Genomic DNA, 230,686 nt, shown 5'->3' on the forward strand with positions numbered 1-230,686 from the left:
GTCTTTCAAATCGCGCAGCATGCGCTTGAGCAAGACCGCATTCGGCCATTTTTCGCTGGGTAATTCGTCACCGGAGAAACCCGCTGGCGACCACCCCGCATGCGCATAACCACAGCTCGTACCAGCAGCCAGAAGATGCGGCGTCAGACGTCCGCCCGGCGCGCGCCAGAGAGGGTCGATTTTAGCGCCGGTCAGTTCGGTGAATCTCTGCGCCACGCGATTGATTTCCGCGCAGTATTGCTGCGGCGTCCAGTTCAGTGTTTTCCCGGCCAGTGCGCCGAATTGCGGTTTGACGCTGAATCCGCCATCAGTCGCGTCATGCTGCACATAGACATGATCGAAAGTGTGCGTGCCGAAGGCATGGCCTTCGGCAACCCGTGCTTTCCAGTAAGCCGCCCAGGAAGGGTCCAGCGAATAGTCCCCATTGATGGTTTTTTCATTGGCCATGAAAAAAGTGGCCTTGATATGGTGACGCTGCAAAGTGTGGGCAACCAGTTCGGCCTGCGATTGGCTACCAGTATCAAAGGTAAGATAAACCGTGGCCGTGCATGCTGCCGGAGCCGCGGCATCAGCCGCCACTGCCGGCAAACCTGCTGCCACTATCGCCCCACACAGAAGCAAAAATGATAATCCGGCTCTAGCCTTCGGCTGGCGCAATCGATAGTCCCGGAACACCGGCGCGCCAAATGACGAGGATGCAGCGCCCCTACGCATCCGGGGCACGATTGATGAAATAAATCCCATGCGGCGAGCGGCCGACGTTGATCGTTGTAATCAGGGTTTTGGTTGCCAAATCAATCACGGCGACTTTTTTGCTCCAGCGCAAGGTCACCCACAGAAATTTGCCGTCCTCACTCACTTCCATGCAATCCGGCCCGCCCGGCACATTAATGGTGCCGACGTTTTCCATGGTTTTGGTGTCGATCACGCTGATATTGTTGGCCATGCGATTGGACACCAGTACATGGCGCTTATCACCGAGAAAACGGAAATTGTGAGCGCCAATCCCGGTTTTTATTTTCTTGACCACCGTCTGCGTTTTTGAATCGACGACCGCCACATAATCTTCGCCCATGATGCCGATCAGCAAATGCTGGTTATCCGGCGCCATGAGGACGCCGGCAGGGACTTTCCCTACCGCCATGGTCCATTTCACTTTCTGGGTAGCAAGATCAATTGCACTGAGTTGATCGCTGCCTTGCTGGGTGATGAATACGGTCGAACTATCCGCATCGAAAGCCATATGACTAGGCGTTTTTGGCAGGCGAACGCGATTGGCGAGTTTGAGTTCAACGCCGTCGTAGCGGTAGACATCGACGCGGTCAAGCCGCAAGGCATTGGAGACGAACCATTTCTGGTTGGGCGAAAAACCTATTTGGTAGGGATCAATGATGCCGCGCAAACGGCGTTGTTCCAGACCGCTTTTCGGATCGAGGAAAATCAGTTCGTTACCGGTTGCACTGGCGACAATCAATGAACTGTTGTCCGGCGTCGCCATCAGGTGATGTGGTTCTTTTCCTACAGAAAACGTACGCAATGCCTTGTAACTGGCCTGATCAATCAGCGTAACGCTTGCATCCCCCGAATTGAGGACAACGACGGTGCTGGCATACACCTGAGCCGCACTCAGGGCACAAACCAGCAACGCTACATAGGTAATAAGTCGACGCAACATGAACACCATTCTGGACAAAAATTTTAAATATCGGAACAGCCGAACGACAAAGCATGGCTCATAGGCAGTTTAACGTCTATCGCTCTCTTATGGCTGACAGAAGTCGCCCGATCTTTTATGGTTTACACTGTGCGACAGCGCGTTCGACAACAGGCGGCGCTATCATCGCCAGCCTGATTTCAGCTAACGTCGGCGATTTCTATCCGAAAATAACGCAATGAACACCCAACTTCACTGAACGCATAGCAATATGCACTACCAATGAAAGTTGTGCGAATCCATTTTATTAAAAGGAAACACATGTCTGCTACCTCTACTATCGTCACCGCTTCCGGCCTGGAATACGAAGACATCAAAGTCGGCACCGGCGATCAAGCCCAGCAAGGCAAGCATGTCAGCGTGCACTACACCGGATGGCTGCAAAATGCAGATGGCAGCGCCGGCAGCAAATTCGACTCCAGCAAGGACCGCGACGATCCATTCGGTTTTCCGCTGGGCGCCGGTCATGTGATCAAAGGCTGGGATGAAGGCGTCGAAGGCATGCAAGTCGGCGGCGTACGTCGACTCATCATTCCGGCAACACTGGGCTATGGCGCCCGCGGTGCTGGCGGCGTGATCCCCCCCAATGCCACCTTGATTTTCGAAGTCGAATTACTGGCAATCTGATAAGACCAAGTCTGCCGGCGCGCTTACTGCGCACCGGCAGATGCTTTATTTCCCTTTACCTGACCCGTATTTTCTTCCTGGTGGATGACTACATGAGCTTGCAAACCGAATTCGAACAAGCTGTTGCCGATTCGAAAAATTTATCCGAACGTCCCGACAACCTGACTTTGCTAAAAATGTATGGTTTCTACAAACAAGGCAGCAAGGGTGACGTGAGCGGCGAACGCCCCGGCATGACCGATTTCGTGGCACGCGCCAAATGGGATGCATGGGCCTCGCACAAAGGAACGACGCAAGAAGCCGCCATGCAGGAGTATCTGAATTTGTTCGCTGAATTAAAAAATCAATAACAAAATTCTGAAATTACGCAGCGCATCAGCGGAATCAAAGACCCCATCAAATGAGGGCGGCCAAGCAACCGTCCCGCCAGCCCCTTACCGGAAAGAAAAATGCATATTCCCATTGGTGCAGTTATTTTGAGCGTCGCCTTATTTGGCGCAGCGCTATCCGGATGCTCAACCCCCATCGCATCCGGCCCGAACGGCACGGTTGCCGAGTCTCGCATCTACATCAAGGATATGACCCGCCCTGCGCCAGGACTGGTAGAAGTGCAATTTGTGCGCGGCGAAACTTTGCTACGCAATGCCACCCAGATGGATGTGAGCATCAACGACGTTCTACTGGCAACAATGCTGCCGAAAGAGCATTTCAGCATCTGGGTCAAACCCAATACCTACCGCTTCAACGTCAAAACTTACATTACGCTGGCCAATACGGCCGACAACGGGAACGAACTGGAACTGCAGGTCAAAGATCGCGGCATTTATCACTTGCAAATCAGCAGCGGCCTGCAGAATCTGACATTAAAACAAGTTGATTAGCCTGAAGTTGATTAGCTTAATTCAGTCAGAAAACGCCTCATCCGATGCCAAAGCCCGGATCATCGCGCTCGGCTGGCAACTGCGGATACGGGCGCTGCCCTTGCTGCTGAGCCTCATCATCATGCTGGAAGACGATGTGGCCATGCTGGCATTGATGTTTTGCTAAGGAAGCGCTATTGCGCAAAACGAGCCAAGCAAGATCCGAGCGAGAGAGTAGACACTGCGTAGATGCCGCGATGGTGACGCGTACTACTTAATCAAAAATCCCACGACACCGTAAACAAAGCAGGGGCAGCCTTCAACGGCTGCCCCTGCTGCGTACGAACTTCGTTCGGTCAAACTACTCAGCCACGCTTTGATACTCCAGGATTAAGCAAATTCGACGGCGTCTCACCGGACAAGGCAGCAATCAGGTTACTTGCCGCGCAATGCGCCATCGCCAGCCTGGTCGGCACCGACGCGCTGCCGATATGCGGTGTCAGCACGACGTTTTTCAGTTGCAGAAAATCCGGATGCAACGCCGGTTCATTTTCAAACACATCGAGCCCGGCAGCGGCAATCGTCCCGGCGCGCAAAGCCGCAATCAGCGCCACGTCATCCACAATTCCCCCGCGCGCGATATTGACCAGCGTCGCCTGCGGCTTCATCAGCGCCAGCTCCGCCGCGCCTATCGTATGGTGAGATTGCTTCGAGTACGGCAATACCAGCACCACATGATCTGCCTGCCGCAGCAACTCTTCCTTGCTGACATATTGCGCATGGTTAGCGCGCTGTTCCAGCTCGGGTGCCAGACGTGAGCGGTTGTGATAAATCACCTTCATATCGAAACCCAGCGAGCGGCGCGCCACTGCCTGACCGATACGCCCCATGCCGATCACTCCCAAGGTCGCGCCATGGATATCAGGGCCGACAAACCCGTCGTAAGTCCATTTTTTCCAGTGCCCGGCGCGCAGCCACTGCTCTGCTTCGGTCACTCTGCGCGCCGTTGCCATCAGCAAAGTCCAGGCAAAATCGGCCGTGGTTTCATTGAGCACATCGGGAGTATTGCTAACCATAATCCCGGCGCTGGTAGCCGCTTCCACATCGATATTGTTGTACCCGACCGCCGTGTTGCAAACGGCCTTCAGCGTAGGATTGGCCTTAAACAGACCGGCGGTAATCGCCTCGCTGGAAGTGGCTATCAAGCCCTCTTTTCCGGCGACACGGGCAATCAATTCGTCGGCAGAAAAAATACGATCTTCCTGATTCGACTCCACCTCAAAATGCTGGCTCAAGCGCTCCAAAACTTCAGGGAAGGTAGCGCGGGCAACGAATATCCTGGATTTCATGCGGTCTCTTTTTGGTTCGGGTTAAAGGATAAAAAGGAAGCTCATTACGATAAATATCGGCAACAGGATGGTACACGACCATCCCATATAGCCAAAGAAGGATGGCATGCGTACGCCATGCGCTTCAGCGATGGACTTGACCATCAGGTTCGGTGCATTGCCGATATAGGTCATTGCGCCCATGAACACCGCGCCCGCTGAAATCGCTGCCAGCGTCGAAGCTAGCGTCGTCATCAGCGTCGCCGCGTCGCCCGAAGCGGTATTGAAAAACACCAGATAGGTCGGGGCGTTATCCAGAAACGAAGACAGGATGCCCGTGACCCAGAAATACATCAGATCGACCGGCTGGCCGTCAGGCCCCGTCACGGCCTTCACCACGCTGGAAAATGCGCCCTGCTCGCCGGCGCGCAACATGGCGATTACGGGAATGATGGTCAGAAAAATGGCGGCGAACAATTTCGCCACTTCCGCAATCGGCCCCCAGGTAAAGTCGTTATCCTTGCGCGCCGTCTTGGGCGTCATCCATAGCGAGAGAAATACCACCACGAAAAGGAAGCCATCGCGCACCAGATTCTGCAATTCGACTGGCGTACCCAGCAGGGAAAAGCTGATGCCGGGCTTCCATAAGCCACTCATCAATACCAGTCCGACCACAGCTACCAGCAGGATGAAATTCATGCTGCCATCGAAACTCAGACGCGGAGCGACGAAATCATCGCTAACAACAACCGCCCGCCGCAGGCTCTCCCGTGGCAAATAGTAATAGCGCTCGATCAGATAGAACACTGCCAGCAGAGACAGGCAAACGAACAAGGTATGCGGAAAAATATGGCGCATGGTCCAGAAAAAATCGACGCCTTTCAGAAACCCCAGGAACAACGGCGGATCACCCAGGGGGGTCAGCGCACCACCGGCATTGGCAACCAGAAAAATGAAAAACACCACCACATGCGCAGCCTCGCGTCGATTGCCGTTGGCGCGCAACAGCGGTCGAATCAGCAGCATGGATGCGCCGGTCGTCCCCATCAAACTGGCCAAAAAAGTACCCAGTCCCAGGATGCAGGTATTCAATGCTGGCGTGCCGCGTAAATCGCCACGCACGCAAATCCCGCCGGCCACCACATACAGTGCGGTCAGCAGCGCAATGAAGGGAATATATTCCGCGACCATCGCATGCACCGCGCCTGCCGCAGCGGGCATGATGCCGAATTGCACCGCGAACGGCAGCAACAGGCTCAGCGACCATGCCGCCGCAATTTTGCCGAAATGCCTGTGCCAGAACACCGGTGCCAACAGCGGCCAGAGCGCAATCGACAGCAGCATGCCGATGAAGGGAACCGCCCAGGCCGGCGACAGTTGCGTGCCATCCAGCTCAGCTGCGAGGCATAAGCCCGGCAGCATGGTAAAAACGAGTAAGAGCAAAGCGAATATTTTTTTATGCACTGAAATTCCTGATTGAAATAAAAAACAGAGGTTTTACGCAAAAAGCCGCTGGCTAGCGCATTGTCGCAGGCAGTATAAGTATCACGGAAAGGCGATGGAACAACGCCAGCGGGCTTTTGCGTAAGTCCTAAACAAAGAGGTCTCGGCCAGAGCCAGATAACAATGCATTTGTGAGTGCGGATGCGCGGCAGACATTGACTGCCTGCCCGCCCAAAAAAACGGTGCCGGCTAAGACAAGGAGCGGCAAGAACGATAGCCGACGGTAAACCAGACTGAAATACGGCGCAAGGACAAAGCAAAACCGCGCCCGGGAAATTGATTTCTCATATTTGCTTATAGTGAAACGGTATATCGCAGATTTGTGAGAAAGGTCGAATTGTCTTAAAATACAAGGCTTTGCGTGATTTTGCACTGGCCTCGCACAAATAAGCGCACGAGTAGGTGCACAAGTAGGTGCACAACTAAGCGCCCGGTGAGTAGTCAGTGGTAGCCGGCGAGCATGGCTCTTCTGCCTCATAATCCGTACCAGGATCGTTGATACAGTTCAGTACAATGGAGCAGCAACGCGTCATAGTGCCACTGTTTGCAATGCGGTTTGCCATTGAAGTTAAGAAAAATTTATAGAAGGATTGTTATGACTCACGTTGTGACCGAATCGTGCATTCGCTGCCGTTATACGGATTGCGTCGATGTATGCCCGGTTGATTGTTTCCGCGAAGGGCCGAATTTCCTCTCCATCGATCCTGACGAATGCATCGACTGTGCCGTCTGCGTGGCCGAATGCCCGGTCAATGCCATTTATGCAGAAGAAGACGTCCCGGCCGATCAGCAAGAATTCATCAAGTTGAATGAGCAATTGTCGCGCAACTGGCCTTCCATCACCAAAACCAAACCGGCCCTGTCCGATGCGGAAGAGTGGAAAGACGTCACGCACAAGCTGGAATTCCTCCAGCGCTAAATTCAAGCCAGGTTAAGCACCCCCGTTATTGAGAAAAACCGTCCTGATCGCATGGCTGAAGATAGCCGTTGAAACGATCTGGTCGGCCTCCCTTGCCACAGAAAGTTATCGCATGAATACCATCGCCAAGCCGGATTCGGCTGTGAACCGCCACGACAACGCAGCGCCGATTGAAACCGATGCCGTCATCATTGGTGCCGGTCCGGTAGGACTGTTTCAGGTTTTTGAACTTGGCCTGCTCGAAATCAAGGCCCATGTCATCGATTCTCTGGCAACCGTCGGCGGCCAGTGCGTAGAGCTGTATCCCGACAAGCCAATTTACGACATCCCTGCTGTACCAGTCTGCACCGGTCAGGAATTGACCGACAATCTGCTCAAGCAGATCGAACCCTTCGCGCCCACCTTCCATCTCGGACAAGAAGTCACCTTGCTGCACAAGCGTGAAGACGGCCGTTTCGATGTCGAAACCTCGGCAGGAACCACATTCATAAGCAAGACCATTTTCATCGCCGCAGGCGTCGGTTCATTCCAGGCACGCACCCTGAAAGTGGATGGCATCGAACAGTTCGAAGGCACGCAACTGCACTACCGCGTCAAGGACCCGTCGCTGTTCACAGGACGCAATATTGTCATTTGCGGCGGCGGCGACTCGGCTTTGGACTGGGCGCTGAATTTCGTCGGCAAGGCGGAATCGGTCGTACTGCTGCATCGCCGCGATGATTTCCGCGCCGCGCCTGCTTCTGTTTCAAAAATGAAACAATTGTGCGAAGACTACGAAATGCAATTCCTGACGGGCCAGGTCACCGGTTTTGAGACCAAGGATGACAAGCTGACTGAAATCAAGGTCAGCGGCGCAGATGGCGTAACCCGTCGCATGCCGCTGGACATGCTGCTGGTGTTTTTCGGCCTGTCGCCTAAACTCGGCCCGATCGCCGATTGGGGCCTGGACATTGAGCGCAAGCAACTCAAAGTGGTCGATACCGAAAAGTTCGAAACCAACATCCCCGGCATCTTCGCCGTAGGCGATATCAACACCTACCCAGGGAAAAAGAAGCTCATCCTGTCCGGCTTCCACGAAGCTGCACTGGCCGCTTTCGGCGCAGCGCCTTACATTTTCCCCGACAAGAAAATCCATATGCAGTACACCACTACGTCGCCGAAACTGCACAAGATCCTGGGCGTTGAATCACCCACTTTCGACTAAGCAATGACGGCATCAACGCAATACATCTGCAATACCATCCGTATTACGCTCCTCAATACGGCGTGACAGGCAAGCAAGTCGCCTGCACGCCGCCCTTCCTTACCGCCTCCCTGGATGCAGCCAGCCAGTTTCACCCTCCTGACGCAAGGAATGGGAAATGCTGCCGATAACTTACCTAAGTGCTCTATAGCAAGGCACAATGCAGCATCCTCAAGAGATCCTGCCTTTGCAGTGGCGCTGAATCAGCTTACAAAAAACGTATAAAGAACCGATTCGGGCAAACTTGCTCCGCCCATTTGCACCATTTCTGCACACAGAATCCGGCAATTTTAAAAAAACTGATAGAATATTGCATTGCAACATAGCTAGATAATAGCAACGGTCTCTCCAGGGGGACCGGTAAATTTGCCCGCTTACTTGCCAGCTTATATTTATAAGAGGTCCCCCATGCTGTATCAGCTCCATGAACTCAATCGCAATTTCCTGCACCCGTTAATGCAATGGGCAGAAAACTCCGCCAAATTGTTTTCCAACCCGATTTCACCTCTGGCGCATACCCCGTTTGCACAGGGCATGGCGGCCGGTTCGGAATTATTGTTCCGACTCGGAAAAAGCTACGAAAAACCCGAATTCCTGATTACCGACACCCTGGTCGGCGGCAAAACCGTCGCCATCGTTGAAGAAGTCACTGTCAGCAAGGCATTTTGCCGTTTGCTGCACTTCAAAAAAGACCTGAGCGCCAAAGATGTCAAGGCTCTGAAGCAACCGACGGTGCTGCTGGTTGCTCCGCTCTCCGGTCACCATGCCACGCTGCTGCGCGACACCGTACGTGGTCTGCTGCCTGAACACGACGTCTACATCACCGACTGGACCGACGCCCGCACCGTCCCGCTGACAGAAGGCCCCTTCCATCTGCATGACTACGTGTACTACGTCCAGGACTTCATCCGCCAGCTCGGCCCCGATCTGCACGTCATTTCGGTTTGCCAGCCAACCGTACCGGTACTGGCCGCCATTGCGCTCATGGCCACCGCCAAAGACTCAAAACTGCCAAAGTCGATGACCATGATGGGCGGCCCTATCGACGGTCGCAAATCACCGACCGCAGTCAACAATCTGGCGACTGAAAAACCGTTTTCCTGGTTTGAAAATACCGTGATCTACAGCGTCCCGGCCAATTTCCCCGCCGCCGGCCGCAGGGTCTACCCGGGCTTCCTGCAACACGCCGGCTTTGTCGCGATGAATCCGCAGCGCCACACGCAGAGCCACTGGGACTTCTACAAGCACCTGTATGCAGGCGATCAGGAATCGGCCGCAGAACATCGCAAGTTCTACGACGAATACAACGCCGTGCTCGACATGCCTGCCGAGTTCTACCTGGAAACCATCAAGATCGTGTTCCAGGATTTCAACCTGCCGCTGGGCACCTGGGAAATCGAAGGCAAACTGGTGCGGCCGCAAGACATCAAAACCGTCGCGCTGCTGACCATCGAAGGCGAACTCGACGATATTTCAGGTTCCGGCCAGACCGAAGCCGCACAAGCGCTCTGCGCAGGAATACCGGCTGGCAACAAGGAACACTTCACCGCACCGCAATGTGGTCATTACGGCATTTTTGCCGGACGCCGCTGGCGTGAAGTGATTTGCCCGAAAATCAGCACCTTCATCAAAACTCACGCCGGATAAAACGCAGGCCTGAAACCTGCATGGCATGACTCAACAGTGATAACTCAATGGCATGGCTCGATGGCATGATTCAGCGGCAAACCTGCCAGCGATTCATGCCAGCGAAGCACCCCCTAAGCTTATTTTCCTTCTGCTTATTTCACTTCTGCTTACTTCCCTGCCGTTGATTGCCCACACCCGTGATCCAGCCAGACTTCTGCGCTGCCCCGTTCGCCCTTGTCGAAATTGACCGGGCTGTTGATCAGGTAAAACCCCTCACTGCCATCGCTGAACCGCGCGCCCGTCAACAATAATGACTGCGCACCCATCGCACGCCGCGCGTAGGGACTCATCGCCGCTGCCAGCTTAAACGGATTGCGCCCCTCCAGATTGCTCCCCACCAGCCGCATCACCCAATACCGATGTTCATCCAGCATCAAGGGCTGCCACTGCTCAGGCGTATCGGCCTCATGCGAACGCAAGGCCTCGGGAAAATCGGCACGCAGGCAATCGATATGCAGATGCAATTGCAACTGACTGCGCGCCGCCGCCGAATTGACTTCAATCCCGATCTGCTCGCGCGCCAGCGGCTTACCCAACATTTCCCCCACGCGATAACGCTGCTCCCAGGCAAAAGCCCAGAAATTCGGCGCATCCTCATTGAGCAACTCAGGGCTCTCTATGCCACTGATACGCGCCGTAGGCAGCAACAAAAACTGCGCCACGCCGACGATATCCTTCAGCACCACAAAGCCGCGCTGCGTATCGACCAGATGGCAGGGAGCGGGATTATTGCCGCCAAGCGCGCCAGGAACGCACTCCTGATGAACGATTTCCCACAACTTGTCGGGATTGGCCGCTCGGAGCGGTGCAGATAACAGCAGCATCGAGCCCAGCACGAGCGCAGCGCGCAGCAAACTTTTCATCTTGAACACCCTTAAAAAATAGAAAAACCAGGACTTACGCAAAAGCAGGGAACAGAAAACAGGAAAACCCCACGCTCCACACAATAACAGGACGTCTTTTGTCCGATTTCATTGGCCAGCACCGGTTTGCCCCATAATACGGTTTTATGCCTACGGCTATCCGCTGACTCATCGTGTCCTCCCCTTCTGCACCCGCGGCACCCACCGCACCCACCCTTGCCGACCGCATCGAAGATCTGCTACCGCAAACCCAATGCACCAAATGCGGTTATGCCGGTTGCCGTCCCTACGCAGAAGCCATTGCGGCCGGTAGCGCGACTTACAACCAATGCCCGCCCGGTGGCCAGCAAGGCATACAGCGACTGGCCACGCTGCTCGGAAAACCCGTCATCCCGCTCAATCCGGTCAACGGACACGAAGGCCCGCGCAGGCTGGCGGTCATCGACGAAGCCCTGTGCATAGGCTGCACCCTGTGCATACAAGCCTGCCCGGTCGACGCCATACTCGGCGCGGCCAAGCAGATGCACACCATCATCAACAGTTTGTGTACCGGCTGCGACCTGTGCGTCGCGCCCTGCCCGGTCGATTGCATCGCCATGGAAGACATCACTCCCGGCCTGAGCGGTTGGGATGCCTGGACGCAAGAACAAGCCGATGCTGCCCGCCATCGCCACGATCTGCGCGCCGCCCGTCTGCAACGCGAAAAACAGGAAAACGACGCCCGACTGGCCGCCAAAGCCGCCGCCAAACTCAAGGAAATCAGCGCAGAAACCCCGCTGACACCGGAGCTGCGCGCAGAACAGCAGCGCAAACAAGCCATCATCACGGCCGCGATTGAACGGGCGCGGCTGAAAAAAGAACAAAGCAAGGGTCAGGAACCAGAATGAATGCGGACAAGCGCCGGGCGATTTTCGAACGTCTGCGGGAAGCCAACCCGCACCCCACGACAGAACTCGAATACAGCACGCCCTTCGAGCTGCTGATCGCCGTCCTGCTCTCGGCGCAGGCCACCGATGTCTCGGTCAACAAAGCCACACGCAAGCTGTATCCGGTTGCCAATACGCCGGCGGCAATTCATGCCCTGGGGGTCGATGAACTGATGACCTATATTCAAACCATAGGCCTCTACCGCACCAAGGCAAAAAACGTGATCGCCACCTGCCGCATCCTGCTCGATGAGCATGAGGGCGAAGTGCCGCGTACGCGTGAGGCGCTGGAGGCCTTGCCGGGAGTAGGACGCAAGACCGCCAACGTCGTCCTCAATACGGCCTTCGGCGAACCCACTATCGCCGTCGACACCCACATTTTCCGCGTCTCCAACCGGACCCATCTGGCTCCCGGCAAAACGGTAGAGATCGTAGAAACCAAGCTGATGAAATTTGTCGCACCCGAATTTATGCAGGACGCCCATCACTGGCTGATTCTGCACGGCCGCTACACCTGCACTGCGCGCTCGCCAAAGTGCTGGAACTGCCTCATTGCCGATCTGTGCGAATACAAAACCAAAACGCCGCTGCCGGCAAAAGCGGTGTAAAAAAACCGCGAATCCGCCCGCAACGTACAATGCGGATTGACTCTTTCCAGTACCCAATCCCCTGCAATGTTCAATCCCTCCCAACACGACGTGCGCCGTTTCTTTTGCGAGACCTACCGCAAACATCGCGCCAACGAAATTCTGACGCCGCTGGAAGCCATGGCCTGCGACTGGCTGGTGCAACACCCGGAATACGAATCTGCGCTGGAAGATGTAGAACGCGCACTGGAAACCGACTATTCCGTCGAACAAGGGCAAGCCAATCCCTTCCTGCATCTGTCCATGCACCTGTCGATTTCCGAGCAGTTATCGATCGATCAGCCGCCCGGCATCCGCGCCGCTTATCTGGCGCTGGCGCAACGACGCGGATCAGAGCATGAGGCGCATCACGAAATTATGGAATGTCTGGGGCAAATGATCTGGAACTCCCAGCGCAACGGTTTGCCGCCGGATGGCGCCGCTTACATCGAGAGCATACGACGCCGCTAAGCCACAGCAGGAAGCAAACCAGCAAGAAAAAAGCCACGGCAAATAATTTGCAGTGGCTTTTTTGTTGCCGCAAACGCTGCTGCGACAGGTTTATGGCTTCTTTTTACTTACGCACTACCAGCGAACCCTTCAGGCTGCCAAGGTAGGCAGAGATATCGGCAATATCCTTATCCGACAGCGGCTTGACCTGTGCGCCCATGATCGCATTGCTGCGACCGTTGACGGCAGCACCGCCACGTTTGTAGGTCAGCAAGGCATGCTTGAGGTAATCGGCATGCTGCCCGGCCAGCTTAGGGTAGGAAGAGTCCAGCGGGCTGTTGTAATCCTCGCCGTGGCAAGCCGCGCAATTGTATTTTTTCATCAGCGCCTTGCCGGAGTCGATATTGCCGCTCGCGACAGCGTTGAAGGACAGCAACGATGTGAACGTCAGCAGAGACGCCATCACACATTTATTCACGAAATTAGTCATCTCCGGCTTCCTTATTTTTGTTGTGCGTAATAGGCGGCCACATCCGCGATGTCCTGATCGGACAGGCTCGCTGCAATACCATGCATGGATGGATTATTGCGATCGCCCTTCTGGTAGGCCTTCAATGCATTCTCCAGATATTTGGCCGACTGGCCGCCAAGCATGGGCACCGGAAAGACTTCAGGATACGAGGCCCTGTAACCAGAGATGCCATGGCAGCCTATGCACATGGACACTTTATTTTCAGCCGCCAGAGGATTGCCGACAATGTCCGCCGCAACAGCGGAGCCGACACCGCCTGCGAACGCGAGGAATACGAAGAGTTTTTTCATAGTAGCAGGGGTAATGGGAACGAAAACTGACTGAACACAAGGCGCAACCGATCGAAATCAGCCACACCGGCCACATCCAGCACACCAAGTTGGTCAAACTTTTTTTATATGTTGGTCAGGCGTACGTCGGCACAAGCATGCCTACCCACCGCTGAAAACGATTGATTCTAACTCGGGAAGGCACCGCCCGTCCATTTACTGCTACAGACCGCTCATCCAAAAGAGGCCGCGCCGACAAAACAGCCCAGAGACCAAGGCCACTTTTTTTTACCTTATTTGTTTTACCTTATACTCAGACCACTCCATTCTTCCACGACCCTCCCATGCCCTCCCAGACACGTTTTGAAGGTTCCAAAAGCTACGTCGCCACCGACGATCTCAAACTGGCTGTCAATGCCGCCCTCACCCTGCAACGCCCCCTGCTGATCAAGGGCGAGCCCGGCACCGGCAAAACCATGCTGGCCGAAGAAGTCGCCGCCGCCCTGGGACGCCCGCTGTTGCAATGGCACATCAAATCGACCACCAAGGCGCAGCAGGGTCTGTACGAATACGACGCCGTCTCGCGCCTGCGCGACTCCCAGCTCGGCGACGCCCGGGTCAAGGACATCCACAACTACATCGTCAAGGGCGTCCTGTGGGAAGCGTTTACCGCCGAAGAGCCGGTCGTGGTGCTGATCGACGAGATCGACAAGGCCGACATCGAATTCCCCAACGACTTGTTGCGTGAAATCGACCGCATGGAGTTTTACGTCTACGAAACGCGCGAAATGATCCGCGCCGTCCATCGCCCGCTGGTCATCATCACGTCCAACAATGAAAAAGAACTGCCGGACGCCTTTTTGCGCCGCTGCTTTTTTCACTACATCAAATTCCCCGACCCGGAAACCATGCAGCGCATCGTCGACGTCCACTTCCCCGACCTCAAGCGCGACTTGCTCACGCAGGCCCTGCACAGTTTTTACGAAGTGCGCGACGTCCCCGGTCTGAAGAAAAAACCCTCCACTTCGGAACTGATCGACTGGCTCAAGCTGCTGCTGGCCGAAGACATTCCACTGGAAGCCCTGCGCAGTCAGGATGCCAAAACACTGATCCCGCCACTGCACGGCGCGCTGCTGAAAAACGAGCAGGATGTCCATTTGTTCGAGCGCATCATCGCCATGTCGCGCAACCATCGCTGATTCGCGGATACCTGTCTCACTGAAAACCCGCACCACCACCCTCCACCCGACTCAGGGAGCTTGCCATGCATTTTCTGCACCCCATCACACTCAAAGGCCATTACGCCACGCTGGAACCGCTCACGCTGGAACACCACGACGCGCTCATTGCAGCCGTGTCGGATGGCAAGCTGTGGAAGCTCTGGTACACCTCGGTTCCCAAACCGGAAAACATGGAAGCCGAAATTCGCCGCCGCCTCGACGTGCAAGCGGCTGGCGGGATGCAAGCCTTCGTTGTGCGTCGCGTCGATACCGGCGCGCTATGCGGCATGACCAACTTCATGCATGTGGACGAGGTCAATCGCCGGGTTGAAATCGGCGCCACCTGGTACGCCACCAGCGCGCAGCGAACCGGCATCAATACCGAATGCAAGCTGATGCTGCTCAGTCACGCCTTTGAGAACATGAACTGCATCGCCGTCGAATTCCGCACCCACTGGGTCAACCAGCAGTCGCGCGCAGCGATCGCCCGGCTCGGCGCCAAACAGGACGGCATCTTGCGCAACCACCAGCGCCTGCCCGACGGCTCATTGCGCGACACGGTGGTATTTTCCATCATCGATAGCGAATGGCCGACCATCAAACGGCATCTGCATTTCAAGCTGGGGCGCTAAAAACTGGCAGCAACGGCCGATAGCGCCGTCCAGAGACAAGCCACCCGCCCCACCCATCATTGCCGCACAGATATTCCTCTACGATGCTGATTGATTTCTTTTTCAAACTGAAAGACGCCCGGATTCCGGTTTCCCTGCGGGAATTCCTGAATCTGCTCGACGCGCTCAAACACCAGGTCATCGCCCCCTCGCTCGACGAGTTCTACTACCTGGCGCGTCTGACCATGGTCAAGGACGAAGCGCATTACGACAAATTCGACAAGGCCTTCGGCAGCTACTTCAAGGGCATCGACTTCCTGTTCGAAAAAAATCCCGAAGTCGCCCTAGACTGGCTGGTGCAACGCATGCAGCGCCAGCTCACGCCGGAACAAAAAGCCCAACTGGAAAAATTCGGCTACGACAAGCTGATGGAGAGACTCAAGCAACTGCTGGAGGAGCAGAAAGAACGGCACGAAGGCGGCAGCAAATGGATAGGCACCGGCGGCAGTTCGCCGTTCGGCAACGGCGGCTTCAACCCGGAAGGCATCCGCATCGGCGGCCAGAGCCGCAATCGCAGCGCGGTGAAGGTATGGGAAACACGCGCCTTCCAGGACTACGACAGCGAGCGCGAACTCGGCACCCGCAACATCAAGGTCGCGCTAAGGCGTCTGCGCAAATTCGCCCGTACCGGCGCGCAAGAGGAACTGGCGCTCAACGACACCATCCGCGCCACGGCCGACAACGCCGGCTATCTCGATATCCGCATGCAGGCCGAGCGCAAGAACAACATCAAGATACTCATGCTGCTCGACGTCGGCGGTTCGATGGACGACCACATAGCGCGCACCGAAGAATTGTTTTCCGCCGCCAAGACTGAGTTCAAGAATATGGAATTTTTCTACTTCCATAACTGCGTCTACGACCATCTCTGGAAAAACAACCGCCGCCGCCATGCCGAACGCTTCCCGACCTGGGACGTGCTGCGCAAATATCCGGCCGACACCAAACTGATTTTCGTCGGCGACGCCACCATGAGTCCGTATGAAATCGTGCAACCGGGCGGCGCGGTTGAATATACCAACGAAGAAGCGGGCGCAGTCTGGCTGCAACGCTTCACCGCCGCCTTTCCGCATTACGTCTGGCTCAATCCCGAAGCCGAAGGCTTGTGGCAATACCGGCAATCGATCGCACTGATCCGCGAAATCGTCGGTGATCGCATGTTCAGCCTGACCATAGACGGGCTGGAACGGGCGATGCGGGTACTCAGCAAATAAGCTCCCCGCTCCTTACCCCTGCGCCGACGCGCGTTTAAAACTCTTCCCAAGCCTCCTCGCCAGCCCCAGCGAGGGCTTTAGCTGAAGCAGACGGGTGAGGTTTTACTGCCTCCTTGCGCGGCGCAGGCCGATTCACGGCCGCCTTGACCGGCGCAACGACTTTCCCGCTGACCGGCGAGACTCTGCGCGCAGCAGGCGGCGGCACAGCGCGCTGCCCATCCAGTTTGAAAATACTGACCAGTTGCGCCAGCGTAGCCGCCTGATCCTGCAAAGACTGCGCCGCAGCGGCAGCCTGCTCAACCAGCGCGGCATTTTGTTGCGTCGCCTCGTCCATGTGCGTGATCGCCCGGTTGACTTCTCCGATGCCACCACTTTGCTCCTGACCCGCCGCGCTGATTTCAGCAACAATGTCCGTTACCCGTTTCACGCTGTCGACCACTTCCCCTATCGTTACCCCGGCCTGTTCGACCAGCTTGCTGCCGGTGGCCACTTTATCGACCGAATCGCCAATCAATATCTTGATTTCTCTGGCCGCTGCCGCTGAGCGTTGCGCCAGGCTACGCACTTCACTGGCCACCACCGCAAAGCCGCGTCCCTGCTCGCCGGCGCGGGCCGCTTCCACGGCCGCATTCAGCGCCAGAATATTGGTCTGGAAGGCAATGCCGTCAATCACACTAATGATGTCGACAATCTTGCGCGACGAATCATTGATCGCACTCATCGTGCTGACCACCTGCCCGACCACCTCACCGCCGTCCTTGGCCACCCTGGACGCGGATACCGCCAGCGTGCTGGCCTGCTGGGCGTTCTCCGCATTCTGGCGCACGGTGGAGGTCAGCTCCTCCATCGCCGCCGCGGTTTGTTCCAGCGAACTGGCCTGCGCCTCGGTACGCGAGGACAGGTCCATATTGCCCGTCGCAATTTCTCTGGAAGCAGTCGCTATCATGTCGGTTCCGCTACGCACCTGACCGACAATGCGCAGCAGATTGTCATTCATGATTTTCAGCGCCGCCATCAGCTGCCCGATTTCATCCTTGCCATGGGCAGGGATGACGGTGGTCAGATCGCCTTCCGCGACGCTGCGGGCAATGCCGACCGCGGAATTCAAGGGGCGGGTAATGCCAATCGTCAGATACCACGCGCACAGCACACCGGAAGACACCGCCAACACTCCCAGCAGCAGCATGAGCGTGCGGCTTTGTTCAAACGTGGTGTTGATACCGGCAGCGGTCGCGTTGATGCTGCTTCGCTGCAGCACCAGTAATTCATCCAGAAGACTCAGATACAGCTTGGCGCTGGGCATGAACTTAGTTTCAAGCACTTGCGCGGCCAGCGCCGTATCGCCGGCCTGCTTTGCCGTGCTGATGGCGTCGCGCATCTCGACATAGACTTTGCGATTTACGCCGATTTTGTCAAAGATGACTTTTTCCTGATCGCTTTCCAGCAATTCACTTATTTTTTTTTGTAACTCAGAGGAAACCTTTGAGGAACTGGTATTTTCCTCTGCAAAAAAATTTGCCAGTGAAGGATCGCTGCTTTTGGCAACCGCCAGCGTACGGCGCACACTGGTATGGATGGTCCGGTACCAGTCCGACACCAGCCGCTCTTTGGCCAGCGGCTGCTCCATCATGGCGCTGGTGGCATGGGCGACTGTTTGCAAGCGCCAGATGCCGATGGTGGTGGTGACGATCAGCAAGGAAAGAATGAGGGCAAAGCCCAGACCGAGGCGCTTTCCGATGTTCATGCGGAGAAAAATGTTCAATTTATTCATAATCCATAAAAATTGACAATAAAAAATATAATTGATTTATTTGTTATTCTATAGTTAATTTATTGTGAATAATAAATAAATTTTTTACCTACGCAACTTCCGGTCAACAGACCCTGGCTAAATACTTCCACTTAATTGCGCCATTCGCGGCCCCTCAGTTGCAACCTTCGTTGCGGCCTTCGTTGCTGCCTTCGTTGCCCCCTCAGTTGCCGCCTTAATTGCCTCATTTCTGCCCACCGATGCCTTGCAATCCGCCGGAATTCCTCCCTGCCTTTCGTTTTTGATTAAAATGCACCCACTTTAGGTTTTTTGACGAGTGCAGCCCACCGCCCCTCTGCTGAACCGCCCCCTACTCACTTACACTGGTTTGCATGGCCACCAAAAAAAATTCTCCCTCCGACTATAGCGAAGCCTCCATCCGCGTCCTCAAAGGACTGGAACCCGTCAAGCAGCGTCCCGGGATGTACACCCGCACCGAAAACCCGCTGCACATCATTCAAGAAGTGATCGACAACGCCTCCGACGAAGCGCTGGGCGGGTATGCCGACAACATCATCGTCACCCTCAACGCCGACGGCAGCGTCAGCGTGGAAGATGACGGACGCGGTATTCCGGTCGGCCTGCACCCTGAGGAAAAAGTGCCTACGGTGGAAATCGTTTTCACCCGTCTGCACGCCGGCGGCAAGTTCGACAAGGGCGCCGGCGGCGCCTACGCCTTTTCAGGCGGCTTGCACGGCGTCGGGGTCTCGGTTACCAACGCCCTGTCGCTGCGACTGGAAATCGAAGTCTGGCGCAAGGACGACCACGGCAACGGTGTGCATCGCATGGTCTTTGCCGGCGGCGACGTCATCGAACCATTGCAATCGCGCCCAGCCACCAGAGACGACAAAAAATCCGGCACCCGCGTCACCGTCTGGCCCGATCCGAAATACTTCGATTCGGCACTGATTTCCCAGACCGAACTGCAACGTCTGCTGCGTTCCAAAGCCGTCTTGCTGCCGGGCGTAAAAGTCACACTGGCCAATGCCAAAACCGGCGACAGCCAGACCTGGCAATACGAACAGGGCCTGCGCGGTTATCTGATGGAAGCGCTGGCGCAATCGGCCCATGCCGATCCGCTGATCCCGCTGTTTGAAGGAGAGCAATACGCCGGCCCCGATGCCGACGGTTTCGCCGAAGGCGAAGGCGCGGCCTGGGTCGTCGCCTGGACCGAAGACGGTGCCGTGGTGCGCGAGTCCTACGTCAACCTGATTCCCACCTCCGCTGGCGGCACCCATGAATCGGGTCTGCGCGAAGGTTTGTTCGGCGCGGTGAAAAGCTTCGTCGAAATGCACTCCCTGCTGCCCAAGGGCGTCAAGCTGCTGTCGGAAGATGTGTTTGCCCGCGTCTCCTTCGTACTGTCGGCCAAGGTGCTGGACCCGCAATTTCAGGGCCAGATCAAGGAAAGACTCAATTCGCGCGACGCTGTGCGGCTGGTTTCCAGCTTCACCCGTCCGTCGCTGGAGCTGTGGCTGAACCAGCATGTCGAATACGGCAAAAAGCTAGCCGAACTGGTCATCAAGCAGGCCCAAAGCCGCCTGCGCTCGGCGCAAAAAGTGGAAAAGCGCAAGTCCTCCGGCGTGGCGGTGCTGCCCGGCAAACTGACTGATTGCGAATCGACCGACATCACCCGCAACGAACTGTTTCTGGTCGAGGGCGACTCCGCTGGCGGTTCGGCCAAGATGGGCCGCGACAAGGAATTCCAGGCCATCCTGCCGCTGCGCGGCAAGGTATTGAATTCATGGGAAACCGAACGCGACCGCCTGTTCGCCAACAATGAAATCCACGATATCGCCGTGGCTATCGGCGTCGATCCGCACGGCCACAACGATGCGCCCGACCTGTCCGGCCTGCGCTACGGCAAAATCTGCATTCTGTCGGATGCGGACGTCGATGGTTCGCACATTCAGGTGCTGCTGCTGACGCTGTTCTTCCGCCACTTCCCGAAACTGATCGACACCGGCCACATCTGCATCGCCCGGCCGCCGCTATACCGGGTCGATGCGCCCGCGCGCGGCAAGAAACCGGCGCAAAAGCTGTACGCCCTCGACGATGGCGAACTGAGCGCAATCGAAGACAAGCTGCGCAAGGATGGCCTGAAAGAAAGCGCCTGGAGCATTTCGCGCTTCAAAGGTCTGGGAGAAATGAACGCCGAACAGTTGTGGGAAACCACGATGAATCCCGATACCCGCCGCCTGCTGCCCGTGGCGCTCGGTCATCTGGACCAGCTGGCCTCCGCTGAACGCTTCAACATGCTGATGGGCAAAGGCGAGGCGGCCGCCCGCCGCGCCTGGATCGAAGAGCATGGCAACGAGGCCGAAGCGGATATCTGATGCGTTCAGACCTTTCCCTTGCCGTAAGCAATGCCTCTGCGCTTCTGCGCGGTGGGCGGCTGCCTGCGCGGTCGGGGAAACCGGCGGGAAAGCGGATAGAAGCGCTGCTCGGGGCCTTGCTTGGGGTGTTACTCCTCTCGGCCAGTCCGGCCGCACAGGCAGACATCTACGGCTTCATCGATCCCGATGGCACAGCCCACATGGCCACCGAAAAACTCGACGAGCGCTACCGGCTGTTCTTGCGCGGCAACGCCAGCTTCGATTCAAACACCATGAGCGATGACATGCCGGGCATACGGCAGACGTCGGCCGGCACACCGCTCACGCAATACCTGACGCAACATCCCGGCCTGAAAAAATACGACGCCATGGTCAAGCGCTCGGCCCAGGAATTTTCCATAGAACCGGCGCTGCTCAAAGCGGTCATGGCAGTCGAATCCGGTTTCAATCCGGCAGCGGTATCACCCAAGGGCGCGGTCGGGCTGATGCAAATCATGCCGCAAACCGCTCGCCGCTACGGGCTCCAGGCCGACCGTCGCCACAGCTTTGAACAAAAACTGAGCGATCCGCAAATCAATATCCGCCTCGCCGCGCATTATCTGAGCGACCTGCGACAACTGTTTCCGCAACGGCTGGAGCTGGCGATTGCCTCCTACAATGCCGGCGAAGGCGCTGTGCAAAAATACCGCAACCAGATTCCGCCTTATCCCGAAACCCGCAATTACGTGCAACTGGTGGCGCAGCTTTACCGGCTGTACCAGCCCTTCCCGACGCGCACCGGCGCACAGGCGCACCGGGTACAAATGATTCTCCCGGGTCGGCGTCCCTCCCCTGCGCCCACCCCTTCCCTCGAATGAAAAAGCCATGATCGACCAAGCAAACCTGTTTGAAAGCGCCGCCCCCGAAGGCGAAACGCTGACCCTGTCGACGTTCGCCGAACGCGCCTATCTGGACTACGCCATCTCGGTGGTAAAGGGCCGCGCCCTGCCCGACGTGAGCGACGGTCAGAAACCGGTGCAACGCCGCATCCTGTATGCCATGAACGAACTGGGCCTGAACGCTGCCGCCAAGCCGCGCAAATCGGCAGCGGTCGTCGGCGATGTGCTGGGTAAGCTGCATCCCCACGGCGACCAGTCGGTGTACGACGCGCTGGTGCGCATGGCGCAGGATTTTTCGCTGCGCTATCCCCTGATCGACGGTCAGGGCAATTTCGGTTCACGCGACGGCGACGGCGCAGCGGCCATGCGTTACACCGAAGCGCGTCTGACGCCGATTGCCAGTTTGCTGCTCGATGAAATCGACATGGGCACCGTCGATTTCCAGCCGAATTACGATGGTTCCACCGAAGAGCCGCGGCAATTGCCGTCGCGCCTGCCGTTCGTGCTGCTCAACGGCGCGTCCGGTATCGCTGTCGGTTTGGCGACAGAAATCCCTTCGCATAATCTGCGCGAAGTCGCACATGCTGCGGTGGCGATGATTCGCAAGCCAGACATCAGTCATGCTGAATTGATGCAACTGATTCCCGGCCCCGATTTTCCGGGCGGCGGACAAATCATCACCTCGCCGACCGCAATTGCCGACATGTACGCCGTCGGGCGCGGCAGCCTGAAAGTACGCGCCTGCTGGAAGATAGAAGAGATGGCGCGCGGCCAGTGGCAAGCAGTAGTCACCGAATTACCGCCCGGCGTCTCGTCGCAAAAGGTGCTGGAAGAAATCGAAGAACTGACCAATCCCAAAATCAAGCTGGGTAAAAAATCGCTGCTGCCGGATCAATTGGCGCAAAAACAGGCCTTGCTGGCCATGCTCGACACGGTGCGCGACGAATCCGGCCGCGCCGCGCCGGTGCGTCTGGTTTTCGAGCCAAAATCGAAGAATCAGGACCAGACAGAATTCATGCATTTGCTGCTGGCCCACACTTCGCTGGAAACCGGCTCCTCGATCAATCTGGTGATGATCGGTGGCGATGGTCGTCCGCGTCAGAAGGGGCTGGGCGATATCCTGCGCGAATGGGTGGCCTTCCGTTTTGCCACGCTGACCCGCCGTACCAGTTTCCGGCTCACCAAGGTCGACGAGCGCGTGCACATCCTCGAAGGCCGGATGACGGTATTGCTCAATATCGACGAAGTGATCCGCATCATCCGTGAATCGGATGAACCGAAACCAGCCCTGATTAACGCCTTCCGTCTATCCGACCGTCAGGCCGAAGACATTCTGGAAATCCGCCTGCGCCAACTGGCGCGACTGGAAGCGATCAAGATCGAACAGGAACTGGCCGCCTTGCGCAAGGAAAGGGCGGGTCTGCAAGACCTGCTCGACAATCCGGCCTCCATGAAGCGTCTGATCATCAAGGAAATCGAAGCCGATGAAAAACAGTACGGCGACGATCGCCGCACGCTGATTCAGGAAGCCGAAAAAGCCGTGGTCGAAAACAAGATCGTCGATGAAGCGGTCACCGTCGTCATTTCGCAAAAGGGCTGGGTGCGCTCGCGCGGCGGTCATGGGCACGATGCGGCGCAATTCGGCTTCAAGGCCGGCGATGCGCTGTACGCTGCCTTTGAGTGCCGCTCGGTCGACAATCTGCTGGCTTTCGGCTCCAACGGGCGTATCTATTCCGTGAGCGTGGCAGCGCTGCCCAATGCCCGTGGCGACGGCGTGCCGTTCATCACGCTGGCGGAACTGGCCTCCGGCAGCAGCCTGCTCCATTATTTTGCTGGCCCGTCGGATGTGAATTTGCTGCTGGCCTCCAGCGCCGGCTACGGCTTCACCGCCAAAGTGGGCGACATGCTCAGTCGCGGCAAAAACGGCAAGTCCTTCATGACGCTGGAAGATGGCGATCTGCCGCTGCCACCGCGCCGCATCGTCGCCAATGCCAGCGCCATTGCCTGCTTGTCGGAACACGGTCGCTTGCTGGTTTTTGGTCTGGAGGAAATCAAGACACTGGCGTCGGGTGGACGAGGTGTCACGCTGATGGAACTGGAAAAGGACGAAACCCTGTTAGCGGCGCAACCAATCAGCCAGAAAGGTGTGCTGGTCAGCGGTATGGGACGCGGCGGCAAACCGCAGGAAGTGGCTTTATCGGCCAGCGGCCTGAGCCACCATATCGGCAAGCGCGCACGCAAGGGCAAGGCGCTGGAGTCGAAACTGAAAGCCGCCGCGCTTGAGGCACAGGGCTAAAAGTGACAGCGCACTACAGCGACAGAACGCCTCTTAAGCGACCACGGTGGCGGTCTGCCACTGTCAGCACTATCACCGCCGTCGCCGGGGCGCTGCTCGTCTGCCTGACGCTGGTGAGCTGCACGCCGACCTCGTCGGTGCCGCGCTATACCGACCTGAGCGTCATCGGCTTCAATTACACGCCCTACAATCTGTTCCGCTTCAAGATCACCGACCAATACGGCAACACGCTCAACGGCGGCAACGATCTCATGCCCGGCACCAGCGATATCGGCAACAACTGCTGCCACACGCTGCAAGGCACCGAATTCAATATCGAATATCAGTTATATGACGTCGATGCCGCACTCAAGCAAAACGAGGCAGAAGAGCCGATGACCACCGTCATTCAGCACGCTACCGTGAGCTTGCCTGCCACCAATATCAGCGAAATCGACAAACTGCTGGGCCGTAATGTCTTCGGGGTCTTCTTTTATCCCGATAACTTCGTGCAATTCAAATTCAACAAACACATCGTGGATGCCCCTCGCATCGTTTATGGCGCGATTTATAGCGCTCTGGATATGCGGTATCACGACAAAATCAATCCGGAACAGGAAAACGACGCCACCATTTTCCGCGACACCACCCAAATCGCGGCGGCAGGCTGGAGCAAATACCGGCTGCTCAGAGAGGATGACCTGGAGCAGTACGTGTACTTCGGCATGCTGTTCAATCCGCGTTTCGATGAGCATCCGGTTATGCGGAGACTACTGGAAGATTCGCGCGACAAACCGGGTTATTTTGCGGAAAACAGCAAGGATCTGCCGCCCAATCTGCTCGCCGCGCTCAAGAGTGATTCATTCAGGCATCTGGAACCGCAAGCGCCGCTGGACATCCCGCCTGCGTCACAAGCCGTCACGCCCTGAGAACCTGACAAACGCGCTTGCAAAGAAAACGGCGGCAATGCAATGAGCATGGCCGCCGTTTTTTATTGCCTGCCAACAGGCCCAGCAATTTACATTTTTGCTTTAATCAACTTGCCCAGACGCTCAATACCGGCGCGGATTTTTTCCGGCGGAACCGTAACGAAGCTCAGTCGCAAAGTATTCGTCTGCGGTGAATTGGCATAGAACGGCGCGCCCGGCACGAAAGCCACGAGCTGTTCGACGGCTTCCGCCAGCAATTGCGTGCTGTTGATATGCGCTGGCAACGTGACCCAGGTGAACATGCCGCCTTCCGGTTTGGTCCAGGTAACGCCGGCCGGGAAAAATTCGGTCAGCGCATCCATCATCGCCTGGCATTGACCTGCGTACAGGGTGCGAATGGTCGGGATATGCGTATCGAGGAAACCATCCTTGATCACTTCGTACACCACCATCTGCGTCAGTTGCGCGGTGTGCAGGTCGGCCGCTTGCTTGGCCTGTTCCAGGCGCTGAATCAATGGCAGCGGCGCCACCACATAGCCGAGACGGATGCCCGGTGTGAGCACCTTGGAGAACGAGCCCATGTACACCACGCCGCCCGGATTCATCGACAGCATGGATGGCAGCGTCTTGCCGACATAGCTGAGCGCGCCGTAGGGGTTGTCTTCGATCAGCGGAATGCTGTGGCGGGCGCAGGCCTCGACCAGCGCCACGCGACGATCGAGCGTCATGGTGCGGCCGGTCGGGTTCTGAAAGTTCGGCAGCGCATACAGCAAGCGACCGCCTGCACCCAGAGTGTCGATGCTCTCGGCGTGCAAACCCTGGTCATCGCTAGGGAGCGAAACGAATTCCGGCTCATACAGTGAAAATGCCTGCAAGGCCCCGAGATAGCTCGGCGTTTCGACCAGCACTTTGCTGCCCGGATCGATCAGCACCTTGCCCAGCAGATCCAGTCCCTGCTGCGAACCGGACAGCATCAGCACCTGTTCAGGCAGAATTTTTGCGCCATCAGTGGACAGCGAATCCGCAATCCATGCCCGTAAAGGCGCATAGCCGTCGGTCGGACCGTATTGCAGCGCGACCTTGCCCTGACGCGACAGCACGGCATCGAATGCCTTTTGCATTTGCTCGACCGGGAAGGTTTCAGGTGAAGGCAAGCCACCGGCGAAGGAAGTGATTTCCGGACGCATCGTGATTTTCAGAATTTCGCGGATGGCCGAGCTTTGCAGACGGCTGGTACGCTGGGCGAACTGCCATGTCATGGGGTGCGGATTATCATTTTTCATAGGAATGCCAAAAAAAGCTGCCACTCAGGGCAATCGGACGGGAATCCGGCGCTGCTCACAGCACCAGATCAATCAGGAGATCAAACCAGTTCGGCGATCAATTCAATTTCGACACAAGCGCCCATAGGAAGCTGCGCGACGCCGAAAGCGGAACGGGCATGCTTGCCCTGTTCGCCGAAGACTTCGTTAAACAGCTCGGAAGCGCCGTTAGTGACCAGATGCTGCTCGGTAAAATCGCCGGTCGAATTGACCAGACTCATCAGTTTGACGATGCGCTTGACGCGGCTGAGATCGCCATCGCAAGCGGCCTGTAGCGTCGTCAGAAGATCAATGGCGATACCGCGCGCCGCCAGTTTGCCTTCTTCGGTGGAAATATTCTTGCCGAACTGCCCTTCCCAAACCTTGCCGTCTTTTTTAGCCAGATGCCCGGACAAGAACACGGTCTTGCCGGCCTGAGCAGACATCACATAAGCCGCCGCTGGCGCAGCCGCCATAGGCAATTCGATTTGCAAGGCTTTCAGTTTTTCATAAACAGACATAGACACCCCAATCACGATCATGGAAATACGATTAAAACAATTACAACACCACTCGCTTGCAGCCCGGTCGACAGAACAGAATCCAACATGCTACCCGCTTAAGCCCCTGATTATCGCAAATATGCACCTCCAGCGATACCGTACCCTCTATTGTGACATTCCGGGCCAATCGGCGCTGACGGCGCTCAGGCCAGACGACGCACTGCGGTACGCCGTCCCAGCATCACGACCGAGATCACCAGCAAAGCGAACAGAAAGTGCGACATCTGCCATTTTTCCCCGACAATCACGGCCGCGCCGATCAGCGTCATGAACGGCTGTAACAACTGCATCTGCCCGACACGGGCAATGCCGCCCAGCGCCAGCCCCTTGTACCAAAAGAAGAAGCCGATGAACATCGAAAACAGCGATACATAGGCAAATCCCAGCCAGGCCTGCGGCGAGGCACGCACGCCATACGTCCAGCCCAACCACAGCGTCACAGGAAGCAGCACCGGCAGCGACAGCACCAGCGCCCAGCAAATCACTTGCTGGCCACCCATGGTTTGCGACAGACGCCCACCCTCGGCATATCCCATCGCCGCTGCCAGCACCGCCGCAAACAAGGCCAGATCCGCCTCCTGCAAACCGCCGCCGCCCTGCATCAGCGCAAAGACGATCACAATGCCGCTCCCCGCCACCGCCGCCAGCCAGAATCCGTTGGAAGGCCGCTCACCAAAGCGCAAAGCGCCGAACAATGCCGTCGCCAGCGGCAAAATACCCAGCACGACCGCGCCATGCGCCGCCGGCACCTGCCGCATCGCCATCGAACTCAGCAAAGGAAAACCAACCACCACGCCCAGCGCCGTAATCGCCAGCGCGCGCCATTGTTGTCCCACGGGACGGGGGGCTTTGCGATAACGTAACAGGACGATAGCGAAACAACCCGCCACAACCGCACGACCGAAAGCCACCAGCGCCGGGTGCAGATCGGCAACGGCAAGCCGGGTGAACGGCAGCGTCAGGCTGAAAATCGCCACGCCGGCCAGTCCCAGCCACATCCCTTTTGATTCGTTCTCCATTCCCATTCCCTTTTTTATGAGAATGATATTAAACGGCAAACCCAGTACAGTACCTGTACAATTTAGCAGATACACTGACTCACTGTTACGGCTCAATGACCATGCCACTTCCACAAATTTCAACTCTTGGCTCCCCCTCCACCCTGCTCTCGCGTGATAGCGGTGTGTCGCTGGTAGAGCAAATCGTGCATGCGATACAACTGCGCATCGACGACAAGATGCTGCGTACCGGTGCGCGTCTGCCATCGATACGGGAGTTCGCGCTCCAGCACAAGGTCTCGCGCTTTACCGTGGTCGAAGCCTATGAACGGCTGGTCGCCACCGGATTTCTCGATTCGCGTCGCGGCGCAGGATTTTTTGTAAGGGAGCGCGCCTCACTGGTGGCCAAGAGTCCCGGTCACAGCGGCGCGGCGGAGCCGCAGCAAATGGATGTCGCCTGGCTGATCCGCAACATATTCCGCCAGATGCCTGCGCAAAAAGTTCCGGGCTCAGGACTGCTCCCGTCCGACTGGATGGACGGCGCGCTGATCGCCAACGGTTTGCGCGCCCTCAGCCGGGGCAATCAGAACCAGTTGCTCAGCAATGGCACTCCGGAGGGCTTTCTTCCCTTACGCCAGCAATTGCAAACCAAGCTGGCCGATATCGATATCGCCGCAGAGCCGGGACAAATCCTGCTGACCTCCGGCGTGACGCAAGGACTGGATTTGATCGCACGGCATTTTCTGCAACCCGGAGACGTGGTTTTCGTGGACGATCCGGCCTGGTTTCTGATGTTCGGCTCCTTCGCCACCCTCGGCGCCAAAGTGATCGGCATCCCGCGCCTGCAAGACGGCCCGGATATCGAGCAGCTGGCCGCACTGGCGGCGCTGCACAAGCCAAAACTATTCGTCATCAACTCCATCCTGCACAATCCCAGCTCCACCTCTCTTTCCGCCGCCAAGGCGTTTCAGGTGCTACGTCTGGCGCAGGAACATGATTTTTACATCGTCGAAGATGATATTTACTGCGACATGCATCCGGGCGCAGGCGTGCAGGCGGTCACCCGGATCGCTGCCCTGGATCAGTTGCAACGGGTGATTTACCTGAGCAGTTTCTCTAAAATTCTGTCGTATAGCCTGCGCGTGGGTTTTATCGCTGCCGCACCGGAATTAATCCGCCTTCTGACCGACCGCAAGATGCTCAGCACCCTCACTTCGCCCGAGCTAGGCGAGCGTCTGGTGCATAAAATTCTCTCTGAAGGACACTATCGCAAGCATGTGGACCGTCTGCGGCAACGGCTGGACGGCGTGCGCGAACGCACCGTGCGCCATCTCGAACGCATAGGTCTGCGCATCGATATCGCCCCGGTCGCCGGCATGTTCGTCTGGGCTGACGCCGGCTGCGACACCAATGTCCTGACGGAAAAAGCGATGGCCGAAGGTTATCTGCTGGCGCCGGGCAGCCTGTTTTCTCCGGGGCAACTGCCCTCCTCCCGCATGCGACTGAACGTGGCGGCAATGGAAGAGCCGGGCATCTGGCGTTTTTTGCAGCGCGAGATGGATCAGCGGCAGTAAAAATGACCTGCGCAAATGGCCTACGAATGGCCTACGAATGGCTTACGAATGAGCCGAGAATGGCCTGCGCGGCCTGTCCCTTCAACGCCCCGCTTGAAATTACCCTGCCCGGCCCCATTTTTCATACAATGCGCGTCGGGACTGATGTGCCGCTTGCCTTCCCGCCACTTCGGCAGGAGCGACAAATGGCCATCCACGACGTCATATCTTCCAAGACCACATCTTCATTTAACGAGGTAAAACAACATGGCCGCATCCGAAAAGCAAACCCTGGGATTCCAGGCGGAAGTCAAACAACTGTTGCAGTTGATGATTCACTCGCTGTATTCCAACAAAGAAATTTTCCTGCGCGAACTGGTTTCCAACGCCTCTGACGCCGCAGACAAATTGCGCTTCGAAGCAATCAACAACGATGCCTTGTTCGAAGGCGATGCCGAACTCAAAATAAAAATTACCTTCGACAAGACCGCCCGCACCATCACCATTTCTGACAACGGCATCGGCATGAACCGCGACGATGCGGTATCCCATCTGGGCACCATCGCCAAATCCGGCACCAAGGAATTTTTCTCGCGGCTGTCGGGCGACCAGCAAAAAGATGCCGCTCTCATCGGCCAGTTCGGTGTCGGCTTCTACTCCGCCTTCATCGTCGCCGATAGAATCACCGTGGAAAGCCGCCGCGCCGGCATGCCTGCCGCAGAAGGCGTGCGCTGGGAATCCGAAGGCGCAGGCGACTTCACTATCGAAGCCATCGACAAGGCAGGTCGCGGCACCGATGTCATCCTGCATCTGCGCGCCGACGAAGATGAGTTCCTTTCCGACTGGAAACTGAAATCCATCGTGCGCAAGTACTCCGACCATATCTCGCTGCCTATCCTGATGCAGAAAGAAGAATGGGACGAAGAGAAAAAAGAATCCGTCGTCACTGAAGAATTCGAAACGGTCAATCAGGCCAGCGCCTTGTGGGCGCGCAGCAAATCCGACATTACGCCAGAGCAATACGAAGAGTTCTACAAGCACGTTTCTCACGACTTCCAGGCACCGCTGACCTACACGCACAACCGCGTCGAAGGCCGCAGCGAATACACACAACTGCTGTACGTGCCGGAGCATGCCCCGTTCGACCTGTGGGATCGCAACAAGCGCGGCGGACTCAAGCTCTACGTCAAGCGCGTCTTCATCATGGACGATGCGGAACAACTGATGCCGGTGTATCTGCGCTTCGTCAAGGGCGTGATCGACTCGGCCGACCTGCCGCTGAATGTCTCCCGCGAAATTCTGCAAGAGTCGCGCGACGTCAAAGCCATCCGCGAAGGTTCCACCAAGCGCGTGCTGAGTCTGCTGGAAGAACTGGCCAATAACGACGAGCAAACAGAAAAAGACAAGTACGCCGCTTTCTGGAAAGAATTCGGACAGCTGCTCAAGGAAGGCATAGGCGAAGACGCGGCCAACAAGGATCGCATCGCCAAGCTGCTGCGCTTCGCATCGACCCATAACGAGGGCGATGCGCAAACCACTTCGCTGGCCGACTACGTGGCGCGGATGAAGGAAGGCCAGACCAAGATTTATTACGTCACCGGCGAAAATTATCAGGCGGCAAAAAACAGCCCGCATCTGGAAATTTTCCGTAAAAAAGGCGTGGAAGTATTGCTGCTGACCGATCGCGTCGATGAATGGATGCTGTCCTTCCTGCAGGATTTCGAAGGCAAGGAATTAGCTTCGGTCGCCAAGGGTGGACTCGATCTCGGCCAGCTGGAAAACGAGGAAGAGAAAAAACAGCACGAAGAAACCGAGACCCAATACAAGGATCTGGTCGAAAAAATGAAAGCCGTGCTGGGCGATGAAGCCAAGGACGTGCGCGTCAGTTTCCGCCTGACCGACTCCCCGGCCTGCCTCGTTGCGGACGAACACGAATTGTCAGGCAATCTGGTGCGCATGTTAAAAGCGGCCGGACAGAGTGCGCCGGAATCGAAACCCATCCTGGAAATCAATCCCGACCATCCTCTAGTGCAACGTCTGAAATACGAAGACGCCAAGTTCGACGACTGGACCCACATCCTGTTCGATCAGGCTTTGCTGGCCGAAGGCGGCGCATTAACGGACCCTTCAGGTTTCGTTAAGCGACTCAATGCTATGCTGTTAGGCATGACTGGAAAATAAGAGTCGCAATCAGTTAAAACGCGTCTCAGGTAATCCAGGTAAGTAACTTCTATTACCTGCTACCTTATTAAATAAAACGGCAGCCAGCGATGGCTGCCGTTTTGCTTTATCTCCTGCACTTTTAGGACTGACGCGCAAAGCCAATTGGCTTTTGCGTCAATCCTAAGCTCGTACCTCGCACCTCGCACCTCGCATCACCAGAATCACCTCGTCTCTGGATTGCGAACCACTCACCCTATTTCAGCAAAGAACGGCAGCAACGGCCATTTCCGTCGCTGCCCGCATTCCATCAACGACTTCTCAGAAAATCGATCAGAGGTCGCTCTTGGCTATCACTTTCGGAGCTCGCTCTCCGACGTAACTCTCAGACGTAACTATTACGCCGTGAAGGAATCAACAATGGAACAGTGGCTCGATGTAAATACGTTTCTGGGATTAGCCGCCAACGAATGGTGGCGGGCAATCGCGGCGACCGTTGTCAGCTATATTTTTATAGTGTCTCTGGCGAAATTCCTTATCGCACGGCTAGAAATTCTGGCAGCCAGAACCGTGACGCGATTGGACGACATGCTCGTTGAAGTGCTCAAACATACGCATCGATTCGTCATCGCGTTCGCTGCGCTGCTCATAGGTTCCGAGTTTTTAAGCATGACCGGAAAATGGGAAATTCGCATCAGCCATTTATGGTTCATCGTCATCGCTGTTCAGATCGCGCTTTGGATCAACCGCGGCTTATCCATCTGGACGACGGAACGACTACAAGGACAGAGCGCCACCTCCCACAGTCCCATCATTACGACCATGATGGCATGGATATTTCGGGCCTTACTCTGGTCGGTTCTGATTCTCGCCATGCTCTCCAATGTGGGTGTCAATATCACCGCCTTTGTTGCCAGTCTGGGCGTAGGCGGTGTCGCCGTGGCACTGGCCCTGCAAAGCATCCTGAGCGATCTCTTTGCCTCGGCCGCCATCGGGCTCGACAAACCTTTCGAGATCGGCGACTTCATTGTCTTTGGCGATATTGCCGGCAACATCGAACACATTGGATTAAAGACGACCCGCATCCGCAGTCTCAGCGGCGAACAAATCGTTTGCAGTAATACGGAGCTGCTCAAAAATACGATTCACAATTACAAGCGCATGAGCGAGCGACGTATTTTGTTCGGCTTTGGCATCACTTATGAGGCCTCTCCCGAGCAGGTGCGACAAGTGCCGGCGATCGTAAAAAATGCCATCGAATCCGCCGGCACGACGCGTTTCGACCGGGCGCACATGAAAGGCTTTGGTGAGAGCGCGTTGCAATTTGAGGCGGTTTATTACGTGACCAATCCAGATTACAACCTGTATATGGATATCCAGCAAAGCATCAACCTCGAACTGATGACCGAGCTTGCCGCGAATGGCATCCACTTCGCACGCCCCACCCGCACTCTGCACATCGTATCGTCGGGAGAGGTATCGGACAAACTGTCTGAGGAAAATTAAGCAGGCACGAGACATGCCACCGCTCGATTACCGATCACCTCCTCAATGCGTCACCCGTGTTACGCCGCCCGACGACAACAATCGCACCCGCTCACCGACTTTGAAATTCTCATCCGCATCCTGCGTGATAGCACGCAGCTCGCCGCTTTCAAGACGGACGGTAATTTCAATTCCGGCGCGCCGGTTAAAGCGATCGCCGATCTGATTGCCGAGTACGCCACCCGCCAGCGCACCGACCACACCCGCAGCCAGCGCTCCACGCCCTTGCCCGATAGCCGAACTTGCCGCCAGACCACCGAGCGCAGCACCGCCAACGGTGCCGACATCGGTGCTACTGCCGCCCTTGTCGATACTCACATTGCGCACCGACTCCACGACCGCCATGCGCACGTTCTGTTCGCTCTGCGCGCGTCCGGTGCGATAAACACTGGCCGAATCCGATGGCACGGCGCAACCGGTCAGCGCCGTGATAGCAACGACCGCCACGATTACTTTTTTCATCTGCGCTCCTGAAGATAAAATGTTGATAGGCAATTAACGAATTTCCCGATTCTGAGAAAAACTGCACATCATTGCCCGTTCAATATTTAAAAAACAGAGGACTAGAATGATTTTTATCGATTTTAATTTTCATATTTCATTGGCATCACCCATCAGATGACGCACGTAGACGCAACAACAGCACAACGAAAACGCAGCTTCGCCCCGGTCGTTAACGAGCAGGTGCGGACATTGATACTCGGCAGTTTGCCAGGCGAACGTTCGCTGGCGCAAAGCGAGTATTACGCCCATCCGCAAAACAAATTCTGGAAATTGTTATCCGTCATCATCGATACCGATCTGACCGCATTGGCGTATGCAGACAAGCTGCAAACCCTGCTCGCACACGGTATCGGTTTATGGGATGTGGTGGCCGAAGCGCAACGCCAAGGCAGTCTGGACAGCCACATCCGGCATCATGTGGGGAATGAACTGACGGGCTTGATCCGCACTTTGCCGCGGCTAAAAACGATTGCGTTCAATGGCGGCACGGCAGAAAAATTAGGAATAAAAGCGCTGCAAGAAGATGCCCTGCACTACCGGATAGTGCGACTGCCATCAAGCAGTCCGGCACACACCCTGGCCTATGCGCTCAAACTGGAACAATGGCAGCGCTTGCTGAACGAGAAAAGGAAAGAAACCGAAAACGAACAAGAAAAATAAACCGCGCAGATCAACAATGTCGAAGACGGTTAACTACAGTACAGATGAAGGTGACAGGAATTGCTCCCGCGCCATTTTGTATTCGCTTTTCAAACGACGCACGATATCGGCAGCCGGCAAAATATCGTGGATATTGCCCGCACCCTGACCACAGCCCCAAATATCTTTCCACTTCTTGGGCTTGGTAAAGTTCACGTCTGCCGGTTCATAAGCGGGCAACAAATCAGGATCCAGACCAGCGGCGCGAATACTCGGCTTCAGATAATTGCCACTCACACCTGAAAAACACGGCGTCAACAGAATATCTGCTGCCGAGGCATCCACCACCATTTGCTTGTACGCCGGTGCCGCCGATGCTTCCGTCGAAGCAATGAAACGCGTCCCCATGTAAGCCAATTGGCAACCCAGCGCCTGCGCCGCCAAAATCCCGGCGCCACTGGTGATCGATCCGGCCAGCACCAGCAAGCCATCATAAAATGCCCGCACTTCCGCAACCAATGCAAACGGACTTAACGTACCGCTGTGTCCGCCAGCGCCGGCGCACACCAGAATCAAGCCGTCCACCCCCGCTGCCAGCGCTTTTTTGGCATGTCTTACCGTCGTGACATCATGCAGCACGATGCCGCCGTAAGCATGCACGCGCTCAACGACCATGTCAGGACTATGCAGCGAAGTAATGATGATGGGCACACGATGCCGGATGCACGTCTCCAGATCGTCCTGCAAGCGCGGATTGGATTGATGCACGATCAAATTCACCGCATACGGCGCAATCACACGTACCGGATCAGCGGCGCGACACGCAGCCAATCCCTGCTCTATTTCTGTCAGCCACGCATCCAATACCTCTTGCGGCCTGGCATTCAATGCCGGAAACGAGCCGACAATGCCCGCACAACATTGCGCCACCACCAGGGCCGGAGTGGAAACAAGAAACATCGGTGAAGCAATCACCGGCAATGCCAGCTTCTGCGGCAAGGTACACATTTGCGTCATGGTTTTTCCAAGGTTTGAGAGGGAGATTGCTGACAAGCGGCGATCCGATAAGTCAAAAAGTACCGCTGCGATAGGGCATCGCTGGATCGCTGATTCGCTGATCCGCATCTTCAGCCGACACTGTTTTACTACTCAGATTCCGACATCCGCATTTCCCGCTTCAGGCAGCCGCCGCCTGGTTTTGTTCAGCCGCACCGCTGTTGGTCAGTACCAGCGCATCGCACTCGCCCTCCTGCACGACAATACCGTTTTGATTAATCAAGCGAAACAGGCGTCCGAGTTTTCCGCTGCGACCGCTCTTGCCCGGCTCTACCGAAGTAATGCGCAATTGCAGATGAATCGTGTCGCCAATCAGCAGCGGCGCAAGAAAATTCCAGTTCTTAAAACCCAGCATGGCAATAATCGATTTTTCAAAAATACCCAGTTCATGCAGCATCCCGGTACTGATGGCGATGCCGAATACACCGTGCACAACACGTTCGCCATAGCGCGTCTTTTTGGCAAATTCCACGTTGCTATGAATGGGGTTCCAGTCACCTGAAATCATGGAAAAAAAAGTCAGATCGGCTTCGGTGATCGTTCTGCCGCTGCTTTCAAACAATTGATCAACTGCAAAATCTTCAAGGAAATAAGAGGCCATGTTTTATTCTCCGAATAAGGACTAAATGAAACCTTCAGACACCCGCAGCCAGCCGCTGGACTGCCATGTCGCGCAACTTCGCACGTTGAATTTTGGTGCCATTGGAACTTTGTGTCGTCGGAAATTCATCAATGGTCCAGATATGCGCCGGCACCTTGAACGCCGCGAGCGTGGTCGCCGTCGCCGCAATCATCTCCTGCTCATTCAATTGATACCCCGGCATCGCGATTGCAAATGCCACCGCCCTTAACTGACGCGCAATATCCACCGCCACCACCTGCACATCGACCACTCCCGGCATGGTTTTCAGCGCATCCTCGATTTCCATCGGACTCACCAGATATCCTCCCAGCCGCATCGCATCGCCCTGTCGGGTCTGATAAACAAAGCTGCCATCTTCACGCAAATAACCCACATCTCCGGTACGGAAAAATCCCTCCGTATCAATCGCCTTGTCAGTAGCATCCTGATTATTCAGATACCCGATGAAATTACTGGACGAACGGATTTCAATCGCCCCACTTTGACCCTGCGGCAAAATGGCACCGGAATCGATATCACGAATACGGATTTGCACATCCTTGCCCGCCGGCATACCACCACCGTCAATCCGGTCGGAGATCGGCAAATGATGCTGCTGCAATGAAAACAGCGCCTGCACCTCACTCGAGCCATACAAGCCGGTCATCGGGATACGTCGATCCCAGGCCTCGCGCCCGAAGTCCACCATACCGGGATGGAAAGTGGAAAAACCAAATACCCGCGCAGATGGAAATGGATCATGTCCGTCCACGTTCTCGATAATGCGGCGGAACATTTCATCACTACCGAACACATGCGTAAGCTGATGGCGATTGATCAGTTGCGCAGCAGCAGGACCGGCAAAGGTATCCATCAACACAATCGGCTTACCGGCAGCAAAGGCCGCCAGCGCGGAATTAAAACCAAACACGCCACCGAACGGCAAGGCCGCCAGCAAGCGCACACCGGGCGCCTCGAAACCGTAAGCGTGAGCGACATGCTGGCTATGCCAGGCCAGCGTTCGCTGCGGATGCATCACCAGTTTGGGACCACTGGTCGTGCCGGAGGTCGTAAACAAAATACTGAGCGCATCGGCTGCGTCAGATACCGGTGCAGTCGCCGCCGCCGCAGTCGCCATATCGAAAACAACCGTCGGTTTGCCGAGAATATCGGCCGGTTGCGAAGCATCGCCATTGACCACCGCCACGCAGGTAAGGCTGGCTGCCGCCGCATGACTGACATCACGCAACACCGCCGGAAAATCAATCTTGCGGAAATTCAGTTGCAGCACCAGCATCTTCGGTTTGGAGCGCTCCAAAATGTATTCCACCTCGTGCGACCGGTAACGCGTATTAACCGTCATCATCGCCGCACCAAGATGCGCCAGCCCGAAATACAAAGCCATCCATTCGATGCGATTGACCAACCACACCGCCACGATATCTCCGGCGCCGATGTCTTTCGATTTCAGCCACGCAGCACTGCTACATACCATGGCATCGAATTCACGATAAGTGATGTCCCGGCCATCGTCGATGAAAGCGACAGCATCGCCACGCTGCGCCACATTGCGCGCCAACAGTTGCGGCATGCTCGATAAAATTGACATATCAGTACAGCTCCATAAGTTTGGCGTTGTCGTTCAACTCTTCCGGCAAAGCCTCACGAATGATGACTCCGGATTTCATCACAACAACACGGTCAGATATCTTTAGTGCTTCCTTGACGTTCTGTTCCACCAGCAAAATGGCCATGCCGGAATCCTTCTGTAACTGACGTATCGGTTGCAGCAAATCCTGAAACAGTTTCGGCGCCAGACCGATCGACGGCTCATCCATCAACAGGCAACGCGGACGACTCAGCAAAGCCCGTCCAATCGACACCATCTGTTGCTGGCCACCCGACAAGGTCCCGGCGCGACGATGATAAAACTCACCCAATGCAGGCAACACCGTCATCACCCATGCCAAGCGATCAGCCCGTTCTTCGCTTGCCACGCCGGCAGACCACAAGCCCAGCGCCATGGTCTCGGCCACGGTCAGTCCGGGAAAGATTCCCCGTCCTTCCGGCACCAATGAAATACCGGCAGCGGTAAGCAAACGCGGTTCCAGCGTCGTCAGCGGCTGATCATCCAGCAACACTTCACCGCGCTGCCGCCTGACCAGGCCGAACAAAGTTTTAAGCAAGGTCGATTTACCCGCGCCGTTATGCCCGATCAAGCACAACACTTCAGCCGGACGCAGTTCAAAATCGAAATCCGACAACACCGGCCTGCCGCCATAGCCGACTTCCAGACCGCGTGTTTTCAATACGGTAGTTGCAGTGGGGTTCATGCGGCTTGCTCTCCGAAATAAATCGCCGCCAGATGCGGGTCCTTCAATACGGTGGCGGGATCGCCGTCGGCCAGCAGTTTTCCCTGATCGAGGAAAGCAATCCGATCTGAAATGCCGATCACAATGTCAAGGTTATGTTCGATAATGCACACCGTCACGCCTTGCTTGACTTCGGTGCGCAGCAATTCCAGAAAAAGTTCATACGAACCGCGATCAAGTCCCGATGCCGGCTCATCCAACAACCATATCTTGGCGTCCGTCGCCATGATGCGCGCCATGCTCAGGAATTTTCGCTCTGCATAGGCCAGATCAATCGCGCGAGTTTTCGCCTTATCCGACAGTCGTGTGCGCTCCAGAATATGTTGCACTTTCTCCCGTCGCACCTTGCGTGCGGCACTGCCGCCCGGTTGCCAGAGCCATGAACTCGACTCCATGACAGTCAGCACATTTTCTTCTACCGTCATGTGATTGAACAAACGCAAATCCTGAAACGTGCGAGCGATGCCGAGTCGGCCAATCTGATAATGCGATTTGCCGACAATCGATTTTCCATTCCACAAAATCTCACCCGATTCCGGCACCAGATGGCCGGTAATCAGATTGAACAAAGTGGTCTTTCCCGCACCATTCGGCCCGACCAATGTGGTGACGATACCGGCGCGCAAATCGAGCGAGACATTATTCGTGACCTTGAGTCCGCCAAAATTTTTATTAAGATTGCTGATCCGCAGCAACACTGACTTTTGATCGGGATCATGGCTTGGTACTGAGTTATTTTCAAAAGACTGGTCGCGCATCATGCTTGGCTCCTTTTGCCGGACCCGACAATCCCGCCCGGACGATAGATCATCAACAACACCATCACCACGCCATAAGCGATTTGCTGAATCGCACCAATTTCTGTTTGCGGCAGAAACGACATATAACTAAACAGGCTCGGCAATAGCATCAGCAGCACGGCACCAACAATCGGCCCCAGCAAAGTCCCTGTGCCGCCGATAATCACCATCGCCATCAACAGCACCGAGGTATCGAGCATGAAACTTTCGACATTGATGAACCCCAGATAAAACGCATACAAAGTTCCTGCGACCGCTGCCAGAGCAGAAGAAACAACGACAGACAAAGTTTTAATAGCGGCGACGTTTTTACCGAAAGCGTGGGCGGCCGACTCGCTGTCGCGTATTGCCTTCAGATTGCGGCCGAAGCTGGAGCGCAGCAAGGCGCTGGTGATCAGCAGTACCGGAATCAGGCAGGCCAGTGCGAGCAAAAAGAATTGCGTCGGATCGGTGACGGCATAACCGAACAGCTCCACCGGCGGAATACCGATGACTCCGCCCAGACCGCCGGTCACCGACTTCCATTCCGAAAACACCGTCACCCCCAGCACTTGCAAGCCGAGAGATGCCGCAACGAAATATTCACCGCGCACGCGCAATGCCGGCAAAGCCAGCACCAATGACAGCAAACCCGCCACCACCATCGCCACCGGCATTGCCAGAAAAAGCGAAGCGCTGTAATGCGTCGCGAAAAACGCCGCCGTATAAGCACCGACCCCAAAGAAAATGGCATGCGATAAGGAGAATATCCCGGCATAGCCCATGATGAAATTCAAGGTGATCGCCAATACTGCATTGATGCAGATCAGCGTCGCCAGATTGAGTAAATATGCAAGCATGATTCGTCGCCTCAGGAAGTAATCGCACGACCGAAGAAACCGGAAGGCCGAAACAGAATGAACAGGAACAACACGATGAACGTAATTGCCTCGCTCCACTGCGGCTCGAAATACAGCAGCGCCAGATTCTCCGCCATTCCCAGCATCAGACCGGCGCACGCTGCGCCACGCAAACTTCCCACCCCGCCAACAATAGTGGCCGCCAGACTGATCAACATGACGTGATGACCAATGGCCGGATTCAGCCCGGTGCTGGCCGCCGATAAAATCGCTGCCGGCACCACCAGCAATGAGCCGAGGGCGAACACGATAGTCGATAGTCGTCGCGGACTGAGCCCATAGGCGCGGATCAGTTCAGGATTTTCCGAGAGCGCGCGCAAACCCATGCCGACATGGGTACGCATCAGGAAAAATTGCAAACCCCAAAAAAACAGGCCTGCGATCACAATCGCAATGCCCGACAACGGCGACACAAATAATCCCGAGGCCACTTCGATGCTTTGACTCAGTGACGTCGATACTGAGACAAAGCTCCGTCCGAAAATAATGCCGATCAGATTCTGCACCACGATGCCGATGCCGAACGAGGCCACGAACACGGTAAAGAACGATCCCTCATGCAACTGGATAGGCGCATAGACAAAACGATCCAGCAGCACGCCAAACAACACTGCCGCCACCGTCGCCGCCAGGATCGCCAATACCCAGTGCATCTGCGCCACCGAATACAAGTAATAAAACACGTATGCCGCAATGGTGAAGGTGGAACCGTGGGCAAAATGAAATACCTTGGTCGATCCAAAAATCAATGAAAATCCAACCGCGATGAGCGCATACAGCGCGCCCACCTGAAGGCCATTGATCAAAAGCTGGAGTAGCAGCATGAGTCTGGTCTCTTTTCGTTATTTCGATTGTGCGACGCTGACAGTCTTGCCGCCTTTGCCATCGACCTCATTGATCTGCATCGGCATGACCACGGTCCCGTTTTCAGAAAACGTCACCTTGCCGCCAACCAGATCAAAAGACTTGCTTTCAATCCGTTGCGCCAGCAGATTTTCGCCCGTAACCGGTTTGCCTTTCTTTTGCAATTGCTGCGTCAGCAAAGCAAACAGTCGTACTGCGTTGTAGTAATTGGCGATATACGCAGTGGGCATCTTGTTATATTTTTTCTTGTAGTCGTCGACAAAACGCTTGGTGATCGGATCTTGCGAATTCCAATCCATGAACTGCGTGGTGTAAAGCGCACCCAGTGCTTCCGGTTGCGCATTGATTTCCGGCACCGAAAACGCGGTGTAACTGACCATCAGCTGCTTGACGCCGTTGTCCCGGAATTGTTTGACGATCTGCAACTGCTGCGATCCGTACGAGGCGATGTAAACCACATCAGGATTAGCCGCGCGCACCCGCGCTGCGATACCGCCAAACTGCTGCGCCGAAGCTGGCACTGATAAAGCCTCTACCAGTTGTCCGCCCGCTGCAGGAAGGCTCGTTTCCATTTCTTTGCGGATAGACTGACCCAAGGGATCGTCGATATACACCAGCACGAAACGCTTGAGTTTTCGTTCGTTCACCAGATAAGGAATGATGGCCCGTACTTCATAGTTGGCCAGTGGAATGATGTTCCAGAAATACGGACCCAGTTCCGCCAGATCAGGACCTACCCCACCGCCATTGACAGCGACCGTCTTGGAGCGTCCTGCAACGGTCGAAATCGCTTTCGAGACGCCCGTAAAGGCCGACAAAACATACGGCACCTTTTCCACATTGACCAGCTTGTTCATGCCGATCACGCCTTGCTGCGGCAAAGCCTGACTATCTTCATACTGGATAGTCAGCTTCCCTCCGATCAGATTGTCGGCATTAATGTGATCTCTGGCGAGATTGGCGCCAGAACTGAAGATGTCCCCGTAAGAAGCATTCAAGCCGCTCATGGGAAATAAGGCGCCGATTGCAACATCCGCTGCACGCACCGGCACAACAGAAACAGCACCCGCTACCAGTACCGCAGTAACAATATTTTTTAAAATTGACATGCTTATCTCCAGCTTATGTTTTAGGTTTTTTTATCCGATACCACTATCTGCTGACTACCAACAACATCTTTATCACCTGCCGACAAACACCGGCGCTCTTTTCTCTCGAAACGCCGCCACTCCTTCTTTGTAATCATCGCTGTAACCGAGCGCGCGCTGCAATTTTTGCTCCAGTTCCAGTTGCTGCTCAAGACTATTACCTGCCGCTGCATAGATCGCCAGTTTGCTCAGTCCCAGTGCCTTGGTGGCAGAGCAGGCGAGTTGATCGATAATTTTTTGCGTCTCTTCCTCGAACGCGGCATCATCCACACAGCGCCAGATCAATCCCCATTCAGCAGCCTGTTCTGCGCTCAATTTATCGTTGAGCATGCTCAGACCGATAGCGCGGGCCGGGCCGATCAGCTGCGGCAAAAACTGCGTCGCACCGGCATCCGGCAGCAAACCCAGCTTGGTAAACCCTTGCAAAAAATACGCTGACTTGGTGGCGATAACGATATCGCACGCCAGTGCCAGCGTCGATCCGACACCCGCCGCCAGTCCATTGAGCGCGCACACGACCGGTACCGGCAAGGCACGCAGTCTTAGCACCAATGGCTTGTAATACTTCTCCAGCGAAGCACCCAGATCACGTTGCTCGCCATCCGCAACAGGGACACGATCTGTCTGATCCTGGCCGGCGCAAAAGGCGCGTCCGATACCGCTCAACACCAGCACGCGTAATGCCGGATCATGCTCGACCGAGGCGATCGCTGCCGCTATTGCTTCGTGCATGCCGTCATTGAGGCTATTAAGTCGCTGCGGCCGATTAAGCGTAATGCGTGCAATGCCGTCAACGAAAGAAAATACAACTTCTGGATCGTTCATGGGTTCTCCTTTCTCAGGACTTACTTGCGTAAATGCGTACTGGCTTCGTCTTCCATCCGATGCCAGATTTCATGCGCCATCGGCGTTTTCGATTCTTCAAGAATATGGCCAACCAAACCGATGGCGCGCGCCATGACTCCGAAGCCGCGCACGATTTCCCATGGAAATCCAAATTCGCAGCAAATGGCACCGATGGCACCGGTCGCATTGATCGGGAGCACCTTCCCTGAAGCCCGTTCAGCTTCCGCGCCGATCAATTGCATCAAGGTGATGTAACGGCCTTTCATGCCATTGTCTTCAGCAATCTGAAACAGTCGCGGCGTACGCGGATCAATGGGCTTGTGCAAGGGGTGACCGAGGCCAGGAATAATCTGCTTGCGTTCGCGAAAAGCAGCGACGGTATCGCGTGCAATTTTTTCCAGATCGGCATCGACGTCAGTATCGGCGAGGGCCTGATACAACATTTTTGCGGCACCTTCCGTCGTTCCGACGAACACCGTACCCAAGCCGCACAAGCCAGCGGCTACGGCGCCTTGCAAGGATTCCGGCGCGCCGGCATACGTCAGTCTGGCTACCAGAGCGCTAGGCGTAATGCCATGCTCGACCAGCGTGATCAGCATGGCGTTGAATACCCGTGACTGGCTGAGCGTTGCAGTCTTCCCCATCAACTGAAAGTAGGCAAAATCGCCCAGATTCATGTGACCCAGAATCTCATTCGGCAAATCTTTGCCGCGTACCGTGATGCTATCGGCGGTGCTAAAAGCGATATCCGAACGTATTACTGCTGTTTTACGTGCCATAACTTTCTCTCCGAAATTGTATTCAATGCATTCAGGCGGCGATATCCGCGACGCCGTTACTCAACACCACCTTGTCACGCTCTACTACGCGCGACTGAAAATAGGCGCGTCCGCCGTCTCGCCAGATTTCTGTTCGTATCGTTTCTCCCGGAAACACGGGTGACGAAAATCGTGCCTGCAAGGATTGCAGGCGCTCTGGCCGATAAGCGCAACAGGTTTTCAAAATTGCGTGGCAGGTAACGCCATAAGTACCCATGCCATGCAAAATGGGGCGGGGAAATCCGGCCGCAATCGCCGTGGCCGGATCAGCATGCAAAGGATTCATGTCGCTCGACAAGCGATAGAGCAAGGCCATCTCAGGACGCGTCGGCAAATCACAGGAATAATCCGCTGCACGCGTCGGCATGACCGTGGCTTGTGCCGACAAGACATCGCTAGGCTGCCCCTGTTCGCTGAATCCTCCTTCGCTGCGGCAAAACGATATCTGTTCGACAGTCGCCAGCGTGATGCCGGTTTCTTTGTCGATCACCTTGCGTTCAACCACGACCAGCGCGCCTTTGTCAGCCCCCTTGTCCACGACCGCGATCACACGCGACTGACCGATTACCGTACCGCTGCTGGGCAAGCGATGATGCAAACGCACTTTTTGTTCTCCGTGCACTACCTTGCTCAAATTGATACCTGATTCAGGATTGCCCATCCAGAGACCTGGATGTCCCAGAATCACCGCCATGCTCGGAAATGTTTGCAAACCATCTTCGTAGACAAAACGCAATTCGTCGGCATCGCTTGAATTTTTCCCGAGACCCAGGCCGAGCGCATACAAAATCGTGTCTTTTTCGGTATAGCGATGTTCCTGTTCGGGAAACACCCAGTTTTTCAATTTGAAGTAATCAATTGCCATATCCATCCCATCACGATGTCGAGTAATGCCGTTTTAAGCCCCGCGTGATCCCGCATTTCTGCGGTGTCCATGTCGGCCTAAGCTCAAATCGGGTCCCAGCTAAATACATCGGCGGAACGATCCATGGCGACGAAATTACTTTTCAATGCCGGCATGGCGTGCTCTGCAATGCTTTCTGGTGTCCATCCTTCGGCCCGATGCACCGAACGCAATGGACGAGGCTGGCTCATGAGGAAAATTTCATTGTTGCGAACCGTGAATACCTGCGCATTGACGTCACTGGCGCTGTCGCTGGCAAGAAAGACCGCCAGGGGTGCGATCTTGGCCGGGGTCATGAGCTTGATCTTGTCGACACGGGCCTGCTGAGCCGCATCGTTAATCGGGATCGAACTGATCATCCGGCTCCAGGCAAACGGCGCGATGCAATTGGAACGGACATTGAAGCGTTGCATATCGAGTGCAATCGATTTCGATAAGGCAGTCAGCCCGAGTTTCGCTGCCGAATAATTGGCTTGCGCCAAATTGCCAATCAGACCGGAGGTGGAGGTCATGTGTACTAATGCACCGCTGGCCTGCGCCTTGAAATGCAGCGCTGCTGCCTTGCTCATGTAAAAGGCACCGTACAGATGCACCTTGAGAACGGCATCCCATTCATCCGCACTCATTTTATGGAACAGGCTGTCGCGCAAAATTCCGGCGTTGTTGACAACGCAATCGATACGACCGAAAACATCGACTGCGGTCTCCACGATTCGTGCGGCGCTACTAGCATCGGAAACGCTATCGGTATTGGCAACCGCCTGACCGCCCGCAGCGATGATTTCTTCCACCACCTGCTGCGCCGGACCTGCACTGAGTCCTTCGCCGCTCAGCGATGCGCCGATGTCATTCACCACTACCCGCGCGCCGTGCTGCGCCATTGCCAATGCAATATCGCGACCGATGCCGCCACCTGCACCGGTGACCACGACCACTTTTCCTTCGACGATTTTATGCATTGTCATCCTGTTTTCCTTGATCTTTTTCTGAATTCGGTTTTTACGTGCTGCTACCAAGCTGAGATTTTTACTCCGCCTTTTTGGTGAGCCACATTGCCTGAAGTGACATCGCGTTTGAATGCATAGTCTGGAAACGAGGATGGGGTGTCAATAGCAGAGAAAGTAGTGTTCCGTACTTCAGAACCATGATTTATAAAAATGATTTTTTATTGAGGCATTTTTTATCTGATGAAAAAAACAAGAAATGATCAATCGAAAAATTGTGCATGTGCAGCATACTTTGCCTCTACAGAGGCGGCATTGTCGATATTTCGCGCTCAATAATGTACTTTTATGATTTTAAAAATGCTTATATTTTTTCTGATTAAATAATTTTTCAGCACGACATTCCAAAGTACGGAACGATGTTTGATGTTAGATTGACGCAGCCGATCATGTGCTGCATGGTCTCTGGCAAGACAATTACAAGATCACGAAAAAAGTCACAAAAATCCCTCAGCGCAACCAGCCAATATTGGTTTTCGAGGAAAGAAAAAATATGCGACTTTCAGGAAATGAAGATGGGCGCGCCGGTGACATTCACTGCCTGGCAAAAGTATCCCCATCTCACGGCAGGTCCTCATCATGAGCGACCTCATCAGCACCCGCAACAAAGCGCTTGTACGTCGGGCGGCGATTCGTCCGGTGGATGTGCGCATCGTCTTGCGGGCTCCACGCGCCCCTTACCGCGAGCAGGCATCTACAGATAACGGAAAACTGATTGCCCCGATTGTGCGCGGCTTTGCCGTGCTTGATGCCTTCCTCGAACAGGATCAATGGCTGGCCAATGGCGATATCGCCGAACGCACTGCCATACCAAAGGCAACCGTCTCGCGGCTGACGCGCACGCTGACAGAACTCGGTTATCTGACGCATTCGGATTTATTGAAAAAATATAGGCTGGCGTCGGCCGTGCTCGATCTTGGTTATGCCGCCATGGCCGATACCGATGTGGTATCTCTGGCACGGGGATTGATGCAGGAGTTTGCCGACGTCAACGGCGTCTACGTTGCGCTCGCCGGACGGGATGGCCTCGACATGATTTTGTTTGAGAACTGTCATAGCTCCTCCACACTCGCCACGATCGCTCTCGGCGTTGGCGAGCATATGCCGATTGCCGCGTCGCCCTTAGGCTGGGCCTTACTGGCCGGTTTGCCGAATACGGAAAGGACCTATCTGCTGGACCGCATACGACCGCATCACAAACGTGATCTGTGGATGCTGTTGCGGCAACGCATTGACGAAGCAGCTGATCAGGTGGCTGAAAAAGGGTATTGCTCCTCCACCGGAGACTGGGGTGCGGACATTACTGTCGTCGCTGCACCATTACATATTGCCGGCCGCTTGCCGATGGCCCTGGTATGCGCCGGTTCACCGCGGCTAACACCGCAGACCCGGCTGGATGAACAATTGGGCCGCAAGCTGGTGACACTGATCCATCAGCTCAAGAAAAATGCTGCCGTACAAGCCTAAGAAAGCAACATGAAAGCCATCCTTCCGATCAAAAAAACAATCAAGAAAACGGCTTTGACAGCACCAGAGACAACAGATCGGTTTTCCGTACGCGACCAAGATGCCGCACCAGGAAGCAGCACCGCAACACATACACTGGAGCGGGCGCTAGGTGTATTGAAAGCATTTCGCGGCAGTCCGAAACCTCTGGCGCATGCGGAGTTAGTACGCCGCACCGGTTACTCCAAAGCCTCGATATCGCGGGTGGCGGCCACACTGGTCGCACTCGGTTATCTGGACCGCGCACCCGACGGCGTGCGCTTTCAAATCGGCGTGCGTGGTTTGCGTATCGGTCACCGTTATTTATCCAACAGCCCGATTACACGGCAAGCAAAACCGCTCATGCAAGCGCTGGCTGACGAACATAATATGTCGATCGGTCTGGCTGTGGCGAACCAGCTCGACATGATTTATATCGAATACTGCAACAGCAGCAGCATAGCCACTCTGCGCCTTGGTGTGGGCCGTACGGTGCCAATGGAGTTGAGCGCTATCGGCAGAACTTATGTCTGGATGCAATCACCGACACATCGGCAGCGTCTGTTGTTCAATATCCTGAAGAAAATCGGATCACACGGACCGGCAGTCGTCGCCAAAATGGAAGAGGCATTTGAAGACCTCGAACGCTATGGTTACTGCATCGCAGCGGGTGAATATCAGCGCGACACGTTTGCCGTCAGTGTCCCGGTTTTTTTAGGTGATCCTCCGGTACCGATGGCACTCAATTGCAGCGCTGTCTCTTACATGCCGGACGTAGAAAACATCCGAAAGGTGTTAGTCCCTTCTTTGCAGAACGCTGCTGAAAAATTGAAAATTGCGCTTTCCTCGGTTGATAGCGCATTATTCTAAAAATCGGCTGTCGATTCACCAGATAGCATCAACTACACCTCCTTCAAGTCAGTTCTACCCTCCCCAGACACCTTGTCATGAACTGAACACATGATGCGTCCATTATGTGTGTGAGCAGCTATTTACCGCGCATCCATAGCGCCAATAGCATCGCCATGCTGACCGGGTACGTTAGAATGGCGTCACTAAATCCTTCATTACGGTCCATAAAAATATGAACAGAAATCGTTACCATCCCGCCTCCGTTTTTTTCCACTGGATGATTTTTTTATTATTCGTTATCGCTCTGGCCGTGATTGAATATCGCGGCGACGTACCAAAGGGCGATCCGCTCAGAGATACCCTGCGCACCATCCACATGATGACGGGTCAGCTGGTGTTTCTGTTTGCCGCGTTCCGTATCGCAGCACGATTCCGATTCGGTGTGCCCGCGGCGCTACCAGGTCCCCGCTGGCAAACATGGAGCGGCGAAGCGGTTCACATTTTGTTGTATGTCATCATGTTCGCGCTGCCAATCACCGGCGTCCTGTTCACTCAGGCTGGCGGCAGGGACGTCTCCTTTTTCGGCCTGATTCTGCCGCAGCTGATCTCGCCGGATGCAGCGCTCAAGGAAAGTATCCGGGATATCCATGAACTCATAGGCAATGCGGTGTATTACGTTGTCGGCTTGCACGCACTGGCCGCCCTGTGGCACCACTTCATCCGCAAGGACAGCACCCTGCGCCGGATGCTCAATTTCACTGGTAAAGATTGAGTCGCTTTTCCGTATCTAAGAGGTGGCGCATTGGCTTTATGCGTCATCTTATGCATCCCTTTCTGCGACTCATTCTTACCTTACGCCAGTCCATGCTGATCAAACGAAAATCAATAGAAGCGCAAGCCAACACCAAAGCCGGGCCAGGCACACGTCAGCGTGAAAAAAAACCGGCCGTGCGACGCAAGGCTAAGTTTGCGCCTGTCACACTGTCAGAGTCGGATGGGGTGCGCTATTTGCATTTCGGTACTGAATGGGTGCAAGGCGCGATGCGCATGCGCAAACCCGACTGGCTGGAACTTGAATATGCACAGCAGATGATGGCCTGGATGCTGTTCAATCCAACTCCGCTCCATATCGTGCAGCTAGGACTAGGCACTGGCGCGCTGAGCAAATTCAGCCTGCGCCAGTTTCCCGAAGCGCGCATCACGGCAGTCGAACTCAACCCTGCGGTCGTTGCCATCTGCGAAATGATGTTCAAGCTGCCCATCGACGATGAACGGCTGGCCGTCCTGGAAATGGACGCGCAAGATTTTGTCGATGACGAGAACAACCATGGCACTATCGATGCACTACAGGTCGATCTTTACGACGCTACCGCGCGCGGCCCGGTGCTCGACAGCGCCGAGTTCTACACCGCCTGCGCGAATTGCCTCACCGAGGACGGCATCATGACGGTCAACCTGTTCGGCGACCATCCCAGTTATGCCAAGAATCTGAAAGCCATGCGCTTTGCCTTCCCGCAGGTCATCAGCCTGCCCGAAGTCCATGACGGCAATATCATTGCCATCGCCTTCAAAAAACGTCACCCACTGGATTTCACCGCGTTGTATGAACGCGCAAAGGAGATTCAGGCCGCCACCAAACTACCGACCAAATCCTGGGTCAATGGCATGAAAACAGCCGAGGGGTAACGCTCCCGCAATGAAAAACGCTTTTTCTCCCGTTTTCTTAAGAAAATTACCGCTAGAGAAGATGAAGTCCTAGCGCAGACGGTCAAGAGCCGCTATAATTCGTCCCCTGTTGGGGCGTTAGCTCAGCTGGTAGAGCAGCGGACTCTTAATCCGTAGGTCGACAGTTCGAATCTGTCACGCCCCACCAACAGTATTCGATCGAAAAAAGGACTTGGCTTAATGGCTCAGTCCTTTTTTTACGACCAGTAATTTCAGGGGTGTGCATTTTCCGCCCTCTACGGCTTTTTCTTCTGCGCTATCATGCCGACCGCCTCTGTCAGCCTGTCTGTTAAAAGGCAGCAGTAGCGCTTAGTGGATACGACCCAGACATCTTTTCACCTGCGCTGCCATGGCGTCCCGAAAGGACCCATAATGCTGCTCTTGCGATGCCAGCCCGCGTCGAATCTATATTGAGCCGCTCCCATGCAAGATCCAACACCGCCCGCCATCGACATTCAACCGACACGCCCGTGGATAAACCTGTCCACCACCTATGACGTGGAAGCCTGGATCGACAATTACAATCGCGATCTGCAACAAGCCGTCAAAAATGACAAGCTCAAAGGGTATGGGATTTGCTTTTTGCTGGAGCTGGGGGGTGAAGTCTATCTTCACACCACGTCGGAAGGAGATATCTTGCTCGACGTCAGCGAGGAAGCCGCTTGGATAGGCCCAGTGATAACGGCGGCAACCGCAGTGGCAGCGCCCTCATCATCGAACTGGGCACTGCCGGGACATACGCTGACACAACTCATATTAGGCTTGAGCGGAATGATTGCCGCCACCCGCATCGTTGTCAGCCACACCTACAAAACATCAAAAAGCTGGCCGCAGCACTATTGAAGGCAATCGCCGCGAAGCCAGACTGGCTGCCTCATCCTTACTCAGATTTCGGCTTGGTATTGCGCTCACGGCGTGCATCGGCATCACGTTGAGATTTTTTTTCAAACTCAGTACGTTCGCACGCGCACAGCACAAATGCGATGCAGGCGACCAGCGCCAAAACAATAGATCGTTTCATTATGTCTCCCTTTGTCTGTTTATACACCCTCGCCTGCGAATAATCGCGGCAGGCTTTATTGCCCGCTACGCGCCTCGGAAAGCGCAATAGTCAGATGCTGCACCTTCTTTTTCAGCTGATCGCGCTCTTCGGTCAGTTCAGCCACAGCGTTCGTCAAACGGAAAATTTCGATTTGCTCGGGTGTGGCATCGTCCGGCGGAGCCTCTGGAGCGGGCTTAGGTGGCAAGCGCGCCTCGCGCACCTGCCTTGCGGCCTGACGTAATTCCTTCTTGCCGCCAGCCACCGCCGCGATCTGCTCTTCGTTCGACAAGGACGCCACTGCCGCCGCCGCATTAATCGAGATCACTCCCGATTTCACCGCGCCCACCAGTTCAGGCGCCGCGGTCTTCTGAATTTTTTCGATTTGACCCAGTGTCGCGCTACTCACCCGCGCGGCGCGTGCCACCGCTTCACGCGTCAACGGCGGCTCACTGCCAGACTTGTCTGCTGCATCCCCTGCCGGCTCGGCAGAAGACCGCTGGGCTTGCGTCTGCGCTGCGCGTGCCGACACTATTTCTTTCTTACGCAACGCCAGCACGCCGCGTTGAAAATCCGATACACTGCGGCGACCAAGATGGTTATCAATCATCCACAAATGCACATCGTCCAGCGATTGGAAAGTGTGATTCTGCATCGTGTTGAAGGGTATCTGATGCTTCTGGCAGATACCGTAACGGTTATGTCCATCGACCAGAAGATCGCCCCACAACACCAGCGCATCACGGCACCCTTCCGTCAACAAACTGCGTTCCAGAGCCGCGAATTCGTCTCCGGTCAAAGGATCGATATAGGCGCGGAGGTCTTCGTTAATAGTAATGGTCATGGTCCAGAGGAAAATAAAAAGATAGCGACAACAGTGTACGCAACGCTGACGTTATACGCCACACGACACGCAGGTATTTGAGTGATTGCCAAAAATCAACATGTGATCAACATACAATCAACACACGAATTTCACCAACGCTCTAATCATCCATCATCCGCCAACCACATTACCGATACCCATTTCAGAAATCCTGCGCACAAGGCCTCTTCTGCGCATTCACTCAAGCACTGAAATACACAAAAAAAACGGCCGTCAGATCCTGACGGCCGCATGCACATCAACACAAATGGATCAGCCCGCTATCGAGGCCTGCGGGTACCGCTCATATGCGCCCTTATTACGATACAAGACCAGCGTCGCAATCAAACCGCACACCGCCGCAAAGGTCATCCATAGTCCCGGCACACCTTTGTCGCCGGTCAACTCAATCAAGCCAGTCGCAATTGCCGGTGTGAAGCCGCCAAAAATCGCCGTTGCCAAACTATACGCCAAAGAAAACCCTGCCGTACGCACCGATACCGGCATCACTTCAGCCAGAGCGACGACCATCGCGCCGTTATAACTGGCGTACAAGAAAGACAACCACAACTCCACCATCAGCATTTTCGAAAAACCAGGATCGCTGACCAGCCAGCGCATCGCTGGATACGCCGTCAGAATCGTCAGCAAGGTAAAGAAGATCAGAATAGGCCGGCGTCCGATGCGGTCGGACAGCGCGCCCATCAGCGGCAACCAGATAAAATTGGACAGGCCTATGCACAGCGTCACAATCAGGCTATCCGCCGTACTCAGCTTGAGTACGCTCTTGCCAAATGTCGGCGTGTAAATGGTGATCAGATAAAACGATACCGTCGTCATCGACACCAGCATCATGCCGGCGATAATCAGCTTCCAGTTTTCCAGCATCGAGCGATATATTTCACTGACATTGGGACGGTGTTTGCGCGCCAGAAATTCCTCTGTTTCCTGCAGCGAACGGCGAATCATGAACAGCACCGGCACGATCATGCAGCCGATGAAAAACGGAATACGCCAGCCCCAGGAACCGATTTGCAAGGGTGTCAGCCACACATTGAGGGCATAACCCAATGCCGCCGCAAAAATGATCGCCACCTGTTGGCTGGCGGATTGCCAGCTGACATAAAACCCCTTGTTGCCGGGAGTCGCCATTTCGGCCAGATATACAGAGACGCCACCCAGTTCGACACCCGCAGAAAATCCTTGCAACAAACGCCCGGTCAGCACCAGAAACGGTGCCAGATAACCAATGCTGGCAAAGCCGGGAACGAAGGCAATCAGCATGGTCCCCGCCGCCATCAGCGCCAGCGTCACGATCAGCCCTTTGCGACGGCCAACACGGTCAACATACGCGCCGAGCAAAATCGCCCCGAGCGGACGCATCAAGAAACCCGCGCCGAACGTCATGAACGTCAGCATCAGCGAAGCGAATTCATCGCCCGACGGAAAAAACGTTTTGGAAATGTAGGTGGCGTAAAAACCGAAAAGAAAAAAATCAAACATCTCCATGAAATTGCCGCTGGTCACGCGTAAAACGGTGCCGAATTTCGATGGAGAGGAAGGCTTGGTCAGTGTCATGTTTACTCTCGCAAAACAGAGGGAAGCGGACATCCCAAGAATGCCGCCTGATCGATACATTGAATGATTGAAGCAGTCAATCAGATGAATGTGCGGATAAATGTGCGGGTGCTCGTTGGAGTACTCGTTGGAGTAAAGCGATCACCACCGCAGATTGACGAATTAATTCAGCGGATCAAGACCGCTCTTGATGATTTCCGCGCGGGCATCGGGCGAAGCCAGGAAACGAATCAAGGCCTTGCCTGCCTCAGGATGCGGCGCACCAACCGGAATGCCGGCAGAATACAAAGTCACGCTTTGCACTTCTTCAGGAATCTTGGCAACGAAATCCACCCCCGGAACAGGAAGAATTTCACTGACCTGCTGAAACCCCAATTCATACTCTCCCGCAGCAACCAGGCTGGCCACCGGCGTTTTCTGGATTTTGTGCGCCTTAGGCTTGAGTTCCGATTCGATACCCATTTTTTTGAACAACTCGTTTTCGATATACACCCCGCTGGCACTATCCGAATAAGCCACCGAACGCGCCGTCAGCAGCGTCGCTTTAAATGCCGCCACCGTCGAAATATCCGGCTTCGCGCTGCCCGACTTCACCGCCATGCCAATCCGCGATCCGGCCAGCTCGACTTTACTGTCGGCGATCGCCTTGCCCTGTTTAATCAGCTCAGTCAGCGCATAACCGACCATGATGACCACGTCAGCGGATTCACCACGCGCCAGACGATTTGGAATCGCCTCGGGAGACACTCCCATTGATGGTCCCCAGATGATCACCAGATGATGACCGGTGGCCGCTTCAAACTTCGGTGCCAACGCAGTGTAGGCGGCGGCAAAACCACCGGAGTTCATCACGCGGACTTCATCGGCCCACGCGCTGCCTGTCACCAAAGAAAAAGCAAATACGACGAGGGAAAATAATGTGGACAGCCTGCTGCGTTGATTCATTGCGTCTCCTGCTTTGATTTTAGAAAACCCCGATTACAGAGCTTCTTTGATTATTTAAATTTTAATGGTCGCACTGCAGACCACCATAAGCGTGTCTGGCGGGCAATTTTCACAAAATTCATTGATAAAGTAAAATGCATAATTATTCAAATTTGATGCGTTAAAAGCATCAATATAAAAATTCACTTCGGGAATAAAAAATAATGAAAGCACCGATGAAGTGCGACGAACAACGCAAGGTGAGAACAAGCACCGCCGCCATAACTGAAAGCAAGCTATCCCCCCGCTCTGAAATAGCGCCCTGCAGTAACTTACTCGGCGCGTCCTGATGAGCCCACTACGTTTTGACCTGGGCGATCTCCAGGCCATGGTGGCAGTCGTGGAGCAAGGCGGCTTCCGAGCCGCCGCCAGCGCGATCAACCTGTCGCAACCGGCCCTCTCCCGTCGCATTGAAAAACTGGAAAACGCACTCAACGTCAAACTCTTCGAGCGCACCACCCGCCGCGTCGAGCTGACGCTGGTCGGTCGCGAATTTTTCGTGAAGGCGATTGAAATTCTGGATGGCGTGGAAAGCTCACTCCTGAGCATAGGTGAAATTTCGCGCACCCGATTCGGCCAGGTCAGCGTGGCCTGCGTTCCCTCAGTGGCGCATCACTTCCTGCCACCAGTGCTGCAACGCTTCCATACCGCTTATCCGAATATCCGTATCCGCATCATTGATGAAGGCGCGCATGAAGTGCTCAATCATGTGGCCCGGGGCGATTCCGACTTCGGCCTCAATTTCATCGGCGAACAAGAGCTGGGGATCGACTTCGAACCGATCCTGCGCGAACGCTTCGTACTCACCTGCCGCACCGATCATCCGCTGGCCAAACGACGCTCAGTCACCTGGAACGATATCCGTCCCTATCCCTACATGACCGTCGCCAAATCCAGCGGCAACCGGCGTGTGCTGGATATCGCAATGGAACAAGGCGACATCCGACCCGCGTCCTTCATTGAAGTGCGTCACGTCGCCACGCTGCTGGAAATGGTCAAAGCCGGATTAGGCGTTGCTGTGGTGCCGGGCCTGGCAGTGCCGCCCGACGCGACGCTGGCAAGCATTCCCTTGCGCGATCCTGAAATCGCCAGAACGCTAGGCGTCATCCGACGCAGCGGCCGCGTATTTTCACCAGGAGCGCAGCAACTTTACGAATTGATCAAGGAAATGCCGCCACTCGGAAAACATATGACCGCTTTATAGTCGTACTGCGGAGGCAACGACCTGCTTCAGTGCTGCCGCTACCGTTCGATTACACACAAACACAGACGGCAGAGGCAGAATACCAAGTCATATCAAACGCGTTCTATCATCACCGCAATACCCCACACCTATAGAATCAGGACAAGGACGGGCGCAACAGCGGCGCACCGGTCAGTTGCTGCAGCTCATCGAACGACATTCCGGGGACAATTTCCACTACCCGCAAGCCCTCCGGCGTCACATCCAGCACAGCCAGATCGGTAAAGATGCGGTTGACGCAAGCGATTCCGGTCAGCGGATAAGAACACTGCGCAACGATCTTGTGTTCGCCGCCTTTGGTCTGATGCTCCATCATCACGAATACCTGCTTCGCACCGATGGCCAGATCCATCGCACCGCCGACGGCGGGAATGGCATCGTCAGCGCCGGTATGCCAGTTCGCCAGATCGCCCCCGGCCGACACCTGAAAGGCACCCAGCACGCAGATATCGAGATGACCGCCACGCATCATGGCAAACGAATCAGCATGATGAAAATACGCGCCGCCTGTGAGCAAAGTGACCGGCTGTTTGCCGGCATTGATCAGGTCTTCGTCTTCTGCGCCGGGCGCAGGCGCAGGCCCCATCCCGAGCAAACCGTTTTCGCTGTGCAGGAATATTTCTTTATCTGCCGGCAGGTAATTGGCCACCTTGGTCGGCTGGCCAATACCCAGGTTGACGTAAGCACCTTCAGGAATATCCTGCGCCACGCGGGCGGCAATCTGGTCTCGTGTAAAGCGGTTCATCAGTTGGTCTCCAGCACTATGCGTTGCACGAATATGCCCGGCGTTACGATATGTTCCGGGTCAAGTTGTCCCAGCTCGACCACTTCCTTGACTTGCGCGATCGTACATTTCGCCGCCATCGCCATGATGGGTCCGAAATTACGCGCCGTCTTGCGGTACACCAGATTGCCCCAGCGATCGCCGCGATGCGCCTTGATCAGCGCGAAATCGGCGTGGATGGGCGACTCCAGTACATACTGGCGGCCATCGATCAAACGCGTTTCCTTGCCCTCTGCCAGCAGGGTGCCGAATCCTGTCGGAGAAAAAAATCCACCGATACCCGCTCCGGCAGCGCGAATGCGTTCTGCCAGATTGCCTTGCGGCGTCAGTTCCAGTTCAATTTTTCCGGCGCGATAAAGCGCATCGAAGACATAGGAATCAGTCTGACGTGGAAACGAGCAAATGATTTTTTTCACTTGTCCGGCCTTGAGCAAAGCGGCCAGACCGGTATCGCCATTGCCGGCGTTGTTGTTGACGATGGTGAGATCACGCGCACCCTGCGCAATCAAGGCATCGATCAGAGCGGATGGCATGCCGGCATTGCCGAAGCCACCGATCATGACGGTCGCACCGTCGTGGATGTCGGCTACCGCTTGTTGCAAGCTGCCTGTAATTTTATCGATCACGTCGCTTCTCTTTCCTGCTGGTTTCAGGGATTTTTTTGATTGAAAATTGTTCGACTATCGAACAAGTTTATACATTTAGCACTTATAATTCTAACGATGCCCTTCTTTACAGGTCAAGATTTATCACTATCTAGTGTGCGATAATCGAACAAATTTCATCAATTATCGCATCTCCCATGCCCATACAAAAACCCGCTACCAGCAAAACGACGCACAAAAAACTCACTCCGGCTATCGACAGCGTAAGCACCCATGCGCCGGAAACGAGCGCATTGAGCATCGCCGAGCAAATCGACGCGCTGACCGATTCCAACTTCATGACCTCGCTGGCGCGTGGTCTGGCGGTCATCAACGCCTTCAGCGGCCAGCGCCGTACACTCACCATCTCCCAGATCAGCCAGATGACCGGCATCCCGCGTGCTGCCGTGCGACGTTGCCTGCACACGCTCAGAGCACTCGGCTATGCCGCTGCCGACGGCAACCATTTTTCTCTGCTCCCCAAGGCCCTGACGCTGGGCTACTCCTATCTGTCGTCAACGCCGCTCACGGTCTCGGCCCAGCCCTGCCTCAATCAGATCTCGCGCACGCTGCACGAATCGAGTTCATTGGCGGTGCTGGTCGATCAGGAAATTTTATATGTGGCACGCGCTGCGACTTCCCGCGTGATGTCGGTAGCGCTCAATGCGGGTAGTCGCCTGCCGGCCTATTGCACCTCGCTCGGTCGCGTCATGCTGGCGCATCTGCCCGACGCCGAACTCGATCACTACTTCGAGTCCGTCACATTGCGGGCGATGACTGACAAGACTGTGGTCTCACAAAAGCGTTTGCGCGCCATCCTGACCGAAGTACGTATTAGCGGTTACGCTTTGATCGACGAAGAACTTGAGATTGGATTGCGCTCGATTGCGGTGCCGGTGCGTGGCGCATCGGGAACGGTGCTGGCGGCATTGAACGTCGGCGTACAGGCTAGCCGTGTCAGTACGCAAAAAATGGAAGAAGAATTTTTCCCTGTGCTACAGCGCAGCGCGCAGGAATTATCGGTGTTGCTGCCTGGATAGTGCGGCGTTGGAAATACATTCATTACCTTGCAACGTGAGCATCAATCGTGAGCGCCGGTCGTAAGAGCTAAGTCAGACAAACTCAGACATGCCGCATCACTTTCACCTGCACATATGCCAGCCGCTCTGCACCGGCCGAAGCCCGCGTGCTTTGCAGTCGATGCAAGGTGATATTAGTGATATCGACGTGTCCCTCCTCGATGTGCCTGGCCATCAGACTGGCCGCTTCATCGGCGGTAGGCGCGGCGATTTTATTGAGTATCCCGGCATGTTCATCGTAGGTCGACTGCACGCAATCGCCATAAATGAAATCGAGCCGACGCACGATGCGGATGCGATCGGTCAGCCGCTCGAAAGTACTGGCAATTTCCTTGTTTCCTGCGGCACGGACCAGCGCCAGATGGAATTGCTCATCCAGTATCGCCACCTGCCTGCCATCACTTAAACGCTGTTCCAGCGCGACGCACCAGATCGCCTTTTGCTGTTCTATCAGCGCAACATCCCCTCCACCGGCACACAATTGACGGAGGGCGAACTGTTCTATCATCCCGCGCATTTGATACAACTCTTCAAACCGCTTGAAATCAATCGGCACCACTTCCCAGCCGCCGCGCACATAGCCCTGCATCAGACCATCGCTCTGCAAGCGCTGCAAAGCCTCGCGTACCGGCGTGCGCGAGACCTTGAAGCAGGCCGCGATTTCGCTTTCGATAATCTGATCGCCCGGCAGCAAGCGCATGTCGAAAATATCTTCGCGCAAGCGGGCATATACATACTCAGGCAAAGAACCGCCTTTGAGCGGCCTGCCGCCAGCATCCGCAGCGGCCAGAGGTTCGGCGATCAACTCTGTGGCGGAAACTGTTTTCATAATCTCAGTGGTGAAGGACGACTCTTCTGATGAAGCGTCACAAGTAATACCGGCTCAGGAGGTCCGCATCGCCGTAATGAATACGGCCAGCATCACCCCTGAGAGTGCATCACACGGCAAATCCATCGACGTTGTTTACCAGGCCGCAACGCAACCATCGGTACGCGGTTCGGTACCGCCGCACAGCACGCCGTTCTGGTCGCGCCAGATAATCTGACCGCGGCCGAAACCGAGCTGATTGCCCGACCACGACACCTCGTGCCCCAGCCCGCGCAGGCCACGGAAGAGATGTTCTGCATTACTGTGTTCGATACTGACTTTGTTGCCGCTTTCCCATTCCCAGCGCGGCGCATCGAGCGAAGATTGCGGATTGAGGCCGAAGTCGACGGTGTTCATCACCATCTGCACATGCCCCTGCGGCTGCATAAATCCGCCCATCACACCAAACGGCCCGACCGCCTTGCCGTCCTTGGTGAGGAAGCCGGGAATGATGGTGTGATACGGACGCTTGCCCGGCGCAAGACTGTTCGGATGCGCGGCATCGAGTGTGAAATTATTACCCCGGTTATGCAGCGCAATGCCGGTCCCCGGCACCACCAGTCCGGAACCGAATCCCATGTAGTTGCTTTGGATGAAGGACACCATATTGCCCTGATCATCGGCCGTACTCAGGTAGACGGTGCCGCCACTCGGTGGCTGTCCTGCCTGTGGCAATACCGCACGTTCGCCTATCAGCTTGCGGCGTTCATCGGCATAAGCATCGGACAACAAATCCTGCACACTGACGCGCATGTGGCCGCTATCGGCGATATGCGCCAGACCATCGGCATAAGCCAGCTTGATCGCTTCGATCTGGCGGTGATAAGTCTGCAAGCAATCGCGTTCGCTGAAATCAAAACCCTTGAGAATATTCAAGGCCAGCAAGGCCACCAGTCCATGACCATTCGGCGGAATTTCCCAGACGTCGTAACCGCGATAGTTGCAGCTGATGGGATCAACCCACTGCGGCTGATACGCCGCCATATCGGCCGCATCAAGATACCCGCCGGAGGCGCGCACAAAAGCCGCCGTTTTTTCAGCCAGCGCGCCGCGATAAAAACTGGCGGCGTTATCGGAGGCAATGGAACGCAAGGTATCTGCATGGCCTTGCGAACGCCAGATTTCTCCCGCGCGCGGAGCGCGACCATCGACACCGAAGGTATCAAACCAGGATTGAAAACAGGGTTCTTTGAACACGCCCTTGAACAGGGTATGCGCCTGCTGCCAGGCAAACGCGACCATGGGCGATACCGGATAACCGTCCTGCGCCAGCGTGATTGCACTGGACATGGAACGCTCTAAAGAAAAATTACCGAAGCGCTCGGCCATGCTGGCCCAGGCACCGGGCGTACCAGGAACGGTAATCGGCAGCGCGCCGTATTTCGGCATGGTTTGATGACCGGCCGCATGCAGCTTGTCGATCGAAATCGCCATCGGCGCAGCACCGCTGGCATTGAGGCCGTGCAGTTTGTCTTTATGCCATATCAGCGCAAACGCATCACCGCCGATACCGTTGGCGGTCGGCTCCACCACGGTCAGCGCGGCAGCGGTGGCGATTGCCGCATCGATGGCATTGCCGCCTGCTTGCAGCACTTGCAGTCCGGCTTGCGCGGCCAGTGGCTGCGAGGTCGCTACCATGCCACGTTGGGAATACACCGCACTGCGGCGGGAGCTGTAGGGATAATGATTGGAATCAAAATTAAACATGGCTTCTTTCTTAGCGATAAAGATGACAGGTCACATATTCACCGGCAGATACAGCAATGGCCGGTGGTGCTTGGGTTTTACAGAGGTCCATGCAAGACGGACAGCGCGGATGAAAATGGCAGCCGGACGGCGGCGCGGCCGGATTGGGAATACTCCCTTGCAGCACGATGCGTTCGCGCACCTGATCAGGATGTTCACGCGGAATGGCCGACAGCAAGGCCTGCGTGTAGGGATGTTTGGGCGAGCGATACACGTTTTCACAGCTGCCCGATTCCACCATGCGTCCCAGATACATGACGCCGATGCGGTCGCTGACATGGCGGATCACCGCCAGATCGTGCGAGACAAACAAATAGGTCAGGCCCAGTTCTTTCTGCAAGTCCTGCAACAGATTCAGTATCTGCGCCTGAATCGACACATCCAGCGCGGACACGGCTTCATCGGCCACCACCAGTTTGGGGCGCGTAATAATGGCGCGTGCGATGCCGACGCGCTGCCGCTGTCCACCTGAAAATTCATGCGGATACCGGTCTGCATAGCCGGCATTGAGGCCGACCACTTCCAGCGTTTCCGCGACCTTGCGTTTACGGCTGGTGCGATCAGCCAGACGATGCACGATCAGCGGCTCTTCCAGCACTTGCCCGATGGTCATGCGCGGATTGAGCGAGGCAAAAGGGTCCTGGAACACCATCTGCATATTGCGACGCATTGCCCGCAAGGGAGCCGCACCAAGAGTCGTCAACTCCTGTCCCATGAATTCAATTTTTCCGGCGGTCGGTTCAATCAGCCGCAAGACGCTGCGACCGGTAGTCGATTTTCCACAACCGGATTCGCCGACCAGTCCCATGGTCTGGCCTTCTTCGATATCGAAGGAAACATCATCGACCGCCTTGACCGGCGTTGCGCCGCGTCGTCCTGAGGGAAAATGTTTCTTGAGTCCGCTTACGCGCAATAAAGGAGTGGACATAGGAGTGGTCATAGGAGTGGTCATCAGATTCGTGATTCAGTTCGGATACCAGCAGCGGGCCAGATGGCCGGATGCCACTTCGGTCAATGCGGGCATCTGCTCACGGCAGATATCGTCCGCTTTGGCGCAACGCGCAGCAAAGCGGCAACCGGCACCGGCCATGCCGGGCGGTGGTACCGAACCGGGAATCGCTGTCAGTCGCTGGCCCGGCGTGGCATCGAGCGCTGGCCTGGCGCGCATCAGCGCCTGCGTGTAGGGATGCGCCGGTGCGTCGAATAAATCGCGCACGCTGCTTTGCTCCACTACCTGTCCCGCATACATCACGATCACCCGTTCGCACATTTCAGCCACCACACCGAGATCATGCGTAATCATCAATATCGACGTGCCCTGCTCCTGCTTGAGTTGCCGCATCAGGTCCAGAATCTGGGCCTGTATCGTGACATCGAGCGCCGTGGTCGGCTCGTCGCAAATCAGAATGCCGGGATCGCACAGCAAGGCCATGGCAATCATCACGCGCTGACGCATGCCGCCAGAGAGGCTATGCGGATACTCATTGACCAGTTGCTCCGCACGCGACAAGCCGACCCGCTGCAACATTGCAATGACTTTACTATCCCTCTCGCTGCGCGAAAGCGCGGTATGCATGCGCAGCATCTCGCCCAGTTGCGCGCCGATTTTTTGCAGCGGATTGAGCGAAGTCATCGGCTCCTGAAAAATCATGGCGATCTGCTTGCCGCGAATGGCGCGCAGATCGGCGTCATCCACCGTCAGCAAGTCGCGTCCCTGATAGGTAACGGAGCCGCTCAGCCTGACCTTGCTGGCCAGCGGAAACAGCCGCAGTATCGACAGAGCAGTGACGCTCTTGCCGCAACCCGATTCGCCGAGCAAGCCCACGGTTTCATTGGCCCCGACGGTGAACGACACCTCGTCCACCGGCGCAATACTTTTGCCGTGGCTGATAAATTCGACTTTGAGATGTTTGACTTCCAGCATGCTTTACCTTTTTCCTGCTTGTCGGCAGGACGTTTTTAACAGCGCCGTTTCAGGCTCAGCGTTTCAGTTTCGGATCGAACACTTCGCGGATGCCATCGCCGAAAAAATTGAATCCCAGCACCACCGCAAAAATCGCCATCCCTGGCCACAAGGCCAGCATAGGATTGGAATTGAGATAGGCCTGTGCGGTGTGCAGCATCGATCCCCAGCTCGGGTCTTCCGGCCGTGCGCCCAGCCCCAGATAGGACAAGCCGGCTTCGGCAATGATGGCGGAACCCATTGCCAGCGTGGCCTGAATCACCAGTGGTGCCATCGCATTCGGCAGCACATAGCGCCACATGATGCGCAGATGACCGGCACCAACCGAACGTGCCGCCATCACGTAATCGAGATTGCGGATGGTCATCGCCTGCCCGCGTGCCAGTCGGACGAAGGCCGGTGTAAAGCCAATCCCGACCGCTACCATGGCGTTGTAAAACCCGCCACCCAGCGCGGCCGACAAAGCCAGTGCCAGAATCAGTGAGGGAAAGGCTTGCAAGGCATCGACGATGCGCATCACGATCCACTCATCCCAGACGCCACGAAAATAACCGCTGGCAATGCCTATCGGTACGCCGATCCCAAACGCCAGACCGACCGCGATCAATGCAGCTTGCAGCGAAATACGCGCACCGAAAATCATGCGCGAAAAAATATCGCGACCGAGGTCGTCCACGCCCAGCCAGTGCGCGCTGCTGGGGCCGGCCAGAATGTTGCTGTAGTCCTGATCGAAAATCGGATCGTAAGGTGCCAATACCGGTGCCAGCAAGGCCACCAGTACCAACAGCAAGATGATGAGCGCCCCCACCAAGGCAAAGCGATTGGCCGCAAAACGACGCAGGCCGAGAAGGCGCGGGCGCTGTGGCAATACGGGCGTGACGTTCAATGCAGGGGGTGGCGAAGCGGAATTCAAATCATCACTCATGAGCGCTCTCCGGCAATGCGCGGATCGATCACGCCATACAATAATTCCACCGCCAGGTTGACGATCACCACCATCAGCGCCGCCGCCAGCACACCGGCTTGCACGACGATGTAATCGCGGCTGAAAATCGCATCGACAATCATCTTTCCCATGCCGGGAATGCTGAAGATACTTTCAGTAATGACCAGACCACCCAACATGCCGGACACCATCAGGCCACTCGACGTCACCACCGGAATCATGGCATTGCGCAAGGCGTGGCCGATGACGACGCCCCAATCGGTCAACCCTTTAGAAAACGCGGTGCGGATATAGTCTTCGTTCATCACTTCGAGCAAGCCGCTGCGCACCATGCGCATGAGGATTGCCGATTCGCGCAGACCGGTGGCCAGCATCGGCAGCATCATTGCCATCAGATTGCCGCGCCAGTCTTCAAACAACGGCACATAGCCGGAAGCGGGCAGCCACTCCAGCTTGACGGCAAACAGCACGATGAACATCATGCCCAGCCAGAACGGCGGCACCGACATGCCGCATAAAGCCAGCAGCGAGCAGACATAATTGGCGATGCCACGCGGCCGCACTGCGGCCAGTATGCCGGCCGGTACCGCGATCACTACGGCAATGAGAAAACTGCCCAGCGCGAGTTCTATCGTGACGGCCAGACGCGGCAGCAAGGCATCGATGACCGGCGTGTGATCGATGAAGGAACGCCCCAGATCGCCATGCAGCGCCGCCCATAACCAGCGGCCGTATTGCACATAGAGCGGATCGTCGAGCCCAAGTTGGGCGCGCAAAGCCAGAATGGCGTCAGGCGTTGCCTCCTGCCCGAGAATGGCGCTGACCGGATCGCCCGGCAAAATCGCCAGCAAGGAAAAAATGACGATGCTGACTAACAGCAAAGTCGGTAACACGAGCAGGATGCTCTTGAGTAATTTAGGCATGCCGGTTCCGAAAGGGAATGCGTTTAGGAAAGCGCTGATTCAGCGGCTGCGCTTATGCAGCGCTTCCTTTACTTGGCCAGTGTTGCGGTTCGAATCACGCCATCAGGCACGAAACGGAAACCTTTTACTGCCTTCGAAATACCGAACAGCACGTTGTCGTGATTGAGGTAGATATACGGCACCTCGTGCGCCAGAATTTGCATGGCCTGATCGTAAGTGGCTTTGCGTTTGGCGACATCGCTTTCAACCCGTGCCTGCATCATCAGGGTATCGATTTCTTTGGTGCCGAATTTGGAGTAATTCAGCGAGCCATTGGTCACAACGAAATCGTAGATGTTCTGATCGGGATCGGGACGACCGCTCCAGCCCACCATCAGCGCTTCATAGTTGCCGGTCTTGCCGGTTTCTATCTGCGTTGCCAGTTCCGCTTTTTCCAGCACCACGCTGATGCCGGCGGGACGCAACATGCCTTGCAACATCTGCCCCACTTGCAATTCTTCCGGCGTGGTCGGCAAAATCAGATGGAAGCTGAAGCCACCCTCTTTACCCACTGACTTCAGCAAAGCTTTGGCGCGCGCCAGATCGACCTTGGGCGGCAGGTCCGACGGGCCATAAGCAAACTGGGCCTTGCTGAACGGTGAATGACTAGGCGAAACGGCACCGTTGTAGACCACTTTGCCGATGACATTGCGGTCGATCAGGATATCGATTGCTTCCCTGACTTCCTTCTTGTCGAAAGGCGGCCGGCTGGTATTGAAATAAAACCCGCGAAAGCCCATCGATGGTTTGTTGATCACCAGGTACTTGCCGCCGGCGGAGATATTACTCAATTCTTTATACGGAAAACGATTGGTGATATCGACCTGACCACTGCGCAGATTGTTGAAGGCGACGTTGACATCGCTCATGATCTTGTAGACGATCTGATCGGCCTTGGGCAAACCCGGTTGCCAGTAATTAGGATTTTTTTCCAGCGTCAGGCTGGATCCTTTTAAACGACCCTTGTAAATGAAAGGGCCGGTGCCGACCGGATTGTTGATGTAGTCGTCGCCGAATTTTTTAATCGCGGTGGGAGAAGACATCATGCCGGCACGGTCGGTCAGGATAGACAGAAATGGGGCAAACGGCGCGGTCAGCTCTATCTTCAGCGTGGCGTCATCGACGACGGTAGTGTGCTTGAGATATTTCAGATCGTTCTTGCGCAACGAATTTTTTTCCAGATCGCGCAGCAAATTGAATTCCACTGCCTGCGCATTGAACGGCGTACCGTCCTGGAACTGAATGCCCTTGCGCAAATACAAGGTGTAAGTTTTTTGATCATCGGAAACCGACCAGCGCTCGGCCAGCATGGGGACGATCTTGCCGCTTTCATCGAGATCGAGCAACTTGTCGTAAATGCTCTGATAGATCATGCGCTCGGCAATCATCGACGACTGCATGGGGTCGAGCTTGTTGGGATCGTTATCGAGAGAAATATTGATCGTCATGGCCATGGCCGAGCAACTGACTCCCGCCATCAATGCGGATACGATTCGTAACGGCAAACGCTGATTCATTTTATTTTTATCCTCGGTAAGGTGAGACGGTACGGGATGGCGATCACATAATCCCTTAAGTCTGCATCGATGTATACAACAAGGTGGATATGCATTAAGCATGCCAGGTGGATTGGGCGGCCGACTGGCGGAGGAACGGCTTGGGAATGCGCGGGGAGAGATTAGTACGGGAGTAGTACGGGAGTAGTACGGGAGTAGTACGGGAGTGATAGGGGAAAATGGAAGGTGCTGGAGCGGCAGATGGCGGCTATTTTAAATGCGTGTGCGCTCGAAACCGGTGCGGAGGGTGCTTCATGCAGGGGCGTTTTGGTTGGTGCGGATTTTTTATTTGATGCGGGGAAATTTTGACTTTGGAAGCTATCGCAGGGTCTTCGCTGCTGTGGCTGGTATTTTGCGTGCGACGGCGGGTGAGGGTGCTGGTGCGGGCTATGGCGGTGATTTGCGTGCCGTTGACAAGTCTTCGTGGCTTTGCACACAAACAAACTGACAGGCTCATTTTTTTGTGGCGTCTTCTTCTTTGTAACTGTCTTTGGCTTTTTTATAGGCGTTATCGAAGGGCTTTAATCTCAAAGCATTCGCCTGTGAAGCATACGAACCTAGAGATCCTATTACGAGACCGATGGTTAGGCCTAAGTACATCCCCAATCCTTTCAGAAATTGGTAAGAGAGATACATAATGAAAAGGCCACCAAACGCAAGAAAGAATCTGAACCACGGAGAAAAATTGCCATCTTTTATGAGCTTCATTTTCGGATCTCAATATTAATAGTATTTTGCAAATTAATTATCGGCGTTGAATTTTTAATAGATTCACCCAACTCAGTAAATGCAGGGCCAAGTAACGGGAATTCTTTTCCTAAAGAGTTTGTAAAGATATCCACACCCCCGCCAATCCAAGTTGCTCCCACATTAGGCCGTAAAATTTGTTCAAGTGCTCCCGCCCCAAATCCTACTACTGTCGCAGTTCCTGCCATTCCGAACTGTAGTGCGGCACCAGTCTGAGAAACTGCATTCGGCTGCGAGGCCAGATAGGTACCGTACGCTGTAGCCGCTGAGCCAAACCGCCCCGACTGCGTCGAAACCCAACTCGCCACATCAGCGGCATTTTCTCTTCGCGATGCAATCTCACTTGGCGTTAACGGAGCGTAATTTCAGCCTGTTGCACATTCCGCCGTTGCGCAAGTTGCGTTTTGTGAATTATAAGGACGTGTGCTGCTTGTGGCCTTTGGCATGTCAAACACGTACTGTGGAGAATTGGCTGAAATGAAATCAGCCAACTCTTTGGAGGGCGCTTTTGGAAGACGCTCCAAGTACACAGGGCCGTCCTGTTTATCTACCGCAAACGGCGCGTTCTGCTTTTGGTTGTCGGCTAACGAAAGCGTTCCAGAACCATTGGGCAGCGGCTGACCATTGACGTAAATTTCTCGGGTGTCAGGAAGAATTTTTATGTTTCCCTTTTCATCTTTTATTCCTGCGCGTTGCAAGGCATCTTTGATCTCTTGTTCCGTATAAGGCAAGCCTTTTTTCTTTGCTTTTTCCGCTAGTTTTTTTGCATTGTCAATATCGCTCTGATGCAACTGCCGATTGTTGACATCGACCGTCATCGCCTCCCCTACCCCCGCCATCGATCCCCCACTGGCCACTGCCCCCACCACGGAAGCAACGGTCGCGCCCAGTGCTTGTTTGACGGGTGCAGGCACGTCCATGCCGTCGATCAGTTTGCCGATTTCCGGCATGGCGGCGGCGCTTGCTCCGGCGCCTAGTGCACCGGGAAGTCCGCCCGCTAATGCGCCCGCAGCAGCGTGGGCGGCGATGCGGTAGGCCCCGCCTTCTTTCCAGTTTTCCATGCCGACGAGGTCTTGATTGCGTTCGGCTTCTTTGAATTTATTCGTCGCGTAGTCGCCGATGAGTTTGGCGGCTTGTCCGCTGAAGGCGGCGGTGATCTGGACGTTGGCTTGCGTTTGCTCCATCAGTTGCGCGCCGTCCCAGTTTTTCTGGAGCGATTCGCTGGTGTCTTTGTCGCTGCTGACGCCGCGTTTGAGGCTGGCGAGGGTTTGTTCGGCGGTGTTGCCGGTTTTCTTTTCCTGACCGGCGCGGTCGGTGATGGTGATCTTTGCGCCGCTGATGCCGCTTTCGGTGGTGCTGTTTTTATTACCACCGTCGCTGCTCATGCCGGCGCTGCCGCCGGGTTGGGCGGGGTTGGTTTTGTCGCTGGCGGCGCGTTTGTCGGCGGCGCTGTGGGTGGGGCTGTCGGCGATGTCTTGATTGCCGAGTTTGGTGCTGACACTGGCGCTGAGCGAGAAGCCGCTGGCGTCGTAGCGGTCGTGGTTTTGCAGGGCGCTTTGGGTGAGCGTGCCGGTGGTGAGCTGGTTTTTATTGTTCTCGATGGCGCTCTGGCTGCTGGTGATGACGGCCCCTTTGAGGTCGGTGTTGCCGTTGACCTTGACGTTGAAGCCGCCGTCGCCTGATTGGATGCCGCTTTGTTCGGTGACGCTGAGGTAGTCGCCGTCGACTTTGGCTTTTGAAATGCTGCCGCCGGCGCTGCTCACGCCGAAGCACAACGGCGGGATGCAGACGCTCACGCCAGCACTGGCGCTGCTTTGTTTGCTGTCGAGTTGGCTGCTGTCTTGCAGGCTTTCGATGGTGAGCTCGTTTCCGGCGTCGACAAGAACGGTTTCACCTTTGACAACCGCGCCTTTGAGGGTGGTGTCGTGGCCGGAGCTGAGGCTGACTTGTTGTCCGGCATTGAGGTGGGTGACGCCGATGCAGCCGCCGCTGAAGAGGCCGGATTGGGTTTCGGTTTTGTTGTAGATCTGGCTGGCGGTGATTTGCGTGCCGTTGACAAGTCTTCGTGGCTTTGCACACAAACAAACTGACAGGCTCATTTTTTTGTAGCGTCTTCTTTGTAACTGTCTTTGGCTTTTTTATAGGCGTTATCGAAGGGCTTGATTCTCAAAGCGTTTGCTTTTTCTGCGTATGCTCCTATAGATCCTATTACGAGACCGATGGTTAGGCCTAAGTACAGCCCCAATCCTTTCAGAAATTGGTAAGAGAGATACATAATGAAAAGACCACCAAACGCAAGAAAGAATCTGAACCACGGAGAAAAATTGCCATCTTTTATAAGTTTCATTTAGTGCCTTTATTAAGGTAATTTTGTAAATTAGTTACTGGCGTTGTATTCTTTGCAGCTTCACCCACCTCCGTAAATGCTGGACTAAGTAATGGAAATTTATTTCCTAAATAGCCTGTAAATATATCAACGCTGCCACTGACCAAAGTTAGCCCCATATCAGGTCGCAACAACTGCTCCAAGGCACTAGCCCCAAATCCTACTAATGCTGCTGTTCCCGCCATTCCGAATTGTATTGCTGCACCACCTTGAGAAGCGGCATTCGGCTGTGAAGCGAGATAGGTAAGCGTACCAGTAATGAGCGTGTTGTTACCTGCCGCAATCGCCGCCTGGTTACTTTCAATGACGCCGCCTTTCAGATCGGTATCGCCCTTGACGACTACCGCAAAGCCGCCGTCGCCGGCCTTGATGCCCGACTGCGTGGTGACGCTGGTGTAATTACCGTTGACTTTTGCGCTGGCAACGCTCCCTGAAAAACTGCTGCCTGCGCAGAACGGTGGGATGCATACGCTTATGGCAAAGCCGCTGCTGTTGTCTTTGCTTTGATAAGTGCTCGTGTCTTGCAGACTTTCGATAGTGAGGTTGCCGCCGACAATGGCATTGACGGTGTTGCCGGCCAGCACGGCGCCTTTCAGGTTGGTGTCGCCGCCGGAAATCAGATTGGCGGTGTTGCCTGCGCGCACGATGGTGCTGGTGTTGCTGAGGTCGGTACCGTTCTGGTCACCGCGTCCGCCCGCGACGCCCAGTTCCAGCGTCCAGCCGTTTTGCGCGCCGCCAAAACCGAAACCGATGCCGATGCCGATGCTGATGCTGATGCTGGCACTGGTGCTATTAGATGGAAGACGAAATATCGAGGGAAGCTCATTCTTCATCATTTAATATGACGAACTATTTTTTGAAACGTCTTAAATCTAGGACGCGCGTGTCGTGCTGTATGCCCAAACCAAATATGGCTGTTATCGCTATACATAAAAAAGCAAATACTCCAGCAATAATTTTTTCCAACGTTGTATTTCCCCGGAGAACAACGTAGCTACATATATAAAAACAGATAAATGCGCCGTAGCATAAGACTCCATATACTTTCATCTCTAGTTTCGTCAAATGATCCTTCTTTTGTTTTTGATTTAGCATTTTCTTGGTGGTGTACAAGTAGTCGGTTGGTTAGAAAAATTATCAAGCATAGGGGTTACTAGCGGTTGCATAAAAGTGAACCCAAGGCCAATACCAGTTTGGAATATTTGTGTTTGCGGTAATAAATAAGAGGCTGCAATCGTTGATGTTTCATATAAGACCGTTCCATTACTTGGCGGACGCAACAAATAATTCGTCGCTTTTAATGCTGCTGATATTGCAGTCAAAGCTAAATCAATAGGTGGTGGCGTCCAAATAGCCGCCAGTCCCGTTCCTGTAGAAGCCGTATCCGTAAATTTGACTAAGTTTTCTTGACGCTGTTCAGGTGTTGTATCAGGCGTCAAACCAGCAGAGTGATTTCCTGTATTCCACCCCTGAGCAAACGGACTTGTGTTTGGCTTGACTATATTCGTCGGCGCTTTACCTAATGTGCTGTCATTCCAGCTATAGGTATTACCTGTACTACCCTGAATATAGGCCGCCAACCCCGAATCAACTTGAGAAGAAATATTCTGCACCAGATTCAGCGCCACACCATTGATGGAGTTAACTGACCAACTGGCTCCTTGATCATAGGCTTGTGTCGGATTGATTTGGCCATGCGTAGCACCACCGACAATCATCCCGGTCGTAACGTCTTCTCCAAGTGCATTATTGTTCGCTGCGCGCAGCGCATCTTCAATCTGCGCTTGCGTATATTTACCGTTACTTTGTTCTGCAAGCTGTTTAGCTAAGGTTTTCTCTTTCGGATGCAACTGCCGATTATTAGCATCGACCGTCATCGCCTCCCCTACCCCCGCCATCGATCCCCCACTGGCCACTGCCCCCACCACGGAAGCAACGGTCGCGCCCAGTGCTTGTTTGACGGGTGCAGGCACGTCCATGCCGTCGATCAGTTTGCCGATTTCCGGCATGGCGGCGGCGCTTGCTCCTGCGCCTAATGCAACAATATTATTTGCGGCGCATGTTTACCCACGCTAGGAAGGTAAACGCGCATGCCAGTAGCATCCCCCTCCCTAAAACCCCTTTGACGCTAATAGCTCCTAATAGTCCTAGGACACCTAAGGTTTGATAGCAACCACCAATGAAGATACAGCTTAGATAAATTCCTACTACCCAGATTAGAGCCATTCCGGGAATACATACCAAAAGGGATAGACACAATATCAAAAATAATTTTCTCATTACCTCTTAGCCCCAGACTGAGATGAAACCTGTTGTTGGACGCCATTAATTATTTCCTGAGACGCTGTCCCTGCGACAGAACCTGCAATAGGGGCATAAGTATTTGGTCTGAATAAATTCCAACTTCCACTAGCTGCCCAGTTCGGAGTATTAATAGTTGGCCGCATAATCGAATTCATGGCTGACTCGCCTAACTTACCAACACCATAACCAAGACTAGACAATGCCCCACTTGTAAGCGCATTGCCCACCACACCATTATTCTGCCCATACAAATAATTATTAATCATAGTTCCACCCGCACCACCCACAGCGTTGACACCCACGTTCCACCAAAACTTACCATAACTACCCGCACCGCCCGTCAAAGCAGCAATACCCACATCGACCGGATTAATTGTCCCATTTTGGTAATACTGTGCTGCTGCATTAATGCTTGCACTAATCGTCGCTGTTCCTGCTGGCGAAGCCCACATTGTTGAGCCTAAGGCTCCAGAAGTACTAAAAATCGGTGTTCCAGAAATAGCTGCCAACGGCCCCGCTCCCGCCAATGCGCCGGCGGCGCCAGCAGCCACCAACGTAGCATTCGTCGCATTTTCTCGAATTGCCTGATCCCTACTGGTTGCCGCCGCAATGGCACTGGCTGATGGGTTATTGGCGCCACCATAACTAGAATACATGTTCGGATTAGCCTTCTGATCTGGCGTCGCATAGAACATGTAGCCCGGTCCGCTATTGCCATCGGCGGTAAGCATGCCTTTGGCCTGAGCCAGGAATGCACTGGCGCTTTGATCCCATGCGCCTGCCGAACCATTTTGAACTTGTCGGTCTGCCTGCGCCGTCAATTCCTGTTGCGCCTGAGTGGTGGAAATACCTTTTTGCTCTGCATAACGTGCAGCGTTTGATTTGATCCACGTTTTCTCATCGGGATGCAACTGCCGATTGTTGACATCGACCGTCATCGCCTCCCCTACCCCCGCCATCGATCCCCCACTGGCCACTGCCCCCACCACGGAAGCAACGGTCGCGCCCAGTGCTTGTTTGACGGGTGCAGGCACGTCCATGCCGTCGATCAGTTTGCCGATTTCCGGCATGGCGGCGGCGCTTGCTCCGGCGCCTAGTGCACCGGGAAGTCCGCCCGCTAATGCGCCCGCAGCAGCGTGGGCGGCGATGCGGTAGGCCCCGCCTTCTTTCCAGTTTTCCATGCCGACGAGGTCTTGATTGCGTTCGGCTTCTTTGAATTTATTCGTCGCGTAGTCGCCGATGAGTTTGGCGGCTTGTCCGCTGAAGGCGGCGGTGATCTGGACGTTGGCTTGCGTTTGCTCCATCAGTTGCGCGCCGTCCCAGTTTTTCTGGAGCGATTCGCTGGTGTCTTTGTCGCTGCTGACGCCGCGTTTGAGGCTGGCGAGGGTTTGTTCGGCGGTGTTGCCGGTTTTCTTTTCCTGACCGGCGCGGTCGGTGATGGTGATCTTTGCGCCGCTGATGCCGCTTTCGGTGGTGCTGTTTTTATTACCACCGTCGCTGCTCATGCCGGCGCTGCCGCCGGGTTGGGCGGGGTTGGTTTTGTCGCTGGCGGCGCGTTTGTCGGCGGCGCTGTGGGTGGGGCTGTCGGCGATGTCTTGATTGCCGAGTTTGGTGCTGACACTGGCGCTGAGCGAGAAGCCGCTGGCGTCGTAGCGGTCGTGGTTTTGCAGGGCGCTTTGGGTGAGCGTGCCGGTGGTGAGCTGGTTTTTATTGTTCTCGATGGCGCTCTGGCTGCTGGTGATGACGGCCCCTTTGAGGTCGGTGTTGCCGTTGACCTTGACGTTGAAGCCGCCGTCGCCTGATTGGATGCCGCTTTGTTCGGTGACGCTGAGGTAGTCGCCGTCGACTTTGGCTTTTGAAATGCTGCCGCCGGCGCTGCTCACGCCGAAGCACAACGGCGGGATGCAGACGCTCACGCCAGCACTGGCGCTGCTTTGTTTGCTGTCAAGTTGGCTGCTGTCTTGCAGGCTTTCGATGGTGAGGTCGTTTCCGGCGTCGACAAGAACGGTTTCACCTTTGACGACCGCGCCTTTGAGGGTGGTGTCGTGGCCGGAGCTGAGGCTGACTTGTTGTCCGGCATTGAGGTGGGTGTTGGTGTGGCCGAGGTCTTTGCCGTCGGCGTTGCCGCGCCCGCCGGAGACGCCGGCGTTGAAGCTGAAGCCGTTTTGCGCGCCGCCCATGGAGAAGGCGATGCCGACGCTGGCGGCGCTGTTGCTGTTGGTGCTGTGTTGTTCGGCGGTGTTGACGCCGGCTTGCACCTTGATGTCGTGGTCGGCCTGGAGCGTGAGGTTTTTACCGGCGTCTACGGTGCTGCCGATGACGGTGATGTCGCTGGTGGCGCGGTCGCCGGTGGCGGTGAGGTCGATGTTGCCGCCGGCCTGGGCGCGAGAACCTTGGCTGGTGCTGGCCTGTTGTTCGCTGTGACTTTCGTTCTGGCTATGGCCGAGGTTGAGGGCGATGCTGACTGCGCTGGCGGCGCTGGGGTTGGCGGCGACTTGGGCGACGGTGCTGGCGATGCTCATGGCGGCGCTGGCGGCGGCTAAGGACTGCATGCGGCTGTCTTTGGTTTTACTGGCGGCTTGTTCCAGTTGTTTGAGCGTTTGCACGGCGGTGACGGCGGCGCTGGTCAGTTGCAGGGTCAGGCCGGTTTGTTCGAAGCGCGTGTCTTGTGTGCTGCTGCGGGTGTCGGTGGCGGCGTCGAGGGTGAGACGTTCGGCGGCGATGGCGATGTCGCCTTGCGGGGTGATGACGGTGCTGCCGGTTTGGGTGTAGGCCTTGCCGGCATCGAGCTGGACGTTGCCGTGGGTGCTGCCGACGGTGCTGCCGCTGTGCGTGACTTGAGCGCTGGTCTGGTCGTTGTCTTGCTGTTTGTCGCCGAGGGTGACGCCGATGCCGCCGCCGCTGAAGAGGCCGGATTGGGTTTCGGTTTTGTTGTAGGTCTGGCTGGCGGTGTTTTGCGCGGCATCGAGGGCGAGGTTGTTGCCGGCGCGGGCGCTGAGGTTTTTAGTGGCGACGAGGTTGCTGCCGGACAGCGTGACGTCGCGTCCGGCGCTGACTTGCACGCTGTCGGCGGAGAGGGTGCTGCCGATGGCCTGACTGCTCTTTTGCTGGTCTTGGATGTGGGTGCTGCTGCTGGAGACCAGAGTGCTTTCGGTGGTGTAGATTTCCTGGTCGTAGAGGCTGTCTTGTCGGGCGGTGGTGAGGGTGATGTCGCGGCCAGCGGCGGCGGTGAGGCGCTGGTCGGCGGTGACGGTGGCGGCGGTGGTTTTAAGGTCTTGTCCGGCGATGAGGCGGACTTGTCCCTGGGCGGCGATTTGCGTGCCGTTGACTTGGGTCTGGCTTTCTCGCAGGTGATTTTTTTCGTCGTAGTCGATATTGACGGCGTCTTTGGTGGTGACGGCGTTTAAATTCAGGTCGCGCCCGGCGATGAGGGTGGTGTTGCCGGTGCTGGTGATCTGCACGGCGTTGGCGGTGAGGTCGCGTCCGCTTTGCAGGTGCAGGTCGCCGGCGGTGAGGGTGCTGGTGCGGGCTATGGCGGTGTGATCGCTGCTGAAGCCTTTGGTGTAGCCGCCGTCTTCGGATTCGATCTCTTGACCGAATACGTCGTGACGTTTGGCTCGCGCGGCGACGACGCTGCTGTGGCTGGTGGGGCTGTCGAGCACGATGTCGCGCCCGGCGAGGATGGCGATGCGTTGGCCGCTGAGTTCGCCGCCGCGGTTGAGGAGGTCGTTTTGGGCGATGAGGACGACGCTGCCGTTTTTGCCGGTGCTGCGGATGGTGCCGCTGTTGAGGATGTCGGTGGCGGTGGTTTGCAGTTGTTGATTGGCTTGCAGGGTGCCGCCGTTGTTGAGGGTGCCGTGGACTTTGAGGTTGATATTGTCGGCGGCAATGAGGGCGCCGGTGGGTGGCAGGTCGGCGGCCTTGGCACGGGCAAGGTAGACCACGGGGGCGAGTACGCGTTGCTGAGTACCGTCGGTGAGCGTGATGTCTTGTTCGACCAGCCAGACGATGTCGGCGGTCAGTGCAGCGAGTTGGGCGGGAGTCAGGGCGATGCCGGGGCTGAGCTCAAGTTGGGCGGCAACGGCGAGGCCCTGGTCCATCAGGGCCTGATATTGCTGTTCGTTGTTGTTCTGGCCGTGGAGGAAGCGGCGGCCGGTCAGTTGCAGGATCTGGTCGTTGAGCAGCTTTTGTTCATAGAAGCCGTCGCCCAGTCGTTTGTGGACGCGTTGCGGGTCGAGGACCAGCCTTTGCATCAGGTAGTCGCTGGAGAGGTAGCGTTTGTACTGGGTGAATTGCGGGTCGGTTTCAATCAGGTAGCGTTGGCCGGGCGCGGGTTGGATCTGGTAGAGCTGGCTGGTGGGCAGGGTCAGGTGCGGCAGCGGGTTGGGGCCGGTGAGGGTCTGGCTGGTGGTGTAGTTGAGGCTGCTAGTCACCGGGGTGATGGTGGTGCCGAAGGCGCTTTGCAGTGCGGTGTCGGGACGGACGGGGGTGCCGACGGCGGCATTGGTGTCGTGCGCGGCGGCGGTTTTTTCTTTGAACTCGGCGACGCTGAGGTTGAAGGTGACGGTGGGCAAGTCATCGTCGATGATGACTTTGCTGCCCCAGTCGTCGCAACGTCTGCGCCCTCCTCCGCATTTTTCGGTGGTGTGGTGCTGGGAATTTGATCCCTCTCCGTCACCGCCACGATGGACAACGCGTTGGCCGGGGGTGGTGACATTGGCGAGGTCGGCGGTGCTGCCGCTCAACGTGCCGCCGGCGACGATGCTGCTGTTGTCGTTGGTGACCGCGCCGCTCAGTTGCAGGTTGCCGCCAGCGAGAATGCGCGCCGGGTCGGATTGCTTGACGACGCTGCGGCGCGTGGTTTCGAGGTAGGTGATGCGGGTGAAGTCTTCATTTTCCTGGCCGGTGGCATTGACCCTGACTCTTCCAACCTGGCCGTTATTGAGGCGGCTGATTTCGGTTTCGTCGTATTCGGTCGGGTTGCCATCGAGCCGGTAACGGGTGATGCGGCGGGTTTTGCCGGGATCAATTTCAATGGCGGTTTCAAAGTGCTCGTTGGTGTTGTTCAAACGGGCAGTTTGCAGGGCGAGGTTGCCGCCGGCGTCGATGGTGGCGGAGCGGTTGTCGATCTGGTCGGCGCTACCTTCCATCTGATGCTGGTCGTTGATGCGGCGGCCGATGGCCATGTCGCCGATGCTTTGGATCAGGCCGTGTTCGCGGTTGGTGATGATGGCGGCACCGAGATCAAGTTGATTGCGGGCGGCGATGACGCCGGCTTGTTTGGTGCTGCCGTCGGGGTGGCGTTCGCCGTCGTTGAGGATGGTCTGCGCAGAAATGGCGACGTCGTTGCCGTAGATGCGGCCGAGGTTGTCTAGCCCTCCGTTGAGGCGGATGCGGGTGTTGCCGTCGCCGGCGTTGATGAGGGCGCCGTTCTGGTTGCGCAGGGCGCGGGCTTTGAGAGTCAGGTCACCTACTGCGCTGAGCGTGCCGGCGTTGGTGAGGTCGCCGCTGGTGGTGAGGGTGAGGTTGCGGTGAACGTCGAGGCGGTTGGCGGCAGTTTGGGTGTAGTCGCTGCGCAGGGCGAGGCTGGCGTCGCGGCCGACGCTGATCTGGCCGTCGCCGTTGAGGGTGGCGGTATCCAGATGGAGATCGGCTCCGCTGAGCAGTGTGCCGTCAGTGTTGTCGATGCGTTCGCTGTGGGTAAGCGTGAGGGTGCCACCCGCGCCGACTTTGGCTTGGCGGGTGTTGCTGAGGGTGCGCGAGGTCAGCGTGACGTCGCCCTTGCCGCCCAGGATGCCGCCGTCGTTGGCGATCTGGGTACTGCTGTTGATCTGGGTTGCACCGGTGCTGCGATTGACGAGGCGGCCGTCGCGGTTGTCGAGGCTGGAGGTGGTGAGAGTGAGCGTGGTGTTCTGGCCGTTGTTTTCAATGCGGCCTTCGCGGTTGTCGATCTGGCCGCTGGCGTTGAGTGTGATGTCCTTCCCGGCGTGCAGCTGGGCGGCATGGTGGTCGATGTCGCCGTTGCGCGCGTTCAGATTGACGCTACCGGCAACGGCACTGTGGGCATTGGCAAGTACGAGGCTGGTTCCGCTCATGCTGAGATTGCCGCCGACGCTGTGGCTGCCAGTGGCGCGCAGGTCGCGGGTGGCTGTCAGTTGCAGGTCGCCGTTTTGGGTGGCTTCGCCGTTAGCGGCTATGCCTGCGCCGAGGATGCCGCTGCTGTCGATGCGGTCGGCCTCGACGATCAGGTTGCCCCCTGCTTTGATTGTTTTGCTGTTGCTGAGCTGGCCGGTGCTGTGGAGGCGGATGTCTTGCTCGCCGGAAATGGTGCCGCTGTTGTGGAGGTCGCCGGTGCTGTCGATCTGGATGGCTTGCCGGGCGTGCAGGTTGCCGCCGTGGTTCAGTTCGCCATTGCTGCGCAGGGTGATGCGCCCTTCTTTGGCGTCGGTGCGCCCGTTGAGGGTGAGCTTGCCGGCGCTGTCGATCAGGATGTCGCCGGTGCTGGCAGCGACGGTGCCGAGGCTGGCGACGCCGACGCCGCTTTCGGTGCCGATCAGACGGATTTTATTGGCGTACATGCCGCCGAGCTGGGCGACGTCGATGCTGACGGTGGGGCGCGCTCCTTCGCCGGAGATCACCTGGACGCCGAGGCCGCTGTAGTCGACGCGGTTGGCACCGGTGATGAGGTTGAGGTCTTTGGCCCAGAGTTCGCCGTTGACCTGGATGCTGCGGGAGATCAGGTCTAGCTGGTTGACGTTGTTGTCGTTGAGGAGACCCGCGCCGTTGATCTGAATGTCGCCGCGGGTGACACGGAAGGCGTTGAGGTTGCCGCTGCTGCCGAATTCGGGGACGCCGGTGGTGAGCGTGGCGCGACTGGTGTTGAGGAAGCCGCAGCCGGCGCAGCTGATGCCGTTAGGGTTGGCGAGGATGACTTCGGCGCGCTGGCCGGCGACTTCGGTGTAGCCACGCAACATGCTGCGGCCGGGACCGGTGACTTCGTTGAGGATGATGCCAGCGCTGCCGTTGGTGAGGTTGGGGTTGCCGCTGACGTAGCCGCCGAGCTGAGTGGCCGTGTCTTGCCGGGCGTTGTTGAGGATGACGCCTTGCGGGTCGACGTTGAATTGATTGTATTGGTTGTGCGAGACGCCGGCGTCGTTGGGCGTGGCGATCTGTATCAGCGGGCGACCGTTGGCGGTGTTGTCGATGACGGGGCTGCGTGCGCCGGCTTGCGGGTCGCTGAGGATTTGCGCTTGCGCTTGGGGGACAAGGTTGACAAGGGAGAGCAGGAGCAGTCCGCCGAACAGAGCTGCAATGTGAATGCTGAGGCTGCTCAGTCGACTCAAGGGGCTGATGCCTGCTACTTTATTGCCGCCGCTATTCCCACTGCGGGCGCATTCGCCACGAGAGGAGTTGGCACCGGCGCTGACCGTTTCCGCGACGACCATGCTTTGACCGCGTTGATGGTTGAATATGACTCGGTAGGCTTGTTGGTTCATGAGTGTATTGAGCGTCGGTATAAGAATAAGGAAGACAGCGGCGTGGCAGGATCAGTACTGATAGCTCAGCTGAAAACCGATGGCCGGGCTGGCGTTGGGCATGCCTTGCGGTTTGTAGAGCGACCAGCCGGAAAAGAGGTCGTAGTTCATGCCGCCGATGCGACCGCGCACGCCAACGGTGGTGCCGACGAGGCTGTCGCCGAGCAAATAGCGGACGCTGGGGCCATAGACTTTGCCGACATCCAGACCGGCGTAGACCGCATGTTTGCTACGGGCGATCGGGGCTTCGAGGTCGTTGCGCAGGAAGAAGCCGCGTTCGGCGGCCAGCATCGTTTCGCCGTCGAAGCCGCGCACGGTGTAGCGGTTGCCGATGGCAAACATGTCGCTCATGTAGAGCCGGGAGCGGGTGGTTTGCGCGCGTAAGGTGCCGGTGTAGGTCAGCGGCTGACCGGCGACGCTGAAGGGGAGGACGAGGTTGGCGTCGAGGCTTTGCAGGCTGTAGCGGTGCATGGGGTCGTTCTCGGTGCGCCAGTCGGCTTCGCCCTGCCCGCCCAGCCAGGCGGTTCCCCAGCGGTTGGCGAGTGTCAGGTCGAGTTGGGCGGGGCCGAAATAGTGGGTGTGTATCCAGGCCAGTTCGGCGTAGGTGGTGTTGCGCCGCTGGACGTTGATTTCGGTGCTGTTGATGAAAGAGCTGCTCAAGCGTTTGCCGACTTTGAATTGCCAGCTGTTCTTTTGCGAGGGGTCGCGCTGGAACAGGTGCGCGATTTTGAGGTCGAGGTTGCGGGAATTGCCGCTGGCGACGAATTGCTGGTAGAGGCCGGCGACTTTCTGGTGGTAGCGGTAGTTGCCGGCGGACAGGGCTAAGGTCCAGTTGCCTAGGGGCAGGCCGTAATACAGGCTGTTGCCGCCGGTGCCGCGGTCGCCGCCGCGTCGGTCAACGTCGGTGTTGAGGCTGAGGTTGAGCAGGTCGTTGAGGCCGAGCGGGTTGTCTATGCTCAGATTGAGGCCGCCTTGCAATTTGCCGGTGGCTTTGGCTCCGCTGTCGTCGAGCGTGGTACTCAGTCGCCAGGGTTTGCTGCGCGTGACGGCAATGACGACGTCGCTTTCGCCGGGGACTGCGCCGGGGACGATTTCCATGCTGACGTCCTGGCTGGGGACGCGCTTCATTTGCTCCAGGCCCTGTTCCAGTTCGCGCAGGTTGAGCAGACGGCCGGGGCCGGTCGGAAAGGCGTTGACCCAGGTGCCGCGCTGTTCGGGATCGGCAAAGCGGATGTTGCGGATAATGCCGGGGATCAGAGCGAGTGTGAGTGTGCCGCTGCTTAGTTCTTGCTCGGGGATGCCAATGCGAGTGGTGCTGTAGCCCTGGATCAAGATCAGGCGGGTGAGGCGTCGTACGATCAGGTTCAGGCCTTCTTTGCCGATGCAGGTGCCAGCGTATTGATCCAGGTATTGCTGGGCGAAGCGGAACGGGTCGAAGGTGAGCTGGCTGGCTCCGGCTTGCCGGAGTGCGGGCGATAAATGCGGCGGGACTTCCAGCAGCAGGCTATTGATTTTGAAGCAGGGGGATTCGCTTGGGAGTGCGAGCGATTCCAGCTCATCGGTCGTGGTCTGCGGTGCGCGCAGTTCGACCCGGGGGGATTGTGATTGATTTTCCCTTTCGACGGCTTCCGACTGGCTGCGGCGGCGCTGTTGTTCGTTGGCATCGATTGAGGTGGATTGCCCTCTTGCATCGGCAAACGCTGCGCTCAATAGCAACGCCATGCCGGCGTAGTGCATGTGGCGCACAGCGTGCGTGCTGAGCTTACGGGCCGCGGCCTGCTTCTTCATTGATCGAGTACTTTCTTTTTGTTGAGTGGCCGTGGCCGTCAACCGCTGATTGCCAGGGGTTTTAGAAAGACTCGATCTTGTCGATATTCGCTATTTTCAGAAATATGACGAGTACCAATGTAGAAGCAAATCTACGTAGTATTGCTTATGGAAAAGTATTGAAAATCGTATTCGGGCGAGTTGGGTGCGACTTGAGGAGGCGGGTCTGTTACGCCGCTTTGACTGGTTTAGTTCTTTGGTGCATGTTCGGGCAAGGCGCTTGCCCCGGAAGATGCGAGTGCAAGGCAAGGCATCTTCAATTTCTTTGACTTGTATTATGTTTGGCAAGTTGGTTTTGCCTGAGCCGATCTGGCTTGGATTGGCGCATGCATTTGGGGAGCCCCAAATGGAAAGCCCGCAGCACGAATAAATTCGATGCTGCGGGCCGGTGTCTCCTCTACCCTCTAATGAGATAGGATTTTTAACTGCTTGACGCATAGTGCGCTAGATTTTACCTATAGTCATTATGCGCCGCACTATATTTGAAAAAGTGATATAAGACCGAAAATCAGTCACTTCATAGTGATCGTTTGTTAAGGCCTCTTTTGAGGCCTCCTCTATAATTTCGGACAAAAAAAAGCCCGGGAGCTTTGCAGCTTCCGGGCTAAATCCAATTCTTTTAGAGGTAATTGGAGGAGACAGGTGTAACTATATAGATCGAGGCATTTGTCCACAACTTTATTATTCGCATACCTGTTATCCAATTTGTGAATAATACCTTCCATCTGCAGCTATATACATTCTCCCCCACATAGATAAAATAAGGTTTCGGTTGCAGTGCGGCATAGATAATGCCGTCTCCCATTCCCCGAATTAAGACTATCCGTCTGCAATAAGCTGCTCCGTAGAAATAAAAAAGGGACGCAACCCGAAGGTTCGTCCCTTTTTTCTCACCGGTCAGCGCTGCTGCTGACTGACCCGGTCAGGTATTACGAATCGCGGCCAGCCTTTTTGCGTTCGTTTTCTTTCAGATAACGTTTGCGCAAGCGGATGCTCTTCGGTGTGACTTCGACCAGCTCGTCGTCATCAATGAATTCCACTGCATATTCCAGCGACATTTCGATTGGCGGCACCAGGCGCACCGCTTCGTCAGTACCGGAGGAACGAACGTTGGTCAGTTGCTTGCCCTTGATCGGGTTGACGACCAGATCGTTGTCGCGCGAGTGGATACCGATGATCATGCCTTCATAGACTGGATCATTGTGGCTGACGAACATACGGCCGCGATCTTGCAGTTTCCAGATGGCGTAGGCAACGGCAGCGCCGTCGTCCTGGGAAATCAGCACGCCATTGCGACGACCGCCGAGTTCACCCTTACTGTTGTCCACTGGTGCGTATTCGTCGAACACGTGGCTCATCAAGCCAGTGCCGCGTGTCAGCGTCATGAATTCGCCCTGAAAACCAATCAGGCCGCGTGCAGGAATACGGTATTCCAAGCGCACACGTCCTTTGCCGTCCGGTTCCATGTTCTGCAGATCGCCACGACGACGACCCAGTTCTTCCATGACACCGCCCTGGTTGTTTTCTTCAACATCCACAGTCAGATTTTCGTACGGCTCGTGACGTTCGCCATCGACCATCTTGTAGACCACGCGTGGACGCGAAACGGCCAGCTCGAAGCCTTCGCGACGCATGTTTTCAATCAGAATCGTCAGATGCAATTCGCCGCGACCCGACACTTCATAGGTCGAATCGTCGTTTTCTGCTTGCACTACGCGCAAAGCCATGTTGGCTTTCAGTTCGCGGTCCAGACGGTCGCGGATCTGACGAGTAGTAACGAATTTGCCTTCGCGGCCAGCCAGTGGCGAATTGTTCACCATGAAGTTCATGGTCAGTGTCGGTTCGTCGATCTTCAACATCGGCAAGCCTTCCGGGGTGTCCGGTGCGCAGATGGTGGAACCAATGCTGATGTCTTCAATACCATTGATCAGTACGATGTCGCCAGCCAGTGCTTCGTCAACCTGCACGCGATCCAGACCACGGAAAGTCAGCACTTGGTTGATACGCGCCTTGGTTGGCTTGTCATCCGGGCCATTCATCCAGACCACGTCTTGCAGGGCTTTGACGCGACCGCGCAGGATACGGCCAACGCCGATTTTGCCGACGTAAGACGAGTATTCCAGCGAGGTGATTTGCAGTTGCAGCGGACCATCCGGATCATCTTCGCGTGCAGGAACGTGTTCGAGGATTGCGTCGAACAGGGGCTCCATATTGCCTTCGCGGATGGAATCTTCCAGACCAGCGTAGCCTTTGAATCCCGATGCGTAAATGATAGGGAAATCCAATTGCTCGTCGGTAGCGCCGAGTTTGTCGAACAGTTCGAAAGTGGCGTTGACCGCTTTTTGCGGGTCAGCATTTTCACGGTCGATCTTGTTGACCACAACGATAGGCTTCAGACCCAGGGCCAGCGCCTTGCGCGTTACGAAACGCGTTTGTGGCATCGGGCCTTCTTGCGCATCCACCAGCAGCAGCACGCTGTCTACCATCGACAGCACGCGCTCAACTTCGCCACCGAAGTCGGCATGGCCGGGGGTGTCTACGATGTTGATGTGGGTGCCCTTGTATTCGACGGCACAGTTCTTAGACAGAATCGTGATACCGCGTTCTTTTTCGATATCGTTGGAGTCCATCACGCGGGCGTCAACCTGTTGGTTTTCGCGGAAGGTACCAGATTGACGCAGCAACTGGTCTACGAGTGTGGTCTTGCCATGATCGACGTGGGCAATGATGGCGATGTTGCGAATAGCGCGTTTTGGAGTTGACATAAATAGTTGGTTGCTGTGCCGATGGGAGGCGCGCATTATAGCATGCTGCAATGCACGAACTTTTTTACTGATTCCTTGCCAACAAGTCCTTCTATTTCAAAGACTTGCTGCATTTCTAATTACGTTGTGATGTCTTGCGATGCACTAACAATGCGTCGCGGCGGCTATCGCGCCTTAATTCTGAAATTGCACCGTGGAAATCAAACGCTCCGGGGCCAATACAGTAAATTCCTGCATCAGTCCGGTGCCCAGCAATTGCTGGTCTTCCCGTCGATACACACGCACCCGACCGAGTTGTTCCGGCGCGCTGATCTGCTCCTTGCCAAGCGATAAACGCTGACCCTGTAAAAATCGCTGCGCCAGCACTTCCGGCAATTCCACTACCGGAAACGAGGTGAGCAAGGCATCGACCGGCATCAATGAAGTGGCGCGTTCCGATTCGGGAATTGCCGCGAACTGCTCCAGGGTGATGCCGTCCTTCAACGTCAGTACGCCGACACCGGTGCGACGCAAGGCCTGCAGATGCGCCCCGCAACCGAGTGCGGCGCCGATGTCTTCGCCCAGCACCCGAATATATGTGCCCTTGCTGCAACAAACCCGCAGATGCAGATACGGTGCCTGGTACTGAAGCATTTCCAGTGCATGGATCACAACCGGGCGGGCTTCGCGTTCCAGCGTAATGCCAGCGCGCGCGTATTCGTACAAGGGCTTGCCGTCGCGCTTGAGCGCAGAATACATTGGCGGCGTTTGCTCCTGAGGACCACGAAATCGCTCCAGTACGGTGGCGATCTGCTCCGGCGTAACGTCAACTTCCAGAGTCTGCAACACCTCCCCTTCGGTGTCGCCAGTCGTCGTCTGCACGCCCAGGTGGACTACCGTTTCGTAGGTTTTGTCCGCCTCCAACAAGTCCTGCGCAAACTTGGTTGCCTCCCCAAAACACAAGGGCAGCAAGCCGGTTGCGAAGGGGTCCAGCGTCCCAGTGTGGCCCGCTTTTTCCGCATTCAGCAGGCGCTTTGCCGCAATCAGGGCATCGTTGCTGGAATGGCCGACCGGCTTATCCAGGAGCAATACGCCATGAACGGGAACGCGCTTTTTTTTAGGCTGGAAAGACGCCATCGGGAATCATCAGTGAGGGAAAAATGGAATAAACAGCCCGGTTGCAGGCCGAATAATCAAAAGAAATAAACAGAACAAATATGCAGGACAAATATGCTGACCTAATAAGTGACCCAAACCGCCAGTGACTAGCGGAAGTCAGCTTTCGTCGGCATCCTTGGCACGCGTAGCGTTGGCTTCGTCGATCAGTTTCGACATATGCAAACCGCGCACCGTCGAATCGTCATGCACGAAATGCAATTGCGGCAGCGTATGGATGCTGAGACGGCGACCTAATTGCGTCCGCAGAAAACCGGCTGCCTTGTTCAGTACTTCCAGCGTGCCGCGCACGGCGACAGGATCATCCTGCAAGGTCGTGAAAAACACCTTGGCGTGTGCGTAATCGGGGGTCACCTGAACTTCGGTCAGCGTAATCATGCCAACCCGGGGATCTTTCAATTCGTACGCGATGAGTTCCGACAGATCGCGCTGGATCTGGTCGGCGACGCGCAAGCCGCGGCCGGGAATCGATTTACTATGTTTTGCCATATGCGTGTTACTGCCTATCCTGCTGATGTTGCTTATATTACTGAGGGGTTGCCTACCCTGCTTTCAAGGGGCGGATGCAGCGGCCGGGAATGACATGGCACTGAACATCCCCGCATCGGCTGCCGGATTCCGGCAACTGACGCGGTGAGGCAATAACGCTTTACATCGTGCGGGCGATTTCCTGCACTTCGAAAATCTCGAGCTGATCGCCGACCTGGATGTCGTTGAAGTTCTTGAGTGACAAACCGCATTCGAAGCCAGCTCGGACTTCTTTGGCGTCGTCCTTGAAGCGCTTGAGCGAATCCAGATCGCCGGTCCACAGCACAACATTGTCGCGCAGCAGGCGCACGGACGAACCGCGACGCACCAGACCTTCGAGCACATAGCAACCGGCAATCGCGCCGACTTTGCTGACGAGGAACACTTGTCGGATTTCAACCAGACCCAGCGACTGTTCGCGCTTTTCAGGCGACAGCATGCCGGACATGGCGGCCCGCACTTCGTCTACCGCATCGTAAATGATGTTGTAGTAGCGGATGTCCACGCCATTGGCTTCGGCCAGCTTGCGGGCAGAGGCATCGGCCCGTGTGTTGAAGCCGATGATGACTGCCTTCGAGGCCACGGCCAGGTTGACGTCGGATTCGGTAATACCACCGACTGCCGCATGCACCACCTGCACCCGCACTTCGCTGTTGGACAGCTTTTGCAAGGATTGAACCAGTGCTTCCTGCGAACCTTGCACGTCGGTCTTGACGATCATTGGCAGGTTCTTGACTTCGCCTTCGGCCATTTGATCGAACATGTTTTCGAGCTTGGCGGCTTGTTGCTTGGCCAGCTTGACGTCGCGGAACTTGCCTTGACGGAACAGGCCGATTTCACGCGCTTTGCGCTCATCGGACATGACCAGAACTTCTTCACCGGCGACCGGCACTTCAGTCAGACCCTGAATTTCGACCGGAATCGATGGGCCAGCTTCAGTAATGCTCTTGCCATTTTCATCGAGCATCGCACGTACCCGGCCGAATGAGGAACCTGCCAGCACGACATCGCCGCGCTTGAGCGTACCCGACTGCACCAGAATAGTGGCGACCGGGCCGCGGCCCTTGTCCAGCTTGGCTTCAATCACCAGACCGCGTGCAGGCACGTTGATGGCCGATGTCAGCTCCAGCACTTCCGCCTGCAACAGCACTTGTTCCAGCAGACTATCGATACCCTCACCGGTCTTGGCTGACACGCCGATGAATGGCGACTCTCCGCCGTATTCTTCAGGAACGACGCCTTCGGCAACCAGTTCCTGCTTAACGCGGTCCAGATTGCTGCCCGGCTTGTCGATCTTGTTGATCGCTACGACCAGCGGCACACCGCTGGCCTTGGCATGGGCAATCGCTTCCTTGGTTTGTGGCATCACGCCATCGTCGGCGGCAACCACCAGAATAACGATGTCGGTTGCCTTGGCGCCGCGGGCACGCATGGCCGTAAAGGCTTCATGGCCCGGCGTATCGAGGAAGGTGATCATGCCACCCGACGTTTCGACGTGATATGCGCCGATGTGCTGGGTAATGCCACCGGCTTCGCCGGAAGCAACCTTGGTACGACGAATGTAATCGAGCAGCGATGTTTTACCGTGATCGACGTGACCCATGACGGTGACGACCGGAGCGCGCGCCAGGACGATAGCGTCGACATGCTCAACACCCTCTTCCAGCAAGGCTTCAGGGTCATCGAGCTTGGCCGCGAATGCGCGGTGGCCCATTTCTTCGACCACGATCATGGCCGTTTCCTGGTCCAGCACCTGGTTGATGGTGACCATTTGGCCCAGTTTCATCAGATGCTTGATGACTTCGGATGCCTTGACCGACATCTTGTGCGCAACTTCCGCTACGGTGATGGTTTCAGGAATATGCACATCCTTGACGACAGCTTCTGTCGGCGCCTGGAAATTGCTTTCGTGATCATCTTGTTGATTGCTGCGACGCCCCTTAGGGCCACCGCGCCAGCTATCACGCCCGCCGCCACTTGGGCCGCGTGCTTTCATGCCGGTGCCGCGTTTTTTCGCGTCATCCTGCCAGGTGGAGGAAACATTGGCCGACTTGATCGATTTCTTGTCGACGACAGGTTTCTTTTCGTCTTTCTTTTCGCCCGGCTTCTTGTCAGCCGGCTTGTGCAATGTGCCTTCAGCAGGCTTGGCAACCACCGGCGCGACGACTGGCTCCGGTGCTTTGATGACGCGCCGCGGCGCATTCATCATGGCCTTGATCTGCGCAACTTCGTCAGCGACAGCCTTACGGGCACGTTCAGTTGCAACGACACGGTCAGCCGCTTCCTTGCTTGCCAGCTCGGTTTTTTTCTTGGCTTCTTCGGCAGCTGCACGCTTTTTCTCGGCTTCTGCCGGATCGGTCTGTTCAGGTGCTGCAACGGGAATCGCTGCGACGGCCTGCTCGGCAGCAACTTCTGCTTTCGCCGCCAGCTTGGCTTCACGCTCTGCCTGCTTGGCATGCTCTTCAGCTGCTTTGGCTTGAGCGATTTCTTCCGCTTCCAGCTGCGCCAGACGCTGCTGCTTCTCTCGCAGGTCGGCTTCCTGACGCGCGATCAATTCGACCTGACGCTGCGCTTCCGCTGCGCGCCGTTCGATTTCCGCCTGGTCGATCACAGGAACCGGCGCCTCTTCTTGCGCAGCAGCGGTTTCTTGCGGTGCCTCATCACGCTTGATGAACGTCCGCTTTTTGCGCACTTCCACTTGGATCGTGCGCGACTTTCCAGTAGCGTCAGCCTGCTTGATTTCGGTCGTTTCCTTGCGAGTCAGCGTAATTTTTTTCTTGTCGCTATCCGGTGCTGCGCCACGAACCCGCCGCAAATGCTCGAGCAGGCGATCCTTATCTTCTTTCGACAAGGCGTCGTCTTCAGAGCTTTTATCCACTCCTGCCGACTTCAATTGGGTCAACAGCAGATCCGCCGGCATTTTCAGCTCGGTGGCAAATTGGGCTACATTGTTACTTGCCATTCAATCCTCTTTTCTATATTGCTCAGCAGATGCTACGGGCAGACGCTAAATACGCGCATTTCAGCTTATTTAGCTTCAGCAAGGCTCCATGCCCTGGCCTGCAATGCTTTCGCATGCTCATCGTATTTGGCGTCAATGAGTGTCATCTCATCATCCGTCACATCTGCAAATTCGTTTTCTCTCAGCTGACGTGCGCGATCTGCTGGCAATGCCAGAATCGCTGCGAATTCATCGTAGGCCAGCGCGATAAAAGCCTTCAGTGTCTTGATACCCGCCAGACCCAGCTTGCCGGCCATCACGCGCTCCATGCCCTCGAATTCGATCAGCGCCTCTTCCATGCCTTCGAGTCCCTCTTCCGAGGCAATCGCTTCACTGACCAGGGCATCGCGAGCGCGATTACGCAGTTCGTTGACGGTGTCTTCGTCGAAGGATTCGATTTCCAGCATTTCATTGATCGGCACGTAGGCGATCTCTTCCAGACTGGCGAAACCTTCTTCCACCAGAATATCGGCCACTTCCTGATCGACATCCAGTTTTGCCATGAACAAGGCGCGGATCGCACCAGTTTCCACAGCGGATTTGTCAGCCGATTCTTCCGCAGTCATGATGTTGATCTGCCAGCCGGTCAGCTCTGCCGCCAGACGGACGTTTTGTCCGCCGCGGCCGATAGCGATGGCCAGATTTTCTTCATCCACCACGACATCCATGGCGTGCGTATCTTCATCGACCATAATCGACGACACATTCGCCGGCGCCAGTGCGCCGATAACAAACTGCGCCGGGTCTTCCGACCACAGGACGATATCGACACGCTCACCGCCGAGTTCGCCGGTCACTGCCTGCACGCGCGAACCGCGCATGCCGACACAGGTGCCGATAGGATCGATGCGTTTGTCTGCTGTATAGACGGCGATCTTGGCGCGAACGCCGGGATCGCGTGCTGCTGATTTAATGTCCAGCAGGCCTTGTTCGATTTCCGGGACTTCCAGCTCGAACAGCTTCATGATGAATTCAGGCGCGGTGCGCGACAGGATGACCTGTGGGCCACGAGCGTTGCGTTCTACGCGCAGAATATAAGCGCGGACGCGGTCGCCGATGCGCAGATTTTCTTTAGGGATAGTCTGGTCGCGTGGCAGGCGGGCTTCGATTTTGCCGGATTCCACAATGGCATCGCCGCGTTCCATGCGCTTGATCGTGCCGGTGACCAATGAATCACCGCGCTCCAGGAAATCAGCCAGAATTTGTTCGCGCTCGGCGTCACGGATACGTTGCAGAACCACTTGCTTTGTATCTTGGGCGAAGCGGCGTCCGAAGTCGACCGATTCGATCGGCTCTTCGATGTATTCATCCACTTCGATATCGGGGATTTGCTCTTTGGCTTCGAAATGCAGCACTTCCTGATCGGGCAGCTGCAAGCCGGCCTCATCTGGCACAACGTGCCAGCGGCGGAAAGATTCGAATCCGCCATCTTCACGATTGATCGTGACCCGGATGTCGACATCGCCTTCATAGCGTTTTTTGGTGGCCTGGGCGAGAGCGTGTTCGAGCGCGCCGAAAACGACATCCTGATCGACATTTTTTTCGCGCGCCAGCGCATCGACTAACAATAAAACTTCGCGGCTCATGCTTTGCGGCTCCTAAAATTCACTTGCGGCACCAGACGTGCCTTATCCACATCGGCGAGCGCAAAATCCAGCACCGCTACCGACCCATCGTTTGCTTCGAATTCCAGTTTTAGTACTTCACCATCCGGTGCGCGCAACAAACCTTGGAAAGATTTGCGATGCGCCGTACCCGGCATCGGCACCCGCAGTTTGATCAGGGCTTCCTGATCAACGAAACGCTGGAAATCAGCCAGCTTTTTCAGCGGCCTATCCAGTCCGGGGGACGATACTTCCAGCCGTTCGTAGACGACATTTTCTACCGTAAATACATGCAGTAACTGATGCGTGACTTTTTCGCAGTCTTCGACGGTGATTGCACCCTGATCCGCGCGCTCGGGCGGGAAGTCGATGTACACGCGCAGCATGCCGTGCGCGGCTTTTTCAAAGTCCACCAATTCGTAACCCATGCCCGTCAGGGTTGTCTCTATCATTTCCTGCAATTGCAAATCGGTCTCCGTCGGCATCCACGGATGCCATTCATACGTTTGAACAGTGCGCTGCATACACCGGCAATGCCATCGGGCGACGAGTCACCTTTATTACTTGTACTACTTCAATGGACATCTTGCCGTCATGCACAAATGGTTCAGCAAAAAAAAATGGGCATCTGCCCATCTTTCTAATCGTTAATCAAATACAAGCAGATCGACTTGTATTTTTTGCTGAGCCACGCGGTTAACTCCGGCATTGTAACTGAATAACACCTTCACCGCAAATCAGCCGTATTAACGACTTCTTACCGGAGCAACCCTGAGGGACCAACCGCTACACAACAACGACACGATTAGTCCGTCGAGACTCAGCCGCGCGTGCGCCGACGCGGCATACCGTTCTGTCCTTGACCCTGCCCTTGCCCTTGTGGCTTTGCTTGCCCCATGGGACTACGCGGACGCGATTGACGGCGCTGACCAGCGTCAGGAAACCCGAGAGCTGTCTGCAATGGATCAGGTTGCCGGGAGCGTGGCTTTCCTTGCCCCTGACCGCCGCCATCAGGATTGCTGCCGCCCTGCCATTGGCTGCGACGCGGCGCGCCTTGCGCTGCGCCGGCATACGAACCCTGTCCCTGCGGTTTGCCACGGCCGCCGCCATTACCGGCATATCCACCGCCATTGGCATTGCCGCCGCTGACGTTGCCATTCACATTGCCGTTGACGTTCCCGTTGCTATTGCCGTAACTGTTGCCATTACCATAACCAGCGCTGTTGCCATTGCCGGTGCTGTTGCCGTTACCACGACGATTACCGTTGTCATCGCCATAACGACCGCCGCCCTGCTTTTTGCCCGGAGCTTTACCATCGGGTACTATTTTTTCCAGGCCACTCACGGCAAGCAAATCACGCACAGCGTTTTCTTCCAGCTCTTCCCAACGGCCGCGTTTCAGGCCGCTCGGCAAGGTCATGGCACCGTAACGGGTACGGATCAGACGTGAAACCGTCAAACCAACCGCCTCAAACATCCGGCGCACTTCACGATTACGACCTTCGCCGATGATGACGCGATACCACTTATTAACGCCTTCACCACCGCCGTCAGAAATTTTTGAAAACTGCGCCGTGCCGTCATCCAGTTCGACGCCATTCAACAGTTTCTGGCGCATGCCCTCTTCCAGCTCGCCCAAGGTACGGACGGCATATTCACGATCAATGCCGTAGCGCGGGTGCATCAGACGGTTAGCCAGATCGCCGGAGGTTGTAAACAACAGCAAACCTTCGGTGTTGAAATCCAGACGTCCCACGGCCAGCCACTTTCCGACTTTCATGGTCGGCAAGCGCTCGAATACCGAGGAGCGGCCTTCAGGGTCGTTATGACTGACAATTTCACCGGCCGGCTTGTGGTACATCAATACGCGCGGCGGGCGCTTGCTGACTTTACGATGCAACAGCTTGCCATTGATACGGACCTGGTCAGCCGGCAGAATCCGCTGACCGATGTGAGCAGGCTCGCCATTGACCGAGACGCGGCCGGCAATAATCAGTTCTTCCATATCGCGCCGTGATCCGAGACCGACTTCCGCCAGCACTTTGTGCAGTTTTGGCGCGTCATCATCGGCGATCAGATCACGCTGACCATTTTTACCGCGACGTTCATGCTGTGGACGATTGCCCGGGCCGCCTTCTTCTGCGGAACTATCGAAAGCCTCCGAGGTGACGTAGGAAAAAATATCTTCGGCCGCATTGCCATTGTTGCGCGCACCGAGTTGCGGCGCTTTGGTCTTGCCCTGGCCTTTGACGAAAGGCTTTTTACCTTTGGGATTCTGACGTTGCCGATCTTGTCCTTGCTTGCGTGATTCAGCAATCGCGTTGTCGGCGACGGGAATAGGCGCATTGGGCATTGCATCGAAGCTCATCATTTCAGTCTGATGCGGTGCCGGTGGAACTGTACCCTCGCCGGCTGCCTCGGCTGCCCGTTGAGCGATCCGATTGTTACGCATGGCGCGGGGGCCACGTACGCCGCGGCGCGGTGTTTTGTCACGGGGGGCTTCCGCACCCGGGGTATCGAACAGTTGTGGCGCGGACGATGTCGGCTCGCTACTGACGGTCACGACGACCACCGGACGCGGGGCTGTCAATATTTTCTGCACCGGAGCCTCCACGACCACGGCAGCTGCGGCTTCGGCGACGATCACTGGTTTGGCGCGTGGCTTGGGTTTCGCTTTGATCACCGGTACGGGCGCCGACACGGCGTCTGCAGTAACAGGCAATGCGGCCTCGGTCGCCAGTTCCTTAACTACCTTGGCCCGTGAAGCCCGCTTCTTCGGTGCCGGCTTTTCTGCCGTCTCGGCGGATGCGGTCTCAGTCGTCTTGAGCGGCAATGCCGTTGCTTCATCAGCAACTTTCTTGGCCCGCTTCTTGATCGGTTTGACCGTTTCCGTCGTAGTGACGACGTCATTAGCGGCGCCTGTAGTCGGCTGGGCAGTTGAGGTGTCGGGAGAGCTAGTTGGTTTCATTATCAGTATCGTGTTTGTTCTGAGTTGCCAAGGACGTAGCAACGGGCGCGGTCTCTGCAACTGGTTCGTGGAAAGAAAGCGCCGGGGTCATTTCGCCGCTTGCCGTGAATGGCGACGGTGTTTGCGGCGACGCTGCCTGAGTCTTGGTGGATATCTTGCTTGGTATCTCGGGGGCTTCGGTATTGCCGGCAGCATGCGCGCTACCGTCGGCATCATTGCCGGTTTCGAGCGCATCCGGCACTACATCGTTCTCTATATTCTTGATTGTCGGCTCAGCTGGCTCGCCGGCGTCTACCGGCTCAAACAGCGTTTCGACCGCAGGAGCCGGCTCCTCGTCGAATTCCGCCGTAATCAAATCAGCTTGTGGATTCTGTTGCAAAGCTTCTAAATGCGCAGCTCTGCCGGCATCGTCGGCATCCTGACCGCCAATGGCCTGCAGCGGCGGCAATTGCTCCAGCGAAGTCAGGCCCAGATCGTCCAGAAAGCGACGGGTGGTCGCAAACAGGGCTGGTCGGCCCGGCACGTCGCGGTGGCCAATGGATTCTATCCAGCTGCGCTCTTCCAGCAATTTAATCGTCTGGGTGCTGACGGTCACGCCCCGGATTTCCTCAATATCACCGCGCGTGACCGGCTGGCGGTAGGCAATGATGGCAAGTGTTTCCAGCGTGGCACGCGTGTATTTTTGTGGCTTCTCAGGATTGAGCCGCTCCAGGTACATTTTCATCCCGGGCCGGCTTTGAAAGCGCCAGCCGGTCGACAAACGGACGATTTCCAGACCTTTGTCTGCCCAGTCCGCCGCCAACTCCTCAAGCATTTGCTTGATGGTATCGGTGTTGATTTCACATTCCGCTTCGTCGCTTGCTGCATAGAGCGTTTTCAAGTCGTTGATCGACAGGGGCTCATGGGTGCATAGCAAGGCGGTTTCGAGGACTTTCTTAGCCTCAACAATATTCATGTACGACTCTTGTGCGACTGATTTAATAAAAGTTTGCAGTACGAGTTGCAAAACTATGCGTGGAATGTGCGCCGAATCAGGTCATCCTGCGGCAAGTCGGGGTGCTGCCGGTTTGCCCGACACGTCGCCGGGTAAGCGCCGGATTATCTGGCAAGTGCAAGGCACCATCGATTTACTGCTGCTTTCCGTCGCCCTGGTTCGAAGAGGTTTGTGATGGGGCGGGAATAAAATGACTTGGTGCAGGCGCTGAGCAATACTGCCGGCTCTTTCGCCACGTTATGACAGCCGGGACTCGCTCAATGAAGGGTAATGCATCGATACTGCTCTGTGCATTCCGTCCGATAGCAGCAACAGCCTGAGTGCTGTGGGGCGATGTCGTAACGTATGGGCAAGCAGTGTAGCACAAACCATACAGTGATTTGCCCCCGTTGTTTCTTGTTCACAGTGAGAGGGCCGTGACAGCGCGGCCTCAGTCACAAAGTGGCGAGCGGGGGATGGCTGTGGCGACACGCATTAGCTCGCCTGAAGCAGCCGCAGAAATTCTTCCGCCGGCATCGGTTTACCGAATAAGTAGCCCTGTACGGCATCGCAGCCGTTTTCTCTCAGAAACTGCTCCTGTCCTGTCGTTTCCACCCCTTCCGCAATCACCTTCAGGTTCAGCGTGTGGGCCAGGGAAATGATGGCTTTGACGATCGCGGCGCTGTCCAGATCGTTGCTGATTTCACGGACAAATGACTGGTCGATTTTCAGCGTATCGACCGGGAAACGGCGCAGGTAGCTCAGACTGGAATAGCCGGTACCGAAATCATCGACCGATATCTGTAAGCCCAGCGCTTTTAAGGTGTTCAGGCTGGCGATGGTTTTTTCGGCATCTTTCATCACCACGTTTTCGGTCAGCTCCAGTTCCAGCCAGCCGGCATCCAGTCCGGTTTCGGACAACACTTGCGCCACCACCGTGGCCAGATCGTGATTGAGTTGGTGCGGCGACAAGTTAACCGCCATAGAAACCGGTGACAGGCCGGCATCTTGCCACGCCTTGTTTTGCGCACAAGCGGTTCGCAGCACCCACTCGCCAATAGGAACAATCAAGCCCGCTTCTTCTGCTAAAGGAATGAATTTCCCCGGCGCAATCATGCCCTGTACCGGATCGTGCCAACGGATCAATGCTTCCGCGCCAATCAAGCTGCCATCGGCGAGGCTGATTTTCGGCTGGTAATACAGCTCAAATTCCTGCAGCTCCAAAGCGCGACGCAAGCTAACCAGCATTTGCAACCGGTCGTCCCCCTGAACATCCATGCTTTGGGAAAAATACTGGAAATTATTCCGGCCATCCTCTTTCGCCCTATACATGGCGGAATCGGCATTTTTAAGCAGACTTTCGACATCGCGGCCATCTACCGGGTACAGGCTCACGCCAATGCTACAGGTCACATGAAATTCTTTTTCCCTTATCATCCAGGGCCGCGCCACCACGTCCAATATGCGCTGCATGACTTCGGTGACGCTGGCCTGATCCTGCTGCCCCGGCAAGACCAGAACGAATTCATCCCCGCCCTGCCGCGCCACCATGTCCGTTTCCCGTACGCAAGAGCTCAGTCGTTGCGCCACGGTCCTCAGCAACTCATCTCCTACCTGATGACCAAGACTGTCGTTAATCAGCTTGAATTGATCCAGATCGACGAACACGACGGCAACAATCGAGTCACTTTCCTGCGCAGACTGCATCGACTGTTGTAAATGGCTGTTAAGCATGGCGCGATTGGGCAAGCCGGTCAGCACATCGTGTGTGGCCTGATGCCGCATTTCCGCTTCGTGCGATTTGCGTTTGGTGATATCTTCGACCGTTCCCTCGTAAAACTGAAGCTTGCCGATGGAATCCGTCACCGTGCGCGCATTTTCCGAAATCCAGATAATTTCTCCGTCGCGGCGGTAAATGCGGGACTCGAAATTGGTCACCGACCCATGCTGCGCCATCAGGCGCATAAACTCGGCGCGCCGCTGCGGATCGACATAGAGTTGCTGCCGAATATCACTCAAGCCGAGGATCAGTTTTTCCGGCGAGGCGTATCCATAGATCCTTGCCAGCGCGGGATTCACCGCCAGGTAGCTACCATCCATGGTCGACTGGAACACGCCTTCGATGGCATTTTCAAAGATGCTGCGATAGCGTCGTTCGGCTTCCCGCAAGGCGACTTCGGCCTGCTTGCGTTCGGTAATGTCTTGTATGAAACCTTCCAGGGCCTGCAACTCGTCCTTATCGCTGAAAATGCCGACACCGCGTTCCCACACCCAGCGGATTTCACCGTCGGCACGCACGATGCGATATTCGATTTCAAACCGGTTTTTCTTTGCTGTTTCAACACCTATGCGTTTGCGCACCCACAAACGATCTTCGGGATGGGTGATGCTTTCCAGCGAGGCACGTCCTTCATCCATGAAATCTTCGCGCTGAAAACCTGTCAGCTTGACGCAGCCTTCGCTGATGAATTCGATGCTCCATTGCGCATCGTCACGACAACGGTAAACCATGCCATCCAGATTGGAGAGCATGGTTTCCAGCATCCTCGAGGTAAATCCACCGATTACGCCGACCTTGCTCGTTTCAATCGAATTGCGGGGTACCAATTGCATCCGGGGAAAACCCTTTTTCTGATTGTTTGTATTGAGCATATTCCCGACACCTTCTCGACATTGCCAGAAAACTGAAGATCCACTCCTCTGATAAGCAATATCAGTGCCATTGAATCAAGAGGGCTGGAGGGATCTCTGACTGCATAAGCCTGGTGCAGAATTCCGGCATCCGGATTGAAGGGCTCTTTGCGCGAGCAGTCGGCAAAAAAAAACCGCCAGCAAGGCGGTTGTTTTCATGACAACAAATTCTGATTCATCCGGGAGGCAGTCGACTCATGTTCATCGACTGATGCTCATCGAATCATGTTCATCGACTGATATTCATCGACTGATATTCATCGACTCATGCTCGGCGAGCGTTGCCTTACCAATAAAAATGCGGTTTTATTTACGTTTCATGAAAAAAATAAACTCACTATTTTCTTCGGTCTGCGACAGTAAGTCGTTACCCGTCTGACGGGCAAAAGCCTGAAAATCGCGCACTGAGCCGGTATCTGTCGCCAGCACCCTCAGCACTTCACCGCTAGTCATGTCGGCCAAGGCTTTTTTCGTCTTCAGAATTGGCAACGGGCAATGTAATCCGCGCGCATCGAGTTCTCTGTTGAATGCAATGATCATGCTTGATTCTGAAGTGAAGTAAGGAAGTCTTAAATTCTACTGCAAAGCACGCTAATCTGGTGCATTGCAGCAGATGGTGTTGTATTTCTCGCCAGAAAATGCACCAAAAGGAATATATTTCCCCTTTTGTTTGCATTCTTATGTGACTACGTTCTCGCGTGGTGCGCCGGGGGTATCCACAAATTCCACGTCGAGGCCATGCGCCCGCATCCAGTCCGCGACCGCGTAACCCGTGCCTGCGCGCCAGGGAAGTAACTCGGCAGGAGGCACTAGCCGGTATTCCAGCAGCTCCTCGGAAAGACGAATCTCGCCAGTAGCTTTTACGTGATAAGCAATGATCAATTCATTCTTGCGCATGAATTCATAGACGCCGATCAGGCTGATTTCCTGCGCATCCAGATTGGTTTCTTCCTTGATTTCACGGGCGATTCCTTGTTCAGGCGTTTCATCGCGCTCCATGAAACCGGTAATCAAGGCAAATTTTCCTTCCGCCCATGCCGCATTGCGCGCCAGCAGAATGCGGCCGTCGATTTCCACCAGCGCCGCCAGAACCGGCAAGGGATTATCCCAGTGCGTCCAGTGCGCGTCGGGGCAAGCCAGCCGCTGTTTGCCACCCTCCCCGATATCAGCCCGCCATATCAGCGGCGCGGCACAGTGAGGGCAAAATTTAAAGTCGCTCATAGGAATCAAGCCCGCTCGGCAACCCATGCCGCCACGCTTTGCAGCGCCGCTGGCAAACCACTTGGGTCCGTACCGCCTGCCTGCGCCATATCGGCCCGTCCGCCGCCCTTGCCGCCCACTTGCTGGGCGACATGGTTGACCAGCTCACCGGCCTTGATGCGGGAGGTCGCATCGGCTGTCACGCCGGCAATCAGTGTGACCTTGCCGTCGCTGACCGAGGCCAGTACGATGGCGGCAGTTTTCAGTTTGGATTTGAGCTTGTCCATCGTCTCGCGCAAAGTAGCGCTGTCGGCTCCGTCCAAGGCGGCAGCCAGCACTTTGACGCCATTGACGTCAACGGCTTGTGCCAGTAACTCATCGCCCTGATTCGACGCCAGCTTGGATTTCAGTCCGGTCAGTTCTTTTTCCAGCCCCTTCACATGCTCCTGCACCTGCGCAATGCGCTGGGTCAGTTCATCGGCCGGTGCCTTCAACGCGGCTGCGGCGTCATTGATGCGGCTGCTCAAGGTCTGAACCAGCGCCAGCGCGCCTTCGCCCGTCACCGCTTCCACGCGACGGATACCGGCGGCAACGCCACCTTCCGCGACGATCTTGAACAAGCCGATGTCGCCGGTGCGCTGCACATGGGTACCGCCACACAGTTCCCGCGACGAGCCTATCGACAGCACACGGACTTCATCGCCGTATTTTTCACCGAACAAGGCCATGGCACCTGCGCTGACGGCGGCATCAAATCCCATGACCTGGGCTTCAGTCGCGGAGTTGCTTAAAATTTCGCGGTTGACGATTTGTTCGACCAGACGGATCTGCTCGGCGCTCACCGGGGCGTTGTGACTAAAGTCGAAACGGGTCTTGTCCGCGTCCACCAGCGAGCCTTTTTGCGCGACATGCGCGCCCAGCACTTCGCGCAGGGCCTTGTGCATCAGATGCGTGGCCGAGTGGTTGCGCATGATTTGCGCACGGCGCGCGATATCGACCCGGGCGTCGAGCTGATCGCCCAGCGCCAGCGTGCCGGTCGTCAAGATGCCATGAAGACCAAAAACATCGGGTTGGATTTTTTGCGTATCGGCTACGGCAAAAGCGTTACCGGACGATTCCAGCACCCCGGCATCGCCCGCCTGCCCGCCTGATTCCGCATAAAACGGCGAGACGTCGAGTACCACGATTGCCTCTTGCCCGGCAGCGATACGATCGACAGCAACGCCGCCGACATACAAAGCGGTGATGCTGGCCGGCTGGCTCAGCGTGTCGTAACCGACGAAGCGGGTCTTGACACCGTGGTAATCGATGACAGAGGCGGTCTTGAATTTTCCGGCGGCGCGAGCAGTCGATTTCTGACGTTCCATTGCAGCGTCGAAACCGGCTTCGTCCAGCTGCACGTTGCGTTCACGGCAGATATCGGCCGTCAGGTCGAGCGGGAAGCCGAAGGTATCGTAAAGCGTGAAGGCAGTGTCGCCGTCCAGTTTGCCCGGGGTCTTGGTCAGCGCTACTTCCAGGATTTTCATGCCGTGTTCCAGCGTTTCGCCGAAGCGCTCTTCTTCCTGCTTCAAGACTTGTTCCACGCGCTCTGCGGCGGCGGTCAGTTCGGGATAAGCGGCGCCCATTTCGACGACCAGATCCTTGACCAGTTTGTAGAAAAACGGCCGGGTCTGGCCCAGCTTATGGCCATGACGCAATGCGCGACGGATGATACGGCGCAGCACATAACCACGACCTTCATTGCCGGGAATCACGCCATCGACAATCAGGAAGGAAGTCGCGCGAATATGGTCGGCGATGACTTTCAAGGAATTTTCTTGCAAATCGGTAATGCCGGTTTCGCGCGCAGCCGCCTGAATCAGGCGCTGGAACAGGTCGATTTCGTAATTGCTGTGGACATGCTGCAAAATCGCTGCGAGTCGTTCCAGTCCCATGCCGGTATCGACGCAAGGAGCGGGCAAGGGGGACAGTACCGCTTCGCCGGTCGCAGGGTCGATCTGACGATCGAACTGCATGAACACGTTGTTCCAGATTTCAATATAGCGGTCGCCGTCGGCGTCAGGACTGCCCGGCGGGCCGCCCCAGACATCGGCACCGTGGTCATAGAAAATTTCGGAACAGGGTCCGCAGGGGCCGGTTTCAGCCATTTGCCAGAAATTATCAGACGCGTACGGTGCGCCCTTGTTGTCGCCGATACGCACGACGCGCTCTTTCGGCAAGCCGATTTCATTGACCCAGATGTCGTACGCTTCGTCATCGGTTTCATAAACGGTGGCCCAGAGCTTGTCGGCAGGCAGGCCATAAACGACGGTCAGCAACTCCCACGCCCACTTCAGCGATTCGCGCTTGAAGTAATCGCCAAAAGACCAGTTACCCAGCATTTCAAAGAAGGTATGGTGGCGCGCCGTGTAACCGACATTTTCCAGATCGTTGTGCTTGCCGCCCGCCCGCAGGCAGCGCTGCACCGACGTGGCGCGCACGTAATTGCGCTGATCCGTGCCGAGGAACACGTCCTTGAACTGCACCATCCCCGAATTAGTAAACAGGAGCGTCGGATCGTTGCCCGGCACCAGGCTGGACGAACGGACGATCGTATGTCCTTTGGATTCGAAAAATTTGAGGAATTTATCGCGGATATCGGCTGAATTCATGGGCGTGGGCAACTTGGTCAAAATAGCGAAAAATAGCGCTAAAAACGCTCGATTATACGTGATAAGGGCGCTGATAACAGCGATGGCCAGACCGAGTGTTCACCCAATCAGGAGTAAAGCGAAAACACGGCCAGGACGAATACAGGACGACGACAACTCAGGTCAGCTGTCTAGCCAAAAATCGACAACGTAAAAAAACCCGCCCGGATTGCTCGGGGCGGGTCAAGGATGATATCGACCGGTTAATTTCCATGGACTCAGTAAAGCTCATCCATCCAAATTCACCGTATCAAAAACATCTACCGGTATTCAGACACTTTTTTCAATTGGAGCAGCTGGCTTAGCTTTGTGATGCTTTTTATGCTTTTTGTGCTTCTTTTTTTCTGCAGGCTTGGCATCGGCGGCAGGAGCGGCCATTGGAGCTGCTGCCGCAGGAGCTGGCTGAGCTGCTGGCATTTGCGCCATGACAGGCAGAGAGAAAGCGGCAACGAGTACGGCAGCCAGCAGTGTATTGATCTTCATTTGTCATCCTTCGAGAGTAATGTAAAGTTACAATTTTTCGCTGCCTGGTTGCTGGCGTCCGGTATGTACCGGGCTAGGCCTCCAGTCTCACGATTTTGCCCTTCGCACCCTCAACGCCAGCCAATGAGCGGGCGTTGACAGCGCAACAAGCAAAATTCAGTTACCGATCCGCATTGCTGCTGAATCGGCAAAATCCGAACCGATCACATCAATACGATCGGTACAAAAACCGTCAACCCCCCAGGACAGAATCTCATCGGCCCGAGCGACATCATTGACGGTATAGCAAAACAGGCCATAACCCGCGCCTTTGATTTCCGCTGCCAGTGGCGCAGTCAGCCGGGCCTGGTTGACATGCAGAGCCACCGCATCCAGCCGCACCAGACGCTCGCGCCAGTCAGCGGGAATAGCGTCAACCAGCAAGGCGCGCGGGATACCGGGTGCGGCCTCTCTGGCCGCCGCCAGCGCTTCCTCTGCAAACGAGGACAGTAAAGGCAGCGCCGCAGGGTCGCCACCGATGTGCGCGGCAAACCTGGCTGCCACCACGCTGGCTGCCATAGCGCCCGTTCGCGCCGCCACCGCCGGTGCAGAAGGTTTAATCTCGACATTCATCCAGATACCGTTCTCTTGGCAGAATGACAATGCCTGCTCCAGACTCGGGACGGTGACACCGGTAAAACGCGCTGCCACCCAGCTTCCGGCATCCATCGCCAGCAATTCTTGCGCGCTGTGGGCGGCCACCTCGCCGCTACCGGCAACCGTACGGCCGAAACGGGCATCATGCATCAGCACCGGAACCTCGTCGGCAGTCAGCATCACATCGAACTCCACCGCCCGATAGCCATGCTCCATGCCGCAAAGAAAGCCGGCAAGCGTGTTCTCGGGAGCCAGGGTTCCACCACCGCGATGCGCAATCACTCTTGGATAAGGCCACATTATCGTCAATACCCCTCTTGTAATACCCCTCTTGTCAAAACCTGCCGCACCTATCCTAAGCGCGAACGATAGCAAGGCACAAGGGGCAGTCCGGATTGCCGCCGTTTAGGTCCTGAAACTGTGGTTTCGCCACCAAATATGGACGCAAGCGCCGCGATCGGGACGTGCGGTAGAATGTACGCCACCCTCTATTTAAGACTACTTCCCGCAATCCATGAGCAAAGAACTAAAAAACGGTCTGCCCCCTACTCCCCCTACCAATTTTCTACGCGGCATCATCGACGCCGACATTGCCGCCGGCACCTATGCCAATCGCCAGGATGCGCAAGGCGAATCGCTGCCACAGGTAGTCACCCGCTTTCCACCAGAACCCAACGGCTACTTGCACATCGGCCATGCCAAATCGATCTGCCTCAATTTCGGCCTGGCGCGCGACTACGGCGGACGTTGCCATTTGCGCTTCGATGATACCAATCCGGAAAAAGAAGATCAGGAATACGTCGATACCATCATCGATTCGGTTAAGTGGCTGGGTTTCGACTGGCACCACGATGGCCACCCGCACCTGTATTACGCCAGTAATTATTTCGATTTCATGTATGCCGGGGCGCAAGCGCTGATACGCGCCGGCCACGCCTACGTCGACGAGCAAAACGCCGAACGCATGCGCGAAACGCGCGGCACGCTGACCGAGCCGGGAATCGACTCGCCGTGGCGCAACCGCCCGGCCGAGGAATCGCTCAGGCTGTTTGATGAAATGCGCGCCGGCACCCATGCCGACGGCACCCTCATCCTGCGCGCCAAAATCTCCATGGCCAGCCCCAACATGAATTTGCGCGATCCGGCCATCTATCGGATACGGCACGCCACCCATCACAATACCGGCGACAAATGGTGCGTCTATCCCATGTACAGCTTCGCGCATCCTATTGAAGATGCGCTGGAAAATATCAGCCATTCAATCTGCACTCTGGAATTCGAAGACCAGCGCCCTCTTTACGACTGGGTACTGGAACGCCTTGCGGAAGCCGGTCTGCTGCAACCGCCCGCACCACGCCAGTATGAATTTGCCCGCCTGAACCTGACCTACATCGTCACCAGCAAGCGCAAGCTCAAACAACTGGTCGATGAAAAAATCGTCGACGGCTGGGATGACCCGCGCATGCCGACGCTGGTCGGTTTGCGCCGGCGCGGCTATACCCCGGAAGCCATCCGCCTGATGTGCGAACGCACCGGTGCCTCCAAGCACAATAGCTGGATCGATTACAGCGTGCTCGAAGGCGCCTTGCGCGACGATCTCGATCCCAAGGCCGCGCGCGCCGTCGCCGTGCTGAATCCGCTGAAACTGATCATCGACAACTTCCCGGAAAATGCGGACGCGACAGAAACCGCCTGTAGCGCACCGGTGTATCCAATGGGTCACCCCGAGCATGACAGCGCAGTGCGCCGTTTTCCGATTTCAAAGGAATTGTGGATAGAACGCGAAGATTTCATGGAAGTCCCCAGCAAAGGCTACTTCCGGCTGTTTCCGGGCAACCGCGTACGCTTGCGCTACGGTTATGTTGTCGAATGCACCGGCTGCGACAAGGACGAGCAAGGCAACATCACCGCCGTCCACTGCACCTATTTCCCGGACAGCAAGAGCGGCACACCGGGCAGCGCCACCTACAAGGTCAAGGGCAACCTGCACTGGGTCAGTGCCGTTCATGCCCTGCAAGCAGAAGTGCGCCTGTATGAGCGCCTGTTTATCGATCCGCATCCCGATGCCGGCGGCAAGGATTTCAAAGCCGCGCTCAATCCCGACTCCCGCCAGGTGCTGCAAGCCTATCTGGAACCGACACTGCAAGACGCCCGTCCCGGCGATCTGTTCCAGTTTGAAAGACATGGTTATTTCGTTGCCGACCAGCTCGACAGCACGGCCGACAAACTGGTATTCAACCGCGCCGTCACGCTGAAAGACAGCTGGGGCAAATAAATAATCTCAACTGACGCTGCCCGAACGCCACCGCACTTCTCACCTGACAGAAAGAAACCAACGCCATGAGCATTTCTACCTATACCGCTTCCGTTCCCGTCTTCAAGCAACTGCTGCTGGCACTGAAAGACGTCCTGGCCAAAGCCGAAGCGCACGCCATCGCCAAAAACATCGAACCGGCGGCCTTGCTGCAAGCCCGCCTGTTTCCCGACATGTTCCACCTGACCCGTCAGGTGCAGATCGCCGCCGATTTCGCCAAAAGCGTTACCGCCCGGCTGACCGGCGCGGAAGTGCCGTCCTATACCGACGAAGAACAAAGTTTCGCCGACCTGCAAGCGCGTCTGGACAAAACCATCGCCTTCCTCGACACGCTCACCGCCCAACAGTTTGAAGGCGGCGAAGCACTGGAAATCGTATTGCGCCCCGGCACACCGAAAGAGAAAAAACTCAGCGGCGCGGTCTACCTGACGCAATATGGCCTGCCGCAATTCCTGTTCCACGTCACCACCGCTTACGACATCCTGCGCCATAACGGCGTCGAGATTGGCAAACGCGACTTCATGGGCGCGTACTAAAACACCCGGCAGCGCGGCGGACTGGTCTTCCGCGCGGCATCGACAAAATCCTTATTTGAAACTGCGATTATCGTAAGCTGCACGCGCCGCATTGCAGCTCGATACCTGCTCCGTGGTCATCCCTGATGTGCCGTTCAGAGTGCACTGATCGGAGAACGATTTGGCCTCATCTATGTGCGTTTTATAGTAATTGTAAGATCTCTTGTTCGCTTCGCACCCGACCAGCAAAGTCACAATAACGACAAGTAACGCCATTGGTTTTGCCAATGTATTTAAAATTCGCATGTCACTCTTTTCATTAAAAATAAAAAATTCGAAACACTCTCCTGGCACCGTCACAGGAAAATGCAGCAGGTCATTAACGCGCTTGCCGCCTTAAGCTCAGTAGCAATTGATGACCGATCCGGTTATCCCATTCAAAGCTATTTTTGAGAACAACGACCGCCGTCTTATGGCCGATATCGATGCCCACATAAGCGGTGTATCCGGCAACAACGCCAATCTGGTAAGCAATCGGCTCACCCTCCACCTCATCAACTACCCACGAAATGGCGGCGGCTTCCTTGACCCGTGGAAAACGTACTCGCATATCATCAGCCATAACGGCATTCAATGGAAGGTCAGTATCCCAGACATGCGCGGCGGCGAACGACAATATATCCCGTGCGTTTGAATAAATAGCCCCTGCCCCTTGCATGAACGGCGTGAATTCCCAGTCCGGTACCGCCTCGCCGCGACGAATAAATTTAGGCTGATCCCCTGAATAACCATGCGCACGCGATGAATAGCAAGGCAACGCCACCGGCGCATATCCCGTGCATTTCAGCCCCAGCGGAGCGATTATTTTTTGCTGCAACAGCATCCCGAGAGATGAACCTGTCCGCAGCTCCAAGATGTAGCCGAGCAGTCCGTAACCGATATTGGAATAGTGCGGAACTCCCGATGTATCCGCCTCAAAACCGGCCAGATAAGCCATGGCGTAATCACGATCCAAGTGACGATAAAAATTTTCACCGGTGAACAAATACCTGACGAAAGGGGACAACATGGCGAACGTCATGGGTTGCCGTGGCAATCCCGAAGTATGCGTTGCCAGTTGCAGCACCGTTATTTTTTCAGCATCAGGACTCAGTGGCGTAGTCGCCGGCAGCAAAGTACGCAGCGTCTCATCCCACGACAATACGCCGTCATCAACGAGTTTTGCCGTGATTGCACCCAAAAATAACTTGCTCAAAGAACCGACGGCGAACAAGGTATCGCCGTCTGGTTTGATGCCGCTCGTTTTATCGGCAACGCCATAGCCGAAAAATTGCCTACTCCTGTCCGGCAACAGCACGCCGACCACCATCCCGGGCACCTGCCCTCCATCAATCAAGGGCTGCGCAAGAAAATCCACTTTTTGTTGCAGGTTGTTCCCGTCCAGACGCTTTGCCGCCGTCAGATTGCCGGAATCAAGTCCCACGGTACTCAGGCTCCCACAGCCTGCCAAGGCAGCGCACAGGGTGATAAGGGCTGCAATTTTCAAATCAACCATTTCTATTCCGAAAATAATTTATTTAAAAAATAAATATATGGTTTTTATTGGCGTATGAAATATCAATTCAACATAAATTATTTTAAAAAAATAATACCCCATCCTGAAAATTGCCCCGCTCCGTTTCTCCGTATCCGGATCATCCGCCGCGACAGCCCGATAAAATGTAGAATCGGCCTCTCCCCTCACATCAGGAACACCCATGATCCTCGAAGTCGCAGACATCCGCATCCAGACCGGCCGCCAAGCCGAATTCGACCTGGCGATCACCGCCGCCGCCGCGACGACCATCGCCAAAGCGACCGGCTATATCAGCCATCAGATCCACAAAGGCATCGAGTCGCCAGAGCGTTACCTGCTGACCGTGCAATGGGCCACACTGGAAAACCACACCGTCGATTTCCGTGAATCGGCCCCATTTGCAGAATGGCGCCGCCTCGTCGGTCCGTTTTTCGCCTCACCTCCCGCAGTGGAACATTTTTCGCTGCTTAACGCCTAAAAAATCTGCTTTGGCCGGGCGGACAGACTCCATGCGAGAAATCCGCCCCGCCCGTCGTCTTACTTTTACGCTTACTCCCCTTACCTCGCACTGGCGATCCGCATGTCCTCCCACACCTTTCTCTGGCACGATTACGAAACCTTTGGCCTCGATACGCGGCGCGACCGGCCTGCGCAATTCGCCGGCATCCGCACCGACGCCGAACTCAATGAAATCGGCGAACCGGTCATGCTGTATTGTCAACCCGCCGCCGACTTCCTGCCCGATCCGCAATCCTGCCTCATCACCGGCATCACGCCGCAACTCTGCCTGGAACGCGGCATCCCGGAAAACCAGTTTGCCGCCCGTATCGAACAGGAACTGGCCGCGCCCGGCACTATCGGCGTCGGCTACAACACCATCCGCTTCGATGACGAAGTCACCCGCTTCATGTTCTGGCGCAACCTGATCGACCCCTATGGCCGCGAATGGCAAAACCAGTGCGGCCGCTGGGACCTGATGGACGTCGTACGCACCGCCTTTGCCCTGCGTCCCGAAGGCATAGAATGGCCGGTCAAAGCCGACGGCAAACCCAGTTTCCGGCTGGAAGACCTGAGCAAAGCCAACGGCCTGCTGCACGAAGCCGCGCACGATGCGTTATCGGATGTGCGCGCCACCATCGCTCTGGCGCGCCTGATCCGCCAAAAGCAACCGCGTCTGTTCGATTTTTGCCTGAGTCTGCATAAAAAAGACAAGGCCGCCGACGAAATCGGCCTGCCCGGCCCCCAACAAGGACGACCTTTCCTGCACATCTCGGGCATGTTCCCGGCCAGTCAGGGTTGCATGGCACTGCTGTGGCCGCTGGCGACCCACCCCACCAACAAAAATGAAATCATCGCCTGGGATCTGGCCAGCGATCCCAGCGAACTCTGGACGCTCGATGCCGGCACCCTCCGCACCCGCATGTTCAGCAAAGCAGACGCGCTGCCGGCCGGCGTCACACGTCTGCCGATCAAAACCGTCCATCTGAACAAATCGCCGGTCGTCATCAACAACCTGAAAATCCTCAGCGCTGACATGGCACAACGCTGGGGCATGGATCTGGAAAGTGCGCTCGCTCATGCCGCCATCGCCGCCACCGCTCCCGACATGGCCGCGATCTGGGAGGAAGTCTTCCACCGCCCGGCAGAAACCGGCGCAGTCGATGTCGACAACGACCTCTACGGCGGCTTCATCGGCAACCGCGATCGCCGTCAGTTACAGCAATTACGCACACTGAAAGCGCCGCAACTGGCGACGACCCACCCCGACTTCGATGACGCCCGCCTGGAAGAATTGCTGTTCCGCTACCGCGCCCGTAATTTCTCCGAGACCCTCAGCGCAGAAGAACTCCAGCGATGGGAGCAATACCGGGTCGACAAACTATTCGACGGCATCGGTGGCGCCCGCACCATCGATCAGCTGCTGGAAGCCATCGACACCCTCAGCGCCGAGGCCGACGAACGCAGCGAGCGCATTCTGGGCGAGTTGTACGACTATGCCGAAACGATCGCACCACCGCCTGCGTGATCAAGTAAAATCCCCTGCTCATGACGGCGGCATAGTCGCCGTCATGTACTTTGAGGCACATATCCCGATACGCGCCTCAAAAAATACCCGTTCCTCGATACCCCCATTCAGGAATCCCTGAATACATCAGCGATTCCCTCACCCACACAAACCCGGAGAACAATATGAGCTTAGCCAACTGGTGCATCCTGATTGCCGGCCTGATGCCGGTTCTTACCATCGCCTTCGCCAAACAAGGCGCTCCCGACATGGACAATGCCGCACCACGCGACTGGCTGGAAAAGCAAACCGGCCTGCGCCGCCGCGCCGACTACGCCCACCGCAATCACTTCGAAGCGTTTCCCTTTTTTGCCGCAGCAGTACTGATCGCCCAGCAAACCGGCGTCGCACAACACTGGACCGACAGCCTGGCCATCCTCTTTATCTGCGCACGCCTGTTCTATACCGGCTTCTACCTGAGCAACCGCCCTTCGCCACGCTCAATCGCCTGGGTCGTCGGCTACCTTTCGGTCATCTGCCTGTTCGTCGCCTCCGGACTGGCCTGACCAAGCCAACCCATCCGCCGCGCTTGCGAAGTAAGCGTGGCTTCTTAGCTCACTCCCGGAAAATCCATGCAAAAAATCGAATTCCATCTTGACGGCAGAGACTACGTCGAACTGAACCAATTACTGAAACTCACCGGCGTATGCGACAGCGGCGGCGCAGGCAAAGCGCTGGTTGCCGCCGGCGGCGTCAGCGTCAACGGCCGTCCTGAATCACGCAAAACCTGCAAAATCCTCGCCAACCAAACCGTCACGCTGGGCGACCTGAACATCCGCGTATTGATCTAGGAAACCTCTGATGAAGCGAAGCGCGATGCAATCTAAGGACGGCAATACTCATCGTACTCAACAAGTACGATTGCACTTCTTATCCTGACCTTGCGCCGTTCGCTACGCTTCCTCAGAGGCTCCCTGAGCGCTGAACAGGGAGCGCCAGCAGCCAGTGCCAGCTGGCATCCGGGTCTCTTTGAAAAATCACATCGTTCCACTACGAAGAACGTGATTTTTTAAATTACCCCAAGGAAATAAACTCCCCTGCCGCTTTACACTGCGAAGCTTGATTTTTCACAGGCGAGACGCAGACATGCGCAGTTCGGCGGCAGCAAAAAACCATCGTGCTTTACCTCACTTCATTCCGGCAAGACCGCCAGCAACAGCAAGCCGTACAGCGGGCTTCACCTTAATCGAAGTCATGCTGGCCATCATGGTGCTGACCCTGGGTGCCATTGGCATGGCCGGTTTGCAATTAGCAGCCCTCCGCGCCGCGCAACAAAGCAGCTGGCAAACATCGGCCACGCAACTGGCCGCCGAAATGGCCGACCTGATCCGCGCCGCCAGCAAACAACAATTCGCAGCATCCCTCTCCTACACCTACGACAGCCGCAGCGACGCCAACCCCGCCCCGCCCTCGTGCTACACGCGCCCCTGCGACACCGCTCAGTGGATCAGCTTCCACCGCTACGAATGGAACCAACGGCTGCGCAACACGCTGCCCGGCGCTCGGGTAACGATCTGTACCGATACCGTCACTCACATCGACCACCGCGATTGGTCATGTCACGGAGGCCCGGATCCCGTCATCAAACTCGGCTGGCGCAATAACACTCCCCGCAAAATCACGGGGAACCACGCTGGCACGGCAACGCAAGATAGCGATAAAGATAGCGACACGCCGCAACTGGTCATGGCGATCGGGGCCTGATGCCGATGCTATTGCCACGCCCCGCCGCACAAAGCGGCCTGACACTGATCGAACTGATGGTCGCCATGGCCTTGGGCTTACTGGTGACGCTGGCGGCAAGCGCCCTGCTGCTGGCCAGCAAAACCAACTATCTGCATGTGGACGACAGCGCCCGCATAAACGACAACGGTCATTACGCCCTGGAAATCATCGCCCGCTCTATCCGGCAAGCCGGGTATTTCCCCTGGGATAGCAACGCGCCCCTGCCGCACGGCCTGCCCAACGCTATCGCCGGCATCGACAACCAGACCCTGCAAGCCAATTCCAGCGATTGGCAGGCAGCGAAAACGACACCCGCGCTCAATGGCAGCGATGTTCTGGCAACGTTTTTTTCCGGCTCCGGCCAGGCCGGCGCAGCCGACGGCGGCATCGTCAACTGCGCCGGCGTCGCGGTTGCGCCTCCGAACAGCGGCAGCGCCAAGCCTGACGGCAGTGTGTTCTATGTCAGCACCGACGCCAGCGGCGAACCCGAACTGCAATGCAAATATCGCGGCGCGCACAGCAACGACTGGAGCGCCGCCGCGATCGTGCGCGGCGTCGAATCGTTTCAGGTGCTGTATGGCATCGACACCGATGCCGACGGCATGCCCAACCAATTCCTGCCCGCCTCCAAAATCAGTACTCAGGCACAGTGGCGCAAGGTCGTCGCCGTCCAGGTCGGGCTGCTGATACGCGGTACGCATGACACAGGCGCACCCGCCAGCGACATCGTCTACCACCTGCTAGGAGCCGATTACAGTCAGGCAGCGCAAGGGGGCCGTGACCTCGGCGTGCGCCTTGCCTTAGCCGATCTGGCCAAGCCCCTCCGATCCCGCCAACGCAAACTGTTTCAACAAACGATATGGCTACGCAATCCGGCATAGGGCTTGTTCATCCTGCCTTGACGAGGGCGCACGCCGCACGCCAGGGTGGCGCAGCCTTGCTCATCGCGCTGACCATGCTGATCGCCATCCTGCTCTTGGGCGCAGCCGCCGTACGCATGGCCCTACTGGAAGAAAAAGCCTCTCGCGCCGGACGCACCCACCTGTTCGCCCAGCAGGCAGCAGAAGCCGCGCTGGCACGCACCGAACGCGAACTCCCCACGATCCTGGAAAACGCCGCCCCTGCCGCAAGTACATCCGGTAAGGAAACAACGGAAACGACGAATACCCCCGCTGACCTATTTCCCGCTCCCGGCATCTGCACCAGCGCCGGTCTGTGCCGCCCTGCCGCCCCGGGGGCCAGTCCGGTCTGGAGCAACATCGGACAAGCACCCCTTCCGTCAGTACTAATTGAGCTGATTGAGCTGACCAGCCCGGTTAAGCACGCTGGCACATCCCCTCAGTCAACCCCGCCGGCCACCGTCCAGCCGCTCTACCGGATCAGCGCGCTCGGTATCGAGGGTCATGCCCGCGTCCTCCTGCAGAGTCTGTACCGACCTCCTCCCGCCCCCGGCAGCATTCAGACGGGACAACAAACGGGACGACTGGCATGGCGCGAAATGCTGGACTAGGGCAGTACTGATGAAGAAAAACAAGCAAGGCAAAGTCACCTCAAACCGGAGTAAGGAGCGCCAATGCGCATAGACAAACCACACCCGACACGCCACCCACCGTCCCGGCAATGCGCCGGCTTCACGCTCATCGAACTGCTGATCGCACTGGTCATCATCGGTCTGCTGACCTCCCTTGCCCTGCCCGCCTACCAGCATGTCACCCTGAAAAACACCCGCGCCGCAGGCCGCGCCGCCTTGCTGCAAGCCATGCTGCAACAAGAGCGCTATTTTTCCGCCAACATGCGCTACCTCGCCTTCGCCGCAGAACAACAAGCACCGCCGCCATTCCAGGGCCTCTCCGACGCCTACCAACTGAGCGCGCAGACCTGCAATGGAGAAAGTCTGAGTGAATGCGTGCTGCTTAAAGCCACACCCGGCGGCCTCCACGCGCATCAGGCATTCAAGGACCCGGTCTGCCACACCCTCACCCTCGACAGCAGAGGCGTGCGTGGTGCGGCAGGACTCAGCGATCCTCAAGTCGATCCGCAATGCTGGCCACAATGACCCCCTCCGCACTCCGCACCGACCGTCTCAGGCAAAGCTACCGCCATTGCCGGGGCCTGACACTGACCGAACTGCTGGTCGTTCTGGCGCTGGCCGGCATCGTGCTGGCCAGCGCGGTACCGAACCTGAGCGGATTCCTCCAGCGCCAGCGACTCGTCGCCAGTGCCAACGATTTTTTGCATGCGCTCAAACTGGCGCGCGCAGAGGCCATGCAGCGCGATGTACCCGTCATCGTCGCGCCGCAGGATGGCCACGACTGGAACAGCGGCTGGCAAGTCTTCGCCAAAGCCGGCAGCAGCACCCACCCCGCCTTCCAGCAGGGGGACTGGCTGCTCTACCGCACCCCGCCGCCGTCACCGGGCATCAGCATCGTCACCAATCTGGGCGCGCCGCACATCGCTTACAATGGCAGCGGCCGTGCACGCAGCGGAGCAGGCGGACATCCGGGGTTTCTGGGAACGCTGAAATTCTCTGCGCAAGAGGATGCCCGCATGATCCGGATCGCCCGACTGGGGCGCGCCCGCTTGTGCGACCCGGCGCTCGACCGCAGTTGCAGCTTTGCTGAAACGGCTAACAGCGCAGGTAACAGCGCCGCCAACAGCGCCCCATGAATGCCGCCGCCCCACCTCTCCACCTGACGACAGGATATCTTGAGCATTTTCACCATCCCCATGACCGACGACCTGCAAGCCATGCAGCTAGCCCTGCTGCAAGCGGAGCAAGGTTTGTACAGCACCACGCCCAATCCTCGCGTCGGCTGCGTCATCGTCCTGAACGGACGGGTCATCGGTGCCGGCCATACGCAACCGCCCGGCGGCAACCATGCTGAAATCGAAGCGCTCAACAACGCCCTCGCCCGCGGCCATGAGGTGCGCGGTGCCACGGCCTATGTCACGCTGGAACCCTGTAGTCATTTTGGCCGCACGCCGCCTTGTGCCGATGCCTTGATACGCGCAGGGATCGCCCGCGTGGTTGCGGCCATTGCCGATCCCAATCCACTGGTCGCAGGTCAGGGATTGGCGCGTTTGCAAGCGGCAGGGATTGCCGTCAGTTGCGGCGTACTGGAAGAAGCGGCGCGCGAAATCAACATCGGCTTTTTTACCCGCATGCAACGCGGCAGGCCCTGGATCAGAATGAAACTCGCCGCCAGCCTTGACGGTAAAACGGCCTTGCAAAACGGCGTCAGCCAATGGATTACCGGCAGCCCCGCCCGCGACGACGGACATGCCTGGCGCGCCCGCGCCTGTGCCATCCTGACCGGCATCGGCACTGTTGAAGAAGATGATCCGCAACTCAATGTGCGCGCCGTCGCCACCCCCCGCCAGCCGCGCCGCATCATTATCGATAGCAAATTGCGGATTGCGCCGCAAGCGCGCATTCTGCAAGGCGGTGGTGCATGGATTTTTACCGCCGCCGGGCAGCCCGAAAAAATCGCGCAGCTCAACGCTCTTGGCGCAGAAGTGATCGTGCTGCCGAATGCACAAGGCAAAGTGGATTTGTCGGCGGTGGTTGCTGAACTGGGTCGCCGTCAGATCAATGAATTGCATGTCGAGGCCGGGGCCAAACTGAATGGTGCGTTGCTGCAAGAAAACTGCGTCGATGAGCTGCTGCTCTATCTCGCGCCCGCTCTGATCGGCCCGGGTCGCGGCATGTTCGACCTGCCTGCGCTGGCTACGCTGGAAAACAAACACCAGCTCCGTTTTCATCAGGTACAGCAGATCGGCGAAGACCTGCGTATCCTTGCACGCTTAACCTGAATTCTTTTTCCACTTCTTTTTACGGCCTCCCTCATGTTTACTGGCATCGTCGCCGCCATCGGCGCCATCACTACTGTGCAACCCCTGGGCGATGACGCCGATTCGGGCGTCAGACTCACACTGGCCGCCGGCGGGCTCGACCTGAGCGACGTCATGCTGGGCGATTCCATCGCCATCAACGGTGCCTGCATGACGGTGGTGGATAAAACAGCCGAGAGTTTCGCCGTCGAGGTTTCACGCGAAAGCCTCAGTCACACCTCAGGCCTGGACACTCCGGGCGAAGTCAATCTGGAAAAAGCCCTCACGCTGCTCGAGCGACTGGGCGGCCATCTGGTGTCGGGCCATGTGGATGGCTTGGGCGTCGTGGAGCTGTTCGCCCAGATCGGCGAATCGTGGCAACTGGTGGTACTGGCACCGCGAGAACTGGCGAAATATCTGGCCTACAAAGGTTCGGTCGTGGTCAACGGCGTTTCGCTGACCGTCAATCAGGTCAATGACACGGCAGACGGTTGCAGCTTCTCCATCAACCTGATTCCGCACACCATACAAATGACGACGCTCAAGCATTTGCAGGCCGGCAGTAAGGTCAATCTGGAAATTGATTTGATTGCGCGGTATGTGGAACGGATGCTGTCCGTTGCCATGCTGTCCGTTGCCAAATAAGCAGTAAAGAAAAACAGCCAAGGAGGCGCTGGATTTTTTTAGCCGTATTCAGCGGGCCTCCGCCTGCCACATCCGATTTCTCTTATGCAGCTGATTCGAGGTTGGGTGCGACTCTCCTAAAGTACACACCAAAGGAAATGTCATGTTTAAACTCACCGCACTGTGTAAGCCCGCCTCACTCGCCCTCCTGCCCCTGTGCGCCTCACTGGCATGCCTGCCAGCCCACGCACAAACCCCTGCCGCAGCCCCCGTCGTCAAGTATGACCTGAGCTACGACATCGTCAGCCCGGTTTTCGCTAAAAATGGCATGGTGGCATCGGAACAAGGACTGGCAACGCAGATCGGCGTCGACATCCTCAAACGCGGCGGCAACGCCATTGACGCCGGCGTCGCGGTCGGCTTTGCGCTGGCCGTAGTATTGCCGAATGCGGGCAATCTGGGTGGCGGTGGCTTCATGATGATTCACGATGCCAAAACGGGGAAAAATGTTGCCCTCGATTTCCGCGAAATGGCCCCTGCGCTCGCCAGCCGCGACATGTATCTGGATGCCAAGGGCAATGTCGCTCCTGGCCGCTCCTTGTATTCGCCTCTGGCCACCGGTGTTCCGGGCACCGTCGCCGGTCTGAGCCACGCGCTGAAAAAATACGGCACCATGCGCTTGTCACAGGTAATCGCCCCCGCCATCAAGCTGGCGGAACGGGGCTACCCGGTCAGCCCCGGCCTGGCGCAAATTCTGGATGCGGAACGCGATCATCTGGGTCAATGGGACTCCAGCAAGGCCATCTTCTTTAAACACGGTCGCCCTCTGCAAGCAGGCGAGATGTTGGTGCAAAAGGATCTCGCCACATCGCTCAGACTGATCGCGGAGCAAGGGCCCTCCGCTTTTTATGAAGGCGCGATCGGCAAGAAGATCGTCGCTGACATGAAGCGGCATCATGGGCTCATCAGTGCGGCCGACCTGAAAAATTATCGGGTCGTGGAGCGCGAACCGGTTGTCGGCAGCTATCGCGGTTATCAGGTCATGGCTATGCCGCCGCCAAGTTCGGGGGGGATTCATATCATCGAAATGATGAACATCCTGGAACACTATCCGCTGGGCCAATATGGTGCCAACAGTGCGCAGACCATTCACCTGATGGCGGAATCGATGAAGCTGGCCTACGCCGACCGCGCCGAATATCTGGGCGATCCTGACTTCAACAAAGTGCCGGTCAAGGGCCTGACCTCGCGCGCTTATGCGGATGAGCTGGCGCATAAAATCAATCCGGACCGCGCCACGCCCTCGGCAGAAATCAAACCCGGCAAACCCTTGCCGTATGAAAGCGATCAGACCACCCATTTCTCGGTCGCCGACAAGGCAGGCAATCTGGTTGCCACGACCTACACCCTCAATCTGAACTTCGGCAGCGGCATGGTCGCCAGCGGCACCGGCATTACGCTCAACAACGAGATGGATGATTTCTCGGCCAAGCCCGGCGTGCCGAATGCCTTCGGGCTGGTAGGCGGCGAGGCCAATGCCGTCGGTCCTGCCAAGCGCCCCTTAAGTTCGATGTCGCCGACTTTCGTGCTGAAAGATGGCAAGCCCTTTCTGGTCACCGGCAGCCCTGGCGGCAGTCGCATCATCACGACCACGCTGCAACTGATCCTGAACGTCATCGACCACGACATGAACGTGGCGGAAGCGACGATTACGCCACGCATCCATCATCAGTGGGCACCGGACCAGTTGCGGGTCGAAAGAGGCATCAGCGCCGATACCCTCAAAATCTTGCGGGAAAAAGGACAGAACGTCAGCGTCCAGCCTTCGATGGGACGCACGCAGTCGATTCAAATCAAGGACGAGGGATTTTATGGTTATTCCGATCCACGTAATCCGGATGGAAATACGATCGGATTCTGATCAGGATGGGATTTGACGTGAAAATGCCGCCCGGTGTCAGCCGTGCGGCATTTTTTATTGCGGTTGAAACACCGCAGCGAGTTGTTCAGATTGCAGCGCCATGAAGGCCAATCCTGCTGAGTCAATCTTGCTAAGTCAATCCGGTTAAGTCAATCCTGTTAAGCCAACCCGGTTGGCTATCTTGCTGAAGGATGCTCTGATTAAGGGTGGAAAATAAGGGTGGAAAATAAGGGCGAGAAATAAGGGTGGAAAATAAGGGCGAGAAATAAGGGTGAAAAATAAGTGCAGAAAATAAGTGCAGAAAATAAGTGCGGCAAACAACGCAAGCCCATAAAATCAAGCGCCGCTTTACTTTATTAAGTGCAGCAAGACCGTGAGGACAGCCGCTCTGAAATGGCATCCCACAATAGCTTAATCAGAGCGTCCTTAAATCAAGCCGCTGGTATAGGCATATTTGATCAGGTCGGCATCGCTCGATAGCCCGAGCTTGCGCATCGCATTATTTTTATGGGTGCTGACGGTGCTGGGGGTACGCGACAAACGGTCGCAAATATCGGTCAGCGAATTGCCTTCAACAAAATAACGTACTACTTCCATTTCACTGACGGTCAGTTCTTTGCTGGAAGAAAACGCCTCGCCCTGCGCCCAGCTCATCTCCAGCTCACCGCGCAGCGACAGCGGAAAATACGCCTGCTTTCCGGTACGCGCTGCCACACAGGCATTGATCAGCTCATCCGTTTTTTCACGTTTATTGATGACCGAAAACACGCCCATCCGATACAAGCGACGAATCACCGCCGTATTGCTCATCGCCGTATACACAATGATCTTGGAGGAAGAAAAATCGCTTTTGATACGCTTGATCAGCGTGAAACCGTCAGAGTCCTCGTTCTCGTCGTTCGGCATGGAAAAATCGGTGATCACGATATTGCAGGCATGCTGGCGCAACAAGGCGAGCAAACCGTCCCCACTGCTAACTTCCACTTCGACGCGCAGATCAGGTACCTTGCACAATACCGTTTTCAATGCTGCCAGTACCACCGGATGATCGTCGGCGATTGCCACTTGTAGCAATTTCATTTGATTCACATTAGCCCCCAATTAACAAAGCGGGCCGAACGGAGATACGACCGTCCGACAAGCATGACAAAAAACTCCAGAATTTGACCTTGCGACGAAGCGCGTTTTCAGTACGCGCATTGCATCCGTCCTGGTATTAAAATCCCAAGAAATATTTTCGATAGCCGATAACTTCTTGTCACCGGTTTTCATCGGAAAAAATTTTCTTAGTCGTATTCTCGGGACAACCTTTCCGCAATACAACTTATTCGGCGTATTATCGAAAACATTCGTATTTGATATAGAAATTGGTTAAAAAACACCATCGAATTGCTTTCTTTTTCGCCTTATCTGAAGAATTGGCCCACTTTACCAATAGTCTTCAGAAATGAATTGTCCAGGTTGCGCACGCCGACAAAAACGAAATCCAAGAGCACCCCCACACCAGTCGCGAATACCAGCAATCCTTACCGAATAAGCACAGGAATTTACCCAGTTTGAACAACCCAACTTCGTCTGCCCCGGCGCTGATTAAAATGCCTGGGCGAAAAATGGCGACCAATGATGGCGAATGACGCCGACAATCGGCCCCGGCAACTCTTTGGCAGCGCCCGACGCGATAGAATAGGCGCGCCCTTGCCAGTCTAGGGTCTGTTGACAACCGCAAACCACAGCAGCCGCGTTGTCCAAAATGGGTCTACATGAACCAAAAGCGCATGCCTGGGGTGAGCATCGCCACACCCGCAGCGCCGCAGCTCAACGGCAGGCCCCCTGAACTTGATATTTGATATGGATGCAATGCCAACAACACCATGAAATGGCTCTCCCGCTTTACCCGTCTGTGTACCGCCACCCTGGCCTGCCTGTGCTCCATGCCGTCTCAGGCCGCCTACCAGGTCGAGCTCCAGGCCCCTGCTCCGCTGGAAAGCATACTCAAAGACTTCCTCGACCTGTCCCGCTATCAGGACCGCGACGACATCAGCGAAGAGCAATTGCGCTACCTGATCGACACCGCGCCTGCGCAAGTTACCCAATTGAGTTCCACCGAAGGCTATTTCTCGCCGATTACCAAAATCGCGCTGGAAGAAACCGACCCTAAGCGCCGCGTAGTGCGCATCAGCATTGATCCCGGCCCCTTAACGCATATCAGCGACGTCCTCATCGGCCTGACCGGCGCAGCGCAGCAGGACGATCCGGAACAACAGCAAACAATCCGAAAAAAATGGCCTCTGGCAAGCGGCGCTCCCTTCCGGCAAGAAGACTGGGATAACGCCAAAAACAGCAGTCTGCAAGCATTGCAAACCCAACGCTATGCCGCCGCCCGCATCGCCCGCTCCGAAGCGCGCATTGATCCCGAGCAACAAAGCGCCCGACTGGAAGTCGATTTCGACAGCGGCCCGGCCTTTACGCTGGGGCCATTGGAAATCACCGGTTTGCGACGCTATCCCGCCAGCATCATCCGCAATGTCAGCCCCCTGCTACCCGGCGAAACCTACAGCCAGGCACGCCTGCTGGCCTTGCAACGCCAGATCCAGAGCACGCCGTATTTCAGCAACGTCATCGTCGGCATCGACGACGATCCGGCGCACGCAGAAAACGCCCCGGTCAAAGTGCAGGTCAGCGAATTTCCGACACAACGCATCCGCACCGGCGTCGGCTACTCAACCGACACCGGCGCCTCGGTCGATGCCCGCTACACGCACTACAACGTCTTCGACCGCGCCTGGGTCTTCGACAGCCAGATCAAACTGGAACAGAAGCGCCAGTTCGAATCGATCAACCTGGCCATGCCGCCCGACAGCAAGAGTTTCGTCAACAGCGTCGGCATCACCAACGACCGCACCACGCTGGAAGGGGTCGATCTGCGCAGTCTGGTGCTGGACTTGCGACGCGCGCGCAGTTTCGAGTTTTACGACACGGCCTACACGCTCGATTATTACCGCGACGAATTACGACAAACCAATGGCGCAGCGCTGCCGGCCAATACCGTCATCACGCCGGGTCTGCATCAGGCGCTCGCGCCCGGATTCTCCTGGAGCCGACGCGCTGTCGACGACCCCATTTTTCCGCGCAGCGGCCACTTGCTCTCGGCGCAGGTCGCCGTCGCCCTTCAGGGCATCCTGACCGATCAGAGCTTCGCCCGCCTGTTCCTGCGCTACAAATATTTCATCCCTGTAGCGCACCGCGATGTGATCATCCTGCGCACCGACATGGGTGGTGTAGTCACTCGTGGCTCGGCATCGGCGGTACCGGCCTCGCTGCTATTTCGCGCCGGCGGCACCGACTCGGTGCGCGGCTACAGTTATCAAAGCATAGGCAATGAACAAAACGGCACGGTCTATCCGACCAAATACATGCTCACGGGCAGCGCCGAATATCAGCACTGGCTGACCGCCCAATGGGGCGGCGCGCTGTTTTACGATGTCGGCACCGCGACCGACAGCATCGAAAAAAGATCGGTTTACCAGGGCATCGGCACCGGCGCGCGTTATCGCAGCCCGGTCGGCACCATCAACCTCGATCTCGCCTACGGCATCACACAACGCCAGTTCCGTCCCCACATTTCTCTGGGCATCGCCTTTTGACGCTATCACCGCCCATGCCAACGCCTGCCGAACACCCGAACAAACCAAACAGCAACAGCCTCGCCCGCACACTGACGAAGGCCGCCGCACTGCTGCTCGGTCTGCTACTGGCTCTGCTCCTCATCAGCGCAGCCTTGCTCAATTACGCCGTCCGCTACGACAAGGGCACACGCCTGCTATGGAACGCCAGCACAAGGCTGTTCCACAACAGCCTGTCCGGCAACTACGTCAGCGGCAACCTGCTGCACGGCCTGCATCTGGAAAAAGTGGCTTATCACAACAGCACGCTGCGTATCGATCTCTCCAGCCTTGCCGGTAGCTGGAATATCGACTGGCAACAACGCCGTCTCAACGTCAGCTGGCTGCATCTCGGCATGCTCGCCATCGACGACACCTCCCCCTCCTCCCCAACCACTCTGCCGCAGCAAATCCAACTGCCACTGGCACTGACGCTAAACGATATCCGCCTGCAACAACTGCGCTACGGACAAGGCACGGGCGCGCTGGAATTGAGCAAACTGCAACTGCACGGCAAATCGGACGGCACAACCCACGCACTGACACTGGAAACGCTGACTACGCCCTACGGTATCGCGCAAGCAGACCTTCAACTCAGCGGCAAGCGCCCGTTTGCCCTCGACGGCAGCCTGCAATTGCGCGGCATCATCGACACCGACAAAAGCGCACCCAAGGGCGAACAGTATCTGCTGGACGCCAAATTAAGCGGCTCCCTGGAAGCGCTCAACATCGCACTAGCCGCCAGCGGCGACAAACTGCAAGGCAAGGCGCAGATCGTCGCCACACCGTTCGCCGCACTGCCGTTTCAGACGGCCCGCATCGACCTGCTGCATATCAACCCGCAAGCCTTCAACGCCGCCGCGCCAAAAGCCGATATCAGCCTGCACGCTGATTTGCAGCCCCTGGCAAGCCCCACCACGCCGCTAAGCGTCGGCGGCAAAGTAAGTGCGAGCAACGCCCTTCCCGGCGCGCTCGACCGGCAGCGCCTGCCGCTGCTCAGCGCCAGCGCCGATGTGCAGATGAATCAGACCACGCAAACGCTGACAGCACTGAACGTCCGCCTGCCCGGTAACGGCCAGCTCAGCGGCAACGGTAGCCTCAAGGACGGCACCGGTGCATTCACGCTGCAAGCGAGCAGCCTCAACCTCCAGTCCCTGTATGGCGCATTGGCCGCGTCCCGTCTGCAAGGGCCGCTCACTCTCCGGCTCACCCCGCAGCGGCAAGAAGTCCAGCTGCAACTGGCCGATGCCGCCTTGCGCATCGGGCTCGATGCCGCCATGGAAGCTGACAACATCACGCTCACCGACGCCAGCCTCAGCGCAGGCAAATCCAGTCTGGCATTGAACGGCGCAGTCAGTCTGCAAGACGCCATGCCCTTCGATCTCAAAGGCAAACTGACGCACTTCAATCCCGCCACCTGGATCAAGACCTCCCCGGCCGATCAAGCCCGCCTGCAAGCCGACATCAACATGGACTTCAGCGCCAGCGGACAAGCAGTCCCCGTGCCGCCACAAGCGCCGCCGCAATTGAAACTGAGCTTCGGCATCCACGACAGCCGCTATGGCGGTCTACCGCTTCAGGGCAGCGGCACCCTCCATCTGGATGGAGAACGCTTGCTGCCCAGCAGCGCCGACCTGCTCATCGCCGGCAACCAGCTCCATCTCAAAGGCAGTTTCGGCACGGCCAAAGACCAGCTGGCCGTGCATATCCATGCCCCGCAATTGCAGAGCCTCGGCTTCGGTCTGAGCGGTCTGCTGCAATTCGACGGCACCCTCGCCGGCAGTCTCACCCGTCCCAACCTGCGCGCCACGTATCGCGCAGAGAAACTGGTCTTCGGCGCACGTCGACTGGCGCGCCTGTCCGGTCAGGCCGACCTGCAAGGCGATCTGCAAGCCAGCGTCTCCAGCCCCAACAACAAACTGGTGCTATCGCTCCATGCGCAGGACTATCACGGCCCGGAAGCGACCCTCTCCACGTTCGACGCCGACCTGTCCGGCACCTATGCCGCCCATCGCCTGACACTGAAAGCCGACGGCGATCACAAGGGCAAACCGCTGGCGCTGACGCTGGCAGCGCAAGGCCGTCTGCAACGCGAAGGCCCGGGCTATGCCTGGAAAGGCGTGCTGCAACAATTGGAAAATCGCGGCTGGCCGCGCCTTGCCCTCTCCACTCCGCTGGACATCGACGCCTCAGCCAAGCGCCTGATATTGGGGGCGACACAACTGAGCGTCGCCGACGCCGCCATTGACCTGAAAAATTTCAGCTATCAGGACGGCCGTCTGCGTTCCGCGGGCAGCATGAGCAATCTCCAGGTAAGCGCCATGCTCGACTTGCTGCATGAATACGGCGGCGTCACCTTGCCGCTGAAAAGCAATCTGGTGTTCGACAGTCAATGGGATTTTTCGCTGGCCGACAGTGGCAGCGGCTACCTGCAGATCAACAGAAAAAGCGGCGACCTCCGCTTCACCCCGGAAGAGCGCGATATCGCTCTCGGCCTGTCGCAAGCACAACTGCGCGTCGAGCTGCACGGCAAACAGTTAAGCACCACTGCACGCATCGTCGCCGATCGTATCGGCAGTCTGACGACGCAAGCCGATAGCACGCTGCCAGTGCAGGATGGCCTGCTGACCCTCACAACACAGATGCCGCTTACCGCAGAGGCCACACTGAGTCTGCCGCAATTGCACAGCATCGGTAGCTTGCTGGGTCCGCAATATGTGCTGGAGGGCGCGATGAATGCCAAACTCAGCGCACGCGGCACACCGGAGTCCCCTCAGCTCTCCGGCAGCATCAACGGCGACGGACTGGGATTCCTGTGGTTCGATCAGGGCATTCAATTGAAAAACGGCATCGTGCGAATGGTGCTGGACAATAACGAAATCGACTTGCGTCAGGTCGAATTCCAGGGTGCCAGCGGCACGCTGCGCGCCACCGGCAAAGTGCAGCTCGGCAATGCCAATCCCGCGCTGAGCGCCAGCATCATCGCCGACCGCCTGCAATTGTTCGCCAGCCCCGAACGGCAATTGATGCTCTCCGGTCAGGCCAGTGTGGCCAACGTGGATGAGAAGTTGCGCATCGACGGCAAAGTCCGCGTCGATCGCGCCCTGTTCGACTTCCCCAAATCCAGCGCCCCCAGCCTCGGCGACGATGTGATCGTCGTGCGTAGCAATGGCAAAACCACTCAGGGCGCAACGGCGACCGGACAGCAAAAATTCGATCAGGCCTCCGCCAAACCGGCCAGCAGCTTGTCGCCCTCCATCAATCTCGATCTCGACTTTGGCGACGATTTCCGCTTTCGCGGCCGTGGTGCCGATCTGCGGCTGGCAGGCAATCTGAATGTCAAAAGCGAGCCGAATGCGCCGCTGCGCGGCGTCGGTCTGATCCGTGTGGCAGAGGGCACCTATGAAGCCTTCGGCAGCAAACTGAACATCGAAAGCGGCCGCATCAATTTCCAGGGACCGTTAAATAATCCCAACATCAACATCCTTGCCATTCGAAGCAATCTGGAAGTCGAAGCCGGCGTTGAAGTCAGTGGTACCGCCGCGCAACCGCGCGTGAAACTGGTCTCGACACCGAACGTCTCGGACGAAGAAAAATTGTCATGGATCATGTTCGGCCACGGCAGCGACAGTTCCGGCGTGGCGCAAATCAATGCATCGAGCCAGGCGCTGGCCTTGCTCGGCAACTATGGCGGGAAAAATCTGGCGCGCGGGATAGGGCTGGATCAGTTCTCAGTCGGCGCCAGCGAATCGGGTCTGACCGATCAGCAAGTGATCAATATCGGCAAAGCGCTCACGGAAAAGATTGTGCTGGGCTACGAACAAAGTCTGAGCACAGCTGCCAGCATCATCAAACTGAGCTGGCAGTTTTCCCGGCGCTGGTCGCTGGTGGTGCGCGCCGGTGCGATCAACGGACTGGGGCTGGTCTTTAACCGGCGTTACGATTGACATTCCCAACGATGCGATTCGTCAAGGTCCATTCCAGTCCATCACATCTATAAAAATTTGCTTCAGGCAGCGTGCCTTCAAGCAAATGAATAGTCAGTTGTAAACACACCTAAAACACCTCTTTAGTGTCTGCCGCGTTGACTCGTCCGAGATACTCCTTTTATCTTCCCTGATCTCGCCCACAGTCACATCGCTCATGTAAAAATCCGCTCCCTCATATCCCCCTGAGAAGCAGCGATGAACGACGCCTTCCATGTAGTTCCCACCTCCTATGACGACGAAGGCTTTCCCTTCTGGAGCACCCCGCTGACGCCCACGGAAGACAAAAGGAAGGCGCTGGTGTTAGTGCCGCCGACTCAGGCGATTCCGGTGATTTTTGTGCCGGGGGTCATGGGGTCGAATCTCAAGTTGATCAATGGAATCCGTAAGCCGGATAAAAAGCCGGGAGAACTTGCGTGGCGTCCCGATGCAGCCACTTATAAAGAGGCCTCTATGAATGCGGCCTCGCGCCAGAAAATTCTTGACCCGAAAAATACCCAGGTAGACAAGCGTTTCATCGTGGACAAAAAGAAGGACTCATTTCTTCCCGCCAATTTCCCCGCAAAGGCCGCCGAGTTTCGCGGCTGGGGCAGCGTCTATTGGAGTAGCTATGGGAAAGTAATCACGTATCTCAATTCGCTCCTGAACCAAGCCTGCATATACGACCCCTACGCCGACAAGGTCCTCATCGGCGCGCTGTTCCAGGAGCTGATGGATGCCGGCATACCGCTGCCTTACCATGACACGCTGAAACTGGATCGCGCCGACATCGAGCACATGGGCGAATACTGGTTTCCGGTGCACGCCGTCGGCTACAACTGGTTGCAGTCGAATGAAGACTCCGGCAAATATCTGGCCAGTGAAATCCGCCGCATCAAAGCCCTGTATCAAAAAAAACTAGGCGGCTCGGGAGGTTGCAAAAAAGTAATTCTGGTCACGCACTCCATGGGCGGGCTGGTGGCGCGTGCCGCCGTGCATCCGGCGATGGGAGGCGCTGCCGACGACGTATTGGGGGTACTGCATGGCGTCATGCCGGCCCTAGGCGCAGCAGCGGCATACAAGCGCATGCGCACCGGCTTCGAGATGGGGCAGATCGACTGGTTTAGTCTGGGCAGCATCAAGAACACAGTGGGAGCCCAGATGGTGGCCGGCAGTAATGGTCGCGAGGTCACGGCCGTACTTGGGCATTCCCCCGGCGGTTTGCAGCTCCTGCCCAACAAAGTCTACCAACCGACTCGGTGGCTGAAGGCTACCCTGGCCCGGGTAGAAGAAACGGATCATCACATACCCATCGGTGACAATCCGTATGCCAGCATTTATCGTGAGAAAGAGAAATGGTGGCGCTTGATTCATCCTGAGTGGCTGGATCCGGCCGACATATTCAAAAATATGCCGAACACTTCGGCATGGGATTCATATGAATCCGCGCTAAGTAAGGCAGAAAACTTCCATGACAAATTAGGACACCACTACCATCCAAACACCTACAGCTTTTATGGCAAGGACGCTGAACGCTACCCGACCTATGCCACGCTGAAATGGAGGAAAGTCATTGTTACAGCTTGGAATATGGATCACCCTCTCGACGCCAACAGACGCGGCATCAACGTCGACCTCATGGAACGCGGACTTGCCGATGAGACGCGCGACGATGCCAAAGGGGAAATTTGTGCGAAACGCAATCTCGACCGATTGTATTTATATCTGACGCCACCGGTTGAAGCCGGCGACGGCACGGTGCCGGCGTTTTCTGGTTCAGCGCCGCAGTATTTCGCGCCTTCCTGTGTCCGCGCCCAGTTGGCGGTGAACGGCATCGACCATCAGAACGCTTACCACACGGGTCACGCCGTGGTGATGCGCTTCATTGCCTACAGCATCTGCAAAATGACGAAGGACCATCCATGAGGTCGCGACGTCGCCAACTACTAGCAGCCATCGCTATCGGCGCTTTATGGCCTCTGGCTGCCTGTCATCCCCATGTCAAAGGACTCTCGAAAGAAAAAACTATGAAGAAATATCCGTTGAAACCCTATGCCGTCGGCCGTTACCTGATCGACCTTCCCGAAGCCGCCACAGAGGTCTCGTGGGGGCAACGCATCAAGGGAACGGATTTCACGTGGCATCCCGCAACAAAAGAGCAATATCTGGCGCTGCTTGAGGCGAGGGAGCAAGAGTTGCAAGGAGTGGATGTCGCCACGCGATTGCTAGCCAATGCCGAAAACGGCGCTGTCCCGCAAAGCCGTATTCTCCTGTTTGAAAGAGATACCGACCGTGACGGGTTAATGCAATTTGAGGCATTTCGCTTTGCAGAAGAAATGCAAGGATACTTATTTTTTACAGGACCCGTTGCCAGATCAAAGGTGGCTGGAGTTAGTCCCTCCGTGAACGATATTCTTAAACGGATTCAACCCCGCCTTATTGATCCGGCAACAACTGACCGGGGTGCCTGTTTCGACCATGCCTTTGTTAGCGGAGTCGATCCTGCTAATTTTGAAGATGTCGGTGTCATGGTTAGCGTTGATGACATTACCCTGGGTTTTTCCACACAGGTTATCGACGCAGTAGACACCGGCCCGACCTTGCTGGAACGCAGCACCATTGTCGACAGGTTCCCTGAAGTCACGCTACTACGCCAGTCTGCACGCGAAGTAGCCCGATTAAATGGCGAAGAATTAGCATTTAAAAATGAACCTGGAAGCGGACTTACTTCCCATTCATTTGAATGGGATTACAGAGGAAAACCGAATTCGATCATGGCTCCCAGCATGGGTGCCTCCTTCCGCGTTGAGCAGGGAGTCGCTGCGGCACTTCTACCAGATGAAGAACTACTCGGATTATGGGATGCGGTATTGGGATCGATCCGTTTGCGGACCGGGGCGGTTTAGTCGAGAGGGGGAACGTAATGGATACGATCCGTCGCCAACTACTAGCAGCCATCGCTATCGGCGCTTTATGGCCTCTGGCTGCCTGTCATCCCCATGTCAAAGGACTCTCGAAAGAAAAAACTATGAAGAAATATCCGTTGAAACCCTATGCCGTCGGCCGTTACCTGATCGACCTTCCCGAAGCCGCCACAGAGGTCTCGTGGGGGCAACGCATCAAGGGAACGGATTTCACGTGGCATCCCGCAACAAAAGAGCAATATCTGGCGCTGCTTGAGGCGAGGGAGCAAGAGTTGCAAGGAGTGGATGTCGCCACGCGATTGCTAGCCAATGCCGAAAACGGCGCTGTCCCGCAAAGCCGTATTCTCCTGTTTGAAAGAGATACCGACCGTGACGGGTTAATGCAATTTGAGGCATTTCGCTTTGCAGAAGAAATGCAAGGATACTTATTTTTTACAGGACCCGTTGCCAGATCAAAGGTGGCTGGAGTTAGTCCCTCCGTGAACGATATTCTTAAACGGATTCAACCCCGCCTTATTGATCCGGCAACAACTGACCGGGGTGCCTGTTTCGACCATGCCTTTGTTAGCGGAGTCGATCCTGCTAATTTTGAAGATGTCGGTGTCATGGTTAGCGTTGATGACATTACCCTGGGTTTTTCCACACAGGTTATCGACGCAGTAGACACCGGCCCGACCTTGCTGGAACGCAGCACCATTGTCGACAGGTTCCCTGAAGTCACGCTACTACGCCAGTCTGCACGCGAAGTAGCCCGATTAAATGGCGAAGAATTAGCATTTAAAAATGAACCTGGAAGCGGACTTACTTCCCATTCATTTGAATGGGATTACAGAGGAAAACCGAATTCGATCATGGCTCCCAGCATGGGTGCCTCCTTCCGCGTTGAGCAGGGAGTCGCTGCGGCACTTCTACCAGATGAAGAACTACTCGGATTATGGGATGCGGTATTGGGATCGATCCGTTTGCGGACCGGGGCGGTTTAGTCGAGAGGGGGAACGTAATGGATACGATCCGTCGCCAACTACTAGCAGCCATCGCTATCGGCGCTTTATGGCCTCTGGCTGCCTGTCATCCCCATGTCAAAGGACTCTCGAAAGAAAAAACTATGAAGAAATATCCGTTGAAACCCTATGCCGTCGGCCGTTACCTGATCGACCTTCCCGAAGCCGCCACAGAGGTCTCGTGGGGGCAACGCATCAAGGGAACGGATTTCACGTGGCATCCCGCAACAAAAGAGCAATATCTGGCGCTGCTTGAGGCGAGGGAGCAAGAGTTGCAAGGAGTGGATGTCGCCACGCGATTGCTAGCCAATGCCGAAAACGGCGCTGTCCCGCAAAGCCGTATTCTCCTGTTTGAAAGAGATACCGACCGTGACGGGTTAATGCAATTTGAGGCATTTCGCTTTGCAGAAGAAATGCAAGGATACTTATTTTTTACAGGACCCGTTGCCAGATCAAAGGTGGCTGGAGTTAGTCCCTCCGTGAACGATATTCTTAAACGGATTCAACCCCGCCTTATTGATCCGGCAACAACTGACCGGGGTGCCTGTTTCGACCATGCCTTTGTTAGCGGAGTCGATCCTGCTAATTTTGAAGATGTCGGTGTCATGGTTAGCGTTGATGACATTACCCTGGGTTTTTCCACACAGGTTATCGACGCGGTAGACACCGGCCCGACCTTGCTGGAACGCAGCACCATTGTCGACAGGTTCCCTGAAGTCACGCTACTACGCCAGTCTGCACGCGAAGTAGCCCGATTAAATGGCGAAGAATTAGCATTTAAAAATGAACCTGGAAGCGGACTTACTTCCCATTCATTTGAATGGGATTACAGAGGAAAACCGAATTCGATCATGGCTCCCAGCATGGGTGCCTCCTTCCGCGTTGAGCAGGGAGTCGCTGCGGCACTTCTACCAGATGAAGAACTACTCGGATTATGGGATGCGGTATTGGGATCGATCCGTTTGCGGACCGGGGCGGTTTAGTCGCAGGGAAAAGCGATAACAGACGCTAAAGCCAGCCCACCCGGCGCAAACGCGCGAACAGCCAGCTACAAGACACGACAATGCCCACCAACACCGTGGGATAAGCCCAATGCCATTCCAGCTCCGGCATGAATTTGAAATTCATGCCGTACAAACTGAACACCATGGTTGGAATCGCCAGGATCGCGCCCCAGCCGGCCAGACGTTTGACGACTTCATTCTGACGTATCGTCACCTGCGCCAGATCGACCTGCATTGCAGCGGCGATCATTTCACGCAAACGGTCGCCGGTATCGAGCAGACGCACCACATGATCCTGAATATCCCGGTAATACACGCGGGAATCTTTCGGGATGAAGCCGTCGTGAAAACGCAGCAGCTGGCTGCAAATCTCCACCACTGGCGCAATCCCCGAACGCAGTTTGATCAACTGCCGTTTCAACTGATACAAATCCTTGAGATGCCCCTCTTCGGACTCCTGCTCAAACAGCGCAGTCTCGAATTTGACGAAGCGCGCTTCCAGATCATCCATCACCGGCTGGTAATGATCGACCACGAAATCAATGATGGAATACATCACATAGCTCGGCCCATGCGCCAGACGTTCCGGCACGTTTTCGCATAACTTGCGTACGGCCGCATAACTGCGCGACGCACCGTGCCGCACCGTCACGACAAAACGCGGCCCGAGAAAAATATGCGTTTCGCCGAACACCACCTCCGCCGCATCCAGCTGCGCCGTCTGCACCACGACGAATAAGGTATCGCCATACTCTTCTATTTTTGGCCGCTGATGCGCGGCGTAGGCATCCTCTACCGCCAGATCGTGCAAGCCGAATTCTTTTTGTATTTCACGCATCATGGCCGCATCCGGCTCAAGCAAGCCGACCCAGACAAACGTGCCTTCCTGCTCCAGCACATCACTGATTTCTTCTATCGTGATATCGCGCAATTTCTTGCCGTTCTGATACACGACGCAATTGACGACCATGGTGTTGTCCATCATCCGCTCCCCGCTTCCCATTTAATGAAGAATCGCTATTGTCCCGGAAAACTCAACCGGGTCGGGTTTTACCGCGACCAGACAGTTCCGCCCCCGCGTCACGAGGCAGACGAATCAGCAAGGGAATCGACGTCGCCGCCATGATCCCGACCACCAAAAACGCGGGCCAGAAGTCGGCTGTCACCAGTGTCGTATGCCCTTGCACCGCCATCGATAACTGCAAAGCCAGACCACCCAGCGTCACGCCCATGCCCACCGATAATTGCTGCGCCACGCTGGCAATGCTGGTGGCCTGACTCAGATCGCGCTGTGTCACATCGGCATACGAAATCGCATTGAGGCTGGTGAATTGCAAAGACCGCAGACAGCCGCCTATCAGCAAGATACCCGCCATCAGCGCATACGGCATGGAGGAATCGAAAGCTCCGATAGCGATGAAGGAAAAGACGGCAATCGACCCGTTCACCATCAGCACCGTGCGAAAACCGAAGCGCTGCAAAAATTTGACCGCCACCGTTTTCATGAACATCGCCCCGGCGGCCGAGAAGCAGGTCAACAAGCCCGACTGGAAGGCGCTATAACCGAATCCTAATTGCAGCATCAGCGGCAACAAAAAGGGAATCGCGCCGATACCGATGCGGAACAACGACCCACCCAATACCCCTGCCCGCAAAGTCTCAATCTTGAGCAAAGCCAGATCGATCAGTGGATTGCTGCAACGTCGTGCGTGCCGCACATAGAAAAGCAAACCGACAATACCGAGCGCAATGCACGCCAGCGATATATCGGTGGAAACCAGATGACGACCCACCGTGGCCATCCCCATCATCAGCGCCGAACAACCGAGTGCCGACCAGCAGAAGCCCACCCAATCCAGCGGTGCGGACTGCTCCGCCCGGATTTGCGGAATAAACCGCGTCGCCAGATACAAGCCGAGAATGCCGATAGGCATATTGATGAAGAAGATCCAGCGCCAGTGAAAATACGTGGTGATAAAACCGCCCAGCACCGGCCCCATGACCGGCCCCAGCATGGCGGGAATGGTCAGATAACTGAGCGCCCGAACCAGATTGGCCTTATCGACACTGCGCAGCACCACCAGCCGGCCGACCGGCACCATCATGGCGCCGCCGATTCCCTGAAAAAATCGCGCCAGAACAAATTGCGGCAAGCTGTGCGAAATGCCGCACAGAATAGAACCCAGCATGAATACCGCAATCGCCGCCCGAAAGATGGTGCGAGAACCAAAGCGATCCGCCATCCAGCCGCTGATGGGAATGAACACCGCCAGACTGAGCAGATACGAGGTCAGCGCCAGCTTGAGCGCGATAGGATCGACCGCCATATCGACCGCCAGCGCTGGCAGCGAAGTCGAAATCACCGTCGAATCCATTTGTTCCATGAACAAAGCGCAAGCGACAATTAAAGGGATAAGCAGCGTGCGCGGAACAACCATAATAGGAAGCAAAAAGAGCAGGGGAAAAAAGAAACCACCGCGAAAAAACGAACAACAGCGGCGAAGCAAAAAATAATCCTGGAGAAGCGCTATGGAAAGCGCGGAGAAAACCGAAGAAACAGGGAAACGAAAGCGGGTAAAAAAACGAGCTGAGGAATGCGCCTTTACGACTGGCGAATGGGCAAGTATACCGTGTAAGCTACGACTTTGCCCCGCCTCACTAAACCGCCATGATGAACGACTGCTTCGCCCTGCTCGACGACGGCACTGCCGGCACTGCCGCAGCTACGTCGAGACTGTACACCGACTACCGCCGCCGCCTGACAGGCGACTACGCCTCCGACCTGCCGCGCCTGTTCAATGAAATGCAAAAAGCCTTGCAACAAGGTTTGCATGCGGTCGCCCTGTTGAGCTACGAACTGGGCGATCAGATGCACGACATTGCGCCACGCCCGGCTGCCGCACATCCACTGGCGGAAATTCTCTTGTTCGCACAATGCCGCCAATTGAACCCGATGGAGGTCAGCGACTGGCTTGCCTCGCATTCAGCACCTCCATCCACGACACCATCCGCCGGCATCACCCGACCGCAAGCCAGCATTGACGAAGCCGAATTTGCCGAGGCACTGGCCCGCATCCACTCGTACATTGAAGCAGGCGACACCTACCAGATCAATTTCACTTATCGCCTGCGCTTCGATGCTTACGGCGATCCGCTCACGCTCTACACCCGCCTGCGCCAGCGTCAGCCCGCCCCCTACGGCGCACTGATACTGCTGCCGGATGGACGTGCGGTGCTGTCGCACTCGCCGGAACTGTTCGCCCGTCATAGCGACGGCGATCTCACCGCACAACCGATGAAAGGTACTGCCGCCGCCAGCGACGACGAAGTCCTTAACCGGCAGCACGCCACCGCCCTCGCCACCGACGCCAAAAACCGCGCTGAAAATCTGATGATCGTCGATCTCTTGCGCAACGATCTCGGCCGTATCGCCGTTCCCGGCAGCGTCGAGGTGACCAAGCTATTTGAAGTCAATCGCTTCAGCCAGGTTTTACAAATGACCTCGACCATCCACGCCCGATTGCGCGACGATGTCGACCTGCCTCACCTCATTACCGCCTTGTATCCTTGCGGCTCCATTACCGGCGCGCCAAAACGGCGCAGCATGCAAATCATCCGCGAACTGGAAAGCACCCCGCGCGGCTTGTACACCGGTGCCATCGGCTGGTTCGACGCCGCGCCAGATGGACGCCGCGTCGGCGACTTCTGCCTCTCGGTCGCCATCCGCAGCCTGCATCTGGATGCGCCATCGGGAGGGATGCGGCGCGGCGAAATCGGCATCGGTGCCGGCATCGTGTACGACAGTGTCACCAAGGATGAATATGCCGAATGCCAATTGAAGGCCGAATTCCTGACCGGCATCGCCACTGATTTTTCGCTCTTTGAAACCATCCACGCCAGTCGCAAAAACGGCTGCCGTCACCTTGAACGGCACCTCAAGCGACTCAGCGATTCGGCTCAGCGATTCGATTTCCATTTCGACGAAGCAAAACTGCGCCTCACGCTGCAACAAGCCTGTGCCGATCTGGCCACCAGCGAGCCGTACCGGCTGCGTGTGACGCTGCAAGCGGATGGCGAAATCGATCTGCACAGCGCGTGGCTGAGCGAACTGGACGAACCGGTGCAACTGTTTATCGCGCCAGACAACACCGATGCGGCGGATGTTTTCCTGCAACACAAGACCACCGTCCGCGGGCTCTACGATGCCAGCTGGCGCGAAGCAGAACGGCGCGGCGGTTTCGATATGCTGTTTTTCAATCGCGACGGCTATCTGACTGAAGGCGGCCGCAGCAATGTCTTCATCCAGCTGGAGGGAGTCTGGTGCACGCCACCGCTAGAAGCCGGCGTGTTACCGGGCATCATGCGCAGCGTGATACTGGCCGATAGCGTCTGGCAGGCGCAAGAACGGATGCTCACGCGCGACGATCTGCAACGGGCGCAACAGGTCGTGGTCTGCAATGCCTTGCGCGGCGTGTTGCGCGCGGAAGTGGTGTGGGATTAAAAGAAATAGGACTTACGCAAAAGGCCGCTGACAATGCAAGTTGCGCGGCAAAGCGAGGCAACAACACCAGCGGCCTTTTGCGTAAGTCCCAAGAAAATCAGTTTGCCGGCAACGCATCCGCTGGCCGCTGCGCCCCGCTCACCTGCGACAAATCGCTCATGGCATCCACACTCCAGCCGCCGCCCAAGGCCTTGGCCAGTAACACGCTGGCAGTCAAACGGCGGTTAAAAATAGCGAGCGAAGAACGTTCGCTCGTCAACGCCACTGCCTGCGCCGTAATCACATTGACGTAGCTGACCGTTCCCGCCTTGTATTGATTCAGTACCAGCGCCAGCGCCTGACGCGCCGACTGCAGCGCCTGATCTTGCACTGCGGCTTCTTTCTCCAGAATACGTAATGCCGCCAGATTGTCTTCCACTTCCTGGAATGCCATCAGTACCGTCTGCTTGTAGACGGCAACACTGGCGTCATAGCTGGCAATCGCCTGAGAGGTCAGCGCACGCGTTGCGCCGCCATCAAAAATCGTTTGCGCCAGTTGCGGCCCCAACGACCAGATGCGATTCGGCAAATTGAACCAGTTGGCGAAACTGGTGCTTTGGTAGCCGCCCGACGCCGACAGCGACAGATCAGGATAGTTGGCCGCTTTGGTTACGCCGATCTGCGCATTGGCCGCCGCTGCCAGTCGCTCGGCCGAAGCGACATCGGGACGCCGTTCCAGCAGCATCGAAGGCAAGGCCACCGGCACCGGCGGCGCAGTCAGGAGCAGCGGCGCTGGCGCAATCGAAAATGAAGAGGCCGGCTGCCCGACCAGCATGGCAATCGCATGTTCCAGTTGCGCGCCCAGGACGCCGTTATCCAGTGCCGAGGCCTGAGCGGTCTGCAACTGGGTCAGCGCCTGAATCACATCCGACTTGGCGGCAACACCTGCCTGATACTGATTTTGCGTGAGGGTATAGGAACGTTGATACGCGACCACCGTGTCATCGAGCAATTTTTGCAATTGATCCTGCACCCGCAGTTGCAGATAATCCTGCGCCAGTTGCGCCTGCGCGCTCAGACGGACGGCAGCAAGGTCACCGGCGCTGGCCTGCGCACTGGCCTCATTCGATTCCACATTGCGCCGCACCCGACCCCAGACATCGGCTTCCCAGGCGGCACTGAGCGACGCGTTGTAATTATTGCCAATCGCCGGGCCATTCGCCTGCGTGTTGGTGCCGGAACGCGTGCCACCGACGCCCAGTTTGAGCGTCGGCGAATACGCCGCCTGCGCCGTTTGCACCAGTGCCAGCGCCTTTCGGAAAGTGGCTTCCGACTGCGCCAGATTCTGATTGGAAATATCGATCTGCGCGATCAGCCCATTGAGCTGCGCGTCGCCAAACATTTCCCACCAGTTGCCGCGCGTTTTCAGGTCGGCCGGTTGCGCCGGTTTCCAGTCCTGCATTTCCTTGAACGCCAGCGGCAAGGGCGGTGTTTGCGGCCGCACATAATCCGGCCCGACGCTGCAAGCGCTTAACAACAAGCTCAATCCCAGCGTCAAAGCCAACGGCATAACGGGCCGCGAGGACGAGGACGAAGGCGGTGGTAAACGCGGTATCAAACGCGGCATCAAACGCGGTGTCAAACGTGATATCGAACGTGATATCGAACGCATCGGTAATGCGCGAGGGGATATTTTTTTCATATTCAGTTTTCCGTACGCATCAGGCTGCGGGATGATTGTTAGCGGGACCGCGCCTGCGCAAGCGCTGGCACCATAGGCCGAAGCGCCCCATGTAAAGGTAGACTACCGGCGTGGTGTACAGGGTCAGCATCTGGCTGACGATCAGGCCACCGACAATGGCAATACCGAGCGGCTGACGCAATTCAGCACCAGCGCCGTAAGCAATCGCCAGCGGCACCGCGCCCAGCAAAGCCGCCATCGTCGTCATCATGATCGGCCGGAAACGCAGACGGCAAGCCTCAAAGATGGCATCGTGCGGCGTCATGCCGAGCCGACGTTCGGCATCCAGCGCAAAGTCGATCATCATGATCGCGTTTTTCTTGACGATACCGATCAGCAGGATCACGCCGATCAATGCGATCAGACTGAAATCAGTGCCGGTCAGCAACAATGCCAGCAAGGCACCGACACCGGCCGAAGGCAAGGTGGAGATGATCGTAATCGGATGCACCAGACTTTCGTACAAAATGCCCAGCACAATATAAACCGCCAGCAGCGCCGTCAGAACCAGCAGCGGCTGGCTCGACAATGAGGAACTGAAGGCATTGGCCGTACCTTCAAAACCGCCATGCACGGCGGTGGGCACACCCAGTTCCGCCATCGTTTTGTTAATTGCATCGGTCGCTTGCGACAACGAAGAATTGGGCGTCAGATTAAATGACACCGTGGAAGCTATGAACTGGCCCTGATGACTGACACTCAGCGCGGCAGTAGTCGCTTCAAATCGGCTGAATGCCGACAGCGGCACTTGCGAGGCGGCCTGTGTCGACAGGGTCAAGGCCAGCGAACTATTGGAATTGAGTTTGCCGCCGGCAGTCAGCGCTGGCGGCTGGCCCAGTACCGAAGTGGTCGGCGACAGATTGCTGCTCGTACTGGCGATGCTGACGTAAATATCTTTCAATATCTGCGGGCTTTGCCAGTACTGCGGCGCGGCTTCCATCACGGCGTGGTACTGGTTCATGCCGCTGTAGATGGTCGACACCTGACGCTGGCTGAACAGATCGCTCAGCGTGGCATCAATCAGCTGCGGCGTGACACCCATGCGCATCGCCGTATCCCTATCGATGGTGACCGTAGTTTGAAAACCATTTTCATCCTGATCGGTATTGACGTCCGCCAGTTGCGGCAACTTGGCGAACGCATTACGGATTTTCGGCTCCCACAGTCGCAGTAATTCAATATCATCGGATTGCAAGGTGTACTGGTACTGCGCATCGCTTTGACGGCCGCCGACGCGGATGTCCTGCACTGCTTGCAAGAACAGATTGGCACCCACCACATGCGACAACTTGTTACGCAAGCGCCCAATCACTTTATCGGCCGACATCTTGCGCTCGCCCAGCGGTTTCAGTGTGATGTACATGAAGCCGCCGTTACGCCGCGAACCGCCGGTGAAAGCCGTCACAAATGAGACCGCAGGATCGGCCCGAACGATGCCGATGAACTCATTGAGCTTGACGCTCATGGCCTGAAAGGAAATCGACTGATCGCCGCGAATGCCACCGACCAGGAGGCCGGTATCCTGCTGCGGAAAAAATCCCTTGGGAACAATTTTGTACAGATAAACATTGAGCGCAATGGTCGCCATCAGGATGACAATCATCAGCGGAGAAAAACGCAGCGCCCACGTCAGCGTGCGTTCGTAAAAGCGCAGCATGGCGTCGAAAACGCGCTCACTGTACAAATACCAGCGTCCGTGCCGGCGCTCTGATTCAGGACGCAACAGCAGCGCGCACATCATGGGCGTAGTGGTCAGCGACACGACCAGGGAGACCGCAATGGCGACCGACAGCGTGACCGCGAATTCACGGAACAAGCGGCCCACAATGCCCCCCATCAACAAAATAGGGATGAACACCGCCACCAGAGAAATACTCATCGACAGCACGGTGAAGCCAACTTCTTTTGCGCCAATCAACGCGGCCTGAAGCGGCGATTTTCCTTTTTCCAGATGACGTGTCACGTTTTCCAGCACCACGATAGCGTCATCCACCACGAAGCCGGTAGAGATCGTCAGCGCCATCAGCGATAGATTATCGAGGCTGTAACCGAGCAGATACATCACGCCGAAAGTACCGATCAGCGACACTGGCACTGCCACACTGGGAATCAGCGCAGCGCGGCCGTTGCGCAGGAACAGGAACACCACCATGATCACCAGCGCAATCGACATCAGCAAGGTGTATTCAGTGTCCTTGAGCGAGGTGCGGATAGTAGGAGTACGGTCCAGCGCGACTTCAATATTGATAGTGGAAGGGATCGAAGCCCGCAATTGCGGCAGCATGGCCCGAATCTGATCGACCGTATCGATGATGTTCGCACCGGGCTGGCGATTGATGATGACCAGCACCGAGGGTTTGCCATTGGACGAACCGGCATTGCGCAGATCGGCCACCGAATCCTTCACCTCCGCCACATCGCTCACGCGCACTGCTGCGCCATTGCGATACGAGACGATCAGCGGCGCATAAGTAGCGGCGGTGGAGACCTGATCGTTGGCGTAAATTTGCCAGTTGCGGTCGCCCTGCTCGACCAAACCTTTAGGCCGGTTGGCGTTAGCGGCAGCAACTGCCGTCCTGACATCTGCCGTGCCGAGGCCATATTTGGCGAGCGACGACGGATTGAGTTCAATACGCACTGCCGGTTGCGAGCTGCCACCGACACTGACCTGCCCTACCCCCTTCACCTGCGCCAGTTTCTGGCTGAGGATGCTGTCGGCAGCGTCGTAAATCTGACCCGGCGACAGCGTGTCCGACGTCAATGCCAGAATCAGAACCGGCGCATCGGCCGGGTTGACCTTGCGATAGGTCGGCGTAGACGGCATGCCTGAAGGCAGCAGATTGCGTGCGGCATTGAGCGCTGCTTGCACATCGCGCGCAGCGCCGTCGATGTCGCGACTGAGATCGAATTGCAGCGTGATGCGGGTCGAACTGAGCGAGCTGTTGGACGTCATTTCCGTCACACCGGCAATTGCTCCCAGCGAGCGTTCCAGTGGCGTGGCGACCGTCGCTGCCATCGTTTCGGGACTCGCACCGGGCATGGATGCAGAAACGGAAATGGTCGGAAAATCGACCTGCGGCAAGGGCGACACCGGCAGCAGGCGGAAACACAGCATGCCGGCCAGCGCCACGCCTATGGTCAGCAGCGTGGTGGCAATCGGCCGTTCAATGAAGGGGCGGGAAATATTCATGCGGTCAGGGCGTCAGGCGGACGGAGAATCGGAAACTGGCGCAGCGGAATCCGGCACCACGTCATGCGGCTCCTGTCTGCCGAAGCGGGCGCGCAAGCGGCGTCCCAATCGGTCGAAGGCGAGATAGATCACCGGCGTTGTGAACAGGGTCAGGATTTGCGACATGATCAGACCACCGACCATCGTGATACCGAGCGGCTGACGCAATTCAGCACCCACGCCCTGCCCCAGCATCAGCGGCAATGCGCCCAACAAGGCCGCCATGGTGGTCATCAGAATAGGCCGGAAGCGCAACAGGCAAGCCTGGAAAATCGCATCGCGCGGTGCCATGCCCTGATTACGTTCCGCGTCGAGCGCGAAGTCGATCATCATGATGGCGTTTTTCTTGACGATCCCGATCAGCAAAATAATACCGATGATGCCGATGATGCCGAGGTCATTGCCCGACAGCATCAGCGACAACAGCGCGCCGACACCCGCCGAGGGCAAGGTCGAGAGAATGGTAATCGGATGGATATAGCTTTCATACAGCACGCCCAGCACGATGTACATGGTCACGATCGCCGCCAGAATCAGCCATAGCGTGTTCGACAAGGACGCCTGAAACGCCAGCGCTGCCCCTTGAAAACTGGTGACGATACCGGCCGGCATGCCGATTTCCGCTTCCGCCGTCTTGATCGCATCGACTGCCTCGCCCAGGGAGGCATTTTTAGCCAGATTGAAGGAAATGGTCGCCGCCGGAAATTGTCCGAGGTGATTCACGGCCAGCGGCGCATTGCGCTCCGTGATCGTGGCAAGGCTGGTAAGAGGAATCTGCTTGCCGTTGGACGCCACCAGGAAAATATGCTCCAGCGCGCGCGGCCCCTGTTGAAATTCCGGCTTCACGTCCATCACCACCCGGTACTGACTCGATTGCGTGTAAATGGTGGAAATAAGCCGCTGGCCAAAGGCGTTGTACAACACATTGTCGATCGCTGCCGTGGTAATGCCCAGCCGTGAAGCGGCATCGCGGTTGATATCGATGAACACCTGCAAGCCATTATCCTGCACGTCGCTGGCGATATCGGCCAGTTCCGGCTGACGTTGCAGACGCGCGATCAGTTTCGGCACCCACAAGCTCAGATCCGCAGCATTGGCGGCTCCCAGCGTAAATTGATATTGCGTGCGACTGACGCTGTTTTCTATCGTCAAATCCTGCACCGGCTGCATGTAGAGCGTGATGCCGGCCACCTGCCGGTTCAGTTCCGGTTGCAAGCGCCGGATCACATCGGCAGCGCTGATATCGCGGCTGGCATGCGGTTTCAGGTTGATCAGCATGCGGCCGTTATTGAGGGTGGCGTTAGCGCCATCGACACCGATGAAGGAAGACAAATTTTCCACCGCCGGGTCCTTCAGTACAACGCGCGCCAGCTCCTGTTGCCGCTGCGCCATGGCGGAAAACGAAATCGACTGCCCGCCCTCTGATACGGCCTGAATGACGCCGGTATCCTGCACCGGAAAAAATCCTTTGGGAATGAACACGTACAGCAACACCGTCAGCAATAGGGTCGAAACAGCGACCGTCAAAGTCAGTACCTGCCGGTTCAACACCCATTCCAGCGCCACCGCATAACGCGCCACCACGCGATCGAAAAAAGCGGCGCTGCGACGGGCGAACCAGCCTTCTTTTTCGGGCGGAATGTGACGCAGCAGTTTGGAACACATCATCGGCGTCAGCGTCAGCGATACGACTGCCGAAATCAGAATCGCCACCGCCAGCGTGACCGCAAATTCGCGGAACAAGCGTCCCACCACGTCGCCCATGAACAGCAGTGGAATCAGTACCGCAATCAGGGAAAAAGTAAGCGAAATGATCGTGAAGCCAATCTGCGCCGCGCCTTTCAGCGCTGCTTGCAGCGGCTCCATGCCTTCTTCGATATAGCGTGAAATATTTTCGATCATGACGATGGCGTCATCGACCACGAAACCGGTGGCGATAGTCAGCGCCATGAGCGTCAGATTGTTGATCGAAAAACCGGCGACATACATGACGCCAAAAGTACCGACCAGCGACAAAGGCACTGCCACACTGGGAATGATGGTGGCAGGCACATTACGCAAGAACACAAAAATGACCATCACGACGAGCGCAATAGAGAGCAGCAATTCGAATTGGACGTCGCTGACAGAGGCGCGGATAGTCGTGGTGCGATCGGTCAGGATGCGTACATCAATGGCCCCCGGCAGACTTTCCCGCAGGCCCGGTAGAATTTTCTGGATGTCATCGACCACCTTGATGACATTCGCGCCAGGCTGACGCTGGATGTTAACAATGACCGCAGCCGTATCGTCGGCCCAGGCACCGAGACGGGCGTTTTCAGCACCGTCCACCACATCGGCCACATCGCTGAGTCTGATTGGCGCGCTGTTTTTGTAGCCGATGATGAGTCTGCGGTATTCCTCCGCCGATTTCATCTGGTCGTTGGCATCGATGGTCGAGGCTTGCGCAGGGCCGTCGAAACTGCCCTTGGCCTGATTCACGTTGGCATTGGCAATGGCGGTGCGGACGTCGTCCAGATTGAGACCCAGCGCCGCCACAGCGCGTGGATTGAGTTGCAGACGCACCGCTGGCCGCTGGCCGCCGGACAGACTGACCAGACCCACGCCGCTGACTTGCGCAATTTTTTGCGCCAGCCGGGTATCGATCAGATCTTGCACTTTGGGCAAGGGGATGGTCTTTGAAGTAACAGCCAGCGTCATGATCGGGGTATCAGCCGGATTGACCTTGCTGTAAATCGGCGGCGTCGGCAAATCGGAAGGTAGCAGGTTGGTGCCGGCATTGATGGCGGCCTGCACTTCCTGTTCGGCAATATCGAGATTGAGTTCCAGATTGAATTGCAGGGTGATGACCGAAGCGCCGCCGGAGCTGGACGAGGACATTTGCTTGAGTCCGGGCATCTGTCCGAACTGCCGCTCCAGTGGTGCCGTGACGGAAGAAGTCATCACATCCGGGCTGGCACCGGGATAGAGCGTGACGACCTGAATCGTCGGGTAATCGACTTCGGGCAGTGCGGACAAAGGCAGTTGCCGGTAGGCCACGATGCCGACCAGCAAAATGGCCAGCATCAGCAGCGATGTGGCGATAGGTCGGAGAATAAACAGCCGTGAAGGATTCATGCTGCTGCCTTCACGGACGGCTGCCAGCGCTGCCGGATGGCCGCTTGCCACGCGCAGGTTTATCGGATTTCTCGGTTAATTTGTTGGCCGGATCGTTGGCACCACCGCGCACGATGGCTTCCACTTTCGCGCCCTCGCGCAAACGGTCGACACCATCGATCACCACTGTTTCGCCACTGACGATACCGCTCTCGATGATGATCTGCTCGCCGTTCACCGGGCCGGTCTTGACCGGACGCACCGTGACCGTCTGGTCGGGCTTGACGAGATAGACGAACAGCCCCGAGGAGCCGCGCTGCACAGCGCTGCCAGGAACGACGATGGCGCTTTTACGCACATCGAGCAGCAGGCGGATATTGACGAACTGGTTGGGAAACAAGGCGTAGTCGGCATTCGGAAATTGCGCCTTCAGTTTGACGGTGCCGGTGGTGGCATCAACCTGATTGTCGATAGTCAGCAGTTGGCCGTTGTCGAGCCGGTTTTTCAAATCGCGGTCCCAGGCTTGGGCAGGCATTTGTTTGCCGCTCTGTAATTGCTTCATCACGGCCGGGATATTGTCCTCGGGAATGCTGAACACCGCGGTAATCGGTTGTTCCTGCGTAATGATGACGAGGCCGGTGGTATCGCTGGCGTGCACGATATTGCCCAGATCAACGACTCGCAGACCAAGTCGGCCACTGATCGGTGCGGTAACACGGGTGTAACTCAGGTTGAGACGCGCATTGTCCAGCAGTCCCTGATCTACCTTGACCGTACCTTCGTATTGCTTCACCAGCGCGGCCTGGGTATCGACTTGCTGACTGGCTATCGAATCTTGCGACAGCAGCATGTTGTAACGCTTGAGATCAATCTGTGCCGCGCTGAGCAGTGCGCGGTCGCGCATAAGTTGACCATCGGCCTGATCGACCAGGATACGGTAAGGCTGCGGATCGATTTCGGCCAGCAGGTCGCCGCTTTTAACCAAAGCGCCTTCCTTGAAGTGCAATTTGATCAGTGGGCCATCAACGCGACTCTTGACCGTGGCGGTGGCGGTGGCGGTAACTGCCCCCAGTCCCGACAGGTAAATATTGACATCGGAGGTGGTAGCGGCGGCAACACCGACCGGGATGACCATCGCACTTCCCTGCCATTGACGCTTGCCATTCGCGCCGCCTTCGACGGGTGCCTTGCTTCGCCCCCACAGGTAATATCCGCCCAGCACCAGCGCAAGGATCAGGATCAACAACCATAAGATCCGTCTGCGGCGCGCTTTTGCTTTGGCGATCAGGGCGAGTTGATTGTCGGTGTCAGGAGGCAAGGAGGGGAGCGTATTCATACGGATTTTTGTCGATTCAATCGGTGAAGAACGAACCGCATTCTATTGTTATTCCAGAATACTTTCTGGAGGGACTGAATTGTGGTGAGTCAGGTTATCGCTGATAAGGCAATAGCGAAAGCAAAGACGGAGGCAACTACGGATGCAACAATGGATGCAACAGTGAGGCAACAGTGCAGGTCATTTCAGGGAGGCCCTACCAGCGTATTCATGCAGTGACTGCTTTTCCCCTGCCCTGGCCCTGATTTTGCGTCAATTGTCACACTTCTTCAGGGGTATTTCTGCTTTCAGAAATTCCCTCCGCTCGCTTGGCAAAGAACGGAGGGCTGTTTTATTTATTTGCTCATACGCTCGTCGTCATGATGAGCGCCGTTTTTGCCGCCTTCATGACCACCCTCGTGACCACCTTTACGATCACCTCCGTGACCACCACGCTGCCAGAAGTGATGCTCAAAACGCGCGGTCTGCTGATCGAATACTTTTTTCTGCTGATCGTTTAGCACGGCATAGAAATCCTTGACGGTGACCAGACGTGCGCTCAGCATTTCTTCCCGGTTTTTCAGCATGTCGATCTGTTGTTGCAGTCGCTCAGGCGCAGTGGCGTCTTTTGCCAAACGTGCACGCGGTGCTGGCGGCGTATCAGGATGCATGCGTGCGTTAAAAGCATGCCAGGCAGGTTCCTGAGCGGAAGTCAGTTGCAGCTTGTCGTGAAAGGCAGCGAGGTGTTTTTCAAAGCCGGCCTTGAATTTGGCGATTTGCTCCGGTGTCGGTGCGGCACGCGGTCCGCGTCCACCATGCTCACCATGCTCACCGGGGGCCGGGACGGAAGCCGAGACCGGTGCCGGCGGCGCTGGCTGCACCGATTGCGCTTGTGCGAAAAATGTCATGGTGCCGAACGCAGTCGCCAACAAGCCTGTGGCGATTTTTTGTCGTAGCTTTAACATATTGAATCCTTTAACTGTGAAGTCATGCCGTTTGCTATTTGCAGTGCGAAGTGCACGGTTCCCATTTAACCGGAACTGTGTAACGGGGGTTTGTCGCAGAGCGCATGATTTGTATCGTTTTGTCGCTTCTGGCGCCCATTGTGTATCTGCATGTATCAGGCGCGAGGCTTGTCATATCACTATACAAATTTCGTCCTGCCGTTCCAGAGGACTGGGCATAATGCAGACTATGGATACCACCTCACACATTCTGGTCGTCGATGACGACCGCGATATCCGCACCTTGCTGGCGGAATATCTGGACGCCAACGGTTTTCGCACACTGACTGCGACGAATGGCCACGACATGCGACAGGTGCTGGCGGAATCGCGCGTCGATCTGATCGTGCTGGATCTGACCCTGCCCGGCGAAGACGGCCTGACGCTTTGTCGCAACCTGCGCGCCCAATCGTCCATCCCCGTCATCATGCTGACTGCGCGCGGCGAGCCGCTGGATCGCATTCTGGGCCTGGAAATGGGGGCCGATGATTATCTGGCTAAACCCTTCGAACCGCGCGAATTGTTTGCGCGCATCCGCAGCGTACTGCGCCGCACCCATGCGCTACCGCCGAACATGGCAGCAGAACAATTACAGACTTTGTATTTTTCTGGTTGGGCGCTGGACCTGACGGCGCGTCATTTGCTCAATCCCGAAGGCGTAGTGGTGGCGCTTTCCGGTGCAGAATTCAAGATACTGAAAGTATTTCTCGATCATCCCAATCGCGTACTCAATCGCGATCAACTGCTGGAGCTGACACAGGGACGTGAGGCCGACCCTTTCGATCGCTCCATCGACATCCAGATCAGTCGCTTGCGCCAGAAACTGGGGGACGATGCGCGTACCCCGACCATCATCAAGACCGTGCGTAATGAAGGCTATGTGTTGGCCGCCGGCGTTTCGGCGGAGCAACCCTGATGCGTCATTTTTTTGGATCGATCGCCAATCGGGTATTTTTGATTTTACTGGCAGGGATTCTGGTTGCCACGCTGGTCACCATCTGGCTGGCCAATAATGAACGCAAGGGAGTGCTGCGAGACATTCGTGTGCAGCATGCCGCTGAACGCGTTGAGCAAATTGTGCTCGCACTCGATAATCAGACGCCGCAAGTACGTCAGGCTATTTTGCAAGCGGCGCGCAATTTCGGTTTCGATGTGGAAATGGTGGCGGCCGACGATCAGCTGCGCAACGACGATAGCGATGCGCTGATCGATATCCTGAAAGGACGCTTTGGCACACAGCGTCCCGTCATCGGGCAGCGCGAAACGAGCTGCAATCGAAACAATGGCATTGATGCCAGCGGCCATCGAAGGCCGGAAACATGCCGTCTCGTTTATGTCGGGCTAGACGACGGCAAGTTATTGAAAATCAAGCTGCATATTCCCAGCGATTTGCCGCCGCCATTTGCGCAAAATGGCGGACTGCCGCTGCCCTATCCAGGCCCCTACACCATTTTGTTTCTGGTGTTGATTGCTGCACTTGCGTATGCCGTTGCGCGGATGGCAGCCAGCCCGATTCAGCGCTTATCGACGGCGGCAACGGCCTTGGGTCGCGACATTGATCAGCCACCGCTGGAAGAAACCGGCCCCACTGAAATCAAACTGGCAGCCCGCGCTTTTAATGCCATGCAGGCACGGATACGACGGCAGATTCAGCATCGCACGCATATGCTGGCGGCGATTACACATGATTTACAAACACCCCTGACGCGACTGCGTTTGCGGCTGGAAAAAGTCGGCGATGAGGAATTGCGTATCAAGTTGATTGACGATCTGGCCGTGATGCAAGGCATGGTGCGCGAAGGTCTGGATCTGGCGCGCAGCATGGATGATTCGTCGGAAAAAATGCAGCGACTGGATATCGACTCGCTGCTGGCCAGCGTGTGCGCCGACGCCAGCGACGCCGGCCATCAGGTAGAACTGCAAGGCAGCACGCGGCAGCAGATCATCGGGCAACCGAGTGCTTTGAGGCGCTGCCTGACCAATCTTCTGGACAACGCGATTAAATACGGCCAGCGGGCCGAGGTCAGTTGCATTGAAGAAAACGGACGGATTGTCATTACCCTTCACGATGCTGGTCCGGGCATCCCCGAAGATCAGCTGGATGCGGCATTCGATGCGTTTTATCGGGTGGAAACTTCCAGATCGCGCGATACCGGCGGCACAGGACTGGGACTGACGATTGCGCGCAATATTGCGGAAAATAATCTCGCGACACTGACGCTGAAAAACCACTCGGCGGGTGGGCTGGTGGCGACGCTCAGTTTGCCGATAGCGCCGCTTAAAAATTGAGGCATCTGTGGGTAAGTGCAGTCCCCAGCGCAAGGACAGGCGAAGAAGCCTAGAGGTTAAATTATTCTGCACTTAGCGCTTCATCGCACTCGCATCAGAACCACTGAGTCGGCGGCGTGAGTGGTGTGATTTCAACGTAAAAATGGCCACAGTACTGAGTATTGTGGCCATTTTTAATCTTTGCAGCCCTTAGATGCGCTGCGCACTAGCTTAAACAGTAGTTCCGATCAGCGATAGCCGGGAGGCGTGCCGTAATAGCGCGTGGACGGGCCATCGTAATCCGATGGCGGCGGTGGCGCCTGATAAGTCGGTGCTTCACGACGCACGTAACGATCGCGGCTCGGGATCTGATTGCCCTTGCTGTACATGCATTGCAGGTAGACAGAATCGAAACGGCGTTGTGTGCCGTAATTGCCGTTCGACGAGGCATTGCTGCCAGCAGCACTGCCAACCAGCAAACCACCACCAGCACCAATTGCCGCACCCGCGCCTGCCTGATGGGAGGCGGCACCGATCAACGCCCCTGCCACAGCACCGACGACAGTGCCGACGGCTGCGCTGTTGACGGTCGCATCTTGCGTTGCCTTTGCATTACCGGCAGTGGCTTGCTGCGCATAGCTTTGGCAAACCGCTTCGTCTTCACGGAATTGTTCGTATGACTTGTTTGAACCCGGCATCGCCATGACGCTCGGACCGGTTGGCGCTGACACACAGCCGCCAAGTACCAATGCGCCGGCCAGCGCCGCGAGTTTATAAATTGATTTCACGATGGGACTCTCTGTTTTCTATTGTTGTTTATCTTTAAAGAACCACTGAGGAAGTGGATTGAGCAGGTATCAACAGGGCTGCTCAGTTGCTTATCAGGAATTCTTTATGTTTATTGAGCTTATCAGTTACTTATCGCGGCGGCGCTCCGTCGTTGCCCGGCGTCGTGCTAGGCACGACCTTCATCCATCCGCGAGCGCAACTCTGAACATAGGGGTAGTAACCGTTGGATTCTTTGCAGAAATACCAGTAGTCGGGTGCTGGCTGCGCTTTCTCGACATAGACTTCCGGTGCCTGATAAACCGGCCGTTCAATAATGATAGGTTGCGGCGGGTAATAGTAAGGGGAATAAGGTCCGGGCCCCCAATACGGGCCACCGATGGTGACACCACCGTAAAATCGTGGGCCACCACCATGCCAATGCTGCGCGAATACATTGGCGCTGGCCAATGTCATGACCACGGCCAGGCCAGTGGCCAGTAATCCGGATAATGCTGTTTTTTTCATGTTGTCACCTCGGATACGCTTGCACAAAGAAGATAAGACTGCGTCGTATAAATTGCTCAATACACGCATTTCCTAATATACGCAGACCCTCTGGTACAAGCTGTCTTTGTTTCATTTGGTAACCCATTTCACTTCTTCTTTGTATGCGTAAAGAAATGTATAAAGACAAGCCCCCAGGGTGCCTCAGGTGAGACCGGGTTGCGTCATGGCTTTGGCTTGCACCCAGGTGACAAATTCCTGCTCGGTAACAAAGCCGAGCCCCACTGCTGCCTGCTTCAGGCTCAATCCTTCTTTGTGCGCATGTTTGGCAATTTGCGCGGCTTTGTCGTAACCGATGTGCGGTGCCAGCGCAGTCACCAGCATCAGTGAGCGCTCCATCAGATCGGCAATCCGTTCCTGGTTGGCACGCACACCGGAAATGCAATGATCGTTGAAACTTTGCATACCGTCGGAAAGCATGCGGGCGCTTTGCAGGAAATTGTGCATGATCAGCGGCTTGAATACATTGAGCTCGAAGTTACCCGAAGCGCCGCCGAAATTGATCGCCACATCGTTGCCGAATACCTGGCAGCACAGCATGGTCAGCGCTTCGCATTGGGTAGGGTTCACCTTGCCGGGCATGATGGAACTGCCGGGTTCGTTTTCCGGGATGCTGATTTCTCCCAGCCCTGAGCGCGGGCCGGAGGCCATCCAGCGCACATCGTTGGCGATTTTCATCAATGCAGCTGCGAGTGTTTTGAAGGCACCGTGGGCAGCCAGCATTGCTTCGTGTCCGGCGAGTGCTGCAAACTTATTGGTGGCTGTCTTGAACGGGAATGAGTAAGCGAGAGACAGTTCTGCGGCCACACGGGCGCCGAACATCGGGTGCGTATTGAGTCCGGTACCGACCGCTGTGCCGCCTGCGGCCAGTTCGCTTAACGCTGGCAAGGTAGCAATGATGGCTCTTTCTGCATGCTCCAGTTGGGCAACATAGCCTGAAAATTCCTGGCCCAGCGTCAGTGGAGTCGCGTCTTGCAGATGGGTACGTCCGATCTTGACGATATCTTTGAACTCGGTCACTTTGCCGACCAGTGTGCTGCGCAGCGCGTGCATCGCCGGCAGCAGGCGATTCGCAATGGCCAGTACGGCAGCGACATGCATGGCGGTCGGAAATATATCGTTGGACGACTGGCCGCGATTGACATCGTCGTTCGGATGCACCAGCCGCGCTTCTCCGCGCATGCCGCCCAGCAACTCGGATGCCCGATTGGCCAGTACTTCATTCATGTTCATGTTGCTCTGCGTACCGGAACCGGTCTGCCAGATGGACAAAGGAAATTCGTTAGGATGACGGCCTTCGATGACTTCGTCGGCGGCGGCGATAATCGCGGCGGCTTTGCGCGGCTCCAGTCCACCCAGTTCGATATTGACACGCGCACAGCAGCGCTTGGTGGCGGCCAGTGCGACGATCAGCTCGGGTGGCATACGTTCCGAAGATATATGGAAAAACTGTAGCGAGCGCTGCGTTTGCGCGCCCCACAAGCGCTCAGCCGGCACATCAATGGTGCCAAAGCTGTCGCGTTCAGTTCTGCTGGTGGGGTCGTTGCCGGCTTGCGGCGCACGCTGGTCGTGGTCTGCGCTCATGCGATCCTTAGTAAAAAGAATTGTAGCTGCTGTTGCTGCTCGCCATAGGTAAGCAGCAAATATCGCGACTAGGTTTTGCTCGCGCCGGGCTCGGGCAAGAGGCAAGCATCGACTACTTGCAAATCATTATCCCGCGCGAAGTTGACAACGAAGTGGTAGGCCAGCGGTTCAAGTTCGCGTAGTGCGTGGTTGACGACCACAGAGCGCACGCCATTGATCATGGTCGGCACGACATAAGGAGAATATTTGAGGTGGGCATTGCGTCCACCTGCACCGGTAGGACGAAAGCAGGACATGACGCCGCAGAGGCGCTCAGCCCAGTCGCTGGGACGGAATTGTTTGCCATCCTGAGTCAGACCCAGGATAAAGAATTCTTGTGCAGGAGGCTTAGAAGTGTCAGCAGGATCCGACATGCATGCATTCCTCCTCTATAGCTTGTCACATAAATTGACCGACCAGCCAGACTGCAGCGGAGGGCACTGAATACCTGAGTATTATATCTTATATAAGACCCAGGAAATAGCCTTGACTCAGATGATGACTGAAATCGGGCCGCCAGATCGGGCGGGGACTTAACCCAGCCAGACCGCTACCGACAGCAAAAGCAGCATGGACATCCACAATAGCAGAGCGCGCCAGACCAGTCCGACAATACTTTGCAGCGTCCGCGGTGATGGGGTATCACCGGGCAAACCGTCGGATTCTTCGTCGAGGGAATCGACGGTCGCGGCATCGGCCGGCAAAGCCATATCCGACGCGGCCTGTTGCGGAGTGCCGAAACGGGTGCCGATTGCACCGCCGCCAGCCGACAAAATAATCCCCGCAGTTTCATCCTGCCAGCGATCAGCGAAATTGCGCCAGACATACACCGCATCCTCGAAGTTGCCGACCACGGCGAACGCAGCCGCCGTCATACGGGCAGGAACCCAGTCGATCCAGTAAAACGCGCGCGCAGCGAAGCGCCCGAACTGCTCGTTTTTCATATGCTCCGGCTCACTCCAAGCGCGCGACAGATATTCAGCAACCCGGTATAAAACGGCCCCGGCAGGCCCTATCGGGATGAGGAACCAGAAAAATACGCCGAAAACATTTCTATGCGTCGTGATCAATGCTTTTTCTGCCGCCAGCCGGGAAATTTCACTGACATCCAGCGCGGAGGTGTCCTGCTTCAACCAATCGGCTAAAAGTGCGCGGGCAGCGATTTCATCTCCGTTATTCAATGCTAGCTGTATCGAAGTGAAGTAGTGGCTGTAATGCCGGAATCCCAATGTCAGATAGACGATCACGACGTTCCAGATCAATGCCAGGACGGGGCTGATATGCATGAGGACCCAATAGATCAGGGCAGTTGGCAATATCAGCAGCAGAATGGTCACGATCCAGGCCAGTCGGCCATGCCGGGCCTGTCCGGCGTTGAAAGAGGATTCGATACGCGCTGCCAGCATCTTGATGGAGGCGTAAATGGGGTTATCTGCCCTCAGGGGCTTTAATTGTTCGATCAGAAGTGCGAAGAGGATGGAAAGAAAAGTCATCAGGCTACCTTAAAATGCACTCGACAGACGCTACGATAACGCAGCGCAGTCACGGAATCAAACGAATAGTCACTGCCCGACCGTCCCTCCGATTTGCGCGGAACCGGGACGCCGGTCAAAATTCAGGCTCGTAAAAAGTGAAACAGGTTGCGCAACATACCTGCCGTTGCGCCCCATATGAAAAATCGCTGATACGGCATGGTGTAAAAGGTGCGGCTGCCGAATTCGCTCTCCAGCACAATCGTGCGGCGCTCATGATTCATGCCATTCATGAGAAAAGCGAAAGGCACCTCGAAAATTTCGGCTACTTCGCCCGGATTCGGGGTCAATGACAGAGGCGGTTGAACCAGCGCCGCCACAGGTGTTACCCGGTAACCGGTCCCCGTAAAATATTCCGGCAGGCTGCCGATCACTTCTATTTGGCTGCGCGGCAAACCTATTTCTTCTTCTGTTTCGCGCAACGCCGTGTCGATAACGCTGCGATCATCGGCTTCCACGCGGCCGCCAGGGAAACTGACCTGACCGCCATGATTTCTCAAATCTGCTGTGCGCTGTGTAAAAAGCAGGGTCGGCCCATCGCTGCGCAAGACAATCGGAATCAGTACCGCTGCCGGAGAGGGCGTTCTGCCGGCTTGTCTGGCGCGTTGTTCATCACTGCCTTCAGGAAACCATTCGGGCGGATTGGCAAATCTCTCTCGCAACCAGGCCGACGACAAACGCTCCGCCATCAAAGGCGCCTCACCTGCGATGGACTCAACAGGGACGAGCAAGGGATCGAAAGACAATCTGGACAACGCTATATCCTCAGGAAACTCGACAAACTGCACCAACCTATCCGCTGCACCACTATATCGTTGCCTGCCACACATATCAGGAAACGAAAAAGGGCGTCCTGAGACGCCCTTTTGATGCTCGCTGACCTACCGCTATTACGCGGCTGTCTTTGCAGCATTGCTGCGACGGTTAGGCAGCTTTTCCTTGATACGTGCCGATTTACCGGAACGCTCACGCAGATAATACAGTTTCGCACGACGGACATCACCGCGACGCTTGACTTCAATCGAAGCGATCAGTGGCGAGTACAGTTGGAATGTACGCTCTACGCCTTCACCGGACGAAATCTTACGAACGATGAAGTTGGAATTCAAACCACGATTGCGACGCGAAATGACGACGCCTTCGTAAGCCTGGGCGCGCTTGCGCGTACCTTCGACTACGTTGACATTGACAATGACGGTATCGCCAGGGCCGAACACAGGGATGTTTTTGGCAAGGCGAACGATCTCTTCTTGCTCAAGTTGCTGGATCAAATCCATTATTAACTCCTAAGACCATCTTGCTGGCACGTTTGAAGACACATTGGTGTTTTCGTCCAGTAGAGGATGGGGTTTCACATGTTGAACGAGGCGGTTTGACGCCTTCGTCCGTCTATATTGCATTTTTGCTTGTTTGATGCTGCCACAAGCAGAATTACTGCCACTACGCTTACAACTGCACTTGCAACTACGATTACAAAGACTGAGACAACAATTCTTTGAGCAATTTTTCATCCGACTTGCTCAGCAGCCCTGCAGCGCGGGCGCTGACAATCAGGTCGGGCCGCTTTTGCAGCGTTGCCTCCAGTGCCTGCCGCCGTCGCCACTGCACGATATCGGCATGATTGCCGCCGAGCAGTACTGCGGGGACTTTCACGCCTTCATATTCTTCCGGCCGCGTGTAGTGCGGGCAATCCAGCAAACCATTAACGAAGCTGTCTTCGACTGCCGAAGCATCATCATGCAGTGCTTGCGGCAATTGCCGGATAACCGCATCCAGCAAGGCCATTGCCGGCAGTTCGCCACCGGACAAAACAAAATCGCCAAGACTGATTTCTTCATCGACGCAACGATCCAGCAAACGCTGATCGACTGCTTCGTAACGCCCACACAGCACGACCAAACCCGGCTCGGCGCTGAGCGCCATGACTTTACTGTGGGTGAGCGGCGCGCCTTGCGGCGACATGTAAATCACTCGTGGCGCTGGCAAACCACGTTGCGTCTGCCTGCCTTTGGCTGCGTTGATCGCGGCCTCAAGGGGTTTGACCAACATGACCATGCCTGGACCGCCCCCATAAGGGCGATCATCGACCGTACGATGACGATCAGCAGTGAAATCGCGCGGATTCCATACATTCAATTCGCATATTTGCTGCTCAAATGCCCGGCGAGTAATCCCCGACTGCGTGATAGCGACAAACATTTCAGGGAAAAGCGTGACGACATCAAATTGCATCCCGCCTCTTCTCCCTCTTTCGTTCGAATACATGGAATGCGTAAGATTTACCGCTGGCGACGTCCGACCTGAAAATTACTGCCTCGATCAATAATCGAGGCCCCACTCCACCACAATCGTCTTGGTGTCCTGGTCGACGCTTTTGATAAAGCGATCAACAAAGGGAATCAGTATTTCAGGTTCGCGCACCGCTTGTTTTTTTGTCTCGACCGGAATGGATTCCGGCTCCGAAGAGATCTTCCCGACAATACGCAATATAGGATGTGCGCCATTGTCCATCAGATCCATGACTTGCCCCAGGGCTACGCCCTCCAGGTTGACGACGTTCAGACCGACCAAGTCAACCCAGTAAAATTCATTGTCGGACAAGACGGGGAAATGACTGCGGGCGATTTTTACCGCTGCGCCTTTGAGCGCTTCGGCAGCATCGCGACCAGTCACACCCATCAGGCTGGCGACAACATCGCCACCGTGAGTCTTGACCTGCATAACATCCACATCATGCATGTCCGGCTTGTCCAGCCACCAGGTTTTGGTTTGCAGCAAGGCATCGGCATCGGCAGAATACGGTTTAATCCGCACCCATCCCTGCACGCCGTAGGCGCCGCTCACATAGCCGACGATTTGTAAATCGTCAGGAATTTTCACGACTGCCAACATTGCTTACTCACTGACACCTGATGCCAAACCCGGACACAGAAGCGGTCAATTTTCAGACTGCTGCTGCTTTTTTGCCGGCATCGGCAACCAGACGGGCAACCGTAGGCGACAATTGCGCGCCAACTTCTTGCCAGTGTGTCAGGCGATCCTGAGCGATACGGAAGCTTTCTTCCTTACCGGATGCCACTGGATTGTAAAATCCAAGGCGTTCAATAAAGCGACCATCGCGGCGGTTGCGCGAATCAGTAGCGACAATATTGAAAAACGGGCGCTTTTTTGCGCCTCCACGTGCTAAACGAATAACGACCATAATGGTTCCAAAAAGTGTTCGAAGACGGAAAAAGCCGCAAAGTATAGCCCGGATACGGCCTCGGCCGCAACTCCCGCAGTTCAGTTGTTGTTCATCTATTCACCAGCCACCGGCAAATTTATTGCTGCCAGGCATGCAAAAGCCGGAAAAGGGGTGACGAATTTCCCCCTTTTTTCTGCGTGACACCCAAACCAGCGGCAAGCTGCTGCAAACAATTAAAGCCCGACCGCTACCAGGTACCGCTCTATACTACAGCGCTCACCGCTGCACCCACGCCAAGGCGGCTGCGTCCACCCTGCCAACATGACAAAACACCGTTAGTGCATTTTCTTTAGAGGTACTGTTGCATGCTTGCTACACACAAGAACAAAACCCTGACCACCTTCCTTGCATCGCTGCTCGGGGGCGTCGGAGCCCACCGTTTTTATCTGCATGGATTCAAAGACGCTTTCGGATGGCTCCACGTCGCGCTGGCGGCGCTGTCCCTGTTGCTTCTGACCGCCCTGCCTGAGCAGCAACCCATGTTCATGAGCATGCCCCTCGCATTGTCCGTGTTGAGCGGTTTCCTGGAGGCGCTGGTACTGGGACTAACGCCTGACGACAAATGGGATGCCCGCTACAACGCCAACACCGGCAAGCACAGCGAGTCTCACTGGATACTTGCATTAATTCTGGTGCTAACCGTAGGTGTCGGGGCGTTTGCATTGATCGCAACGATTGCCCGCTGCTTCGATCTGTTTTTTACCGGCGGCGCTTTCGGCTAAACGACCACGACTGCGGCAGCACCTTCACATGAAGGACGCCGCCGCAGCGGGCATCAGAACTGTTGCTCGCTGAGTGCGAGTACCGAACCACTGCCCTCGACAATCGCGGCACACAAGGCTTGCGCCTGCGGCAAAAAGTGATCTGCATAAAAACGCGCAGTCACCATTTTTGCTTCATAGAACGGCAGATCGCCATTGCCCTCTTGCAATTTCTTCTCGGCAATCAGCGCCGCCCGTCCCATTTGCCAGCCGCCGAGCACAATCCCCGCCAGCTTCAAATACGGCACACTGCCTGCATACACGCCCTTAGCATCACTCTTGACGTTCGCATTGATATAGTCCAGCACCTGCTCCAGCGCTTGCGCGGCATCACCCAGCCGCACCGCGATGAGCGGCAAATCGCCACTCTTGCGCGTCGCCAATTCGGCTTGCGTATGGCGCATCTGCGCGATCAGCGTGCGAGCCGTAGCACCGCCGTCACGGGCAGTCTTGCGTCCCACCAGATCATTGGCCTGAATGGCCGTTGTACCTTCATAGATCGTCAGAATGCGTGCATCACGATAATACTGAGCCACACCTGTTTCTTCGATGAAACCACAACCGCCATGGACCTGCACCGCCGTCGATGCAACATCGATAGACAGCTCAGTCGACCAGCCCTTCACAATCGGTACCAGATACTCATACAGCGCCTGACTGGCCTTGCGCTCCTCAGCATCCGTATGATGATGCGCCACATCAAACGCCCCGGCCGCCACGTAAGCCAGCGCACGCGCCGCCTCAATCTGGGCCCGCATGCTCATCAGCATGCGACGTACATCAGGATGATGGATGATGCTCACCGCCTCAGGAGAGCCGTCCAGATCCCGCGACTGCACACGCGAGCGGGCATATTCAACCGCCTGCTGATAAGCCCTCTGCGCCACGCCGATACCCTGCATGCCGACAGCAAAACGCGCGGCATTCATCATGATGAACATGTATTCCAGGCCGCGATTTTCGGCCCCGACCAGCATGCCGGTCGCACCGCCGTGGTCGCCAAACTGCAATACCGCCGTGGGACTGGCTTTAATCCCTAGCTTATGTTCGATCGACACGCACTGAACGTCATTGCGCGCACCCAAAGTACCGTCCTGATTGACCAGGAACTTGGGCACGATGAACAGGGAAATCCCCTTCACGCCCAAGGGCGCATCCGGCGTACGGGCCAGCACCAGATGGACGATGTTATCGGCCATGTCGTGTTCGCCGAAAGTAATGTAAATCTTGGTACCGAACAGTTTGTAACTGCCATCGTCCTGCGGCACTGCCCGTGTGCGCACCGCGGCCAGATCGGAACCGGCCTGCGGCTCGGTCAGATTCATCGTCCCGGTCCATTTCCCGGAGATGAGGTTGGCCAGATAGACCGCTTTTTGCTCCTCACTCCCCGCAGTCAGCAAAGCCTCGATAGTGCCGTCGGTCAGCAAAGGACAAAGAGCAAAGGAAAGATTGGCTGCATTCAACATCTCTATGCAAGGCGTCGCCACCAGCTTGGGCAAGCCCTGTCCGCCATATTCCTCAGGATGCTGCACACCCTGCCAACCCGCCTCACCGAACTGCTTGAAAGCCTCTTTGAAGCCCTTGCTGGTAGTAACCTCACCATCGCGCCAGTAGCTGGGCTGCTGGTCGCCGGAACGATTGAGCGGCGCGACCACTTCCGAACAAAATTTCGACTTTTCTTCCAGAATCGCCTCGACTGTTTCCAAGGTCGCATCAGCGCACCCAGGCAAACCAGTGATCAGTGGCAATCCGGCCAGTTCGTTCACCACGAACAGCATGTCTTTTAATGGCGCGATATAACTCATGTGTCTCTCCAGATAATATTTTTATCAGTCAGTGCGGCAGAAATAGGCCACCGAGGCAAAGCCTGTTTTTTTACCCCAACTGCTTAACCAGCTCCGGCACCGCCTCGAACAAATCCGCCACCAGCCCGTAATCGGCCACGCTAAAAATCGGCGCTTCTTCGTCCTTGTTGATGGCAACGATGACCTTCGAATCCTTCATCCCCGCCAAATGCTGGATCGCGCCCGAAATGCCGATAGCGACATACAGCTGCGGCGCGACGATTTTGCCGGTCTGTCCGACTTGCCAGTCGTTCGGCACATAGCCCGCATCGACTGCCGCCCTCGACGCCCCCATAGCCGCGCCCAGCTTGTCGGCCAGCGGTTCTAATATCTTGAAATTCTCCGCTGAGCCTAGTCCGCGGCCACCCGAAACGATGATCTTGGCTGCCGTCAGTTCCGGCCGGTCCGATTTGGCGACTTCGCGGCTGACGAATTGCGAGATACCGGCGTCGGCTACGGCGTCGATGCTGTCAATCGTGGCGCTGCCGCCGCTGCCAGCCGCATCGAAGCCGGTAGTGCGCACGGTAATGACCTTGATCGCGTCCCGGCTTTGCACGGTGGCGATGGCGTTACCGGCGTAGATCGGCCGCTCGAACGTGTCGGGGCTGTCGACCTTGGTGATTTCCGAGATTTGCGCCATGTCCAGTGCGGCGGCGACGCGCGGCAGGATGTTTTTGCCGTAGGCAGTGGCCGGGGCGAGGATGTGGCTGTACTGAGTGGCAATAGCGAGTGCCTGAGCGGCGATGTTTTCCGCCAGTCCGTCGGCCAGTTGCGGGGCGTCTGCCAGTAGGACTTTGCTCACGCCGGCGATCTGGGCAGCCGCCGCAGCGACCGCCTGAACATGGTGGCCGGCAACCAGAATGTGGACCTCGCCACCGGCCTGGATTGCGGCGGTGACGGTGTTGAGGGTGCTGGCCTTGAGGCCGGTGCTGTCGTGTTCGGCAATGACGAGTGCGGTCATGGTGTGTCCTCTGTGTAGTCGGGTGCGGTGGCGCGGTATGAAAACCCGGCGCGGCAAACCGTTTTGATATCCGTTAGTAATATCCGTTATTAATATCCGTGAGCGATGCCCGCTCCTGAGCGGGTAAGGCACTTAGATGACTTTGGCTTCCGTTTTGAGCTTGGCGACCAGCGTGGCGACGTCAGGCACTTTCACGCCAGCGCTGCGCTTCGGTGGCTCACTAACCTTGAGCGTGGTCACGCGCGCTTCGACATCCACTCCCAGATCGGCCGGTTTGGCGATGTCCATCGTCTTTTTCTTGGCTTTCATGATATTGGGCAGCGTGACGTAGCGCGGTTCGTTGAGGCGCAAATCGGTGGTGATGATCGCAGGCAGCTTGAGCGAAAGCGTTTCCAGTCCGCCGTCGACCTCGCGGGTGACGCTGGCGCGGCCGTCGGCAACCACGACCTTGGAGGCGAAGGTGGCTTGTGGCCAGCCCAGCAGCGCGGCCAGCATTTGTCCGGTTTGATTGCTATCGTCGTCGATGGCTTGCTTGCCCAGGATGATCAGTTGCGGTTGTTCTTTGTCGGCAATGGCTTTGAGCAGCTTGGCTACGGCCAGCGGTTGCAGGTCAACGCCGGCGTCGACTTCGGCAAGAATCGCCCGGTCAGCGCCGATGGCCAGCGCGGTGCGCAGCGTTTCCTGACATTGCGTCACGCCGCACGAGATGACGATGACTTCGGTCGCAATCCCCGCTTCGCGCAGACGCACCGCTTCTTCCACCGCGATTTCATCGAACGGGTTCATGGCCATCTTGACGTTGGCAATGTCGACACCGCTGCCGTCACTCTTGACTCTGACCTTGACGTTGTAATCCACCACGCGTTTGACAGGAACTAATATTTTCATTGCGCTATCCTCAAAAAAATTCATATTGACCGGCAACAGCTTACGTATACGTTAACTACCGAATTATAGAAGAAAATCGGAGTCTCGCCTCGAATTATGCACGATCGTTCTTTTTGATTGCGAAATACAAACAAGCTAAGCAATAAGAACAACTACTTGCTCTGAAATATCTGGGGCCTGTTGACGTTCCATTTGCGAATCAGGACATGAGGCCGGTGGTGACTACCTGACCGCAGAGACGCGTCGTAGCGCGGCTACGGCCAGGAGCTGCCACAACGGCAGACGATGCCCACAACCGCTCACTAAGGGTTTCTTCCTGAAAGCCAAAAATGATGACTAGCCGAGACTTTTCCTTCTCAGGTGTTTTTGTGGCACAGCATGCAAGGGCTCTGCCTTGATAGTTGCAGCAATAAACACCTCGAGATTTCTTCCCTCCAAGGCCATTTTATTTTTCTTATACCTTGCGCCATGCATCACCAGATCGCTCAGGTAGGCAATGTATTGCGCATTGACCTCCGCATTTCTCAATGGAGAGATACGCACCTTATTCAGGTAGTGAAGCATGTCGATTAATTTTTCAGGCGCGCTAAGAGCGCTTCCGCCCATGTCATTGGTACCCAGAGCAATGTGGGTCAGTTCATGGATGAGGAGATGCGCAATGTTCTCTTTCGACGCATTTTTAAGAAAGCTGTTTTTGACGTGAATGTATTTCCTGAAATGGCGCGTCACAAAACTGTTCGTCATTAACGCCGCTTTCAATGCAAAGGCATCGGCCGGTATGCTTTCCGAGTCGAAACCGCTGAATTTATGCATGTTCTTTTTCATGAAATCGGCGGCTTCTATCGTTCTGGTGATGTTGTCCGACACCTCTTTTTCGTCTGTTTTAACGTGCTTGAAAAATACCCCATTGAGCCACGCAATTTCCTCCTGGTATTCCGCATTGCCAAGCGCGGCATGCGCGACGCAAAGAATCATGCGGGCATGATCGAGCCCTTCTGTCAGCCTGTTATGTTCGTCGGTATATCGCCACCGGACGTCCTCAATAAAATTCCCCGCAGCAAGCTCGCACCCGGCCCCAATAAACGCCGCCGCCATACCAATTCCAAACAGCGAAGCAGCGCTTTGATTGAGTGTTGCCGCAATGCCAACACTAATGCCGGAGGCAAGCGCCGCACTGGAAGTAGCTTCGCCAAAAAAGGTCGGGACGATAGCGCCGAGGGCATTATTTCTTGCGGCAATAAACCGTTTCGTCAGCGGTAATGAAGCGGACTTTTTATCAGACCCAACATGGTCAGACGTAATATTTTTTATAGCGCATGGCATGCATTGCAATGGGATGCTATTTCCGGTCTTTGGTCCTGATAGCGGCATCGGCATTTTCCTTTTCAGACTGTCTGAATACAGATTGTCACAAGATCAATTCTTTCCCGACAGAGCAACGCCAATCGGGACATCCTTTGAGAGAGCCCATCGGAATGGGTTCGATATAAAAATTATCAATTTTTCCCCATATCCGCATCGACAGCATCGGCAAAAAAAACCGCTCCTCAAACCTTCATCATGGCACCTCGCCGCACACAGCAACTTCTATCATCAACTTTGGTGGATCAGCAAAAATAATTCCCTTAGATCGTATTAGTCGCGACTAAGGTGTCGCATCAATTCCAGAATAAATACAAAATAGCGATAGAAAAAACCAGCGCCACAAGCTCTGAATAAATGTAGCAAACAACATAATCGCAGTGGATGAAACACAAGCATTTGATTACGGCGCATCATCATCCAAAAATGTGGCCGTACAGCGGCTCCGTACATTGGCGCCGCACAGTCGGTCAATCAGAATTATCCGCTGAATTTTCATCCTTCAAATCGCTCAAAAATCTGCGACGACTCCAAGAAATAGACGACTCTAAAGCATTGTCGATCACATTAGAAAAAGGTAATTTATGACCGTCACCCATGTGCATAGCACCTCTCCCGTTTCAAGTCGACAGCAAGCACATCAAGCGACTGAATCGCCAGTCACTCAGCCGGTTTCCGCCCATCTCAAACAATACCGGGCCGACAATGACGACCACCTCGTCAAACAATTCGCTCTTGAATGTGCCGTGGCACTAGGCAAAGCACTGCAACAGTTGAGCAAAGAGATTTACCGCCACGTACAGGCATTTCCCGGAGAAGCCCGACTGCGCACACTTCTGCAGCAACCGGAAATAGAGGCCCGTTTCGGAAAAATTGACCCGTTGGCGCTGGTGAAATGCGACATCAGCAAGGCGCATCTGAAGGAAGAGGCCATGCTGATGGCTGTCGTGCTATTGCTCACGTCAGAACCGGAACGCGTGGAAAACAATATTATTTATATCGACAACAGCAACCCCGCAAAAAAATCAGATTTCAAAATCTGCGCCTGGGAAAATCTTTATTGGGTGGAATCGGATGAGGAGCCCATACAGCCGCTGGAAATATGGCATCTCAACGAATGTGAGTCTGCACTGGATCTTGACGAGCATTTGACGCTGGAAGAATTGCAGGAGATGCAAAAGGAAGCCATCGGAAACAATGGAAAAAACGGCGTCTATGATGATGAAGCTGAGCAACAGTTGGCAATAAAAATGGCCGATCGCGAAGCTCTCTTTGCGCTCAGAAAAAAAGCCGCCGAATACGTGCGCTCACCCGCCATCCAGGAGAAGACGATCGAAATCAGTTTCAGGGAAATTGTTTCTAAGGATGAGGTGTCGGAATCAGAAATTCGCGCTACTGCAAAACGACAGGAGGCCGAAAGCAAGGCCCCCTCTTTGACATGGCAAGTCTCCGAAAAAGACTCGCTGGCACGGCGTGGCCTGCTCGGTCTGAAGCAGTTATCGGTCATCTACGATAACTATGAGTAAATAAAAAGCGTCAGCGATAACTCAGAACTTCATCACACCATTGCTTTGTGCCGCTTGACCGCTTCCAGCACGATCTCCGACAAACCAGCGCCGTTCTCTTCCTCAATATATTTCATGAAGGCCACCCGCATGCGGGTTTCCCAGGAACGGCGCAAGTGCATTCCCAGATCCTCTATCGCTTGTTCGCGGTCAGGCATGGTTTCAAAAAAACTACCAATCTGATTGGCCATTTTGACCAGGTTATGCACGTCCATTGTGTTGCTCCCGAATTACTGCATAGTCAAATAAAGCTACGATCCGCCAAGCTCGATCAGGCGCTGCCGTCCGCTATACACCGCATGGCTTTGCTCGCGCAGAAAACCGATCAGCGTCACATTGCATTCTTCCGCCAGCCTGATCGCCAGCGCGGTCGGCGCTGAAATCGCAGCAACCATGCCGATACCGACGGTCGCCGCTTTCTGCACCATTTCATAACTGGCCCGACTGGTAATGAGCACCGCACCAGACGCAAAATCCACATCGCGCAGAACCAGCGCACCGATCAGTTTGTCCAGCGCGTTATGACGGCCGACATCTTCCCGCAGCAGGACAATTTCGCCATCGCTACCCAGCCAGGCGGCGGCATGCGTCGCACCAGTACGTTGCTGCAATCGCTGACGTTCCTGCATTGCCAGCCGTGCTGCATGCAAGGTCAAGCCGGAGAAATGCGCGGTGTCGCTGCGCACTGCCGGAGGATGCCGTACGGCCTGCTGCAAGGTTTCCGCACCGCATAATCCACAACCAGTGCGCCCGGTCAGATTGCGCCGTTTTTCCTTCAATGCAACGAAGCGTTCGCTGGCGATGCGCATCTGCACCTGCATGCCTTCCGCACCGTCAACCACCTCGCACTCATACCATTCACTACGGTCGGCAACGATGCCTTCGGTCAAAGAAAAACCGAGCGCAAAATCTTCCAGATCGTCTGGCGTCGCCATCATCACCGCGTGCGAAATGCCGTTGTATTCCAAAGCTACGGCACACTCTTCCGCCACCAGATCGCGACCGGGCTGCATCTGCCCGCTCTGCCCAATCTGTTCCTTGCGCCAGTTCCACACGTCCACTTCCGCCACGGTTTGCGTGGCGGTTGAATCTAGCGGAGTCATTTCCCGGCAGTGCTCAGTGCAGCCTCGCTTTGCTCGCCCTTCAACAAATCCAACTGTTGAAGATTGACCCGATGGAATTCCTGCTGCCATTCCGACGCCGGCAAAGTTTTTGACTTGGCCAGACTTTGCGGCACCGGCAACACCTGCACTGCCGTGACCTTGTATTCAGGGCAATTCGTGGCCCAGTCGGAGTTATCCGTCGTGATCACATTGGCACCCGATTCAGGGAAATGGAAGGTGGTATACACCACGCCCGGTTGCACCCGCTCAGTCAGCGTGGCGCGCAATACCGTTTGACCGGCACGCGATTCAATGCCCACCCAGTCGTCCTGCTTGATGCCGCGATCTTCAGCATCATGCGGATGAATTTCCAAGCGGTCTTCACTGTGCCACTGAATATTTTCAGTGCGTCGTGTCTGCGCGCCAACATTGTATTGCGACAAAATCCGGCCCGTCGTCAGAATCAATGGGAAACGCAGCGTGACTTTTTCATCCGTCGCCAGATATTGGGTGTTGATGAATTTACCCTTGCCGCGCACGAATTGGCCAATGTGCATGACCGGCGTGCCTTCCGGCGCATCGTCATTACAAGGCCATTGGATGCTGCCCAACTTGTCCAGACGTGCGTAACTCACGCCCTTGAAGGTCGGTGTCAGTGCCGCGATTTCATCCATGATTTCCGAAGGATGCTTGTAGTTCATCGGATAACCGAGTGCGGCTGCCAGCGCGACTGTCACTTCCCAGTCCGCCTTGCCTGCCTTGGCCGGCATCACTTTGCGTACGCGCGAAATGCGACGTTCGGCATTGGTGAAGGTGCCGTCTTTTTCCAGGAACGAAGAACCGGGCAGGAACACATGCGCGTACTTGGCGGTTTCGTTGAGGAACAAGTCTTGCACCACCACGCATTGCATGGCTGACAGTGCGGCAATCACATGCTGAGTATCAGGGTCGGATTGAACGATGTCCTCACCTTCGCAATACAGGCCGAGGAAACTGCCATCCATGGCGGCGTCGAACATGTTGGGAATCCGCAGACCCGGTTCCGGGCTGAGCGTAACGCCCCATGCCTGTTCGAACTCGGTGCGCACGGTGGTATCGGAAACGTGACGATAGCCTGGCAATTCGTGCGGGAAAGAACCCATGTCGCACGAACCCTGCACATTGTTTTGTCCACGCAGAGGATTGACACCGACACCTAAACGGCCGACGTTGCCGGTCGCCATCGCCAGATTGGCGATACCGATGACCATGGTCGAACCTTGTGCATGTTCTGTCACACCGAGGCCGTAATAAATCGCTGCATTGCCGCCAGTAGCAAACAAACGGGCCGCGCCGCGCAAAGCATCGGCGGGAACGCCGGTCACTTCCGCCATGGCTTCAGGCGAGTTTTCCGGCTTCAATACGAAGTCTTTCCAGTCTTTATAGGATTGCTCTTCGCAGCGTTCAGCGACATAGCTTTCATCCTGCAAACCTTCAGACACAATCACATGCGCCATTGCCGTAATCAGCGCGACATTGGTGCCGGGTTTCAGTTTGAGATGGTAGTCCGCCTGAACGTGCGGCGAGCGAACCAGTTCAGTCGTGCGCGGATCGACAATGATCAGCTTGGCACCCTGACGCAGGCGACGCTTCATTTGCGACGCAAATACCGGATGTGCCGCTACAGGATTGGCACCGATGATCATGATCACATCGGATTGCATGACGGAATCGAAGGTCTGCGTACCGGCAGATTCACCCAGCGTTTGCTTCAGACCATAGCCGGTCGGCGAATGGCAGACGCGGGCGCAGGTATCGACGTTGTTGTTACCGAAGGCAGCGCGCACCAGCTTTTGCACCAGATAGGTTTCTTCGTTGGTGCAACGGGAGGAAGTGATACCGCCGATGGAATCGCGTCCATGCTCGCTCTGAATACGGCGGAATTCACTGGCGGCATAGGCCAGCGCTTCTTCCCACGATACTTCGCGCCAAGGGTCGGTGATGTTCTTGCGAATCATGGGATTGAGCATGCGGTCTTTGTGCGTCGCGTAACCGAAGGCAAAACGCCCCTTCACGCACGAGTGACCGTGGTTGGCTTGTCCGTCTTTATTCGGCACCATGCGCACCACTTCATTGCCCTTCATTTCTGCCTTGAACGAGCAGCCGACGCCGCAATAAGCACAGGTCGTAATCTTGCTGTGCTCGGCCTGACCCATCATGATGACGGTTTTTTCTGTCAGCGTTGCAGTCGGGCAGGCTTGCACGCAAGCGCCGCAGGAAACGCATTCCGATTCCATGAAACTATCCATCTGACCGGCCGACACGCGCGACTCAAAACCACGGCCGTCGATAGTCAATGCAAACGTCCCCTGGGTTTCTTCGCAGGCGCGCACACAGCGGTTGCAGACGATACATTTGGAAGGATCGTAGGTGAAGTAGGGATTCGATTCATCCTTCTTCATATCCAGATGGTTAGCCCCGTCGTAGCCGTAACGCACTTCGCGCAGGCCCACAGTGCCGGCCATGTCTTGCAATTCGCAATTGCCGTTGGTCGGGCAGGTAAGGCAGTCGAGCGGGTGATCGGAGATATACAACTCCATCACGCCGCGTCGGATATCGGCCAGCTTGGGCGATTGCGTGACAACTTTCATGCCGGGTTCGCACGGGGTGGTGCAAGAGGCCGGATAGCCCTTGCGACCGGCGATTTCCACCAGACACAGACGGCAGGAGCCAAACGGTTCCAGACTGTCGGTCGCGCATAATTTCGGCACGTTGACACCGGCGTCGACTGCCGCTCGCATGACCGATGTGCCGACCGGCACTTCAATCGATACGCCGTCGATTTCCAGCGTGATCAGTTTTTCGGACGCACTTTTTGGGGTGCCGTAGTCGATATCGTTAAGTTGATTCATGATGAGATTCCTTCACTCTTTGGCTAGCGCGGCCGGACAATACCGCCGCGCATGGCGCTCAATGACATTAAATGGCAGCTGACGCCGCCTGCGTAACAGGACCAAAATCTTCAGGGAAATAATTCAGTGCCGACAACACCGGATACGGTGTCATGCTGCCCATGGCGCACAGTGAACCGTTGACCATGGTGTCGCACAAATCGCGCAGCAGATGCACTTGCTGGGTGCGGTTGTCGTCGGCAATGATTTTGTCGATGACTTCCACGCCGCGGGTCGAACCGATGCGGCATGGCGTGCATTTGCCGCAGGATTCGACGGCACAGAAGTGCATGGCATAACGCGCCTGCTTCGCCATATCGACCGTATCGTCGAATACCACGACGCCGCCGTGACCGAGCATCGCGCCGACTGCGGCGAAGGCTTCGTAATCGAGCGGTGTATCGAACAGATGATCTGGCAGATAAGGACCAAGCGGGCCACCGACCTGCACCGACCGAATAGGCCGACCACTCTCGGTACCGCGGCCGAAATCGTTGAGCAAAGCGCGCAATGTCAGGCCGAATGCTTTTTCAACCAGCCCGCCGTGCAGGACATTGCCAGCCAGTTGGAATGGCAGCGTGCCGAGCGAACGTCCCTGCCCATAGCCTTTGTAATAGGCTGCGCCGCGCGCCATGATGATAGGCACGCTGGCAAGAGAAATCACATTGTTGATGACGGTGGGCTGTCCGAACAAACCCTGAATTGCCGGCAGTGGCGGCTTGGCGCGCACCAGGCCGCGTCGTCCTTCCAGACTTTCCAGCATCGCGGTTTCTTCGCCGCAGATATAGGCGCCAGCAGCCTTGCGCACAGTCAGATTGAACTCTTTCCCGGAACCCAGAATGTTGCTTCCAAGATAACCGGCGGCGTTGGCAGCGACAATCGCTTCGTTCAGCGCAATGATGGCGTGCGGATATTCGGAACGGACGTAGATGTAACCTTCGGTGGCACCGACGGCGACGGCAGCAATCGTCATTCCTTCAATCAGAACGAAGGGGTCGCATTCCATGATCATGCGATCGGAAAACGTACCGGAGTCGCCTTCATCGGCATTACACACCACGTATTTCTGCGCGGCGGGCGCGTTGAGCACCGTGTTCCATTTGATACCGGTCGGAAAGGCTGCACCGCCACGGCCACGCAGGCCGGAGTCGGTCATTTCTTTCACAATCGCGGCACCATCCATGGTCAAGGTGCGTTGCAGTCCGGCATAGCCTTCGTGCGCAATGTAATCGCTCAGCGAGACCGGATCGGTAATACCGACCCGCGCAAAAGTCAGACGCTCCTGGTTTTTCAGAAAGTCGATCTTGTCGGTCAGGCCTTGCGACAAGGCGTGCGTTCCGCCTTTCAACAGTCCGGCGTCGAACAGTCCGGCAACATCCCCGGCATCGACCGGGCCATAGGCGACACGGCCTTCCGGCGTTGCCACTTCTACCATTGGTTCCAGCCAGAACATGCCGCGCGAGCCGTTGCGCACGATGCTGACGGCTTCACCACGGGCTTCTGCTTCGCGTCGTATGGCGGCGACGACTTGTTCGGCTCCCAGCGCAACGGCGGTGGAATCGCGTGGTACATAAATAATGGTGCTCATGGGGTACCCCGCTTGGCGCCAATCAGGCGATCCAGTTTGTCTGCGCCCACACGGGCATGTAGTTCATCGTTAATCATGATGTTGGGGCCGCAGGCACATTGGCCTAGGCAGTACACCGATTCCAGCGTGAATTGACCATCGCTGCTGGTTGCATGAAATTTGCAATCGAGCAAAGTTTCCGCATGCTGCGCCAGCGCTTCGCCGCCGCGTGCCTGACAGGCTTCGGCGCGACAAATTTGCACAACATTTTTACCGGCCGGATGCTGACGGAAAAAATGATAAAAAGAAATGACGCCGTGAATTTCGGCCCGCGACAAGTTGAGCTCATCGGCAATCAGTGGCACCACGTCGGCAGGAATGAAGCCGATGGCCTCCTGAACGGCGTGCAAGACGGGCAACAAGCTGCCACGTTCTTGGCTGTGGGCGGTGATGGCAGCCTTGGCCGCATCGATATCGAATGGATATTGTCTGTTCATGAACTCTCTCCTGCTGGAGCCGCACAATAGCGGCGTTACTAGTTTAGAACTTACGCAAAAGGCCGCTCGCGTTATTGCATCGGGTTATTGCATCGCTTTGCCCTACTACGTGTACTGCCTGCGGCAATGCGTCTGGCCATCGGCCTTTTGCATAAATTCTATAGCTAAAACTGTTGCGATGATGGTCGGCGCGCCGCCGCTTCATGCGAGCAGCGCGCCGGCTCATGTGTTGTTGGTTTTACTTAAACAGCACGGAAGCTTTTTGCAAGGTCAGCGAGATACCCCAGACCAGCGGAATACCGACCGCCAGCCAGGCTGCTATGACGATGACCGGATTACCACCGCTACCGATGCGATCCATTGCCGCGCCATCGAGAACAACGGAATCGTCGCCGCTGGACTTTTCATGCGCCAGTTTCTTTTCAATCGCCAGTTCTTCCGGTGTCATGAAGTGCTTCGCCGCTACCGGACGTACCAGCAAGTTGCAGATCAGGCCCAGTACCAGCATTCCGGCCAGGATGTACATCGTGGTGTTGTAGACCGATTCCCGCGGCATGCCGAGCGACAACTGATATTCACGCATGTAGTTGACGACGACCGGCCCGAGTATCCCGGCAGTAGCCCACGCGGTCAGCAGACGACCGTGAATGGCACCCACCATTTGCGAACCGAACAAGTCAGCCAGATACGCCGGCACGGTAGCGAAACCGCCGCCGTACATCGACAGAATCAGACAGACCGCGCCGACGAACAAGGCAATGCTGCCCGATTGCGCCGACCATGGCAGGCTGACGTACAGGATAAAACCGAGCACGAAGAAGATCACATAGGTCATTTTGCGGCCGACAAAGTCGGAGCAAGTGGCCCACACAAAACGTCCGCCGATATTGAACAGACTGATCAGCCCGGTAAAGCCGGCAGCGATAGCCGCAATGGCGGTTTTCTGCTCCATGCTGAGATCGCCGAATTTGACATTCACGCCCAGCAAATGGCCACCAAACACTTCCTGCAACATCGGTGATGCGATACCGATCACGCCGATACCGGCCGAGACGTTCAGACACAACACCAGCCACACCAGCCAGAACTGTGGAATGCCCCAGACCTTGCTGACATGCACATGCTGTTGGGTAATCATGGCGTTATTTTTGGCTTCCGGAGGCGTCCAGCCAGCGGGCTTCCAGCCCGAAGGCGGCACCCGGTAACCGAAAGCACCGGCCATCATGAAGACGAAATAGATCGCGGCCATGGCGACGAAGGTTTCCCATACGCCGACCGAAGTGGCCGTGGCGAAATGCCGCATCAGCTTGTCGGCCAGTGGGGTGCCGACCAGCGCGCCGCCGCCAAAACCCATGATCGCCATACCGGTGGCCATGCCGCGACGGTCAGGGAACCACTTGATGAGGGTCGACACCGGCGATATATAGCCCAGTCCGAGGCCGATGCCGCCGATCACGCCCGAGCCTATCCACATCAGCCATATCTGATGGGTGTAGACGCCGAACGCTGAAATCAGCAGCCCGCCGCACCAGCACAAGGCCGCGACAAAACCCGCCTTGCGCGGACCGACACGTTCCAGCCAGCCGCCCCATATCGCGGCAGACACACCGAGCAGAACAAAAAACATCGTATACATCCAGCCCAGCATGGAGATTTTCCAGTCGCAGCTGGTACTGAGCATTTGTTCGAAGAAACCCGCATCTTTAGCGCAGGCTATCGGATCCTTGATACCCAATGCGCGGGACAGCGGCAGCCAAAACACCGAAAAACCATACGCCATACCAATACATAAATGGATTGCCAGCGCTGCCGGCGGGACCAGCCAGCGATTAAATCCTGCGCCGGCAATAGTTCGTTCTTTTTGTAGAAAATCGAAAGCCATCGTCTCCTCCTGTGGAGTGTTATAACCCTGACAATATGCATGGGTTTGCATATTTCTTCTATAGTATTTTTACCATTTATTGGGATTTTAATAATTTTTTCTGCGATTATAATTAAATTGAATTCGCACTCAGGAAAGTAACACCGAAGCGCAATCACAGCAATATGCTATATTTTGCATATATGTATAAAGTCATAATCAAACCGCACTGGGAAATTACCCACGACACACAAACACCGCTCGATACCGCTGAACTGCTCCTTTTGCTCGGGGCAATCCAGCAGACCGGATCAATCGCTCAGGCCGCGCTGCAACTTCATTCCTCGTACCGACATGCATGGGGCGTCTTGCGATCGGCTGAAACACTATTCGGCTGTAGCCTGACCGACAGCGGACGGGGACGCGGCACGACCCTGACGCCATTCGCCGATAAGCTGCTGTGGGCCGATCGTCTGGTGGCTGCACGACTCTCCCCGACTCTGGACAGCCTGGCATCGGAACTGGAAACGGAACTGGACAAGACCGTCGAGGGGGCATCGCGCGCAGTGCGACTCTTTGCCAGCCACGGTTTTGCGGTGGCAGCATTGCTGCGGCAACTAAAAGCCATCGAGATGCCGGTTGAAGTGCGCTACCGTCACAGCAGCGACGCTATCGCCGCTCTGTCGCGGCAGGAGTGCGACCTGGCCGGATTTTCCATCCCGCTGGGCGAACTGGAAGCCCCTGCCGTTGCGCATTACGCCAGCTGGCTGAACAAGCGCAGCGATTGCCTGATCCATCTGGCTGAGCGCAGCCAGGGCTTGTTCGTCATGCCGGGCAATCCCAAGAACATCACTTCGCTGGAAGCCCTGGCGCATTCCGGCGTACGTTTCGTTAATCGTGAAACCGGCTCTGGCACACGCATGTTGTTGGAAATGATGCTGGCTCGCGCGTCCATATCACCAAACGATATTAGCGGTTTTGAAAACACCGAATTCACCCACTCGGCAGTTGCGGCGTTCATTGCCAGTGGCATGGCGGATGTCGGTTTCGGCGTGCAAACGGCCGCCCAGCGCTTCGGGCTGGAATTCATCCCGCTAATCAAGGAGCGGTATTTTTTCGCTTTGCGCGGCACGACGCTCAATGACCCGCTGATGCGGGTCATCGTCGACATTTTGCAATCGACCCAATTCCGGCAGGTGGTCGATGAATTAGCCGGCTACGACGGCAGCAAGACCGGAAAAATTCTGACGCTGCAGCAAGCATTTGGTTAAGGTCTGTTGACCTTGCATTTGCTAGCGCGAACGCGCGGCGGTCGGTAACTGTTTAGGCTCTGTTCAGAGCTTCAGTTCCCGCTGCAGAAACTGCACGCACTCGCGGATTTTGGCTGAATTTTTTAATTGCAGCGGATAGACCGCGCACAAGTCCGCCTCCTGAAAATAAGCGGGCAATACCCTTGTCAGTTGGCCGCTGGTCACACTATCGGCCACATCCCAGATCGAGCGCAGGATAATGCCGTGTCCATCAACGGCCCACTGATGGATGATCTCCCCATGATTGGACGCCAGCGCCCCGGTCACTTTGACTGTTTCCGGACCAGCCGGGCCGACCATGCGCCAGATGCCGAAGGACTGATTACGTTCACGTATTACAAGACATTGATGCTGCGCCAGATCGCCCAGCCGCACCGGTGGCGGGTGCGCACGTAAATAATCTGGGCTGGCAAACAGCGCCCGTTGGCTGGCCACCAGACGCTGGGCAAACAAATGCGGCTCCTGCGCCACCCCGACCCGAATATCCAGATCAAAACCTTCATTGACCATATCGACTTCGCGGTCGAGCAATTCGAGTTCTATCTTCAGCGCCGGATGTTCACGGGCAAATACCGACAATAGTGGTGATATATATTTTCGGCCCAACGCAAAGCTGGTACCTATCTTTAGCAATCCGCGCGGCACCTGCTTGGCGCTAGCGGCGGTCTCCACCATGTGTTCCACATCGTCGAGGATTTTCCTGGCCCATTCATGGACGTTACTGCCATCGTCGGTCATCACCACGCTGCGCGTCGTGCGGTGGAACAAGCGCACGCCAAGGGCTTGCTCCAGCACGGCAATGCGCTTGCTGACAAACGCCGGCGAAGCGCCTACCTCCTTTGCGGAAGCGATAAAACTGTTTTTGCGCGCCACCAGACAAAACAGGCGCAAATCTTCCAGCAAGGGGGGATTGTTCACGTTATGTGTTTTATAGGTTCACTGAATCGTTAATTATAGCGTGGCAAATATGTTTACCATTTGCCACACTCCATTCACAAGCTATCAGGATTTACGTAAACACAAGGAAAAGGAAGAAACATGGCCCGTCATCAAATTGCTGTCATTGCCGGAGATGGTATTGGCAAGGAAGTCCTGCCCGAAGGCTTGCGCGTGGTGCAAGCCGCTGCCGCGCGTTTCGACATCGATATCGAGTTCACCCACTTCGACTGGGCCAATTGCGACTACTACGCCCTGCACGGCAAGATGATGCCGGACGACTGGTTCGACCAGCTCAAGGGTTTTGAAGCGATTTACTTCGGCGCAGTAGGCTGGCCAGCGACAGTGCCAGACCACGTCTCGCTATGGGGTTCGCTGCTCAAATTCCGCCGTGAATTCGACCTCTATGTCAACCTGCGCCCGGTGCGCCTGATGCCTGGCGTGCCTTGCCCGCTGGCCGGCCGCAAACCGGGGGACATCGATTTTTACGTGGTGCGCGAAAATACCGAAGGCGAATACTCTTCCATCGGTGGCAGAATGTTCGAAGGAACCGACCGCGAAACGGTCATCCAGGAAACCATCTTCACCCGCCACGGCGTGGACCGTGTCCTCAACTATGCCTTCGAACTGGCGCAAAGCCGTCCCAAGAAGCATCTGACCTCCGCCACCAAATCGAACGGCATCGCCATCACCATGCCGTACTGGGATGAGCGGGTAGAAGCCGTCGCGCCCAACTACGCGGACGTGAAATGGGACAAATATCATATCGATATCCTGACCGCGCATTTCGTCCTGAACCCGCAGCGTTTCGACGTGGTGGTGGCCTCCAATCTGTTTGGCGACATCCTGTCCGATCTCGGCCCTGCCTGCGCCGGCACCATCGGCATCGCACCCTCGGCCAATCTGAATCCTGAACGCAAACTGCCCTCTCTGTTCGAGCCTGTCCACGGATCGGCCCCCGACATCTACGGCAAGAACATCGCTAACCCAATCGCCATGATCTGGTCCGGCGCGATGATGCTCGATTTCCTGGGCAACGGCAAAGCGGTCTACACCCAGGCCCACGATGCCATCCTCAAGGCCATTGAACTGGTTCTGGTCACCGGCCCGACCACGCCGGATCTGGGTGGCAGCGCCAACACCACGGAGGTTGGCAAGGCGATCGCCGCGGCGATCTGATCCCATAAAACTGCTGGCGGCGGAGCAAGCCACATTACCCGCCGCCAGCGGCTCATTGCACGAACATATAAAAAAACAAACGCGGCGCAGCTGACGATTTGAAGTTCACAGGAGACAAACATGATTTCACCGAAAGCACCGGGCAAAGCATTTTTCGCGACGGCCGCCATGAGCGCTCTGCTGGTATTGAGCGCCGGCACACAAGCACAGCAAGCGGCGCCCACCGCGCAGCAGCCCATCATTCTCAAATTCAGCCACGTCGTTGCCGCCTCCAGCTCGAAAGGCAAGGCTGCCGACTATTTCAAGAAAATTGTCGAGGAGCGCACGCAGAACCGCGTCAAGGTCGAGGTCTATCCAAACGGACAACTTTACAAAGACAAGGAAGAACTGGAAGCGCTGCAGCTCGGCTCCGTACAAATGCTCGCGCCGACCTTCGGTAAATTCGGGCCGATGGGCTTACGCGAATTTGAGGTGTTCGATTTGCCCTATCTGTTCGACGATTTGCCGCAAGCACGCAAAGTGACCCAAGGCCCCATCGGCCGTGCGCTGCTGAAAAAACTGGACGCGAAAGGATTAGCCGGTCTGGCCATGCTCGACGATGGCTTCATGCAATGGACTGCCAATAAGCCCATTTTGGTTCCGGCTGACATGAAGGGGCTGAAAATTCGTATCCAGTCGTCCAAGGTGATTGATGCGCGTGTTCGTGCCGTGGGCGCATTGCCGCAAGTGATGTCGTTTACCGAGGTCTATCAGGGCTTGCAGAGCGGCTCGATTGACGGCCAGGAAAATCCGGCCTCGGTCATTTTTTCTTCGCGTCTTAATGAAGTGCAGAAATACATGACGATTTCCGACCACGGGTATCACGGCTATGTATTGCTATCGAACAAGAAGTTCTGGGACGGATTGCCGCCCGATATCCGTACCATCATGGATGGCGCGGTCAAGGACACGACTGCCTACTTCGATACCAACTCGCAAAAAGAGAACGACGATGCGCTGGAAGAAATCAGGAAAAGCGGAAAAACCCGCATCACGACTCTGACTCCGGCTGAAAAACAAGAGTGGAAAAAAGTCATGTTCAAGGTCCACGCCGAAATGGCCGACCGCATCGGCAAGGACTTGATCCGCTCGATTTACAAAGAAATCGGCTATACGACGACTAAATAAACGGCTTTAGCTGCACTATTGCCCTCAAAACCGATGCCAGAGAGACATCCGCTATTGCTTCATGTGACATAAACTGGGATAATCATCGGCTTGCGTTGCCGGGATGGCGGAATAGGTAGACGCACGGGACTCAAAATCCCGCGCTGTAAGGCGTGCCGGTTCGATTCCGGCTCCCGGCACCATTAGAATTACCAACCTTGCCTAAGGTTGAAAAAAAGATTGACAAAAAGCCCCTTCACTTTCATAGAGTGAAGGGGCTTTTTTACGTTCATGGTGCCAAAGTTTGTCAATCGATTGCCAGATTTTATGGGGCATATTCGGGACATATTCCGGGCATATCACCGCATGTTCAGAAATGCGCGAATGCGTCAGGCTCCCGAAGCAAACGCAAATACGCTGGTTGACTGCGCCCGGACACGATGCCGGGGCAATCTCACCACAACGCGTACTCCCCCTCGCTTATTGCAGTGCCGGCCGCTTGACCGGCATCGCGTCCGGGCGACCTGCCGCAAACGCTGCTTCACCCGCGCCCTTCACCGGCACGGCGATCTTGCGAATTTTTGCCACCTGCTCCGCCGTCGTCGTCGAGCCGCGGTTGCCCCAGCTAGTCCGCACAAAATTAACGACCTGCGCCACCTGTTCGTCGTTCAACTGGTCGGCATACGGCGCCATGGTCAGCGACGACGGTGCCGTATGGGTACTCGGTACGGCACCGCCAGACAGGATGATGTTGATGGTCGAAGTGGCATCGGCATTTTGCAGAAGCGCATTACCCGCCAGCGCTGGGAACGCTTTGCCGTTGCCCGCACCATCCGAACGATGACAGCCTGCGCACTTGTTCAGGTACAACATCGCACCGGACGTATCGGCTTTACCAAGGAAGAGTGCCTGTCCGACTTTGGGATCGGCCACAAAGGCCGCTGCGTTATTGCTGGCCGGCAGCGACTTCAGATACGTCGCGACGCTGGCCAGATCGGTATCGGTCAGGTATTGCATGGAGTGGCGAACCACGTCATTCATCGGGCCGAACGATGCCGTGTGGCTGTTGCGCCCGGTCTTCAGGAAGTCGACGATATCCCCTTCGCTCCAGCGTGCCAGTCCACCGCCATGTTCGTTGCGCAGGGACGGCGCGCTCCAGCCATCGATGGCAGCACCACCGGCCAGATAATCGCTGTGACCAAGACCGGTCAACGCGGTTTCCTGCATGGTGACGGCACGCGCCGTGTGGCAAGCACCGCAATGGCCCAGACCTTCGACCAGATAGGCACCGCGCAGCACCGCCGTTTCGCTCCCGGCTGGCGGCACATGCGGCTGCGGCGTGGGCGCAAAGGCCCAGCGCCAGAACGTCAGAGGAAAGCGCATCGACAGCGGCCAGGGAATGTCGGCCGCCTTGTTCGGCGTCGTTTCCGGCGTCACGCCATGCATGAAATAGGCATACAAGGCCTGCATGTCGGCCGCGCTCAGGCGCGAATACGACGGGTATGGCATGGCCGGATACACGGTGTAGCCAGCCTTGGTGACGCCGGTGCGCATCAGTTTGTCGAAGTCGTCGAAACTCCATTCGCCGATGCCGTTTTTAGGATCAGGCGTGATGTTGGTCGAGTAGACCTTGCCGATGGGCGTGCCTAGCGCCAGACCGCCGGCGAAGGGTTTGCCGCCGACCGCACTATGGCAGGCAATGCAATCGCCAACGCGGGCCAGATATTCGCCCTGCTTGATCTGTTGCTGGTCGGCTGGCGCCGCCCAGGTGAGTGCCGCGGCCAGGCTCAAACCCAGCGCAGCGGTTGCCATGCCGGTCGCGCGGGCCAGTGTCAGTGTCAGTTGAATTTTCATGGATAAGCTCAGGCATCGACCAGTGGACGGGGATCTTTCAGGTACTGCTCGCGGATCGCTTTGGCTGACCAGTAGGCCAGCGCCGTAGCCAGACCGGTCGGGTTGTAACCGATGCCTACGGGGAACACGCTGGACCCGACGGCAAAGACGTTGTAGACGTCCCAGCTTTGCAGGTAGCGGTTGAGTACGCTGATCTTGCGGTCGGTACCCATGGCGGTGCCACCGGCCCAGTGCGTCGTCTGATAGTTGCGCAGGTCGAGGTGATCGCCGAGCTTTTTGACAGAGACGTTGATGGAAGTCGGATTCATGGCTTTTGCTACATCAAGCATCTTGCCGGTGACGTACTGGCTCATCTTGATGTCGTTATCTTTCCAGTCGAAGGTGAAGCGCAATAGTTTCTGACCAAACTGGTCGGTGTAGGTCGGATCGAGATCGACATAGCAGTCGCGGTACACCATGTTGGCGCCATGCACGTCGAAGGAGACGGTGTTGAGGTAACTGTCTTTCACTGCCTTTTTCCAGCCCTGACCCCAGCTTGGTGTGCCGCTCGGTACCGGAATGCCGGAGATAGGCTTCACACCGGCCGGATTGCACCACGCGGGCGAGCCGCCGACAAAGCCCAGCGGGCCGTGGTCGAAGTGGTCGCCGTTGTAGTCGTCGACCGCTACGCCGGTACCGCCAGCGCCGATGAAGGGATTGGTATTGGTATCGAGCGGGAAAAACATCTGTACGGTGGACATGGTCTGGTAGGCGATGTTGCGGCCGACCACACCTTCGTTGGCGATAGGGTCATACGGCTTGCCTATGCCTGAAACCAGGAACAGATGCGCGTTGTTATAAGCGAAGGTGCTGGCAATAACCAGCTCTGCCGGCTGATCGACCGTCTTGCCGTCCGCCGTGACATAGGTGACACCGATCGCTTTTTTCTTGCTGCTGTCGAGGTTGATGCGCAGCACATTGCAATTGGACCGCAGTTCAAAATTCGACACTGCGCGCAAGGCCGGCATGATGTTCACGTTGGGCGAGGCCTTGGAATAGTTGTAGCAGGCGAAGCCCGAGCAAAAACCGCAAAAATTGCAGGGCCCCATTTGGCAGCCATACGGATTGGTATACGGTTGCGACGCGTTCGCCGACGGTTCGACGAAGGGATGCAAGCCCGCCTCCTTGGCGGCTTTCTGGAACAGATGCGCTGTGTACGGCACTTTTTGCGGCGGCAGCGCGTAATGGCTGGAGCGGTTCGCCTCAAAGGGATTACCCTCGCCTACCACTTTGCCGTCCACCAGATAGGCCTGACCCGAGGTGCCGAAAACCTTTTCAACGAAATCGAAATGCGGTTCCAGCTCTTCATAGGTGACGCCGAAATCCTGGATGCTCATGCCTTCCGGGATGAATTTTTTCCCGTAGCGACTCTCGTAATGGGAGCGCAACTTCAGTTCTTCGGGGAGTACGCGCCAGTGCTGGCCCGACCAGTGCAGCCCGGCACCGCCGACGCCAGTACCCGGTTTGAATGCGCCGATTTGCCGATACGGTACGGCGATGCCAGTGGTCGCATGGCGGAAAGTGAAGCTGCCCTTGTTGAGATTCTGGAATAGCTTGCTGCGTTGCAGATAGGTCAGCTCATCCAGCGTTTTGGGATACGCACCGTCTGGATAGGTGTCGCGATATTCGCCGCGCTCCAGCGCCAGTACGTTCAGGCCGGCTTCAGTCAGTTCCTTGGCCATGATCGCGCCCGTCCAGCCGAAACCGATGATGACGACATCCACCGGTTTCATCGTTGTATCAGACATATTTATTCCTTAAATGATGGAAACCGGTGGCAGCGGATACTTCTTGCCGTACTGCTCGACCCAGTCCATATAATCGGCACGGGCACCGGGGAAACCAATCATTTTCCAGGCGGCCATGTCCTTGTTTCCGCCATGTTGGGGATCGCAAAAATACCCTTCTTTGGTGTTTTGTAGCACCTGGCCGAAAAACGTCGCTGGTGGCACCTCGCCGATGTTGAACGTGCCTTTTTCCAGCGCCGAGATCACCTCATCGCGCTGCGCCGCATCGAGTTGAGCGAAAGTTTTGCTGAATTGTTTCTGTACGGCGGCGTCGAGCCCTGCCAGTCCGCTGCGATAGAGTTCACGCGGCGTCATGTGGAACTGGTAGCCGAATTCCGGTGCCGACGCAACGAATGGGGCTTGCATATACCACAAGCCGCCATGTGCATAAGGAGTGTTCATTTGCAGGTCGATGAACTCGTGGGCGCCCGCTTCCAGCGCGCCCGGCCCCTCATCGCTGGCCGGTATGAGCCGGTCTACCAGCGCAGAGAGGGTTTCCCATTCGGCTGGCGAAAAATAGCGGGGTTTGAAAGCGCCAGCCGGCGGTGTGTTCGTTGCCATCCCCACACCCGCAGCAGCAATCAGGACTACGGCAGGTGCCGCCGTGACGGCCGCGCGCAAAAAATGACGCCGGTGAGGCGAAATGCCGATCACTTTCATACTGAACCCCTTAGAATTTCCATCAAATTTGTTTTTTTTAACAATTTTGGATAGTACGCTTTTTTGAAATTTGATGCTCCTACACAACAAATCGCTAGGGTCTGTTGACGTTTCATTTGCGAGATGCGCGCCAGCAGGCAGCGGGGAGCGGGCAGTTCACTAGCGGCGATACCGTACAATCAACAACGCTTATGCCGCCACTGTCAGCTCTTAGCAACATGGGGTATGAATAAACGACCGAAGTACTTTAACGAAAGGTGATTGACATGTTCCAACTTAAAAGAAGTACCGCAGCGGCCATAGGTATCACGACGCTGGCAATCGCCTTATCTGGATGTTACAAACCTGAGGGTCCGGCAGAAAAAGCAGGCAAAGCAGTCGATAATGCGGCTGAAAAAGTCGGCCAAACGATTGAAAAAACTGGCGAAAAAATTCAAGACGAGGCGAAAGGCAATCAGAAATAGCCTTTGAATCAGGCCTCTCTGGAATGATTTTTGAGCAGATGTAGTTCAGCGCATCAACGCACTAAACAGAAATGTGAAATCTGATCGAAAAAAAGCGGCTTGTCTTGAAGGACAGGCCGCTTTTATATTGCCGCGCAGTGATTTCAAGCGTCAGTGGACGCTATCAAGGGACTCAACAATTAACGATCAAAATGAGCGATCAATAATTAACGATCACAACTTAAGGATCACAACTTAACGATCAGATACCGCATCGACAACGCACAGTGCCGTCATGTTGACGATCCGGCGCACCGTTGCTGACGGTGTCAGGATATGCACCGGCTTGGCGCAGCCGAGCAGGATAGGGCCGATGGCAACGCCGTTACCGACAGTCGTTTTCAACAGGTTGTAAGAGATATTGGCGGCATCCAGATTAGGCATGACCAGCAAATTGGCATCGTTGGTCAGCGTTGAATCAGGCATGACTTTTTTCAGCAATGCCTTGTCCAGCGCCGTATCGCCATGCATTTCGCCATCGATTTCCAGATCAGGGGCAGCGGCTTTTACCAGCTTCAGCACAGCGCGCATTTTTTGCGCCGACTCACTATTGTGACTGCCGAAATTCGAATGCGAGAGCAAGGCCACGCGCGGTTGCAAACCAAAGCGGCGCATTTCTTCTGCCGCCAGAATGGTGATCTCCGCCAATTGCTCGGCGGTCGGGTTTTCGTTGACGTGCGTGTCAACCAGCACCAGCTGCCGGTTCGGCAAAATCAAGCCATTCATCGCCGCGTAGACGTTGACGCCTTCACGTTTGCCGAGCACCTGGTCGATATAGTGCAAATGCAGATTGGTGGTGCCGTAGGTACCGCAAATCATGCCGTCGGCGTCGCCCTTGTGGATCGCCATCGACCCGATCAAGGTGTGGCGGCGGCGCATTTCCAGCTTGGCGTATTGCTCGGTGACGCCGTTGCGGTTAGTCATCGCATGGAAAGTTTGCCAGTAGTCGCGGTAGCGGCTGTCGAAGTTGGGATTAATTACCTCAAAATCGATATTCAAGCGCAGACGCAGACCGAATTTCTTGATGCGCTGTTCCAGCACTTCAGGACGACCGACCAGAATAGGCGTGGCCAGTTCTTCATCGACTACCACTTGCACGGCGCGCAGAATGCGCTCTTCTTCGCCTTCCGCGTAAATGATGCGCTTCTTGTCTGCCGGTGTTTTCTTGGCGATGGCGAACATCGGCCGCATGAAAGTGCCGCTGTGATAAACGAATTGTTCCAGCTTGGCGGCATAGGCTGCCATGTCGGTGATCGGCCGTGAAGCAACACCGGACAATTCCGCTGCACGCGCGACTGCCGGTGCAATCTTCATCATCAGCCGTGGATCGAAAGGCTTGGGAATAATGTAATCGGGGCCGAAAGACAGGTTGTCGATGCCATAAGTCGTGGCGACAATGTCGGATTGTTCCGCCTGCGCCAGATCGGCAATGGCGTGCACGCAGGCAATTTCCATTTCACGCGAAATGGTGGTTGCGCCGCAATCGAGCGCGCCGCGGAAAATATACGGGAAGCACAACACGTTATTGACCTGGTTCGGGTAATCCGAACGGCCGGTGGCGATGATGGCGTCGTCGCGCACGGCCAGCACTTCTTCCGGCAGGATTTCCGGGGTCGGGTTAGCCAAAGCAAACACCAGCGGCTTAGGCCCCATGGCCTTGACCATGGCCGGCTTGAGTACGCCGGCAGCAGACAAACCGAGGAAGATATCAGCGCCGGGAATCACTTCTGCCAGCGTGCGGGCATCGGTAGGCTGCGCAAAACGCGCCTTGTCGGGATCCATCAATTCAACACGGCCTTCGTACACCACGCCAGCCAGATCGGTGACGAAAATGTTTTCGATAGGGAAACCGAGATCGACGATCAGGTCCAGGCAGGCCAGCGCTGCTGCGCCTGCGCCGGACACAACCAGTTTGCATTTCTTCAGATCCTTGCCAACGACTTTCAAGCCATTGAGGATGGCTGCGCCGACGATAATCGCGGTGCCGTGCTGATCGTCATGGAAGACGGGAATTTTCATCCGGTCGCGCAGTTTGCGTTCGATGTAAAAGCATTCCGGAGCCTTGATGTCTTCCAGATTGATACCGCCGAAAGTCGGTTCCAGTGCGGCAATGATGTCGCACAGCTTGTCGGGGTCGGTTTCATTGACTTCGATATCGAACACATCGATACCGGCGAATTTCTTGAACAGAACGCCCTTGCCTTCCATCACCGGCTTCGATGCCAGCGGGCCGATATTTCCCAGACCGAGCACGGCCGTGCCGTTGGTGATCACTGCCACCAGATTGCCGCGTGCAGTGTATTTGAAGGCATTGGCCGGATCGGCCACGATTTCCTCGCAAGCCGCGGCGACGCCGGGCGAGTACGCCAGCGCCAGATCGCGTTGGTTCGTCAACAGCTTGGTCGGCGTTACGCTGATCTTGCCGGGGGTGGGAAATTCGTGATACTCCAACGCCGCCTGGCGAAGTTGTTGACGAAGTTCTTCCTGCTTGCTGATGATCGAATCCATGCGCTACTCTCTTTTCTTAGTGTTGCAAAAAAGTGTCATTTTATCACAGCGCCCCTTGGCAGCCCCTTATGCGAGCAGCGGTCAGCCCGGCAATTCCGGGGTCCGCTTCTCTCAAAATGGAGAACCGGGGCGGTGACATTGCAATGCAACAACACCCATTTTTTCGAACTATCATCAATAGCAAATGATGAGAAAAAGAAAATGTTGAGGTTTATTCCGCAATAAGATGCTTCGCCGCAGCAATGTGCGCGCCCGATTGCTGAAATGAGGCAGAGAAAGCATTTCTGCGGCGCTCATCCTGCGCTCCCATGCCATCCAGAATCTGCGCATTGAGCGCACGACACTGAGCCACCTGCCGGTTCAATGCATAGGCCAGCACATTGGCTTCTACCGGTGTTTTTCCTTTCAGGAGAATGTCCGTCCTGGCCCGGCTTGCCCACTGTGAAAAACGGATGCCGCCGATCATGGCATTACCGATTGCATTCATTTTTTCAAAAGCGCCGGTCTCTTTGAGCACCGTCACCACATCGTGATCTGTCAACAACGCCTGGCTGTGGGCTATTTTTGAGGCGCGATTCAATTCAGTGACGAGTGCAGGCAAACTCCCGCCCTTATCCATGAGATCCATCCGAATCAGCTTTTCGCCGGTCAGGGGCACCATCTGACAAAGTATTTTATTGAACAGAGAAGGGAATTCTGTCGCTACTTTTTTCGCATTGGCGAGCACCCTGTCTTTTTCCATCGCGGCATGGATGACATGATGAATATCCAGTACTACGTCGGCGTTAACGGAGGTAGTCCCTCTTTTATTAAACAGCGCATGAATTTTTATAGAAACTTCTTCCCTTCCATGAATATTCTTGATCTGCTGTTCCACCGCTGAAAGATATTTCCCCACCGTTTCTTGTTTTTGTTTTCTATACGTTTCTTTAAACACAAACCGACTCAGTTTTCCCCATACCCCGCTATTTTGAATATGGACGCTATTTTTTTTAATGATTAATTTTTCATTTTTCAAATGTCTGGCATTGATAACGAATTCTGAATAAGAAATAGCATGGCTGTTTATGGCATTCGGCATGTAAATCAACTCCTCTCCATGATTGCATTCGATTAAAGACTCGAATATATTTCGAAACCCAATCGGATGGCTTCTACAAATCCGCCAGACTTGCCGTCTTCATAGCAGCGCACTCTTGTACAATCCGACATGCTTTCTGAATTCGAACTCATCGCCCGTTTTTTTCACCGCGCCCCTGCTGTCGGCAGTCGCGCCGCGCTCGGCATCGGCGACGATTGCGCGCTGTTTTCACCCGCGCCCGGCATGCAACTGGCGGTATCGTCGGACATGCTGGTGGAAGGCCGTCATTTCTTTGCCGATGCCGATCCGGCTCTGCTGGGCCACAAGTGTCTGGCAGTGAACCTGTCGGATTTAGCGGCAATGGGGGCCAAGCCGCTGGCATTCACGCTGGCACTCGCCTTACCGACAGCCGACCCGCTCTGGCTTGCCCCTTTCTCACAAGGCCTGCTGGCCTGCGCCGATCTGTACAGCTGTGAGCTGATAGGCGGAGATACGACCCAAGGCCCGCTCAACATCTGCATCACTATCTTCGGCGAAATTCCTCCGGCGCAAGCCCTGCGGCGCGATGCCGCCCAAATCGGTGATGACATCTGGGTGTCCGGCACACTGGGCGATGCGCGACTGGCACTGGCCGGCTACCGCAAGGAAATCCCACTTGATGCCGCCACTCTCGCCACCGCCGCCCCGCGTCTGCATGCCCCTACGCCGCGCGTCGCACTCGGCCTGGCCTTGCGCGGCGTCGCCCATGCCGCTATCGATTTATCGGACGGGCTGGCCGGCGATTTGCAACATATCCTTGACCGCTCAGGCACCGGTGCCTGCATCAATGCCGATGCCTTGCCGATAGGCCCGATGCTGCGCAGCCAAACGGTGGAACTGCAACGCCGCTTTGCCTTATCCGGCGGCGACGACTACGAACTCTGTTTTACTGCCGCTCCCGCAAGGCGGGAACAGGTATTGGCAGCCGCCAGCGGCGTTGGCGTCACCTGCATCGGCAAGATCGAAGCCCGTAGCGGGCTGCGCATTGTCGATCATGCAGGTCTGACGCTGATGCTCCCGATTACTTCATTCGACCATTTCCAATCATGAAACCAGCTTCGGACCAAGCAAACAGCAGCGATCCACACACTCTCCCGGAAAAACGCCCGCGTCCCAACGCCCGCTTCATGCGCGCCCATCCCGCCCACTGGATCGCACAGGGCTTCGGCAGTGGCTTGTCGCCCATCATGCCGGGAACCTGCGGCACGCTGTTCGGATGGCTGTCCTTCGTGGTGCTGAGCGAGCGCTGGCCACAATGGTTCAATGCCAGCGGCTGGCTGATCATCATTGCGGTGGGCTTTGTCGTCGGTATCTGGGCCTGCCAGCGGACCGGGCGCGCGCTCGGCGTGCCGGATCACGGCAGCATGGTGTGGGATGAAATTATTGCCATCTGGCTGGTACTGGTGGTCGTGATGCCCGCCTCGCTGATGACCCAATTCTGGGCGTTCATCGTGTTCCGGTTTTTCGACATGGTCAAACCGCCGCCGATCGGCTATTTCGATCGCCACTTCAAGGGCGGGTTTGGCGTCATGTGGGACGACATCCTGGCGGCCTTTTATACCTTGCTGTGCTTCGCTCTCTGGCATTTTTTCCGGTAGAAGCCTATCCTGAAAAAAATACAACACCCCGATCAGGGGAAATCCCTAGCTTCTGGAAGGAGACCAACATGGACCATCGGAACAATCTCGCCGCCCGCCTGGGCGACGCACTCAACACCAGAAAACTGGTACTGACCACCGCTGAATCCTGCACTGGCGGCGGCGTCGCGCAAGCGATCACCGACATCGCCGGCTCCTCCGCATGGTTCGACTGCGGTTTTGTCACCTATTCCAATGCGTCAAAAAATGAATTGCTGGATATCCCAGAAGCCCTGATCGCGCAGCATGGGGCGGTCAGCGAAGAGATTGCGGCTGCGATGGCCGAAGGCGCGCTGGCCAACAGCAGCGCCAACGTGTCGCTCTCGACCACCGGCATTGCCGGGCCAGGCGGTGCTGTCCCGGGCAAACCGGTCGGCACAGTGTGCTTCGCCTGGACCATAGGCGACCGCACGCAGACAGAAAGATTGGTGTTCGACGGTGACCGTCAGTCAGTCAGAGAGCAATCGGTACTGCATGCCATGCAGGGCTTATTGAAACGGCTGACGTCGGCGCAGTCTTAACAAATCAGAGCAAGAAGGAAGGCGGCGCAAGCGCAGAGTAAAAAGTGCCTGCTGAGATTGCGCCGCGCGGTAAAACCCTCTCAACTTCCTTGTTTCAGCGTCCTTGATTCAGCGTCCTTGATTCAGTGTCCTTGATTCATGCCTCATCCGCAGCAGTGGCAGGCAACTCCGGCAAGACCGCCGCCCCTGCTGCGATTTTCGCCAGCACATGCGCGGCGGCAATCAGGCCGAAACTGGCCGTCACCACCATCGCCGAGCCGAATCCGGCGCAGTTCAATCCCGTCACAGCATCCGGCACTGCCGCTACGCCATCGACCGCACACACCTCGGTCTCAGGAAAGCGCAAAGGCTCGCTGGAAAACACGGCGGCAATACCAAAATTGTTCTTACTCCCGCGCGAAAAGCCATGCTCGCTGCGCAAGCGCTTGCGCACCTTGGCCAGCAAAGGCTCCTGCTCGGTACGGGACAAATCGCGCAACTCGATTCTGGTCGGATCGATCTGCCCGCCTGCGCTGCCGATAGTGATCAACGGCACTTTATTCGTGCGGCAATAGGCAATCAGCGCCACCTTGGCGCGGACGTCGTCGATGGCGTCGATGACGAAATCGAATCGCCCCGGTGGAACCATGGAAGGGATATTTTCCGCCGTCAGAAAATCTTCAATTTCCGTGACCTGACAACGCGGATTGATCTGACGTATCCGTGCGTGCAGCGCGCTGACTTTGGCCTGACCCAAGGTATCGGTCAAGGCGTGGATCTGACGGTTGATATTCGATTCCGCCAGATTGTCGAGGTCAATCATGGTAATCGCCCCCACGGCGCTGCGCGCCAGCGCTTCCACCACCCAGGAGCCGACGCCGCCCACTCCCACCACGCAGACATGCGCATGCCGCAAGCGCTCCAGTCCGGCCGCGCCGTACAAACGCGCAATGCCGCCAAAACGCCGGTCGAAATCGATGTCGTCGGCAGCAGGTACAACAAGAGTGGGGGATGTGGGCAGGTTCATAGCAGGATGGTATCGATAAAAGAAGATGGCCGCTCGCAGGCGGCCATCCGGGGGAAAACTGAAAACTTACGCGCGGATCAGCCCACGATCAGACGAAACTAAACTACCGCGCCATCGGTTTCATCCTTGGGCTTGATCGGCTTGATCAAGTCTTCGCGCTTGACGCCCAGCCACATGGCAATCGCTGCGGCCACAAAGACTGAGGAATAAATGCCGAACAAGATACCAATGGTCAGCGCCACGGCGAAAAAATGCAGCGTCGGGCCACCAAAAAACAGCATCGACAAGACCATCATTTGCGTACTGCCGTGAGTAATGATGGTGCGCGAAATGGTGCTGGTAATGGCGTGGTTAAGCACTTCCTGCGTCGACAGCTTGCCGAAGCGGCGGTCACGGAACGCTTCCCGCACCCGGTCAAACACCACCACCGATTCATTGACCGAATAGCCCAGTACCGCCAGCACCGCCGCCAGCACCGTCAGCGAGAACTCCCATTGGAAGAACGCAAAGAAGCCGAGAATAATCACCACGTCATGCAAGTTGGCGATGACGGCGGCAATCGCAAATTTCCATTCGAAACGGAAGGCCAGGTAAATACTGATCCCCAGCACCACCATCGCCAGCGCCATCAAGCCATCGTGCGTCAACTCGTCGCCCACTTGCGGCCCGACGAATTCCACCCGCTTGAGTACCACGGCCGGCTCCTGCACTTTCAGCGCCGCGACCACTTTCTCGCTTTGCTGACCGGCATTGACGCCGCGTTGTGCCGGCAGACGAATCATCACATCCTGCGCTGTGCCAAAACTTTGCACCTGGGTATCGGTATACCCGAGGCCCTCTACCGACTTGCGGATGCTCTCAAGATTAGCCGCCTTCGGGTAGGCCACTTCCATCACCGTACCGCCGGTGAATTCAATCGACAGATGCAGCCCGTTGGTGAACAGGAAAAACACCGCTGCCACGAAGGTCAGCGCCGAAATCACGTTGAACACCAAAGCATGGCGCATGAACGGGATATCTTTTTTAATCCGGAAAAACTCCATCACTACCCTTTCAGTTGGCACCGCTGGCTGGTCTCCCTTATGACAGGAGGCGCAGACCGGCGCACCGGTTCAGATAAACGCGCTCAGGCGTCCGGTTTCCAGATTTGGCCGATCGCCAGACTGGTCAGCTTTTTCTTGCTGCCGTACCAGAGATTGACGATACCGCGCGAGAAGAACACGGCAGAGAACATCGATGTCAGGATGCCCAGGCAATGCACTACCGCAAAGCCGCGTATGGCACCGGAACCGAAGATCAGCAAGGCCACACCGGCAATCAGCGTGGTCACGTTGGAGTCGAGAATGGTGGCCCAGGCGCGGTCGAAACCGGTGGCAATCGCGGCCTGCGGCGAACTGCCGTTACGCAACTCCTCACGGATACGCTCGTTGATCAGCACGTTGGAATCGATCGCCATCCCCAGCGCCAGCGCAATCGCGGCAATACCGGGCAAAGTCAGCGTCGCCTGCAGCACCGACAGCAGCGCGATCAGCAGCAACACATTGACCGACAGCGCCAGCGCGCTGAACATGCCGAACAAGCGGTAATACAGCACCATGAATACGGCAATGGCGGCGAAACCGTAGAGCGTGGAATCGAAACCCTTGGTGATATTTTCAGCGCCAAGTTGTGGCCCGATTGTGCGTTCTTCGATAATTTCCATCGGTGCCGCCAGCGAACCGGCGCGCAGCAGCAGCGCCAGATCGGCTGCCGCTTCAGAAGAGCCTGCGCCGGTAATCTGGAAGCGCGAACCGAGTTCGTCGCGGATAGTCGCCACGGTCAGAACTTCGCCCTTGCCTTTTTCAAACAGCACGATGGCCATGGCCTTGCCGATCTTGTTGCGGGTGGCTTCGCGCATTTTGCGTCCACCGTCGCCGTTCAGATCGATGCTGACCGAAGGCTGATGCCCTTCATCGAAGCTGGCGGAAGCATTGGAGATGTAGTCGCCGGTAATGATCGGCTCCTTGTACAACACCACCGGTGCGCCCTTGCCGACCTTGAACAGTTCGGAGCCAAAGGGAATCGCTGCCGTTGTTTCCGTTCCGCGCGTCACGGACTCATCGACCATGCGCACTTCCAGCGTCGCGGTGCGGCCGATGATGTCCTTAGCGCGCGATACATCCTGCACACCCGGCAATTGCACCACGATGCGGTCAGCGCCCTGACGCTGGATGATCGGCTCCGCCACGCCCAGCTCATTGACCCGCTTGGACAGGGTCGTGATGTTTTGTTTGACGCCGTCTTCCTGCGTCTGTTTCAGCGCTTCGGGACGCATGGTAGCGACCAGTTTCAGGTCGTCACCGATACCGCCATCCTGAAGGGTGATTTCAGGCAACTGCGAGGACAGCGCCTCACGAGCCTGATCGCGGACCGTAGCGTCGCGGAACAACACTTCGATGGTGTCGCCAACGCGGTTAATGCCGCCATGCCGGATATTCTTGTCGCGCAACATGCTGCGCATGCTCGATTGCAAACCCTGCAAGCGCTTGTTCAGCACCGCCTTGATATCGACCTGCATCAGGAAATGCACACCACCGCGTAAATCGAGTCCCAGATACATAGGGAAAGCATGCAGGCTTTGCAACCAGGCCGGCGTATTCGGCAGCAGGTTGAAAGCTACGGTATAGGTCGGGTCGCTGCTGTCGGTATTGAGTGATTGTTCCAGCAAGGTCTTGGCCTTGAACTGGATATCGGTGCTGGCAAAGCGGGCGCGCACCGATGCTTGTGCGCTGCTGCCGTCGAAAATCACATTTTCGGCCGCCAGATTGCCGGCCTGCAATATCTGCTGCACATGCGCTGCGACGGCACTATCGACCTTGATGGTCGCTTTGGCGCTGCTGATCTGCACTGCAGGCGACTCGCCGAAAAAATTCGGCAGTGTATAGAACACGCCAAACAACAGGGCAATGACGATCAGGATGTATTTCCAGGCGGGATAACGATTCATGGTTCACCATTGTGAATAAAGCTGCCCCGCATGGCGGCGCGTCTGCTGGTCGCAAAACAGGATGGCGGCACGCACTGCGGACATCGCACAACGGCGATGCGAAAAAATTCGGAAAAAGCAAAAATGCAGAATTAACTACACGGCACATGAGCAGCGCCGAAACAAAAACCGCCGCCCGGCAAAACCGGCGCGGCGGCAAACAAACGTATTACAGGCCCTTGAGCGTGCCCTTAGGCAACAAGGTAGTAACCGCCGCTTTTTGTACGACAACTTCAGTACCTTCAGCCACTTCCAGCGTGATGTAACCATCGGCCACTTTGCTGATCTTGCCCAGCATGCCGCCGTTAGTGATGACTTCGTCGCCCTTGGCGAGCGCTTCCATCATGGATTTTTGTTCTTTCTGACGTTTCATCTGCGGACGAATCATCAGGAAATACAGGACAACAAACATCAGAATGATAGGCAGGAAACTGGTCAGATTTCCGCCAATACCAGCAATAGAAGGCACAGATTGTGCGAAAGCATCGGAAATGAACAAGTGGGACTCCAGGTAAATTATAAAAACAGCCCCGCATTCTAGCATTGCACTGCGGGATGCCGGACATTACTAATCAAGGGGGAAATCAGGCCCCTCGCGCCCGGTCAGCGCTGAAGCTGGCGCGCAGTTGCTGAAACTGCCCTGCTTCAATGGAAGCACGGATTTCCTTCATCAATTCCAGGTAGTAATGCAGGTTGTGAATGGTATTGAGCCGTGCGCCCAGAATTTCGCCGATGCGGTGCAAATGATGCAGATAAGCGCGGGAAAAATGACGGCAGGCATAGCAACCGCAGGTTTCATCGAGCGGCTTTTCATCTTCCTTGTAGCGGGCGTTCTTGATCTTGATATCGCCAAATCGGGTAAACAGCCAGCCGTTGCGCGCATTGCGGGTCGGCATGACGCAGTCGAACATGTCGATACCGCTGGCCACACCCGCTACCAGATCCTCAGGCGTCCCAACGCCCATCAGGTAATGCGGCTTATTGGCCGGCAGGCGTGGGCCGATGTGATCCAGCACCCGCATCATGTCCTCTTTCGGCTCACCCACCGACAGCCCGCCGATGGCGATACCGTCGAAATCAATTTCATTGAGCCCGGCCAGCGATTCATCGCGCAGCGCTTCAAACATGCCGCCCTGCACGATGCCGAACAAGGCATTGGGATTCTCGCCGCTGCGGAATTCATCCATGGACCGTTGCGCCCAGCGCAGCGACATGCGCATCGATTGCGCCGCCTCCAGCACCGTGGCCGGACGGCCATCGATTTCATAGGGCGTGCATTCGTCGAACTGCATCACGATATCGGAATTGAGCACGCGCTGAATTTGCATCGACACTTCCGGCGACAAAAACAGCTTATCGCCATTGATAGGCGAAGAGAAATGCACGCCTTCTTCGGTGATTTTGCGCATGGCCCCCAGCGAAAACACCTGAAAACCGCCGGAATCGGTCAGGATAGGTTTGTCCCAACCCATGAAGCGATGCAGACCACCGAATTTTTTCAGCACGTCCAGCCCCGGCCGCAGCCAGAGGTGGAAGGTATTGCCGAGAATGATCTGCGCGTCGATCGCTTCCAGTTCCATGGGCGACATCGCCTTGACCGAACCGTAAGTGCCGACCGGCATGAACATCGGCGTTTCCACCACGCCATGATTGAGGGTGACGCGACCGCGACGGGCGTTGCCGTCGGTATTGAGGAGGGTAAATTCAAGCATTCGGATTAATCATTTAATATATTTAGTTAAGCAAAATCTAACAAATCAGATATTTAACGGATACTGGCGAAATGCGCCGATATAACAAACCAGCGCAACGGCGCTAGTTCGGTTTTATTAGGAGTTCCAAGTCTTCAACGGTTGAAAAATGAGACTAGCCCACCACCCACTTACGCCACTCACTACAAAGCTTACGAAACGATCGGCTATTATCATGTGCTAATTGCAGATCCATACGCGCCGAAAAAGCTGGCTGATCGGTGATTTCCCAGTACTTCCCTCCAGATTTTCCCTTGCTTAGCCATTCTTTCGCTCCTCGGATAGACTCCACCATTTCAAAATTCTCGGAAAAGAAAAAACCTCTGCAATTTTGGAGAGATGAAACCGCGGCCAAGAACCATGCTTCATATTCACGATTAGCTAAAACCACGGAAACGTGTCGATGAGGAACGATTTTTTTGGCGCGCTCGAGAGTTTGCGGTCCCAATTCAGCAGGACAATCATCATCGGCATCCAGAAGCACACAAATCCAACCATCCTCCCCACATTTCGACGCAGCCAGTTGAAGCATTCGACTAAATTCTTCATCCTTATTGAGGAACCGATCCCGTCGCACTCGTATTGGTGGCAATACATTGCAGTAAACTTCTGGAGACAACCAATCCCCTAACCTTCTAAGTAATATTGGGAATGCCTCAACTTCGCCATCTCCTTCGACGATAGTGGCTATCGACTTCATTCTCGGGAATCCCCAAACAAGTCTGGTTGATTGCGGGCCTGCTCCTCAATCTGCGTGGGATCTGGCCCAAGTTGCTTCAAGCGTAGTAACTCGCCGGCAGAAAATAAGTGACTCCTTATAGCATCGCGAGAAGATTGATCTAATCGGGCAATTTTTGTTACACCCTCTTCGGCAGTTACAGCGCGTATTGCATCCTCTGGTATATCGAAGTCATCAAGCAAATCCGGGCTGTGGCTCGTTACTATGATTTGAGTGCGCCCAGAAGCGAGTATCAACGCTTCGCGTAACGCAGATGCAGCAGCAGGATGCAACGCCGTTTCCGGTTCTTCTATTCCAATTAACGACGGCGCGTAGTCTCGATTTCCCTGAAACAGAGCGGTCAATACTCCCAACGCACGCAAAGTTCCGTCCGACATATTTTGTGCAAAAAAATGCCAGGGGTGTTTTGCTCCCGCCATGTCTTGTTGAAATTGTAGAGACTCCATTGGCCCTACCGCATGCCGCTTTACCCCATGCACCATAGGAACAACTGCATGCAAATATGCTTTGATTAGCTCTATAGCATCAGGAGCAGTGCGCTCAAGATGCGCAATGACACTCGCAATATTTTCACCTGCCGCCTTTAACAGACGCCCATCTTGAGGCTTCTGTAATTCGCGAACCAACTTAGGATTGATGTTGTAAAACCCCATCGCGGTCAACGCATCAAAAATAGGACGGAATACGGTTAATCCAGACGCGCTCACCAGTGCCAAACGGTCCGACGTCACGGTAGGGAAAGTTGCCTCGCTAGCATTTTTTAACTGCCCTCGCTCAAGCTTAAAATAAGGTCCTTTACCGACACCGCCAATTGCGCATTCTTCTGTCTGGACCTCATAACCACCGCTAGGTAGTGATCCCACATTGAAGGCATAGTGACCACGCTCGCCCGTTGGCAGCTGAAATTCTAGGCGAATTCCAAAATGAGTGGGGTGGCCACTCGATCTACGACGCACCTCCGACAATCCACCTCGTTCATTGAGTGCATTATCGAGAGAGCCACTTAATGCGTCCTTCACCAAATGAAGTGCATCTAGAAAATTACTCTTCCCTGCTCCATTTGCCCCAACCAAATAAGTCAAGGAACTTAAACGCACATCACACGCCGCGATGCTCTTATAGTTTCGCAAAACGACGCGAGTTAAAAAAATAGGAGCCGCCATATAGATTCCATTTCGCAATAGTTACATCAATCCAGATACCAGATGGGAAATCGTGTTGTCATGGCCCACAACCGCTCACGGCTGACATTTTAGTCCTCTTTGGCACTAACTTTTGTTAGCAACATCGCATCGCCGTAACTGAAAAACCGGTAGCGCTGCGCAATCGCATGCGCGTAAGCGGCGCGGATGGCGTCGAGGCCGGCGAAAGCCGATACCAGCATCAGCAAGGTGGACTTCGGCAAATGGAAATTGGTGACCAGCCTATTCACCGTCTTGAAACGATAACCGGGCGTGACGAACAGACGCGTATCGGCGCTGCCGGCTTGCAGCGTGCCGGACTGCGAGGCCGATTCCAGCGCCCGCAGGCTGGTCGTACCGACGGCCACCACCTGCCGCCCGGCCGCTTGCGCTGCCTGCACTGCGGCGACAGTCTCCGGCGGCACCGTGTACCACTCGCTATGCATGTGATGTTCGGCCAGATTTTCCACCCGCACCGGCTGGAAAGTACCCGCACCGACGTGCAAGGTCACAAACGCCCGTTTTACGCCCTTGGCTTCCAGACGATCCAGCAAGGCCTGATCGAAATGCAAACCGGCGGTAGGCGCGGCGACCGCGCCCGGCTCCCTGGCGTAAACCGTCTGATAGCGCGTTTCATCGAATTCATCGGCGTCATGCGCGATATACGGCGGCAACGGCAGGCGGCCATAGGCTTCCAGCAAGGCATACGCATCCGAGGGGAAGCTCAGCGTATAAAACTCGCCGTGACGTTCCCCGACCACCACATCGAAGGCCTCGGCCAGCCGGATGGTGCTGCCCGGCGTGGGCGATTTGGAGGCGCGGATTTGCGCATGGGCGGTGCGGTCGTCGAGTACGCGCTCAATCAGCACCTCGACCTTGCCGCCGGTCTGCTTGATGCCGAAAAACCGCGCTTTCAGCACGCGGGTATCGTTAAACACCAGCAAATCGCCGGCGTCGAGCTGATCGATCAGGTCGCTGAAACTGCGATCGCTGAGCTGTACGCCCTCCACCTGAAGCAGGCGCGAGGCACTGCGCTCAGGCAGGGGCAATTGCGCGATCAGGTCGTCGGGCAATTCAAAATCGAAATCGGAAAGAACGTGCATGGGAACCATCAGAAAAAAGAATCGGTGCTGTCGGGAGGGCAACATGCAGATAAAGCAGACGCTGACCTGTCGCCGGTCATGACTGCCATTACAATGACGGGTTGCCGGTATTGTCCGGCCAATCCCTAGCAGCCTGTCAGGCTGCCAGGCAACCCGCTATTTTACGCGCTTGCCGCTTTCCGACCAAGTTCCGCCCCAATGCCGCCCGCCGCCAAGAAACCGCCCGCCAAAACCGCCCGCACTACTCCGTCCACCAGCGCCAGCCGCCTGGCCAGGCTGGGACTGTATTCGGACATGGATCTGGCCTTGCATCTGCCGCTGCGCTATGAAGATGAAACGCAGATTGTCAGCATCCATGAAGCCGGTCTGCGCAGCCTGCAATCGGTGCAGGTGGAAGGGCATATCACCGCTTCCGATGTCCAGTACCGCCCGCGCCGCCAACTGGTAGTGACCGTGGCCGACGAGACCGGTCAGGTGGTGCTGCGCTTTTTGAATTTCTACGGCAGCCAGGCAACACAACTGGCCGTCGGCGTACGCATCCGGGCGCGGGGCGAGCTGCGACAAGGATTTTTCGGCGCGGAGATGGTGCATCCAAATTACAAGGTCGTGCTGGAAGGCGCACCCTTGCCCGCTTCGCTGACGCCGGTGTATCCGGCGGGAGAGGGACTGTCGCAGGCGTTCTTGCGCAAAGCCATTGTGGTGGCGCTGGAACGGCTCGACTGGCGCGACACGCTCTCGGACGCTGTACGAAATAAATACCGTCTGCAATCCTTCGAATCGGCGGTGCGCACCCTGCACTACCCGCCCCCCGATGCCGACGAAAACGCGCTGGCCGACCGCTCGCATCCAGCCTGGATACGCATGAAATTCGATGAGTTGCTGGCGCAGCAACTGTCCCTCAAACGCGCGCAGGCAGCGCGCCGCTCGCGCAACGCCTGTCCCCTGCCAACAGTGGGCGCGCTATCGGCCGCGCTGCTGAAAGTCTTGCCGTTCACACTCACCGCTGCCCAGCAACGGGTGGTGACGGAAATCAGCCGCGATCTGCAAGCCTCCTTCCCCATGCAACGTCTGCTGCAAGGCGATGTCGGCAGCGGCAAAACGGTGGTGGCAGCGATTGCCGCCGCGCAAGCCATCGATAGCGGATTTCAGGCAGTCCTGATGGCGCCGACCGAAATTCTGGCCGACCAGCATTTCCGCAAAATCGCCGCCTGGATGGAACCGCTCGGCATCGAAGTCGCCTGGCTCACCGGCAGTCTGAAAAAGAAACAAAAAACTGCAGCGCTGGAACGGATCGCCTCCGGCGCGGCGCGGCTGATTATCGGCACCCATGCGCTGATTCAGGACAGCGTGGAATTCGAACGGCTAGGTCTGGTGCTGGTCGACGAGCAGCACCGCTTCGGCGTCGGCCAGCGGCTGGCTTTGCGCAATAAGGGTTTCGGCGGCGGTGCGCCGGGCAGTACTCCGGGTAGCGTGCCGCATCAGCTGATGATGTCGGCCACACCGATTCCGCGCACGCTGGCCATGACCTATTACGCCGATCTGGAAATTTCCGTGATCGATGAATTGCCGCCCGGCCGTTCCCCTGTGCTGACCCGTACCGTCGATCAGCAGCGGCGCGAAGAAGTCATCGCCCGGGTGGAAGCCGCCGCCAGGGAAGGCAGGCAGGCCTACTGGGTCTGTCCGCTGATCGAAGAATCGGAAGCCCTGCAACTGCAAACCGCCGTCGATAGCCACGCCATGCTCAGTGCGGCCTTGCCGGAATTACGCATCGGACTGGTGCATGGCCGCCTCAAGCAGGAAGAAAAACAAGCCGTCATGACCGCCTTCACTGCCGGCGAAATTGATGTGCTGGTCGCCACCACGGTGATCGAAGTCGGAGTCGATGTGCCGAATGCCTCGCTGATGGTGATTGAACATGCGGAGCGTTTCGGCCTGTCGCAACTGCATCAGCTACGCGGCCGCGTCGGCCGGGGCGCGGCGGCCAGCATCTGCCTGCTGCTCTATCAGGGGCCGCTGGGCGGCACTGCCCGTCAGCGACTGATGACCATGCGCGCCACTACCGACGGTTTCGAAATTGCCCGACGTGATCTGGAAATTCGCGGCCCCGGCGAATTCCTGGGAGCGCGTCAGTCGGGCGACGCCATGCTGCGTTTCGCCGATCTGGCCACCGACCAGTGGCTGGTCGATCAGGCCAGCGAACTGGCGCAGGAGTTGCTGCCGCATGACACGGCCACGGTCGATGCGCATCTGGCGCGCTGGCTGGCCGGGCGGGAAGACTTCCTGAAAGTATAAGAAAGGGAGCGCTGAGTCAGCGCTGCTCACAGTACAAAGCGGCCTGACTGGGGTCAGAATCCCCCGCAAGGGGAACGCAAATTGCGTGTTATTAGTCAGAAAGTCTTTCCCTGGCGGGTAGGCTATAGTAGGGCCTAACTATCTCTCCCCTTGCGGGATCATGTTTCAGATTTTTTCCCCATGACACTCACCGAATTGAAATACATCGTCGCCGTCGCGCGGCACAAGCATTTCGGCCATGCCGCCGAAGCCTGCTTCGTGGCGCAGCCCACCCTCTCCGTTGCGATCAAAAAACTGGAAGAAGAGCTGGGCGTGACGATTTTTGAACGCGGCGCCAGCGAAGTATCGGTCACGCCGCTGGGTGCGCAAATTCTGGCGCAGGCCGAGCGGGTGCTGGAACAGACCGCCGCCATCAAGGAAATCGCCAATCAGAACAAAGACCCACTGACCGGCCCGCTACGACTGGGGATTATTTACACAGTCGGGCCTTATCTGCTGCCGCCGCTGGTCAAGACCATGATCGCCACCCTGCCGCAAATGCCGCTGATCCTGCAGGAGAATTTCACCGTGCGCCTGATCGACCTGCTGCGGCAGGGCGAACTGGATGCCGCCATCATGGCCCTGCCCCTGCCCACGCAAGGCTTGACCATGCAGCCGCTGTACGACGAGGAATTCGTCGTCGCCCTGCCAGATCATCACAGATGGGCAGGACGCACCTCCATCGGCGCACAGGAACTCAAATCGGAAACCATGCTGCTGCTCGGTGCCGGCCATTGTTTTCGCGATCAGGTGCTGGAAGTCTGTCCTGAAATGGCGCGCTTCTCGACCACCGGCGAAGGCATTGCGCGCACTTTCGAGGGTTCCTCGCTGGAAACGATACGGCACATGGTCTCCTCCGGCATCGGCCTGACCGTGTTGCCGAAAGCGTCCGTGGCCAACATGCAGGCCAGAGACGGGCTGGTGCGCTATGTTCCTTTCACCGCCCCGGCTCCGGCGCGCAGGGTGGTCATCGCCTGGCGCAAGAGTTTTACCCGACGCGCCGCAGTCGAAGCCGTCCGGCAATCGGTACTGGATTGCCATCTGCCCGGCGTCACCATGCTGCCGGATGAACCGGTTTCGGAAAGCTGACCGCCGTTTTGTAAAATTGCCGATCTGCATAAAAACCCGGCAAGAACCTAGCAAAAGTCCGGCAAGACCGCGCACTGATCCTGCCTGCTGCGGTCATCCCCATTCACCACAAGACACCCTCACCCTACTCATGATGAACCGCCTCAAGCTATACGCCCGTCTGGTGCGCGTCGACAAACCCATAGGCGCGCTGTTGTTGCTGTGGCCCACCCTGATTGCGCTCTGGCTGGCCGCCGATGGCTGGCCCGGTATCGCTCTGGTGGCGATTTTCACTCTGGGAACTATTCTGATGCGCTCGGCCGGCTGCGCCATCAACGATTATGCCGACCGCGATTTCGACCGGCATGTCGAACGCACCGCCCAGCGCCCGCTGACCTCCGGCCAGATCCATAGCTGGGAAGCACTGCTGGTGGCGATGGTGCTGGCGATGGCGGCGTTCCTGCTGATTCTGCCGCTCAATACGCTGACCAAGCAATTGTCGCTGCCCGCGCTGGCTGTCGCTGCCAGCTATCCGTATTTCAAACGCTTTTTCGCGATTCCGCAGGCCTATCTGGGCATTGCATTCGGCTTCGGCATTCCCATGGGATTTGCCGCTGTGCAGGGAACCGTTCCTATCGCCGCATGGATATTGCTTTTGGGGAATGTCTTCTGGACTGTCGCCTACGACACCGAATATGCCATGGTCGATCGCGAAGACGACCTGAAGCTGGGACTGAAAACCTCCGCCATCACCTTCGGCCGCTACGACGTGCTCATCACCATGCTGTGCTACGCGGCCGCACTCACGGTTTTTTTTACCGTCGGCTGGGCCTATGGCTTACGCGGCTGGTTCGCCGCCGGGATGCTGATCGCCGCCGCCATTGCCGTCTATCACTACACCCTGATTCGCAACCGCGACCGCCTGCGCTGCTTCGCCGCGTTCAGGCATAACAACTGGCTGGGCGCGGCGGTTTTTGCTGGGGTAGCGCTGGATTATCTATTTCGTTGGAGGGCATAAGCGCAGCCACTATTAAGTACGGAGCAGTTTGCCGACAGCAGCCCGGCTTACGCCGGGTCCTTCGATACGGAGCGATGCTCCTACTCAGGACGAACGGATTACTGTGTATCAAGCAGAACAAACCACCCGCCTCTGATCGAAGCAAACACCGCGCTAAGTCCTCCACTCCCCATTCGTCCTGAGTAGGGATGAACGGATTACTGTGTATCAGGCAGAACAAACCGCCCGCCTCTGATCGAAGCAAACACCGCGCTAAGTCCTCCACTCCCCATTCGTCCTGAGTAGGGACGAACGGATTACTGTGTATCAGGCAGAACAAACTACCCGCCTCTGATCGAAGCAAGCACCAAGCTAAGTCTTCCACTCCCCGTGCGTCCTGAGTAGGGATGAACGGATTACTGTGTATCAGGCAGAACAAACCACCCGCCTCTGATCGAAGCAAGCACCAAGCTAAGTATTCCACTCCCCGTTCGTCCTCAGTAGGGATGAACGGATTACTGTGTATCAGGCAGAACAAACCACCCGCCTCTGATCGAAGCAAGCACCAAGCTAAGTATTCCACTCCCCGTGCGTCCTGAGTAGGGATGAACGGATTACTGTGTATCAGGCAGAACAAACTACCCGCCTCTGATCGAAGCAAGCACCAAACTAAGTCTTCCACTCCCCGTTCGTCCTGAGTAGGGACGAACGGATTACTGTGTATCAGGCAGAACAAACTACCCGCCTCTGATCGAAGCAAACACCAAGCTAAGTCTTCCACTCCCCGTTCGTCCTGAGTAGGGATGAAATCCCGTATCGAAGGATCCGGCTGCAAGCCGGTAGGTCAGAATGACACCGCGCAGTAACTTAATCAGCGTTTTTAATCCGTGTTTTCAATCCGCGTTTTTAATCCGCATTTACTGGTCGTAAAGCCACTGAAGCATGGCGTCCTGCGCAGCCTGACCGCGCATGGCGTTCGCATGATTAATCAAAAACACCACCGCATAATATTTCCCCGACGCTGCCTGAACGAAGCCGGCAATAGAGCGCACATCATTGAGCGTGCCGGTCTTGATATGCGCCTGTCCCGATACCGTCTGCGTGCGCAAGCGCTTGCGCATGGTGCCGTCCACCCCGGCCAGCGGCAGCGAGGAAACGAATTCCGGCATGGTCGCCGACTGGAAAGCCGCTGCCAGCATGCGCGCCAGCATGCCGGCCGTCAGCCTGTCAATGCGCGATAGGCCCGCCCCATTTTCAATAATCAGATCGCCGGTTTCGAGTCCCTTGCTGCCCAGCCACGCCTTGACGGCGTTGCTGCCGCTTTCCGGCGTTGCAGGACTCCCGCTCATTTCCGCGCCCAGCGTCAGCAAGACCTGCCGCGCCATCACGTTATTGCTGAATTTATTGATATCGCGGATCACTTCCGGCAGCGCGGGCGATTGCCATTCCGCCAGCAGTCGCGCCTCCTGCGGTGCCGCTCCCATGCTCACCTTGCCGTTGAACACGCCGCCCACATCGGCCCACAACTGGCGAAACACCGCGCCGAAATAGTCGGTGCCGGTGAGTTTATAGGGGTGGACGTACCAGGTTTTATCGCCGCACGCGGTCGGATACGTCCCGCCGAAATCGATGGCCCCGGGTTTAATCGACAATTGCATCCGTGCCTGCCAGTCGTCGCATGCGCCCGCCGTCTGACGCAAGGTAGCAAGCGCCATCCCCGCCAGCGGCGGATCGATCATCACATTAACCCGACCGCTGGCCTGATCCGGCATGAAGCGCAGAGTCAGCGCCTTGTAATTGAGCAACAAGGCATCGGGAACCGCGTTGTAAGGCTTGAGCGGATCGCCATCAAATTGCGCCGGGCTGTAGGGAATCGCAGCAAAGGCGCTGCGATCAAGCACCACATCGCCGCGAATTTCACGGATGCCCTGCGCCCGGATCTGGCGCAAAAACAGCCAGAAATTTTCAAACACCAGTTTGGGGTCGCCGCTGCCCTTGAAGACCAGATCGCCATTCAACACGCCATCGACGACGGGGCCGGTCGCATAGGCCTGGGTTTTCCACACATAAGACGGGCCGAGCAACTCCAATGCCGCATCGGTCGTGACCAGTTTCATCACCGATGCCGGGTTAAACGGCGAAAGCGGGTTGACGGCCACCAGCAGGCGCTTGCCGCCGCCGATTTCCTGCGCGACGACACCGACCGAGCGCAAAGGGATTTTGGCTTGCGTCAGCGCATCGGCCACAACAGCCGGCAATTGCTGTGCAATGGCAGCGGCATTCAATAGCAATAGGCTGACGGCGGCAAAACAGAGTTTTTTCAAGGACATGAGGGAAACCGGAAAGTAAGGAGCAAAGACAGCGCAGGCCCTGCTGTAGCGTGACCGCAAAACGAATGAAGCGGATTTTACGGCATAGGGCGCCATGCCGGCCAAGCGCTGGCTATTTCGCCCCTGAGCAACACACTTCAACCTACTTGACGCCCCACGCAGAAACCAGCTTGACCCTGCGCAAGGGGCGAGAGTAGAATCCGCCCGTTATCATTTTTTTGGAGTCCCTCGCATGGGCGCTTGTTCTAGTGACAGTTGTTGCCAAACGCTGTTTGGCTCCGTCCCGGCGCGATAAAGCAGGTTCTCCCTGCCTTCATCCGCCCTCGCGGATGAAAGGCATTCCCCGATATGAGTCGTGCACCAGCCTCCCCGGCGGTGCGACCTCCCGATTCACTTCCTTGCATGACCTCTCACACTGTAACGGCCCGCGCTGACAATTCGCACAGGATTGCCGCCGCGCTTTGCTCGTCCTCGCTGTCATAGTCTTCGCAGTCACAGTCCTCGCAGTCACAGTCCTTCTGTCACAACCCGCGTTGTCACAGCGTCGTCATTGAGTCCCTCTATACTTTTGGACTTATTTGTCATCGTTGAGCAATGCGGAGTTACTTCACTGAATCGGAAGCATGAAAAACCCGCCGCCATGAGGCATGTCCGGCGGGATGAATATTAATTAAAAACAGTTTTCTCTGAAAAGATCCGCTATGAATTTCGACTTCATTTCCGCAACATTTGCGCGTTTCACCAATAGTCGTGGCATGGGACGGCACTTTCGCCGCCTCGGCATCGACATGTTCCGCAGCTCCCCAGTCACCAAGGATGTGCCGCCACCGCTGGCGCATAGCCTGACCGAAGCCTCGCAATCCGAAATTACCTTCCTGCTCAAAAAACTCAATACCCGTCTCGATGGCCTGACGGAAGCAGAAGCCGATGCCATCCGCGCCCAGTTTGGCCCGAATGAAGTCGAACATGAAAAACCACAGCCGTGGTGGATGCATCTGTGGCAGTGCTACAAGAATCCGTTCAATCTGCTGCTGACGCTGCTGGCATTCGTCTCCTATTACACCGACGACATGAAAGCCGCGACCGTGATCGGCTCCATGGTCGCGATCTCGACCATGATGCGATTCGTGCAGGAAGCGCGCTCCAATACCGCGGCCGACAAGCTCAAGGAAATGGTCAGCAATACCGCCACCGTCATGCGGCACGATGTGCTGGCCGATATCGCCGAAGAAGCGCAGCGCTACTTCGACATCACGCTGCACCCCAAAGGCGCCAAGCGCATCGAACTGGCGATCAAGAAACTGGTCCCGGGCGACATCGTGCAATTGTCCGCCGGCGACATGATCCCCGCCGACTTGCGCTTGCTCTCCGCCAAGGATCTGTTTATCAGCCAGGCCGCCATGACCGGCGAATCGCTGCCGGTCGAGAAATTCGTCGTGCAGCGCAGTATCGAAGCCGGCAGCCCGCTGGAACTGGATAACCTGTGCTTCATGGGTACCAACGTGGTCAGCGGATCGGCCTCGGCCGTGGTCGTCACCACCGGCAAGAACACCTATTTCGGCGCACTGGCCGAGAAAGTCACCGCCACCGACCGCACACCGACCGCCTTCCAGTCGGGCGTCAACAAGGTCAGCTGGCTGCTGATTCGCTTCATGCTGGTCATGTCGCCGATCGTGTTCATGCTTAACGGTTTCACCAAGGGCGACTGGGTCGAAGCCTTCCTGTTCGCCTTGTCGGTGGCCGTGGGTCTGACGCCGGAAATGCTGCCGATGATTGTCACCTCGACGCTGGCCAAGGGCGCTGTCGCCCTGTCGCGCAAAAAGGTCATCGTCAAGCGACTCGATGCGATCCAGAACTTCGGTGCCATGGATATCTTGTGTACCGATAAAACCGGCACCCTCACGCAGGACAGGATTTTCCTGGAACGGCACACCGGCATCCTCGGTGAAGCCAGCGACGAAGTCCTGCAATACGCCTACCTGAACAGCTACTACCAGACCGGCCTGAAAAACCTGCTCGACGTCGCCGTGCTGGATCACGCTGAACTGCAACGTGAAATGTCGATTGCCTCGGCCTACCGCAAGGTTGATGAAATCCCCTTCGATTTCCAGCGCCGTCGCATGTCGGTGGTGGTCAGCGAGCGCGAAGACCATCATGAGTTGATCTGCAAGGGCGCGGTCGAAGAAATCCTCGATATTTGCACCCACGCCAAACGCGACGGGGAAATCGTCCCGATGAGCGCGGAATTGCTGGCCGAAATCAAAGAAACGACCGCCGGTCTGAACGCCGAAGGCTTGCGCGTCGTGGCCGTGGCCGCCAAGGATTTGCCGCCGACCAAGGAAGTCTACAGTCTGGCCGACGAGTCCGATCTGGTGCTGATTGGTTACATCGCCTTCCTCGATCCACCGAAAGAATCGACCGAACCGGCGCTGACCGCTTTGCGCGAACACGGCATCACGGTCAAGATCCTGACCGGCGACAATGAACTGGTCACCGCCAAGATCTGCCGCGAAGTGGGACTGGAAGTCAAAGGCATGCTGCTCGGCTCGCAAGTCGAAAAAATGAGCGATGCCGAACTGAGCGTGGCAGTCGATGTCACCACCGTCTTCGCCAAACTCAGCCCGACCCACAAGGAACGCATCGTGCGGGTATTGCACGACAAGGGTCACGTCGTCGGCTTCATGGGCGACGGCATCAACGACGCTCCGGCATTGCGCGCAGCCGATATCGGTATTTCGGTCGACACCGCAGTCGATATCGCCAAGGAAGCAGCCGACATCATCCTGCTCGAAAAGAGCCTGATGGTGCTGGAAGCCGGCGTGCTGGAAGGCCGCAAGACCTTCGCCAACATGCTGAAGTACATCAAGATGACGGCCAGCTCGAACTTCGGCAATGTGTTTTCGGTGCTGGTGGCGAGCGCTTTCCTGCCCTTCCTGCCGATGCTGCCTTTGCATCTGCTGGTGCAGAACCTGCTGTACGACGTGTCGCAGACCTCCATCCCCTTCGATAACGTGGACAAGGAATTCCTGGAAAAACCGCAGCGCTGGAATCCGACTGAAATCGGCCGTTTCATGGTGTTCTTCGGCCCTATCAGCTCGATTTTCGATATCAGCACCTTTGCGCTGATGTGGTTTGTCTTCGGTGCCAACAGCCCCGAACACCAGACTCTGTTCCAGTCCGGCTGGTTCATCGAAGGCTTGCTGTCGCAGACGCTGATCGTGCACATGATCCGCACCCGTCGCATCCCGTTCTTCCAGAGCCGTGCTTCGTGGCCGCTGATGATCATGACCATGATCATCATGGTCATCGGTATTGCGATCCCAATGACCGCGCTGTCGCATTACTTCAAGCTGCAAGCAATGCCACTGGCCTACTTCCCTTGGCTGATCCTGATCCTGATTTCGTATGCGGCACTGACGCAGGGAATGAAGGGCTGGTATGCCCGCAAGTACGGCTGGCAGTAATCGCCCGTAAGCTGCCTTGCCGGTTGACGGCAGGGCATTGAAATGAAAAAAGGGATGTCCTCGCGGCATCCCTTTTTTTATATCGAATCAGGCAGCCGTCTTACTGACGTGGTCTGCCCTGCATGGTCTGCCCTGCATGGTCTTACTTACATGATCTTACTTACATGATCTTACTTACATGGACTTCCTTGCCTGGCCGGTCTTACATCAGCCCGGCGGCGATATTGATGGAGAATCCCAGAATGGCCGTATTGAACAGAAAACCAATCACCGAATGCGCCAGCACTACTTTGCGCATGGCACGCGTGGTCACAGCCACGTCCGAGGTTTGGACTGCGACGCTGATGGTGAAAGCAAAATACAGAAAATCCCAGTAATCCGGCTGCGCTTCCTTGCCGGGAAAAATCAGCGCCGGCTTGTGGTCGGGCGCACTGTAAAACACGCGGGCGTAATGCAGTGTAAAGATGGTGCCGATCAGGAACCACGACCCCAGCACCGTCACGCCGGTGAACGCATAATGCCACCAGCGGTCTTGCGCAACGGCACTCTTGGTCACTGCCAGTTCCAGCACAATCGCCACCAGACTGGCAACTGCCGCTATGCAGACCAGCACCAGTACCGCTTCCGCATTTTCGTCGTCGGCTTCCGCCCGCCGCCGCACATCCGCCGAATTGGCGCGCAACATGAGAATCCAGACCGAGAGCAGATAAAGCCAGACGCCGACATTCCAGGCCACCAGCGCCTGCGTGACAAGGGAATCGAAATGGGTAAGGAAGAATGAAGCTGCGCCGATAAGAATGCAAATGCTCAGACGCACATGCGTGCGCAATACGGTATTGGACAGGGACATGTGATAGCCGTTAATGGTGAACGCGAAAAGAAAACCCGCGCACAACATAGCACGATCACACTCGCCACAGCAGCACAGTCACGTTCTGTAGGAAGCAAACAGATTTAGCCAGCAGTGACAGGAAGTGCTGGCGACACCACCACCCTATCCTTGCCCTCGCGCTTGGCACGATACATCGCCTCATCTGCCCGGTTCAGCAAGGTATCCGCAGTCAGTTGCGTTTCTGCATTAAACAGAGCCACGCCGATACTGCTCGACAAAAACAGACTGGTGTCGTTCAGCACAAAAGGAAGATGCATGGCCTCCAGAATTTTTTCGGCAATCTCCAACGCCACTGTTTCACTTTGCAGGTTTTCAAGGATGACCGTAAATTCATCACCTGCCAGCCGCGCCACACTATCTGTATCCCGGATGGTATTACGAACGCGCTGCCCGAACTGCCGCAACAACTCGTCCCCGGCCTCATGTCCGCAACGATCGTTGACTGTCTTGAAACCATCGATATCCAGAAACAGCACCGCCATCATGTCGCGATGACGAATCGCCCGCTGCATTGCATCCGGTAATTTTTCCATGAAGGCGCGCCGGTTCGGCAGGCCGGTCAGCGCATCGGTCATCGCCAGTTTTTCCAGCGAGGTGCGAAATTCATGGCGCTCGGTAATGTCATGTAAAAACGCAATGAACAGATGGCCCTCGCGCCGCATTAAATGCCCTACCGTCAACTCCACCGAAACCAAGGTGCCGTCGCGCCGCAATGCCTGGATTTCCACCCGATTATCGACAATATTTCCACTCCCTTTGCCAGCGAGAAAACGCTGCATGCCGTGACAATGCGCAGCGCGCAAATGATGTGGAACGATCAGCTCGCTCAATATCTGACCGAAGGCTTCCAGGCGCGACCAACCCAATAAAATTTCTGCCTGCCGGTTCCATTCGACGATCGTGCCACCTTCATCAATGGCGATAAACGCTTCATTCGCATTTTGCAAAATGGCACGCAATTCGCTTGCGCTTTCCTGCAAATTGGCCTGATCTTCCTGCTGCCGATGCAGCGTCTGACGCAATGTTTCTGACATGGCTTCCTGCTCGCGCCTGCGCTCTTGCAACTGCTGTTGCAAGGCTTCATTGCGCGCCACCAGAAATGCCAGACGTTGTTGACGCTGCCCCATGCTGACATCGCCATCCTGTTGCGCCAGCTGACGCACCAGAGTCCAGACGCCGCCCACCAGAAACACACCAAACGCTGCCGCCAGCGGCATGACGCCGGTGTGTTCAATCAATGGCTTGATCCGCAACAACATCGCCCCAAATCCGACCAGGGAAAACAGGATGGCGCCAATAGCGGCCCAGGAGAACAGTGGTAATTTCTGCGGTTTACGGCGCATTGAATTTGCCCGATGAATGAAGGAGGGACAACTTGGCCTGCCATGATAATTTCAACCATCTAGACGCAGTGCAAGAACGATACCGTACTTGCACTGCGTCCGCATCGGCTCCCCGAATGTGGATGCGTCGTCTTAAAATTGCTCCCAATTTCCCTCCCCATCGTGTTTGACGGTATGCGCAACCGCCATCGGTTTCTTGCTCGCTTGCGGCGCTGTAGCAGGGCGCGCTGGTTTTTTCGGCATGACGGCGGTGGCGGGCATTGCTTTTTTAGGTGCGGCAGGCGGCTGTAAAAGCGCGTCATCGAGCTTGAATACGCTGACGGTCTCTGCCAGTTTTCCCGCTTGCTCCTGCAAGGATTGCGCAGCGGCTGCGGCCTCTTCCACCAGCCCTGCATTCTGTTGCATCGTCGCATCCATTTGGGCAATCGCGATGTTGACCTGACCGAAACCTTCGCTCTGCTCGTTGCTGGCGGTGCTGATTTCGCCCACGATATCGGTCACATGCTTAACGCTGTCGACAATTTCCCTCATCATCGTTCCCGCCTGCGACACCAGCTCACTACCGGTGACGACTTTTTCCACGGAATCGTTAATCAATACTTTGATTTCCTTTGCTGCAGCCGCAGACCGGGCCGCGAGGCTGCGTACTTCCGAGGCCACCACCGCAAATCCCCGTCCCTGTTCGCCGGCACGCGCTGCTTCAACGGCAGCGTTGAGCGCCAGAATATTGGTCTGGAAGGCAATGCCGTCAATCACGCTAATGATGTCGACAATTTTTTTGGATGATGCGTCAATCGAACTCATCGTGTCGATCACTTGCCCCACCAGTGAGCCGCCCTGCGAAGCCAGCGTCGAGGCCGAAATCGCACGCTGGTTGGCCAGCTTTGCGTTGTCTGCATTTTGCTTGACGGTCGCGGTCAGCTCTTCGATGGCGGAGACGGTTTGCTCCAGCGAACTGGCTTGCTGCTCGGTGCGTGAGGAAAGGTCGAGATTACCCGCCGCGATCTGCCCGGAGGCGGTGGCGATCATATCGGTGCCGATACGCACCCGGCTGACAATTCTTTGCAGGTTGTCATTCATTTTTTTCAACACGGTCAGCAACTCGCCGGCCCCATCGCCGTTGCTGGTATCAATGCGGCTGCTCAGATTGCCGTCGGTAATGGTCTGGGCAATCAGGACCGCATGCGCCATCGGCTTAGTGACCGAGGTTGTGATGAAGTAAGCAAGAACGAAGGCAATCAGGCAGGCAAGGATGGCGATGGCTATCGTGATAATCACGGCGTCCTTATAAAGACTATGCGCTTCCTCCCCTGCCAGTTTCATTTGCTCCTCCTGGTAAATCACCAGTTTTTTCAAGGCGGCTAAAAGCACCCCCTGTGTTTTGTAACCGTCGCCGTACAAGGCCGCTGCGGCTTCGGGTTTTTTACCTTCCATCGCTAAACGAATTACCTCCCTACTGTAATTAATGAAGGGGATGCGGGCATTTTCGACGTCGGTGGTCAGCTGTTTTTCCACGTCGTTGCGGACCAGTTTCGTCATCATTGCAAGCTTTACGCTTACCGCCTCCGTATCCGCTTCCTCTTGAGCCTTGTTGCTAGCCAATGCCTTAGGGTCCGTAAGCAGGACCAGGTTGCGGATGATGCGCGCCTTATCCATGATCAGATACGACACCTCTTCGGCTGCTTGCGCCTTGGGATAGATAGCGGAAGTAATTTCTACCTCGCTACTATTGAGCTGCCCGAGACGGTTGAGAGAAACGAAGGCGATGATCAACATCAGCACCACCATGATTCCAAACCCCAGACCAAGCCGTACTCCTGGTTTCATATTGCTCATTTGCACCACCTCATTAGGTTATATAAAAGTACAAGTACAGCTTTGCTGCGTTCAGAAATCCTTTTCCGGTACATCCATCTCAAGTAACTGTGCGGCACAATTTCAGGGGGGTACTTCAGCGCCTGAGCTTGCTTCGCTCATCCCGCTTCGCCCGCGCTTGTCGGCCTCTTTTGCCGGTCCGACGGACTCCATCGCCACCGCAACCGCACCCACCAAAGCCTCCAATACCGCCAGCCAATGCGTATCGCTGCCGGCCTCCCTGACCGCGCCCAACAACAGCACTGCGCCTATCGTTTCCGCCTGTCGGTTTTTCAGCGCGATCGCTGTCAGTCCGTATTGCTCTTCGGCAAGATGCGCCGGCATGCTGCCCAGCCAGCCGGAGTACGGCCCCTCCGCGAAGCGCACTACGCTGGTTTGCGTCGCGCCGCTAAGCAGGCATTGGCACACAGGGTTGTCGGCATTGGCGGGCAAGCGCACATCCAGCTCCTGCGGCAACACTGGCGTGCCGTCCTGCTGCCACTGCATGGTCTGCGGCTGGGCAATGCGACGTTCACTATCGAACAGATAAAGCATGCCCACTTCTGCCTGTGCGAGAGAAACGGTTTCCGCCACTAGCCGTTCCAGCAAGCGATCGACATCCTGCTCCGTTGCCCACGCGCTTGACAGGCCGATGACATGCATCAGGGTGGAGCGGGTTTCCGCCATTGCCCGGAACAGGGTGTCAATTTCACGTATCGGCGACCGGCTCCTGTGCCGCTGGCTGAAATCGAAATGCAGAATCGCCTTCGCTTCCTGCGCCAGTCGCCGCAGCGGTCGCGCTACATACCAGCCAACGATGCTGATCACCGGAACCATCAACAGAAGCAGTAACGCAATGATGATTGGCGCGCCGTACCGTGGCATTGAGGCATCGCTCAGTAATTCACCATCGGGAATGGAGATCGCCAGAAACACCGGAACGCCTTTGAAATCGACCGGCACGATCCGGGCAGACCAGGGATCACCATTGATGTTGATGGGGATGGGCGTATTGAAATGTCCCTTGCGGATGTTATCGGCGAACACCGGGAATTTTTGCTCCCCTAGACGGGCCAGAATGGCGGGGGGAATTTGCTGCAAGCCTTCTCGCGGCATGTCCTTCATGCCCGGGGTGTAATACGCCAGTACGCCGGCATTCTTGTCAATCAGCACCAGCTCGGCGGAAGGCGATACCTTTAACAGACTCAGGGCGGTGGAAAGATTGGAGAGCGGCATGTCGGCGGCCACCACGCTTCCCATGCTGCTGCGTTGCGCGATGGTGATGCCGATGAGACGCGAGCTGGCGAATACATAGGGATCGGTGCGCACGGAGCGCGCGGAAGCCAGCGCGTCTTTGTACCAGCCGCGCTTGCGCGGATCAAAGTCGAAGCCCGGACGCACGATGGTTTGTAGCGTTTTCAAATCCTCTCCAAGAAAAACGAACTCGACATAGCGTCTGGCGTCGGCATCGATTTTGATGCTTTCCACCATGAAAGCCGCCTGCGCCGGAATACGCAAACCCAGGATGGACGCCATGCTCCGGCGCAAATGACGCACCATGAAATAGTCGCCATTGGCATAGCCGACATAAAACCCCGACAGCGCGGCGTTGCTCCGCATGACTTCCGCTACGGCGGGAACATCGTCCATCCGCGCAGCAACCGTCATGTCTTTTGCCAATTGCTGCCGCGCCACCAAGCCAACCGCTTGCTCGACCGGCGTATGCAAAGCGGATATATGCAGGGCCATTTCGCGCCCGATGCGCTCAAAGGCGACCGCTGATGCCTTGCTGTCCATCTGCTTCCTGTGCTGTTCGTTCATCCCCCACAGCAAACCACCGGCCAGCACCAACATGAGCGCAAGCAGCGTCGATAGCATCAGCAGCAGAGAAATTCCGCCGGATTTTTCTTTGAATGGAGGCTTGACTGAATTTCTCTGATGCAAGATATCCGCTCCTCACCTGCTGAAAATCGCTGAAGCACAGGGATACGTTTACATGAACATCTGACAATAATAATTCGTCGTCACTACATAACATCAAGGCACTATTATTTATTTTTAATCAACATATTTAAATAATAATATTTCCTGCAATCCATACAAATGTACGAAATCAGATGTATGTAAATTGCATTTTTGCAATTTACATACCTTTATTTAAATCACTGACTTTTATAATTACATCCCTTTTAAAAGCCTGCAAATCGACATTTACGCCCATCCATCAGGAAAGAAAACATTGCCGCTCGCCACAAAAAACACGCGCATGTTTGAATATATATTTTGAATATATAAGGAGGTGTATTTCCTTGAATTTTATTGTAATTTATTTTAGAAGCGGATAACAATTATTTTGCATTATGTTTACATATCCAAAGAGAAACAAAATAAGGAATAAAATAAATACGTCGAACTAAGTTACCAATATAAAATATATTTATTTATGAAAATATTATTTATAACAATAAAAAATTAATTATTATTTTAATAGTGCAACTGAACAGTGCGGCTAATTAAGTTTCCATTTCAATGTGAATTCCCCCTTTGCGTGGCAATCCTCTCTTAAAAAAGGCAGATTTGACAGCCAATTACGATAACCGTCTGAATCCAGTTGGCTAAAAAAGGAGAGGCTTACCACGACGAGGAAACGGCGCTGCGTCCGGCGGATAAAAAATCGGATATGGATATGCGAAATCATTCGTTCGCCGTGCCTTGATGGCTCGTTAGAGTCTTCAGGCTCTCATCCTCTTCATCGCCGAAAGATCCCATGACACAAGTCCCTCAATGGAAGTTCGAAACGCTGTCCGTGCATGCCGGCTACTCGCCTGACCCCACCACCCGAGCGGCGGCGGTGCCTATTTATCAGACGGTCGCTTTTGCTTTCGACGATACCCAGCATGGCGCCGATTTGTTTGACCTGAAGGTGCAGGGGAATATCTATTCGCGCATCATGAATCCGACCCAGGATGTGCTGGAGAAACGCGTTGCCGCCCTCGAAGGCGGTATTGCGGCGCTGGCCGTGGCATCAGGCCAGGCCGCAGTCACCTATGCCATCCAGACCATCGCTGAGGCGGGTGACAACATTGTGTCTGCTTCCACGCTGTATGGCGGTACCTATAATCTGTTCGCGCATACGCTGCCGCAGTTCGGCATTGAAACGCGCTTTGCCGATCCGCGCGATCCCGGCTCCTTTGAACAGTACATTGACGCGCGCACCAAGGCGGTCTTCATCGAGTCGATCGGCAATCCGCTTGGCAATATCACCGACATTGCCGCTATCGCCGAGATCGCCCATCGCAACGGGGTGCCGCTGATCGTGGATAACACCGTTGCCACGCCTTACCTGCTCAGACCGATCGAACATGGCGCCGACATCGTGGTGCACTCGCTGACCAAATATCTGGGCGGCCACGGTACCAGTCTGGGCGGCGCGATTGTCGACTCGGGTAAATTCCCGTGGGCAAAGCACAAGGAGCGCTTCAAGCGACTCAACGAACCGGATGTGAGCTATCACGGCGTGATTTACACCGAAGCGCTGGGAGAGGCCGCGTACATCGGCCGCGCGCGCGTGGTGCCTTTGCGCAATACGGGCGCGGCGCTTTCGCCGTTCAACAGTTTTCTGATCCTGCAAGGTATCGAGACCCTGGCGTTGCGTCTGGACAGGATCACTTCCAATGCGCTGTTGGTTGCGCAGTATTTAAAAAAGCACGCAAAAGTGAAGTGGGTCAACTATGCCGGTCTGGAAGATCATCCCGACCATGCTTTGGCTAAAAAATATTTCAACGGCAAAGCGTCCGGCATTCTGACTTTCGGGGTGCAGGGCGGCCTGACCGGGGGTGCCAAGTTCCAGGATGCGCTGAAGCTGTTTACGCGACTGGTCAATATCGGCGACGCCAAATCGCTGGCGACACATCCGGCGACAACCACGCACCGTCAGTTGTCGCCTGCCGAACTGGCCAAGGCAGGTGTCACGGAAGACACTGTGCGCCTGTCCATCGGTATTGAGCATATCGACGACCTGATCGCCGATCTGGAGCAGGCACTCAGCGCAGTCTGATCCCGCGCGACATGCGTCTTTGAGGGCGCATGTCACAACATACCCCCGCTTTCCCGCACCCAGACAGCTTGTTTTTACGCTGTGGTGTATTACCACTTCCCACGATGAATGGATTTTGCCAGCGCGTATTGCCTGCGCGGTTAAAGATCGCAGGCTCAGTGCAAGCGGCCCTGTCGGGCCTCTGCGCGGGGGTAAGCACACCCTGCGCCGCGCCCATGCGCCAGTATGCCGCTCGACACATCATTTGCCGGCAACAAAAAACGCCTCTTGAAAAAGCGGACTAGCACCCATATACTTAGCACTCGTCCAGGAGGAGTGCTAACAAATCCGCCCGGCCAAACAGCTTTTCGTGCGGCGCCTTGCTATTTTTTGTTGCTGTTTCGTCAAGTTCCATTTGCAGCACGTCGCCGCAAAACCATTTTTTTCATTCTTACTGAAGGAGCTTTTATGACTCTTCGTCCTTTGCACGATCGCGTGATCGTCAAGCGTCTCGACCAGGAAACAACCACTAAGTCCGGCATCATCCTCACCGATGCGGCAGCAGAAAAGCCAGATCAGGGCGAAATCAAGGCAGTTGGCGATGGCAAGATCCTCGACGACGGTAAAGTCCGTCCGATGGCAGTCAAGGTCGGCGACCGCGTGCTGTTCGGCAAATATTCCGGCCAGGCTGTGAAGATCGACGGCGAAGAATTGCTGGTCATGCGCGAAGAAGACTTGTTCGCTGTGGTCGAAACCAAGTAATTCAATTGGATAGCAGAGGGTCGGATTGATCCTTTTTGCTTCTTCCTTTTTGTTTCTTACATCGTATTTCTGGAGAATAAAACATGGCTGCAAAGCAAGTAATTTTTGGCGACGACGCACGTGCGAAGATCGTCAATGGCGTCAACATCCTGGCAAACGCAGTTAAAGTGACATTGGGCCCTAAGGGTCGTAACGTCGTGCTCGAACGTAGCTTCGGCGCACCGACCGTCACCAAGGACGGCGTTTCCGTCGCCAAGGAAATTGAACTGAAAGACCGTCTGGAAAACATGGGCGCGCAGCTCGTGAAAGAAGTCGCTTCCAAGACTTCCGACAACGCCGGTGACGGTACCACTACAGCAACCGTGCTGGCACAAGCCATCGTTCGCGAAGGCTTCAAGTATGTTGCCGCCGGTTTCAACCCGACCGACCTCAAGCGCGGCATCGACAAGGCTGTTACCGCCATCGTTGCTGAAGTCAAGCTGCTGTCCAAGCCAACAACGACTAACAAAGAAATCGCCCAGGTCGGTTCGATTTCTGCCAACTCCGATGCAGACATCGGCGACATCATTGCCCGCGCAATGGACAAAGTCGGCAAAGAAGGCGTCATCACTGTCGAAGACGGTAAGTCGCTGGCCAATGAACTGGACATCGTCGAAGGTATGCAATTCGACCGCGGCTACCTGTCGCCTTACTTCATCAACAATCAGGAAAAACAGATCGTTGCTCTGGAAAATCCGTTCATCCTGCTGTTCGACAAAAAAATCTCCAACATCCGTGACCTGCTCCCGGTGCTGGAACAAGTCGCCAAGTCCGGCCGCCCTCTGCTGATCATTGCAGAAGACGTCGAAGGCGAAGCACTGGCCACTCTGGTCGTCAACAACATCCGCGGCATCCTGAAGACTGCTGCAGTCAAGGCGCCTGGTTTTGGTGATCGTCGCAAGGCAATGCTGGAAGACATCGCAATCCTGACCGGCGGTCAAGTGATTGCAGAAGAAGTCGGCCTGACACTGGAAAAAGCCACTCTGGCTGAACTGGGTCAAGCAGCACGTATCGAAATCGGTAAAGAAAACACCACCATCATTGATGGCGCTGGTGAAAGCATCAACATCGAAGCACGCGTCAAGCAAATCCGCGCGCAAATCGAAGAAGCGACTTCCGACTACGACCGTGAAAAACTGCAAGAACGCGTTGCCAAGCTGGCCGGCGGCGTTGCGCTGATCCGCGTCGGTGCTGCTACCGAAGTCGAAATGAAAGAAAAGAAAGCCCGCGTTGAAGATGCTCTGCATGCAACCCGCGCTGCTGTTGAAGAAGGTGTTGTGCCAGGCGGCGGCGTTGCCCTGCTGCGCGCTCGCGCCAATGTCAAAAACCTGAAGGGCGACAACCCAGATCAGGAAGCCGGCATCAAGATCGTCATGCGCGCTGTCGAAGAGCCACTGCGTCAAATCGTGTTCAATGCAGGCGACGAGCCATCGGTCGTGATCAATGCCGTGTTGGCTGGTACAGGTAACTACGGTTACAACGCTGCTAACGGCACTTATGGCGACCTGGTGGAGCTGGGTGTTCTCGATCCAGCCAAGGTTACCCGTTCGGCACTGCAAAACGCAGCGTCGGTCGCTGGCCTGATCCTGACTACCGATGCTCTGGTTGCAGAATTGCCAGAAGACAAGTCATCCGGCGGCATGGGTGGCGGTATGGGTGGTATGGGCGGCATGGGTGGCATGGACGGCATGATGTAATGCAACGGCAAGGAAGGGATGCGGCGCTGTTGGCGTCATACTGCATCCCACCCTTGCCACCGCTTTACGTTCTGCGTGTACCTTTCGTCGCCAGAGCAGTCCGGCAAAGTACCGCACCTGCTTTTGCGACGAACGTCATACAAAAAGACAAGGCCTGCATTCGTGCAGGCCTTGTCTTTTTGTATGGGACTTACGAAAAGTCCGCTGAGGTTGTTATATTTTCTTGGCTTGCTACTTGCGCTGCCTGCGGCATTGCGCCTGTCCAGCAATCTTTTGCGTCTGCCCTGTTTTATACGCTCTTTTTTATACGCTCTATTTTATAAACTCTATTTTGTAAGTCCGGTTTTGCAAGCCATCTTGTTGCTGTTGCGGTGTCACTCATTGAGCAAAAATCCACTTTTACCTCATCGATCTAAACTCGACGGTTTCTCCCACCCGCTCGAATTGACCTAACACCGTGAACGCCTGATGCGGATCAGGCAAATCGGCCAGATCCCAAAGATGCAGCTGATATTCGTTATTCGCGTGGGAACGTCTGCTGGTAAAACGAAAATTGTCGATACTGGTATTGATGGGATACACGGTGGCGAAATTCCGAAGCGGGTAGGGAAAATCATAGGTCGCAGAGTGCTTCAGAAAGTGCATGGTCGGATCAATCAAGTATTCCGTATTGCCATCCCGGCATGCCAGAAAGACATGGTCAGGTACGCTACCGTCGCTCAAGGTCTGCGCCGCCAGAGCAAGCAACTGAACTTCATGTGGAAAGCCCTGCGCCTTGATCATGCGACCTGCCACCATGGACAGTTCCATACAGTTGCCGAGCGTGCATTTCCATGCCCCATCGGTCAATTTTTCAAACTGCTCGGCTGAATATGTCTGCTCTCCCCCATCAGGATTGACGCCTGCATCAAGACGCAAGCCGATTTGCCCCAGAATATGCTGGTCCTTGCGCGGGTGTTGGCATAACTGACTCAGGGTAGGCACGACCTGAAACTGATTGATGATGCGCGACAATGCGTAATTACCGGCGTCGAGCGGCGTAGCATTTTCCAGCTCCCTACCGAGTAAGAAGGGACTGGCGGTAGCGATACAAGGCGTAGTAACACCAGCAGGCGCTATATTGCGCGGGCGAGACGGTCCGGCAACAAAAGTCATCGGCAACATAAAGACTCCTCAAAAAAATAGATCAGGCATGCACTTTGAAGGGATGCAAGCCTCATCACTTTCATGAAGTGTTCTTCTCATACTAAGGAAGAACCATAGAAAAGCCCTGCCGCCGTACCAAAATAGCGTCGTTATACACTTCCGTTATTAACAAAGCCAAAAAAAACTGTTCCACTTATAACGCAAACAAAATAAGATACGCGATCGTTATAAAAACAATACCGGCTCGGGTAGCCTTCTCTTTTGCCATGATAGAAATTCAAGCAGTCACGCAACGCTTCAGCAACAACAGCGGCACGATCGAAGCAGTCCGCAACGTCAATCTCTCCATCCGCAAAGGCGAAATTTTCGGCATCATCGGACGCAGCGGTGCGGGAAAAAGCACGCTGGTGCGTACCATCAATTTATTGAATCGTCCCAGCAGCGGCACCATCGTGCTGGACGGACAAGATCTGACAACGCTGTCCGCCGACCAATTGCGCCAGGCGCGCCGCCAGATCGGCATGATTTTTCAGCATTTCAACCTCTTGTCCTCACGCACGGTCTACGGCAACATCGCGCTGCCGCTGGAACTGGCAGGTCTGTCGAAGGACGCCATTGCCGCCAAAGTCATGCCCTTGCTGGAACTGGTCGGCCTGACCGAGCTCAGGGATCGTTATCCGGCACAAATCAGCGGCGGCCAGAAGCAGCGCGTCGGCATTGCCCGTGCGCTGGCCAATGAGCCGAAAGTGTTGCTGTCGGACGAAGCCACCTCGGCACTGGACCCGGAAACCACCCGCTCCATCCTCGAACTGCTGCGCAAGATCAATCGCGAACTCGGCCTGACCATCGTCCTCATCACGCATCAAATGGAAGTCATCAAGGTCATTTGCGACCGCGTAGCCGTCATGGATGCAGGTGAGGTCATCGAAGAAGGTCAGGTACTCGATGTCTTCCGCGAACCGAAGCACGAAGTCACCCGCGCATTGATCGGCGACGTCATTGCCCATGAGTTGCCGCAAGGGGTGTTGGAACGTCTGCGCACACGTCTGGCGCACAACAAGGACACGGACGCCAGCGAAAACCATTTGTTCCGCCTCGCCTTCACCGGCAGCGGCGTCGATCAGCCGCTACTGTCGGAAGCGGTGCGTCGCTACAATTTCGATTTCAATATCCTGCATGGCCAGATCGATGAAATCCAGGGGCAGGCCTTCGGTTCATTAGCCATCCTGGCCAGCGGCCCGGCCGCTCATATTGCCGCTGCCGTGGCTTACCTGCGCGAACAAGGCGTCGTTGTTGAGGAGTTGAATCATGTCGTCTGAAATGCTCTCGCTGTTTATTGATTCCTTCTGGGAAACCCTGGTGATGGTCGGCATTTCGGGCCTCGTCGGCGCTCTGCTCGGCATTCCGCTGGGCATTGGCCTGCACCTGACGGCCGATAACGGCGTTCTGCCGCGTCCGCTGATTAACCGCAGCGTCGGTCTGATCGTCAATGCCGTACGCTCAACGCCGTTCATCATTTTGCTGGTAGCCGTGATTCCCTTCACTCGCTTTTTTGTCGGCACCTCCATCGGTACCGCTGCCGCCGTCGTGCCGCTGACTATCGCCGCCGCGCCCTTCATTGCCCGTCTGGTGGAAACTGCCCTGCGCGAAGTCGACCGCGGGCTGGTCGAAGCCGCGCAAGCGATGGGCGCCACCACCTGGCAAATCGTTTATAAGGTGCTGGTGCCGGAAGCGTTTGCCGGCATCGTCGCGGGTCTGACCATTACCTTCGTTAGTCTGGTCGGTTACTCGGCCATGGCCGGTGCAATCGGCGGCGGCGGTCTGGGCGATCTGGGCATACGCTACGGTTATCAGCGCTTCTTGCCGGAAGTCATGCTCACTGTGGTGCTGATTCTGATTGTGTTCGTCCAGCTGGTGCAATCGCTGGGGGATGTGCTGGTGCGCAAGTTGAGTCATCGCTAGCGCCCATCGCCATCGCCATCACCACCACGCCACGCCAATCCATTTAATTTCATTGCAGCTATCCGCTGCTTCTTATCGGGCAGCCACCCGCTGCCACCTCCACCAAAAAGGAAAACCATGAATCGTCGTCAACTCGTGCAACTGTTTACTGGCTTAGGTATCGTCGCTGCGCTCGCCGCCGCCCCGGTTCTGGCGCAGGATAAACCGATCAAGATCGGCGCCACCGGCGGCCCGCATTCTGAAATTCTGGAACTGGTCAAGAAAATCGCCGCCAAGGATGGTCTGAACCTGCAAATCATCGAGTTCAGCGATTACATCCAACCGAACGCTGCGCTGGCCGCCGGCGATCTGGATGCCAATAGCTATCAGCATTTGCCTTACCTGCAAGCGCAGATCAAAGACCGTGGCTATCAGTTCACCAATGTCGGTTACACGATTACTTTCCCAATGGGTGTGTATTCGAAAAAAATCAAATCGCTCAAAGATTTGAAGAGTGGCGCGCGCGTCGGTATTCCTAACGACCCTACCAACGGCGGCCGTGCGCTGCTGCTGTTGCAAGCCGAAGGCGTGCTCAAGCTCAAGCCTGATGCAGGACTGAAAGCGACCCCGCTCGACATCGCCGACAATCCAAAGAAAATCAAGATTATGGAAATCGATGCGGCGCAATTGCCACGTTCGCTGGATGACCTCGATGCTGCCGCCATCAATGGCAATTACGCCGAATCCGCTGGCCTGAGCCCGACGAAAGATGGCATTGCTATCGAAGCTGCCAAAGGTCCCTACGCCAACGTGATTGCCGTGCGTACCGCCGACAAGGACAAGCCATGGGTTGCCAAACTGCTCAAGGCTTACCATAGCGCTGAAGTCAAAACCTTCGTGACTACCAAGTACAAGAATTCGGTGATTACTTCTTGGTAACTGCGTCTTGGTAACTGCGTCCTGGTAACTGCGTCCTGGCAACTGCGTCCTGGTAACAGCGTCCTGATAACTGCCTCCTGAGAACAATCTTTTGGGAACAGCTTCCGGCTAGCAAGGACGTGCTGAATTGAGAAAGGGTTCTTCCGAACATATCGGAAGAACCCTTTTTTGTTATGTCCCAACGATGCAGGGAGATGCTTTCTGCTTTCTGCTTTCTGCTTTCTGCTTTCTGCTTTCTGCTTTCTGCTTTCTGCTTTCTGCTTTCTGCTTTCTGCTTTCTCCCTGCGACCAAACCGAAACCGCATTAATGCGGCAGTCGTCCCTTTCCCCTTGCCTGCATCACTGACCCGTCCGACTCCAGCGAAGCAATCCAAGACAGCAGGCGACCAGCGCCAGCATGCATATCGATGATCGCCAGATAGGCCTCGAATCGCGAATGTACGCTGGACGTCAAGGCGTGGTGATGTTCGCTTTCGGCGGTCAATACTTCCAGCAGCGAACGACGCCCGAGATGGTGCCACTGCTCGAAATACATGCGGCGAACCTGATCGGTCTGCGCGCCCATCTGCACATAATCCGCAACCCGCGCCAGCGAGGCGACTGCTTTGGCATGGGCGGTGCGCACCTGAATTTCCAGATCGAGCAAAACGCGCTCTTTGTGAGCCGCTGCCGCCGCGCTGCGCTCGACTGCCGCCGCCGCTGCTGCCAGTGAGGAACCACCCTGCAAGGTGTAGGTCAGCGTCAATTGCGTTTGCCAGGGTGTACGCTGGCCGTAGGCGTCATTTTCATATTGCTTTCCCACGACCCAATTGAGCTGCGGCCAAGCGGCGGCGCGCTGCGCATGGGCTTGCGCACGCGCCGCCTGCTCTTCCTGCACGGCCTGCATGACCTGGGGACTCCCCGCCATCCAACTCAGGGTATCGGCGATGGGCGGGGGAGAGAGCGGCCAGTGTTCTTGCAGCGGCACCTCGGCCGCCGCTGCGCCGGTGAGCTGACGCAATTTGATTTCCCATTCAATCGATTGCGCGGCAACCGTGTCGCGCTCGGTCAGGGCTTGCAATAACTTGGCCCGCGCCTGCACCAGCTCACTGGCCCGTCCCCGGTCAACGGCAACGATGTCGCTGAGCATGTTGACCAGTTCGCTCATGCGTGCGGCATAGGCGTCGGCGACGGCGCTCAGTTGCCGGTGTTTGCCCATCTGTATCAGCGCGACTGTCGTCAGCAAGGCAGTGCGTTCTTGGTTATGTCGCAGATTTTCTCCGGCGGCGAACATCGTGTGTTCGCGGCTATCGATGTCATGGCCGGTACGGCCCCAATCAAAAACCGTGGTCGATACCGATAAGCCCAGATTCGGTTTCGAGGTATCCCTTCTTTGCGATTGACCACCCAGGCGGTAAGCGCCAGAACCGGCCTGCGCTTGCAGCTTGGGCCAGCGATTCCAGCGCGCATTGTCCAGCTCCTGCTGCGCGGCGCGCTGGCTGGCAGCGGCTTGCTCAATATCGGGACTGCGATTCAAGGCCGCCTGCACTGCCTGGGCAATGAAGCGCAGCGGCTGGCGATCAGATGTCACGAAAATCGTCTCAGCGTCTTGCTCCATGCGGATGGATGCCGGAGACAACTGCAATGCGCCAGCCTGAGCAGGGGTAGCGGCCATGAATGAAACCAGCCACAGTGCAGTAAGCGGATTCGCTTTGCCGATAAAAGACCAGCAGCATCCGCTCTTCCTCACGCTCACAGAAACTCGACCGGCAAACCGGTTTGCACCAGCAACTCTGCCGGATAAGCGTGATGCCGATAGATATCGTATTTGATGCCGTACGCAGTAATACTGGGATCGCCCGAAGGGGTGTTGCTGCCGTCCACTTTTATCCATTGGCTGTCACCCGGCGCAAGGTCTTCCCCAAAGGCCGTGACTAAGCCTTTCACGCTGAGCTTGTCGTTGTAGTCGCCCTGTACTTTGATCTGATAATGATTCGGGACGCGCTCAGGGATCAAAGGCATGGGAGCCGAAGAACCGAACGCCTCTTCCGACCCGACGGAAAGCACATCATTGACCGACAGCGTTAACTGATTTTTCCCTTCGCCGCGCAAATCAAATATTTCTATCGAATGCATGGTTTGCCCCCACGGCTGCCCCACCGAATTGAGGGCGGTCAGGTCGAGATCCACTCCCTTGGAGAGCTTGAGCGTGTCCAGCGATTGATGGGATTCAAGATTGTCGGGGCCGCCATTAAGGATCAGTTCGTAATCGCCATAGTTACTGGCATTCACGTTAAACAAGGTAAACACGTTGGCGGTATTGTCGCCGTAAGCCATGCAGGGCGTGCCTTTCACCGGCCGGATATCCGTCGCGTACAGAGGCGAGGGGGTTTCCGTGGTGTAGCTGACATTGGAGAGATTGCCCGCGATATCTTCCATCTGAGCCACGACAACAGTGCCTTTTGCAAAAACAGCGGGCGGCAGCTCGCGCAAGGAAATAATTTCGTACTTCAGATCCTGTTCGGTCATGCTGTGCGTGACGAAACTCTTCGAGCCATTCGCCATCGTGAACCACACATTCAGGGTGTCGCCGACGGAGGGCATGCTGCCGGGATGGAAAATGCAATTGAGCATCTGGTGCGCGCTATCCAGTTTGAGAAAAAACAGATAACTGCTGCTGTTGTCCAGTTGCACCGGGTCAGACTTTGCCGGAAGGCTATGCTGACCGAGCTGGTTGACGACTTGCGCCTGAATCGTTTTTCCCTGCGACAAGGGCTCATGCGTGGCATACACCCAATCAGTGCCCCTGACCTCGGCGGTGTGCCATTTCAAGCCGCCATCCAGACTGACTCTGAGTTTCTCGCCTTCCTGCAGACTGTTTTCCAATGCCCCGTAAATGACGCGCCGGTTCTGGATATCGGAAGTAATCCAATCGGATATGCCGTCCCGGCCCCGGCCGGTATCTCGGGTCATACCGGAAATGGTGACGGTGTGCTTCAGAAACTCATTCACCCAGGGCGACTCCATCGATTCGTTGCCAGCCACATCAATGACACTGACGCTCAGCACCACAGGAGTACTGGTGGTGTGCAGGAGATGTTTGGGTACCTCCGCCAGGTAAGCGCCGTTCTTGTCTATATCTGAAATCGTGAGCCGGAACTGGTTTTCGCCCCAGTTCACGCGCAAGGTATCGCCTTTTCCCAACTGACCCTCGCGCAGAGAAACAAGGAAGCTGCCGTTCTTGAAATCGATCTTGCTGATGACCGGCGCATCGTAAGCCTCGACATCCAGGGTGACGCCTTGCAAGTGCGGCGTACTGATATTGCCGGCGGCGTCGATGACCCGGGTATGCATGGCCCAGCTTTCGTGATGTTCGGTCTGATCAACGGCACTCCAGGCGTGACTGCCCATCATTTGAATGCCATCCCACGTCACGCCGTTATCAAAGCTGATCTGCACTCTTTCGTCGCTTGGCAAGACCTCGCTAATCCAGCCGTGGACGAGGCGTCCGGCCGTTTTGCTACCGCGATGGTTGGTGATGAAATCGCCCGCGATACCGGTGTCATGTTCCATCCCCACCGTTTGCGTGGTCGCCGTGGGATTGGTGTTATCGAAAACGACATGCTGCATGGCCGGCGGGCTGGATTTGTTATCGGCATTGATGACCTTGGCGTGAATCACCCAGTTTTCCGCATGCTCGCTGGGATCGACAGCGCTCCAGACGGGCAAGGCACGCTCACTGCGCTGCCGGTCATTCACGGTAGCGGCAACCCATGTTGCGCCGTTATCGAAACTGACAACGATGCTTTCTCCGGCCGCCAGCGCGCCGCTGAGGCTGCCGTAGACGGTGCGACCCGCCGCGCCGTTGTTGGTCACGAAGCGCAGTCCGCCCGAGCTAAGACCCGTGTCGAGACTCATGCCGTCAATCGTTGCAATGACCTCGGGTGCGGCCGCCTCAACGACCAGCACATTGCCGCCATTGAGGTCGCCCGGATTGACGAGGACCGTGCCATTGCCGTTATAGCCGCCGCCGGAATGCGCCCCGCCGGAATAATCTTGCCCGTCGCCGCCGCCACCTCCGCCCCCACCTGCACCGGCAATGATTCCCGCCGTGGCCAGTCCGCCCAAAGCTAACAACACGGCGGAGCCGTTGCCGTCCTTGTCCTGATCGCCGCTGCTACTGCGGCCGTCCTTCATGCTGAGGATACCCGCCCTGCTCGCGCCAGCATCCCCCTCCCCTTTGCCGACGATTTCCTCGGAAGACGCCAGCGCCGTACCGACCGACTCGGTGAAACCCGGGTTAAGGCATTCGCTGGCCTCTTCGTCGTCATCGATTGAGCCCGGATATTTCTTTTTTTTGTATCCCGGAAGGGTCTTGCTCGTCGTGTGATCCGTTGATTGATTCACTGCTTGATTCGCTGCGTGGGCGGGGAGGATCAGACCAGCTTCAGGCGGTATGACAGCGGCAGCGACTACACCAGCGACCGGCAGACTTTTCGTAAAAACGCGTTTGTACCTTGTTGCTTGCAACATGAGAAACCTTTTTGAAATACGTTGGACCGCCGCCGGGGAAGCGCGCATTCACGAAATTCAGTGGGCGAATCTGCGCTCGCCGAAGCTATCGGGCAAGGCATGCCCGTCCTCGATGCGACGATAGAAAGAAATTATTGAAAAATAGCAATTCCCGGCCACATAATCGATTAAGGCTGTTTTGCTCACAATAGAAATGCTTCTAAAAATGACGCTGATTTTCCCCGCCGGCAATAGTGAAATCGGTATGTGACATAGCCCGATTGAGGACTTGCGGTCGCTAAGCTCAGGCGTGGTTTTTGATAGGAAATGGTTGAATCCTGCAAACAGGACAAAAAAAAAGACGTCCCCGATAGTGGCGGGAACGTCTTTTTTTGTGCGCTGAGCAAGCAGCCGGTAGCGGTTGCTTAACTGCGCGATCTGCCTTGCTCTTGCTCTTTCTCTTCCGCTTCCAACGCGGCGGCGGCCTCGCCGAGAGAAATATGCTCCTGATATGCCGCCAGCAGCGCCGCCCGGGTCGTGGGCGTTTCCAGACTGATGCGTCCGAGAGCGCCGGTACGGTAATCCTGCAACAGGACATGCGCGGCTTTTTCCAGATCCAGCTCACCGCCCTTGATGCGAAATCCGCGCCGTACGGCAATGGCTTCAATCACCGACACGCCGTCGCAGCCTTCGGTAGCAAAACTATAGCGCGCGCTAAGCAAGCGTCCGTAATGCACCAGCAGGTTATCGGCCAGAAAAGTGGCGACTTCTTCCTCGATCAGCGCGTTGGTACCGACCGCGTGGCTGGCAGCCAGCATCAGGCCGTCGGTAGGATGGGCAATTTTGGGCCACAGCATGCCGGGCGTGTCGATCAGCACCATGTCGTTACCCAGATACAAGCGCTGCTGGGTTTTGGTAACGGCCGGTTCGTCGCCGACCGCGGCTACGCGTTTTTTGAGCAGCGCGTTCATCAGCGTCGATTTACCGACGTTGGGAATACCCATGATCATCATGCGCAGCGGTTTGAGGGCGCTGCCCCGATGCGGGGCGAGTTGCAGCGCCAGTTTCGGCACTTTGAGCACATCGCTGGGCTTTTTGCAGCTCAGTGCAACTGCATGCACATTTTTTTGCGCATTGTAAAAATCCAGCCAGGCTTTGGTGGCGACGGGATCGGCGAGGTCGCTCTTGTTGAGCAACTTGAGGCAAGGCCGCTGACGGTGCTTGCGTAACTGTTCGATCATCGGATTGCAACTGGCCTGCGGCAAACGCGCATCCAGTACTTCAATCACGATATCGACCTTTTCCATGGCCTCGGCGGCGTTCCGGCGCGCCGCATTCATGTGACCTGGGAACCATTGTATAGACATCGATGTTTTTTCTTTTGCGCTGGCGAAGCCGCTATTTTACGGCCTCGCGGGGAAATGCGGTCGGCAACTGCTGCTTCAGCCTTGATTTAAAAGAGATTTCCGCCGTTTTCAGGCGTTCTGGACACATTCTGGCTAGGTTGTGCTTACACAGCGGGGGTTCAATCGAGCTCGGCCAGCACCTTCAGATGGGCCACTACGCTGCGCCCCAGTGCGGACAGGGCATAGCCGCCTTCCAGGCAACTGACGATGCGTCCCCGGGCGTATTGCCGCGCTACTGCCATGATTTGCTGCGTCATCCAGGCATAGTCGGCCTCGACCAGCCCCATCTGTCCCATGTCATCTTCACGATGGGCGTCGAAACCGGCTGAGATGTAAATCAGTTGCGGGCGGAAGGCATGCAGCGCCGGCAGCCATTTCTCTTCCACCAGTTGCCGCACCGCCGCGCCGTTGGTATAGGCCGGCACCGGTACGTTGACGCTATGCGAGAGGCTGGCTTCCGCCCCGCAAAAAGGAAAGAAGGGGTGCTGGAAGAAGCTCACCATCATGATCCGCTCTTCCTGCGCAAAGGCTTCCTGCGTGCCGTTGCCGTGATGCACATCGAAATCGATGATCGCTATCCGTTCCAGTCCATGCACTTCCAGCGCATGCCGGGCGGCGATGGCCACATTATTGAACAGGCAAAATCCCATCGGCGCCGAGGGGCGCGCATGGTGCCCGGGCGGGCGGATAGAGCAAAAGGCATTGTCGATTTCACCGCTGATGACGGCGTCGGTGGCGGCAATGGCGGCGCCGGCGGCGTGCAATGCCGCCTGCCAGCTATGGGAATTGAGGAGGGTGTCGGCATCCAGCGGGTAATAGGTTTCGCCGCTGACGGCCAGACCTTCGACGTGATCCCTTACCAGCGCAATGGCGTTCGCGGTATGAATCCGGCGCAAGGCTTCAATGCTGGCCGGGGGCGCGATGCGCCGTTCTATATACGGGTCAATGCGGCTGGCAATGAGCTGGTCCTCAATCGCCTGCAGTCGGGCCGGGCTTTCGGGATGCCAGTCGCCCATGTCATGTCGCTGACACTCTGGATGCGTGTAAAAGGCAGTAGTCATCGGTGCGGGCGGTTCAATCGCTGTGTAAGGGGTGTCTCGGTCAAACCGATGGTGTTTTTATTGTGCTCGCTCAGTGTAACCGCTTTGGAGTTGCGCGGCATCGCCTCACAACCGGGTAGAGAAGGTGATGCGATATACTCGCGGCTGCCCACGTTACCTGACAATCCGCCGAATCCTTGTCGGCTTGCCAGTCCTATTCGCCCACCCACTCGCCCATTCTCCCCCTGCCCGATATGCCGACTTTTTTCGCCTTGCGTTTGCCACGCCCCTTATTTTTTGCCGGACTCCTTGTTACTTTGTCTTTCAGCGCCGCACTACCGCCTCTGGCGCAAGCGGCGGCAAAGGATAAAACACGTCTGCCGCTGACGGAAACGCCGCCCGACGAGTTCGTCAGCTTCAGTCAGTGGAAAGCAGTCAACACCTTCATTGATGACATGGTCGCTAAAAACGGCTTTGACAAACAGGGTCTGCAAACGGTCTTTAACGATACCCGCCATATCAATGCGGCCTTGCAACTGGTCAAGCCTGCGGCATCCGGCAAACCCAAAAACTGGCAGGCGTATCGCGCCCGCTTTGTCGAGCCGGTGCGGATCAAGGCGGGCGCGGCCTTCTGGAGCAAATACGAGGCTGATCTGAACCGGGCAGAAGCCCAGTATGGTGTGCCGGCGGAAATTATCGTCGCCATTATTGGCGTGGAAACCGTCTATGGGCGCAATACCGGTAACTTCCGTGTGATGGATGCGATTGCCACGCTGGCCTTCGATTATCCCGATGTCTCGAACCGCGAGGCACGCATGGTGTTTTTCAGAGGCGAGCTGGAACAGACCTTGCTGTTTGCCCGTGACGCCGGTATCGATCCGTTTTCTTTGCTGGGGTCGTATGCCGGTGCCATTGGCTGGCCCCAGTTCATGCCGGGCAGCATACGGCGCTATGCGGTGGACTTCGATGGCGATGGTCACATCGATTTGCGCAATTCACCGGTCGATGCGATTGGTAGCGTCGCCCACTTCCTGCAAGAACACGGTTGGCAGCGCGCCCTGCCGACGGTGTTTCCGGCGGTGATGGGCCTGGCAAACGATGGCAGCAATCGCTGGCAGGAGCTGACCAATCAGGGGCTGGAGGCCAAATTCAGTCTGAGTGACTTGAAACTGGCAGGGGTAACGCCGGGACTCGATGCGCCCGCCAACCTGAACTATGGTCTGATCGACTTGCAAAATGGTCTGGAGCCGACGGAGTACTGGCTGGCAACCACGAATTTCTTTGCCGTTACTTTTTATAACCGCAGTTATTTTTACGCCATGTCGGTTATTGATCTGGCGCAAGCGTTGCGGGCCGCTCACGGTCTCTGAATAAGTATGGAGGGGGTTCGTCACCCTCCGCGTTGAGAACCTCTATCAGGCTTGGCTAACGGCGCAAGGGCGGGAGAAGAGATGCCGTCGTGCCTGAGAGGTCTACTGCCTCCGTCCTTGCCGTGCCGCAGCTTCAGCAGCCGCTCCCTTGCGCATGGTTTTTAACCGCAAGGATTCTAATTAACGCCCTCATGCTCCATCCCCCTCATGAATACACAGTCCCCTGAATATGTCATCGCCCTCACTACCGCCTGGCTGGAGCAGATCGTCATCGGTTTGAATCTTTGCCCTTTCGCCAAATCGGTGCATTCAAAAGGGCAGATTCGTTATGTTGTGAGTAAGGCCACAACATCTGAAAAACTAGAAGAAGAGTTGAAGACTGAGTTAGAAACATTAAATGTTGCTTCTTCAGAAATAATCGAGACTGTTTTACTCATACACCCTTATGTATTAATTAATTTTCTCGATTACAACGATTTTCTTTCTATTGCAGATGGATTAGTTTCGCAATGCGGTTTAGAAGGCATTCTTCAAATCGCCAGCTTTCATCCTGATTATCAATTTTCCAATACCTCCAGTACCGATATTGAAAACAATACGAATCGTTCCCCGTTTCCTATGCTGCATTTACTAAGAGAAGAGAGCATAGAGAGGGCAGTCAGGTCGATTCCCGATGCCGCTGATATTTTTGAAGTAAATATAACAACACTTCAAAAGTTGGGAATTGAGAAATTGGAACAAATACAAAAAAACCTGTTACGCAATATTTAAAATTAGAAAATTTCCTGTTAAGATGCATTAATAGTTCGAGATGTTTTATTGAAATTATTTCTTTCATGCCATGGAAAAGGTAATAAATAAAATTGCAATTAATAAACTCACTCGGACTATCCCTTTGCAAGACCATTAAAAAATTTATCCAGCAGCAAAAATAAAGGCGCAAAGCCTGTTTTCGCACTAAAAATGTAGGGTGCTTAGGTTTAAAAATGGGTAGGGATTGCGTACCGAACAGTATTTTCCAATGCGCAATTTTTATCTGTCCGTAGGGGGGGGCTAATGAAAACCAAGGGGCGGGAACTATGAATACAAATACAACTACACACACTATTGTTAATAGCATAGTGCCTGACAACCGGGAGGCACTACTGGTCGCACCGGCCAGTTACGATCCTAATCATCTGCTGGATGCATTGCTCAAGAAATTGCATTTGAAAAACGATGCGGCTTTATCGCGTGCGCTGGAAGTGGCGCCACCGGTGATCAGTAAAATACGGCACCGCAGACTTCCTGTCGGTGCCTCTTTATTAATCAGAATGCACGAAGTCAGCGACCTGTCCATCCGCGAACTACGCGCTCTCATGGGCGATCGTCGTGAGAAATTCCGGATCAGCGACAAGCAGTTCAAACCAAAGCCTGTCCCGCCAGTACAATTACTGCAGAGTTGAGGGAAGCCAATAGCGTTTAAACGCTACTGCATTCCTTTTGCAAGAAGTGCCGCTGCAGCCTCATCTGGGGCTACAGCGGCATTTTTTATTGCCGGTGACGAATGTCAGGCCGGAAACACACCCGTCGATAAGTAACGATCGCCACGATCACAAACGATAAATGCGATCGTGGCATTTTCCACTTGCTGCGCAATGCGCAGCGCAACTTCACAAGCGCCTGCGGCAGAAATGCCACAGAAAATGCCCTCTTCTATCGCTAGCCGGCGCGCCAGATGCTCTGCGCTGGCCTGGCTGACATATTCGATCTGATCGACGCGTGATTTATCGTAAATCTTCGGCAGATAGGCTTCCGGCCATTTACGGATACCGGGAATCTGCGATCCCTCTTCGGGCTGCGCGCCAATAATCTGAATCGCCTGATTTTGCTCTTTCAAATAGCGCGATACGCCCATGATCGTGCCGGTAGTCCCCATTGCGCTGACGAAATGGGTAATGCGTCCTTCGGTGTCGCGCCATAACTCCGGCCCGGTGGTTTCATAGTGCGCCAGCGAATTATCGGAATTACTAAACTGATCCAGGATTATGCCCTGCCCTTCCCTTTGCATTTGTTCGGCCAGGTCGCGGGCATATTCCATGCCGCCGCTTTTCGGCGTCAATACGATTTTGGCACCATACGCTGCCATGCTTTGTCGCCGCTCTTCGCTCAGATTTTCCGGCATCAGCAGAATCATCTTGTAGCCGCGCATGGAGGCCACCATCGCCAGCGCAATGCCGGTATTGCCGCTGGTAGCTTCGATCAGCGTGTCGCCCGGCTTGATATCGCCGCGCTCTTCGGCCTTGCGTATCATCGACAGCGCGGGTCTGTCCTTGACCGAGCCGGCCGGATTGTTGCCTTCCAGCTTGCCGAGGATGACATTGTTGCGGCGCACCGCCTCTTCCCCGCCAAGTTTGCGCAATTGGATGAGGGGAGTATTGCCGATGGTGTCTTCAATGGTCAGATAGGGCATGGTGTCTGGAGGCTCGCCTGGGAATCTTGATAGGAGGTGCATTTTAATCCGTATGCCGACCCTGCGTATGTCCTGCTAGCGACAGGATTTTCATATGGATATGACGAATCCAGCTATGGAATGTTTTTTATTGCTGCCACAGCCGTCCTGTCGGGCAAAATGCGGCGAACCGGAGGTGGATTGGCCAATAAAAAATCCCGAAAGTGGATGTCCGACTTTCGGGATTCAGTTCAGATAAAGGGGCTTAGCTGAAAACGACGACTCTTTATTGTTATCGACTAGCCGGTTTGGCGGGCGCTACCGGCTTGGCCGCTGTAGTTGCTGCCGCGGCAGGTTTTGCACCGCTCTTTGCCTGTCCGTTGACGGTTAATCCGGCCTGGGACATCTTGGCGGCATTTTTTTCGCCTATGCCTTTCACCCGCGTTTCGAGATCCGTCCAATCCTTGAAGTTGCCACCTTTTTTCCGCTCATCAAGAATCCGCTTGGACGTTGCCGGGCCGATTCCCTTGATGCTGTCGAGCGCAGCCTGATCGGCTTTGTTGACATCGGCACTGGCAAAAGCGATGCCGGTGGAGGCGATCACTGTCGCCAGGATGAACGAAAGTTTTTTCAACATGGTTTTGTCTTTCCGATAATGGTGATATCGGGATCCGCCCTGCCCTGAAACAAGGCGAAATCAGGACGGATGCCGCAGAGGTGAATGCAGGTCGGCTGACATGCCCTCGCTTAACGATATGGCCAAATACGGCAGTAGACAAACAACGTGAATTTTTATCTCGCAGTTTTTCTAAAAACCAGTTTTACAGGGCTCTAGATACCCAACTCTTCGCGGGTCACTGTGGCAGTACCCAGCTTGCCGACCACAATGCCGCCAGCACGATTGGCGACGGTCACAGCGTCAATCAGGGGCATACCTGCGCCCAGCATGGCCGCCATGGTTGCAATCACCGTGTCGCCTGCACCGGAAACATCGAACACTTCCCGCGCCATCGCCGGAATATTCACTACCTGCTGATCCAGATAGAGGGTCATGCCCTCTTCCGAACGGGTCAGCAGCAGCGCCTCCATGTGCAGTGACTGACGCAGATTTTGCGCCTTGGTCGTCAATTCTTCTTCGTTATGCCAGGGGCCGATCACGCGTATGAGTTCCGAACGATTCGGCGTCAGCAGCGAGGCACCGGCATAACGCGTGAAATCGTCCCCTTTGGGATCGACCAGCACCCGCTTGCCCAGCGCTTTGGCTTTGGCGATCATCTCGGCGACATTGACCAGTCCGCCCTTGGCGTAATCGGACAGCACGATCACATCAAAATCGGCGACCAGCGCGTTGAATTGGGTGAGCTTGTCGCGCAATACGGCATCGGTAGGGACTTCTTCGAAATCCACGCGCACCAGTTGTTGCTGCTGGCCAATGACCCGCAATTTGATAATGGTCGAGATGGCTTGGTCGCGGTTCAGGAAACTATGGATGCCAGCCTCGCTCAGCATGCGCTCTACGGCGTCGCCCGCTTCATCCTGCCCAACAACCCCCAGCAGGGCCGTATGCACCCCCAAGGCGGCCGCATTGCGCGCGACGTTGGCTGCGCCGCCAAGACGCTCTTCGCGCTTCCTGATGCGCACAATGGGTACCGGGGCTTCCGGAGAAATGCGGGTGACTTCACCGAACCAGTAGCGGTCCAGCATCACATCGCCCACCACCAGCATGCGCGTGGTGGTCAGCGCGGCAGAAAATTTCGCATCGATCATTCGTTTATCCTCGGGTCAGCACGGATCGCCCGATGCCATGGTATTCAAATCCGGCATCGGCCATCACGGAGGGCTCAAACAGATTGCGGCCATCGAAAATCACCGGCGTTTTCAGACAGGCCTTGAGTTGCCCGAAATCAGGGCTGCGAAAGGTTTTCCATTCGGTCACGATGACCAGCGCATCCGCACCGTCGAGCGCTGCCATCGGCTCTTCGCAGAAATGGATACGCGCCAGCAATTCCGGCCGGCCGGCGAAATCGAGTTCCAGTACGCGGCGCGCCTCTTTCATGGCGACCGGATCGTAGACCGCGACACTGGCGCCACGTCCGATCAGTTCACCCAGCAACACCCGGGACGAGGCTTCGCGCATGTCATCGGTATTCGGTTTGAACGCCAGACCCCATACGGCGAAACGGCGTCCGCTCAGATCATCGCCAAAACGGGTAACGATTTTTTTGCCAAGAATATGTTTTTGCAGGTTATTGACTTGCTCGACGGCGCGCAGCACCAGCAAATCCTGGCCGTATTCACGCGCCGTGCGTTCCAGCGCCTGCACATCCTTGGGGAAACACGAACCGCCGTAACCGCAGCCCGCATAGAGAAAACTGTGACCGATGCGCGGGTCGGAGCCGATGCCGTGGCGCACTGCCTCAATATCGACGCCCACCTGATCGGCCAGATTGGCCAACTCGTTCATGAAGGAAATGCGGGTGGCCAGCA

At 56.2% G+C, this 230,686-nt stretch carries 190 protein-coding genes and 2 tRNA genes (2 of these 192 running past the window's edge); 75 read left to right on the top strand and 117 right to left on the bottom strand.

The genetic code is table 11. The annotated features are described in order from the left end of the window. Positions 1-600: the 5' portion of a polysaccharide deacetylase family protein gene (locus tag RGU70_RS15440; RefSeq protein ID WP_322210276.1), read on the bottom strand. It extends 168 nt beyond the left edge of the window; 600 of the gene's 768 nt are visible here — the first part of the coding sequence; the start codon lies at positions 598-600; its stop codon lies off the left edge, out of view. 106 nt (positions 601-706) lie between these two features. Next, positions 707-1,675, bottom strand: coding sequence for a beta-propeller fold lactonase family protein (locus RGU70_RS15445; RefSeq protein ID WP_322210277.1), 969 nt, complete (start codon positions 1,673-1,675; stop codon positions 707-709). A 300-nt stretch (positions 1,676-1,975) separates the two neighbouring features. On the opposite strand from RGU70_RS15445, the gene RGU70_RS15450 reads away from it, so the two are divergent. The 4 genes from RGU70_RS15450 (at position 1,976) to RGU70_RS15465 (ending at position 3,388) form a co-directional block, all read left to right on the top strand. Then, a complete protein-coding gene (locus RGU70_RS15450) occupies positions 1,976-2,341 on the top strand; it encodes an FKBP-type peptidyl-prolyl cis-trans isomerase (protein WP_322210278.1) in 366 nt (121 codons plus the stop codon). Positions 2,342-2,433: 92 nt separating this feature from the next. Beyond that, positions 2,434-2,691 carry an acyl-CoA-binding protein gene (locus RGU70_RS15455; protein WP_322210279.1) on the top strand — a complete coding sequence of 86 codons (258 nt, stop codon included), beginning with the start codon at positions 2,434-2,436 and terminating at the stop codon, positions 2,689-2,691. A 99-nt stretch (positions 2,692-2,790) separates the two neighbouring features. Then, positions 2,791-3,222 (top strand): NAD-GH domain containing protein, encoded by a 432-nt coding sequence (locus RGU70_RS15460; protein WP_322210280.1) that lies wholly within the window; start codon positions 2,791-2,793, stop codon positions 3,220-3,222. Between the two features lie 7 nt (positions 3,223-3,229). After that, a complete protein-coding gene (locus RGU70_RS15465) occupies positions 3,230-3,388 on the top strand; it encodes a hypothetical protein (RefSeq protein WP_322210281.1) in 159 nt (52 codons plus the stop codon). A gap of 178 nt (positions 3,389-3,566) precedes the next feature. Here RGU70_RS15465 and RGU70_RS15470 read toward each other — a convergent pair whose 3' ends face one another. Both RGU70_RS15470 and RGU70_RS15475 read right to left on the bottom strand, forming a co-directional pair. Beyond that, positions 3,567-4,550 (bottom strand): D-glycerate dehydrogenase, encoded by a 984-nt coding sequence (locus RGU70_RS15470; RefSeq protein ID WP_322210282.1) that lies wholly within the window; start codon positions 4,548-4,550, stop codon positions 3,567-3,569. 21 nt (positions 4,551-4,571) lie between these two features. After that, entirely contained in the window at positions 4,572-5,951 is a 1,380-nt protein-coding gene (locus RGU70_RS15475) for a sodium:proton antiporter (RefSeq protein ID WP_322210824.1), read from the bottom strand. A 676-nt stretch (positions 5,952-6,627) separates the two neighbouring features. On the opposite strand from RGU70_RS15475, the gene fdxA reads away from it, so the two are divergent. The 3 genes from fdxA to RGU70_RS15490 all read left to right on the top strand — a co-directional run bounded on the left by fdxA (position 6,628) and on the right by RGU70_RS15490 (position 9,841). Continuing rightward, positions 6,628-6,951: a ferredoxin FdxA gene (fdxA, locus tag RGU70_RS15480; protein WP_322210283.1), complete on the top strand. Its 324-nt coding sequence runs from the start codon at positions 6,628-6,630 to the stop codon at positions 6,949-6,951. Between the two features lie 112 nt (positions 6,952-7,063). Continuing rightward, complete coding sequence (locus tag RGU70_RS15485; protein WP_322210284.1) at positions 7,064-8,155, top strand: NAD(P)/FAD-dependent oxidoreductase; 1,092 nt, start codon at positions 7,064-7,066, stop codon at positions 8,153-8,155. Between the two features lie 447 nt (positions 8,156-8,602). Then, positions 8,603-9,841 carry a polyhydroxyalkanoate depolymerase gene (locus RGU70_RS15490; protein ID WP_322210285.1) on the top strand — a complete coding sequence of 413 codons (1,239 nt, stop codon included), beginning with the start codon at positions 8,603-8,605 and terminating at the stop codon, positions 9,839-9,841. Positions 9,842-9,990: 149 nt separating this feature from the next. Here RGU70_RS15490 and RGU70_RS15495 read toward each other — a convergent pair whose 3' ends face one another. Then, positions 9,991-10,746 (bottom strand): CDP-diacylglycerol diphosphatase, encoded by a 756-nt coding sequence (locus tag RGU70_RS15495; protein ID WP_322210286.1) that lies wholly within the window; start codon positions 10,744-10,746, stop codon positions 9,991-9,993. 173 nt (positions 10,747-10,919) lie between these two features. On the opposite strand from RGU70_RS15495, the gene rsxB reads away from it, so the two are divergent. The 3 genes from rsxB to RGU70_RS15510 all read left to right on the top strand — a co-directional run bounded on the left by rsxB (position 10,920) and on the right by RGU70_RS15510 (position 12,769). Then, on the top strand, positions 10,920-11,633 hold the full coding sequence (rsxB, locus tag RGU70_RS15500) for an electron transport complex subunit RsxB (RefSeq protein WP_322210287.1): 714 nt from the start codon (positions 10,920-10,922) through the stop codon (positions 11,631-11,633). Beyond that, complete coding sequence (gene nth, locus RGU70_RS15505; protein WP_322210288.1) at positions 11,630-12,280, top strand: endonuclease III; 651 nt, start codon at positions 11,630-11,632, stop codon at positions 12,278-12,280. The genes rsxB and nth overlap by 4 nt, the downstream gene beginning before the upstream one ends. A 66-nt stretch (positions 12,281-12,346) precedes the next feature. Then, complete coding sequence (locus tag RGU70_RS15510; protein ID WP_322210289.1) at positions 12,347-12,769, top strand: DUF1841 family protein; 423 nt, start codon at positions 12,347-12,349, stop codon at positions 12,767-12,769. Between the two features lie 103 nt (positions 12,770-12,872). Here RGU70_RS15510 and RGU70_RS15515 read toward each other — a convergent pair whose 3' ends face one another. Together RGU70_RS15515 and RGU70_RS15520 are read right to left on the bottom strand one after the other, a co-directional pair. Continuing rightward, positions 12,873-13,238, bottom strand: coding sequence for a cytochrome c (locus RGU70_RS15515; RefSeq protein ID WP_322210290.1), 366 nt, complete (start codon positions 13,236-13,238; stop codon positions 12,873-12,875). 11 nt (positions 13,239-13,249) lie between these two features. Beyond that, complete coding sequence (locus tag RGU70_RS15520; RefSeq protein ID WP_322210291.1) at positions 13,250-13,570, bottom strand: cytochrome c; 321 nt, start codon at positions 13,568-13,570, stop codon at positions 13,250-13,252. A gap of 323 nt (positions 13,571-13,893) precedes the next feature. On the opposite strand from RGU70_RS15520, the gene RGU70_RS15525 reads away from it, so the two are divergent. The 3 genes from RGU70_RS15525 to RGU70_RS15535 all read left to right on the top strand — a co-directional run bounded on the left by RGU70_RS15525 (position 13,894) and on the right by RGU70_RS15535 (position 16,654). Next, a complete protein-coding gene (locus RGU70_RS15525; protein WP_322210292.1) occupies positions 13,894-14,748 on the top strand; it encodes a MoxR family ATPase in 855 nt (284 codons plus the stop codon). A 65-nt stretch (positions 14,749-14,813) separates the two neighbouring features. After that, complete coding sequence (locus RGU70_RS15530; RefSeq protein WP_322210293.1) at positions 14,814-15,401, top strand: GNAT family protein; 588 nt, start codon at positions 14,814-14,816, stop codon at positions 15,399-15,401. Between the two features lie 83 nt (positions 15,402-15,484). Continuing rightward, positions 15,485-16,654 (top strand): vWA domain-containing protein, encoded by a 1,170-nt coding sequence (locus RGU70_RS15535; RefSeq protein WP_322210294.1) that lies wholly within the window; start codon positions 15,485-15,487, stop codon positions 16,652-16,654. 34 nt (positions 16,655-16,688) lie between these two features. Here the strand turns inward: RGU70_RS15535 and RGU70_RS15540 are convergent, their stop codons facing one another. Beyond that, positions 16,689-18,416 (bottom strand): methyl-accepting chemotaxis protein, encoded by a 1,728-nt coding sequence (locus tag RGU70_RS15540; protein ID WP_416186533.1) that lies wholly within the window; start codon positions 18,414-18,416, stop codon positions 16,689-16,691. A gap of 380 nt (positions 18,417-18,796) precedes the next feature. On the opposite strand from RGU70_RS15540, the gene RGU70_RS15545 reads away from it, so the two are divergent. Genes RGU70_RS15545 through RGU70_RS15560 form a run of 4 tightly spaced genes read left to right on the top strand, consistent with a single transcriptional unit; the run spans position 18,797 to position 24,879 of the window. Then, positions 18,797-20,797: a DNA topoisomerase IV subunit B gene (locus tag RGU70_RS15545; protein ID WP_322210296.1), complete on the top strand. Its 2,001-nt coding sequence runs from the start codon at positions 18,797-18,799 to the stop codon at positions 20,795-20,797. Further along, positions 20,797-21,654, top strand: a complete 858-nt coding sequence (locus RGU70_RS15550; protein ID WP_322210297.1) for a lytic transglycosylase domain-containing protein — start codon at positions 20,797-20,799, stop codon at positions 21,652-21,654. The genes RGU70_RS15545 and RGU70_RS15550 overlap by 1 nt, the downstream gene beginning before the upstream one ends. 7 nt (positions 21,655-21,661) lie before the next feature. Further along, on the top strand, positions 21,662-23,971 hold the full coding sequence (parC, locus tag RGU70_RS15555; protein ID WP_322210298.1) for a DNA topoisomerase IV subunit A: 2,310 nt from the start codon (positions 21,662-21,664) through the stop codon (positions 23,969-23,971). 2 nt (positions 23,972-23,973) lie between these two features. Further along, positions 23,974-24,879, top strand: a complete 906-nt coding sequence (locus RGU70_RS15560; RefSeq protein ID WP_322210299.1) for a hypothetical protein — start codon at positions 23,974-23,976, stop codon at positions 24,877-24,879. Positions 24,880-24,968: 89 nt separating this feature from the next. Here RGU70_RS15560 and RGU70_RS15565 read toward each other — a convergent pair whose 3' ends face one another. The 3 genes from RGU70_RS15565 to RGU70_RS15575 form a co-directional block, all read right to left on the bottom strand. Next, positions 24,969-26,162, bottom strand: coding sequence for a PLP-dependent aminotransferase family protein (locus RGU70_RS15565; protein ID WP_322210300.1), 1,194 nt, complete (start codon positions 26,160-26,162; stop codon positions 24,969-24,971). Positions 26,163-26,242: 80 nt separating this feature from the next. After that, complete coding sequence (locus RGU70_RS15570) at positions 26,243-26,701, bottom strand: RidA family protein (protein WP_322210301.1); 459 nt, start codon at positions 26,699-26,701, stop codon at positions 26,243-26,245. A gap of 185 nt (positions 26,702-26,886) precedes the next feature. After that, the gene (locus RGU70_RS15575) at positions 26,887-27,762 is read right to left on the bottom strand and encodes a DMT family transporter (RefSeq protein ID WP_322210302.1); all 876 of its coding nucleotides are present in this window, start codon (positions 27,760-27,762) and stop codon (positions 26,887-26,889) included. Between the two features lie 95 nt (positions 27,763-27,857). Here RGU70_RS15575 and RGU70_RS15580 point away from each other — a divergent pair, with 95 nt between their 5' ends. From RGU70_RS15580 to RGU70_RS15590, 3 genes are all read left to right on the top strand, one after another. Beyond that, complete coding sequence (locus RGU70_RS15580) at positions 27,858-29,315, top strand: PLP-dependent aminotransferase family protein (RefSeq protein ID WP_322210303.1); 1,458 nt, start codon at positions 27,858-27,860, stop codon at positions 29,313-29,315. Positions 29,316-29,561: 246 nt separating this feature from the next. Next, positions 29,562-31,475, top strand: a complete 1,914-nt coding sequence (gene htpG, locus RGU70_RS15585) for a molecular chaperone HtpG (protein WP_322210304.1) — start codon at positions 29,562-29,564, stop codon at positions 31,473-31,475. 399 nt (positions 31,476-31,874) lie between these two features. Beyond that, the gene (locus RGU70_RS15590; RefSeq protein WP_322210305.1) at positions 31,875-32,960 is read left to right on the top strand and encodes a mechanosensitive ion channel family protein; all 1,086 of its coding nucleotides are present in this window, start codon (positions 31,875-31,877) and stop codon (positions 32,958-32,960) included. Between the two features lie 42 nt (positions 32,961-33,002). On the opposite strand, the gene RGU70_RS15595 is transcribed toward RGU70_RS15590, so the two are convergent. Then, positions 33,003-33,461, bottom strand: coding sequence for a glycine zipper 2TM domain-containing protein (locus RGU70_RS15595; RefSeq protein WP_322210306.1), 459 nt, complete (start codon positions 33,459-33,461; stop codon positions 33,003-33,005). 156 nt (positions 33,462-33,617) lie between these two features. Here RGU70_RS15595 and RGU70_RS15600 point away from each other — a divergent pair, with 156 nt between their 5' ends. After that, positions 33,618-34,163: a DNA-deoxyinosine glycosylase gene (locus RGU70_RS15600; protein ID WP_322210307.1), complete on the top strand. Its 546-nt coding sequence runs from the start codon at positions 33,618-33,620 to the stop codon at positions 34,161-34,163. Positions 34,164-34,196: 33 nt separating this feature from the next. Here the strand turns inward: RGU70_RS15600 and RGU70_RS15605 are convergent, their stop codons facing one another. From RGU70_RS15605 to RGU70_RS15660, 12 genes are all read right to left on the bottom strand, one after another. Next, a complete protein-coding gene (locus RGU70_RS15605; protein ID WP_322210308.1) occupies positions 34,197-35,159 on the bottom strand; it encodes a nitronate monooxygenase family protein in 963 nt (320 codons plus the stop codon). Between the two features lie 160 nt (positions 35,160-35,319). Further along, complete coding sequence (locus RGU70_RS15610) at positions 35,320-35,799, bottom strand: MaoC/PaaZ C-terminal domain-containing protein (protein ID WP_322210309.1); 480 nt, start codon at positions 35,797-35,799, stop codon at positions 35,320-35,322. A gap of 34 nt (positions 35,800-35,833) precedes the next feature. Further along, positions 35,834-37,429: an AMP-binding protein gene (locus tag RGU70_RS15615; protein WP_322210310.1), complete on the bottom strand. Its 1,596-nt coding sequence runs from the start codon at positions 37,427-37,429 to the stop codon at positions 35,834-35,836. Between the two features lies 1 nt (position 37,430). Next, positions 37,431-38,153, bottom strand: coding sequence for an ABC transporter ATP-binding protein (locus tag RGU70_RS15620; protein WP_322210311.1), 723 nt, complete (start codon positions 38,151-38,153; stop codon positions 37,431-37,433). After that, positions 38,150-38,953, bottom strand: a complete 804-nt coding sequence (locus RGU70_RS15625; RefSeq protein ID WP_322210312.1) for an ABC transporter ATP-binding protein — start codon at positions 38,951-38,953, stop codon at positions 38,150-38,152. Before RGU70_RS15625 ends, RGU70_RS15620 begins: the two co-directional genes overlap by 4 nt. Next, complete coding sequence (locus RGU70_RS15630) at positions 38,950-39,831, bottom strand: branched-chain amino acid ABC transporter permease (RefSeq protein ID WP_322210313.1); 882 nt, start codon at positions 39,829-39,831, stop codon at positions 38,950-38,952. The genes RGU70_RS15625 and RGU70_RS15630 overlap by 4 nt, the downstream gene beginning before the upstream one ends. Positions 39,832-39,842: 11 nt before the next feature. Further along, positions 39,843-40,715: a branched-chain amino acid ABC transporter permease gene (locus RGU70_RS15635; protein ID WP_322210314.1), complete on the bottom strand. Its 873-nt coding sequence runs from the start codon at positions 40,713-40,715 to the stop codon at positions 39,843-39,845. An 18-nt stretch (positions 40,716-40,733) separates the two neighbouring features. After that, a complete protein-coding gene (locus tag RGU70_RS15640; RefSeq protein ID WP_322210315.1) occupies positions 40,734-41,864 on the bottom strand; it encodes an ABC transporter substrate-binding protein in 1,131 nt (376 codons plus the stop codon). Between the two features lie 72 nt (positions 41,865-41,936). Further along, positions 41,937-42,728, bottom strand: a complete 792-nt coding sequence (locus RGU70_RS15645; RefSeq protein WP_322210316.1) for an enoyl-CoA hydratase-related protein — start codon at positions 42,726-42,728, stop codon at positions 41,937-41,939. Between the two features lie 20 nt (positions 42,729-42,748). After that, the gene (locus RGU70_RS15650; protein WP_322210317.1) at positions 42,749-43,528 is read right to left on the bottom strand and encodes a citryl-CoA lyase; all 780 of its coding nucleotides are present in this window, start codon (positions 43,526-43,528) and stop codon (positions 42,749-42,751) included. A gap of 31 nt (positions 43,529-43,559) precedes the next feature. Beyond that, positions 43,560-44,432: a MaoC/PaaZ C-terminal domain-containing protein gene (locus RGU70_RS15655; protein ID WP_322210318.1), complete on the bottom strand. Its 873-nt coding sequence runs from the start codon at positions 44,430-44,432 to the stop codon at positions 43,560-43,562. Between the two features lie 83 nt (positions 44,433-44,515). Continuing rightward, the gene (locus RGU70_RS15660) at positions 44,516-45,430 is read right to left on the bottom strand and encodes an SDR family NAD(P)-dependent oxidoreductase (protein WP_416186571.1); all 915 of its coding nucleotides are present in this window, start codon (positions 45,428-45,430) and stop codon (positions 44,516-44,518) included. Positions 45,431-46,054: 624 nt separating this feature from the next. Here RGU70_RS15660 and RGU70_RS15665 point away from each other — a divergent pair. From RGU70_RS15665 to RGU70_RS15690, 6 genes are all read left to right on the top strand, one after another. Beyond that, on the top strand, positions 46,055-46,942 hold the full coding sequence (locus RGU70_RS15665) for an IclR family transcriptional regulator (protein ID WP_322210320.1): 888 nt from the start codon (positions 46,055-46,057) through the stop codon (positions 46,940-46,942). Between the two features lie 9 nt (positions 46,943-46,951). Next, complete coding sequence (locus tag RGU70_RS15670; RefSeq protein ID WP_322210321.1) at positions 46,952-47,830, top strand: IclR family transcriptional regulator; 879 nt, start codon at positions 46,952-46,954, stop codon at positions 47,828-47,830. A 214-nt stretch (positions 47,831-48,044) separates the two neighbouring features. After that, positions 48,045-48,584: a cytochrome b gene (locus tag RGU70_RS15675; protein ID WP_322210322.1), complete on the top strand. Its 540-nt coding sequence runs from the start codon at positions 48,045-48,047 to the stop codon at positions 48,582-48,584. Positions 48,585-48,676: 92 nt separating this feature from the next. Beyond that, complete coding sequence (locus RGU70_RS15680; RefSeq protein WP_322210323.1) at positions 48,677-49,498, top strand: spermidine synthase; 822 nt, start codon at positions 48,677-48,679, stop codon at positions 49,496-49,498. A 111-nt stretch (positions 49,499-49,609) separates the two neighbouring features. Beyond that, positions 49,610-49,685, top strand: a tRNA-Lys gene (locus RGU70_RS15685). A 275-nt stretch (positions 49,686-49,960) separates the two neighbouring features. Further along, complete coding sequence (locus tag RGU70_RS15690; protein WP_322210324.1) at positions 49,961-50,380, top strand: hypothetical protein; 420 nt, start codon at positions 49,961-49,963, stop codon at positions 50,378-50,380. A 37-nt stretch (positions 50,381-50,417) separates the two neighbouring features. On the opposite strand, the gene RGU70_RS15695 is transcribed toward RGU70_RS15690, so the two are convergent. From RGU70_RS15695 to RGU70_RS15710, 4 genes are all read right to left on the bottom strand, one after another. Beyond that, positions 50,418-50,558 (bottom strand): hypothetical protein, encoded by a 141-nt coding sequence (locus tag RGU70_RS15695; protein WP_322210325.1) that lies wholly within the window; start codon positions 50,556-50,558, stop codon positions 50,418-50,420. Positions 50,559-50,613: 55 nt separating this feature from the next. Continuing rightward, positions 50,614-51,420 carry a hypothetical protein gene (locus RGU70_RS15700; RefSeq protein WP_322210326.1) on the bottom strand — a complete coding sequence of 269 codons (807 nt, stop codon included), beginning with the start codon at positions 51,418-51,420 and terminating at the stop codon, positions 50,614-50,616. 294 nt (positions 51,421-51,714) lie between these two features. Next, a complete protein-coding gene (locus RGU70_RS15705; RefSeq protein ID WP_322210327.1) occupies positions 51,715-53,019 on the bottom strand; it encodes an MFS transporter in 1,305 nt (434 codons plus the stop codon). A 162-nt stretch (positions 53,020-53,181) separates the two neighbouring features. Continuing rightward, positions 53,182-53,964, bottom strand: a complete 783-nt coding sequence (locus tag RGU70_RS15710; RefSeq protein ID WP_322210328.1) for a substrate-binding domain-containing protein — start codon at positions 53,962-53,964, stop codon at positions 53,182-53,184. A gap of 328 nt (positions 53,965-54,292) precedes the next feature. On the opposite strand from RGU70_RS15710, the gene RGU70_RS15715 reads away from it, so the two are divergent. Further along, the gene (locus RGU70_RS15715) at positions 54,293-55,207 is read left to right on the top strand and encodes a LysR family transcriptional regulator (protein WP_322210329.1); all 915 of its coding nucleotides are present in this window, start codon (positions 54,293-54,295) and stop codon (positions 55,205-55,207) included. A gap of 136 nt (positions 55,208-55,343) precedes the next feature. On the opposite strand, the gene RGU70_RS15720 is transcribed toward RGU70_RS15715, so the two are convergent. Both RGU70_RS15720 and RGU70_RS15725 read right to left on the bottom strand, forming a co-directional pair. Beyond that, on the bottom strand, positions 55,344-55,991 hold the full coding sequence (locus RGU70_RS15720; protein WP_322210330.1) for a CoA transferase subunit B: 648 nt from the start codon (positions 55,989-55,991) through the stop codon (positions 55,344-55,346). Further along, positions 55,991-56,656: a 3-oxoacid CoA-transferase subunit A gene (locus RGU70_RS15725; protein ID WP_322210331.1), complete on the bottom strand. Its 666-nt coding sequence runs from the start codon at positions 56,654-56,656 to the stop codon at positions 55,991-55,993. The genes RGU70_RS15720 and RGU70_RS15725 overlap by 1 nt, the downstream gene beginning before the upstream one ends. A gap of 176 nt (positions 56,657-56,832) precedes the next feature. Here RGU70_RS15725 and RGU70_RS15730 point away from each other — a divergent pair, with 176 nt between their 5' ends. After that, positions 56,833-57,714, top strand: a complete 882-nt coding sequence (locus tag RGU70_RS15730; protein WP_416186534.1) for an IclR family transcriptional regulator domain-containing protein — start codon at positions 56,833-56,835, stop codon at positions 57,712-57,714. An 82-nt stretch (positions 57,715-57,796) separates the two neighbouring features. On the opposite strand, the gene RGU70_RS15735 is transcribed toward RGU70_RS15730, so the two are convergent. From RGU70_RS15735 to ugpQ, 29 genes are all read right to left on the bottom strand, one after another. Continuing rightward, positions 57,797-58,582 (bottom strand): GntR family transcriptional regulator, encoded by a 786-nt coding sequence (locus RGU70_RS15735; RefSeq protein ID WP_322210332.1) that lies wholly within the window; start codon positions 58,580-58,582, stop codon positions 57,797-57,799. A gap of 135 nt (positions 58,583-58,717) precedes the next feature. After that, positions 58,718-60,328, bottom strand: coding sequence for a gamma-glutamyltransferase family protein (locus RGU70_RS15740; protein ID WP_322210333.1), 1,611 nt, complete (start codon positions 60,326-60,328; stop codon positions 58,718-58,720). 10 nt (positions 60,329-60,338) lie between these two features. Beyond that, a complete protein-coding gene (locus tag RGU70_RS15745) occupies positions 60,339-61,295 on the bottom strand; it encodes a dipeptide ABC transporter ATP-binding protein (RefSeq protein ID WP_322210826.1) in 957 nt (318 codons plus the stop codon). Between the two features lie 36 nt (positions 61,296-61,331). Continuing rightward, the gene (locus RGU70_RS15750; RefSeq protein ID WP_322210334.1) at positions 61,332-62,291 is read right to left on the bottom strand and encodes an ABC transporter ATP-binding protein; all 960 of its coding nucleotides are present in this window, start codon (positions 62,289-62,291) and stop codon (positions 61,332-61,334) included. Positions 62,292-62,346: 55 nt separating this feature from the next. Next, positions 62,347-63,255: an ABC transporter permease gene (locus RGU70_RS15755; RefSeq protein WP_322210335.1), complete on the bottom strand. Its 909-nt coding sequence runs from the start codon at positions 63,253-63,255 to the stop codon at positions 62,347-62,349. Beyond that, complete coding sequence (locus tag RGU70_RS15760) at positions 63,252-64,199, bottom strand: ABC transporter permease (RefSeq protein WP_322210336.1); 948 nt, start codon at positions 64,197-64,199, stop codon at positions 63,252-63,254. The genes RGU70_RS15755 and RGU70_RS15760 overlap by 4 nt, the downstream gene beginning before the upstream one ends. 68 nt (positions 64,200-64,267) lie before the next feature. Beyond that, positions 64,268-65,755: an ABC transporter substrate-binding protein gene (locus RGU70_RS15765; protein ID WP_322210337.1), complete on the bottom strand. Its 1,488-nt coding sequence runs from the start codon at positions 65,753-65,755 to the stop codon at positions 64,268-64,270. Between the two features lie 492 nt (positions 65,756-66,247). Beyond that, complete coding sequence (locus RGU70_RS15770; protein WP_322210338.1) at positions 66,248-66,502, bottom strand: hypothetical protein; 255 nt, start codon at positions 66,500-66,502, stop codon at positions 66,248-66,250. Continuing rightward, complete coding sequence (locus RGU70_RS15775; protein WP_322210339.1) at positions 66,499-66,729, bottom strand: hypothetical protein; 231 nt, start codon at positions 66,727-66,729, stop codon at positions 66,499-66,501. Before RGU70_RS15775 ends, RGU70_RS15770 begins: the two co-directional genes overlap by 4 nt. Before the next feature lie 177 nt (positions 66,730-66,906). Continuing rightward, positions 66,907-68,640 carry a hemagglutinin repeat-containing protein gene (locus RGU70_RS15780; RefSeq protein WP_322210340.1) on the bottom strand — a complete coding sequence of 578 codons (1,734 nt, stop codon included), beginning with the start codon at positions 68,638-68,640 and terminating at the stop codon, positions 66,907-66,909. Then, positions 68,637-68,888 (bottom strand): hypothetical protein, encoded by a 252-nt coding sequence (locus RGU70_RS15785; protein ID WP_322210341.1) that lies wholly within the window; start codon positions 68,886-68,888, stop codon positions 68,637-68,639. Before RGU70_RS15785 ends, RGU70_RS15780 begins: the two co-directional genes overlap by 4 nt. After that, positions 68,885-69,763, bottom strand: a complete 879-nt coding sequence (locus tag RGU70_RS15790) for a hemagglutinin repeat-containing protein (protein WP_322210342.1) — start codon at positions 69,761-69,763, stop codon at positions 68,885-68,887. Before RGU70_RS15790 ends, RGU70_RS15785 begins: the two co-directional genes overlap by 4 nt. A 252-nt stretch (positions 69,764-70,015) precedes the next feature. Beyond that, the gene (locus RGU70_RS15795; protein ID WP_322210343.1) at positions 70,016-70,936 is read right to left on the bottom strand and encodes a hypothetical protein; all 921 of its coding nucleotides are present in this window, start codon (positions 70,934-70,936) and stop codon (positions 70,016-70,018) included. Positions 70,937-71,206: 270 nt separating this feature from the next. Continuing rightward, entirely contained in the window at positions 71,207-78,727 is a 7,521-nt protein-coding gene (locus RGU70_RS15800; RefSeq protein ID WP_322210344.1) for a hemagglutinin repeat-containing protein, read from the bottom strand. A 51-nt stretch (positions 78,728-78,778) separates the two neighbouring features. After that, positions 78,779-80,554: a ShlB/FhaC/HecB family hemolysin secretion/activation protein gene (locus tag RGU70_RS15805; protein ID WP_322210345.1), complete on the bottom strand. Its 1,776-nt coding sequence runs from the start codon at positions 80,552-80,554 to the stop codon at positions 78,779-78,781. A 968-nt stretch (positions 80,555-81,522) separates the two neighbouring features. Then, positions 81,523-83,358: a translational GTPase TypA gene (typA, locus tag RGU70_RS15810; RefSeq protein ID WP_322210346.1), complete on the bottom strand. Its 1,836-nt coding sequence runs from the start codon at positions 83,356-83,358 to the stop codon at positions 81,523-81,525. A 174-nt stretch (positions 83,359-83,532) separates the two neighbouring features. Next, positions 83,533-84,474, bottom strand: coding sequence for a tRNA pseudouridine(55) synthase TruB (gene truB, locus RGU70_RS15815; RefSeq protein WP_322210347.1), 942 nt, complete (start codon positions 84,472-84,474; stop codon positions 83,533-83,535). Between the two features lie 138 nt (positions 84,475-84,612). Beyond that, on the bottom strand, positions 84,613-85,002 hold the full coding sequence (gene rbfA, locus RGU70_RS15820; RefSeq protein ID WP_322210348.1) for a 30S ribosome-binding factor RbfA: 390 nt from the start codon (positions 85,000-85,002) through the stop codon (positions 84,613-84,615). A gap of 160 nt (positions 85,003-85,162) precedes the next feature. Further along, complete coding sequence (gene infB, locus RGU70_RS15825) at positions 85,163-88,003, bottom strand: translation initiation factor IF-2 (RefSeq protein WP_322210349.1); 2,841 nt, start codon at positions 88,001-88,003, stop codon at positions 85,163-85,165. Positions 88,004-88,068: 65 nt separating this feature from the next. Then, a complete protein-coding gene (gene nusA / locus RGU70_RS15830) occupies positions 88,069-89,628 on the bottom strand; it encodes a transcription termination factor NusA (protein ID WP_322210350.1) in 1,560 nt (519 codons plus the stop codon). Beyond that, the gene (gene rimP / locus RGU70_RS15835; RefSeq protein WP_322210827.1) at positions 89,625-90,113 is read right to left on the bottom strand and encodes a ribosome maturation factor RimP; all 489 of its coding nucleotides are present in this window, start codon (positions 90,111-90,113) and stop codon (positions 89,625-89,627) included. The genes nusA and rimP overlap by 4 nt, the downstream gene beginning before the upstream one ends. Positions 90,114-90,466: 353 nt before the next feature. Further along, entirely contained in the window at positions 90,467-92,614 is a 2,148-nt protein-coding gene (locus RGU70_RS15840) for a pseudouridine synthase (protein ID WP_322210351.1), read from the bottom strand. Beyond that, positions 92,601-93,569 carry an SMC-Scp complex subunit ScpB gene (gene scpB, locus RGU70_RS15845; protein ID WP_322210352.1) on the bottom strand — a complete coding sequence of 323 codons (969 nt, stop codon included), beginning with the start codon at positions 93,567-93,569 and terminating at the stop codon, positions 92,601-92,603. The genes RGU70_RS15840 and scpB overlap by 14 nt, the downstream gene beginning before the upstream one ends. A gap of 513 nt (positions 93,570-94,082) precedes the next feature. Continuing rightward, positions 94,083-96,131, bottom strand: coding sequence for an EAL domain-containing protein (locus RGU70_RS15850; protein ID WP_322210828.1), 2,049 nt, complete (start codon positions 96,129-96,131; stop codon positions 94,083-94,085). 453 nt (positions 96,132-96,584) lie between these two features. Further along, a complete protein-coding gene (locus RGU70_RS15855; RefSeq protein WP_322210353.1) occupies positions 96,585-96,818 on the bottom strand; it encodes a sulfurtransferase TusA family protein in 234 nt (77 codons plus the stop codon). A gap of 138 nt (positions 96,819-96,956) precedes the next feature. Next, a complete protein-coding gene (locus RGU70_RS15860) occupies positions 96,957-97,499 on the bottom strand; it encodes an NUDIX domain-containing protein (RefSeq protein WP_322210354.1) in 543 nt (180 codons plus the stop codon). A 5-nt stretch (positions 97,500-97,504) separates the two neighbouring features. Next, positions 97,505-100,129: an alanine--tRNA ligase gene (gene alaS, locus RGU70_RS15865; protein ID WP_322210355.1), complete on the bottom strand. Its 2,625-nt coding sequence runs from the start codon at positions 100,127-100,129 to the stop codon at positions 97,505-97,507. Between the two features lie 309 nt (positions 100,130-100,438). Beyond that, positions 100,439-100,651, bottom strand: a complete 213-nt coding sequence (locus tag RGU70_RS15870; protein WP_322210356.1) for a hypothetical protein — start codon at positions 100,649-100,651, stop codon at positions 100,439-100,441. Between the two features lie 156 nt (positions 100,652-100,807). Next, positions 100,808-101,587 (bottom strand): glycerophosphodiester phosphodiesterase, encoded by a 780-nt coding sequence (gene ugpQ, locus RGU70_RS15875; protein ID WP_322210829.1) that lies wholly within the window; start codon positions 101,585-101,587, stop codon positions 100,808-100,810. A gap of 214 nt (positions 101,588-101,801) precedes the next feature. Here ugpQ and RGU70_RS15880 point away from each other — a divergent pair, with 214 nt between their 5' ends. Further along, positions 101,802-103,562, top strand: coding sequence for a glutamine--tRNA ligase/YqeY domain fusion protein (locus RGU70_RS15880; protein WP_322210357.1), 1,761 nt, complete (start codon positions 101,802-101,804; stop codon positions 103,560-103,562). 65 nt (positions 103,563-103,627) lie between these two features. Further along, the gene (locus tag RGU70_RS15885) at positions 103,628-104,137 is read left to right on the top strand and encodes a DUF1993 domain-containing protein (RefSeq protein WP_322210358.1); all 510 of its coding nucleotides are present in this window, start codon (positions 103,628-103,630) and stop codon (positions 104,135-104,137) included. A gap of 51 nt (positions 104,138-104,188) precedes the next feature. Here the strand turns inward: RGU70_RS15885 and RGU70_RS15890 are convergent, their stop codons facing one another. Continuing rightward, complete coding sequence (locus RGU70_RS15890) at positions 104,189-104,422, bottom strand: EexN family lipoprotein (RefSeq protein WP_322210359.1); 234 nt, start codon at positions 104,420-104,422, stop codon at positions 104,189-104,191. A 73-nt stretch (positions 104,423-104,495) separates the two neighbouring features. Then, on the bottom strand, positions 104,496-105,671 hold the full coding sequence (locus RGU70_RS15895) for a serine hydrolase domain-containing protein (protein ID WP_322210360.1): 1,176 nt from the start codon (positions 105,669-105,671) through the stop codon (positions 104,496-104,498). A gap of 202 nt (positions 105,672-105,873) precedes the next feature. Here RGU70_RS15895 and RGU70_RS15900 point away from each other — a divergent pair, with 202 nt between their 5' ends. From RGU70_RS15900 to ggt, 12 genes are all read left to right on the top strand, one after another. After that, on the top strand, positions 105,874-106,170 hold the full coding sequence (locus RGU70_RS15900) for an antibiotic biosynthesis monooxygenase family protein (RefSeq protein ID WP_322210361.1): 297 nt from the start codon (positions 105,874-105,876) through the stop codon (positions 106,168-106,170). Positions 106,171-106,272: 102 nt separating this feature from the next. Beyond that, on the top strand, positions 106,273-107,718 hold the full coding sequence (sbcB, locus tag RGU70_RS15905; protein ID WP_322210362.1) for an exodeoxyribonuclease I: 1,446 nt from the start codon (positions 106,273-106,275) through the stop codon (positions 107,716-107,718). Between the two features lie 164 nt (positions 107,719-107,882). Beyond that, complete coding sequence (locus RGU70_RS15910; RefSeq protein WP_322210363.1) at positions 107,883-108,263, top strand: MAPEG family protein; 381 nt, start codon at positions 107,883-107,885, stop codon at positions 108,261-108,263. A 66-nt stretch (positions 108,264-108,329) separates the two neighbouring features. Then, entirely contained in the window at positions 108,330-108,548 is a 219-nt protein-coding gene (locus RGU70_RS15915; RefSeq protein WP_322210364.1) for an RNA-binding S4 domain-containing protein, read from the top strand. Positions 108,549-108,843: 295 nt separating this feature from the next. Beyond that, positions 108,844-109,461: a type IV pilus modification protein PilV gene (pilV, locus tag RGU70_RS15920; RefSeq protein ID WP_322210365.1), complete on the top strand. Its 618-nt coding sequence runs from the start codon at positions 108,844-108,846 to the stop codon at positions 109,459-109,461. Positions 109,462-109,466: 5 nt separating this feature from the next. Beyond that, positions 109,467-110,363 (top strand): PilW family protein, encoded by an 897-nt coding sequence (locus RGU70_RS15925; protein ID WP_322210366.1) that lies wholly within the window; start codon positions 109,467-109,469, stop codon positions 110,361-110,363. Beyond that, on the top strand, positions 110,342-110,992 hold the full coding sequence (locus RGU70_RS15930) for a hypothetical protein (RefSeq protein WP_322210367.1): 651 nt from the start codon (positions 110,342-110,344) through the stop codon (positions 110,990-110,992). Before RGU70_RS15925 ends, RGU70_RS15930 begins: the two co-directional genes overlap by 22 nt. A 63-nt stretch (positions 110,993-111,055) precedes the next feature. Then, positions 111,056-111,538 carry a type IV pilin protein gene (locus tag RGU70_RS15935; RefSeq protein ID WP_322210368.1) on the top strand — a complete coding sequence of 161 codons (483 nt, stop codon included), beginning with the start codon at positions 111,056-111,058 and terminating at the stop codon, positions 111,536-111,538. Further along, positions 111,523-112,149 carry a GspH/FimT family pseudopilin gene (locus tag RGU70_RS15940; protein ID WP_322210369.1) on the top strand — a complete coding sequence of 209 codons (627 nt, stop codon included), beginning with the start codon at positions 111,523-111,525 and terminating at the stop codon, positions 112,147-112,149. Before RGU70_RS15935 ends, RGU70_RS15940 begins: the two co-directional genes overlap by 16 nt. A gap of 60 nt (positions 112,150-112,209) precedes the next feature. Continuing rightward, the gene (ribD, locus tag RGU70_RS15945; protein ID WP_322210830.1) at positions 112,210-113,295 is read left to right on the top strand and encodes a bifunctional diaminohydroxyphosphoribosylaminopyrimidine deaminase/5-amino-6-(5-phosphoribosylamino)uracil reductase RibD; all 1,086 of its coding nucleotides are present in this window, start codon (positions 112,210-112,212) and stop codon (positions 113,293-113,295) included. A 33-nt stretch (positions 113,296-113,328) separates the two neighbouring features. Continuing rightward, complete coding sequence (locus tag RGU70_RS15950) at positions 113,329-113,958, top strand: riboflavin synthase (RefSeq protein WP_322210370.1); 630 nt, start codon at positions 113,329-113,331, stop codon at positions 113,956-113,958. A 142-nt stretch (positions 113,959-114,100) separates the two neighbouring features. Next, positions 114,101-115,858: a gamma-glutamyltransferase gene (gene ggt, locus RGU70_RS15955; RefSeq protein ID WP_322210371.1), complete on the top strand. Its 1,758-nt coding sequence runs from the start codon at positions 114,101-114,103 to the stop codon at positions 115,856-115,858. A gap of 426 nt (positions 115,859-116,284) precedes the next feature. On the opposite strand, the gene RGU70_RS15960 is transcribed toward ggt, so the two are convergent. Further along, positions 116,285-116,938, bottom strand: a complete 654-nt coding sequence (locus RGU70_RS15960) for a response regulator transcription factor (protein WP_322210372.1) — start codon at positions 116,936-116,938, stop codon at positions 116,285-116,287. A 791-nt stretch (positions 116,939-117,729) separates the two neighbouring features. Between RGU70_RS15960 and RGU70_RS15965 the strand changes: the two genes are divergently transcribed. The 6 genes from RGU70_RS15965 to RGU70_RS15990 all read left to right on the top strand — a co-directional run bounded on the left by RGU70_RS15965 (position 117,730) and on the right by RGU70_RS15990 (position 128,393). Further along, a complete protein-coding gene (locus RGU70_RS15965; protein ID WP_416186535.1) occupies positions 117,730-119,502 on the top strand; it encodes an autotransporter assembly complex protein TamA in 1,773 nt (590 codons plus the stop codon). Positions 119,503-119,516: 14 nt separating this feature from the next. Then, a complete protein-coding gene (locus RGU70_RS15970; RefSeq protein ID WP_322210373.1) occupies positions 119,517-123,467 on the top strand; it encodes a translocation/assembly module TamB domain-containing protein in 3,951 nt (1,316 codons plus the stop codon). 237 nt (positions 123,468-123,704) lie between these two features. Further along, positions 123,705-125,411: a hypothetical protein gene (locus RGU70_RS15975; protein WP_322210374.1), complete on the top strand. Its 1,707-nt coding sequence runs from the start codon at positions 123,705-123,707 to the stop codon at positions 125,409-125,411. Beyond that, positions 125,408-126,391, top strand: coding sequence for a T6SS immunity protein Tli4 family protein (locus RGU70_RS15980; RefSeq protein WP_322210375.1), 984 nt, complete (start codon positions 125,408-125,410; stop codon positions 126,389-126,391). Before RGU70_RS15975 ends, RGU70_RS15980 begins: the two co-directional genes overlap by 4 nt. A 17-nt stretch (positions 126,392-126,408) precedes the next feature. Further along, positions 126,409-127,392 carry a T6SS immunity protein Tli4 family protein gene (locus tag RGU70_RS15985; protein WP_322210376.1) on the top strand — a complete coding sequence of 328 codons (984 nt, stop codon included), beginning with the start codon at positions 126,409-126,411 and terminating at the stop codon, positions 127,390-127,392. A 17-nt stretch (positions 127,393-127,409) separates the two neighbouring features. Continuing rightward, the gene (locus tag RGU70_RS15990) at positions 127,410-128,393 is read left to right on the top strand and encodes a T6SS immunity protein Tli4 family protein (RefSeq protein ID WP_322210376.1); all 984 of its coding nucleotides are present in this window, start codon (positions 127,410-127,412) and stop codon (positions 128,391-128,393) included. Between the two features lie 25 nt (positions 128,394-128,418). Here RGU70_RS15990 and RGU70_RS15995 read toward each other — a convergent pair whose 3' ends face one another. Both RGU70_RS15995 and RGU70_RS16000 read right to left on the bottom strand, forming a co-directional pair. Beyond that, entirely contained in the window at positions 128,419-129,399 is a 981-nt protein-coding gene (locus RGU70_RS15995; RefSeq protein ID WP_322210377.1) for a magnesium and cobalt transport protein CorA, read from the bottom strand. Positions 129,400-129,448: 49 nt separating this feature from the next. Continuing rightward, positions 129,449-130,852, bottom strand: coding sequence for a DHA2 family efflux MFS transporter permease subunit (locus RGU70_RS16000; RefSeq protein ID WP_322210378.1), 1,404 nt, complete (start codon positions 130,850-130,852; stop codon positions 129,449-129,451). A gap of 230 nt (positions 130,853-131,082) precedes the next feature. Between RGU70_RS16000 and pabB the strand changes: the two genes are divergently transcribed. After that, complete coding sequence (pabB, locus tag RGU70_RS16005; RefSeq protein WP_322210379.1) at positions 131,083-132,915, top strand: aminodeoxychorismate synthase component I; 1,833 nt, start codon at positions 131,083-131,085, stop codon at positions 132,913-132,915. A gap of 97 nt (positions 132,916-133,012) precedes the next feature. Here the strand turns inward: pabB and RGU70_RS16010 are convergent, their stop codons facing one another. The 5 genes from RGU70_RS16010 to RGU70_RS16030 form a co-directional block, all read right to left on the bottom strand. Beyond that, a complete protein-coding gene (locus RGU70_RS16010; protein ID WP_322210380.1) occupies positions 133,013-134,464 on the bottom strand; it encodes an efflux transporter outer membrane subunit in 1,452 nt (483 codons plus the stop codon). A gap of 151 nt (positions 134,465-134,615) precedes the next feature. Then, a complete protein-coding gene (locus RGU70_RS16015; RefSeq protein WP_322210381.1) occupies positions 134,616-137,825 on the bottom strand; it encodes an efflux RND transporter permease subunit in 3,210 nt (1,069 codons plus the stop codon). A 12-nt stretch (positions 137,826-137,837) separates the two neighbouring features. Beyond that, positions 137,838-140,981, bottom strand: coding sequence for an MdtB/MuxB family multidrug efflux RND transporter permease subunit (locus tag RGU70_RS16020; protein WP_322210382.1), 3,144 nt, complete (start codon positions 140,979-140,981; stop codon positions 137,838-137,840). Positions 140,982-140,991: 10 nt separating this feature from the next. After that, entirely contained in the window at positions 140,992-142,296 is a 1,305-nt protein-coding gene (locus tag RGU70_RS16025; protein ID WP_322210383.1) for an MdtA/MuxA family multidrug efflux RND transporter periplasmic adaptor subunit, read from the bottom strand. 335 nt (positions 142,297-142,631) lie between these two features. Then, a complete protein-coding gene (locus RGU70_RS16030) occupies positions 142,632-143,240 on the bottom strand; it encodes a Spy/CpxP family protein refolding chaperone (RefSeq protein WP_322210384.1) in 609 nt (202 codons plus the stop codon). Between the two features lie 229 nt (positions 143,241-143,469). On the opposite strand from RGU70_RS16030, the gene RGU70_RS16035 reads away from it, so the two are divergent. Both RGU70_RS16035 and RGU70_RS16040 read left to right on the top strand, forming a co-directional pair. Continuing rightward, positions 143,470-144,195 carry a response regulator gene (locus RGU70_RS16035; protein WP_322210832.1) on the top strand — a complete coding sequence of 242 codons (726 nt, stop codon included), beginning with the start codon at positions 143,470-143,472 and terminating at the stop codon, positions 144,193-144,195. Beyond that, the gene (locus RGU70_RS16040; RefSeq protein ID WP_322210385.1) at positions 144,195-145,568 is read left to right on the top strand and encodes an ATP-binding protein; all 1,374 of its coding nucleotides are present in this window, start codon (positions 144,195-144,197) and stop codon (positions 145,566-145,568) included. The genes RGU70_RS16035 and RGU70_RS16040 overlap by 1 nt, the downstream gene beginning before the upstream one ends. A 227-nt stretch (positions 145,569-145,795) precedes the next feature. On the opposite strand, the gene RGU70_RS16045 is transcribed toward RGU70_RS16040, so the two are convergent. The 10 genes from RGU70_RS16045 to rpsP form a co-directional block, all read right to left on the bottom strand. Next, positions 145,796-146,335, bottom strand: a complete 540-nt coding sequence (locus RGU70_RS16045) for a glycine zipper family protein (protein WP_322210386.1) — start codon at positions 146,333-146,335, stop codon at positions 145,796-145,798. 130 nt (positions 146,336-146,465) lie between these two features. Then, positions 146,466-146,840 carry a hypothetical protein gene (locus RGU70_RS16050; protein WP_322210387.1) on the bottom strand — a complete coding sequence of 125 codons (375 nt, stop codon included), beginning with the start codon at positions 146,838-146,840 and terminating at the stop codon, positions 146,466-146,468. Between the two features lie 183 nt (positions 146,841-147,023). Then, positions 147,024-148,463, bottom strand: coding sequence for a class II fumarate hydratase (gene fumC / locus RGU70_RS16055; RefSeq protein WP_322210388.1), 1,440 nt, complete (start codon positions 148,461-148,463; stop codon positions 147,024-147,026). A 68-nt stretch (positions 148,464-148,531) separates the two neighbouring features. Then, complete coding sequence (locus RGU70_RS16060) at positions 148,532-148,876, bottom strand: DUF3579 domain-containing protein (RefSeq protein ID WP_322210389.1); 345 nt, start codon at positions 148,874-148,876, stop codon at positions 148,532-148,534. Positions 148,877-149,035: 159 nt separating this feature from the next. Beyond that, positions 149,036-149,995 carry a CobD/CbiB family protein gene (locus RGU70_RS16065; protein ID WP_322210390.1) on the bottom strand — a complete coding sequence of 320 codons (960 nt, stop codon included), beginning with the start codon at positions 149,993-149,995 and terminating at the stop codon, positions 149,036-149,038. Positions 149,996-150,117: 122 nt separating this feature from the next. Then, positions 150,118-150,789 carry a CoA pyrophosphatase gene (locus RGU70_RS16070; protein ID WP_322210391.1) on the bottom strand — a complete coding sequence of 224 codons (672 nt, stop codon included), beginning with the start codon at positions 150,787-150,789 and terminating at the stop codon, positions 150,118-150,120. Between the two features lie 135 nt (positions 150,790-150,924). Beyond that, positions 150,925-151,311 (bottom strand): 50S ribosomal protein L19, encoded by a 387-nt coding sequence (rplS, locus tag RGU70_RS16075; RefSeq protein ID WP_322210392.1) that lies wholly within the window; start codon positions 151,309-151,311, stop codon positions 150,925-150,927. Positions 151,312-151,504: 193 nt separating this feature from the next. After that, positions 151,505-152,266 carry a tRNA (guanosine(37)-N1)-methyltransferase TrmD gene (gene trmD / locus RGU70_RS16080; protein WP_322210393.1) on the bottom strand — a complete coding sequence of 254 codons (762 nt, stop codon included), beginning with the start codon at positions 152,264-152,266 and terminating at the stop codon, positions 151,505-151,507. Between the two features lie 87 nt (positions 152,267-152,353). Continuing rightward, positions 152,354-152,926 (bottom strand): ribosome maturation factor RimM, encoded by a 573-nt coding sequence (gene rimM / locus RGU70_RS16085; protein WP_322210394.1) that lies wholly within the window; start codon positions 152,924-152,926, stop codon positions 152,354-152,356. A 52-nt stretch (positions 152,927-152,978) separates the two neighbouring features. After that, positions 152,979-153,236: a 30S ribosomal protein S16 gene (gene rpsP / locus RGU70_RS16090; protein WP_322210395.1), complete on the bottom strand. Its 258-nt coding sequence runs from the start codon at positions 153,234-153,236 to the stop codon at positions 152,979-152,981. A 347-nt stretch (positions 153,237-153,583) separates the two neighbouring features. Between rpsP and RGU70_RS16095 the strand changes: the two genes are divergently transcribed. Beyond that, positions 153,584-154,000 (top strand): NINE protein, encoded by a 417-nt coding sequence (locus RGU70_RS16095; RefSeq protein ID WP_322210396.1) that lies wholly within the window; start codon positions 153,584-153,586, stop codon positions 153,998-154,000. 53 nt (positions 154,001-154,053) lie between these two features. Here the strand turns inward: RGU70_RS16095 and RGU70_RS16100 are convergent, their stop codons facing one another. The 4 genes from RGU70_RS16100 to RGU70_RS16115 all read right to left on the bottom strand — a co-directional run bounded on the left by RGU70_RS16100 (position 154,054) and on the right by RGU70_RS16115 (position 159,103). Beyond that, the gene (locus RGU70_RS16100) at positions 154,054-155,844 is read right to left on the bottom strand and encodes an acyl-CoA dehydrogenase (RefSeq protein WP_322210397.1); all 1,791 of its coding nucleotides are present in this window, start codon (positions 155,842-155,844) and stop codon (positions 154,054-154,056) included. Positions 155,845-155,914: 70 nt separating this feature from the next. Beyond that, positions 155,915-156,844 carry an electron transfer flavoprotein subunit alpha/FixB family protein gene (locus tag RGU70_RS16105; RefSeq protein WP_322210398.1) on the bottom strand — a complete coding sequence of 310 codons (930 nt, stop codon included), beginning with the start codon at positions 156,842-156,844 and terminating at the stop codon, positions 155,915-155,917. A gap of 132 nt (positions 156,845-156,976) precedes the next feature. Then, positions 156,977-157,732 (bottom strand): electron transfer flavoprotein subunit beta/FixA family protein, encoded by a 756-nt coding sequence (locus tag RGU70_RS16110; protein ID WP_322207645.1) that lies wholly within the window; start codon positions 157,730-157,732, stop codon positions 156,977-156,979. Between the two features lie 336 nt (positions 157,733-158,068). Further along, positions 158,069-159,103 carry a hypothetical protein gene (locus RGU70_RS16115; protein WP_322210399.1) on the bottom strand — a complete coding sequence of 345 codons (1,035 nt, stop codon included), beginning with the start codon at positions 159,101-159,103 and terminating at the stop codon, positions 158,069-158,071. Positions 159,104-159,678: 575 nt separating this feature from the next. Between RGU70_RS16115 and RGU70_RS16120 the strand changes: the two genes are divergently transcribed. Then, entirely contained in the window at positions 159,679-160,620 is a 942-nt protein-coding gene (locus tag RGU70_RS16120; RefSeq protein ID WP_322210400.1) for a hypothetical protein, read from the top strand. 32 nt (positions 160,621-160,652) lie between these two features. Here RGU70_RS16120 and RGU70_RS16125 read toward each other — a convergent pair whose 3' ends face one another. From RGU70_RS16125 to RGU70_RS16150, 6 genes are all read right to left on the bottom strand, one after another. Next, positions 160,653-160,874, bottom strand: a complete 222-nt coding sequence (locus RGU70_RS16125) for a formate dehydrogenase subunit delta (protein ID WP_322210401.1) — start codon at positions 160,872-160,874, stop codon at positions 160,653-160,655. A gap of 36 nt (positions 160,875-160,910) precedes the next feature. Beyond that, on the bottom strand, positions 160,911-161,762 hold the full coding sequence (fdhD, locus tag RGU70_RS16130; RefSeq protein WP_416186536.1) for a formate dehydrogenase accessory sulfurtransferase FdhD: 852 nt from the start codon (positions 161,760-161,762) through the stop codon (positions 160,911-160,913). Next, on the bottom strand, positions 161,759-164,653 hold the full coding sequence (gene fdhF / locus RGU70_RS16135; protein WP_322210402.1) for a formate dehydrogenase subunit alpha: 2,895 nt from the start codon (positions 164,651-164,653) through the stop codon (positions 161,759-161,761). Before fdhF ends, fdhD begins: the two co-directional genes overlap by 4 nt. Before the next feature lie 67 nt (positions 164,654-164,720). Beyond that, entirely contained in the window at positions 164,721-166,280 is a 1,560-nt protein-coding gene (locus tag RGU70_RS16140) for a formate dehydrogenase beta subunit (protein ID WP_322210403.1), read from the bottom strand. After that, complete coding sequence (locus RGU70_RS16145) at positions 166,277-166,756, bottom strand: formate dehydrogenase subunit gamma (RefSeq protein WP_322210404.1); 480 nt, start codon at positions 166,754-166,756, stop codon at positions 166,277-166,279. Before RGU70_RS16145 ends, RGU70_RS16140 begins: the two co-directional genes overlap by 4 nt. A gap of 238 nt (positions 166,757-166,994) precedes the next feature. Further along, positions 166,995-168,638 carry an OFA family MFS transporter gene (locus tag RGU70_RS16150; RefSeq protein ID WP_322210405.1) on the bottom strand — a complete coding sequence of 548 codons (1,644 nt, stop codon included), beginning with the start codon at positions 168,636-168,638 and terminating at the stop codon, positions 166,995-166,997. Between the two features lie 182 nt (positions 168,639-168,820). Here RGU70_RS16150 and RGU70_RS16155 point away from each other — a divergent pair, with 182 nt between their 5' ends. Further along, positions 168,821-169,888: a substrate-binding domain-containing protein gene (locus RGU70_RS16155; RefSeq protein WP_322210406.1), complete on the top strand. Its 1,068-nt coding sequence runs from the start codon at positions 168,821-168,823 to the stop codon at positions 169,886-169,888. Positions 169,889-169,951: 63 nt separating this feature from the next. Here RGU70_RS16155 and RGU70_RS16160 read toward each other — a convergent pair whose 3' ends face one another. After that, on the bottom strand, positions 169,952-170,845 hold the full coding sequence (locus tag RGU70_RS16160) for a LysR substrate-binding domain-containing protein (protein WP_322210407.1): 894 nt from the start codon (positions 170,843-170,845) through the stop codon (positions 169,952-169,954). Between the two features lie 120 nt (positions 170,846-170,965). On the opposite strand from RGU70_RS16160, the gene RGU70_RS16165 reads away from it, so the two are divergent. From RGU70_RS16165 to RGU70_RS16175, 3 genes are all read left to right on the top strand, one after another. Continuing rightward, the gene (locus RGU70_RS16165) at positions 170,966-172,042 is read left to right on the top strand and encodes a tartrate dehydrogenase (protein WP_322210408.1); all 1,077 of its coding nucleotides are present in this window, start codon (positions 170,966-170,968) and stop codon (positions 172,040-172,042) included. A 168-nt stretch (positions 172,043-172,210) separates the two neighbouring features. Beyond that, positions 172,211-173,209, top strand: a complete 999-nt coding sequence (locus RGU70_RS16170) for a DctP family TRAP transporter solute-binding subunit (protein ID WP_322210834.1) — start codon at positions 172,211-172,213, stop codon at positions 173,207-173,209. Between the two features lie 97 nt (positions 173,210-173,306). Continuing rightward, positions 173,307-173,391, top strand: a tRNA-Leu gene (locus RGU70_RS16175). Positions 173,392-173,668: 277 nt separating this feature from the next. Here RGU70_RS16175 and RGU70_RS16180 read toward each other — a convergent pair. From RGU70_RS16180 to RGU70_RS16190, 3 genes are read right to left on the bottom strand one after another with little or no spacing between them, the layout of a single operon-like run. Further along, entirely contained in the window at positions 173,669-175,042 is a 1,374-nt protein-coding gene (locus tag RGU70_RS16180) for a cytochrome c (RefSeq protein WP_322210409.1), read from the bottom strand. Positions 175,043-175,050: 8 nt separating this feature from the next. Next, the gene (locus RGU70_RS16185; RefSeq protein ID WP_322210410.1) at positions 175,051-176,829 is read right to left on the bottom strand and encodes a GMC family oxidoreductase; all 1,779 of its coding nucleotides are present in this window, start codon (positions 176,827-176,829) and stop codon (positions 175,051-175,053) included. Between the two features lie 9 nt (positions 176,830-176,838). After that, positions 176,839-177,528 (bottom strand): gluconate 2-dehydrogenase subunit 3 family protein, encoded by a 690-nt coding sequence (locus tag RGU70_RS16190; RefSeq protein WP_322210411.1) that lies wholly within the window; start codon positions 177,526-177,528, stop codon positions 176,839-176,841. A gap of 266 nt (positions 177,529-177,794) precedes the next feature. Between RGU70_RS16190 and RGU70_RS16195 the strand changes: the two genes are divergently transcribed. Beyond that, a complete protein-coding gene (locus RGU70_RS16195; protein ID WP_322210412.1) occupies positions 177,795-177,992 on the top strand; it encodes a hypothetical protein in 198 nt (65 codons plus the stop codon). Positions 177,993-178,226: 234 nt separating this feature from the next. Here the strand turns inward: RGU70_RS16195 and RGU70_RS16200 are convergent, their stop codons facing one another. Together RGU70_RS16200 and RGU70_RS16205 are read right to left on the bottom strand one after the other, a co-directional pair. Then, positions 178,227-180,539 carry an NADP-dependent malic enzyme gene (locus RGU70_RS16200; protein WP_322210413.1) on the bottom strand — a complete coding sequence of 771 codons (2,313 nt, stop codon included), beginning with the start codon at positions 180,537-180,539 and terminating at the stop codon, positions 178,227-178,229. A 211-nt stretch (positions 180,540-180,750) separates the two neighbouring features. Then, positions 180,751-181,620: a hypothetical protein gene (locus RGU70_RS16205; RefSeq protein WP_322210414.1), complete on the bottom strand. Its 870-nt coding sequence runs from the start codon at positions 181,618-181,620 to the stop codon at positions 180,751-180,753. Positions 181,621-181,749: 129 nt separating this feature from the next. Here RGU70_RS16205 and thiL point away from each other — a divergent pair, with 129 nt between their 5' ends. The 3 genes from thiL to RGU70_RS16220 all read left to right on the top strand — a co-directional run bounded on the left by thiL (position 181,750) and on the right by RGU70_RS16220 (position 183,817). Continuing rightward, positions 181,750-182,709, top strand: a complete 960-nt coding sequence (gene thiL / locus RGU70_RS16210) for a thiamine-phosphate kinase (RefSeq protein WP_322210415.1) — start codon at positions 181,750-181,752, stop codon at positions 182,707-182,709. After that, positions 182,706-183,257 carry a phosphatidylglycerophosphatase A gene (locus tag RGU70_RS16215; protein ID WP_416186537.1) on the top strand — a complete coding sequence of 184 codons (552 nt, stop codon included), beginning with the start codon at positions 182,706-182,708 and terminating at the stop codon, positions 183,255-183,257. The genes thiL and RGU70_RS16215 overlap by 4 nt, the downstream gene beginning before the upstream one ends. A 68-nt stretch (positions 183,258-183,325) precedes the next feature. After that, a complete protein-coding gene (locus tag RGU70_RS16220) occupies positions 183,326-183,817 on the top strand; it encodes a CinA family protein (protein WP_322210416.1) in 492 nt (163 codons plus the stop codon). A 136-nt stretch (positions 183,818-183,953) separates the two neighbouring features. Here the strand turns inward: RGU70_RS16220 and tcdA are convergent, their stop codons facing one another. The 8 genes from tcdA to queA all read right to left on the bottom strand — a co-directional run bounded on the left by tcdA (position 183,954) and on the right by queA (position 192,622). Beyond that, entirely contained in the window at positions 183,954-184,823 is an 870-nt protein-coding gene (gene tcdA, locus RGU70_RS16225; RefSeq protein ID WP_322210417.1) for a tRNA cyclic N6-threonylcarbamoyladenosine(37) synthase TcdA, read from the bottom strand. Between the two features lie 98 nt (positions 184,824-184,921). Then, positions 184,922-185,866, bottom strand: coding sequence for a protein translocase subunit SecF (gene secF, locus RGU70_RS16230; protein WP_322210836.1), 945 nt, complete (start codon positions 185,864-185,866; stop codon positions 184,922-184,924). Between the two features lie 83 nt (positions 185,867-185,949). Further along, positions 185,950-187,809, bottom strand: a complete 1,860-nt coding sequence (secD, locus tag RGU70_RS16235) for a protein translocase subunit SecD (RefSeq protein ID WP_322210418.1) — start codon at positions 187,807-187,809, stop codon at positions 185,950-185,952. Between the two features lie 208 nt (positions 187,810-188,017). Next, positions 188,018-188,347: a preprotein translocase subunit YajC gene (gene yajC, locus RGU70_RS16240; RefSeq protein ID WP_322210419.1), complete on the bottom strand. Its 330-nt coding sequence runs from the start codon at positions 188,345-188,347 to the stop codon at positions 188,018-188,020. A gap of 85 nt (positions 188,348-188,432) precedes the next feature. After that, positions 188,433-189,560, bottom strand: a complete 1,128-nt coding sequence (gene tgt / locus RGU70_RS16245) for a tRNA guanosine(34) transglycosylase Tgt (protein WP_322210420.1) — start codon at positions 189,558-189,560, stop codon at positions 188,433-188,435. 154 nt (positions 189,561-189,714) lie between these two features. Continuing rightward, on the bottom strand, positions 189,715-190,299 hold the full coding sequence (locus RGU70_RS16250; protein ID WP_322210421.1) for a DUF4276 family protein: 585 nt from the start codon (positions 190,297-190,299) through the stop codon (positions 189,715-189,717). After that, complete coding sequence (locus tag RGU70_RS16255) at positions 190,296-191,501, bottom strand: AAA family ATPase (RefSeq protein WP_322210422.1); 1,206 nt, start codon at positions 191,499-191,501, stop codon at positions 190,296-190,298. Before RGU70_RS16255 ends, RGU70_RS16250 begins: the two co-directional genes overlap by 4 nt. Before the next feature lie 89 nt (positions 191,502-191,590). Beyond that, entirely contained in the window at positions 191,591-192,622 is a 1,032-nt protein-coding gene (gene queA, locus RGU70_RS16260; protein WP_322210423.1) for a tRNA preQ1(34) S-adenosylmethionine ribosyltransferase-isomerase QueA, read from the bottom strand. Positions 192,623-192,820: 198 nt separating this feature from the next. Here queA and recG point away from each other — a divergent pair, with 198 nt between their 5' ends. The 3 genes from recG (at position 192,821) to ubiA (ending at position 197,039) form a co-directional block, all read left to right on the top strand. Then, on the top strand, positions 192,821-194,914 hold the full coding sequence (gene recG / locus RGU70_RS16265) for an ATP-dependent DNA helicase RecG (protein ID WP_322210424.1): 2,094 nt from the start codon (positions 192,821-192,823) through the stop codon (positions 194,912-194,914). A 180-nt stretch (positions 194,915-195,094) separates the two neighbouring features. After that, the gene (locus RGU70_RS16270) at positions 195,095-196,042 is read left to right on the top strand and encodes a LysR substrate-binding domain-containing protein (RefSeq protein ID WP_322210425.1); all 948 of its coding nucleotides are present in this window, start codon (positions 195,095-195,097) and stop codon (positions 196,040-196,042) included. Positions 196,043-196,175: 133 nt separating this feature from the next. Further along, the gene (ubiA, locus tag RGU70_RS16275) at positions 196,176-197,039 is read left to right on the top strand and encodes a 4-hydroxybenzoate octaprenyltransferase (protein WP_322210837.1); all 864 of its coding nucleotides are present in this window, start codon (positions 196,176-196,178) and stop codon (positions 197,037-197,039) included. A gap of 896 nt (positions 197,040-197,935) precedes the next feature. On the opposite strand, the gene dacB is transcribed toward ubiA, so the two are convergent. Further along, positions 197,936-199,348 carry a D-alanyl-D-alanine carboxypeptidase/D-alanyl-D-alanine-endopeptidase gene (gene dacB / locus RGU70_RS16280; protein WP_322210426.1) on the bottom strand — a complete coding sequence of 471 codons (1,413 nt, stop codon included), beginning with the start codon at positions 199,346-199,348 and terminating at the stop codon, positions 197,936-197,938. A gap of 701 nt (positions 199,349-200,049) precedes the next feature. Here dacB and mgtA point away from each other — a divergent pair. Beyond that, the gene (gene mgtA / locus RGU70_RS16285) at positions 200,050-202,812 is read left to right on the top strand and encodes a magnesium-translocating P-type ATPase (protein WP_322210427.1); all 2,763 of its coding nucleotides are present in this window, start codon (positions 200,050-200,052) and stop codon (positions 202,810-202,812) included. A 202-nt stretch (positions 202,813-203,014) separates the two neighbouring features. On the opposite strand, the gene RGU70_RS16290 is transcribed toward mgtA, so the two are convergent. The 4 genes from RGU70_RS16290 to RGU70_RS16305 form a co-directional block, all read right to left on the bottom strand. Next, positions 203,015-203,662, bottom strand: coding sequence for a DUF1345 domain-containing protein (locus tag RGU70_RS16290; RefSeq protein WP_322210428.1), 648 nt, complete (start codon positions 203,660-203,662; stop codon positions 203,015-203,017). A 104-nt stretch (positions 203,663-203,766) separates the two neighbouring features. Further along, positions 203,767-205,047, bottom strand: a complete 1,281-nt coding sequence (locus RGU70_RS16295; protein ID WP_322210429.1) for a sensor domain-containing diguanylate cyclase — start codon at positions 205,045-205,047, stop codon at positions 203,767-203,769. 132 nt (positions 205,048-205,179) lie between these two features. After that, entirely contained in the window at positions 205,180-206,883 is a 1,704-nt protein-coding gene (locus tag RGU70_RS16300; RefSeq protein ID WP_322210430.1) for a methyl-accepting chemotaxis protein, read from the bottom strand. A gap of 102 nt (positions 206,884-206,985) precedes the next feature. Continuing rightward, positions 206,986-208,845 carry a hypothetical protein gene (locus tag RGU70_RS16305; RefSeq protein ID WP_322210431.1) on the bottom strand — a complete coding sequence of 620 codons (1,860 nt, stop codon included), beginning with the start codon at positions 208,843-208,845 and terminating at the stop codon, positions 206,986-206,988. Between the two features lie 823 nt (positions 208,846-209,668). Between RGU70_RS16305 and RGU70_RS16310 the strand changes: the two genes are divergently transcribed. The 3 genes from RGU70_RS16310 to groL all read left to right on the top strand — a co-directional run bounded on the left by RGU70_RS16310 (position 209,669) and on the right by groL (position 213,435). After that, positions 209,669-210,958 carry an O-acetylhomoserine aminocarboxypropyltransferase/cysteine synthase family protein gene (locus tag RGU70_RS16310; protein WP_322210432.1) on the top strand — a complete coding sequence of 430 codons (1,290 nt, stop codon included), beginning with the start codon at positions 209,669-209,671 and terminating at the stop codon, positions 210,956-210,958. A 447-nt stretch (positions 210,959-211,405) separates the two neighbouring features. Then, positions 211,406-211,699, top strand: coding sequence for a co-chaperone GroES (locus RGU70_RS16315; protein WP_322210433.1), 294 nt, complete (start codon positions 211,406-211,408; stop codon positions 211,697-211,699). Positions 211,700-211,782: 83 nt separating this feature from the next. Beyond that, on the top strand, positions 211,783-213,435 hold the full coding sequence (groL, locus tag RGU70_RS16320; RefSeq protein WP_322210434.1) for a chaperonin GroEL: 1,653 nt from the start codon (positions 211,783-211,785) through the stop codon (positions 213,433-213,435). 399 nt (positions 213,436-213,834) lie between these two features. On the opposite strand, the gene RGU70_RS16325 is transcribed toward groL, so the two are convergent. After that, positions 213,835-214,599 (bottom strand): hypothetical protein, encoded by a 765-nt coding sequence (locus RGU70_RS16325; RefSeq protein ID WP_322210435.1) that lies wholly within the window; start codon positions 214,597-214,599, stop codon positions 213,835-213,837. Positions 214,600-214,847: 248 nt separating this feature from the next. On the opposite strand from RGU70_RS16325, the gene RGU70_RS16330 reads away from it, so the two are divergent. The 3 genes from RGU70_RS16330 (at position 214,848) to RGU70_RS16340 (ending at position 217,461) form a co-directional block, all read left to right on the top strand. Next, entirely contained in the window at positions 214,848-215,900 is a 1,053-nt protein-coding gene (locus RGU70_RS16330) for a methionine ABC transporter ATP-binding protein (protein WP_322210436.1), read from the top strand. Then, positions 215,890-216,543 carry a methionine ABC transporter permease gene (locus RGU70_RS16335; protein WP_322210437.1) on the top strand — a complete coding sequence of 218 codons (654 nt, stop codon included), beginning with the start codon at positions 215,890-215,892 and terminating at the stop codon, positions 216,541-216,543. Before RGU70_RS16330 ends, RGU70_RS16335 begins: the two co-directional genes overlap by 11 nt. Positions 216,544-216,660: 117 nt before the next feature. Continuing rightward, positions 216,661-217,461 carry a MetQ/NlpA family ABC transporter substrate-binding protein gene (locus tag RGU70_RS16340; RefSeq protein ID WP_322210438.1) on the top strand — a complete coding sequence of 267 codons (801 nt, stop codon included), beginning with the start codon at positions 216,661-216,663 and terminating at the stop codon, positions 217,459-217,461. A 304-nt stretch (positions 217,462-217,765) separates the two neighbouring features. Here RGU70_RS16340 and RGU70_RS16345 read toward each other — a convergent pair whose 3' ends face one another. The 4 genes from RGU70_RS16345 to RGU70_RS16360 form a co-directional block, all read right to left on the bottom strand. Continuing rightward, a complete protein-coding gene (locus RGU70_RS16345; RefSeq protein ID WP_322210439.1) occupies positions 217,766-219,115 on the bottom strand; it encodes a TolC family protein in 1,350 nt (449 codons plus the stop codon). A 77-nt stretch (positions 219,116-219,192) separates the two neighbouring features. Then, complete coding sequence (locus RGU70_RS16350; protein ID WP_322210440.1) at positions 219,193-221,847, bottom strand: hypothetical protein; 2,655 nt, start codon at positions 221,845-221,847, stop codon at positions 219,193-219,195. A gap of 530 nt (positions 221,848-222,377) precedes the next feature. Next, complete coding sequence (ylqF, locus tag RGU70_RS16355; protein ID WP_322210441.1) at positions 222,378-223,319, bottom strand: ribosome biogenesis GTPase YlqF; 942 nt, start codon at positions 223,317-223,319, stop codon at positions 222,378-222,380. Positions 223,320-223,477: 158 nt separating this feature from the next. Beyond that, the gene (locus tag RGU70_RS16360) at positions 223,478-224,419 is read right to left on the bottom strand and encodes a histone deacetylase family protein (RefSeq protein WP_322210442.1); all 942 of its coding nucleotides are present in this window, start codon (positions 224,417-224,419) and stop codon (positions 223,478-223,480) included. A gap of 233 nt (positions 224,420-224,652) precedes the next feature. On the opposite strand from RGU70_RS16360, the gene mltB reads away from it, so the two are divergent. The 3 genes from mltB to RGU70_RS16375 all read left to right on the top strand — a co-directional run bounded on the left by mltB (position 224,653) and on the right by RGU70_RS16375 (position 227,213). After that, positions 224,653-225,768 (top strand): lytic murein transglycosylase B, encoded by a 1,116-nt coding sequence (gene mltB / locus RGU70_RS16365; RefSeq protein WP_322210443.1) that lies wholly within the window; start codon positions 224,653-224,655, stop codon positions 225,766-225,768. Positions 225,769-225,975: 207 nt separating this feature from the next. Next, complete coding sequence (locus tag RGU70_RS16370) at positions 225,976-226,539, top strand: DUF1415 domain-containing protein (protein WP_322210444.1); 564 nt, start codon at positions 225,976-225,978, stop codon at positions 226,537-226,539. Between the two features lie 308 nt (positions 226,540-226,847). After that, entirely contained in the window at positions 226,848-227,213 is a 366-nt protein-coding gene (locus RGU70_RS16375) for a hypothetical protein (protein WP_322210445.1), read from the top strand. A 104-nt stretch (positions 227,214-227,317) separates the two neighbouring features. Here the strand turns inward: RGU70_RS16375 and cysM are convergent, their stop codons facing one another. The 4 genes from cysM to RGU70_RS16395 form a co-directional block, all read right to left on the bottom strand. Next, the gene (cysM, locus tag RGU70_RS16380) at positions 227,318-228,220 is read right to left on the bottom strand and encodes a cysteine synthase CysM (RefSeq protein WP_322210446.1); all 903 of its coding nucleotides are present in this window, start codon (positions 228,218-228,220) and stop codon (positions 227,318-227,320) included. Positions 228,221-228,491: 271 nt separating this feature from the next. After that, on the bottom strand, positions 228,492-228,836 hold the full coding sequence (locus RGU70_RS16385) for a ComEA family DNA-binding protein (protein ID WP_322210447.1): 345 nt from the start codon (positions 228,834-228,836) through the stop codon (positions 228,492-228,494). A 194-nt stretch (positions 228,837-229,030) separates the two neighbouring features. Continuing rightward, positions 229,031-229,966, bottom strand: a complete 936-nt coding sequence (gene rfaE1, locus RGU70_RS16390) for a D-glycero-beta-D-manno-heptose-7-phosphate kinase (protein WP_322210448.1) — start codon at positions 229,964-229,966, stop codon at positions 229,031-229,033. 4 nt (positions 229,967-229,970) lie between these two features. Continuing rightward, a protein-coding gene (locus RGU70_RS16395; protein ID WP_322210449.1) for a UDP-glucose/GDP-mannose dehydrogenase family protein crosses the window boundary here: on the bottom strand, positions 229,971-230,686 show its 3' portion. The gene runs 667 nt beyond the window's last position; 716 of the gene's 1,383 nt are visible here — the last part of the coding sequence; its start codon lies off the right edge, out of view — the gene reads right to left on this strand; its stop codon occupies positions 229,971-229,973.

Source organism: Herbaspirillum sp. RTI4, from assembly GCF_034313965.1.
GTDB lineage: Bacteria > Pseudomonadota > Gammaproteobacteria > Burkholderiales > Burkholderiaceae_D > Herbaspirillum.

Bases quoted from the DNA above. Each gene is read 5' to 3' on its own strand.
- RGU70_RS16330 (WP_322210436.1), top strand. From the start codon at position 214,848: ATGATAGAAATTCAAGCAGTCACGCAACGCTTCAGCAACAACAGCGGC.
- RGU70_RS15595 (WP_322210306.1), bottom strand. From the start codon at position 33,461: ATGAAAAAAGTAATCGTGGCGGTCGTTGCTATCACGGCGCTGACCGGT.
- RGU70_RS16170 (WP_322210834.1), top strand. From the start codon at position 172,211: ATGAGCGCTCTGCTGGTATTGAGCGCCGGCACACAAGCACAGCAAGCG.
- infB (WP_322210349.1), bottom strand. From the start codon at position 88,003: ATGGCAAGTAACAATGTAGCCCAATTTGCCACCGAGCTGAAAATGCCG.
- RGU70_RS16325 (WP_322210435.1), bottom strand. From the start codon at position 214,599: ATGTTGCCGATGACTTTTGTTGCCGGACCGTCTCGCCCGCGCAATATA.
- nth (WP_322210288.1), top strand. From the start codon at position 11,630: ATGAATGCGGACAAGCGCCGGGCGATTTTCGAACGTCTGCGGGAAGCC.
- RGU70_RS15645 (WP_322210316.1), bottom strand. From the start codon at position 42,728: ATGAACGATCCAGAAGTTGTATTTTCTTTCGTTGACGGCATTGCACGC.
- RGU70_RS15705 (WP_322210327.1), bottom strand. From the start codon at position 53,019: ATGACACTGACCAAGCCTTCCTCTCCATCGAAATTCGGCACCGTTTTA.
- RGU70_RS15710 (WP_322210328.1), bottom strand. From the start codon at position 53,964: ATGAATCAACGCAGCAGGCTGTCCACATTATTTTCCCTCGTCGTATTT.
- RGU70_RS16215 (WP_416186537.1), top strand. From the start codon at position 182,706: ATGAAACCAGCTTCGGACCAAGCAAACAGCAGCGATCCACACACTCTC.
- cysM (WP_322210446.1), bottom strand. From the start codon at position 228,220: ATGCCCTATCTGACCATTGAAGACACCATCGGCAATACTCCCCTCATC.
- RGU70_RS15550 (WP_322210297.1), top strand. From the start codon at position 20,797: ATGCGTTCAGACCTTTCCCTTGCCGTAAGCAATGCCTCTGCGCTTCTG.
- RGU70_RS15485 (WP_322210284.1), top strand. From the start codon at position 7,064: ATGAATACCATCGCCAAGCCGGATTCGGCTGTGAACCGCCACGACAAC.
- RGU70_RS16310 (WP_322210432.1), top strand. From the start codon at position 209,669: ATGACACAAGTCCCTCAATGGAAGTTCGAAACGCTGTCCGTGCATGCC.
- RGU70_RS16015 (WP_322210381.1), bottom strand. From the start codon at position 137,825: ATGAATATTTCCCGCCCCTTCATTGAACGGCCGATTGCCACCACGCTG.
- RGU70_RS15800 (WP_322210344.1), bottom strand. From the start codon at position 78,727: ATGAACCAACAAGCCTACCGAGTCATATTCAACCATCAACGCGGTCAA.
- recG (WP_322210424.1), top strand. From the start codon at position 192,821: ATGCCGCCCGCCGCCAAGAAACCGCCCGCCAAAACCGCCCGCACTACT.
- RGU70_RS16220 (WP_322210416.1), top strand. From the start codon at position 183,326: ATGGACCATCGGAACAATCTCGCCGCCCGCCTGGGCGACGCACTCAAC.
- RGU70_RS15995 (WP_322210377.1), bottom strand. From the start codon at position 129,399: ATGATGGACAACACCATGGTCGTCAATTGCGTCGTGTATCAGAACGGC.
- RGU70_RS15530 (WP_322210293.1), top strand. From the start codon at position 14,814: ATGCATTTTCTGCACCCCATCACACTCAAAGGCCATTACGCCACGCTG.
- trmD (WP_322210393.1), bottom strand. From the start codon at position 152,266: ATGCAATTTGATGTCGTCACGCTTTTCCCTGAAATGTTTGTCGCTATC.
- sbcB (WP_322210362.1), top strand. From the start codon at position 106,273: ATGTCCTCCCACACCTTTCTCTGGCACGATTACGAAACCTTTGGCCTC.
- RGU70_RS15670 (WP_322210321.1), top strand. From the start codon at position 46,952: ATGAAAGCCATCCTTCCGATCAAAAAAACAATCAAGAAAACGGCTTTG.
- ribD (WP_322210830.1), top strand. From the start codon at position 112,210: ATGACCGACGACCTGCAAGCCATGCAGCTAGCCCTGCTGCAAGCGGAG.
- RGU70_RS15630 (WP_322210313.1), bottom strand. From the start codon at position 39,831: ATGCTTGCATATTTACTCAATCTGGCGACGCTGATCTGCATCAATGCA.
- RGU70_RS15565 (WP_322210300.1), bottom strand. From the start codon at position 26,162: ATGAAAAATGATAATCCGCACCCCATGACATGGCAGTTCGCCCAGCGT.
- RGU70_RS15445 (WP_322210277.1), bottom strand. From the start codon at position 1,675: ATGTTGCGTCGACTTATTACCTATGTAGCGTTGCTGGTTTGTGCCCTG.
- RGU70_RS15805 (WP_322210345.1), bottom strand. From the start codon at position 80,554: ATGAAGAAGCAGGCCGCGGCCCGTAAGCTCAGCACGCACGCTGTGCGC.
- RGU70_RS15575 (WP_322210302.1), bottom strand. From the start codon at position 27,762: ATGGAGAACGAATCAAAAGGGATGTGGCTGGGACTGGCCGGCGTGGCG.
- RGU70_RS15620 (WP_322210311.1), bottom strand. From the start codon at position 38,153: ATGAACCCCACTGCAACTACCGTATTGAAAACACGCGGTCTGGAAGTC.
- queA (WP_322210423.1), bottom strand. From the start codon at position 192,622: ATGCACGTTCTTTCCGATTTCGATTTTGAATTGCCCGACGACCTGATC.
- RGU70_RS15680 (WP_322210323.1), top strand. From the start codon at position 48,677: ATGCTGATCAAACGAAAATCAATAGAAGCGCAAGCCAACACCAAAGCC.
- RGU70_RS15780 (WP_322210340.1), bottom strand. From the start codon at position 68,640: ATGAGCCTGTCAGTTTGTTTGTGTGCAAAGCCACGAAGACTTGTCAAC.
- RGU70_RS15990 (WP_322210376.1), top strand. From the start codon at position 127,410: ATGGATACGATCCGTCGCCAACTACTAGCAGCCATCGCTATCGGCGCT.
- RGU70_RS15660 (WP_416186571.1), bottom strand. From the start codon at position 45,430: ATGCATAAAATCGTCGAAGGAAAAGTGGTCGTGGTCACCGGTGCAGGT.
- RGU70_RS16340 (WP_322210438.1), top strand. From the start codon at position 216,661: ATGAATCGTCGTCAACTCGTGCAACTGTTTACTGGCTTAGGTATCGTC.
- RGU70_RS15950 (WP_322210370.1), top strand. From the start codon at position 113,329: ATGTTTACTGGCATCGTCGCCGCCATCGGCGCCATCACTACTGTGCAA.
- typA (WP_322210346.1), bottom strand. From the start codon at position 83,358: ATGTCAACTCCAAAACGCGCTATTCGCAACATCGCCATCATTGCCCAC.
- RGU70_RS16150 (WP_322210405.1), bottom strand. From the start codon at position 168,638: ATGGCTTTCGATTTTCTACAAAAAGAACGAACTATTGCCGGCGCAGGA.
- RGU70_RS16110 (WP_322207645.1), bottom strand. From the start codon at position 157,732: ATGAAAATATTAGTTCCTGTCAAACGCGTGGTGGATTACAACGTCAAG.
- thiL (WP_322210415.1), top strand. From the start codon at position 181,750: ATGCTTTCTGAATTCGAACTCATCGCCCGTTTTTTTCACCGCGCCCCT.
- RGU70_RS15690 (WP_322210324.1), top strand. From the start codon at position 49,961: ATGCAAGATCCAACACCGCCCGCCATCGACATTCAACCGACACGCCCG.
- secF (WP_322210836.1), bottom strand. From the start codon at position 185,866: ATGGAGTTTTTCCGGATTAAAAAAGATATCCCGTTCATGCGCCATGCT.
- RGU70_RS15470 (WP_322210282.1), bottom strand. From the start codon at position 4,550: ATGAAATCCAGGATATTCGTTGCCCGCGCTACCTTCCCTGAAGTTTTG.
- RGU70_RS15915 (WP_322210364.1), top strand. From the start codon at position 108,330: ATGCAAAAAATCGAATTCCATCTTGACGGCAGAGACTACGTCGAACTG.
- htpG (WP_322210304.1), top strand. From the start codon at position 29,562: ATGGCCGCATCCGAAAAGCAAACCCTGGGATTCCAGGCGGAAGTCAAA.
- RGU70_RS15650 (WP_322210317.1), bottom strand. From the start codon at position 43,528: ATGGCACGTAAAACAGCAGTAATACGTTCGGATATCGCTTTTAGCACC.
- RGU70_RS15600 (WP_322210307.1), top strand. From the start codon at position 33,618: ATGACGCACGTAGACGCAACAACAGCACAACGAAAACGCAGCTTCGCC.
- RGU70_RS16040 (WP_322210385.1), top strand. From the start codon at position 144,195: ATGCGTCATTTTTTTGGATCGATCGCCAATCGGGTATTTTTGATTTTA.
- RGU70_RS15760 (WP_322210336.1), bottom strand. From the start codon at position 64,199: ATGCCTAAATTACTCAAGAGCATCCTGCTCGTGTTACCGACTTTGCTG.
- RGU70_RS15580 (WP_322210303.1), top strand. From the start codon at position 27,858: ATGACCATGCCACTTCCACAAATTTCAACTCTTGGCTCCCCCTCCACC.
- RGU70_RS15980 (WP_322210375.1), top strand. From the start codon at position 125,408: ATGAGGTCGCGACGTCGCCAACTACTAGCAGCCATCGCTATCGGCGCT.
- RGU70_RS16140 (WP_322210403.1), bottom strand. From the start codon at position 166,280: ATGAGCACCATTATTTATGTACCACGCGATTCCACCGCCGTTGCGCTG.
- RGU70_RS16000 (WP_322210378.1), bottom strand. From the start codon at position 130,852: ATGGTTGTTCCGCGCACGCTGCTTATCCCTTTAATTGTCGCTTGCGCT.
- RGU70_RS15940 (WP_322210369.1), top strand. From the start codon at position 111,523: ATGCTGGCCACAATGACCCCCTCCGCACTCCGCACCGACCGTCTCAGG.
- RGU70_RS15740 (WP_322210333.1), bottom strand. From the start codon at position 60,328: ATGTTTAATTTTGATTCCAATCATTATCCCTACAGCTCCCGCCGCAGT.
- RGU70_RS16335 (WP_322210437.1), top strand. From the start codon at position 215,890: ATGTCGTCTGAAATGCTCTCGCTGTTTATTGATTCCTTCTGGGAAACC.
- RGU70_RS16255 (WP_322210422.1), bottom strand. From the start codon at position 191,501: ATGGCGGCTCCTATTTTTTTAACTCGCGTCGTTTTGCGAAACTATAAG.
- RGU70_RS16035 (WP_322210832.1), top strand. From the start codon at position 143,470: ATGGATACCACCTCACACATTCTGGTCGTCGATGACGACCGCGATATC.
- RGU70_RS15785 (WP_322210341.1), bottom strand. From the start codon at position 68,888: ATGAAACTTATAAAAGATGGCAATTTTTCTCCGTGGTTCAGATTCTTT.
- RGU70_RS16060 (WP_322210389.1), bottom strand. From the start codon at position 148,876: ATGTCGGATCCTGCTGACACTTCTAAGCCTCCTGCACAAGAATTCTTT.
- RGU70_RS16290 (WP_322210428.1), bottom strand. From the start codon at position 203,662: ATGTCCCTGTCCAATACCGTATTGCGCACGCATGTGCGTCTGAGCATT.
- RGU70_RS16065 (WP_322210390.1), bottom strand. From the start codon at position 149,995: ATGACTTTTCTTTCCATCCTCTTCGCACTTCTGATCGAACAATTAAAG.
- RGU70_RS16020 (WP_322210382.1), bottom strand. From the start codon at position 140,981: ATGAATCCTTCACGGCTGTTTATTCTCCGACCTATCGCCACATCGCTG.
- RGU70_RS15460 (WP_322210280.1), top strand. From the start codon at position 2,791: ATGCATATTCCCATTGGTGCAGTTATTTTGAGCGTCGCCTTATTTGGC.
- RGU70_RS15935 (WP_322210368.1), top strand. From the start codon at position 111,056: ATGCGCATAGACAAACCACACCCGACACGCCACCCACCGTCCCGGCAA.
- mgtA (WP_322210427.1), top strand. From the start codon at position 200,050: ATGAATTTCGACTTCATTTCCGCAACATTTGCGCGTTTCACCAATAGT.
- RGU70_RS16095 (WP_322210396.1), top strand. From the start codon at position 153,584: ATGCTTGCTACACACAAGAACAAAACCCTGACCACCTTCCTTGCATCG.
- RGU70_RS15590 (WP_322210305.1), top strand. From the start codon at position 31,875: ATGGAACAGTGGCTCGATGTAAATACGTTTCTGGGATTAGCCGCCAAC.
- RGU70_RS16190 (WP_322210411.1), bottom strand. From the start codon at position 177,528: ATGAAAGTGATCGGCATTTCGCCTCACCGGCGTCATTTTTTGCGCGCG.
- RGU70_RS16270 (WP_322210425.1), top strand. From the start codon at position 195,095: ATGACACTCACCGAATTGAAATACATCGTCGCCGTCGCGCGGCACAAG.
- tgt (WP_322210420.1), bottom strand. From the start codon at position 189,560: ATGCTTGAATTTACCCTCCTCAATACCGACGGCAACGCCCGTCGCGGT.
- RGU70_RS15535 (WP_322210294.1), top strand. From the start codon at position 15,485: ATGCTGATTGATTTCTTTTTCAAACTGAAAGACGCCCGGATTCCGGTT.
- nusA (WP_322210350.1), bottom strand. From the start codon at position 89,628: ATGAGCCGCGAAGTTTTATTGTTAGTCGATGCGCTGGCGCGCGAAAAA.
- RGU70_RS15635 (WP_322210314.1), bottom strand. From the start codon at position 40,715: ATGCTGCTACTCCAGCTTTTGATCAATGGCCTTCAGGTGGGCGCGCTG.
- fdhD (WP_416186536.1), bottom strand. From the start codon at position 161,762: ATGACTCCGCTAGATTCAACCGCCACGCAAACCGTGGCGGAAGTGGAC.
- mltB (WP_322210443.1), top strand. From the start codon at position 224,653: ATGCCGACTTTTTTCGCCTTGCGTTTGCCACGCCCCTTATTTTTTGCC.
- RGU70_RS16250 (WP_322210421.1), bottom strand. From the start codon at position 190,299: ATGAAGTCGATAGCCACTATCGTCGAAGGAGATGGCGAAGTTGAGGCA.
- scpB (WP_322210352.1), bottom strand. From the start codon at position 93,569: ATGAATATTGTTGAGGCTAAGAAAGTCCTCGAAACCGCCTTGCTATGC.
- fumC (WP_322210388.1), bottom strand. From the start codon at position 148,463: ATGAGCGCAGACCACGACCAGCGTGCGCCGCAAGCCGGCAACGACCCC.
- RGU70_RS16120 (WP_322210400.1), top strand. From the start codon at position 159,679: ATGACCGTCACCCATGTGCATAGCACCTCTCCCGTTTCAAGTCGACAG.
- RGU70_RS15970 (WP_322210373.1), top strand. From the start codon at position 119,517: ATGCCAACGCCTGCCGAACACCCGAACAAACCAAACAGCAACAGCCTC.
- RGU70_RS16295 (WP_322210429.1), bottom strand. From the start codon at position 205,047: ATGCGCCGTAAACCGCAGAAATTACCACTGTTCTCCTGGGCCGCTATT.
- RGU70_RS15615 (WP_322210310.1), bottom strand. From the start codon at position 37,429: ATGTCAATTTTATCGAGCATGCCGCAACTGTTGGCGCGCAATGTGGCG.
- RGU70_RS16300 (WP_322210430.1), bottom strand. From the start codon at position 206,883: ATGAGCAATATGAAACCAGGAGTACGGCTTGGTCTGGGGTTTGGAATC.
- dacB (WP_322210426.1), bottom strand. From the start codon at position 199,348: ATGTCCTTGAAAAAACTCTGTTTTGCCGCCGTCAGCCTATTGCTATTG.
- RGU70_RS15610 (WP_322210309.1), bottom strand. From the start codon at position 35,799: ATGGCCTCTTATTTCCTTGAAGATTTTGCAGTTGATCAATTGTTTGAA.
- RGU70_RS15715 (WP_322210329.1), top strand. From the start codon at position 54,293: ATGAGCCCACTACGTTTTGACCTGGGCGATCTCCAGGCCATGGTGGCA.
- groL (WP_322210434.1), top strand. From the start codon at position 211,783: ATGGCTGCAAAGCAAGTAATTTTTGGCGACGACGCACGTGCGAAGATC.
- rimM (WP_322210394.1), bottom strand. From the start codon at position 152,926: ATGTTGGCAGTCGTGAAAATTCCTGACGATTTACAAATCGTCGGCTAT.
- RGU70_RS16180 (WP_322210409.1), bottom strand. From the start codon at position 175,042: ATGAAAATTCAACTGACACTGACACTGGCCCGCGCGACCGGCATGGCA.
- RGU70_RS16370 (WP_322210444.1), top strand. From the start codon at position 225,976: ATGAATACACAGTCCCCTGAATATGTCATCGCCCTCACTACCGCCTGG.
- RGU70_RS16315 (WP_322210433.1), top strand. From the start codon at position 211,406: ATGACTCTTCGTCCTTTGCACGATCGCGTGATCGTCAAGCGTCTCGAC.
- tcdA (WP_322210417.1), bottom strand. From the start codon at position 184,823: ATGAACCTGCCCACATCCCCCACTCTTGTTGTACCTGCTGCCGACGAC.
- RGU70_RS15475 (WP_322210824.1), bottom strand. From the start codon at position 5,951: ATGCTGCCGGGCTTATGCCTCGCAGCTGAGCTGGATGGCACGCAACTG.
- pabB (WP_322210379.1), top strand. From the start codon at position 131,083: ATGATGAACGACTGCTTCGCCCTGCTCGACGACGGCACTGCCGGCACT.
- parC (WP_322210298.1), top strand. From the start codon at position 21,662: ATGATCGACCAAGCAAACCTGTTTGAAAGCGCCGCCCCCGAAGGCGAA.
- RGU70_RS15795 (WP_322210343.1), bottom strand. From the start codon at position 70,936: ATGCCGGAAATCGGCAAACTGATCGACGGCATGGACGTGCCTGCACCC.
- RGU70_RS15655 (WP_322210318.1), bottom strand. From the start codon at position 44,432: ATGGCAATTGATTACTTCAAATTGAAAAACTGGGTGTTTCCCGAACAG.
- pilV (WP_322210365.1), top strand. From the start codon at position 108,844: ATGCGCAGTTCGGCGGCAGCAAAAAACCATCGTGCTTTACCTCACTTC.
- RGU70_RS15850 (WP_322210828.1), bottom strand. From the start codon at position 96,131: ATGCTGGAAACCATGCTCTCCAATCTGGATGGCATGGTTTACCGTTGT.
- RGU70_RS16345 (WP_322210439.1), bottom strand. From the start codon at position 219,115: ATGGCCGCTACCCCTGCTCAGGCTGGCGCATTGCAGTTGTCTCCGGCA.
- RGU70_RS16200 (WP_322210413.1), bottom strand. From the start codon at position 180,539: ATGGATTCGATCATCAGCAAGCAGGAAGAACTTCGTCAACAACTTCGC.
- RGU70_RS15545 (WP_322210296.1), top strand. From the start codon at position 18,797: ATGGCCACCAAAAAAAATTCTCCCTCCGACTATAGCGAAGCCTCCATC.
- rfaE1 (WP_322210448.1), bottom strand. From the start codon at position 229,966: ATGATCGATGCGAAATTTTCTGCCGCGCTGACCACCACGCGCATGCTG.
- RGU70_RS16145 (WP_322210404.1), bottom strand. From the start codon at position 166,756: ATGAACAGACAATATCCATTCGATATCGATGCGGCCAAGGCTGCCATC.
- truB (WP_322210347.1), bottom strand. From the start codon at position 84,474: ATGGCGTCTTTCCAGCCTAAAAAAAAGCGCGTTCCCGTTCATGGCGTA.
- fdxA (WP_322210283.1), top strand. From the start codon at position 6,628: ATGACTCACGTTGTGACCGAATCGTGCATTCGCTGCCGTTATACGGAT.
- RGU70_RS15885 (WP_322210358.1), top strand. From the start codon at position 103,628: ATGAGCATTTCTACCTATACCGCTTCCGTTCCCGTCTTCAAGCAACTG.
- RGU70_RS16105 (WP_322210398.1), bottom strand. From the start codon at position 156,844: ATGACCGCACTCGTCATTGCCGAACACGACAGCACCGGCCTCAAGGCC.
- RGU70_RS15495 (WP_322210286.1), bottom strand. From the start codon at position 10,746: ATGAAAAGTTTGCTGCGCGCTGCGCTCGTGCTGGGCTCGATGCTGCTG.
- ggt (WP_322210371.1), top strand. From the start codon at position 114,101: ATGTTTAAACTCACCGCACTGTGTAAGCCCGCCTCACTCGCCCTCCTG.
- RGU70_RS15750 (WP_322210334.1), bottom strand. From the start codon at position 62,291: ATGCTGGAAGTCAAACATCTCAAAGTCGAATTTATCAGCCACGGCAAA.
- RGU70_RS15925 (WP_322210366.1), top strand. From the start codon at position 109,467: ATGCTATTGCCACGCCCCGCCGCACAAAGCGGCCTGACACTGATCGAA.
- RGU70_RS15855 (WP_322210353.1), bottom strand. From the start codon at position 96,818: ATGATCATTGCATTCAACAGAGAACTCGATGCGCGCGGATTACATTGC.
- RGU70_RS15985 (WP_322210376.1), top strand. From the start codon at position 126,409: ATGGATACGATCCGTCGCCAACTACTAGCAGCCATCGCTATCGGCGCT.
- alaS (WP_322210355.1), bottom strand. From the start codon at position 100,129: ATGAATTCAGCCGATATCCGCGATAAATTCCTCAAATTTTTCGAATCC.
- fdhF (WP_322210402.1), bottom strand. From the start codon at position 164,653: ATGAATCAACTTAACGATATCGACTACGGCACCCCAAAAAGTGCGTCC.
- RGU70_RS15965 (WP_416186535.1), top strand. From the start codon at position 117,730: ATGAAATGGCTCTCCCGCTTTACCCGTCTGTGTACCGCCACCCTGGCC.
- RGU70_RS15570 (WP_322210301.1), bottom strand. From the start codon at position 26,701: ATGTCTGTTTATGAAAAACTGAAAGCCTTGCAAATCGAATTGCCTATG.
- RGU70_RS15450 (WP_322210278.1), top strand. From the start codon at position 1,976: ATGTCTGCTACCTCTACTATCGTCACCGCTTCCGGCCTGGAATACGAA.
- ylqF (WP_322210441.1), bottom strand. From the start codon at position 223,319: ATGTCTATACAATGGTTCCCAGGTCACATGAATGCGGCGCGCCGGAAC.
- RGU70_RS15455 (WP_322210279.1), top strand. From the start codon at position 2,434: ATGAGCTTGCAAACCGAATTCGAACAAGCTGTTGCCGATTCGAAAAAT.
- ugpQ (WP_322210829.1), bottom strand. From the start codon at position 101,587: ATGTGGCCTTATCCAAGAGTGATTGCGCATCGCGGTGGTGGAACCCTG.
- RGU70_RS15775 (WP_322210339.1), bottom strand. From the start codon at position 66,729: ATGGCAGGAACTGCGACAGTAGTAGGATTTGGGGCGGGAGCACTTGAA.
- RGU70_RS15860 (WP_322210354.1), bottom strand. From the start codon at position 97,499: ATGAGCGACTTTAAATTTTGCCCTCACTGTGCCGCGCCGCTGATATGG.
- RGU70_RS15515 (WP_322210290.1), bottom strand. From the start codon at position 13,238: ATGACTAATTTCGTGAATAAATGTGTGATGGCGTCTCTGCTGACGTTC.
- RGU70_RS15900 (WP_322210361.1), top strand. From the start codon at position 105,874: ATGATCCTCGAAGTCGCAGACATCCGCATCCAGACCGGCCGCCAAGCC.
- RGU70_RS15640 (WP_322210315.1), bottom strand. From the start codon at position 41,864: ATGTCAATTTTAAAAAATATTGTTACTGCGGTACTGGTAGCGGGTGCT.
- RGU70_RS16030 (WP_322210384.1), bottom strand. From the start codon at position 143,240: ATGTTAAAGCTACGACAAAAAATCGCCACAGGCTTGTTGGCGACTGCG.
- RGU70_RS15840 (WP_322210351.1), bottom strand. From the start codon at position 92,614: ATGAAACCAACTAGCTCTCCCGACACCTCAACTGCCCAGCCGACTACA.
- RGU70_RS15790 (WP_322210342.1), bottom strand. From the start codon at position 69,763: ATGATGAAGAATGAGCTTCCCTCGATATTTCGTCTTCCATCTAATAGC.
- RGU70_RS15765 (WP_322210337.1), bottom strand. From the start codon at position 65,755: ATGAATCAGCGTTTGCCGTTACGAATCGTATCCGCATTGATGGCGGGA.
- rbfA (WP_322210348.1), bottom strand. From the start codon at position 85,002: ATGGCAAAACATAGTAAATCGATTCCCGGCCGCGGCTTGCGCGTCGCC.
- RGU70_RS16025 (WP_322210383.1), bottom strand. From the start codon at position 142,296: ATGAATACGCTCCCCTCCTTGCCTCCTGACACCGACAATCAACTCGCC.
- RGU70_RS15755 (WP_322210335.1), bottom strand. From the start codon at position 63,255: ATGAGTGATGATTTGAATTCCGCTTCGCCACCCCCTGCATTGAACGTC.
- RGU70_RS15960 (WP_322210372.1), bottom strand. From the start codon at position 116,938: ATGAAATTGCTACAAGTGGCAATCGCCGACGATCATCCGGTGGTACTG.
- RGU70_RS16155 (WP_322210406.1), top strand. From the start codon at position 168,821: ATGTATAAAGTCATAATCAAACCGCACTGGGAAATTACCCACGACACA.
- RGU70_RS15605 (WP_322210308.1), bottom strand. From the start codon at position 35,159: ATGACGCAAATGTGTACCTTGCCGCAGAAGCTGGCATTGCCGGTGATT.
- RGU70_RS16125 (WP_322210401.1), bottom strand. From the start codon at position 160,874: ATGGACGTGCATAACCTGGTCAAAATGGCCAATCAGATTGGTAGTTTT.
- RGU70_RS16205 (WP_322210414.1), bottom strand. From the start codon at position 181,620: ATGCCGAATGCCATAAACAGCCATGCTATTTCTTATTCAGAATTCGTT.
- RGU70_RS15895 (WP_322210360.1), bottom strand. From the start codon at position 105,671: ATGGTTGATTTGAAAATTGCAGCCCTTATCACCCTGTGCGCTGCCTTG.
- secD (WP_322210418.1), bottom strand. From the start codon at position 187,809: ATGAATCGTTATCCCGCCTGGAAATACATCCTGATCGTCATTGCCCTG.
- RGU70_RS15930 (WP_322210367.1), top strand. From the start codon at position 110,342: ATGGCTACGCAATCCGGCATAGGGCTTGTTCATCCTGCCTTGACGAGG.
- RGU70_RS15695 (WP_322210325.1), bottom strand. From the start codon at position 50,558: ATGAAACGATCTATTGTTTTGGCGCTGGTCGCCTGCATCGCATTTGTG.
- RGU70_RS15700 (WP_322210326.1), bottom strand. From the start codon at position 51,420: ATGACCATTACTATTAACGAAGACCTCCGCGCCTATATCGATCCTTTG.
- RGU70_RS15890 (WP_322210359.1), bottom strand. From the start codon at position 104,422: ATGCGAATTTTAAATACATTGGCAAAACCAATGGCGTTACTTGTCGTT.
- RGU70_RS15870 (WP_322210356.1), bottom strand. From the start codon at position 100,651: ATGAAGATCAATACACTGCTGGCTGCCGTACTCGTTGCCGCTTTCTCT.
- rplS (WP_322210392.1), bottom strand. From the start codon at position 151,311: ATGGATTTGATCCAGCAACTTGAGCAAGAAGAGATCGTTCGCCTTGCC.
- rpsP (WP_322210395.1), bottom strand. From the start codon at position 153,236: ATGGTCGTTATTCGTTTAGCACGTGGAGGCGCAAAAAAGCGCCCGTTT.
- RGU70_RS15880 (WP_322210357.1), top strand. From the start codon at position 101,802: ATGAGCAAAGAACTAAAAAACGGTCTGCCCCCTACTCCCCCTACCAAT.
- RGU70_RS16195 (WP_322210412.1), top strand. From the start codon at position 177,795: ATGTTCCAACTTAAAAGAAGTACCGCAGCGGCCATAGGTATCACGACG.
- RGU70_RS15490 (WP_322210285.1), top strand. From the start codon at position 8,603: ATGCTGTATCAGCTCCATGAACTCAATCGCAATTTCCTGCACCCGTTA.
- RGU70_RS15720 (WP_322210330.1), bottom strand. From the start codon at position 55,991: ATGAACCGCTTTACACGAGACCAGATTGCCGCCCGCGTGGCGCAGGAT.
- RGU70_RS15675 (WP_322210322.1), top strand. From the start codon at position 48,045: ATGAACAGAAATCGTTACCATCCCGCCTCCGTTTTTTTCCACTGGATG.
- RGU70_RS15665 (WP_322210320.1), top strand. From the start codon at position 46,055: ATGAGCGACCTCATCAGCACCCGCAACAAAGCGCTTGTACGTCGGGCG.
- RGU70_RS15745 (WP_322210826.1), bottom strand. From the start codon at position 61,295: ATGTCCACTCCTTTATTGCGCGTAAGCGGACTCAAGAAACATTTTCCC.
- RGU70_RS16115 (WP_322210399.1), bottom strand. From the start codon at position 159,103: ATGCCGCTATCAGGACCAAAGACCGGAAATAGCATCCCATTGCAATGC.
- RGU70_RS15520 (WP_322210291.1), bottom strand. From the start codon at position 13,570: ATGAAAAAACTCTTCGTATTCCTCGCGTTCGCAGGCGGTGTCGGCTCC.
- RGU70_RS16375 (WP_322210445.1), top strand. From the start codon at position 226,848: ATGAATACAAATACAACTACACACACTATTGTTAATAGCATAGTGCCT.
- RGU70_RS15510 (WP_322210289.1), top strand. From the start codon at position 12,347: ATGTTCAATCCCTCCCAACACGACGTGCGCCGTTTCTTTTGCGAGACC.
- RGU70_RS16165 (WP_322210408.1), top strand. From the start codon at position 170,966: ATGGCCCGTCATCAAATTGCTGTCATTGCCGGAGATGGTATTGGCAAG.
- ubiA (WP_322210837.1), top strand. From the start codon at position 196,176: ATGAACCGCCTCAAGCTATACGCCCGTCTGGTGCGCGTCGACAAACCC.
- RGU70_RS15975 (WP_322210374.1), top strand. From the start codon at position 123,705: ATGAACGACGCCTTCCATGTAGTTCCCACCTCCTATGACGACGAAGGC.
- RGU70_RS15770 (WP_322210338.1), bottom strand. From the start codon at position 66,502: ATGAAGCTCATAAAAGATGGCAATTTTTCTCCGTGGTTCAGATTCTTT.
- RGU70_RS15735 (WP_322210332.1), bottom strand. From the start codon at position 58,582: ATGAAAACAGTTTCCGCCACAGAGTTGATCGCCGAACCTCTGGCCGCT.
- RGU70_RS15525 (WP_322210292.1), top strand. From the start codon at position 13,894: ATGCCCTCCCAGACACGTTTTGAAGGTTCCAAAAGCTACGTCGCCACC.
- RGU70_RS15730 (WP_416186534.1), top strand. From the start codon at position 56,833: ATGCCCATACAAAAACCCGCTACCAGCAAAACGACGCACAAAAAACTC.
- RGU70_RS16185 (WP_322210410.1), bottom strand. From the start codon at position 176,829: ATGTCTGATACAACGATGAAACCGGTGGATGTCGTCATCATCGGTTTC.
- RGU70_RS15910 (WP_322210363.1), top strand. From the start codon at position 107,883: ATGAGCTTAGCCAACTGGTGCATCCTGATTGCCGGCCTGATGCCGGTT.
- RGU70_RS16010 (WP_322210380.1), bottom strand. From the start codon at position 134,464: ATGCCGTTGGCTTTGACGCTGGGATTGAGCTTGTTGTTAAGCGCTTGC.
- RGU70_RS15625 (WP_322210312.1), bottom strand. From the start codon at position 38,953: ATGATGCGCGACCAGTCTTTTGAAAATAACTCAGTACCAAGCCATGAT.
- RGU70_RS16360 (WP_322210442.1), bottom strand. From the start codon at position 224,419: ATGACTACTGCCTTTTACACGCATCCAGAGTGTCAGCGACATGACATG.
- RGU70_RS16100 (WP_322210397.1), bottom strand. From the start codon at position 155,844: ATGAGTTATATCGCGCCATTAAAAGACATGCTGTTCGTGGTGAACGAA.
- RGU70_RS16050 (WP_322210387.1), bottom strand. From the start codon at position 146,840: ATGAAAAAAACAGCATTATCCGGATTACTGGCCACTGGCCTGGCCGTG.
- RGU70_RS16385 (WP_322210447.1), bottom strand. From the start codon at position 228,836: ATGTTGAAAAAACTTTCGTTCATCCTGGCGACAGTGATCGCCTCCACC.